The 228,563-nt window shown below is 62.7% G+C and carries 199 protein-coding genes, 7 tRNA genes and 1 riboswitch; of the genes, 103 read left to right on the top strand and 103 right to left on the bottom strand.

The features are described from left to right. The first annotated feature begins 11 nt into the window (after window positions 1–11). Both AAIL66_RS01030 and AAIL66_RS01025 read left to right on the top strand, forming a co-directional pair. The gene (locus tag AAIL66_RS01030) at window positions 12–620 is read left to right on the top strand and encodes a Maf family nucleotide pyrophosphatase (RefSeq protein ID WP_034353342.1); all 609 of its coding nucleotides are present in this window, start codon (window positions 12–14) and stop codon (window positions 618–620) included. Continuing rightward, window positions 617–1,405 carry an SAM-dependent methyltransferase gene (locus AAIL66_RS01025; protein ID WP_034353338.1) on the top strand — a complete coding sequence of 263 codons (789 nt, stop codon included), beginning with the start codon at window positions 617–619 and terminating at the stop codon, window positions 1,403–1,405. The genes AAIL66_RS01030 and AAIL66_RS01025 overlap by 4 nt, the downstream gene beginning before the upstream one ends. Before the next feature lie 97 nt (window positions 1,406–1,502). Here AAIL66_RS01025 and AAIL66_RS01020 read toward each other — a convergent pair whose 3' ends face one another. The 4 genes from AAIL66_RS01020 to AAIL66_RS01005 are packed head-to-tail and all read right to left on the bottom strand — an operon-like array spanning window position 1,503 to window position 4,622. Next, on the bottom strand, window positions 1,503–2,549 hold the full coding sequence (locus AAIL66_RS01020; RefSeq protein WP_034353335.1) for a S49 family peptidase: 1,047 nt from the start codon (window positions 2,547–2,549) through the stop codon (window positions 1,503–1,505). A 1-nt stretch (window position 2,550) separates the two neighbouring features. Beyond that, entirely contained in the window at window positions 2,551–2,916 is a 366-nt protein-coding gene (locus AAIL66_RS01015; RefSeq protein WP_034353459.1) for a Rieske 2Fe-2S domain-containing protein, read from the bottom strand. An 8-nt stretch (window positions 2,917–2,924) separates the two neighbouring features. After that, window positions 2,925–3,608, bottom strand: coding sequence for an HAD-IA family hydrolase (locus AAIL66_RS01010; RefSeq protein ID WP_034353332.1), 684 nt, complete (start codon window positions 3,606–3,608; stop codon window positions 2,925–2,927). Window positions 3,609–3,617: 9 nt separating this feature from the next. Beyond that, entirely contained in the window at window positions 3,618–4,622 is a 1,005-nt protein-coding gene (locus AAIL66_RS01005; protein WP_034385443.1) for an RluA family pseudouridine synthase, read from the bottom strand. A gap of 585 nt (window positions 4,623–5,207) precedes the next feature. On the opposite strand from AAIL66_RS01005, the gene AAIL66_RS01000 reads away from it, so the two are divergent. The 4 genes from AAIL66_RS01000 to queF all read left to right on the top strand — a co-directional run bounded on the left by AAIL66_RS01000 (window position 5,208) and on the right by queF (window position 10,925). Next, window positions 5,208–8,174: an Rne/Rng family ribonuclease gene (locus tag AAIL66_RS01000; RefSeq protein WP_343495812.1), complete on the top strand. Its 2,967-nt coding sequence runs from the start codon at window positions 5,208–5,210 to the stop codon at window positions 8,172–8,174. A 107-nt stretch (window positions 8,175–8,281) separates the two neighbouring features. Next, on the top strand, window positions 8,282–9,061 hold the full coding sequence (gene yaaA, locus AAIL66_RS00995; RefSeq protein ID WP_343495811.1) for a peroxide stress protein YaaA: 780 nt from the start codon (window positions 8,282–8,284) through the stop codon (window positions 9,059–9,061). Between the two features lie 45 nt (window positions 9,062–9,106). Then, window positions 9,107–10,006, top strand: coding sequence for a 2OG-Fe(II) oxygenase (locus tag AAIL66_RS00990; protein WP_343495810.1), 900 nt, complete (start codon window positions 9,107–9,109; stop codon window positions 10,004–10,006). A gap of 73 nt (window positions 10,007–10,079) precedes the next feature. Then, complete coding sequence (queF, locus tag AAIL66_RS00985) at window positions 10,080–10,925, top strand: NADPH-dependent 7-cyano-7-deazaguanine reductase QueF (protein ID WP_343495809.1); 846 nt, start codon at window positions 10,080–10,082, stop codon at window positions 10,923–10,925. Between the two features lie 81 nt (window positions 10,926–11,006). On the opposite strand, the gene AAIL66_RS00980 is transcribed toward queF, so the two are convergent. From AAIL66_RS00980 to AAIL66_RS00965, 4 genes are all read right to left on the bottom strand, one after another. Continuing rightward, window positions 11,007–13,367, bottom strand: a complete 2,361-nt coding sequence (locus AAIL66_RS00980; protein ID WP_343495808.1) for a hypothetical protein — start codon at window positions 13,365–13,367, stop codon at window positions 11,007–11,009. A gap of 74 nt (window positions 13,368–13,441) precedes the next feature. Next, window positions 13,442–14,998, bottom strand: a complete 1,557-nt coding sequence (locus tag AAIL66_RS00975; protein ID WP_034353311.1) for a PAS domain-containing methyl-accepting chemotaxis protein — start codon at window positions 14,996–14,998, stop codon at window positions 13,442–13,444. A 137-nt stretch (window positions 14,999–15,135) separates the two neighbouring features. Continuing rightward, entirely contained in the window at window positions 15,136–16,353 is a 1,218-nt protein-coding gene (dinB, locus tag AAIL66_RS00970) for a DNA polymerase IV (protein WP_343495899.1), read from the bottom strand. Between the two features lie 203 nt (window positions 16,354–16,556). After that, window positions 16,557–18,077: an amino acid permease gene (locus tag AAIL66_RS00965; RefSeq protein WP_034378665.1), complete on the bottom strand. Its 1,521-nt coding sequence runs from the start codon at window positions 18,075–18,077 to the stop codon at window positions 16,557–16,559. Between the two features lie 543 nt (window positions 18,078–18,620). Next, window positions 18,621–18,720, top strand: a riboswitch (glycine riboswitch). Between the two features lie 171 nt (window positions 18,721–18,891). On the opposite strand from AAIL66_RS00965, the gene AAIL66_RS00960 reads away from it, so the two are divergent. Then, on the top strand, window positions 18,892–20,160 hold the full coding sequence (locus AAIL66_RS00960; protein WP_343495807.1) for a D-amino acid dehydrogenase: 1,269 nt from the start codon (window positions 18,892–18,894) through the stop codon (window positions 20,158–20,160). Between the two features lie 100 nt (window positions 20,161–20,260). Then, complete coding sequence (locus AAIL66_RS00955) at window positions 20,261–21,691, top strand: amino acid permease (RefSeq protein WP_343495806.1); 1,431 nt, start codon at window positions 20,261–20,263, stop codon at window positions 21,689–21,691. A 166-nt stretch (window positions 21,692–21,857) separates the two neighbouring features. On the opposite strand, the gene AAIL66_RS00950 is transcribed toward AAIL66_RS00955, so the two are convergent. Next, window positions 21,858–22,790: a DMT family transporter gene (locus AAIL66_RS00950; RefSeq protein WP_343495805.1), complete on the bottom strand. Its 933-nt coding sequence runs from the start codon at window positions 22,788–22,790 to the stop codon at window positions 21,858–21,860. A gap of 350 nt (window positions 22,791–23,140) precedes the next feature. On the opposite strand from AAIL66_RS00950, the gene nhaA reads away from it, so the two are divergent. Further along, window positions 23,141–24,529, top strand: coding sequence for a Na+/H+ antiporter NhaA (gene nhaA / locus AAIL66_RS00945; protein ID WP_343495804.1), 1,389 nt, complete (start codon window positions 23,141–23,143; stop codon window positions 24,527–24,529). Window positions 24,530–24,605: 76 nt separating this feature from the next. Here nhaA and AAIL66_RS00940 read toward each other — a convergent pair whose 3' ends face one another. Next, window positions 24,606–25,784 (bottom strand): alpha-hydroxy acid oxidase, encoded by a 1,179-nt coding sequence (locus AAIL66_RS00940; RefSeq protein ID WP_003067744.1) that lies wholly within the window; start codon window positions 25,782–25,784, stop codon window positions 24,606–24,608. 198 nt (window positions 25,785–25,982) lie between these two features. Here AAIL66_RS00940 and AAIL66_RS00935 point away from each other — a divergent pair, with 198 nt between their 5' ends. From AAIL66_RS00935 to lldD, 4 genes are all read left to right on the top strand, one after another. Further along, window positions 25,983–27,641 (top strand): L-lactate permease, encoded by a 1,659-nt coding sequence (locus tag AAIL66_RS00935; RefSeq protein ID WP_003067746.1) that lies wholly within the window; start codon window positions 25,983–25,985, stop codon window positions 27,639–27,641. A gap of 460 nt (window positions 27,642–28,101) precedes the next feature. After that, entirely contained in the window at window positions 28,102–29,766 is a 1,665-nt protein-coding gene (gene lldP, locus AAIL66_RS00930; RefSeq protein WP_003067748.1) for an L-lactate permease, read from the top strand. A gap of 17 nt (window positions 29,767–29,783) precedes the next feature. Beyond that, entirely contained in the window at window positions 29,784–30,554 is a 771-nt protein-coding gene (gene lldR / locus AAIL66_RS00925) for a transcriptional regulator LldR (protein WP_034353291.1), read from the top strand. Then, a complete protein-coding gene (lldD, locus tag AAIL66_RS00920) occupies window positions 30,551–31,687 on the top strand; it encodes an FMN-dependent L-lactate dehydrogenase LldD (RefSeq protein ID WP_034353288.1) in 1,137 nt (378 codons plus the stop codon). Before lldR ends, lldD begins: the two co-directional genes overlap by 4 nt. A 40-nt stretch (window positions 31,688–31,727) precedes the next feature. Here lldD and AAIL66_RS00915 read toward each other — a convergent pair whose 3' ends face one another. Together AAIL66_RS00915 and AAIL66_RS00910 are read right to left on the bottom strand one after the other, a co-directional pair. Then, complete coding sequence (locus AAIL66_RS00915; protein WP_343495803.1) at window positions 31,728–32,609, bottom strand: EamA family transporter; 882 nt, start codon at window positions 32,607–32,609, stop codon at window positions 31,728–31,730. Then, window positions 32,606–33,226 carry a nitroreductase family protein gene (locus AAIL66_RS00910; protein WP_034353286.1) on the bottom strand — a complete coding sequence of 207 codons (621 nt, stop codon included), beginning with the start codon at window positions 33,224–33,226 and terminating at the stop codon, window positions 32,606–32,608. The genes AAIL66_RS00915 and AAIL66_RS00910 overlap by 4 nt, the downstream gene beginning before the upstream one ends. A gap of 80 nt (window positions 33,227–33,306) precedes the next feature. Here AAIL66_RS00910 and AAIL66_RS00905 point away from each other — a divergent pair, with 80 nt between their 5' ends. Then, on the top strand, window positions 33,307–34,200 hold the full coding sequence (locus AAIL66_RS00905) for a LysR family transcriptional regulator (protein WP_034353283.1): 894 nt from the start codon (window positions 33,307–33,309) through the stop codon (window positions 34,198–34,200). Between the two features lie 27 nt (window positions 34,201–34,227). Here the strand turns inward: AAIL66_RS00905 and pbpC are convergent, their stop codons facing one another. The 11 genes from pbpC to argH form a co-directional block, all read right to left on the bottom strand. Beyond that, window positions 34,228–36,579 carry a penicillin-binding protein 1C gene (gene pbpC / locus AAIL66_RS00900; RefSeq protein ID WP_242607110.1) on the bottom strand — a complete coding sequence of 784 codons (2,352 nt, stop codon included), beginning with the start codon at window positions 36,577–36,579 and terminating at the stop codon, window positions 34,228–34,230. Between the two features lie 196 nt (window positions 36,580–36,775). Next, window positions 36,776–37,333, bottom strand: a complete 558-nt coding sequence (locus AAIL66_RS00895; RefSeq protein ID WP_343495802.1) for an HdeD family acid-resistance protein — start codon at window positions 37,331–37,333, stop codon at window positions 36,776–36,778. Between the two features lie 374 nt (window positions 37,334–37,707). Continuing rightward, window positions 37,708–38,583 carry an endonuclease/exonuclease/phosphatase family protein gene (locus AAIL66_RS00890; RefSeq protein WP_034389430.1) on the bottom strand — a complete coding sequence of 292 codons (876 nt, stop codon included), beginning with the start codon at window positions 38,581–38,583 and terminating at the stop codon, window positions 37,708–37,710. Between the two features lie 66 nt (window positions 38,584–38,649). Then, window positions 38,650–39,036, bottom strand: coding sequence for a VOC family protein (locus AAIL66_RS00885; protein WP_034353277.1), 387 nt, complete (start codon window positions 39,034–39,036; stop codon window positions 38,650–38,652). Between the two features lie 34 nt (window positions 39,037–39,070). Beyond that, window positions 39,071–39,937, bottom strand: coding sequence for a carbohydrate ABC transporter permease (locus tag AAIL66_RS00880; protein WP_343495801.1), 867 nt, complete (start codon window positions 39,935–39,937; stop codon window positions 39,071–39,073). Continuing rightward, window positions 39,934–40,854: a sugar ABC transporter permease gene (locus tag AAIL66_RS00875; RefSeq protein ID WP_343495800.1), complete on the bottom strand. Its 921-nt coding sequence runs from the start codon at window positions 40,852–40,854 to the stop codon at window positions 39,934–39,936. The genes AAIL66_RS00880 and AAIL66_RS00875 overlap by 4 nt, the downstream gene beginning before the upstream one ends. Before the next feature lie 35 nt (window positions 40,855–40,889). Next, complete coding sequence (locus AAIL66_RS00870) at window positions 40,890–42,179, bottom strand: ABC transporter substrate-binding protein (protein WP_343495799.1); 1,290 nt, start codon at window positions 42,177–42,179, stop codon at window positions 40,890–40,892. A 46-nt stretch (window positions 42,180–42,225) separates the two neighbouring features. Next, a complete protein-coding gene (locus AAIL66_RS00865; RefSeq protein WP_343495798.1) occupies window positions 42,226–43,347 on the bottom strand; it encodes an ABC transporter ATP-binding protein in 1,122 nt (373 codons plus the stop codon). Window positions 43,348–43,577: 230 nt separating this feature from the next. Further along, window positions 43,578–49,589, bottom strand: coding sequence for an MG2 domain-containing protein (locus AAIL66_RS00860; RefSeq protein ID WP_343495797.1), 6,012 nt, complete (start codon window positions 49,587–49,589; stop codon window positions 43,578–43,580). 152 nt (window positions 49,590–49,741) lie between these two features. After that, window positions 49,742–50,722 carry a Bug family tripartite tricarboxylate transporter substrate binding protein gene (locus AAIL66_RS00855; RefSeq protein WP_034353263.1) on the bottom strand — a complete coding sequence of 327 codons (981 nt, stop codon included), beginning with the start codon at window positions 50,720–50,722 and terminating at the stop codon, window positions 49,742–49,744. 99 nt (window positions 50,723–50,821) lie between these two features. Further along, the gene (gene argH, locus AAIL66_RS00850; RefSeq protein ID WP_343495796.1) at window positions 50,822–52,270 is read right to left on the bottom strand and encodes an argininosuccinate lyase; all 1,449 of its coding nucleotides are present in this window, start codon (window positions 52,268–52,270) and stop codon (window positions 50,822–50,824) included. A 340-nt stretch (window positions 52,271–52,610) separates the two neighbouring features. Between argH and AAIL66_RS00845 the strand changes: the two genes are divergently transcribed. The 3 genes from AAIL66_RS00845 to AAIL66_RS00835 all read left to right on the top strand — a co-directional run bounded on the left by AAIL66_RS00845 (window position 52,611) and on the right by AAIL66_RS00835 (window position 55,553). After that, a complete protein-coding gene (locus AAIL66_RS00845) occupies window positions 52,611–53,570 on the top strand; it encodes a DMT family transporter (RefSeq protein ID WP_343495795.1) in 960 nt (319 codons plus the stop codon). 194 nt (window positions 53,571–53,764) lie between these two features. Beyond that, window positions 53,765–54,835: a histidine kinase gene (locus AAIL66_RS00840; RefSeq protein ID WP_045838388.1), complete on the top strand. Its 1,071-nt coding sequence runs from the start codon at window positions 53,765–53,767 to the stop codon at window positions 54,833–54,835. Further along, complete coding sequence (locus AAIL66_RS00835; RefSeq protein ID WP_034389341.1) at window positions 54,816–55,553, top strand: LytTR family DNA-binding domain-containing protein; 738 nt, start codon at window positions 54,816–54,818, stop codon at window positions 55,551–55,553. Before AAIL66_RS00840 ends, AAIL66_RS00835 begins: the two co-directional genes overlap by 20 nt. A 48-nt stretch (window positions 55,554–55,601) precedes the next feature. Here the strand turns inward: AAIL66_RS00835 and AAIL66_RS00830 are convergent, their stop codons facing one another. The 5 genes from AAIL66_RS00830 to polA all read right to left on the bottom strand — a co-directional run bounded on the left by AAIL66_RS00830 (window position 55,602) and on the right by polA (window position 61,753). After that, window positions 55,602–56,561 carry a ZIP family metal transporter gene (locus tag AAIL66_RS00830; protein ID WP_034408553.1) on the bottom strand — a complete coding sequence of 320 codons (960 nt, stop codon included), beginning with the start codon at window positions 56,559–56,561 and terminating at the stop codon, window positions 55,602–55,604. 200 nt (window positions 56,562–56,761) lie between these two features. Continuing rightward, window positions 56,762–57,667: a dienelactone hydrolase family protein gene (locus AAIL66_RS00825; protein WP_034408551.1), complete on the bottom strand. Its 906-nt coding sequence runs from the start codon at window positions 57,665–57,667 to the stop codon at window positions 56,762–56,764. A 95-nt stretch (window positions 57,668–57,762) separates the two neighbouring features. After that, a complete protein-coding gene (locus AAIL66_RS00820) occupies window positions 57,763–58,074 on the bottom strand; it encodes an AzlD domain-containing protein (protein ID WP_003067787.1) in 312 nt (103 codons plus the stop codon). Further along, window positions 58,071–58,733, bottom strand: coding sequence for an AzlC family ABC transporter permease (locus tag AAIL66_RS00815; RefSeq protein ID WP_343495794.1), 663 nt, complete (start codon window positions 58,731–58,733; stop codon window positions 58,071–58,073). The genes AAIL66_RS00820 and AAIL66_RS00815 overlap by 4 nt, the downstream gene beginning before the upstream one ends. 206 nt (window positions 58,734–58,939) lie before the next feature. Further along, window positions 58,940–61,753: a DNA polymerase I gene (polA, locus tag AAIL66_RS00810; protein ID WP_343495793.1), complete on the bottom strand. Its 2,814-nt coding sequence runs from the start codon at window positions 61,751–61,753 to the stop codon at window positions 58,940–58,942. Between the two features lie 100 nt (window positions 61,754–61,853). Between polA and AAIL66_RS00805 the strand changes: the two genes are divergently transcribed. The 4 genes from AAIL66_RS00805 (at window position 61,854) to AAIL66_RS00790 (ending at window position 66,441) form a co-directional block, all read left to right on the top strand. After that, on the top strand, window positions 61,854–62,216 hold the full coding sequence (locus AAIL66_RS00805) for a hypothetical protein (RefSeq protein WP_003067794.1): 363 nt from the start codon (window positions 61,854–61,856) through the stop codon (window positions 62,214–62,216). A gap of 112 nt (window positions 62,217–62,328) precedes the next feature. Further along, the gene (locus AAIL66_RS00800) at window positions 62,329–63,285 is read left to right on the top strand and encodes a homoserine kinase (RefSeq protein WP_343495792.1); all 957 of its coding nucleotides are present in this window, start codon (window positions 62,329–62,331) and stop codon (window positions 63,283–63,285) included. Between the two features lie 112 nt (window positions 63,286–63,397). Then, the gene (locus AAIL66_RS00795) at window positions 63,398–64,228 is read left to right on the top strand and encodes a BPSS1780 family membrane protein (protein WP_034408545.1); all 831 of its coding nucleotides are present in this window, start codon (window positions 63,398–63,400) and stop codon (window positions 64,226–64,228) included. A 233-nt stretch (window positions 64,229–64,461) separates the two neighbouring features. Further along, window positions 64,462–66,441, top strand: a complete 1,980-nt coding sequence (locus AAIL66_RS00790) for an alkaline phosphatase PhoX (RefSeq protein ID WP_343495791.1) — start codon at window positions 64,462–64,464, stop codon at window positions 66,439–66,441. Window positions 66,442–66,508: 67 nt separating this feature from the next. Here the strand turns inward: AAIL66_RS00790 and AAIL66_RS00785 are convergent, their stop codons facing one another. The 4 genes from AAIL66_RS00785 to AAIL66_RS00770 all read right to left on the bottom strand — a co-directional run bounded on the left by AAIL66_RS00785 (window position 66,509) and on the right by AAIL66_RS00770 (window position 73,553). Then, a complete protein-coding gene (locus AAIL66_RS00785; RefSeq protein ID WP_343495790.1) occupies window positions 66,509–68,986 on the bottom strand; it encodes a UvrD-helicase domain-containing protein in 2,478 nt (825 codons plus the stop codon). Between the two features lie 182 nt (window positions 68,987–69,168). Continuing rightward, window positions 69,169–70,749 carry a DHA2 family efflux MFS transporter permease subunit gene (locus AAIL66_RS00780; protein WP_343495789.1) on the bottom strand — a complete coding sequence of 527 codons (1,581 nt, stop codon included), beginning with the start codon at window positions 70,747–70,749 and terminating at the stop codon, window positions 69,169–69,171. Between the two features lie 7 nt (window positions 70,750–70,756). Continuing rightward, window positions 70,757–71,929, bottom strand: coding sequence for an HlyD family secretion protein (locus tag AAIL66_RS00775; protein WP_343495788.1), 1,173 nt, complete (start codon window positions 71,927–71,929; stop codon window positions 70,757–70,759). A gap of 127 nt (window positions 71,930–72,056) precedes the next feature. Beyond that, window positions 72,057–73,553 carry an efflux transporter outer membrane subunit gene (locus tag AAIL66_RS00770; RefSeq protein WP_343495787.1) on the bottom strand — a complete coding sequence of 499 codons (1,497 nt, stop codon included), beginning with the start codon at window positions 73,551–73,553 and terminating at the stop codon, window positions 72,057–72,059. Window positions 73,554–73,659: 106 nt separating this feature from the next. Between AAIL66_RS00770 and AAIL66_RS00765 the strand changes: the two genes are divergently transcribed. Next, a complete protein-coding gene (locus AAIL66_RS00765; RefSeq protein ID WP_343495786.1) occupies window positions 73,660–74,307 on the top strand; it encodes a TetR/AcrR family transcriptional regulator in 648 nt (215 codons plus the stop codon). A gap of 199 nt (window positions 74,308–74,506) precedes the next feature. Further along, window positions 74,507–75,484: a GMP reductase gene (locus AAIL66_RS00760; RefSeq protein WP_012837214.1), complete on the top strand. Its 978-nt coding sequence runs from the start codon at window positions 74,507–74,509 to the stop codon at window positions 75,482–75,484. A 49-nt stretch (window positions 75,485–75,533) separates the two neighbouring features. Here the strand turns inward: AAIL66_RS00760 and AAIL66_RS00755 are convergent, their stop codons facing one another. Then, a complete protein-coding gene (locus tag AAIL66_RS00755; RefSeq protein WP_255777529.1) occupies window positions 75,534–75,659 on the bottom strand; it encodes a hypothetical protein in 126 nt (41 codons plus the stop codon). 23 nt (window positions 75,660–75,682) lie between these two features. Here AAIL66_RS00755 and AAIL66_RS00750 point away from each other — a divergent pair, with 23 nt between their 5' ends. From AAIL66_RS00750 to AAIL66_RS00725, 6 genes are all read left to right on the top strand, one after another. Next, window positions 75,683–76,561: an NAD(P)-dependent oxidoreductase gene (locus tag AAIL66_RS00750; protein ID WP_343495785.1), complete on the top strand. Its 879-nt coding sequence runs from the start codon at window positions 75,683–75,685 to the stop codon at window positions 76,559–76,561. A gap of 79 nt (window positions 76,562–76,640) precedes the next feature. Then, window positions 76,641–76,716, top strand: a tRNA-Lys gene (locus AAIL66_RS00745). 49 nt (window positions 76,717–76,765) lie between these two features. Further along, window positions 76,766–76,841 (top strand) — tRNA-Lys (locus AAIL66_RS00740). A gap of 49 nt (window positions 76,842–76,890) precedes the next feature. After that, window positions 76,891–76,966 (top strand) — tRNA-Lys (locus AAIL66_RS00735). 49 nt (window positions 76,967–77,015) lie between these two features. After that, window positions 77,016–77,091 (top strand) — tRNA-Lys (locus AAIL66_RS00730). A 158-nt stretch (window positions 77,092–77,249) separates the two neighbouring features. Next, window positions 77,250–78,482 (top strand): multidrug effflux MFS transporter, encoded by a 1,233-nt coding sequence (locus AAIL66_RS00725; RefSeq protein ID WP_034356577.1) that lies wholly within the window; start codon window positions 77,250–77,252, stop codon window positions 78,480–78,482. 181 nt (window positions 78,483–78,663) lie between these two features. Here the strand turns inward: AAIL66_RS00725 and AAIL66_RS00720 are convergent, their stop codons facing one another. After that, on the bottom strand, window positions 78,664–80,763 hold the full coding sequence (locus AAIL66_RS00720) for a DEAD/DEAH box helicase (protein ID WP_034356574.1): 2,100 nt from the start codon (window positions 80,761–80,763) through the stop codon (window positions 78,664–78,666). A 283-nt stretch (window positions 80,764–81,046) separates the two neighbouring features. Continuing rightward, window positions 81,047–81,613, bottom strand: a complete 567-nt coding sequence (orn, locus tag AAIL66_RS00715) for an oligoribonuclease (RefSeq protein WP_343495898.1) — start codon at window positions 81,611–81,613, stop codon at window positions 81,047–81,049. Window positions 81,614–81,685: 72 nt separating this feature from the next. On the opposite strand from orn, the gene AAIL66_RS00710 reads away from it, so the two are divergent. From AAIL66_RS00710 to AAIL66_RS00695, 4 genes are all read left to right on the top strand, one after another. Continuing rightward, the gene (locus AAIL66_RS00710; RefSeq protein ID WP_343495784.1) at window positions 81,686–82,987 is read left to right on the top strand and encodes a M48 family metallopeptidase; all 1,302 of its coding nucleotides are present in this window, start codon (window positions 81,686–81,688) and stop codon (window positions 82,985–82,987) included. Between the two features lie 19 nt (window positions 82,988–83,006). Beyond that, entirely contained in the window at window positions 83,007–83,345 is a 339-nt protein-coding gene (locus tag AAIL66_RS00705) for a 4a-hydroxytetrahydrobiopterin dehydratase (RefSeq protein WP_343495783.1), read from the top strand. A gap of 5 nt (window positions 83,346–83,350) precedes the next feature. Continuing rightward, complete coding sequence (rsgA, locus tag AAIL66_RS00700) at window positions 83,351–84,337, top strand: ribosome small subunit-dependent GTPase A (RefSeq protein WP_052052615.1); 987 nt, start codon at window positions 83,351–83,353, stop codon at window positions 84,335–84,337. A 157-nt stretch (window positions 84,338–84,494) separates the two neighbouring features. Then, the gene (locus tag AAIL66_RS00695; RefSeq protein WP_343495782.1) at window positions 84,495–85,358 is read left to right on the top strand and encodes a transglycosylase SLT domain-containing protein; all 864 of its coding nucleotides are present in this window, start codon (window positions 84,495–84,497) and stop codon (window positions 85,356–85,358) included. A gap of 145 nt (window positions 85,359–85,503) precedes the next feature. Here AAIL66_RS00695 and AAIL66_RS00690 read toward each other — a convergent pair whose 3' ends face one another. From AAIL66_RS00690 to rpsP, 6 genes are all read right to left on the bottom strand, one after another. Continuing rightward, a complete protein-coding gene (locus AAIL66_RS00690) occupies window positions 85,504–86,487 on the bottom strand; it encodes a CobD/CbiB family protein (protein ID WP_003067835.1) in 984 nt (327 codons plus the stop codon). A 47-nt stretch (window positions 86,488–86,534) separates the two neighbouring features. After that, a complete protein-coding gene (locus AAIL66_RS00685) occupies window positions 86,535–87,233 on the bottom strand; it encodes a CoA pyrophosphatase (protein WP_343495781.1) in 699 nt (232 codons plus the stop codon). Window positions 87,234–87,343: 110 nt separating this feature from the next. Continuing rightward, window positions 87,344–87,730 carry a 50S ribosomal protein L19 gene (rplS, locus tag AAIL66_RS00680; RefSeq protein WP_343495780.1) on the bottom strand — a complete coding sequence of 129 codons (387 nt, stop codon included), beginning with the start codon at window positions 87,728–87,730 and terminating at the stop codon, window positions 87,344–87,346. Window positions 87,731–87,869: 139 nt separating this feature from the next. Further along, on the bottom strand, window positions 87,870–88,649 hold the full coding sequence (gene trmD / locus AAIL66_RS00675) for a tRNA (guanosine(37)-N1)-methyltransferase TrmD (RefSeq protein WP_343495779.1): 780 nt from the start codon (window positions 88,647–88,649) through the stop codon (window positions 87,870–87,872). 53 nt (window positions 88,650–88,702) lie between these two features. Then, on the bottom strand, window positions 88,703–89,272 hold the full coding sequence (gene rimM / locus AAIL66_RS00670; protein WP_003067842.1) for a ribosome maturation factor RimM: 570 nt from the start codon (window positions 89,270–89,272) through the stop codon (window positions 88,703–88,705). A gap of 101 nt (window positions 89,273–89,373) precedes the next feature. Then, window positions 89,374–89,628, bottom strand: coding sequence for a 30S ribosomal protein S16 (gene rpsP / locus AAIL66_RS00665; RefSeq protein WP_003058210.1), 255 nt, complete (start codon window positions 89,626–89,628; stop codon window positions 89,374–89,376). 282 nt (window positions 89,629–89,910) lie between these two features. Between rpsP and AAIL66_RS00660 the strand changes: the two genes are divergently transcribed. Next, window positions 89,911–90,396 (top strand): NINE protein, encoded by a 486-nt coding sequence (locus tag AAIL66_RS00660; RefSeq protein WP_051517717.1) that lies wholly within the window; start codon window positions 89,911–89,913, stop codon window positions 90,394–90,396. A 218-nt stretch (window positions 90,397–90,614) separates the two neighbouring features. Further along, entirely contained in the window at window positions 90,615–92,396 is a 1,782-nt protein-coding gene (locus AAIL66_RS00655; protein WP_343495778.1) for a GGDEF and EAL domain-containing protein, read from the top strand. Between the two features lie 105 nt (window positions 92,397–92,501). Here the strand turns inward: AAIL66_RS00655 and AAIL66_RS00650 are convergent, their stop codons facing one another. From AAIL66_RS00650 to AAIL66_RS00620, 7 genes are all read right to left on the bottom strand, one after another. Further along, window positions 92,502–93,512 carry an inorganic phosphate transporter gene (locus AAIL66_RS00650; RefSeq protein ID WP_003067849.1) on the bottom strand — a complete coding sequence of 337 codons (1,011 nt, stop codon included), beginning with the start codon at window positions 93,510–93,512 and terminating at the stop codon, window positions 92,502–92,504. 19 nt (window positions 93,513–93,531) lie between these two features. Continuing rightward, window positions 93,532–94,179: a DUF47 domain-containing protein gene (locus tag AAIL66_RS00645; protein WP_003067851.1), complete on the bottom strand. Its 648-nt coding sequence runs from the start codon at window positions 94,177–94,179 to the stop codon at window positions 93,532–93,534. A gap of 500 nt (window positions 94,180–94,679) precedes the next feature. Next, on the bottom strand, window positions 94,680–95,438 hold the full coding sequence (locus AAIL66_RS00640) for an ABC transporter ATP-binding protein (RefSeq protein WP_034362735.1): 759 nt from the start codon (window positions 95,436–95,438) through the stop codon (window positions 94,680–94,682). 2 nt (window positions 95,439–95,440) lie between these two features. Continuing rightward, window positions 95,441–96,223 carry an ABC transporter ATP-binding protein gene (locus tag AAIL66_RS00635; RefSeq protein WP_003067855.1) on the bottom strand — a complete coding sequence of 261 codons (783 nt, stop codon included), beginning with the start codon at window positions 96,221–96,223 and terminating at the stop codon, window positions 95,441–95,443. A 30-nt stretch (window positions 96,224–96,253) separates the two neighbouring features. Then, complete coding sequence (locus AAIL66_RS00630) at window positions 96,254–97,333, bottom strand: ABC transporter ATP-binding protein (protein ID WP_003067856.1); 1,080 nt, start codon at window positions 97,331–97,333, stop codon at window positions 96,254–96,256. A gap of 9 nt (window positions 97,334–97,342) precedes the next feature. Further along, window positions 97,343–98,272, bottom strand: a complete 930-nt coding sequence (locus AAIL66_RS00625; RefSeq protein ID WP_003067858.1) for a branched-chain amino acid ABC transporter permease — start codon at window positions 98,270–98,272, stop codon at window positions 97,343–97,345. A 350-nt stretch (window positions 98,273–98,622) separates the two neighbouring features. Further along, window positions 98,623–99,963, bottom strand: a complete 1,341-nt coding sequence (locus AAIL66_RS00620; RefSeq protein ID WP_343495777.1) for a replication-associated recombination protein A — start codon at window positions 99,961–99,963, stop codon at window positions 98,623–98,625. Between the two features lie 399 nt (window positions 99,964–100,362). Between AAIL66_RS00620 and brnQ the strand changes: the two genes are divergently transcribed. Continuing rightward, complete coding sequence (gene brnQ / locus AAIL66_RS00615) at window positions 100,363–101,691, top strand: branched-chain amino acid transport system II carrier protein (protein ID WP_034378601.1); 1,329 nt, start codon at window positions 100,363–100,365, stop codon at window positions 101,689–101,691. 126 nt (window positions 101,692–101,817) lie between these two features. Here brnQ and lolA read toward each other — a convergent pair whose 3' ends face one another. Further along, window positions 101,818–102,453 (bottom strand): outer membrane lipoprotein chaperone LolA, encoded by a 636-nt coding sequence (gene lolA, locus AAIL66_RS00610; protein WP_343495776.1) that lies wholly within the window; start codon window positions 102,451–102,453, stop codon window positions 101,818–101,820. Window positions 102,454–102,475: 22 nt separating this feature from the next. Beyond that, a complete protein-coding gene (locus tag AAIL66_RS00605) occupies window positions 102,476–104,836 on the bottom strand; it encodes a DNA translocase FtsK 4TM domain-containing protein (RefSeq protein WP_343495775.1) in 2,361 nt (786 codons plus the stop codon). 258 nt (window positions 104,837–105,094) lie between these two features. Between AAIL66_RS00605 and trxB the strand changes: the two genes are divergently transcribed. The 4 genes from trxB to AAIL66_RS00585 all read left to right on the top strand — a co-directional run bounded on the left by trxB (window position 105,095) and on the right by AAIL66_RS00585 (window position 107,648). Then, on the top strand, window positions 105,095–106,048 hold the full coding sequence (gene trxB / locus AAIL66_RS00600) for a thioredoxin-disulfide reductase (protein WP_003067867.1): 954 nt from the start codon (window positions 105,095–105,097) through the stop codon (window positions 106,046–106,048). Window positions 106,049–106,325: 277 nt separating this feature from the next. After that, window positions 106,326–106,559 carry a 50S ribosomal protein L28 gene (gene rpmB, locus AAIL66_RS00595; protein ID WP_003058229.1) on the top strand — a complete coding sequence of 78 codons (234 nt, stop codon included), beginning with the start codon at window positions 106,326–106,328 and terminating at the stop codon, window positions 106,557–106,559. A 20-nt stretch (window positions 106,560–106,579) separates the two neighbouring features. Beyond that, window positions 106,580–106,750 (top strand): 50S ribosomal protein L33, encoded by a 171-nt coding sequence (gene rpmG / locus AAIL66_RS00590; RefSeq protein ID WP_003058233.1) that lies wholly within the window; start codon window positions 106,580–106,582, stop codon window positions 106,748–106,750. Between the two features lie 139 nt (window positions 106,751–106,889). Continuing rightward, window positions 106,890–107,648 (top strand): hypothetical protein, encoded by a 759-nt coding sequence (locus tag AAIL66_RS00585; protein WP_034356590.1) that lies wholly within the window; start codon window positions 106,890–106,892, stop codon window positions 107,646–107,648. 16 nt (window positions 107,649–107,664) lie between these two features. Here AAIL66_RS00585 and AAIL66_RS00580 read toward each other — a convergent pair whose 3' ends face one another. Next, window positions 107,665–109,089, bottom strand: a complete 1,425-nt coding sequence (locus tag AAIL66_RS00580) for a PLP-dependent aminotransferase family protein (RefSeq protein WP_343495897.1) — start codon at window positions 109,087–109,089, stop codon at window positions 107,665–107,667. A gap of 300 nt (window positions 109,090–109,389) precedes the next feature. Here AAIL66_RS00580 and AAIL66_RS00575 point away from each other — a divergent pair, with 300 nt between their 5' ends. Continuing rightward, window positions 109,390–109,770: a hypothetical protein gene (locus tag AAIL66_RS00575; RefSeq protein WP_343495774.1), complete on the top strand. Its 381-nt coding sequence runs from the start codon at window positions 109,390–109,392 to the stop codon at window positions 109,768–109,770. Here AAIL66_RS00575 and AAIL66_RS00570 read toward each other — a convergent pair. Both AAIL66_RS00570 and AAIL66_RS00565 read right to left on the bottom strand, forming a co-directional pair. Further along, window positions 109,745–110,965 (bottom strand): fatty acid desaturase, encoded by a 1,221-nt coding sequence (locus tag AAIL66_RS00570; protein ID WP_034408512.1) that lies wholly within the window; start codon window positions 110,963–110,965, stop codon window positions 109,745–109,747. The two genes, AAIL66_RS00575 and AAIL66_RS00570, sit on opposite strands and share 26 nt — an antisense overlap. A gap of 123 nt (window positions 110,966–111,088) precedes the next feature. Continuing rightward, window positions 111,089–112,420: an RsmB/NOP family class I SAM-dependent RNA methyltransferase gene (locus AAIL66_RS00565; RefSeq protein ID WP_343495773.1), complete on the bottom strand. Its 1,332-nt coding sequence runs from the start codon at window positions 112,418–112,420 to the stop codon at window positions 111,089–111,091. A gap of 140 nt (window positions 112,421–112,560) precedes the next feature. On the opposite strand from AAIL66_RS00565, the gene AAIL66_RS00560 reads away from it, so the two are divergent. Further along, window positions 112,561–112,818, top strand: a complete 258-nt coding sequence (locus AAIL66_RS00560; protein ID WP_314353239.1) for a DUF1653 domain-containing protein — start codon at window positions 112,561–112,563, stop codon at window positions 112,816–112,818. Between the two features lie 50 nt (window positions 112,819–112,868). Here AAIL66_RS00560 and purN read toward each other — a convergent pair whose 3' ends face one another. After that, window positions 112,869–113,447, bottom strand: a complete 579-nt coding sequence (gene purN / locus AAIL66_RS00555) for a phosphoribosylglycinamide formyltransferase (protein WP_034408510.1) — start codon at window positions 113,445–113,447, stop codon at window positions 112,869–112,871. 86 nt (window positions 113,448–113,533) lie between these two features. On the opposite strand from purN, the gene AAIL66_RS00550 reads away from it, so the two are divergent. The 4 genes from AAIL66_RS00550 to AAIL66_RS00535 all read left to right on the top strand — a co-directional run bounded on the left by AAIL66_RS00550 (window position 113,534) and on the right by AAIL66_RS00535 (window position 117,596). Then, complete coding sequence (locus AAIL66_RS00550; RefSeq protein WP_343495772.1) at window positions 113,534–114,220, top strand: YceH family protein; 687 nt, start codon at window positions 113,534–113,536, stop codon at window positions 114,218–114,220. Between the two features lie 278 nt (window positions 114,221–114,498). Continuing rightward, entirely contained in the window at window positions 114,499–115,680 is a 1,182-nt protein-coding gene (locus AAIL66_RS00545; RefSeq protein ID WP_343495771.1) for an acyl-CoA dehydrogenase family protein, read from the top strand. Window positions 115,681–115,824: 144 nt separating this feature from the next. After that, window positions 115,825–116,940: an acyl-CoA dehydrogenase family protein gene (locus AAIL66_RS00540; protein WP_343495770.1), complete on the top strand. Its 1,116-nt coding sequence runs from the start codon at window positions 115,825–115,827 to the stop codon at window positions 116,938–116,940. 161 nt (window positions 116,941–117,101) lie between these two features. Beyond that, the gene (locus AAIL66_RS00535; protein ID WP_003067888.1) at window positions 117,102–117,596 is read left to right on the top strand and encodes a nucleoside deaminase; all 495 of its coding nucleotides are present in this window, start codon (window positions 117,102–117,104) and stop codon (window positions 117,594–117,596) included. 75 nt (window positions 117,597–117,671) lie between these two features. Here AAIL66_RS00535 and AAIL66_RS00530 read toward each other — a convergent pair whose 3' ends face one another. The 3 genes from AAIL66_RS00530 to AAIL66_RS00520 form a co-directional block, all read right to left on the bottom strand. Beyond that, window positions 117,672–118,619, bottom strand: coding sequence for a bestrophin family protein (locus AAIL66_RS00530; RefSeq protein WP_034356503.1), 948 nt, complete (start codon window positions 118,617–118,619; stop codon window positions 117,672–117,674). 218 nt (window positions 118,620–118,837) lie between these two features. Then, complete coding sequence (uraD, locus tag AAIL66_RS00525) at window positions 118,838–119,389, bottom strand: 2-oxo-4-hydroxy-4-carboxy-5-ureidoimidazoline decarboxylase (RefSeq protein ID WP_034389312.1); 552 nt, start codon at window positions 119,387–119,389, stop codon at window positions 118,838–118,840. Window positions 119,390–119,457: 68 nt separating this feature from the next. Beyond that, a complete protein-coding gene (locus AAIL66_RS00520) occupies window positions 119,458–120,390 on the bottom strand; it encodes a LysR family transcriptional regulator (RefSeq protein WP_059439855.1) in 933 nt (310 codons plus the stop codon). A gap of 130 nt (window positions 120,391–120,520) precedes the next feature. Here AAIL66_RS00520 and AAIL66_RS00515 point away from each other — a divergent pair, with 130 nt between their 5' ends. From AAIL66_RS00515 to AAIL66_RS00500, 4 genes are read left to right on the top strand one after another with little or no spacing between them, the layout of a single operon-like run. Next, window positions 120,521–121,858 carry an MFS transporter gene (locus tag AAIL66_RS00515; protein ID WP_034356495.1) on the top strand — a complete coding sequence of 446 codons (1,338 nt, stop codon included), beginning with the start codon at window positions 120,521–120,523 and terminating at the stop codon, window positions 121,856–121,858. Window positions 121,859–121,872: 14 nt separating this feature from the next. Then, complete coding sequence (locus tag AAIL66_RS00510; RefSeq protein WP_343495769.1) at window positions 121,873–122,388, top strand: hydroxyisourate hydrolase; 516 nt, start codon at window positions 121,873–121,875, stop codon at window positions 122,386–122,388. Window positions 122,389–122,431: 43 nt separating this feature from the next. Continuing rightward, a complete protein-coding gene (gene uraH, locus AAIL66_RS00505; RefSeq protein WP_012837181.1) occupies window positions 122,432–122,767 on the top strand; it encodes a hydroxyisourate hydrolase in 336 nt (111 codons plus the stop codon). Between the two features lie 24 nt (window positions 122,768–122,791). Beyond that, window positions 122,792–123,280, top strand: coding sequence for a nucleoside deaminase (locus AAIL66_RS00500; protein ID WP_343495768.1), 489 nt, complete (start codon window positions 122,792–122,794; stop codon window positions 123,278–123,280). A gap of 58 nt (window positions 123,281–123,338) precedes the next feature. Here the strand turns inward: AAIL66_RS00500 and AAIL66_RS00495 are convergent, their stop codons facing one another. Then, complete coding sequence (locus tag AAIL66_RS00495; RefSeq protein WP_003066139.1) at window positions 123,339–123,896, bottom strand: HNH endonuclease; 558 nt, start codon at window positions 123,894–123,896, stop codon at window positions 123,339–123,341. Between the two features lie 182 nt (window positions 123,897–124,078). On the opposite strand from AAIL66_RS00495, the gene AAIL66_RS00490 reads away from it, so the two are divergent. The 3 genes from AAIL66_RS00490 (at window position 124,079) to lspA (ending at window position 128,734) form a co-directional block, all read left to right on the top strand. After that, window positions 124,079–125,140, top strand: coding sequence for a bifunctional riboflavin kinase/FAD synthetase (locus AAIL66_RS00490; RefSeq protein ID WP_034356484.1), 1,062 nt, complete (start codon window positions 124,079–124,081; stop codon window positions 125,138–125,140). A 105-nt stretch (window positions 125,141–125,245) separates the two neighbouring features. Further along, window positions 125,246–128,101, top strand: a complete 2,856-nt coding sequence (gene ileS / locus AAIL66_RS00485) for an isoleucine--tRNA ligase (RefSeq protein WP_343495767.1) — start codon at window positions 125,246–125,248, stop codon at window positions 128,099–128,101. A 117-nt stretch (window positions 128,102–128,218) separates the two neighbouring features. Continuing rightward, complete coding sequence (lspA, locus tag AAIL66_RS00480; RefSeq protein ID WP_034356478.1) at window positions 128,219–128,734, top strand: signal peptidase II; 516 nt, start codon at window positions 128,219–128,221, stop codon at window positions 128,732–128,734. Between the two features lie 66 nt (window positions 128,735–128,800). On the opposite strand, the gene AAIL66_RS00475 is transcribed toward lspA, so the two are convergent. Continuing rightward, window positions 128,801–129,088: a hypothetical protein gene (locus tag AAIL66_RS00475; protein WP_343495766.1), complete on the bottom strand. Its 288-nt coding sequence runs from the start codon at window positions 129,086–129,088 to the stop codon at window positions 128,801–128,803. 295 nt (window positions 129,089–129,383) lie between these two features. Here AAIL66_RS00475 and AAIL66_RS00470 point away from each other — a divergent pair, with 295 nt between their 5' ends. Beyond that, window positions 129,384–131,048 carry a Na/Pi cotransporter family protein gene (locus AAIL66_RS00470; protein WP_034356476.1) on the top strand — a complete coding sequence of 555 codons (1,665 nt, stop codon included), beginning with the start codon at window positions 129,384–129,386 and terminating at the stop codon, window positions 131,046–131,048. 13 nt (window positions 131,049–131,061) lie between these two features. On the opposite strand, the gene AAIL66_RS00465 is transcribed toward AAIL66_RS00470, so the two are convergent. Beyond that, window positions 131,062–131,877: a DUF4743 domain-containing protein gene (locus AAIL66_RS00465; RefSeq protein ID WP_343495765.1), complete on the bottom strand. Its 816-nt coding sequence runs from the start codon at window positions 131,875–131,877 to the stop codon at window positions 131,062–131,064. Window positions 131,878–132,026: 149 nt separating this feature from the next. Here AAIL66_RS00465 and AAIL66_RS00460 point away from each other — a divergent pair, with 149 nt between their 5' ends. Continuing rightward, entirely contained in the window at window positions 132,027–132,926 is a 900-nt protein-coding gene (locus tag AAIL66_RS00460; RefSeq protein WP_045838399.1) for a DMT family transporter, read from the top strand. A 67-nt stretch (window positions 132,927–132,993) separates the two neighbouring features. Here AAIL66_RS00460 and AAIL66_RS00455 read toward each other — a convergent pair whose 3' ends face one another. From AAIL66_RS00455 to AAIL66_RS00415, 9 genes are all read right to left on the bottom strand, one after another. Continuing rightward, the gene (locus AAIL66_RS00455; protein WP_034378582.1) at window positions 132,994–133,791 is read right to left on the bottom strand and encodes an SDR family oxidoreductase; all 798 of its coding nucleotides are present in this window, start codon (window positions 133,789–133,791) and stop codon (window positions 132,994–132,996) included. A gap of 106 nt (window positions 133,792–133,897) precedes the next feature. Next, complete coding sequence (locus AAIL66_RS00450) at window positions 133,898–135,205, bottom strand: DUF3422 domain-containing protein (RefSeq protein WP_034356463.1); 1,308 nt, start codon at window positions 135,203–135,205, stop codon at window positions 133,898–133,900. Window positions 135,206–135,331: 126 nt separating this feature from the next. Further along, window positions 135,332–136,843: a tripartite tricarboxylate transporter permease gene (locus AAIL66_RS00445; RefSeq protein ID WP_003066124.1), complete on the bottom strand. Its 1,512-nt coding sequence runs from the start codon at window positions 136,841–136,843 to the stop codon at window positions 135,332–135,334. Between the two features lie 15 nt (window positions 136,844–136,858). Beyond that, window positions 136,859–137,347, bottom strand: a complete 489-nt coding sequence (locus AAIL66_RS00440) for a tripartite tricarboxylate transporter TctB family protein (RefSeq protein ID WP_003066123.1) — start codon at window positions 137,345–137,347, stop codon at window positions 136,859–136,861. Window positions 137,348–137,538: 191 nt separating this feature from the next. Then, a complete protein-coding gene (locus AAIL66_RS00435) occupies window positions 137,539–139,341 on the bottom strand; it encodes an ATPase, T2SS/T4P/T4SS family (protein WP_343495764.1) in 1,803 nt (600 codons plus the stop codon). Window positions 139,342–139,447: 106 nt separating this feature from the next. Beyond that, the gene (locus tag AAIL66_RS00430) at window positions 139,448–139,810 is read right to left on the bottom strand and encodes a FlxA-like family protein (protein WP_343495763.1); all 363 of its coding nucleotides are present in this window, start codon (window positions 139,808–139,810) and stop codon (window positions 139,448–139,450) included. Window positions 139,811–139,877: 67 nt separating this feature from the next. Beyond that, window positions 139,878–140,741 carry a hypothetical protein gene (locus AAIL66_RS00425; protein WP_012837166.1) on the bottom strand — a complete coding sequence of 288 codons (864 nt, stop codon included), beginning with the start codon at window positions 140,739–140,741 and terminating at the stop codon, window positions 139,878–139,880. A 15-nt stretch (window positions 140,742–140,756) separates the two neighbouring features. Then, window positions 140,757–141,293, bottom strand: coding sequence for a DNA-deoxyinosine glycosylase (locus AAIL66_RS00420; RefSeq protein ID WP_343495762.1), 537 nt, complete (start codon window positions 141,291–141,293; stop codon window positions 140,757–140,759). A 100-nt stretch (window positions 141,294–141,393) separates the two neighbouring features. Further along, window positions 141,394–142,215, bottom strand: coding sequence for a TatD family hydrolase (locus AAIL66_RS00415; protein WP_343495761.1), 822 nt, complete (start codon window positions 142,213–142,215; stop codon window positions 141,394–141,396). A 169-nt stretch (window positions 142,216–142,384) separates the two neighbouring features. Between AAIL66_RS00415 and AAIL66_RS00410 the strand changes: the two genes are divergently transcribed. Beyond that, window positions 142,385–143,809, top strand: a complete 1,425-nt coding sequence (locus tag AAIL66_RS00410; protein WP_343495760.1) for a methyl-accepting chemotaxis protein — start codon at window positions 142,385–142,387, stop codon at window positions 143,807–143,809. 88 nt (window positions 143,810–143,897) lie between these two features. Here AAIL66_RS00410 and lolD read toward each other — a convergent pair whose 3' ends face one another. The 3 genes from lolD to AAIL66_RS00395 all read right to left on the bottom strand — a co-directional run bounded on the left by lolD (window position 143,898) and on the right by AAIL66_RS00395 (window position 146,382). Next, window positions 143,898–144,587, bottom strand: a complete 690-nt coding sequence (gene lolD / locus AAIL66_RS00405; RefSeq protein ID WP_045838403.1) for a lipoprotein-releasing ABC transporter ATP-binding protein LolD — start codon at window positions 144,585–144,587, stop codon at window positions 143,898–143,900. Then, window positions 144,580–145,833 (bottom strand): lipoprotein-releasing ABC transporter permease subunit, encoded by a 1,254-nt coding sequence (locus AAIL66_RS00400; protein WP_003066109.1) that lies wholly within the window; start codon window positions 145,831–145,833, stop codon window positions 144,580–144,582. The genes lolD and AAIL66_RS00400 overlap by 8 nt, the downstream gene beginning before the upstream one ends. A gap of 78 nt (window positions 145,834–145,911) precedes the next feature. Next, window positions 145,912–146,382: a MarR family transcriptional regulator gene (locus AAIL66_RS00395; protein WP_054073523.1), complete on the bottom strand. Its 471-nt coding sequence runs from the start codon at window positions 146,380–146,382 to the stop codon at window positions 145,912–145,914. A gap of 160 nt (window positions 146,383–146,542) precedes the next feature. Here AAIL66_RS00395 and AAIL66_RS00390 point away from each other — a divergent pair, with 160 nt between their 5' ends. The 4 genes from AAIL66_RS00390 to recJ are packed head-to-tail and all read left to right on the top strand — an operon-like array spanning window position 146,543 to window position 151,674. Then, the gene (locus tag AAIL66_RS00390) at window positions 146,543–147,544 is read left to right on the top strand and encodes a tripartite tricarboxylate transporter substrate binding protein (protein ID WP_034378572.1); all 1,002 of its coding nucleotides are present in this window, start codon (window positions 146,543–146,545) and stop codon (window positions 147,542–147,544) included. Continuing rightward, window positions 147,541–148,914 (top strand): sulfatase-like hydrolase/transferase, encoded by a 1,374-nt coding sequence (locus AAIL66_RS00385; protein ID WP_343495759.1) that lies wholly within the window; start codon window positions 147,541–147,543, stop codon window positions 148,912–148,914. Before AAIL66_RS00390 ends, AAIL66_RS00385 begins: the two co-directional genes overlap by 4 nt. A gap of 52 nt (window positions 148,915–148,966) precedes the next feature. Next, window positions 148,967–149,938 (top strand): phosphoglycerate mutase, encoded by a 972-nt coding sequence (locus tag AAIL66_RS00380; protein WP_343495758.1) that lies wholly within the window; start codon window positions 148,967–148,969, stop codon window positions 149,936–149,938. Next, window positions 149,935–151,674, top strand: coding sequence for a single-stranded-DNA-specific exonuclease RecJ (gene recJ / locus AAIL66_RS00375; RefSeq protein ID WP_343495757.1), 1,740 nt, complete (start codon window positions 149,935–149,937; stop codon window positions 151,672–151,674). Before AAIL66_RS00380 ends, recJ begins: the two co-directional genes overlap by 4 nt. A gap of 69 nt (window positions 151,675–151,743) precedes the next feature. On the opposite strand, the gene AAIL66_RS00370 is transcribed toward recJ, so the two are convergent. Then, a complete protein-coding gene (locus tag AAIL66_RS00370; RefSeq protein ID WP_343495756.1) occupies window positions 151,744–153,462 on the bottom strand; it encodes a methyl-accepting chemotaxis protein in 1,719 nt (572 codons plus the stop codon). A 189-nt stretch (window positions 153,463–153,651) separates the two neighbouring features. Between AAIL66_RS00370 and AAIL66_RS00365 the strand changes: the two genes are divergently transcribed. Genes AAIL66_RS00365 through AAIL66_RS00355 form a run of 3 tightly spaced genes read left to right on the top strand, consistent with a single transcriptional unit; the run spans window position 153,652 to window position 155,512 of the window. Continuing rightward, window positions 153,652–154,515, top strand: a complete 864-nt coding sequence (locus AAIL66_RS00365) for a 3',5'-nucleoside bisphosphate phosphatase (protein WP_343495755.1) — start codon at window positions 153,652–153,654, stop codon at window positions 154,513–154,515. A gap of 18 nt (window positions 154,516–154,533) precedes the next feature. Further along, a complete protein-coding gene (locus AAIL66_RS00360; RefSeq protein ID WP_003066094.1) occupies window positions 154,534–155,178 on the top strand; it encodes an L-threonylcarbamoyladenylate synthase in 645 nt (214 codons plus the stop codon). Window positions 155,179–155,188: 10 nt separating this feature from the next. Beyond that, entirely contained in the window at window positions 155,189–155,512 is a 324-nt protein-coding gene (locus tag AAIL66_RS00355; protein ID WP_343495754.1) for a hypothetical protein, read from the top strand. Window position 155,513: 1 nt separating this feature from the next. Here the strand turns inward: AAIL66_RS00355 and AAIL66_RS00350 are convergent, their stop codons facing one another. Continuing rightward, window positions 155,514–156,770 carry a methyl-accepting chemotaxis protein gene (locus AAIL66_RS00350; protein ID WP_034381733.1) on the bottom strand — a complete coding sequence of 419 codons (1,257 nt, stop codon included), beginning with the start codon at window positions 156,768–156,770 and terminating at the stop codon, window positions 155,514–155,516. A gap of 226 nt (window positions 156,771–156,996) precedes the next feature. On the opposite strand from AAIL66_RS00350, the gene AAIL66_RS00345 reads away from it, so the two are divergent. The 5 genes from AAIL66_RS00345 (at window position 156,997) to AAIL66_RS00325 (ending at window position 164,042) form a co-directional block, all read left to right on the top strand. Beyond that, window positions 156,997–157,665: a site-2 protease family protein gene (locus tag AAIL66_RS00345; RefSeq protein ID WP_343495753.1), complete on the top strand. Its 669-nt coding sequence runs from the start codon at window positions 156,997–156,999 to the stop codon at window positions 157,663–157,665. 42 nt (window positions 157,666–157,707) lie between these two features. Next, the gene (locus tag AAIL66_RS00340; protein ID WP_034357651.1) at window positions 157,708–159,009 is read left to right on the top strand and encodes a tryptophan--tRNA ligase; all 1,302 of its coding nucleotides are present in this window, start codon (window positions 157,708–157,710) and stop codon (window positions 159,007–159,009) included. Window positions 159,010–159,088: 79 nt separating this feature from the next. Then, window positions 159,089–159,799 carry a response regulator transcription factor gene (locus tag AAIL66_RS00335; protein ID WP_034357649.1) on the top strand — a complete coding sequence of 237 codons (711 nt, stop codon included), beginning with the start codon at window positions 159,089–159,091 and terminating at the stop codon, window positions 159,797–159,799. A 95-nt stretch (window positions 159,800–159,894) separates the two neighbouring features. Next, window positions 159,895–161,580 carry a FecR domain-containing protein gene (locus tag AAIL66_RS00330; RefSeq protein ID WP_343495896.1) on the top strand — a complete coding sequence of 562 codons (1,686 nt, stop codon included), beginning with the start codon at window positions 159,895–159,897 and terminating at the stop codon, window positions 161,578–161,580. 116 nt (window positions 161,581–161,696) lie between these two features. Further along, on the top strand, window positions 161,697–164,042 hold the full coding sequence (locus AAIL66_RS00325) for a CHASE2 domain-containing protein (RefSeq protein ID WP_343495752.1): 2,346 nt from the start codon (window positions 161,697–161,699) through the stop codon (window positions 164,040–164,042). Between the two features lie 53 nt (window positions 164,043–164,095). Here AAIL66_RS00325 and AAIL66_RS00320 read toward each other — a convergent pair. The 3 genes from AAIL66_RS00320 to hrcA form a co-directional block, all read right to left on the bottom strand. Next, a tRNA-Arg gene (locus AAIL66_RS00320) sits at window positions 164,096–164,172 on the bottom strand. A 116-nt stretch (window positions 164,173–164,288) separates the two neighbouring features. Further along, window positions 164,289–164,365, bottom strand: a tRNA-Ile gene (locus tag AAIL66_RS00315). A gap of 52 nt (window positions 164,366–164,417) precedes the next feature. Continuing rightward, window positions 164,418–165,425, bottom strand: coding sequence for a heat-inducible transcriptional repressor HrcA (gene hrcA, locus AAIL66_RS00310; protein ID WP_003066063.1), 1,008 nt, complete (start codon window positions 165,423–165,425; stop codon window positions 164,418–164,420). Between the two features lie 29 nt (window positions 165,426–165,454). On the opposite strand from hrcA, the gene AAIL66_RS00305 reads away from it, so the two are divergent. The 8 genes from AAIL66_RS00305 to AAIL66_RS00270 all read left to right on the top strand — a co-directional run bounded on the left by AAIL66_RS00305 (window position 165,455) and on the right by AAIL66_RS00270 (window position 173,000). After that, window positions 165,455–166,354, top strand: coding sequence for an NAD kinase (locus AAIL66_RS00305; protein WP_343495751.1), 900 nt, complete (start codon window positions 165,455–165,457; stop codon window positions 166,352–166,354). A gap of 2 nt (window positions 166,355–166,356) precedes the next feature. Beyond that, window positions 166,357–168,114, top strand: a complete 1,758-nt coding sequence (gene recN / locus AAIL66_RS00300) for a DNA repair protein RecN (RefSeq protein WP_343495750.1) — start codon at window positions 166,357–166,359, stop codon at window positions 168,112–168,114. 4 nt (window positions 168,115–168,118) lie between these two features. Further along, window positions 168,119–169,042: an RNase adapter RapZ gene (gene rapZ, locus AAIL66_RS00295; protein ID WP_034357618.1), complete on the top strand. Its 924-nt coding sequence runs from the start codon at window positions 168,119–168,121 to the stop codon at window positions 169,040–169,042. Window positions 169,043–169,071: 29 nt separating this feature from the next. Continuing rightward, window positions 169,072–169,755 (top strand): two-component system response regulator CreB, encoded by a 684-nt coding sequence (creB, locus tag AAIL66_RS00290; protein ID WP_045838413.1) that lies wholly within the window; start codon window positions 169,072–169,074, stop codon window positions 169,753–169,755. A 5-nt stretch (window positions 169,756–169,760) separates the two neighbouring features. After that, window positions 169,761–171,215, top strand: coding sequence for a two-component system sensor histidine kinase CreC (gene creC / locus AAIL66_RS00285; protein WP_343495749.1), 1,455 nt, complete (start codon window positions 169,761–169,763; stop codon window positions 171,213–171,215). 107 nt (window positions 171,216–171,322) lie between these two features. Next, entirely contained in the window at window positions 171,323–171,880 is a 558-nt protein-coding gene (locus AAIL66_RS00280; RefSeq protein ID WP_343495748.1) for an inner membrane CreD family protein, read from the top strand. Continuing rightward, window positions 171,769–172,722, top strand: a complete 954-nt coding sequence (gene creD / locus AAIL66_RS00275) for a cell envelope integrity protein CreD (protein WP_343495895.1) — start codon at window positions 171,769–171,771, stop codon at window positions 172,720–172,722. The genes AAIL66_RS00280 and creD overlap by 112 nt, the downstream gene beginning before the upstream one ends. After that, complete coding sequence (locus AAIL66_RS00270) at window positions 172,719–173,000, top strand: hypothetical protein (protein ID WP_034389269.1); 282 nt, start codon at window positions 172,719–172,721, stop codon at window positions 172,998–173,000. The genes creD and AAIL66_RS00270 overlap by 4 nt, the downstream gene beginning before the upstream one ends. 48 nt (window positions 173,001–173,048) lie before the next feature. Here AAIL66_RS00270 and mutY read toward each other — a convergent pair whose 3' ends face one another. The 3 genes from mutY to mutM form a co-directional block, all read right to left on the bottom strand. Next, window positions 173,049–174,131: an A/G-specific adenine glycosylase gene (gene mutY / locus AAIL66_RS00265; protein WP_343495747.1), complete on the bottom strand. Its 1,083-nt coding sequence runs from the start codon at window positions 174,129–174,131 to the stop codon at window positions 173,049–173,051. Window positions 174,132–174,135: 4 nt separating this feature from the next. Next, window positions 174,136–176,133, bottom strand: a complete 1,998-nt coding sequence (locus AAIL66_RS00260) for a dynamin family protein (RefSeq protein WP_343495746.1) — start codon at window positions 176,131–176,133, stop codon at window positions 174,136–174,138. Between the two features lie 267 nt (window positions 176,134–176,400). Continuing rightward, window positions 176,401–177,240 (bottom strand): bifunctional DNA-formamidopyrimidine glycosylase/DNA-(apurinic or apyrimidinic site) lyase, encoded by an 840-nt coding sequence (gene mutM, locus AAIL66_RS00255; RefSeq protein ID WP_343495745.1) that lies wholly within the window; start codon window positions 177,238–177,240, stop codon window positions 176,401–176,403. Window positions 177,241–177,290: 50 nt separating this feature from the next. On the opposite strand from mutM, the gene AAIL66_RS00250 reads away from it, so the two are divergent. From AAIL66_RS00250 to pth, 7 genes are all read left to right on the top strand, one after another. Beyond that, the gene (locus AAIL66_RS00250) at window positions 177,291–179,078 is read left to right on the top strand and encodes a tetratricopeptide repeat protein (protein ID WP_343495744.1); all 1,788 of its coding nucleotides are present in this window, start codon (window positions 177,291–177,293) and stop codon (window positions 179,076–179,078) included. Beyond that, a complete protein-coding gene (locus AAIL66_RS00245; RefSeq protein WP_045838418.1) occupies window positions 179,075–179,596 on the top strand; it encodes a lipoprotein insertase outer membrane protein LolB in 522 nt (173 codons plus the stop codon). The genes AAIL66_RS00250 and AAIL66_RS00245 overlap by 4 nt, the downstream gene beginning before the upstream one ends. A 57-nt stretch (window positions 179,597–179,653) precedes the next feature. Continuing rightward, window positions 179,654–180,517 (top strand): 4-(cytidine 5'-diphospho)-2-C-methyl-D-erythritol kinase, encoded by an 864-nt coding sequence (gene ispE, locus AAIL66_RS00240; protein WP_343495743.1) that lies wholly within the window; start codon window positions 179,654–179,656, stop codon window positions 180,515–180,517. Window positions 180,518–180,547: 30 nt separating this feature from the next. Then, window positions 180,548–180,624 (top strand) — tRNA-Gln (locus AAIL66_RS00235). Window positions 180,625–180,668: 44 nt separating this feature from the next. Beyond that, window positions 180,669–181,628, top strand: a complete 960-nt coding sequence (locus AAIL66_RS00230) for a ribose-phosphate pyrophosphokinase (RefSeq protein ID WP_003066035.1) — start codon at window positions 180,669–180,671, stop codon at window positions 181,626–181,628. A 156-nt stretch (window positions 181,629–181,784) separates the two neighbouring features. Beyond that, window positions 181,785–182,408, top strand: coding sequence for a 50S ribosomal protein L25/general stress protein Ctc (locus tag AAIL66_RS00225; protein WP_003066033.1), 624 nt, complete (start codon window positions 181,785–181,787; stop codon window positions 182,406–182,408). Between the two features lie 128 nt (window positions 182,409–182,536). Further along, window positions 182,537–183,175 (top strand): aminoacyl-tRNA hydrolase, encoded by a 639-nt coding sequence (gene pth, locus AAIL66_RS00220; protein WP_343495742.1) that lies wholly within the window; start codon window positions 182,537–182,539, stop codon window positions 183,173–183,175. An 81-nt stretch (window positions 183,176–183,256) separates the two neighbouring features. Here the strand turns inward: pth and AAIL66_RS00215 are convergent, their stop codons facing one another. Further along, window positions 183,257–183,517 carry a YfhL family 4Fe-4S dicluster ferredoxin gene (locus tag AAIL66_RS00215; protein ID WP_043003465.1) on the bottom strand — a complete coding sequence of 87 codons (261 nt, stop codon included), beginning with the start codon at window positions 183,515–183,517 and terminating at the stop codon, window positions 183,257–183,259. Window positions 183,518–183,692: 175 nt separating this feature from the next. Between AAIL66_RS00215 and AAIL66_RS00210 the strand changes: the two genes are divergently transcribed. The 5 genes from AAIL66_RS00210 (at window position 183,693) to AAIL66_RS00190 (ending at window position 189,077) form a co-directional block, all read left to right on the top strand. Further along, on the top strand, window positions 183,693–184,655 hold the full coding sequence (locus AAIL66_RS00210; protein WP_343495741.1) for an ABC transporter permease: 963 nt from the start codon (window positions 183,693–183,695) through the stop codon (window positions 184,653–184,655). Further along, the gene (locus AAIL66_RS00205; RefSeq protein ID WP_343495740.1) at window positions 184,652–185,557 is read left to right on the top strand and encodes an ABC transporter permease; all 906 of its coding nucleotides are present in this window, start codon (window positions 184,652–184,654) and stop codon (window positions 185,555–185,557) included. Before AAIL66_RS00210 ends, AAIL66_RS00205 begins: the two co-directional genes overlap by 4 nt. 6 nt (window positions 185,558–185,563) lie before the next feature. After that, a complete protein-coding gene (locus tag AAIL66_RS00200; RefSeq protein ID WP_343495739.1) occupies window positions 185,564–186,592 on the top strand; it encodes an ABC transporter ATP-binding protein in 1,029 nt (342 codons plus the stop codon). Beyond that, window positions 186,589–187,419 carry an ATP-binding cassette domain-containing protein gene (locus AAIL66_RS00195; protein WP_343495738.1) on the top strand — a complete coding sequence of 277 codons (831 nt, stop codon included), beginning with the start codon at window positions 186,589–186,591 and terminating at the stop codon, window positions 187,417–187,419. Before AAIL66_RS00200 ends, AAIL66_RS00195 begins: the two co-directional genes overlap by 4 nt. Window positions 187,420–187,589: 170 nt before the next feature. After that, on the top strand, window positions 187,590–189,077 hold the full coding sequence (locus AAIL66_RS00190) for an ABC transporter substrate-binding protein (protein ID WP_034389237.1): 1,488 nt from the start codon (window positions 187,590–187,592) through the stop codon (window positions 189,075–189,077). 191 nt (window positions 189,078–189,268) lie between these two features. Here the strand turns inward: AAIL66_RS00190 and AAIL66_RS00185 are convergent, their stop codons facing one another. The 16 genes from AAIL66_RS00185 to AAIL66_RS00110 form a co-directional block, all read right to left on the bottom strand. Next, window positions 189,269–189,916 (bottom strand): LysE family translocator, encoded by a 648-nt coding sequence (locus tag AAIL66_RS00185; RefSeq protein WP_059439829.1) that lies wholly within the window; start codon window positions 189,914–189,916, stop codon window positions 189,269–189,271. A 78-nt stretch (window positions 189,917–189,994) separates the two neighbouring features. Further along, window positions 189,995–190,885, bottom strand: coding sequence for a DMT family transporter (locus AAIL66_RS00180; RefSeq protein ID WP_003066016.1), 891 nt, complete (start codon window positions 190,883–190,885; stop codon window positions 189,995–189,997). A 176-nt stretch (window positions 190,886–191,061) separates the two neighbouring features. Further along, window positions 191,062–191,784 carry a GTP cyclohydrolase I gene (folE, locus tag AAIL66_RS00175; protein ID WP_003073932.1) on the bottom strand — a complete coding sequence of 241 codons (723 nt, stop codon included), beginning with the start codon at window positions 191,782–191,784 and terminating at the stop codon, window positions 191,062–191,064. Between the two features lie 205 nt (window positions 191,785–191,989). Next, complete coding sequence (locus AAIL66_RS00170) at window positions 191,990–192,754, bottom strand: endonuclease/exonuclease/phosphatase family protein (RefSeq protein ID WP_043370940.1); 765 nt, start codon at window positions 192,752–192,754, stop codon at window positions 191,990–191,992. Window positions 192,755–192,768: 14 nt separating this feature from the next. Next, window positions 192,769–193,272: a dihydroneopterin triphosphate diphosphatase gene (gene nudB / locus AAIL66_RS00165; RefSeq protein WP_343495737.1), complete on the bottom strand. Its 504-nt coding sequence runs from the start codon at window positions 193,270–193,272 to the stop codon at window positions 192,769–192,771. A gap of 243 nt (window positions 193,273–193,515) precedes the next feature. Then, window positions 193,516–195,321 (bottom strand): aspartate--tRNA ligase, encoded by a 1,806-nt coding sequence (gene aspS / locus AAIL66_RS00160; RefSeq protein ID WP_045838427.1) that lies wholly within the window; start codon window positions 195,319–195,321, stop codon window positions 193,516–193,518. Window positions 195,322–195,339: 18 nt separating this feature from the next. After that, the gene (locus AAIL66_RS00155) at window positions 195,340–195,984 is read right to left on the bottom strand and encodes a DUF502 domain-containing protein (protein ID WP_003058473.1); all 645 of its coding nucleotides are present in this window, start codon (window positions 195,982–195,984) and stop codon (window positions 195,340–195,342) included. Window positions 195,985–195,998: 14 nt separating this feature from the next. Next, the gene (locus AAIL66_RS00150; RefSeq protein ID WP_343495736.1) at window positions 195,999–196,280 is read right to left on the bottom strand and encodes an FmdB family zinc ribbon protein; all 282 of its coding nucleotides are present in this window, start codon (window positions 196,278–196,280) and stop codon (window positions 195,999–196,001) included. A 101-nt stretch (window positions 196,281–196,381) separates the two neighbouring features. Further along, window positions 196,382–197,833 carry a sodium:solute symporter family protein gene (locus tag AAIL66_RS00145; protein ID WP_343495735.1) on the bottom strand — a complete coding sequence of 484 codons (1,452 nt, stop codon included), beginning with the start codon at window positions 197,831–197,833 and terminating at the stop codon, window positions 196,382–196,384. A 35-nt stretch (window positions 197,834–197,868) separates the two neighbouring features. Next, window positions 197,869–199,437, bottom strand: a complete 1,569-nt coding sequence (ubiB, locus tag AAIL66_RS00140) for a ubiquinone biosynthesis regulatory protein kinase UbiB (protein ID WP_012837124.1) — start codon at window positions 199,435–199,437, stop codon at window positions 197,869–197,871. Beyond that, window positions 199,434–200,045, bottom strand: coding sequence for a hypothetical protein (locus AAIL66_RS00135; protein WP_003065999.1), 612 nt, complete (start codon window positions 200,043–200,045; stop codon window positions 199,434–199,436). The genes ubiB and AAIL66_RS00135 overlap by 4 nt, the downstream gene beginning before the upstream one ends. A gap of 90 nt (window positions 200,046–200,135) precedes the next feature. Further along, complete coding sequence (locus AAIL66_RS00130) at window positions 200,136–201,137, bottom strand: Tim44-like domain-containing protein (protein WP_034357573.1); 1,002 nt, start codon at window positions 201,135–201,137, stop codon at window positions 200,136–200,138. Window positions 201,138–201,188: 51 nt separating this feature from the next. After that, window positions 201,189–201,920: a bifunctional demethylmenaquinone methyltransferase/2-methoxy-6-polyprenyl-1,4-benzoquinol methylase UbiE gene (ubiE, locus tag AAIL66_RS00125; RefSeq protein ID WP_003065997.1), complete on the bottom strand. Its 732-nt coding sequence runs from the start codon at window positions 201,918–201,920 to the stop codon at window positions 201,189–201,191. A gap of 243 nt (window positions 201,921–202,163) precedes the next feature. Beyond that, window positions 202,164–202,583 (bottom strand): DUF971 domain-containing protein, encoded by a 420-nt coding sequence (locus tag AAIL66_RS00120; protein ID WP_003065996.1) that lies wholly within the window; start codon window positions 202,581–202,583, stop codon window positions 202,164–202,166. Between the two features lie 74 nt (window positions 202,584–202,657). Then, window positions 202,658–203,095, bottom strand: a complete 438-nt coding sequence (locus AAIL66_RS00115) for an HIT family protein (protein ID WP_343495734.1) — start codon at window positions 203,093–203,095, stop codon at window positions 202,658–202,660. Window positions 203,096–203,206: 111 nt separating this feature from the next. Then, on the bottom strand, window positions 203,207–207,124 hold the full coding sequence (locus tag AAIL66_RS00110; RefSeq protein ID WP_034357568.1) for an FAD/FMN-binding oxidoreductase: 3,918 nt from the start codon (window positions 207,122–207,124) through the stop codon (window positions 203,207–203,209). 102 nt (window positions 207,125–207,226) lie between these two features. On the opposite strand from AAIL66_RS00110, the gene AAIL66_RS00105 reads away from it, so the two are divergent. The 6 genes from AAIL66_RS00105 to ugpQ all read left to right on the top strand — a co-directional run bounded on the left by AAIL66_RS00105 (window position 207,227) and on the right by ugpQ (window position 212,920). Then, on the top strand, window positions 207,227–207,445 hold the full coding sequence (locus AAIL66_RS00105; RefSeq protein WP_131324692.1) for a hypothetical protein: 219 nt from the start codon (window positions 207,227–207,229) through the stop codon (window positions 207,443–207,445). A 182-nt stretch (window positions 207,446–207,627) separates the two neighbouring features. After that, window positions 207,628–208,941 (top strand): sn-glycerol-3-phosphate ABC transporter substrate-binding protein UgpB, encoded by a 1,314-nt coding sequence (gene ugpB, locus AAIL66_RS00100; protein ID WP_034357566.1) that lies wholly within the window; start codon window positions 207,628–207,630, stop codon window positions 208,939–208,941. A gap of 122 nt (window positions 208,942–209,063) precedes the next feature. Then, window positions 209,064–209,945, top strand: a complete 882-nt coding sequence (ugpA, locus tag AAIL66_RS00095) for a sn-glycerol-3-phosphate ABC transporter permease UgpA (RefSeq protein ID WP_034357563.1) — start codon at window positions 209,064–209,066, stop codon at window positions 209,943–209,945. 2 nt (window positions 209,946–209,947) lie between these two features. Continuing rightward, window positions 209,948–210,796: a sn-glycerol-3-phosphate ABC transporter permease UgpE gene (ugpE, locus tag AAIL66_RS00090; RefSeq protein WP_034357561.1), complete on the top strand. Its 849-nt coding sequence runs from the start codon at window positions 209,948–209,950 to the stop codon at window positions 210,794–210,796. Between the two features lie 65 nt (window positions 210,797–210,861). Further along, on the top strand, window positions 210,862–211,869 hold the full coding sequence (locus AAIL66_RS00085) for a sn-glycerol-3-phosphate import ATP-binding protein UgpC (RefSeq protein WP_034381667.1): 1,008 nt from the start codon (window positions 210,862–210,864) through the stop codon (window positions 211,867–211,869). Between the two features lie 274 nt (window positions 211,870–212,143). Continuing rightward, the gene (gene ugpQ, locus AAIL66_RS00080) at window positions 212,144–212,920 is read left to right on the top strand and encodes a glycerophosphodiester phosphodiesterase (protein WP_343495733.1); all 777 of its coding nucleotides are present in this window, start codon (window positions 212,144–212,146) and stop codon (window positions 212,918–212,920) included. A 274-nt stretch (window positions 212,921–213,194) separates the two neighbouring features. Here the strand turns inward: ugpQ and AAIL66_RS00075 are convergent, their stop codons facing one another. The 4 genes from AAIL66_RS00075 to AAIL66_RS00060 all read right to left on the bottom strand — a co-directional run bounded on the left by AAIL66_RS00075 (window position 213,195) and on the right by AAIL66_RS00060 (window position 218,074). Continuing rightward, a complete protein-coding gene (locus AAIL66_RS00075; protein WP_343495732.1) occupies window positions 213,195–214,178 on the bottom strand; it encodes a tripartite tricarboxylate transporter substrate binding protein in 984 nt (327 codons plus the stop codon). Window positions 214,179–214,361: 183 nt separating this feature from the next. After that, the gene (locus tag AAIL66_RS00070; RefSeq protein ID WP_343495731.1) at window positions 214,362–215,990 is read right to left on the bottom strand and encodes a sel1 repeat family protein; all 1,629 of its coding nucleotides are present in this window, start codon (window positions 215,988–215,990) and stop codon (window positions 214,362–214,364) included. A 189-nt stretch (window positions 215,991–216,179) separates the two neighbouring features. Next, window positions 216,180–217,073: an N-formylglutamate amidohydrolase gene (locus AAIL66_RS00065; protein WP_034389217.1), complete on the bottom strand. Its 894-nt coding sequence runs from the start codon at window positions 217,071–217,073 to the stop codon at window positions 216,180–216,182. Window positions 217,074–217,084: 11 nt separating this feature from the next. Beyond that, window positions 217,085–218,074: a tripartite tricarboxylate transporter substrate binding protein BugE gene (locus AAIL66_RS00060; RefSeq protein WP_034389215.1), complete on the bottom strand. Its 990-nt coding sequence runs from the start codon at window positions 218,072–218,074 to the stop codon at window positions 217,085–217,087. A 158-nt stretch (window positions 218,075–218,232) separates the two neighbouring features. Between AAIL66_RS00060 and AAIL66_RS00055 the strand changes: the two genes are divergently transcribed. Further along, window positions 218,233–219,138 (top strand): LysR substrate-binding domain-containing protein, encoded by a 906-nt coding sequence (locus AAIL66_RS00055; protein WP_034357549.1) that lies wholly within the window; start codon window positions 218,233–218,235, stop codon window positions 219,136–219,138. A gap of 89 nt (window positions 219,139–219,227) precedes the next feature. On the opposite strand, the gene AAIL66_RS00050 is transcribed toward AAIL66_RS00055, so the two are convergent. Then, complete coding sequence (locus AAIL66_RS00050; RefSeq protein ID WP_034357547.1) at window positions 219,228–219,503, bottom strand: hypothetical protein; 276 nt, start codon at window positions 219,501–219,503, stop codon at window positions 219,228–219,230. A gap of 72 nt (window positions 219,504–219,575) precedes the next feature. Between AAIL66_RS00050 and hemA the strand changes: the two genes are divergently transcribed. From hemA to AAIL66_RS00010, 8 genes are all read left to right on the top strand, one after another. Further along, a complete protein-coding gene (hemA, locus tag AAIL66_RS00045; RefSeq protein ID WP_012837115.1) occupies window positions 219,576–220,880 on the top strand; it encodes a glutamyl-tRNA reductase in 1,305 nt (434 codons plus the stop codon). A 126-nt stretch (window positions 220,881–221,006) separates the two neighbouring features. Further along, window positions 221,007–222,086, top strand: coding sequence for a peptide chain release factor 1 (gene prfA / locus AAIL66_RS00040; protein WP_003058512.1), 1,080 nt, complete (start codon window positions 221,007–221,009; stop codon window positions 222,084–222,086). An 80-nt stretch (window positions 222,087–222,166) separates the two neighbouring features. After that, window positions 222,167–224,143: a PEP/pyruvate-binding domain-containing protein gene (locus AAIL66_RS00035; protein ID WP_343495730.1), complete on the top strand. Its 1,977-nt coding sequence runs from the start codon at window positions 222,167–222,169 to the stop codon at window positions 224,141–224,143. Window positions 224,144–224,152: 9 nt separating this feature from the next. Beyond that, the gene (locus AAIL66_RS00030) at window positions 224,153–224,686 is read left to right on the top strand and encodes an SUKH-3 domain-containing protein (RefSeq protein ID WP_343495729.1); all 534 of its coding nucleotides are present in this window, start codon (window positions 224,153–224,155) and stop codon (window positions 224,684–224,686) included. Between the two features lie 13 nt (window positions 224,687–224,699). Continuing rightward, window positions 224,700–225,575 (top strand): peptide chain release factor N(5)-glutamine methyltransferase, encoded by an 876-nt coding sequence (gene prmC / locus AAIL66_RS00025; RefSeq protein WP_343495728.1) that lies wholly within the window; start codon window positions 224,700–224,702, stop codon window positions 225,573–225,575. Between the two features lie 127 nt (window positions 225,576–225,702). Further along, window positions 225,703–226,023 carry a Grx4 family monothiol glutaredoxin gene (grxD, locus tag AAIL66_RS00020; protein ID WP_003058519.1) on the top strand — a complete coding sequence of 107 codons (321 nt, stop codon included), beginning with the start codon at window positions 225,703–225,705 and terminating at the stop codon, window positions 226,021–226,023. Window positions 226,024–226,056: 33 nt separating this feature from the next. Further along, window positions 226,057–226,515 (top strand): ribonuclease HI family protein, encoded by a 459-nt coding sequence (locus AAIL66_RS00015; RefSeq protein ID WP_343495727.1) that lies wholly within the window; start codon window positions 226,057–226,059, stop codon window positions 226,513–226,515. Window positions 226,516–226,612: 97 nt separating this feature from the next. After that, window positions 226,613–227,995: a hemolysin family protein gene (locus tag AAIL66_RS00010; protein ID WP_343495726.1), complete on the top strand. Its 1,383-nt coding sequence runs from the start codon at window positions 226,613–226,615 to the stop codon at window positions 227,993–227,995. Window positions 227,996–228,104: 109 nt separating this feature from the next. Here AAIL66_RS00010 and AAIL66_RS00005 read toward each other — a convergent pair. After that, on the bottom strand, window positions 228,105–228,563 hold a 459-nt coding region (locus tag AAIL66_RS00005; RefSeq protein ID WP_343495725.1), incomplete at its 5' end, for a transglycosylase SLT domain-containing protein.

Genomic DNA, 228,563 nt, shown 5'->3' with positions numbered 1-228,563 from the left:
AGAATCCCGCAATGCCCGACTTATTGATTGCCGGACGACTTGAGCGTCCATTGATTCTTGGCTCCACCTCGCGCTACCGCCGTGAGCTGCTCAGCCGCCTGCAACTGCCGTTCGAGACGGTGTCTCCAGAAGTGGATGAAACCCCGCTCAGCGACGAAACGCCCCACGATCTGAGTCTGCGCCTGGCCATAGCCAAGGCACAGGCCGTGGCCCAGTTGCACCCCGGCGCCATTGTGATCGGCTCCGACCAGGTGCCCGAGCTCGATGGCCAGCCCCTGTCCAAGCCCGGCACCCACGAGCGCGCCACCGAACAGCTGCGCCAGATGAGCGGCCGCCAGATGAATTTCCACACCGGCGTCTGCGTGAGCTGTGCCGAAACCGGCTTCACGGAATCCAGCGTGGTCACGGTGCAAGTGCGCTTTCGCGAACTGAACGACCTTGAGATCGAGCGCTATCTGCGCGCCGAGCAGCCCTATGACTGCGCAGGCTCGGCCAAGAGCGAAGGCCTGGGCATCGCCCTGCTGGATGCCATCGTCAGCGACGACCCCACGGCACTGATAGGCCTGCCGCTGATCCGCACCTGCCAGTTGCTGCGTGCCGCAGGAGTGGTTCTGCCATGAGCGAAACATCGAAAAGCAAAGCGGGCACCCTTTATCTGGTACCTGCTCCGCTCGATTTCGGCTGCGAAAGCCAGACCGCTTTGACCGAGGTGCTGCCCGAGGGCACGCTGCGCCGCGCCGCCTCCCTGACTCACTGGATCAGCGAAAACGCCAAAACCGCACGCGCCTATCTCAAGCGCATCGATGCCTTGTTTCCGCTGGCTGCTCCGTTGCAGGCCCAGAACATTGTCGAGTTGCCACGTGAAGCCCATAAAAAAGGCGACCATGGCAACAAGGGCGCGGCCGTCTTCGACCCCAAGCCCCTGCTGGCAGCGGCCCTAGCCGGACAGGACATGGGTTTGATCAGCGAGGCGGGCATGCCCGCCGTGGCAGACCCCGGCAGCTCCATCGTGCGTGCCGCCCATGACCTGGGCATTCGCGTCGTGCCGCTGACGGGACCGGTGTCGCTGCTGCTGGGCCTGGCAGCCAGCGGCCTCAACGGCCAGAATTTCGCCTTTGTCGGCTATGTGCCTCAGGATGGCTCCGAGCGCACGGCCCGCATCAAGGAGCTGGAGAGCCTGGCCCTGCGTCACGGCCAGACCCAGCAGTTCATCGAGACCCCTTACCGCAATGCCGCCCTCTGGCAGGCATTGCTGCAAACCTTGCAACCGAATACCAGGCTGGCCCTGGCCAGCGGATTGACGCTGGAGACAGCACGCATTGAAAGCCATCTGGTGCGCGAATGGCGCCAGCGCAACGCGCCTCCCGACAACCGTACGCCGGTGGTGTTTGCCATAGGCCGTTGAGCGCCAAGAAACAAAAAAGCCTGCGGCCAATACCGCAGGCTTTTTTGATAGCAACCAGTGCCTATCCAGAAAGGTCCAGCAGCCTTCTGATGCTTGATCAGCGAATGCTTGGCACCAAGCCGCGCATGGCTTTGACCGATCCCTCGCCGATGGCGGCGCCAAAGCGCTTGGCCAGGCGCTCGGCCACATTATCACGGCGAGTGTAGTCGATGACTTCCTCGGCCTTGACCACCTCACGCGCTACATAATCGAGGCTGCCCAGCTTGTCGGCAAGACCCAGCTCCACGGCTTGCTGGCCGGTCCAAAACAGTCCGCTGAACATCTCGGGGGTTTCATGCAGACGGTCGCCACGGCCGGCCTTGACCACGCCGATGAACTGCTGGTGAATCTGCTCCAGCATCTGCAGCGCAAATTCCTTTTGCTGCGCCGACATGGGGCTGAACGGATCGAGAAAGCCCTTGTTCTCGCCAGCCGTCAGCAGGCGGCGCTCCACGCCCACCTTGTCCATCACACCGGTGAAGCCGAAGCCGTCCATGAGCACGCCGATGCTGCCCACGATGCTGGCCTTGTCGACGAAGATTTCGTCGGCCGCCGCCGCGATGTAGTAGGCCGCCGAGGCGCAGGACTCCTCGACCACTGCATACAGAGGCTTGTTGTACTTGGCCTTGAGACGCGTCATCTCGTCGTTGATGATGCCTGCCTGCACGGGGCTGCCTCCGGGCGAGTTGATCAGCAGCACCACGGCGCGCGAGCCCGAATCTTCAAAGGCGCTGCGCATGGCCGCCACCACGAACTCGGCACTGGCGTCCGCTCCCGAGGCAATCTCGCCCTTGATCTCCACCACCGCGGTATGGGGCGAGGTGCTGGTCTTGGTGGCCGTATCCTTGAAGAACACCGCCCACAGCACCAGCAGCACCACCACGGACCACAGCAGACGGCTGAAAAAGCGCCAACGTCGTGCTGCTCGCTGTTCTTTGATGGAGGCAAACACCAGCTTTTCCAGCACATCGCGCTCCCAGCCCCCGTTCCCGGAGGCCTTGGCCGCAGCGGCGGGCGCCTCAGCGGACGCAGCAGACGCCTTGGACCAGAGGTCCGCGCCCGGCGTCACATGCGACTGGGAATCATGGTTGTCAGGAGTACTCATCTCAAAACTTCAGAGGTTTCAGGTGTGGCCCAGTATGCCAGCGCACCAAGCCGCCGCTTTCGCTCAAGGCGATTTTTACCAACCCACCGCGGCAAGGACCGCCTGCACAGGCGCCGCTGTCAGGTTCGTAGGCAGCTCCGTGGGTAGAACACAACAGCCAGCGACCGGAATCGTCAAAAAACTGACCTTCCTGGTAGTCCATTTCCATGGGGATATGGCTGCAGCGATTCAGATAGGCATGAACCTGCCCCTGGTAGCGGATGGCAAACGCGCGGCTGCTCTGACCGGCATACAGCACATCAAAGCTCACCGCCCGGCCGCCGTCGACCAGATCCGCACTGGCGCACAGCTCCACGGCATCTGTCATATCTGGCTTCACGCGTTGGCCAGCAGCCAGGCCCGCAGCTGCATCGCGGAATCGGCCACGAACAGCGGATTGAACTGGGCGAAGCCGTCGGGTGCATGGGCACCATAGGACACCCCCACACTGGCACAGCCGGCATTCTGCGCCATCTGCAAATCGTGCGTGGTGTCGCCAATCATCAGCGTACGCTCGGGTTCCACGCCGAATTCGGCCATCAGCTCGTGCAGCATCAGCGGACTGGGCTTGCCGGCGGTCTCGTCGGCCGTGCGCGAACCGTCGAACAATCCCTTGAGCTGCGGGTCCTGCAGCGCATGGTTGAGCCCCATGCGGCTCTTGCCCGTGGCCACGCTCAGCCAGTGGCCGCGCTCGCGCAGCTCGGCAAGCAGCGGCAGTATGCCGTCAAACACGCAGATATCGTCCTGATGCTTGAAGAAGTGAAAGCGATAGCGATTGGCCAGCTCAGGATATTTCTCGGGCGGCACATCGGGTGCCGCGCGGGCCAGGGCCGGCATCAACGCCATGCCGATCACATAGGCAGCCTGCTCGTCGCTGGGCACGGTGCCGCCCACATCACGCACAGCCTCCTGGATGCTGCGACTGATGATGGCCGTGGAGTCCGCCACCGTGCCATCCCAGTCGAATGCAATCAGATCGAAGCGGCGTGGTCGCCGGGCGCTATGGTTTTCAGTAGTCATGAAGCCTAGTCAGTTCACAAAGTCCGCCAGCTCAGGCGGCAGCTCGGCACGCAGTTCGACACGCTCGCCGCTGGCGGGATGATTGAACTGTAGCCGCCAGGCGTGCAGAAACATGCGCTTGAGGCCCTGCTTTTGCACACGACGGTTGAGATCAAAATCACCATATTTGTCATCGCCCACGATGGGATGCCCCTGCGAGGACAGATGCACGCGGATCTGGTGGGTGCGACCTGTCTTGATGGTCACCTCCAGCAGACTCATCGCAGGCAGCCCCTGCAGGGGACGCGGCTCGATCAGCTTTCTGACCTTGACCAGGGTGATGGAGCGCATTCCATCCGGGTCATCGGCCGTGGTCACGCGCACACGGCGCTCGCCATCGGCCTGCAGATACTTGTGCAGCGGCAGATCGATGACCTTCTTGTTGGCCGGCCAGGCACCTTGCACCAATGCCAGATAGGTCTTGCCGGTCTCGCGCTCGCGAAACTGGTCCTGCAGATTGATGAGTGCCGAACGCTTTTTGGCCACCAGCAAAATGCCCGAGGTTTCGCGATCCAGCCGGTGCACCAGCTCAAGAAACTTGGCATCGGGACGCGCCTGGCGCAGTTGCTCGATGACGCCAAAGCTCACGCCCGAGCCTCCATGCACGGCCACGCCGGCAGGCTTGGACAATGCAATCATGTGTTCGTCATCCAACAGGGCGGGAAAGTCCTTAGCCGGCGCCGGGCGCTCCGCTTTTTCAGCCACTTTGTCGGAAATCCGGACCGGGGGAAGGCGCACCACGTCGCCGGGCTGAACCCGGGTCTCGGCGCTCACGCGCCCCTTGTTGATGCGCACCTCACCACTGCGGATGATGCGGTAGACATGGGTCTTGGGCACCCCCTTGAGGTGGCGCATGAGAAAGTTGTCGAGTCGCTGTCCGGCGGAGTCTTCATCGACCTCGATCAGCCGTACCGAGGCCGCGGCCGTATTCTGGGACCGGTCCTGTGCCGGTTTGCCCTCTATAATGTGTTTCACCTGTGCCGAGCTTAGTTGTAAGTGATTGATTCGCATGGAGTTTAGTCCAAACAATCATTTCCCACCGCACAGGCAGGTCGATGCCCGCCAGTTTTGCACACGCAAATTGCAGTCAAGATGAGCTGCAGCAGCCTGTGAGAGCCTGGCAAAGGCTGACGAATTGAAACACTGATACGGAATCTCATACCGTGCAGTTGTCCAGGCAAAAGCAGCCTGCAACTGTCGGTTCTCTCAACGAGCATGTGGATCTTTTGGACATTGCTGATCAACCTCTGGGGCAAGGCACGGCCGGCCCCCGGGACGAGTCATGTCTCGAAGAAACCACCCACCTCCCTAGCACGCGCGTCGGCTTCTTTTGTACCCCGTCTGCATGCGCGTCCTCTCCCGCTCGTCCCCCGGCCTGTACCTCCGCTACTGACTTGAGATCAGGCCAGTAGCGCCGTCCTGTACCGCCCCAGATTCCTCATCCGTTTCAACTCGTTCGTCTGGCATCACGGCTCCTGTTGAGCCTGTCTTTGATTACCAGTCAAAGGTGCGTTGGTCTATGACCAACGTGCCTCATAAAACGAATAAAGGAAACGCATCATGAAACGGATGCTGATTAACGCGACGCAGTCCGAAGAACGCCGCCTGGCCATTGTGGACGGCCAGAAGCTGCTGGACTACGAGATCGAGATCGAAGGTCGCGAACAACGCAAGGGCAATATCTACAAGGCCGTCGTGACCCGCGTCGAGCCATCTCTAGAAGCCTGCTTTGTGGACTACGGCGAAGACCGCCACGGCTTCCTGCCCTTCAAGGAAATCTCCAAGCAATACTTTGCCGAAGGCGTCTCGCCCAGCCAGGCCCGCATCAACGACGTGATCCGCGAAGGTCAGGAGCTGATCGTCCAGGTCGAGAAGGAAGAGCGCGGCAACAAGGGTGCAGCCCTGACCACCTTCATCTCGCTGGCCGGCCGCTATGTGGTGCTGATGCCCAACAACCCCCGTGGCGGTGGCGTTTCGCGCCGCATCGAGGGCGAGGACCGCGCCGAGCTCAAGGAGGCCATGGACCAGCTCGAGTACCCCAAGGGCATGTCCATCATTGCACGCACTGCCGGCATCGGCCGCTCGGCCCCCGAGCTGCAGTGGGACCTGAACTACCTGCTCAAGCTGTGGAGCGCCATCGACGGCGCCGCCAAGGCCTCCAAGGGCGCCTTCCTGATCTATCAGGAATCCAGCCTGGTGATCCGCGCCATCCGCGACTATTTCAACAATGACATCGGCGACATCCTGATCGACACCGATGACATCTACGAACAGGCCCAGCAGTTCATGGCACATGTGATGCCCGAGCACGCTGCCCGCGTCAAGCGCTACCGCGACGACGCCCCCCTGTTCTCGCGCTTCCAGATCGAGCACCAGATCGAGTCCGCCTATTCGCGCACCGTGACCCTGCCCTCGGGCGGCGCCATCGTGATCGACCACACCGAAGCCCTGGTCTCCGTGGACGTGAACTCGGCCCGCGCCATCAAGGGCGGCGATATCGAGGAAACCGCGACCCGCACCAACCTCGAGGCAGCCGACGAAGTGGCGCGCCAGATGCGCCTGCGCGACCTGGGCGGCCTGATCGTGATCGACTTCATCGACATGGAAGAGGCCAAGAACCGCCGCGAAGTGGAAAACCGCCTGCGCGATGCCCTGCGCCAGGACCGCGCCCGCGTGCAGTTCGGCACCATCAGCAAGTTCGGCCTGATGGAAATGAGCCGCCAGCGCCTCAAGCCCGCCTTGTCCGAAGGCGCCCACATCAACTGCCCACGCTGCGGCGGCTCCGGCCATATCCGCGACACGGAAAGCTCTGCGCTGCAGATTCTGCGCATCATCCAGGAAGAGTCCATGAAGGACAACACGGCCGCCGTGCACTGCCAGGTGCCCGTGGAAGTGGCCTCCTTCCTGCTCAACGAGAAGCGCAGCGAAATCACCAAGATCGAGCTCAAGCAGCGCGTCAACGTGATCATGGTGCCCAACAAGTCCATGGACACGCCGCACTACAAGCTCGAGCGCCTCAAGCACGACGACTCGCGCCTGGAATCCATGGAAGCCAGCTACAAGCTGGCCGACGAGCCCGAAGAGGTGACCACCGTCACCCGCCGCTCGCAGGAACCCACCAACAAGCAGACTCCCGTCATCAAGGGGGTGCTGCCCGATGCTCCCGCGCCGATTGCCGAGCCTCGCCCTCCCCGCCAGCCTCGCGCTGCCGCCGCGACGCCCGCTCCCGTAGCGGCCCGCCCCGTGGTGCGCGAGCAAGGCTTCTTTGCCTGGCTCAAGAATCTGTTCGGCTTTGGCGCACCGGCTCCCGTGGCAGCACCCGCTCCCGCGGCGGAGCCTGCAGCTCCTGCCGCCCGTGAAGGCAGCCGCGACGGCCGCCGAGGCGAAGGCCGTGGCGGTGACCGCAACCGCCGTGGCGGCGACCGCAACGAACGTGGCGACCGCAACAGCGCCGAGCGCACTGGTGCCGAACGTGGAGACCGCAACAACCGCCGCAATGCCCAGGGCCGTGACGAGCAGCAACGCAACGAGCGTCCCGAGCAGCAACAGCGCCAGGACCGCCCCGAGCGCGGCAACCGCCGCGGTGGCGAACGCAACGAGCGCCGCGACGACCGCCAGCCCCAGGTGGCAGAAGCCGCGCTGAATGGCGAAGAGTTCAATACTCAGGCTGCAACCCCCAAGCCCGAGCGCAACCGCCAGGAACGCGGTGAACGTTCGGAACGCAATGAGCGCGGCGAACGCGGTGAAGGCCGCCGCGAGCGCCAGAATCGCAACGCCGATGCCCAGCCTGCCATGCAGGCCGTGGCCGACGAAGCGGCGCTGAACACCGCCCAAGTCGAGGGTTCTGACGCTCAGGTGCAGGATGGCGCACAAGGCGGCGAGGCTCGCGAGCCCCGTCAGCGCCGTTCGCGCGACCGCTATGGCCGTGACCGCCGCGACCGTGCACCGCGTGACGCTCAGGCAGAAGGCCAGGCTGCCGAGCAGACAGCCGAAGCCCAGGCCCCGGTCGAAGTGCCTGCCGCAGACGCTGGCGAGCAGCCGGCACGCCGCAGCTACTTTGATGCTGTTGCACCTCAGGCTCAGGCAGAACAAGCGCCTGTTGCTGCAGAAGTGCAGGCACCCGTGGTTGCAGAAGAAGCCGCGGTGGCTGTCGCTCCTGCGGCAGAGCCCGCCCAGCCCGTGCAGGCAGAGCCTGCCGCAGCCGCAGTCGAGCCTGTGGCTGAGACCGCAGCGCCTGCCCCCGCAGTCGCAGCGCCCAAGGCACAGAGCTATGCGCTGCCGATTGCAGAGCTGCAGGCCCTGGCAGCCGCATCGGGTCTGGAATGGATCAACTCCGATGCCGAAAAGATCGCCGCCGTCCAGGCTGCGATTGCCGCCGAGCCCAAGCCCGTGCGCATTCCTCGCGAACGCCCGCCCGTGGTGGTACTCGACGAAGGCCCGCTGATTCTGGTCGAGACCCGCAAGGATCTGAGCCTGATGCAGCTGCCGTTCGAGAAGGAAGAACAGGCTGCAGGCGCCAACGCCTAAGCAGACTGCCTTCCGGCATCACAGGGCCAAGGGGACTGTCCACTTCCGTGGATGGGGCCTTGGCCCTTTTTCATGCGCCCTTTCTTTGATTGAGTGAACGTCAAGCCATGTTGTTTCTGATCTCTCCGGCCAAATCGCTGGACTATGAAAGCCCTATTTCCGCCGAGCTGCCACACACGCTGCCGGTATTCAAAAAGCAGCCCCTGGAACTGATCGAAGTGCTGCGCGAGAAGTCGCCCCAGCAGATTTCCGAGCTCATGAGCATCAGCGACAAGCTGGCCGCGCTCAATGTCGGCCGCTACGAAGCATTCAGTGCCAGGTTCACCGCCAAGAACTCGCGCCAGGCCGTGCTGGCCTTCAATGGCGATGTCTACGAAGGTCTGAATGCGGCCAGCCTCAAGCCCCGGGAGCTGGACTGGGCCCAGGAGCATGTCGTGATCCTGAGCGGCCTCTATGGCGTGCTGCGCCCACTGGACCTGCTGCAGCCTTATCGCCTGGAGATGGGCACCCGGCTGGAAAACGCCAAGGGCAGCAACCTCTATCAGTTCTGGGGAACCCAGATTGCCGACTATCTGAACGAGCGAGGTGACGCCCAGGCCGAGCGCATTGTCGTCAACCTGGCGTCTCAGGAATATTTCAAGGCCGTGGATCTCAAGACGCTCAAGGCCCCCGTGGTCGAATGCGTTTTCGAGGACTTCAAGGGTGGCAAGTACAAGATCATCAGCTTCCATGCCAAGCGCGCGCGCGGGCTGATGGTGCGCTGGGCCGTACAGCACAAGGCCAGAAAGGTGGCCGACCTGCGCAAGTTCGATCTGGAAGGCTATGCGCTGGCCGAGCAGGCCAGCACGCCCGGCAAGCTGGTGTTCCGCCGCAAGCTGCAAGACTGACGCCGCGCATTGAAATCGGCATCAGTGCACACTAGCATTGTCGACATGAGCACCTCCACCCAAGACGAGTTCGTCACACCTCCCGGCCTGACACCCGAGCTGATGCAATGGGTGCGCACGCAAAGCGCCTCCGGCGTGCCGCTGCCATCGCTGCTGCAATCCATGCGCAAGGCGGGCTGGGCCGAGCATCTGGCACGCCGGGCACTGGCCCTGCCCGAAGAAGGCGAGCTGCCCCAGGCGTTCGCGGCAGCCAGGCCCGAGGCAGGGGTGAGCGTGCAGATTCACGAGTCCGGCGTGCCCGAGCCCGATCTGCACACCGATCCCTGTTGCATCAACACCGGCGATCGCGAGGTCCATGTGCTGATGAATATGCGTCACCCCAGGGTCGTGGTGTTCGGCAACCTGCTCTCCGACGAGGAGTGCGATGCCATCATCGCCGCCGCCGGCCCGCGCATGCAGCGCTCGCTGACCGTGGACAACCAGAGCGGTGGCGAGGCCGTCAACGACGACCGCACCAGCAATGGCATGTTCTTCCAGCGCGGAGAAAACGAGCTCATCGGCCGTGTGGAGCAGCGCATTGCCAGGCTGCTGAACTGGCCGCTGGAAAATGGCGAAGGCATGCAGGTGCTGCACTACCGCCCAGGGGCCGAATACAAGCCGCATTACGATTACTTCGCCCCCAACGAGCCCGGCACGCCGACCATACTCAAGCGTGGCGGCCAGCGCGTGGGAACCCTGGTCATGTATCTCAACGAGCCCGCGCGCGGCGGCGCAACCACCTTTCCCGATGTAGGGCTGCAGGTCGTACCGCGCCGTGGCAATGCCGTATTCTTCAGCTACAACCGGCCCGACCCGGCGACCAAGACCCTGCACGGCGGCGCTCCCGTGCTGGAAGGCGAAAAATGGATTGCCACCAAGTGGCTACGCGAACGAGAGTTCAAGTAAAAACAGGCTCTAGCCCTTACCTATAAAGCGCCGGCAGCTATCTTTTTTCTGCTGGCCATTTTGTTTTTGAATCATGCACACCCCTGAACAATCGCAGCTGGGCAAAAGCTCGGCCTATGTGGACCAGTACGACGCGTCCCTGCTCTTTCCCCTGCCACGCCTGACCAAGCGCGAGGAAATCGGCGCCGCCATCAACCCGCCGTTCTTTGGCGCCGATCTGTGGACCTCATTCGAAGTTTCATGGCTCAATCTGCGCGGCAAGCCCCAGGTGGCACTGGCGCATTTCACCATCCCCTGCGAAACGCCCAACCTGATCGAAAGCAAGTCCTTCAAGCTGTATCTGAACAGCTTCAACAACACCCGCTTTGCCGATGCCAGCGAGGTGCTGGCGCGCCTGCGCACCGATCTGTCCGAAGCCACTTGGCGCGGCAGCGAGGCCCAGGGCAGCGTGGGCGTGCGTCTGCTGGAAGCGGAGCAGTTCGATGCCCAGCAAGTGCATGAGCTGGACGGTCTGCTGCTGGACCGCCTCGATGTGGAGTGCACCCGGTACACGCCGGCTCCCGAGCTGCTGCGTGCCAACCACGACGAAGCCCCCGTCAGCGAGACCCTGGTCAGCAATCTGCTCAAGAGCAACTGCCTGGTCACCGGCCAGCCCGACTGGGGCAGCGTGCAGATTCAATACAGCGGTGCGCAGATCGAGCAGGAAGGTCTGCTGCAGTACCTGGTGAGCTTTCGCAACCACAACGAATTCCATGAGCAATGCGTGGAGCGCATCTTCATGGACATCTGGACCCGCTGCAAACCCATCAAGCTGGCCGTCTACGCCCGCTACACGCGCCGCGGCGGCCTGGACATCAACCCTTTCCGCACCAGCCACCCGGGCGCCCTGCCCGCCAATGTGCGCACGGCACGCCAGTAACACCGACACGACCCAATCAGGGGCCGCCCCGTCGCAAGGCTGCCATCCCCTCAGCGAGAAGCCGCAAAGCGGCTCAGGGGATCAATTCTTCCAAGGGCAGTCATCCTGCCCCAGCAAAGCCTCTGCATAGCGCAGATCCTGAATGCGCAGCCACAGCCCGTTCATGCCCTGGCGCAGAGGCTCGACGGCAGCACGCTGCCAGGTCTGCGCCACCACCAGCTGACGCGCCGCTGCGGGCTCCGACGGGGGCTTGTGAACCGCGCTGGCCTCGCCCTGCAGCGCCACTTCGTCAGGCAAGGGCAGATCCTGCCAATGCAGGCCCTGGGCATCCCAACCCTGCAGCACCGGCATGCGCGCCTTGAGCGTCAGCGTGCGCACTTCCTTTTCCACGGGGTTGAGCCAGTGCAGCTGCCATTGACCCAGCTCGCCGTAGCGTGTTTCCACCGGCTCCAGCAAGGCCCAGCCTTCGCCTGAAGGATGGGGACAGGCGCAGGGCCCGACACCGCAGAACGCCAGACCGCTGCGCGTCATGATCACGCCGTCCTTGCGAGGTTCATCATGCTGCCAATAGTGGTTGACGCGCTCGTTCACGCCGCCCCACCACCAGACGGTGTCGCCGCGCACATCGTCGCGCCAGACATAGTCGCCGTCGGAGCAGGGATGCTGGATCTGCCCGACCTCGCGCCAGCGCGGCAGCAACTGCCAGCGCCCTTGCGCATCGGGCGCCAGTTCACGCTCGGAGTAAAGCGGGCGCCAGTCGGGTCTTGCCAGATGGCTGGCCGATACGGACTGCAAAGGCCAGCGCCAGGATGCGGTCGAGGGGTCCCAGTCCTTGTCCGCCAGACTGGCCGTCAGCGCCAGCACGCGCAGGCGAGCGGCCATGCCGCCCTTAACCGACGGCACAGCGGCCAGCCGCACCACGGGCCAGGGCAGGTCCACGCTTTGCAGGCGCTCCCCGTCCCAGACCTGCAGGCTGCCGCTGCCACCGCGAATCGGTGCACGGCCGTGCGGCATGAGAATCGCCCAGCGCCCCTGCACGATCACATGTTCCAGCGCCCAGATGCCGGGCAAATGACGTTCACCCCATTGCAGGTTGTAGGCCGCCGTTTCGCCCAGCTCCTCCCGGGCGGGCTTGGACAGGGTCCAGATCAGGCGCTGCCCCTTGAGGGGCTCGCTCTGCGCGCGCCACAGCGCGGGCTGCGCCGGATCACGCAGCCAGTCGAAGCACAAGGGAAGCGAGGGTTTGAGGATGGGCAGGCCATCTCGCTGATGGGCAGCGCAGACATCCACCTCGCTCATGGCGCAGCTGATGCTGGTGCCATCGTGCAGGCGCTCGGTCTCGGGCATATCGAGCTGCACTCTCTGCAGCAGCAGTTCATTGAGCCAGCTCAGCGGCAAAACCGCTGGCGCTTGCGACTCGCTCGGCGGCTCAAGATCCGGCAGGCCCAGGGCCCAGGGCTTGCGATCCTCGGGCATCAGCTGCGGCCATTGCTGCCAGCCTCTCTCCATGGTCCAGACGGCCAGCCGCAGGCTGGCCTGGCTGGCATCGCCCTGGGTAGGGTAGGCATAGAGCGCAAAGGCCTGGGCATCGGCACGCCAGACCATGCTGTGGCTCTCGTCCAGCACCCAGGGCTGGGCGGCCTCACCCAGCATCAGCTGCCAGTGCGGATTCTGCAGCGGAGCCATGGGGTAGCGCAGCTTGCGCAGCGAAGCCGGCCAGTGGCGCTGCAGCAGCACCGGCGGCACCGGGGTGGGCTGAGCCGGTTGAGGCAGAGTCGGCATGGGCCGGGCGACTTCGGCCGGCAGGCAGTCTGCCGGCACCCAGAGATCCACCACCTGCAGCAGGGGCTGCGGCTGCGCAGCCATATGCTCGCCCAGCCAGGCCTCGAAGCTGGCATCGGACATGATCACATGCGCATCGTCGGCAATGCCGCTTTCGTTGATGCTCTCGCCACTCCAGCGCGGCATGCGCCAGTGGATGGCATCCAGCAGCTCGCCTTCCGGCTTGCTGATCACCCAGCTGCGACGTGATTTGCGGTCGACCAGATGGGCGGCCTCGCTGTCATAAAAGCCCGTGCGCAGCCAGCGCCCGTCATAGGAGGTGTGCATGTCCATCTCCCAGACATGGGGCAGGTAGACGCCGTCCGCACACAGCACATCACCATAGATGGGGCCGCCCATGCCACGCTCGCCCTGGGGGCGAAAATTCACATCCCTGCTGGCCTCTGATGCCGTATCCGCCTGCGCCGCAAGCTCTTGATCGGAGAGTGTCCGCGCCGCAACATCCGACGCCGCTCCGGCCTGGGCCACGGACGGCTCGGCCTCCTGCCCAGCAGTTGCAGACGACGCGGGTCTGGCGTCAGCGCGCAAACGCGATATCAGCCAGATCAGCAAACACAGGGCCAGCGCCGCAATGGCGATCAGGGTCAGCACAACACTCATGGCGCAATCCTACCGAAAGCCGATGTGAAAAAGGCAGCTCCACGGCTGCCTTTTCAGAGCAAGACCACAAAAGCCTAGAGATGGAACACGTCCACCGAACGCTCCAGCGTCCTGGCACTCAGGCGCAGCGATTGCGCTGCGCTGGTCGACTGCTCCACCAGCGCCGCATTCTGCTGGGTCACTGAGTCGAGTTGGGCCACGGCCTCGTTGACCTGGGAGATGCCTATCGACTGCTCACGCGTGGCAATGCTGATCTGGTGCACCAGGGAGCCGACCTTGTCCACGGCCTGCACCATGCCGTCTATGGTCTGGCCCGCGGCACGCATGCGCGCATTTCCGTCATTGATGCCATCGACCGTGCGGTTGATGAGCACGCTGATCTCCTTGGCCGCTTCGGCGCTGCGCTGGGCCAGTGCTCGCACCTCGCCTGCCACCACGGCAAAGCCGCGACCCTGCTCGCCGGCCCGCGCCGCTTCCACGGCCGCGTTCAGCGCCAGCAGATTGGTCTGGAAGGCAATGCTCTCGATCACGCCAATGATCTCGCTCATGCGGGTGGAGGAGCCGCGGATATGCTCCATGGCCAGTCCCACTTCGCTGATGGCCGCGCCGCTGCGGCTGGCCACCTTGCTGCTCTCGTCGCTGGCACCGGCCATGAACTGTGCCGTGTCGGCCGTCTGCGACACAGTGCCCGAAATTTCCTCCATCGAGGCCGCCGTCTGCTGCAGGCTGGTGGCCTGCGACTCGGTACGCCCTGCCAGATCGAAACTGCTCTGGGCGATTTCATGGGCAGTCTGGGCAAAGCCCTGCACCTCGGTACGCACATCGCCCACCACGGCGCGCAGATTGATCTGAATCTGCTGCAGCCTCAGCATCAGCGCCCCCACGGCACCGCTGTAGCTCTGGCTGCATTCGGTACTCAGATTGCAGGCGGCCACATCGGCTGCAAAGCGGCTGGCTTCCTCCAGTCCCGCCACGCAGCGCCGTTGAAAGCGCCACAGCACGAATGCGCCGCCTGCCACCAGGCTTGCAGCACGCCAGCCCCAGGCAGTTGCACCCTGCCAACCCAGCATATCGGGCAGCATGGCGATCAAGGCCATAATGGCCAGCAACCAGGCCATGCGCGCCACCAGGCCCACATCCTTGCGACCATCCCACCAGCCCATCAGCCCCAGACGGCGCACCGCGCCCGCGCGCAGGCGGAAGCTGGCCTGTGCCTGCTTTTCCTCGTTGCGCATGCGCGCGTACAGCGCTTCGGCTTCGGCCACTTCGGCGGCCGAAGGCTTGGTGCGCACCGACAGATAGCCGCTTGGCTTGCCGCCTTCCATGATGGGCGTGACATTGGCGCGCACCCAGTAGTGGTCGCCGTTCTTGCGGCGGTTCTTGACCAGTGCCGTCCAGGGATATCCATGGGCAATGGTGCGCCACATATCCTTGAAGGCAGCGGCCGGCATGTCGGGGTGGCGAATCAGATTGTGCGGCTGGCCGATCAGCTCTTCGTAGGCATAGCCGCTGACGCGCACAAAGGCCGGGTTGCAATGCGTGATCTCGCCCTTGGTGTTGGTGCTGGAGACCAGCAGCTCGTCACCTGGAAAGTCGTAGTTTTGTTGAGATACCGGCAGGTTCAGGCGCATGCTTTGCACTCCTCCAATAAGCCTGTTTAGTTTTTGTTCGAGAGTGAGCGATCAGGCATCCCGTCGACAGCTGGTTAACCAGATACACAAATTCACACTTGGATCATCGCACAGTGATGATTCCCGAGCCCCCAGGCTCAGAACAGAGATGCGGTATAGGGATCCGAATGCTTGACCGAGGTCAAACCATGAGGTCTGAGCAGCAGTTCGCGAGCCGCAGGATCGTGGGCGCTGGCCTGCCAGAGCTGCTCGGCAATCAGGCCCGAGACCTTGACCCCCAGCAGCCTGATGCGCTTGCCAAGCGGCACGCGCTTGAGGCATTGGCCCGCGGCCAGGCGGATGGCCGCCGCATCCTGTATCGGCAGGTTCAGGGTCTGGTCCCGCGTGGCAATCCTGAAATCGTCATAGCGCAGCTTGATGCCCACGGTGCGCCCCACATAGCCCTTGCGCTGCAGATCCTCGGCCAGACGCTCGCACAGGTCCGTGAAGATCGCGCCCAGTTCGACCTTGTCGCGCACGGCATGCAGATCGCGCTCGAAGGTGGTCTCGCGACTCATGGACACCGGCTCGCTCTCGGTCACCACGGCGCGTTCGTCCCGCCCCCATGCCGACTCGTGCAGCCAGTGGCCATAGCTTTTGCCAAACCAGTGCAGCAGCTGCGGCAGGCTTTGCGCGGCCAGGTCGCCAATGGTTTCTATGCCCAGGCTCTTGAGCTTGGCATCGGCCTTGGGTCCTATGCCGTTGACCTTGCGGCAGGCCAGCGGCCAGATCCGGCTTTGCAGATCTTCGGGCTGGACGATGGAGATGCCGTTGGGCTTGTTGAACTCGCTGGCCATCTTGGCCAGCAGCTTGTTGGGCGCCACGCCGACCGAGCAGGTCAGGCCCGTGGCGTCGAAGATGGATTTCTGGATCAGCCGGGCCAGCACGCGTCCGCCTTCGCGCTGGCCGCCGGGCACGTCGGTGAAGTCGATGTAGACCTCGTCCACGCCGCGGTTCTCCATCAGCGGAGCAATCGACACGATGATCTCTTTGAAGGCCCGGGAAAAGCGCCTGTACTCGGTAAAGTCCACGGGCAGAAGAATCGCCTGCGGGCACAGCTTGGCGGCCTTCATCATGCCCATGGCCGAGCCCACGCCGAACTGCCGCGCCGGATAGGTGGCCGTGGTGATCACGCCGCGCCCCGTGTAATCGCGCAGCAGCGGAAAGTCCGCCACCGGGATCTCGGACAACGGCCGCCCCGCATGGCGCGCCAGCAGCTCCTCGTCAAAGCTGCGCCGCCCGCCACCGATCACCACCGGCAGCCCCTTGAGCTGCGGGTAGCGCAGCAGCTCCACGGAGGCGTAGAACGCATCCATGTCCAGATGCGCGATGCGCCTGGGCCGGGAATCGGGGCTGGTGGGAAGATCGCTCACAGTGCCGATTTTGCCTGCGCTGGCAAGAGACGGCAGCCATGCATTAAACAAGCACACACGCACCTGAAAACAGCAAGCAGCGGCATGACCTCATGCCCTGCATCCTTCCCCCCTCCCGCACAGAGAAGAGGAAGACTCAAACCGCCTCAGGACGAAACCTTGCCCTGCTTGATGTCTTCGAGCTCGTCAAAGCGCATATCGGCATAGCTGACCCAGGTCTTGCGCTTGACCAGCCAGTAACCCAGCCAGAACAGCAGGAACAGCGGAATGCCCAGATAGGTCGAGACCACGCCGCCCCAATCGATGCGATCTTCCAGGAAGGCCTGGTAGTTCTGGCCCAGCGTCACCACCAGACACAGCACAAAGGCAAAGATGGGACCGAAGGGGAAGGCGCCGGCCTTGTAGGGCAGCAGGCCCACATCGTGGCCGTGCATGACATAGCCGCGACGGAAGCGGTAGTGGCTGACGGCAATGCCCAGCCAGACGATGAACTCCGTCATGCCGGCCAGATTCAGCAGCCAGATATAGACGGCCTGCGGGCTGTAGAGCGAGGAAAACAGACACAGGCTGGCGACCAGCGTGCTGCCGATCAAGGCCACCAGCGGCACGCCGTTCTGGGTCAGCCGGGAGAAGATGCGCGGCGCATTGCCCTCGGTCGCCATGTTGTAGAGCATGCGCGTGGCCGCATACATGCCGGAGTTGCCGGCCGACAGCACCGAGGTCAGGATCACCGCATTCATCACCGTGGCCGCCGACAGCAGGCCCGCGTGCTGGAACACCAGCGTGAACGGGCTCACGGCGATATCCGCCACATCGGTACGCAGCAGCTGCGGATCGGTATAGGGAATCAGAAAGCCGATGACGACAATGGCCAGCACATAGAACAGCAGGATGCGCCAGAACACCTGACGAATCGCACGCGGCACGTTCTCGCGCGGATTCTCGGATTCGCCTGCCGCAACGCCCACCAGCTCCGTGCCCTGGAAGGAATAGGCCACGATCATGGCCACGCCCACAAAGGTCGCGAAATTGCCGACGAATGGCGCATCGCCCGTGGTCCAGTTCTCGAAGCCGGGTACATGGCCGTTGCTGATGATGCCGAACAGAATCAGCACGCCGGTGATCAGAAAGGCCACCACGGCCAGCACCTTGATCAGCGCGAACCAGTACTCGGCCTCGGCAAAGCCGCGCGCGGAAAACGCGTTCAGCCCCACCATCAGCAGCAGGAACAGGCCGCTCCAGATGATGCCTGGCACATCGGGAAACCAGTAGGCCATGACCAGTTGCGAGGCCACCAGGTCCACCGCCACCACCACAGCCCAACTGAACCAGAAGTTCCAGCCCAGCGCAAAGCCGAAGCCTCGATCCACATAGCGCGAGGCATAGGTAGAGAAAGAGCCGGCCACAGGCATGAAGGCGGCCAGCTCGCCCAGGCTGGTCATGATGTAGTACACCATGATGCCGATGAGCAGATAGGTGAGCACGGCACCACCAGGGCCGATCTGGGCGATGGCCGAGCCGGAGGCCACGAACAGGCCCGTTCCGATGGCGCCGCCAATGGCAATCATGCTCAGGTGGCGCTGCTTGAGCACCCGGTGCAAGCGGGGCTGGTTATCGTCACCATCACCAGTCGGCGCGAGCTGCTGGCTTGAGTTGGGTTGGGACATAAATGTCTTGTTGTAATGGTTTGCGCCCATCCGGACAAAACACCCAACCATCCCGCAGGCGCTGCGGCAGGCAACGCAAAAAGGCGACCATGACGGTCGCGGGCAACAAGGACAAAGGAACGAAGCCATGACAGCAGAACGCCATGGCGGATAGGCCAGTTGCATCCTGAATCGGCAGCCACCCCAGTCGGGCGCTTCAATGGCAAAGCGGTGATATCGCCGGGCCCATTGACAGGCAAAGACGATATTTTGCCCAAATCCACCGCCGACCATGACCCGCCATGCCAATGCAGGGGCTGACTCTGGGGCTGCTCGGTGGCACTTGACAGCGTCTATCGCTATGAATTTAGAAGCACACTGCGCTTTAATAAATTCATTTTCATAGACAAACAATCAATATTTCATTGAAGGATAAGCGGCAAGCGCTATCAAATAGCGTGAACCCGACATGAGCAGCCATGGCTGGGCCCTGGCGCAGAAGTCTAGAAAACCCGTATATCCAGGCACCGCCGTTCTTCCTACATTTGCCCACAGGCTCTCAGCCCGGTGATGCCGAGAGAGACTGCAGCGCAAACTTGGCGTATGCAGCGCCGAAGGAGCAACCGCCCCGGAAACTCTCAGGCCAAAGGATCGGCATCGCTTTCACACACTCTGAAGAATGTCCGGACGTCATCGTCCGCCGGGCATACCGAAGGAGCAAGCGAGCAGCGCCGCAAGGCCCTGCCTCGTGAATCTCTCAGGTCCAGAACAGAGGGGGCGTCCGCTGCGCATGTTGCGCACGGGCTCCACCCTTGACGTTTCTGGAATCTGAATCATGAAGACAATCGCCGTCATCGGCGGTGGCATCACGGGCGTGACCACCGCCTACGCCCTCGCACGCCGCGGATTTTCCGTCACCCTGTTCGAGAAGCAGCGCTATGCCGCCATGGAAACCTCGTTCGCCAATGGCGGCCAGCTCTCGGCCTCGAACGCCGAGGTCTGGACCCATTGGTCCACCATCGTCAAGGGCCTCAAGTGGATGCTCAAGAGCGATGCTCCGCTGCTGCTCAATCCCAGGCCCAGCTGGCACAAGATTTCCTGGTTCTGCCAGTTTCTCGCTGCCATCCCCCATTACGAGAAAAACACCGTGGAAACCGCCAGGCTGGCGATTGCGGCACGCGAGCACCTGTTTGACTGGGCGTCCAGCGAAGGCATTGACTTCGATCTGAAACAAAAAGGCATCTTGCATATCTACCGCGACCGAGCAGGCTTTGAACATGCGGGCAAGGTTTCCCAGTTGCTGGCCAAAGGCGGCCTGGAGCGCCGCGCCGTGACACCGCAGGAGATGCGCTCCATAGAGCCGACCCTGTCCGGAACCTTCTATGGCGGCTACTTCACCGAGAGCGACTCCACGGGCGACATCCACAAGTTCACCAGCGGCCTGGCTGCCGCCTGCGAACGACTGGGCGTGCAATGCCGCTACGGCCAGGAAATCATGTCGGTGAACAGCAACGGCAAGCAGGCCAGCGTGACCGTGCGCCAGGGCCTGGAAACCGAGACCTCGACTTTCGACGCCATGGTGGTCTGCGCAGGCACGGCCAGCCGCGCCCTGGCTGCCCAGCTCGGCGACAGCGTCAACATCTATCCGGTCAAGGGCTATTCCATCACGGTCAATCTGCCGGACGAAGCCAGCCGCGCCGCAGCCCCTGTGGTGAGTCTGCTGGACGACGAGACCAAGCTGGTCACCAGCCGCCTCGGCGACGATCGCTTCCGAGTTGCCGGTACGGCGGAGTTCAACGGCTTCAACAAGGACATCCGCGCCGACCGCATCCGCCCACTCATCGAATGGGTGCAGCAATGCTTCCCGGGCGTCAGCACGCGCAGCGTCGTGCCTTGGGCGGGCCTGCGCCCCATGATGCCGGACATGCTGCCGCGCGTGGGCCCTGGCAACAAGCCCTGCGTGTTCTACAACACCGGCCACGGCCATCTGGGCTGGACCTTGTCGGCCGTCACCGCCGACATGGTCGGCGACCTCGTGCTGCAGTCCATGGGCAGCGCCAGCAGACAGCCCCGACCGGCCACGCTGAGCACCGCCAGCGCCTGACCACGACCTGAAAACCTCATCAACAAGCCAGACACGGTAGCCGCAGCGCCCCGTGAGGGGCAGCTGTTGCCGTGTGAATGGCAAAACGGAGACATACAACATGAGTCGAAATCATCCAAGCGCAGCCGGGGAGTCGCTGCAGCAGACAGGGGAGCTGGAGCGCGGCCTCAAGGACCGGCACATCCAGCTGATCGCCCTGGGCGGCGCCATTGGCGTGGGCCTGTTCCTGGGCTCGGCCAAGGCAATCCACAAGGCTGGTCCGCTGCTGCTGGTCAGCTACGCCATCGCGGGGCTGGCCATCTTCTTCATCATGCGGGCACTGGGCGAGTTGCTGGTGCACCGCCCGGTGGCCGGCTCTTTTGCCACCTATGCCGAAACCTATGTCAGCCCCTGGGCCGGATTCGTCACCGGCTGGACCTACTGGTTCACCTGGGTGGTGACGGGCATGGCGGAGCTCACTGCCATAGGCATCTACACCCATTACTGGTTTCCCGCCATTCCGCAATGGGTTCCGGCGCTCGCCACCCTGGCCGTGCTGCTGGGCGTGAATCTGATCGCGGTCAAGGTCTTCGGCGAGCTGGAATTCTGGTTCGCGCTGATCAAGGTCGTGACCATTGTTGCCACGCTGGTGCTGGGTGTGGCCATCATCACCACGGGCTGGGGACCGCTGGGCCAGACGGCAAGCTTCACCAACCTATGGTCGCATGGAGGCTTTGCACCCGTGGGCATGGTGGGCGTGGTCTTCACCTTGCAGATAGCCTGCTTTGCCTATACCGGCGTGGAATTGATAGGCGTGACAGCCGGTGAAGCCGAGTCGCCCGAGAAAGTGCTGCCCCGTGCCACCAACAGCATCGTCTACCGCATTCTGATCTTCTATATCGGCGCCCTGATCGTCATCATGTCGCTGGTGCCCTGGAACGAACTCAGCCCCGACATGAGCCCCTTCGTCCATGTCTTCGACAAGCTGGGCATTCCCGCCGCTGCCGGCATCATCAACTTCGTGGTCATCACCGCCGCAGCCTCTTCGTGCAACAGCGGCATCTTCAGCACGGGCCGCATGCTCTATACGCTGGCGCAATTCAAACAGGCGCCCGCCCGCCTGGGCCGGGTCAATGCGCGCCATGTGCCTGCGGCCGGCATTGTGCTGTCGGCGGCATTCATGCTGCTTGGCGTGGTGCTGAACTATCTGGTGCCCGAGGAAGCCTTCATCTACGTGACCAGCATTGCCACCATAGGCGCCGTCTGGACCTGGGGCATCATCGTCTTCTCCCATCTGCGCTATCGCCGCGCCGTCAGGCTGGATCATGCCGCAGCCGTGGCCTACCGCATGCCCGGCGCGCCGTTCACCAACTGGTTTGTGCTGGCCTTTCTGGCCGTGGTGCTGGTCTGCCTGTCGCTGGATGCCAGCACCCGCGTGGCGCTATATATCGCGCCCCTGTGGTTTGCGCTGCTGACGATCGGCTACCGGCTCTACGCGGTCAAGCCCGAGCAGCGCCAAAGCCTGGCGCAAGCGCAACAGCAAGCCGCCTGAGGCGCAGCACAGCCGCGCTGTCGATGCCCTGGCTGTAGCCGGCTGAGACCGCGACAGCCGCAGCGGCACGCTATTGATTCAGAAGCTTCTTGCGCTTTTTCATAGTTCATTTCAAAGACTTTTAGTTTTGAAAACGAACACTGGCAAGCGTGGGAAGCTCTTGAAATCAGAGCTGCAGACAGATCAGCACCAGGCCCAGCATCATCAGCGCCATGCCCAGCTTTTCTGTCAATGAGAGCTTCTCGCTGAACACCTTGCGCGAGACGATATAGCTGAACACCACCTCCACCATGCCCAGGGTGCGCACGGCGGCTGCCCCCTGCATGGCATAGGCGGTGAACCAGGCCAGCGAGGCCGCAGCGCCCATGCTGCCGGCCAGCAGCGAGATGCGCCAGGCCTTGAAGATGGGGCGCAGACCCTGTTCATGGGTTCTGGCAATCCAGGCGCTCATGACGACGGACTGCATGGTCTGCGCGATCAGCACGCCCCAGGCCCCCGACAACCAGGGCGAGCTCACACCCAGTGTCGCGATCTCGACCGCGCCACCGCGAAAGCCCACCGTGGCCAGCGCAAAACAGGCGCCGCAGATCAGCCCGTAGACCGAGGATTTGCTGGTCCAGGCCGAGAGCGTGAACAACTGCCCGCGCGGCGGCAGCGACAGCATCAGCACGCCCACGGTGGCAAGCACCATGGCCAGCAGCGCCAGCCGGCTCGGCAGCTCATGCAGGAACATGGCGGCAAACAAGGCCACTTGCAGCACCTCGGTCTTGGACAGCGTGACCGCCACGGCAAAGTTGCGTTCCTTCATGGCCATGAGCAAGGCAGCCGTGGCCGCAACCTGAAAGAAGGCACCAAGCGCGATCCAGCCCAGATACGCGGCACTGAACTTCGGCAGCACCTGGGACGGATCGCCCAGACCATACAGCGCCAGCAGATAGATGGCGGCAAACGGCAGGCCGTAGAGAAAGCGCACCAGCGTGGCTTGCAGGGTGCCGACCTGCGCCGTCAGCGAGCGCTGGGCCGTATTGCGCACCGTCTGCGCCGCCGCCGCAAACAGCACCACTCCCACCCACAAATATTCCATTCCTATGCCCGGCATGAGACGCTTTCTTTTCTGTTAGCGCGCCAGCATAGCGCCGGCTGCCGGACGGTGCTGACGCGATTCGTGCAGTCCACCCGCTCAAGCCAAGGTGACGTGAAGCACGAACGGCTTCCGTTCTGATGGCGAAGTCTCCACCCCGGCAAAATAACCTCAAATCCAGACCATTGCTGCGTCTTTAGCTACAATTTCAGCTGGGTGCCCGCCGCACGAGGTGGCGATGGCAGGTGAATGTTCATGCGCAGGTCGGGCCGCCAGCGCACCAGTCGTTTGCAGTGCAGACGGCACCAGCAGGCATTGCCTCAGGTGCCGCACGCCTTCAGCGTACGACTTCAGACACCTACCGACACATGGACCCACAAACACTTGTGCAGGCCCCTGCGCCTTTTGCATCCCAAAATTCACCCCGTGTTTCCGCACTGCAATCCGCGACCGAGCGCGTGCAGGCACAAATCTCGCACCTGCTGCATATCGAATCCTTTGCCGGCATGGTGCTCATGCTGGCCGCTGCGGCAGCCCTGATCTGGGCCAACTCCGCTGCGGCGCAAAGCTACTTTGCACTGTGGCATGCCCCCGTCGCGCTGACGCTTGGTCCATGGAGCTTCAGCACCGATCTGCATTTCATCGTCAACGATGTGCTGATGACAGTGTTCTTTCTGGTCGTGGGCATGGAGATCCGGCGCGAGCTGCACAACGGCGCGCTGGCCAGCCTGCGCCAGGCCAGTCTGCCGCTGATCGCTGCCATCGGCGGCGTGGCCGTGCCCGCGCTCATCTACGTGGCCCTGGCGGGCAACGACAGGACGCTGCTCAACGGCTGGGCAATTCCGACGGCGACCGACATCGCGTTTGCCGTGGGCGTGCTGGCCTTGCTGGGCCGTAATATCCCGGGTGCACTGCGTATCTTCCTGCTGGCCCTGGCCATCATCGACGACATCGTGGCCGTGCTCATCATCGCCTTCTTCTACTCGGGCGGCCTGCAGGCCATGGGCTTTGTGGTTGCCGCAGCCGGCGTGCTGCTGGTGCTGCTGTTCAACCGCATGGGCATTGCCGCCGCGCCCCTGTATGTGCTGCCCGGAGCCATTCTCTGGTTCGGCCTGCTCAAGACCGGCGCTCATCCCACTCTGGCAGGTGTGGTGCTGGGTCTGATGACGCCTGTATTTGTACGCCCCGCTTCCATGCCGCTGCTGATCACGGCACAGACGGCCATGCGCAAGGCCGGCGAGCAGATGCTGAGCGGCCGGCCCGATCCGCAGCACCTGCTGCAGGAGTTGCGCACTGCCCAGCTCGCACAGCGCGACCTGCTGCCGCCTGCTCTGCGCCTGCCCATGATTCTTCATCCCTGGGTGGCTTTTTGCATCATGCCCATCTTTGCGCTGGCCAATGCCGGCGTGCAGTTCTCGGGCATAGACCTGAGCGCAGCCGCACCGCAGACCACGGCCATGGCCGTGCTGGTGGCCCTGGTGCTGGGCAAGCCCCTGGGGGTCTTCATCTGCACCTGGCTGGCCGTCAAGAGCGGGCTGTGCAGCCTGCCCGAGGGCCTGAACTGGCGCGGTGTGCTGCTGGTGGGCCTGCTGGCCGGCATAGGCTTCACCATGTCCATCTTTGTCGGCGGTCTGGCCTTTGCGGATGCGAGCCTGCTGGGCGCGGCCAAGCTGGGCATTCTGGCCGGCTCGGCCATGGCAGCCTTGCTGGGGCTTGGTTATGGATTTGCCATGCGCAAGCGTTTCGAGCAGCCCTGAACGCCACGACACACCGCCGGAAAATAAAAAAGGTCAGTCCTGCAAAGGACTGACCTTTTTTCATGCCGCAGAACAATCAGCTCTGCTCGAAAGGTTTCGGGTAAGTGCCGGGCAACAGAATTTCTTTGCCGACCTGGTTGATATTGGTGTGCCCGCAGAAGGCCATGGTGGTGTCCAGCTCCTTGTGGATGATCTGCAGCGCCTTGCTCACGCCGGCCTGGCCATAAGCGCCCAGACCGTAGAGGAAGCTGCGACCTATCATCGTGCCTTGCGCACCCAGTGCGCGGGCCTTGAGCACGTCCTGACCGCTGCGAATGCCGCCATCCATCCAGACTTCGATGTCCTTGCCCGCAGCCTCTGCAATCGATGGCAAGGCTGCAATCGAAGAAGGCGCACCATCGAGCTGACGGCCGCCATGGTTGCTGACCACCAGCGCATCAGCACCGCTTTGTGCAGCCAGACGCGCATCTTCGGCATCCATCACGCCCTTGAGAATGATCTTGCCGCCCCAGAGCTTCTTGATCCATTCCACATCGCTCCAGTTCAGTGACGGATCGAACTGATCTGCCGTCCAGGACGACAGCGAGGACACATCGCCCACACCATCCACATGGCCGACGATATTGCCGAAGCTGCGGCGCTTGGTACCCAGCATTCCCAGGCACCAGTGCGGCTTGGTCGCCAGATTGATGAGGTTTGCCAGCGTAGGCTTGGGCGGGGTGGACAGGCCGTTCTTGATGTCCTTGTGGCGCTGCCCAAGGATCTGCAGGTCCAGCGTCACCACCAGCGCCGAGCAGTTGGCCGCCTTGGCGCGATTGATCAGGCGCTCCATGAAGGCCTTGTCACGCATCACATAGAGCTGGAACCAGAACGGATGGCGATCGGTGTGCTCGGCTATGTCCTCCAGCGAGCAGATGCTCATGGTGGACAGCGTGAACGGCACGCCAAAGGCCTTGGCGGCCTTGGCTCCAAGAATCTCGCCATCGGCATGCTGCATGCCGGTCAGGCCCGTGGGCGCAATCGCCACCGGCATGGCGACCTCCTCGCCGATCATAGTGGTGCGCGTGCTGCGCCCTTCCATGTTCACGGCCACACGCTGACGCAACTTGATTGACTGGAACTCGTCTTCGTTGGCCCGATACGTGCCTTGGGTGTAAGAGCCCGAATCGGCGTAGTCATAAAACATGCGCGGCACACGACGCTTGGCCACCACACGCAGGTCTTCGATACAGGTGATTTTGGAAAGATCGCTCACGACTTCTAGCCTTGTAATTGGAGTTGAACCCGATGGTAGCCCTCATCGCCGTCATCGGCAGTTCACTATGGTTTGAAGTGATTTATGCCAGTTTTGAAATTTTCTTCAGCGAGGGAAAATCAAGGGCTAATGCTAGGTATGCAAGCCTATTCGCACAGCCACCATCCTTGTCACCACAACAAACAGGAGACAACAGAGATGGTTTGGCAACAGGTCTATGACCCTCTATCGAATATGTGGCTATCCACATTGCTGGCGGCCATTCCGGTCGTGGTGATGCTGGTGGGCCTTGGTTTTCTGCACATGAAGGCCCACCTGGCCGCAGGAGCAGGCCTGATTGCAGCGCTGCTGATTGCAGTCTTTGTCTACAACATGCCCGGCGAAATGGCGGGGCGCGCAGCCTTGTTCGGCGGCTTCACCGGCCTGCTGCCCATTGGCTGGATTGTGCTGAACATCATCTTCCTGCATCAGCTGACCGAGCAGAACGGCAGCTTCAAGGTGCTGCAGGACTCACTTTCCGGGATCACCGAAGACCGCCGCATCCAGTTGCTGCTGATTGCCTTTTCTTTCGGTGCCTTTTTCGAGGGCGCTGCCGGCTTCGGGACCCCCGTGGCCGTGACGGCAGCCATCCTGATCGGCCTGGGCTTTTCTCCACTGGCGGCATCCGGTCTGTCGCTGATCGCCAATACCGCACCCGTGGCCTTTGGCGCCCTGGGCACGCCCGTCATCACGCTGGCCAAGGTCCATGGCTACGATCTGATGGAAGTGACCGCCATGATCGGCCGCCAGCTGCCTTTCTTCTCGGTGCTGGTGCCGTTCTGGCTGATCTGGGCCTTTGCCGGTCGCAAGGGCATGATGGAGATCTGGCCCGCGATTCTGGTCACCGGCCTGTCGTTTGCCATTCCCCAGTATCTGGTCTCCAACTTCATCGGCCCAGAGCTGGTGGACATCATCGCGGCCATTGTTTCCATGGCCAGCCTGATCCTGTTCCTGCGCGTCTGGCAGCCCAAGAAAATCTGGACCTCGGCCTCGCTGCGCGGCAAGGATATCAGCGCCTCCGAAGTCAAGCCGCCACAGCCCGTGGCCAAGCACAGCAAGAGCGCGCTGATCGCCGCCTGGACACCCTGGATCATTCTCTCGGTGTTTGTGTTCATCTGGGGCCTGCCGCCGGTCAAGGCCTGGCTCAACAGCCTGTTTGCCCCCGCCTTCCCCATGACGGGCCTGCACAATCTGATCGAGAAAATGCCGCCCGTGGTGCCCCAGCCGACCAAAGAGGGTGCGGTCTACACGCTGAACCTGCTGTCTGCCACCGGAACCGCCATTCTGTTCTCGGCCATCGTCAGCGCCTTCGTCATGAAGTACAACCCGGTGACCATAGTGCGCACCTTCTTCAAGACCACCTGGCTGGTGCGCTACTCGCTGCTGACCATCGTGCTGATGCTGGCCCTGGGCACGCTGACACGCTACTCGGGCACAGACACCACCCTGGGTCTGGCCTTTGCCAACACCGGTGTGCTCTACCCCTTCTTCGGCACGCTGATGGGCTGGCTGGGCGTGGCGCTCACAGGCTCGGACACGGCGTCCAACGTGCTGTTCGGCGGCATGCAGAAGGTCGCCGCCGACCAACTGGGCCTGTCCCCCAACCTCATGGGCGCCGCCAACAGCTCGGGCGGCGTGATGGGCAAGATGATCGATGCGCAATCCATTGTCGTGGCTTCGACCGCCACACGCTGGTTCAACCGCGAAGGCGACATCCTGCGTTACGTATTCTTCCACTCCATCGCCCTGGCCTGCCTGATGGGCCTGTTCGTCACCATGCAGGCCTATGTCTGGCCGTTCAAGCTGATGGTGAACTGAGCCCCCGAGCCGCTTTGCGGCTTGCCCTGACGGGACACCCTAAAGGGCCACACTGGCCCTTGCTCGGCATCTCTGGCCTGGGCCGCGGCAGTTTTCCACCGCGCATGTCCCTTTTCTCAACCCACCAGGTGGGCACACCAGCAGCCGCAGCGCCTTCGGGCCTGCGGCTTTTTTGCGCCGTTTGCAGGGGATCAGCGTAGTACCAATCTGCAAATTGGTATTACCAATCAATTATTAAAAACAAGGGAAAACCACTAATTCATGACCAAAACCCCATTTCTATAATCCATCCAACCCGAAATCGCCACAAATTGGTCATACCAATTTAGCAAGCGAAGCCGAACAAGACTGCATGACAGCGTCCGGCGCAGGGCGGCATGGTTGTTTAAAGAATTGACGGGGAAGCTTCTGGACGCTCAGGAGGGTTGCCCTCCCCGCATAAATCCAGGAGATCAAGGCAATGCAAGAAATCTGGTCGCAGAACTACGACCCCGCAGGCAATGTGTGGGTGTCGGCGCTGGTGGCGCTGATACCCATCATCTTTTTCTTTCTCGCACTGACCAAGCTGCGCCTCAAGGGCTATGTGGCGGGCACCATCACGGTGGCGCTGTCCCTGGCCGTGGCGCTGCTCTTCTACCGCATGCCCGTGGCCAATGCGCTGGCAGCAGGCGTCTACGGCTTCTTCTACGGCCTGTGGCCGATTGCCTGGATCATTGTCGCGGCAGTCTTTCTCTACAAGGTCTCGGTCAAGACCGGACAGTTCGACATCATCCGCTCGTCGATTCTCTCGGTCACAGAAGACCAGCGCCTGCAGCTCATCCTGGTGGGCTTTTGCTTCGGTGCCTTCCTTGAGGGAGCCGCCGGCTTCGGCGCCCCCGTGGCCATCACGGCGGCGCTGCTGGTGGGCCTGGGTTTCAGGCCTCTGTATGCAGCCGGCCTGTGCCTGATCGGCAATACCGCCCCCGTGGCCTTCGGCGCCATGGGCATTCCCGTCATCGTGGCCGGTCAGGTCTCGGGCGTCGATGTCATGGCCATCAGCCAGATGGCCGGCCGCCAGCTGCCGTTCATGACCATCATCGTGCTGTTCTGGCTCATGGCCATCATGGACGGCTGGCGCGGCGTGAAGGAAACCTGGCCTGCGGTGCTGGTGGGCGGCGGCAGCTTTGCACTCGGACAGTTTCTGACGGCCAACTACATCGGCCCCGAACTGCCGGACATCACCTCGGCCATCTTCGCCCTGGTGACACTGACCACTTTCCTCAAGTTCTGGCAGCCCAAGCGCATCTTCCGCTTCGACACCGAGCCGGGCGCAGCAAAGATCCAGACGACGGCCCCTGCCAAACTGACGACCGGCATGGTGATCAAGGCCTGGTCGCCCTTCATCATCCTCACGGCCATGGTGACCATCTGGAGCCTCAAGCCCTTCAAGGCGCTGTTCGCCTCGGGCGGTGCACTGTCCGGCACGGTCTTCAGCATTCCCGTGCCCATGCTGCACAATCTGGTGCAGAAAATGGCTCCCGTCGTCGCCGCGCCCACGCCCTATGGTGCGGTCTATTCCTTCAACTGGCTGTCGGCCACTGGAACCGCGATCCTGATCGCCGCCGTGCTCGCCATTCTTTTGCTGCGCCTCAAGCCAGCCGTGGCAGTCCAGACCCTGGGCGAGACCTTCAAGGAACTGGCCCTGCCCATCTACTCCATCGGCATGGTGCTGGCCTTTGCCTTCATCGCCAACTACTCCGGCCTATCCACCACGCTGGCCATGGCCCTGGCCCATACGGGCAAGGCCTTTGCGTTCTTCTCGCCCTTCCTGGGCTGGGTCGGCGTGTTCCTCACGGGATCCGACACCTCGGCCAATGCGCTGTTCGGCGCCCTGCAGGCCACGACGGCAGCGCAGCTGGGGCTGCCCGAGGTTCTGGCCGTGACGGCCAACACCACCGGCGGTGTGACCGGCAAGATGATCTCGCCCCAGTCCATCGCCATTGCCTGCGCAGCCGTGGGCCTGGCCGGCAAGGAATCGGACCTGTTCCGCTTCACCGTCAAGCACAGTCTGGCCTTCCTGGTGCTGATCGGCATCATCTGCACGCTGCAGGCTTATGTGTTTCCGTGGATGATTCCCACCACCTGAAACTCCTGCCCGACCCCATGCCCGCCATCCGCCTGTCCGACCGCGTTGCCCAGCAGCTGCTGGAGCTGATCCAGAGCACCCAGCTCCAGAGCGGCGCCAAGCTGCCGACCGAGCGGGCGCTGGCCGAGCAGTTGGGGGTCTCGCGCACGGCGCTGCGCGAGGCCATACAGAAGCTGGCCAGCCGCGGCGTGCTCGAAAGCCGCGTGGGCGCCGGCACCTTTGTCGGCTCGCGCGTGCCGCTGTGGCACGAACAAGCCGTCGCACCGCTGGAATCCTTGCTGCGCGACGACCCCCAGTATCGCTACGACGTGCTGGAAGCACGCCAGGCGCTCGAGCTCAGCACCGCCTGGTATGCGGCCCAGCGTGCCACCGACAAGGACAGGGACCGCATCCGCCACTGCTTCGACGACATGCTGCGCCACCAGCAGGCGCGCGATGCCGCCAGCGCGGCCCGCTCCGATGCGCAGTTCCATCTGGCAATTGCCGAGGCTTCGCACAACGCCGTGCTGGTGCAGCTCATGGGCAGCCTCTTCGAGCTGGTGCTTGGCACCGTGGCCCAGAACCGGCGCCTGATGTTCGTGCATGATGATCTCTCGACGCTGGAGCATCTGACTGCACAGCACCGCAATCTCATGCAGGCCATTGTCGACGGCGAGCCGGAGCAGGCCAGAAGCGCTATCGGCCAGCACCTGGCCTATGTTCACGAAAAGCTGTCCGAGTCGGATGCCGAGGCGGCCCGACGCAAGCGGCTGGATCGTTTTTCCTCTTCCTCCGCCATTTTTTCATGATCATCTCCTCCACCACTGACTACCGCGCGGCTGCGCAAAAGCGCCTGCCGCCCTTTCTATTCCACTACCTCGACGGCGGTGCCTATGCCGAGAAGACGCTGGCCCGCAATGTCGACGACCTGGCCGACGTGGCCCTGCGCCAGCGCGTGCTCAAGGACATGAGCCAGCTGGACACCAGCATCGAGCTGTTCGGCGAGAAGTTCTCGATTCCCGTGGCGCTGGCTCCCGTGGGGCTGACCGGAATGTTCGCCCGCCGTGGCGAAGTACAGGCCGCCATGGCCGCTGATAAAAAGGGCATCCCCTTCACCATGTCCAGCGTCTCGGTCTGCCCCATCGAGGAAGTCGCGCCCAGGCTGGGCCGCCCGATGTGGTTCCAGCTCTATGTGCTCAAGGACCGGGGCTTCATGAAGAACGCGCTGGAGCGAGCCCAGGCCGCCGGCGTCTCCACCCTGGTCTTCACCGTGGACATGCCCGTGCCTGGCGCCCGCTACCGCGATGCGCATTCGGGCATGAGCGGCCCCAACGCCGCCATGCGCCGCTACCTGCAGGCCGTGACCCATCCGCACTGGGCCGTGGACGTGGGCCTGATGGGGCGCCCGCACACGCTGGGCAATATCTCCACCTACAAGGGCCAAAACGTCTCGCTTGAAGACTATATGGGCTATCTGGGCGCGAACTTCGACCCCTCGATCTCATGGTCGGACCTGGAGTGGATCCGCGACTTCTGGAAGGGTCCCATGCTCATCAAGGGCATCCTCGACCCCGAGGACGCCAGGGATGCGGTGCGCTTCGGCGCTGACGGCATCATCGTCTCCAACCACGGCGGGCGCCAGCTCGACGGCGTGCTCTCCTCGGCACGCGCCCTGCCTGCCATTGCCGATGCCGTCAAGGGCCAGATCAAGATCCTGGCCGACTCGGGCGTTCGCAACGGCCTGGACATCGTGCGCCTGCTGGCCCTTGGAGCAGACTGCACCATGATAGGCCGCGCCTTCGTCTACGCGCTGGCTGCAGAAGGCGAAGCCGGCGTGACCAACCTGCTGAACCTGCTCGAAAAGGAAATGCGCGTGGCCATGACGCTGACCAGCGTCAAGAAGGTCTCGGAGATCACTGGCGATCTGCTGGTACGGGACTGATCCCGCACAGGCTCCAGCCCAGGGCCGGGCCTTGCGGGGATCAGCGCGCCGCACCCTTCTGCCCCAGCCAGATGCCGCCCAGGACCAGGGCCACGCCCGCCATCTGCACGCTCGTCAGCGTCTGGCCCAGGAACACCCACCCCAGCAAAATCGCCGTCAGCGGACTCAGAAAACCCAGCGGCGCCACCATGTTCGGCTCCAGGCGGGCAATGCCGCGAAACCACAGCACATAGGTCAACGCCGCGCCCACCAGACCCAGCCAGGCCAGTCCGATCAGATGGCCGGGCGTGGGCGCCGGAAAATCCGGTCCGGCCCACAGCGCCACCGGCAGCAGCAATAGTCCGCCGGCCGTGAGCTGCCAGGCGGTGAAGGTCAACAGCGGCACGGGCGGGCGCCACTTGCGCGTGAGCACCGTGCCGCAGGCCATGGAAAGCGCTGCTGCCAGGCCTGCCGCAATACCTGTCGCATCCAGCGCCACGCCGGGCGTGAGCACCAGCAGGGCCACGCCCGCCAGTCCGGCCAGGGCTGCGAGAACCGAGGCCGGTCGCAGTGCACTACCCAGCACCCAGGCCGCGAGAAACACCACCACCAGCGGCTGCACGGCCCCCACAGTGGCGGCCGCCCCGCCCGGCAGACGGTAGGCCGAGACGAACAGCATGCTCCAGAACACCGAGAAATTGAGTGCTCCCAGGATGAACACCCGCAACCACCACATGCCCTGCGGCAGACGCCGTGCAAATGCCAGCAACAACAGGCCTGCGGGCAGCGCGCGCAGCAAGGCCACGGTCATCGCGGGCACCTGCGGCAGTAGCTGCGTGGTGACGATATAGCTGCTGCCCCAGATGGCGGGCGCCAGCCCTGTCAGCAGCAGATCCCATGCCCGGGTCTGCCCCGGTGTTCGCACCGCTTGCCGGGCGCTCATGCGAACTCCAGCACCTGCTCCAGCGGCCGGCGCGGCTTCTGCGGCCAGTTGCCGGCTGCTGCACGGCCCACGGTGACAAGCATCACTGGAACCTCCTCGCTCGCCAGACCGAAGCTCGATGTCACGCCTTCGGCGTCGAAGCCCGTCATCGCACAGGACGCCAGACCCATGGCCTGCGCCGCATGCATCAGCGTCATGGCGCCAAAGCTGGCCGAGCGCAGGGCCTCGTCGCGCACCGCCTGCGCGCTGGCGTACTGCTGCTGCGCGGCCTGCAGCCATCCCTGCGCCATGGCGGCAGGCATGAAGCCCCCGTCCACAAAGGGCTGCAGCCGTTCGGCCAGCGCCTCGGGGTCGGCCAGCACGCCGCAGACGATGAAGCAGACGGCCGCCTCCTGCACCTTGGCCTGATCCTGGGCCAGGGCGCGCAGCCTGGCTTTCGCTGCGGGCGTGCGCACGGCGATAAAGCGCCAGTTCTGAAGGTTGTAGGCCGTGGGTGCACGCGTGGCCAGTTGAACCAGCCGCGCTATCTCGGCATCGGCCAGGCTGTGGGAGTCATCGAAGCGGTTGGCCGAGATGCGCTGCTCGATGAGAGCGAGTGTGGGGTGAGGGGTAGTCATGGCATGACTGTAGATAATTCACCCTGAATTGATAATTGGCTTTTATAAAAATAAACCATTCACCAACAGAGAAGAATCGCATGGACCGACTGACCGCCTTGCAAGTCTTTCATCGCGTCGCGCAGCGCGGCAGCTTTGCCGAGGCGGGCCGCAGCCTGGGCCTGTCGCCAGCCGCGATCAGCAAAAACATCGCCGAGCTGGAGGCCCATGTGGGCACGCGCCTGATCCAGCGCACCACACGGCGCATGGCGCTGACGGAGGAAGGCCGCCTGTATCTCGAGCATGTCACGCGGGCGCTGGATGCGCTGGCCGATGCCGACTCGGCGCTATGCCCCTTCAAGGCCGCGCCCAGCGGCCTGCTCAAGGTCAGCGCACCCATGACATTCACGCTGACGCAGATGTCTTCCGCCATCCCCGCCTTCCTGGAGCGCTACCCCGAGCTGCAGCTGGACCTGCACCTGGACGATCGGCGCGTCGACATCGTGCGCGAAGGCTTCGATCTGGCCATACGCGGCAGTGACCGGCTCGAGGACTCCTCGCTGATCGCGCGTCCGCTGACAAGCATGTCGCATGTGCTGTGCGCCACTCCCGGCTATTTCGAAAAGCGCGGCCGCCCGCACACGCCTGCCGACCTCAACGGCCTGGAGCACATACGCTTCAGTCTCTCGGGCCATGCGGATGCCTGGGAATTCGAGCAAGGCGGGCACATGGAGAGCGTGGCAGTCAACGCGCGCTATTCGGTGTCCTCAAGCCTGGCAGTGCGCGACGCACTGCGCGCGGGCTTTGGCGTCAGCCTGATCCCGCGGCCCTATGTCGAGGAAGACCTGCGCACGGGCCGGCTGCAGGCCGTCCTGGAGGACTGGAGCACGGTGAAGACCACGCTCTATGCGATTTATCCGTCACGCCAGCATGTGACGCCCAAGCTGCGCGCGCTGCTGGACTTTCTGGTCGCGCAGTTCGATTCCGGCAACTGAGCGTCTGGCCGGTTCACCGGCCGGCCTTCAGCGCCGGCGTTGACTCTGGATATGTTCCGGCCCGGCCACCAGGGCGCCGGCACCGCGCACCTCGAGCGCAATGCTGTCCAGCACCTTGCCGGAGGCATCGAGCAGCTCCAGCCTGTGACGCCCCGGCCAGGGCAGCCAGCCCAGCTGACTACCGCGCCCCAGCTCGCGCTGAACTTCTCGCATCACGGGTTGGGCGTTCTTGTCTGCTGTGGCCGGCGCTCCATATTGCCGGGTCACCAGCCGCCAGCGCAAGCTGCTGTCGCGCCAGTCCTGCTCGGCCGCCATGCCGGCCTGGCGCGCCACCAGCTGCACGCGCTGGCTGTCGGGTGGAATATCGGGGTCCAGCGCCAAAATGGTGCCATTGGCCGGGCGCGAGATACGTACAGCGGCCGCAGCCGCGGCACTGCCGGACTTGCTGGCTTTTTGCCTTGCTAGGTTTTTCTGTTCCGTGCCGCCAGCCACGTGATCCATGGCAAACAGTGATTGCTCGGTCCCTGCCACAAACCATTCGCCGCGTGCACTTTCGATAGGCATGCCGCCGCTTGCCAACGCACCGAACTGCACTTGCTGCTGCAGCACGCCGATCGGAGCCCTGGGCGCGCGGCTGGACAGGTTGCGATGCAAAAAGCCCATGATATCGGCCCATATGGGCGCTGCGCCGCTGGTGCCGCTGACCGAATGCATGGCCTCGCCACCCGCATTGCCCACCCAGACGCCCACGGTGTAGCGCTCGGACCAGCCCACGGCCCAGTTGTCGCGCATATCCTTGCTGGTGCCGGTTTTCACGGCCGTCCAGAAGCGCGTGGCCAGCACGCTGTCCGTGCCGAACGTCGGGGCCCGCGCCATATTGTCGGAGAGAATGTCGCCCACGATAAAAGCTGCCCGCGCATCCAGTGCCTGCACCGCGTCGTCGCCGGTTTTGCCGCCGGCCTTGCGGCTTTCAGTCTGAGGCAAGGCCCAGCTCACGGGACGATATTGACCGCTATTGCCCAGTGCCCGATAGGCATTGGTCAGATTGAGCAGCGCGACCTCGCTGCTGCCCAGCGCCAGGCTGAAGCCGTAATAGCCCCCGCTTTCACGCAGCGGCAGACCCAGTTTTTTGAGCTGCTCGAAGAAGGCGTCGGGCGTGACCATGACCAGCGTGCGCACCGCAGGCACATTGAGCGAGGACGCCAGCGCCGTGCGCGCCGACACCCAGCCCTTGAAGCGCCGGTCGTAGTTCTGCGGAATGTAGAGGCCGTTCTGCGTGGGAATATGGGCCGATGAATCCTCGATCAGCGAGGCGGCCGTGATGCGCTTTTCGGCAATCGCCTGGGCGTAGAGAAACGGCTTGAGCGTGGAGCCGGGCTGACGCAGCGCAGTCACGCCATCGACCTCGGACGCCTGGCTCAGCGTTCCTGAGGAGCCCACCCAGGCCAGAATCTCGCCTGTTCGGTTGTCCAGCACCACGGTCGCACCATCTTCCACATTGCGGCCCTGCAGCTCGCGCAGATGCTGCTGCAGGCTGGCCACGGCAAAGCGCTGCAAGGGTGCGCTCAAGGTTGATCGCACCTGCTCCTGCCCCCTGTTCTGGGGCAGCGCCAGCCAGCGCCGTGCGAAATGCGGGGCCACGCCCTCGCTGGCCAGCCATTGACGCCGCTGCAGCACGCTGGAGGTGTAGAGCTGCATGGCCGAGCAATCCCTGGCCGCCACATCGTCGGGCACCATCACCTGCAGCACGCCGCAGGCACGCTGGGCCACCCGCTCCACCGAGGCATTGGGTGCCCGCACCAGGGCTGCGGCAATGGCGGCCTCGCGCGCGTCCAGCCCGTGTGCGGCCTTGCCGTACAGGCTTTGCGACAGCGCAGCGATACCCACGATCTCGCCGCGGAACGGCACCAAGTTCAGATAGGCCTCGAGAATCTGGTCCTTGCGCCAGCGCCTGTCCAGCACCTGGGCCGCCACAGCCTGCCCCACCTTCTGCACCACGCTGCGCCCACCCGGTCCCTGACGCCAGTCTCCATCCAGTAGACCGGCGAGCTGCATGGTGATGGTGCTCGCGCCGCGCGTGCGTGTGTTCCAGAGGTTGCCCCAGGCAGCTGCGGTGACGGCAGCCCAGTCCACGCCGCTGTGCTCGTAGAAACGCTTATCCTCGCTGAGCACCAGGGCCGTGCGCAGTGCCGGCGAGACATCGGCCAGAGCCACCCAGGGTCCGCGGCGCACCGTGCTGTCGGTGCGCAAACGCTGCAGCACCTCGCCTTCGCGCGAAAGCAGCAGGGTCTCCGACGAGCGATGGTCGCTGCGCACCTCGTCATAGCTGGGCACGGCTTGGCTGCTGGCGGCAAGACCCAGCCACAAGGCGGCCGTCATGCCAACGGCTCGCCAGGACGGCTTCATTCTCGAGGGCTGGAAATACCGCTGCATGCCTTGTTTCATGTCTTTGTGCGCTGTTGAAAGTCAGCAGGCATTGTCCCAAAGATGGCATGGCAAACTGTCCGCTCAGACAAGCGGCAATAAAAAAGCGGCTTCAGCGAGCCGCTTTTTTCCGGAACCACCGCCTTTTTCTTCAGGCCGTGAACTTCTTGATCTTGAACGCCAGTATCACCATCAGCACGCCAAAGATGACGGCATAGGTCGCCAGCACCCACAGCATGGCCATCATGCCCGCGCCGGGTTGCATCAGCACGAAGATGCCGAAAAGCACCGAGAGCAGCCCCCCGAGCACCAGCACCCATTCGCCTTGAATTTCCTTGCGCAGACGCAGCGCCGCGACGATCTGCAGCACACCGGTCATCAAGGCCCAGACGCCGATATAGATGGTCAGAACCAGCGCAGTAATCGCAGGGTTGATGACTGTGAGCACCCCCACCACCACACCCGTCAGCCCCCACAGCAAAACCACCCACCAGTGGCGCGACTGCTGGCGGCTCTTGATGGCGGTGTAGATGCCTAGCAGGCCGTCGACAAACACATAGGCGCCAAACACCAGCACCAGCGCGGCGGCGGATGCAACGGGCTGTATCCAGGTCAGCACGCCGAAGATGATGGCGGCGGCGCCGCGCAGCAACAGCACCCACCAGCTACGGTGCAACATGATGGACATGGACGGAATTTCTACAGGCATGAAGACTCCTCTCTTTTAGAACGTGTTTACGTTCTCAGGGTTTCACAACAGTGCGACTTGTGCAGCCACTCGTCTCTCGAATCCAGCTCCGACCCTTAGAACGTGTTTACGATCTCCTCGCGCCGCGACAGAGGCTTTGCGGGATGGGATGCTAGGCGCGATACCGCAGCAATAGCCGTGCTATTGCGAGGATTCGCAACGCCGCAGAGCACCCGCAAAGACACTGTCCCGGAGGGTTGGAGCGAAATCGGGCGATTTCTGCGCGCTGACTCTTGCTTGCACCCCGGTGCAAGCGGCGAGCCATCGCTTCGAATTCATCCCGATTGCGCTCCAACGCGGCCGCGTAGAGATCATAAACACGTTCCAAAACAAGCTCAGCCCAGCGTCAACATCACAGGCTGGTGGTCAGACGCCTGTGTGGCGCTGTCGACACTCCAAGTGTGCACTCTCTGACACAAGCTGTCGCTGACCCATATCAAGTCACATGCCCCGGGCTCTGCTCCCCAGGTTCGATCCACTAGTCTGAAGGTCGGAGGCTGCGGTTGTCCGGGATACAGCACATCCCAGCTATTGCGCCACTGCCCGGCCTGCAGACAGCCTTCCTCGCCGGCAGCCCAAGGTGCGGACAGAACGGCATATTCGGGCTCGTGCGGCTCGAAGTTGAAATCCCCGCAAAGCACGGCATGACGGGTATGCGGCTTGGTTTGATAGGGCGAGCCATCGTTGGCCGGCTGGGGCGGGGCATCCGCCAGCGCACAGGCCTGCATCTGCAGGGCACGCAGTGCGCCGGCCTGCGCCATGCGCTGAAGCGTCGAGAAATATTCGAGATGCGTGGTCATGATGCGCACCGGCCCCAGCGCCGCGTCATCGACCGTGACCACGGAACACATGCGCTGCATGCAGCGCATATCGGCTTCTGCCGGCATGGGCAGCAGATAGTGCTGAACCAGCAGCACCGGCAGCCGCGTGGCAATCAGATTGCCAAAACGCTGATGGCCCCGGGGCGTGAACTCATCGACCGATGCGCCAAAAAATATCTGCCAGCCCGGCAACAGCGCCTTCAGCTCGGCCAACTGGTCGCCGGGCCTTCCTTGCAGATCGGGGTAGTTGACGGCGATTTCCTGCATGCACAGCACATCCAGACCGCCGGACTGCTCGCCCATTTGCAGCGCGTGGCGCACGATGCGTTCCACACTGACCAGTCCATCCATGCCGCAGCACCATTGCACATTCCAGGTCAGGATATTCATCTTGTCGCGTCTTTCCAGATTGAAAGTGGCTGAAGCCCCGGCAGCCACCATTTTTACAGCAGCTGATCAGGCCAAGTTCTCGCGCAACTGGAACACATTGCCTTCCTTGTCCATGGCATTGCAGGCCGCAAAGCCAGGACCTTGCCAACGCTCGTCAAACACCTGTCCGCCCAGCGCCTGTGCAGCGCTTTCGGCTTCGGCAATCGCCGGCACGGTGACGAAGAACTTGAGCGCCACATCGGCACGGCGCTGCGGTGGCGTGCCGATCTTGACCCGCGCCGCAATCTCGGCAGGCAGGGCGTGAATCACCAGTTGCAGGGCTGCGGACTCCAGCACGATGACGTGCGCATCTTCATGCAGTCGCCGCATGCCCAGAACCCGCTCATAGAAGCCTGCCAGACTCTGGAAATCCTTGGCATAAATCAGCACACCAGCAGCAGCGGGACCGGGCATCGTCAACTCCTCAAATGGTTTGACTGTATCCCAGTCACTTGATGCCTGCGCGCATGAAGCTTTGCACGAACTGGCGCTGGAACAGCAGGAATGCAATAAGCAGCGGCCCTGAAGTCATCAGTGTGGCGGCGCAGATAGTCGACCATTCCACGCCCGATTCCACGCTGGAGAAAACCTGCAGGCCCACGGTGAGCGGACGCGACTGCACGCTGTTGGTGATGATCAGAGGCCAGAGAAAATTATTCCAGTGAAAGCTCACCGAAACCAGCGCAAATGCCGTGTAGACCGGCCTGGCCAGCGGTACGTAGACACGCCAGAGAATCTGCAGCGTGCTGGCACCTTCCACGCGCGCGGCTTCGTCCAGCTCGCGGGGTATGCCCATAAAGGTCTGGCGCAGCAAAAAGATGGCAAAGGCCGAGGCGAAATACGGCAGACCTATGCCCGCCAGAGTATCGACCGCTCCCAGCCCGGACATGGTCTGATAGTTCGCCACCAGCAGAATGTCCGGCATGATCATCAGCTGTATCAGCACCAGCGCAAACGCCACATTGCTGCCGTGAAAGCGCAAGCGTGCAAAGGCAAATGCAGCCAGCGTGGACAGCAGCAGTTGCACCGCCAAAATCATGGCCACCAGCAAGATGGTGTTGAGAAAATAGCGCGCAAACGGCGCGGCTTCCCAGGCATGGCGGAAGTTCTGCAGCGTCCAGGGCGCGGACAGATCCAGGCGCGTGGACGCATCGGAGGGGTGAAACGCCGTCCAGACAGCATAGGCCAGCGGCAGCAGCCACAGCAGCGCCAGCGTCCAGGCGGCCAGGGTGTCCAGCCATGAAGCGCCATAAAAGCTCACGCCCTGGCTCTCCCGGGCGCTCCTGCGCCCCGGCAGAAATGAAGCAGCTGTCATTGATAGTGCACCTTTTTGTCCAGCACAAAGAACTGGAACAGTGCCACGGCAGCCAGCACCAAAACCAGCACCACGGTGATGGCCGCGGCATAGCCGGTGTCCCAGAATTTGAAGCCCACTTCGTAGAGGTGATAGAGCAGCAGCGTGGAGGCATTGTCCGGCCCGCCACGTGTGAGGATGAACACATGGTCCACGAGCCGGAAGGCATTGATCACGGCGTTGACCAGGATGAACAGCGTGGTCGGCATGAGCAGCGGCCACTGCACGCGGCGCAGGAAATACCAGCGCGATGCGCCTTCGATGACCGCTGCCTCCTTGAGGCTGGGGTTGAGCGTCTGCAGCGCGGCCAGATAGAAGATCATGAAAAAGCCGGCCTCCTTCCACACGGCCACCAGCGTGATGCAGGCCAGGGCCGTGGACGGATCGCCCAGCCAGTTGTGCGCGTCCAGGCCCAGTGCGCCGCGCAACTGCTCCAGCAGTCCGTACTGAGGCGTGTAGAAGAACAGCCAGATATTGGCCACGGCAATCATGGGCAGCACCGTGGGCGTGAAATAGGCCATGCGCAGCAAGGCCCGCCCCGCGAGCTTCTCGTTGACCCACAGCGCCATCAGCAAGGCCAGCCCCATGGACAGCGGAATGGTGGCTGCGGCAAACCAGAGGTTGTTGCGCACGGCCTGCCAGAAGACGGGATCATCGACCATGAGCGCATAGTTTTCCAGCCCCACCCATTCGCCGGACTGGCCGCCACGACCCGTGGCATGCAGGCTGTCGATCAACGTGGACAAGGCCGGCCAATGTGTAAAGCCCAGCAGCAGCAACAGCGCCGGCATGAGCAGCAGCCAGGCATGCACGGCCTGCTTTCGCGCTGCGGCCTGCGCCAGCCTGCGGGCGGTCCTGGATGGCAAGGGCGCAGACATGACGCCCTTGTCGGTTTCAAGCGCCGGACTGCTCATTACTTGTAGCGACGCAGAATGCGCTCGGATTCCTTCTGCGCCTCTTCCATGGCCTGGGCTGCGGTCTTGGTGCCGTTCAGGGCCGCCTGAATCGCATCGTTGAGCACCTTGGTCACACGCTGGTTCTCATGGGTGGAATACTCGGCCACCGACACCTGCAGTTGATCGCGCGCCACCAGTGCCTGGGGAAATTCCTGGCCGTACTTCTTGAGTGCGGGAGTCTCGTAGGCTGCAGGCGAGACCGCCACATAGCCGCTGTCCATGCTCCACTGCGCGGCACGCTCTGGCTGGGTCACCCATTTGGCAAACTCGAACGCAGCCTGCTGCTGCTGCCTGGGCGCATTCTTGAAGATGTAGAAATTGCCCCCGCCCGTGGGCGAGCCCTTGCGGACATTGCCGGCGATCTGGCCCACGCCGAAGTCGAACTTGGCATTGGCACGGATATTGGTGAGATTGCCCGTGGTCGTCACGATGATGGCGGCCTTCTTTTCCATGAAGTCCCTGGGCGTCGTGCCCCACTCCACCACACCTGCCGGGTGCACGCCGTCCTTGACCAGGCCGACCCAGAAGTTCAGCGCTTCCACCACCTTGGGGTGGTTGAGCATGACGCGGGTGCCGGACTCGTTGGCCAGCAGCACATCATTGGGCGTGGTCAGGGTCTGCAGCATCCAGTAGCCAAAGCCGGTGGACGGAATCTGGATGCCGTATTGCACGACCTTGCCGCTGGCGTCCTTCTTGGTCAGCTTGTGGGCGGCCTCCTTGAGCTCCTTCCAGTTCTGAGGCGCCTGGTCGGGGTTCAGGCCGGCCTCCTTGAAAGCTTCCTTGTTGTAGTACATCACCACGGTGGAGCGCTGAAAGGGCACGCCCCAGGTCTTGCCACCGGTCTGGCTGTTGGCCATGAAGGCGGGGTAAAAGCCCTTGAGCCAGGCCTTGTCGGCATCGGTCTTCACGAAGTCGTCAATAGGCGCAATCGCGCCCTCGTCCATCAGCGTGAACATATCGGTGGACAGCAGCACCGAAGTCGCAGGCGCCTTGCCGGCCTTGTGCGCCGTCAGCGCCTTGACGATGGTTTCCTGATAGGTGCCGGCATAGATGGGCGTGATCTTGTATTGCGGATGCGCCTTGTTGAAGTCCGCCGCATAACCGTCTATCACCTTGGTGATGGGGCCGCCCACGGCCACGGGGTAATAGAAAGGCACTTCCAACGGGGACTGCGCAAGAGCAGTGCCCGCCAGGCCAAGGCCGGCGGCAGCGGCGATCACGCCATGAACAAAGGTTTGACGACGCATGGGAATCTCTCCTCGGGAATTGCAGACAATGGAAAACACCGGCGGCTCAGGCTGCGGCCAGCAAGGAGCGAGCGGATTCCACCGCCTGCCCGCAAACATGAATGCGCCCGCCCTGCGCATCGAACCAATGCGAAGCCTGCTGCGGCCAGTACAGGATCACGCCTTGTCCAGGCCGCAGATCGGCATGGGCATGGCCGGGCACACGCGCCGTCAGCAGCTCGCTGCCCACCCGGCAGCGCAGCACCAGATCGGCACCCAGATATTCAAAGCCCTGCACGGTGGCCGGAATGCCGTTGCCCAGACCCTCGTTGCCGCCGTCGGCATTACCTGCCACGGCAATCACCTCGGGCCGCACGCCCAGCGCCTGCGGATAGGCGCTGCCAGCCACCAGATCCGGGGCAACGACCACATCGCTGCCTGCAATCCGGTTGCCCTGCAGGGCCACGATGTTCATGGCGGGCGTGCCGATAAAGCGCGCGGCAAACGTGGTGGCGGGCTTGGCATAGATCTCGCGCGGCCCGGCCGCCTGTTCCACCCGGCCCTTGTTGAGCAGCACCACCTGATCGGCCATGCTCATGGCCTCGGCCTGATCGTGGGTCACATAGACCACGGTGAGGCCCAGACGCTGCTGCAGCTCGCGCAGCTCGGCGCGCATTTCCTGGCGCAGCTGGGCATCGAGATTGGATAGCGGCTCGTCCATCAGACAGACCCTGGCCTGCGCCACCAGCGCACGGCCCAGCGCCACGCGTTGCTGCTGGCCGCCCGAGAGTTGCCCGGGCCGGCGCTCCAGCAGTGCCGTCAGCCCCAGCAGCTCGGCCGTTTGCTCAAGACGCTGCTCGCGCTCGGCCTTGCCAAGCTTGCGTACCCGCAGACCGAACTGAATGTTGTCGGCCACGCTCAGATGCGGGAACAGCGCATAGTTCTGAAACACCATGGCAATGCCGCGCTCTGCGGGCGGCAGATGGGTGACGTCGCGACCATCGATGTGCACCGACCCCGAGGTGGGAATCTCCAGCCCGGCAATCATGCGCAAGGTGGTGGATTTGCCGCAGCCCGAAGGGCCGAGCAAGACGCAAAACGAGCCTGGTTCAATGCGCAGATTCACGGCATGCAGGGCCGTGGCGTCACCCCAGGATTTGGCGACGTTCTCCAGCTCGATCAAAGACATCACACCAGTCTAGAAAGACTGGATGACAGCCGCGTGTCAACCCGGATCCAACTAAATAAAAACAGGAGCTTCTGGCGCCTGCTATTGATTGATCTCAGATAGAAATGATCTTGAATCATCCTTTTTCAATGCGAAAGCAGCTTCAATATCCATAGCATCAGTGCATGAAAAAAGCCCCGACTGCTTGCGCAGACCGGGGCTTGTCGTACGGCCGAGAAACCGCTGAAGGCTTACTTGGGCATCACCACCTTGAACTTGGCGTTGGGAATCTCGCCAAACATCTCGGGCGCATACAGCGCTTCGGCACGCGTGGGCGGCAGGGCGAATTCACCGGCGTTGTTCAGGCGCACGGTGTATTCGACCTTGGTCGTCCCTGCGGGCAGGTACTGGTAGTAGGCACGGTAGGACTCGAAGCTGCGCTCCTCATAGGCCAGCCAGCCGGCCCCTTCCTGCTTCTCGCCCTTGGATGCGATTTCCGAATCACGGCCCAGGCCGCCACCCAGAATGGTCGCCCCCGTGGGGATGGGATCGGTGATGGCCACCCAGGTCATATCGGTCTTGGCCTGCACTTCCAGCGTCACGCGCAGCACATCGCCGCGCGTGTACTGGCCGCCACCGAACAGCCCCTTGTCGGCCTGCTCCACCGGCGTGACGGTCTTCTTGATGGTGTAGCCGGCGCTGAAAGGCGCCTTCAGGGCCACGGCCGCCACGGACTGCACGGTCAGCCAGGGCTTACCCGTGCCTTGCTGCGTCACGCTCAGCTGGCCCTTGCCAGCCTTGGCCCAGGGCATGAACATGGTGTTGTTCATCAGGCCGCCGGCACGCACGGGCTCGCCGAAGACGCTGTTGGAGTGGGCCGTGCCCTGCGCATCCTCGGACGTGGCACGCCTGACCTCGGCCCAGTTCACCTTGGCCTCGTTGCCGTTCATGTTGGCCACGGTACTGCCGGCCACGGGCTCGGACTCGAACTTCTGCGAGAAGCGGCGCAGCGCCAGAGCACCCCAGAGGTTGGCCGTGGTCGTGTTCCAGGCACCGCCCTGCTGGCGTGCGATAAAGCCGCTGACCAGGCGCGGCATGTCTTCGGCCCATGCCGGGTCGTTGATGGTCGCGAGGATCAGGCGTGCCAGATTCACGTCAGGGCCCTGCATCAGCCACCACCAGCTATCGTCCTGGTCGGTCGAGAAGCCGGCACGCGTGCCGTTGTAGGTCAGGCGGGCACGCAGAATCTGCATGGCCTGTGCCAGGCGCTCGTCGCGCTGGGGCGCATCGCTCATGCGCTGCAGCAGCATCACCCAGTCGATGACCGTGTGCGTGGGCCACTGGTTGGGCGTGGCATTGATGCTGTCGAGCATGCGCGGCGTGGCCTTGCCCGACAGTGCCAGTGCAGCAATCGCCGCCAGCTTGCGCATTTCCAGATCCTTGCGCGGGCTCCAGAAGTTGCGCTGGATGCGGCCTTCCACAAACGCGATCAGGCCGTCCTCCATGCGCGCACGTTCGGCGGCAGGAATCACGAAGCGCTTGTCAACGCCCTGCGCCATGGCCGACAGGTTCAGCAGATGCGCGGTCAGCGTATCGCTGCCGCGGCTGACCGATCCGTCCTGGGGCGGGAAGTAGTTGGCCAGGCCGTCACCGTCCAGATAGTTGGGCAGCTGGGCCATGGTGCTGCCCCAGAGATCGGCGTTGTTCATGCCGACGGCCTTGCTGGTGGTCTGCTCCAGGCAGGAGTAGGGGTAGCGGGCCCACCAGTCGCGCACGCCGGGCAGACCTTCGGTCAGCTTGGGCACCAGCGACATCTGCAGACCGCCGCGACCGGGCAGTGCGTCGGCGGGCGGATTCACGGGCACGCTATAGCTGCCGTTGACCTGCACCAGCGTGGCCTGCTGCACCGACAGCGGCACGGCGGGCACGATGCGCTGGCTGACCTTGAGCGCATCCTGCGCCGCATCGGCGCCGCCAGCGGTGTCGCGCGCGGAAATCTCCCAGATCAGCGCCTCGGCACGCGTGCCGGAGAGCTGGGCCGGAGCCTTCACATCCCAGGCCACTTCACGCGCCTCGCCGGCGGGAATCTCCACGGTCTGGGCCTTGAGCTCCAGCATGGTGGCACGCGGCGTGACCTCCACCTTCATGGCCTTGGCCGAGGTGTTGCGCAGCGTGACCTGGGCGCGGAACTGATCGTCCTCGCGCACCAGAGGCGGCAAGCCGCTGATGATCTGCAGATCCTGCGTGGTGCGGATCGCCGCCTGGCCAGTGCCGAACAGGCTCACGCCCGCATCGGCCACGGCCACCACCTGGAAGGTGGTCAGGGCGTCGTTGAGCGGCACCTCGATCAGCGCCATGCCGTTGCCGTCCAGCACCACATCGGGCTTCCACAGCAGCAGGGTGTCGAGCAGTTCGCGCGTGGGGCTGCGGCCACCGCCACCGCCAGCAGGCACGGCCTTCTTGCCGTAGTGGCGCCGGCCGATCACCTCCATCTGGGCCGTTGCCGTCTGCACGCCCCATTCGCGGCGCGTCAGCATGGCATCGAGCAAATTCCAGCTGCTGTTGGGCATCAGCTCCAGCAAGGCCTGGTCCACGGCCGCCAGCGCCACATGGGCACCTGCTGCAGGCTTGCCATCGGGCAGCGTGGCCTTGATGGTGACCTTGGCCGTGCCGCGCACCTTGTAGCTGGACTTGTCCGAGGAAACCTTGACGTCCAGGGTATTGCTCTTCAGGCCCACGCGAATTTCGGACATGCCGAAACGGAAGGCCGGCTTGGAGAGATCCACCATGGAAGTCGGCGCGATGAATTCCTTGCCGTCATTCCAGAAGGCACGCCACCACTCCAGCGGCGACTTGAAGCCCCAGGTAAAGAAGCTATACCAGGGCACTTCCATCAGGCGGCCGCGCAGCGCCAGCACGCTGACATAGGCATTGGGGCCCCAGTTGTCTTCGATCTTGACGTCCACCGTGGGGTTGTCACCCGCCAGCTCCACCACCTGGGTGCTGACGACGCCCTCGCGCTCCACTGCCACCAGCGCCGTGGCGCGGCGGAAGGGCATGCGCACCTGAAAGCGCGCGGTCTCGCCGGGCTCATAGCTCTTGCGCTCGGACAGCACGTCCATTCGGTCATGGTCTTCGCCGCCGAACCAGAGTTCGCCCTGGCCCGTGACCCACACCGAGGTCGCGGCCTGGCTGCTGCGGCCTTCCTTGTCGGCGGCCTTGACGATCAGCTCCACCTCGCCGGGCTGGGACAGCTGGGCCTCGCATTGAACAAGGCCATGGCTGTCGCTGGTGCCCGAGCACACGGTGCCCAGATTCTTGAGCGTGGTCTGGTTGTCGTAGCTGTAGAAGCCGCCCACCAGCCGCTTGCGGCTGGAGGTGGTGATGCGCGCCACGGCCTCGACCTTGACGGGCACGCCGGCCTGGGCCTTGCCTGCCGTATCCAGCGTCAGCGCCTGAAAGCGCAGCTTGCGATCCACCGAGATCCAGTTCTCGGAGCGCACGCCTGCCACTACGGCAGCCGGCCAGATGGTGCGCGTGCTGCGCAGGGTCTGCACCTCGCCGTTCGGGTCGGCGTAGGTCGCTTCAATCAGCAACTCGCGCGGCTCGCCGGACTTGGGCAGCTTGTCGATAGCGACCTTGCCCAGACCGTTCTTGTCCAGCGTCACGGGAAGCTTGTCGGCCACGACCTTGGTGTCGTCGGCCGCCGTGCTTTCCTCATCGTCGCTGCTGCCCACGTCCTGGGCACTGCGCGGCGGGTTGAAGCTGAAGCCGTCCCAGCCCGCGAAATCCAGCGATTTGGAGCGCAGCAGAGCCGACACCTTGACCGGCAGATTGGCGGCGGCACCACCCGAGACATAGTTGATCTGCACTTCGGCAGGCACGCTGCTGACAGCGTAGAGCTGCTCCTTGCCGGCCGGGCCCACACGTCCCTCCATTACCGGAAGGCGGAACTCCTCGACACGGAAGATGCCCGTGCTGAAACTGGAGCGGCGGCCGCTGCCATTGGTATAGCCCAGCTCCACCGCATATTCGCCGAGCTTGGCGGCCTTGGAGATGGGGAACTCGCTGCTCGCGCTGCCATTGGCATTCCAGCTCAGGGCCTGGGTAAAGCGCTGGCCACTGCCCAGATGGGTGATGGTCAGGCGGTCAGGCTTGTCCTGGGTCTGTTCAAAGCCCGTGGAGTTCTTGCCGGGGCCCGTCAGGGCACGCAGAAAGTGCTTCATGGACACGGTTTCGCCAGCACGGAACAGCATGCGGTCAAACACCGTATGCGCGACTTCGTCGCGCTTGCTGCTGGAGCTGGTCGGCACATTGAAGCGCCAGGACTCTATGCCCTTGTTCCAGTTGCTCCAGACAAAAGCCAGTTCCTCGCCAGCCTCGGTCTTGGCACGCGCACTCACGAAATAAGAGTTGCTACGGTAGTAGCCGTCTTCGTTGCTGCAGGAAGGCGGATTGGGATTGAGGCCGTTGAAGGTCACCAGACCCTGGGCATCACTGACAGCCGAAGCAATCGCCTGACCGTTGCAGTCCGAGACCTGCACCGTGGCGCCCGGCACCACCTTGCCCTTGTCCAGCGTCGTCACCCAGGCCACGGAGTTCTCGCGCCCCAGCTTGAAGTGCACGGCCAGATTGGTCACCAGCACCGAAGTGCGCACATACATGGTGCGGCCCGCTCCATAGCCTTCGTCGAGCAGAGACTGGCCCAGCATGGGCGAGGCGATCTCCACTACCTGGAAGCCCGGGTTCAGCGGAATGCCGACGACCTCGAAGGGGCGCGGGTCGCTCTTGGCCGCCTTGGGCAGCTCCAGCGTCTGGGTCTGGCTCTGGCCGTCCAGCAGCGACAGCATGCGGGTCTGCACCCAGTGCTTGTCGTCGTTGATGACAGGAGGCAAGACCTTTACATCACGCGCAGCGCGCTTGCGCTCCACGCTGTAGCTGTCATAGCGCTCGACTTTCTTGAGCCAGGCGATGATGTCGGCGTCCGAGCCGCCCTTCTTGGTACGCACCACGCTGGCGTCCAGCGACTTGCCCAGAAGCTGCGGCTCCACATTGCGCAGCGTCACGGGCAGCAGCGCCGGGCCCTTGGGGCCTTCGGCAAAGCGCTCGACGATGCCGAAGGGCGCGGCGGCAAACTTCACCAGCGGCGGCATATTGCCCGTGGCCGTGGCCAGCGGGAACAGATTGGCATTGCTCAGCGTGCGGCCCGCGGCATCCTTGAACTGCGGCGGCAGCTCCACCACATACTTGGTGTTTGGCTGCATGGTGGCGGGAAAGCTCACGCTGTCCACCAGCGAATCCTCGGCCAGCTTGTCGCCGTTCTGCTCGATGATGGGTGCCACGGCCGAGGCACCGCTCTTGAGGCGTATGCCTTCGATCAGCTTGCGCGGCACCGGCGCGCTGAATGACAGGCGCATGGGGCGGATCGGCAGGCAGGCGGCGTTGGCGTTCTCGCGCTCGCAGCTGAAGTCGGCGCTGAAGGGCTGGCGCACCTGGTACTCGTAGCGCTGCTCGTCCTTGCTGACCAGGCCGTTGGCCATGGCCACGCCCTTGCCATAGACCAGGGTCATCTTGCTGCCCGAGGTCAGGCGGCGGTTACAGGCCAGCACCGCATAGTTCTGCGGGTTCTTGGCGGCATCCTTGTCCCAGTGGCGCTGCTCGAGCACGGCCTCGCGGTCCTTGCCCTCGATCAGTTGCACTGGAATGCGCTCGCCCACACCTTCGGAGGTACACCAGACGCGCTGCTTGAGGCTGTCGACGGATGCCGCGCCCGTCAGGCGCAGAGCAAAGTACTGCTGCTCGTCCACCTCTTCATAGGTGTCGGGCGCAATGCTGGCCACCTGCGGTCCGCCGGTCTGGAACTGATAGCTGGCTGCGCCCGTCAGGGCCGTACCCGCGACGCTCTTGAACTGAGGGTTGAGCTGGGCCGTGCAACGCACGCCGGCGGGCAGGTTCTGGGCAAAATCGAAGACCCATTCCTTTTCGCTGTTCCAGCGCCCCGTGCCCTTGGCGGCCTGCGCATTGCTGCACTGCAGATTGACCGGTGCAGCGGCCTTGGGGTCGCCAAAGCGCACGGCTGCCCCATCGAACTGCACCACCACCTGGCCCACCTTGCTTACATCGCCCTGCGGGCTGAACTGGCGCACCCCCACGGCATGGGCCGCCGTGGCCGCCAGGCCCCATAACAGGCCTGCCTTGAGCAGCACGCGCCAGTGCGGCGCGATCTGCTCCCTCTTCCTTCCCTCTGCATAAGGCACAGTCATACAGTCACTTCCTTTTGGGGCCGGCGTGACCGGCCCTGGCTGTTTGAATCTGAAGTCTGGAGTCAGCGACGCAGCAGTGCGGGACGGCAGAATGCAAAAAGCCCTGCCTCGCAAGTGAAGCAGGGCCTTGAGCAGGTGCCGCACGCGCGAAACTACTGCGGCTGGAAACCGCTGCGCTGAATGATACCGGCCCAAACCTTGGAATAGGCGGCCTCACGCTCCCCCAACTGGCGGGGATTCATGTATCCAACTGTAAGCCCCAACGCCGTCAGCTGCGCGTAGACGTCACGTTGCTTGAGCACATTGCCCACGGCTGCAGAAAAGCGCTCGACAAAGGCCTGGGGCACGCCCTTGGGCGCAAAGATGCCGTAGTAAGGCATGTCCTCGAAGCCCTTGATACCCTGCTCCAGCAAGGTCGGCACTTCGGGCATGGAGGCCTGGCGCTTGGCGCCCAGCACGCCGATCACGCGCAGCTTGCCAGCCTTCTGGTTCTCCATGAAGTCCGGCACCGAGGCAATGCCGGCAGGAATCTGATTGCCCAGCATATCGGCCAGCAAGGGAGCGCTGCCGCGATACGGTGCTGCCACCAGATCGAGCTTGTAGTGGTCGGCCAGGATCTTGACCAGAAATTCGGGCGTCGAGGCCGGAGCCGGAATGCCGATGGTGCCGTTCTTGGCACTGCCCCTGGCCCAGGCCGCGTACTCGGCCAGATTCCTCACCGGCGTGTTGCTGGACACGGCCAGCGCATTCACGAAAGTGGCGACCCCGGCCACGGGAATGAAGTCCTGCTGCGGATCGAAGCCCGGCTTTTTCACGACCTTGGGCAGGATGGAGATGGTGTGGTCATGCGTGAGAAACAGCGTATGGCCATCGGCAGGCGAGGCCTTGAGCAGTTGCGCTGCAATCTGGCCGCCGGCGCCGGGACGATTCTCCACCAGCACCGTCACGCCGCCCAGTTCGTCCTTGAGCTTGTCGGCCAGCAGGCGCGCAATCGCATCCGAGCCACCGCCGGGCGGAAAGCCCACCAGAATGCGGATGGGCTGGCCCGACGAGGCCCAGGCCAGCGGGCCCAGGGCCGATGCTGCCACCGCTCCCGCACCGGCTCTCAGCAATTGACGACGAGATTGCGTCATGTGTTTTCTCCTTATGCTTTTTCCAGACTAACCAAAACAAAAGCGCCCGGCAAAGGGCGCTTTCAAGGCGTGAACGTTACGCCACAGTGCTTGAGTCCATCAGGCCAGACGAGCGTGGTGCTTGGCCAGCTGCGCACGCACCTGCGCCGGCGCCGTACCGCCCAGCGTGTTGCGGGCATTGAGCGAGCCTTCCAGGCTCAGGGCTTCGAACACATCGGCCTTGATGTTGGGGTTGAAGGCCTGCAGCTCGGCCAGTGGCAGCTCGGTCAGGTCCACGCCCTTCATGGTGGCCAGCTTCACGGCGTGAGCCACGGTTTCGTGGGCGTCACGGAAGGGCAGACCCTTCTTGACCAGATAGTCGGCCAGGTCGGTGGCCGTGGCATAGCCCTTCAGGGCAGCAGCGCGCATGTTCTCGGCATTCACGGTGATGCCGCCTTCCTTGACGCCGCTGGCGGGGTTGAGCTGGCCGCCGATCATCTCGGCGAAGATGCGCAGCGTGTCCTTGAGGGTGTCCACCGTGTCGAACAGCGGCTCCTTGTCTTCCTGGTTGTCCTTGTTGTAGGCCAGGGGCTGGCCCTTCATCAGCGTGATCAGGCCCATCAGATGACCGACCACGCGGCCGGTCTTGCCGCGTGCCAGCTCGGGCACGTCGGGGTTCTTCTTCTGGGGCATGATGGACGAGCCGGTGGTGAAGCGATCGGCGATCTTGATGAAGCCGAAGTTCTGGCTCATCCAGATGATCAGCTCTTCCGACAGGCGGCTCACGTGCACCATGCACAGCGAGGCAGCAGCGGTGAACTCGATGGCGAAGTCGCGGTCGGACACGCCGTCCAGCGAGTTCTGGCTCACGCCTTCCATGCCCAGGGTCTTGGCCACGCGCTCGCGGTCCAGCGGGTAGGTGGTGCCGGCCAGGGCAGCAGAGCCCAGGGGCAGCACGTTGACGCGCTTGCGCACGTCCAGCATGCGCTCGGCATCGCGCTTGAACATTTCCACATAGGCCAGCATATGGTGGCCGAAGCTAACGGGCTGGGCCACTTGCAGATGGGTGAAACCGGGCAGGATCACGTCCACGTTCTTCGCGGCCACGTCGACCAGCGAGCGCTGCAGCTCCTTGAGCAGGCCTTCGATCAGGTCGATCTCGCTGCGCAGCCACAGGCGCACGTCGGTGGCCACCTGGTCGTTGCGGCTGCGGCCGGTGTGCAGACGCTTGCCGGCATCGCCGACCAGCTGGGTCAGGCGCGCCTCGATGTTCAGGTGCACGTCTTCCAGATCCAGCTTCCACTCGAAAGTGCCGGCCTCGATCTCGGCCGTGATCTGCGCCATGCCCTTCTGGATGGAGGCGAAATCTTCGGCTGCAATGATCTTCTGGGCCGACAGCATTTCGGCGTGTGCCAGAGAGCCCTGGATGTCGGCCTGCCACATGCGCTTGTCAAAGAACACGCTGGAGGTGTAGCGCTTGACCAGGTCGCTCATGGGTTCGGAGAACAGGGCAGACCAGGCTTCGGCCTTGGAATCGAGCTGGTTGTGCGAAGGAGCAGATGTAGACATGTGAGGGCAACAATCCCGTAAAACCACAGGCCGCCCAATGCAGAAGTTTGGCGTGACGGCTGTGCAAAGCAGAAACAGGGATTTTATCGGCCTGACCCGGTGCCGGCGCCAGAGCACCCCAGAGCCATTGCCGGCCACTGCGACAAAGCGGCATTCACGCCCCACAAACTCACTAATCAATAGCACCATGTATTTGATGGAAAAGGCCTGCAAGCCTTATTCCCCCAAAACCGGCAAATCCGGCTGCAGCCACCCGGTTTCTGGCTTGCGCGGACAATCACATCGTCCCCGTTCACTTCCCTCCCTGGCCGCTGCCCAAGCGGCTGACGCGCCTTCCGGCATGCATTCCCGCTCTTCCCTGATTTCCGGCCTCGGTTTTGCGCTGGCCGCCTGCGCGCTCTGGGGCGCGATTTTTCTCGTGCCGGCCATGCTGCCGGAGTTCTCGCCGCTGCAGATCACCTTTGGCCGCTTCGTGCTCTATGGCGTGGTGGCCTTATGCGTTTTTCTGCCTCGGGCCACCAGGCTGCTGCCCAGGCTGCAAGCGGCCGATATCCGGCATCTGGTCTGGCTGGCCCTGACGGGCAATGTGGTGTACTTTGCCCTGGTCGCCACAGCCGTGCAATGGATAGGCATGGCCGTGACCTCGCTGATCGTGGGCCTGGTTCCCGTCACCGTGCCGCTGCTGGGACGCAATACCCATGGCGCGCTTCCGTTGCGCCGCATGCTGGCGCCCATGGCACTGATCCTGACCGGCATCGTGCTCGTCAACGCCCATGCGCTGACCACAGGGCCCGAAGGCAGCCAGGGGCGCTATCTGCTGGGCGTGCTGATGGCCGTGCTGGCCATGCTCTGCTGGAGCCGCTACGCACTGGACAACACCCGCTATCTGGCGCAAAGCAGCTTCAACGGCACGGAATGGTCCACGCTCTGGGGCCTAGTCGTCGGACTCATCAGCGCCTTGCTCTGGGCGCTGCTCTGGCTGGTATCGCCGGAGGCCAGCGGCTCTGGCAGCCCCGATATTCCAGCCCAGCGCTGGCAACTGTTCTGGCTGTTGAACCTGGCCGTGGCCGTGCTCTCGTCCTGGCTGGGCAACTGGATGTGGAATGCCGCCAGCCAGCGCCTGCCCATCACCTTCGTGGGCCAGTTGCTGGTGTTCGAGACCTTGTTCGCCCTGGCCTACCACTTCCTCTACGAGCAGCGCCTGCCCCGGCTCGTAGAGCTGGCGCCCATGCTGCTGATTCTCGCAGGCCTGGTCTGGTCGCTCAGACGCTTTCAGGCCGCAGGCCGGGCTGCAGCCTAGTTTTGAGTCAGCACAAACGCTGATGCATCAAACCGACAGATGCCGCGCGAATTGCAGCTGCACAGCGACTGCTGGCCAATAATCACAGGACTTGCACAATTTCTGACCGGGCATGCTGCCCTGTCGACAGGGATGCCCTTTGTGCTTTTTCGCCCCAGTCTGCATCCAAGACACCGCCCTGCTCCAGACCACCTGTGCCCATTTCACCGCTCATCGCCGCCACTCCCGCATCGGCCCGCACGGTCCTGGTGTTCGACGCCTGCAATGCCGGTGTGGTCCTGCGTGCCGTGCTGTTTGTACAGGTGGTGGTGAGCACGGCCGCCATCTATGGAGCGGACTCGTTCTGGGAGTGGTTTTCCAGCGCCGCCCTGCTCACCGGGGCTTGCCTGCCCGGCACCCTGGTCTGGCTGATAGCAGCCTGCAGCCTCAAGCACCAGTTGCAGCGCCTGGGCACGCGCGGCCAGTATCTGGCCGGCGTGCTGCTGGGTGCCCTGGCGGGGCTTTACGCCTGCGGCATGCTGCTCTTCATAGGCATAGCCAAAGTCCCCTGGCTGGCCAGTGCCGTCACGGGAGGCCTGCTGGCCGCGCTGCTGGTGACGGCGCTGGTGCTGCGCGCGCGCGGCAACACGCCGGCGCAGACCCAGGCCCGTCTCACCGAGCTGCAATCACGCATCAGACCGCATTTTCTGTTCAACACCCTCAACAGCGCGATTGCGCTGGTGCGTGCCGAGCCCGCCAAGGCAGAGGCCTTGCTCGAGGACCTCAGCGACCTGTTTCGCTATGCGCTGGCCGAACCCCATCTGACCACCACGCTGGCGCAGGAGATAGAGCTGGCCCAGCGCTATCTGTCCATAGAGCAGGTTCGCTTTGGCGAGCGGCTGCAGATGCAGTGGCAGCTCGATGAAAGCGTGCACGGAGCGCTGCTGCCGCCGCTGCTGCTGCAGCCGCTGGTGGAGAACGCCATCCGTCACGGCGTGGAGCCCAATGCGCGCGGCGGCAAGCTGCAGGTCCGCACCGAAAGGCGCGGCAACGAGGCGCTGATCCAGATCATCAACACCTTGCCGCCGGCCAGTGCCGAGCATCAAAGCACCGGCCATGGCATGGCCCTGGACAATGTCAAGGCCAGGCTGTCGCTGCTGCACGATCTGCAAGGCAGCTTCAGCGCCAGGGTACGCGATGGGCTTTATGTGGTGCGCCTGAGCGTGCCTTTGCTGCAGACCGCCCCAAAACCGGGACAATCCCGCCATGCACATTCTGATCGTTGATGACGAAGCTCTGGCCCGCACCAGGCTGCGCACTCTGCTCGGCGACTGCGCACATGGCCCCCACCATATCCAGGAAGCCGCCGATGGCGAGCAAGCCCTGCAGATGCTGCAGGCCGCACAGCCGGCCCCGGTGCAACTGGTGCTGCTGGACATCCACATGCCGGGCCACAACGGGCTGCAACTGGCAGCGGCTCTGGCCGAGCTGCCCAACCCGCCCGCCATCGTGTTCGTGACGGCGCATTCCAGCCATGCGCTACAGGCTTTCGAGCTCGATGCAGTGGACTATCTGACCAAGCCCGTACGCCTGGAGCGCCTGCAGCAATCGCTGCAAAAGGCCGAACGTGCGCTGAGCACGCGCAGCGTCGTGGACAGCGGCCCCGTGCTGCTGATCCAGGAGCGCGGCGGCACGCTGCGGCTGCCGCTGTCCGAGGTGCGCTTTCTCAAGGCCGAGCAGAAATACATCACCGTGCGCACCGTGCAGCGCAACTACATCCTCGACGGAGCGCTGGCCGATCTCGAAACCCGCCATGGCGAGCATCTGCTGCGCATACACCGCAACGCCCTGGTGCTGCGTGCGGCCTTGCGCGGCCTCGAGAAATATGACGACCCGCAGGAAGGCGAAGGCTGGGGTCTGCGCCTGCAGGGTGTGAGCGAGCTGCTGCCGGTATCGCGCCGCCAGTTGGCGGCGGTCAAGACCGAGCTCAAAGATATTTCCTGAATGAAAAAACCGGCTGGAAGCCGGTTTTTTTATCGACTGCAGTTGCAATCAATGTTCGTGCTTGTGCGCCGCTTCATGGGCAGCCGCGGGCGCGGGGGCGGGCTCGTGCGCATGCCCGACCTCGGCACCATGATCGTGGTCATGCTCGTGTCCATGGTTGTGCGCCGCGCCGCTCATCACCGTCACGATGACAATGCCCAGCAGCAGCCAGAAGACCTGGGCTGCGGTTTCCTTGGCGCTCAGGCGCTTTTGCAGCTGGGGAATCAGGTCGGCCAGCGCCACATAGATAAAGCTGCTCGACGCAATGACCAGGAAATATGGCAGCAGCTCGTGCAACTGTCCGATGAGGAAATAGCCGGCCACCCCGCCCAGCGTGGTCACGGCTCCTGCCATGGACACCTTGATCAGCGCCACGCGGCGATTGCTGCTGGACTGGCGCAGCACCACGATATCGCCCATGTGGTGGGGCACCTCGTGCGCCAGCACCGACAGAGCGGCAATCAGGCCCAGACGGATATCGGCCACGAAAGCCGATGCAATCAGCACGCCATCGCCAAAGCAATGCACGCTGTCGCCCGTCAGAATGGCCCAGCCGCCCTTGCCATGGCTGTGAGCATGCGTATGCTCGCCATGCTCATGGCGGGCGTGACCATGCTGGTGATCGTGGCCATGACCGTGAGCATGGTGCACGGCAACAGGCTGGTGGGCGTCACCATGCGAATGCTCATGGCCGTGGTGCCAGAGCTCGGCCTTGGACAGCAGAAAGAAAAACACCAGCCCGATCAGCAGCACCACGAACAGATCATGGGACTTGCCGTGGCTCTCGAACGCCTCGGGCAGCAAATGCATAAAGGCCGTGGCGAGCAAGGCTCCCGCCGCCAGGCTCAGCAAACGCTGTGGCATCAGCCCTGGCGTGCGCCCCCCTCCCAGACTCATCAACAACGCGGCCACCCAGACGCTGCCGATACCAGCAGCCAGGGTGGCCAGAATAATTGCTACCAATGTCATAGCTTTATATGGCTTAACCGCAACCTTTTACAGGCGAATCCTGGGGATTTTCGCAGAATGCGCGGTCCAACGCGGCCCGCTTGCGACTATCCCCATACCGTCAGCCCCGGATGCACATGACGTGCATGGCATGCCGGGACTTCTTTCACCTTAGCAAAGCTGTCAAGCCCCCCGTGCCGAAAATTTCGGCGCATGAGGCATCAGGCCACGCCATGCTGGTTGAACCAGGTCAGCATGCGCGTCCAGCCGTCCTGCGCGGCCTGCTCCCGGTAGCTGGGGCGGTAGTCGGCATGGAAGGCATGGGGTGCATCGGGGAAGATCACGAACTCCGAGGCCCTGGCCGCGGCAGAGCCGCTCTTGAGGGCGGCCTTCATGGCATCGACCGACTCAAGCGGAATGCCGGTATCCTTGCCGCCGTACAGGCCCAGCACCGGCGCCTTGAGCTGCCCCACCAATTCCAGCGGATAGCTGGGCTGCAAATCGTTCTTGTTGCCCTGCAGCCGCCCGTACCAGGCCACGCCGGCCTTGAGCGGCGCATGCGCCGCATAGAGCCAGGTGATGCGCCCGCCCCAGCAAAAGCCGGTAATGGCCAGCTTCTTCACATCGCCGCCCTGCGTACCCGCCCATTGCACGGCCGCGTCCAGATCGCCCATGACCTGGGCATCGGGTACCTTGGCGATCACCTCGCTCATGAGCTTGGCCATCTCGGCATAGGCCATGGGATCGCCCTGGCGCACAAACAGATCGGGCGCTATCGCCAGATAGCCGGCACGCGCCAGGCGGCGGCAGGTGTCGGCAATGTATTCGTGCACGCCGAAGATTTCGGAGATCACCAGCACCACGGGCAGATTCTGCCTGCCCGCAGGCATGGCCCGGTAGGCCGGCAGCTTGAAGCCTTTGACATCGATGCTGACCTCACCTGCCGTCAGGCCGTCGACCGGAGTCTTGATGGCCGTCTGCGCCATGACCGGCCCGGCAGCGCAGGCATAGCCCACGCCCAGGCCGGCCCCCAGGGCTGTGCGCAAGGCCGCGCGGCGGCTGGGCCGGGCATCGGCGCGACCGCCAAGCAGCCCCTGCATATCCTGAGCGATGTCTTCGTACTTCATGGATCCTCCTTCGGTTGATGGAATCTCAAGCCAGCCCGGCTCGCGCAGCAAGCCGAGCTGGCCATGCAGTCTAAGGCCAGTGCCTTGCCGTCAGCTCAGACCAGCCAGCGCAGCAGCGCCGCAGCAGCTGCCCCCAGAATCACCACCAGCAGGAATGGTGCCCGCAGCCACAGGGCCAGCGCCGCCACCAGCAAGGCGCCCAGGCGCGCATCCAGGCTGATGCGCGTGCCGCTGGCCAGGGTGTTCATCACCGTCAGCGATGCCAGCAGCGCCACCGTCAGACAGGCCGCGATCTGGGCCATGCGCGGGCTGCGCATCCAGCGCTCGGGCAGGCTGTAGCCCAGCAGCTTGGTCACAAAGGCCAGCGCACAGGCCAGCAAGATCCATTGCCACAGGGACAGCGTCATTGCTCGGCCTCCGAAGGACGCACCCAGCCCCAGAAGGCGCCCAGGGCCGCAGCCAGCAGAATCGGCACGCCTGCGGGCACCCAAGGTATGGCCAGAGCCGTGACCAGGCCGCAGGCCAGTGCCAGCGCCACCGGCTCGCGCGCATTCAGGCGCGGCCAGAGCAGACCGAGAAAGGCCGCCACGGCGGCTCCGTCGAGACCGAAGCGGCGCGTGTCGCCCAGCGCATTGCCCATCAGCGCGCCCAGCAAGGTGAACAGATTCCAGAGCAGGAACACGCCCGCCCCGGCAACCCAGAAGCCGCGCCGCTGCTCGGCCAGATCTTCCTGCCCCGATGCCGTGGCTGCGGATTCGTCGATGGTCCAGTGCGCGGCCAGCCAGCGCTGCAGCCCTTTGACGCCCAGCAGACGGCTCATCTGCATGCCGTAGATGGCATTGCGCACGCCCAGAAGCGAGGCAGCGCTGACGGCCGCCATGCCGCTGCCGCAGCCCGCCACAACGCCGATGAAGGCGAACTGCGAACCGCCCGTGAACATCAGCGCGCTCAGCGCCATGGTCTGCCAGAGATTGAGGCCGGCCGCCACGGAAAGCGCACCGAAGGAGATGCCGTACAGCCCCGTCGCCACCGAAATCGACAGCCCCATGCGCACGGCGGGCGTCATTGCAAAGCCTTTGAACAAGATATTTCCCGCAACAAGCTAGAACAATTCAGGAGCTGACAGCGCATGTGAACAAAGCACTTCAGGTCAAAAACAACCTGAAGTTCTTTATTAGAAAGCGCAGGCAGCTCTCTTTTTTAAGGATTCGTCTCGGCAAAACCTGGGCGCCCCGGGACGAACGCGTATCAGTGCGCCTGTTGATGAAAAGCTCAATGCGCCCTTTCCCAGCTGCTGCCAAAGCCGATCTCGGCCAGCAGCGGCACGGACAGGTCGGCCACGCCAGCCATGATGGCCGGGATCTCGGCCTGCACCCAGTCCCTGGCGGATTCAGGCAGCTCGAACACCAGTTCGTCATGCACCTGCATGATGACCAGCACCTCGGGCTTTTCGGCATCCAGCCTGGCCTGCACGGCCACCATGGCCTTCTTGATCAGATCGGCCGCCGTGCCCTGCATGGGGGCATTGATGGCGGCGCGCTCGGCCGCTTTCTTGCGCGGGCCGTTGCCGCCGTTGATCTCGGGCAGCATCAGGCGGCGACCGAACACGGTCTCCACATAGCCCTGGGCGTGGGCCAGCTCCACGGTCTGGTCCATATAGCGCTTCACGCCGGGGTAGCGCTGGAAGTATTTGTCGATATAGGCAGCCGCTGCCTTGGTTTCAATGCCCAGGTTCTTGGCCAGGCCGAAGCTGCTCATGCCGTAGATCAGGCCGAAGTTGATCACCTTGGCATAGCGGCGCTGCTCGCTGCTGACCTCGTCCACGCTCACGCCGAAGACTTCGGCGGCCGTGGCGCGGTGCACGTCCAGGCCGTTCTTGAAGGCGCTCAGCAGGGCCTCGTCGCCCGACAGATGGGCCATGATGCGCAGCTCGATCTGTGAATAATCGGCGCTGGCAATCAGCTTGCCCTCGGGTGCAACAAAGGCTTCGCGCACACGACGGCCTTCGGGCGTGCGCACGGGAATATTCTGCAGATTGGGGTCGTTGCTGGACAGACGCCCCGTCACCGCCACGGCCTGGGCGTAGTGGGTGTGCACGCGGCCGTCGCTGGGCAGGGCCATCTGCGCCAGCTTGTCTGTGTAGGTTCCCTTGAGCTTGGACAGCGAGCGGTGCTCAAGCAGCTTGGCGGGCAGCGGATAGTCCTCGGCCAGCTTTTCCAGCACTTCCTCGTCCGTGCTGCGCGCGCCGGTGGCGGTCTTCTTCACGACGGGCATGCCCAGCTTGTCGAAGAAGATCTCGCCCAGTTGCTTGGGGGAGGACAGATTGAAGGGCTGGCCCGCAATCTCGTAAGCCTCTTCCTCGAGCTTGAGGATGCGCGCGCCCAGATCGTTGCTCTGGCGTGCCAGCTCGCCCGCGTCGATGCTCACGCCATTTCGCTCGATGCGGAACAGCGCTTCGCTGGTCTGCATTTCCAGCTCGTAGATATGCAGCAGCCCGGCATGGGCCTGGATGCGCGGCCACAAGGTGTTGTGCACGTCCAGCGTCTGGTCGGAGTCCTCGCAGCTGTACGCAGCGGCCTTATCCACGCTCACCTGGGCAAACGGAATCTGGTTCTTGCCCTTGCCGCACAGGTCCTCGTAGCTGATGCCAGTACGACTTACGTGGCGCAGCGCCAGGCTGGTCAGATTGTGCGGGCGGTCGGCTTCGAGCACATAGGACTGCAGCATGGTGTCGTGCGCATAGCCGCGCACGGTGATACCGTGATTGGCAAACACATGCTGGTCGTATTTGACATGCTGGCCCAGCTTCTTCTTGCCTGCATCCTCCAGCCAGGGCTTGAGCCTGGACAGCACCATGTCCATATCGAGCTGCTCGGGCACATCCATGCCTTCGTGGCGCAGCGGAATATAGGCGGCCTCGCCCACGGCCACGCTGAAGGAGATGCCGACGATGCGGGCCACCATCTCGTCCAGCGAATCGGTCTCGGTATCCAGCGCGGTCAGCTCGGCAGCATTGATTTTGGACAGCCATTCCTCCAGCTGCGCTTCGTTCAGGATGGTGGTGTAGACCACATCGCGCTGCTGGGCAGTCACGGCGACCTCGGTCGCCGCCGCGTCATCAGCATCGAACAGGCCGCCCTGGGCACTGTCGACCTTGGCAGCCTTGCCTGGCTTGGCCGCCTTGGCTTCGGCCGCTGCGGCGCCCAGCGTGCGCACCAGCCCCTTGAAGCCGTATTTCTCGTAGAAGGGCGCAAGCGCTGCGCTATCGGGCTCGGCCAGCGTGATGGCATCGAGCTGCGGCAGGCCGCCGATGTAGGCGGACAGATCGCAATCGGTCTTCATGGTCACCAACTGGCGGCTCAGCGCCAGCTGACCGCTGGCAATCGCATCGCGCAGGTTCTGACCGGCAACGCCCTTGATATCTGCCGCGTGGGCGATCAGATTGTCCAGCGAACCATACTCCTCCAGCCACTTGGCCGCAGTCTTGGGTCCGACCTTGGTGACGCCGGGCACGTTGTCCACGGTGTCGCCCACCAGGGCCTGGTAGTCGATCATCAGCGCCGGCGGCACGCCGAACTCGGCCGTCACCCCGGCCACGTCGCGCTTTTTGCCGTTCATGGTGTCGATGATGGTCACATGCTCGCCCACCAACTGGCTCAAGTCCTTGTCGCCGCTGGAGACGATGACCTGTATGCCCTGGGCCGCCGCGGTCTGCGCCAGCGTGGCAATCACGTCATCGGCTTCCACGCCGGGCACGGCCACCACCTTCCAGCCCAGCAGCTGAACCACCTCGTGGATGGGCTCGATCTGGCTGCGCAAGTCATCGGGCATGGGCGAGCGCGTGGCCTTGTACTCGGTGTACATCTCGTCGCGGAAGGTCGGGCCCGAGGCGTCGAACACGCAGACGGCGTAATCGGCCTGCACATCCTTCCTCAGCGCCTGCATCATGTTCACCATGCCGCGGATGGCGCCCGTGGCCGGGCTGGCCGGGTCGCCTGGAATCGCCCGCAGGTCGGGCATGGCATGGTAGGCGCGGTAGAGGTAGCTGGAGCCGTCCACCAGCACCAGGGTCTTGGAATTGCTCATACCCCGGATTGTGCACGCGTGCCCGGCTCCTGCAGTCTGCCGCCCAAAGACAGGCTGCGCCTGGCGGGACAATTCGAAGTCGCCCTACAATCTATGCATCATGCGCGCTGCACCACTTTTCATCATCCTGAGCCTGGCTGCCGGATCCGTTCTGGCCCAGTCCCCCACTCCTGCTCCGGCCAATGCCGTGGTCGCTCCTGCGCCCCAGGGCCAGCAGGACAACGCGGCGGCGACCGGCAGGCACAACCAGCGGATCGAACATATCCGCGTGGAAGATGCTGGCAGCCGTGTGGATGAAACCCGTGTGGGCGGTCAGACCCAGAGCATCACCGTGCAACCCAAGGTAGGCTCCATGCCCGAGTACGAGGTGCAGTCCAACGACGGCGCCCGCGCAGCCCGCAACCGCGACAACAACAGCGGCGACACCACGGGCACCCGCGTCTGGAATTTCATCAAATTCTGAAGCGCGGCGCGCTTTTTCCCATTCATGACAGGGCAGTGCTTCACTGCCCTGTTGCATATAGACACCTTCTCCCTGCTAGTTCGGTCGGTCGCCCCAGACCGGCGTATTCACCATGGCTGTTTTCACCGAAGTTTCCGATAAAGATGCGCGCGAGCTGCTGCGCCGCATGTCCCTAGGCGCGTTCAAGGAATTGCGCGGCATTCAAGGCGGCATTGAAAACACCAACTATTTTCTGACGACCGACCAGGGAGAGTGGGTGCTGACACTGTTCGAGCGCCTGAGTGCCGAGCAACTGCCTTTTTACCTCTACCTGATGAAGCATCTGGCACAAGCCGGGATTCCCGTGCCGGACCCGCAGGGCGAGGCACGCAGCGGTGACATTCTGCTCAAGGTCTGCGGCAAGCCCGCATCCATCGTCAACCGCCTGGCCGGCAAGAGCCAGCTGACCCCGGCTGCCGTGCACTGCGCTGCCGTGGGCGAGATGCTGGCGCGCATGCATCTGGCCGGTCAGGACTACAACCGCCAGCAGCCCAATCTGCGCGGCCTGCCCTGGTGGAATGAAACCGTGCCCGTGGTCCTGCCCCATCTGGGCGAGGAAACCGCCGCCATGCTGCGCGCCGAGCTGGCCTACCAGAACCATATCGCCGCCTCGGCCAGCTATGCGGCCCTGCCGCGCGGCCCCATCCATGCCGACCTGTTCCGCGACAACGTGATGTTCGACGGCGACCAGCTGACCGGCTTTTTCGACTTCTATTTCGCGGGCGTGGACACCTGGCTCTTCGATCTGGCGGTCTGCCTCAACGATTGGTGTATCGATCACGCAACAGGTGCACATGATGCCGAGCGCGCCAAAGCCATGCTTGCGGCCTACCAGGCCGTGCGTCCGCTGACCGGGCCCGAGCGCGAGTTGCTCAACGCCCAGTTGCGTGCCGGCGCCCTGCGTTTCTGGATCTCCCGCCTCTGGGACTTCCATCTGCCGCGTGAAGCCGCACTGCTGCAGCCCCACGACCCCACCCACTTCGAGCGCGTGCTGAGCCAGCGCATCGCACATCCGCTGACGCTGGACTGAGTACCAGGCAAGCTGATTGCTCCGGGGCTTTTGATGGCCCCGCTCAGCCGTCTCGGGTACAGTGCAAGAAGCGACTTTTGCACGCTCTCGCAAAAGTATTTCAGCCTCTTCCATGAAACTTCAAATCGTTCCACCCGGCACCGGTCTGCAATGGGTGCTGCAGGGTCTGCGCACCTTCAAAAGCCAGCCCCTGGCCCTGGCCGCCCTGTTCTTTCTGGGCATGGCCAGCATGTCTCTGATCTCGGCCCTGCCGCTGATCGGCCCCGTCATTGCACTGGCACTGCTGCCATGCATCTCGCTGACCATGATGGTCGCGGCATCCGAAGCCGCCCACGGCCGCAAGCCCACACCGGCGCTGCTGCTGGTGGCTTTCCGCTCCGGCAGCCAGCATCTGCACTCCATGCTGATGCTGGGCGGCCTCTATGCCGCAGGCTTTTTGCTCATCATCGGTGCCTCCAGCCTTGTGGACGGCGGCACTTTTGCCAGCGTCTACCTGGGTCAGACTCCCATGACCCGCGAACTGGCCGAAGAGCCCGAGTTCCAGTCCGCCATGTGGCTGAGCATGTTTCTCTACCTGCCGCTGTCGCTGGCCTTCTGGCATGCTCCGGCGCTCATCCACTGGCATGGCATCAGCCCCGTCAAATCGCTGTTCTTCAGCTTTGTCGGCTGCATTCGCAATATCGGTGCCTATCTGGTGTTCGGTGTCTGCTGGATCGGCGTGTTCATCGTCTCCGGCATGGCCCTGGCCATCGTGACCGGCATACTGGCCATGCTCATCGGCAGCATTGCCGGTGGCCTGATGGTGGCAACGGCACTGATGCTGGCAGCCATCTTTTTTACCTCGATTGTGTTTACCTTCCGTGACAGCTTCAGCCCGCCCGATGACGACCAGACTCTGACCGACTCCTCGTCGGGCACAGCGCCGCCATCATCGGATTCGTAAGCTCGAGCAGTACCCTGCACCAGCCCCGACCCCAGGTCGGGGCTTTTTTTATGGGCCGAACAAAGGCCCGCGCCAGCAGATCATTCATCCCGGCGTCATCAAGCCGCCACGGCACTGTCATATTTGTTTCCTAGGATTCGCAGGACTGACCAAGGCATGCATCTCATGTCCTGGCATTCATTCAATTCAGCGCTGCCCCAAGTCTGCGCTTCACCCCACACTGCGAAACTCTCATGGCACAAAATCTGCTCAGCCGTCGTAAGGCCCTGCAACTCTTTTCCGGCGCTCCTCTGCTCCCACTGGGTTCGGTCGTGTCCGCATCCAGCCTGCTGGCCGCATGTGGTGGTGGTGATGACGACACCCCGACAACGCCTACGACGCCCCCCGTCACCAAGAACTATGTTTCCGCCACCTTCACCAGCATGGCCGCGCCTACGCTGACCACGCCCGCCAATATGGCCACCATGTATGTGGCTTCGCAGCTCAAGGTGGCGTTCGACGACAAGAGCGAGCAGGTCTACGACCTGGGCTATCAGCCTTTCTTCGTGACCGGCGACATGGTCTCCAACGGCAAGGGCGACCAGGTGCTGGCCGGTGGTTACTACGACATCTACAACAACAAGATCATCGACAAGACGGTCGCAGGCAAAGAGCGCCACTTCTTCTCCGATTCGCCCGACGGCACCTCGCTGCTGACCGTGCCCAATGCCAAGGTGGACGGCGTCAAGGGCAAGCCCGTCTTTGCCGTGGTGCAGTTCGAGTACACCACCTGGGCTCAGGACGGCAAGACCGATATGTACGGCAAGCTGCCCTCTCCCATCGCCGTGCTGACGCTGGACCAGGACCAGAGCACCGGCAAGCTGAGCCTGGTGAAATACCACAATGTGGACACCTCCAAGGTCCACGGTCTGTGGATCACCTGCGGTGCCAGTCTGTCGCCCTGGGGCACCCATCTGTCGTCGGAAGAGTACGAGCCTGATGCCTTCGCTTCGTCCAACGCCCAGCTGCAGGCCTTCAGCCAGAACCTGTACGGCGACCCGGACAAGGCCAACCCCTACCACTACGGCCACATGCCCGAAGTGATCGTCAATGTCGACGGCACGGCCACCATCAAGAAGCACTTCTGCATGGGCCGCATCTCGCACGAGCTGGTGCAGGTCATGCCCGACCAGCGCACCGCCCTCATGGGTGACGATGCCACCAACAGCGGCTACTTCGTCTTCGTGGCAGACAAGGAAAAAGACCTGTCCTCGGGTTCGCTGTACGTGGCCAAGGTCGGTGCCGGCTTCTCCATCGACCCGGCATCGGGCAGCGCGGCCGCCCTGACCTGGATCAAGCTGGGCTCGGCCACCAGCGCCGAGATCGAGAACCTGGCCAACACGCTCAAGCCTGCGGACATCATGACCGTGCTCAAGGCCGACCCCAGCGACTCCAGCTACACCAAGATCGTGGCCAACGGCAAGGTCGAGTGGATCAAGATCAACCCCGGCATGGACAAGGCTGCCGCCTTCCTCGAAACCCACCGCTACGCCGCCTTCAAGGGCGCCAGCATGGGCTTCACCAAGATGGAAGGCACGACCGTCAACGCCAAGGACAAGATCGCCTACTCTGCCCTGCAGAACTGCGAAAAGTCCATGGTCGCCGGCGATGCGCTGAACGTGGCCGGCAACGGCGTGTCCATCCCCAAGCAACTCAAGGCTGGCGCCGTGATGGCACTTAACCTGCGCGGCGGCCAGAAGGATACGGTCGGCGCCGCCATCAACAGCGAATGGATGCCCGTGGACACCAAGGCGCTGCTGGCCGGCGAGGACATCAGCGCCGACGCCCTGGGCAATACCGGCAACCCTGACAAGATCTGCAACCCCGACAACCTGAAGTTCTCGGAAAAGATGCGTACTCTGTTCATCGGCGAGGACAGCAGCCAGCACGTCAACAACTTCATGTGGGCCTACAACGTGGACACCAAGCAGCTATCGCGCGTGCTGTCCGTGCCCGCAGGTGGTGAATCCACCGGCCTGCATGCCGTGGACGAGATCAACGGCTGGACCTACATCATGAGCAACTTCCAGCACGCTGGCGACTGGGGCGGCATCCACGCCAACGTCAAGACCCAGCTGGATCCGCTGATCAAGGCCAACTACAAGGACAAGTTCGGCTCCGCCGTGGGCTACATCACGGCCTCGCCTGCCCAGATGAAGCTCAGCGCCAAATAAGCGCCAACGCCTCATAAAAAAGCCGCCTTCTACAAGGCGGCTTTTTGCTGGGCAAAGGCGCTATGCCTCAGTCCACGATCGTCAGCTTGGCAATCGCCAGCGCCAGCCACTTGGTGCCATGGCGGCCGAAGCTGACCTGTGCGCGCGCATCGTCACCCGTGCCTTCCACCGCCAGCACCTTGCCCTCGCCGAACTTGTTGTGGAACACCGCGATACCGGCCTTGATGCCGTGCGCGGGCTCGGCCTTTTGCTGCGGCACGGGCGGACTCGCAAAAACTTCGCTCTGCTTGCCGCCCCAGCCCGAGCCGTATTGACCTCCAGCCCTTGATCCCCAAGTTCCACCGGCGCCTGAAGAGGGCGCAAAACTGCCAAAGCCGCTTTGCCTGGGCGTGATCCACTTGAGCGCCTCTTCGGGCAACTCGTCAAAGAAGCGGCTTTTGACGTTGTAGCGCGTCTGGCCATGCAGCATGCGCGTCTGCGAATGGCTCAGATACAGACGCTTGCGCGCACGCGTGATAGCCACATAGGCCAGGCGCCGCTCCTCCTCCAGACCGCCACGATCCATCATGGCGTTCTCGTGCGGGAACAGGCCTTCCTCCACGCCGCCGATGAACACGGCATCGAACTCCAGGCCCTTGGAGGCATGCACGGTCATCAATTGCACGGCATCCTGGCCGGCCTGGGCCTGGTTGTCGCCCGCTTCCAGCGCCGCATGCACGAGAAAGGCCTGCAGCGGCGACAGCGTCTCGCCGGTATCGGCATTGACCATGGAGGCCGCAGTACCTGCCGGTGCCTTGAGCGCCTCGTCCAGCAGCGGCTGATTCGGGTCCAGCCCCTGGCTGACCGGCGACTGGCTCAGCTGCGGCGCATTCTGCTGCTCGTCCAGCGGCATGGCCACGGCATCGCGGCCAAAGCCTTCCTGGGTCACAAAGCTCTCGGCAGCCGTGACCAGTTCCTGCAAGTTCTCGATGCGGTCTGCGCCTTCCTTCTCATTGCGGTAATGCTCTATCAGCCCGCTTTGTTCTTCCACGGTCTCGATGATTTCACGCAGCGTGCGCCCCTGCGTCTGCTCGCGCAGCACATCGATCTGGGCCACAAAGCCCTGCAGCTTGGTGCCAGCCGCGCCGCCCACGGCGGTGACGGCGTCGCTCAGCGAGGTGCCGCTGCTGCGTGCCGTGTCCTGCAGGACTTCGATCGTGCGCGCGCCTATGCCGCGTGCGGGAAAGTTCACCACGCGCAGGAAACTGGTGTCGTCGTGCGGGTTCTCCAGCAGGCGCAGATAGGCCAGCGCATGCTTGATTTCGGCACGCTCGAAAAAGCGCAGGCCGCCGTACACACGGTAGGGAATTTTGGAATTGAACAGCGCCGACTCGATCACCCGGCTCTGCGCATTGCTGCGGTAGAGCACGGCGATTTCCTGGCGCGTGAAGCCGTCGTTTCTGACCAGCTGCTTGATCTCGTCAACCATCCACGCAGCCTCGGCCAGATCGCTGGGCGCCTCGTAGATGCGCACCGGCTCGCCCGGGCCCTGGCTGGTGCGCAGGTTCTTGCCCAGGCGATTGCTGTTGTGGCTGATCAGCGCATTGGCGCAGTCGAGGATATTGCTGTAGCTGCGGTAGTTCTGCTCCAGCTTGATCTGGTTTTTGACGTCGAACTCGCGGATGAAGTCCGCCATATTGCCCACGCGCGCTCCGCGAAAGGCATAGATGCTCTGGTCGTCGTCACCCACGGCAATCACGCTGGCTGCCGACTCGTAGCGCCCGCCCACATCATCGCCCGCCAGCTGCTTGAGCCACTGGTACTGCAGCTTGTTGGTGTCCTGGAACTCGTCCACCAGGATGTGCTGAAAGCGGCGCTGATAGTGGTGGCGCAGATGGGCATCGTCACGCAGCAACTCGTAGCTGCGCAGCATCAGCTCGCCAAAATCGACCACGCCTTCGCGCTGGCATTGCTCTTCGTAGAGCTGGTACAGCTCCACTTTCTTGCGAGTGTCGGGGTCGGTCGCCACCACATCGCCAGGGCGCATGCCCTCTTCCTTGCAGCCCGCAATGAAGTACATCAGCTGCTTGGGCGGAAAGCGCTCGTCATCCACATTGAACTGCTTGCACAGGCGCTTGATGGCCGAGAGCTGGTCTTGCGTATCCAGAATCTGGAACGCCTGGGGCAACTTCGCGGCCTGATAATGAGCGCGCAGCAGTCGGTTGCACAAGCCGTGGAACGTGCCTATCCACATGCCGCGCACGTTGTAGGGCAACATGGCCGACAGGCGCGTGAGCATCTCCTTGGCGGCCTTGTTGGTGAAGGTCACAGCCATGATGGAGCCGGGCGTGGCCTGACCGGTCTGCAGCAGCCAGGCGATGCGCGTGGTCAGCACACGCGTCTTGCCCGAGCCGGCACCCGCCAGAATCAGCGCATGGCCCGCAGGCAGGGTCACCGCGGCCAGCTGCTCATCGTTGAGGCCGGTCAGCAGGGACGAGTGAGAGGCGGGATTGGCGCCGGAATTTGCACCGTCTGGCGCGGAGTCAAGCAGGTCGATCGGGAACATAGCCCCCCATTGTAGAAATGCTGGCGACTCCCTTCGACTTGCTGCTGCTTTCGCGGCTTCATGCTCCTGAAAGAAAAGCTGCCTGCGCTTGATAAATATGGATTTCAGATACTTTTATATCTGAAATGCAAGAATATTAAGCGCAAGCAGCTATCAATTCATTCAAGCCACGGCACTCACACTCAGTGTCCACCCGCACCGGACTCGACCGTGCGGCTCGGCCTGGGTGCCAGCCAGATCGCGCAGGCCGCCAGCACAAAGCCGCCCGCGATGATGAACATGATCTGGTTGGTGGCCAGCATCACGCTCTGGCTGGTGATGAGCTGATCGAGCGCCGACAGCGCCGCATCGGGACTCATGCCCGACTGCTGCAGCCCGTGCAGCACCTCGCCGCTGGCATCGCTCAAACCCACCAGATCCGCATGCTTGCGCGTCGTGCCGTTCTCCCAGGCCGTGTTGACCACTGAGACCGCAGCCGCGCCCGACAGGGTGCGCAGAAAGTTCATCAGGCCGGCGGCGTTGTCCATCTCCTGCGGCTCCACGCTGGCCAGCGCCAGCCCGGTGGTCGGTATGAAGAAGAACGGCAGACCCAGCCCCATGAACATCAGCGGCAGGGCGATGTCCCAATAACCCATGTCCGTGGTCGCAAACGCGCGCCAGCAGGTGATCACCCCCATCCAGAACACGCCGCCAAAGATCAGCCGGCGCGGGTCCACCCGGGCCGCCAGCCCTGCGGCGGCCGGCGCCACGAACAGCGCGAACAGCCCCGTCCAGGACGTGACCAGACCCGCGAGCGTGGCCGTGTAGCCCATGAAGCTCTGCAGCCACAGCGGCGTGAGTACATTGACGGCAAAGAAGGCCGCAAACGCCAGACTGATGGTCAGCACGGCCATGGAAAAGCCGCGGTGTCTGAAGACGCGCAGATCAACGATCGGGTGCTCGGCATGCAGCTCCCAGATCATGAAGGCCGCAAAGCCCACCACGGCCACCACGGCCAGCGCCACGATCATGGGCGAGGCAAACCAGTCCAGATTCTTGCCTTCGTCCAGCATCAGCTGCAGCGAACCCACCCAGACGATGAGCAACATCAGGCCCACGGTGTCTATGGGGTTCTTGAGCAGCGGCTGCTCGTAGCGCCTGACCAGATGCCAGACCGCGAACGCGCAGACCAGGGCCACCGGGATGTTGATCAGAAAGATCCAGTGCCAGGTGTACTCGTCGCAGATCCAGCCGCCCACGATGGGGCCCAGCACGGGCGCGATCAGCGTGGTCATGGACCACAGGCCGATGGCCGCGGGCGCCATGCGCGGCGGGAAAATGCGCAGCAGCAGCGACTGGGACAGCGGCATCAGCGGGCCGCCGGCCAGGCCCTGCAAGATACGCGCAAACACCAGCATGCCCAGCGAATTGGCCAGGCCGCACAGCAGCGATGCCAGGCCGAACAAGCCCATGGCCGTGGCAAACACGCGCACCGCGCCGAAGCGCGCCGCCAGCCAGCCGGTCAGCGGCACGGTGATGGCCTCGGCCACCGCATAGCTGGTGATGACCCAGGTGCCCTGGCTGGTGGTCGCGCCCAGGTTGCCGGCAATGCTGGGCACGGAGACATTGGCCACCGTCATGTCCAGCACGGCCATGAAATTGGCCGCGGCCAGCACCAGGGCCGCCAGCCACAGCATGCCCCCCGTCAGCGGCACCATGCCGGCGGCCATGGGCACGGCGGGCGCATCGGCCGCCGTGGCCGCACTTGCGTTGTGATCGCTCATGAGACGCTCACTGCGCGGCCGTGGTCGCCACGCCGGCTGCGTCGGCAGGGCCGCTGCGGGTGTCCACCGTCACCTGCATGGACAGGCCCACGCGCAGCGGGTTCCTGGCCAGCTCGGCGGCATCGAGCTGAATGCGCACTGGCAGGCGCTGCACCACCTTGATCCAGTTGCCCGTGGCGTTCTGCGCGGGAATGGCAGCAAACGCCGAGCCGGAGCCGCCGCTGAAGCCCACCACAGTGCCGCTGTACTTCACATCGCTGCCGTACAGATCGGACTGCAGCTGCACGCGCTGGCCCACGCGCACCTTGCCCAGCTGGCCTTCCTTGAAGTTGGCATCCACATAGATCTGCTGCACCGGCACCACCGTCATCAAGGGTGCGCCGGCCTGCACGCGCTGCCCGATCTGCACGCTGCGCTTGGCAACCACGCCATCGACGGGAGCGCGCACCGTGCTGCGATCCAGATCGACCTGGGCCTGATCGCGCCGCGCCTGCGCCAGCTGAACTTCGGGGTTGCTCTGTGCATCCGCCCCCTCGATCAAGGTGGCGTTGACCTGCTTGGCGCCCACGGCGGCTTCGCGGTTGGCCCTGGCCTGTGCCTGCGCGGCCACGGCCGATGCCAGCTGCGCCTTGGCTGCGGCAAAAGCGTTCTGCGCCTGCGTCAGCTCCTCGCCCGAGACCGAACCGCTCTTGGCCAGGGCCTGGCGCCGCTGCAGGTCGATGGTGGCACGTTCCATATCGGCCTCGGCCGCCGACAACTGCGCGGCCGCGCGCTTTTCGTCGGCCTCGCGCGCCGTCACCTGGGCCTTCAGGCCGCCATCATTGGCCACATAGCCCTTGACGCGGCGCGTGGCACGGGCCAGCTCGGCCTCGGCCTGGGCCAGTGCCAGCCTGGCGTCCGTGGGATCGATGCGCACCAGCACATCGCCTTGCTTCACGGCCTGGGTGTCCCTGACCAGCACCTCCAGCACCGTGCCGCCTATAGAGGGCGTGACCTGCGCCACCTCGGCCGCCGCATAGGCGTTGTCGGTGGAGACGAAGCGGGAGGCATGCAGCCACCAATAGGCGCCGGCAACCGCACCGCCAAGCAGCACCACGCCAGCCAGCCCGGCCAGCAACCGGTTGCGGCGCTGTTCGCGCACGGCAGGATTCGCGCTCACGGAAGAAGCGTTTTCAGTCATACAAAAAAACCTCGGAAATATTCATGGGAGTCACGCAAACAAGACTGCAATCACAGCCTGCCTGCTGAGGCAGTCGTCTTGCCCGAACCTGTTTTGCGCAAGTCGTGATTCAGTTCTGGAAAGTGGCTCAGGCCTTTGGCGCAGCCGCAGCAGGGGCACCGGCTGACTCGCTCCAGCCGCCGCCCAGTGCGCGATGCAGACCGATATCGAGCGTCAGCGCACGCGACTGCACATCGACCAGCTGGCGCACGCTGGCCAGCAACTGGTCTTCGGCCGACAGCACATCGAGATAGCGCGCCAGCCCGCCCTCATAGCGGTTTCGCGCCACGCGATGCGCCTCGGTCGCAGCCGTCACGGCCTGCTGCATGGCCGTCAGTTGCTGCTGCAGAGCTCGCTGGCTGACGGCGTTGTCCGCCACCTCCTGCAAGGCCCGGTTCAGCGTGCTGCGGTACTGGGCCACGGCCTCGTCATAACGGGCGCGCGCGGCACCCAGTTGCGAGCGCAAGCGGCCGCCATTGAAGATCGGCAGGCTGACGGCCGGCCCCAGGCTGGCGGTGCCGGAGCCGCTTCGGGTCAGCATGTCCAGGCCCAGCGACTGCACGCCGACAAAGGCGCTGAGATTCACATCGGGATAGAACTCGGCCTGCTGCGATGCCACGCGCGACTCCAGCGCCTGTGCCTGCAGTCGGGCGGCCACCACATCAGGGCGACGGCCCAGCAGATGCGCCGGCAACTGCTCGGGCAAGGCCCATTGCTGCTGCCACGGTGACTGCAGGCGCCCGGCATCGAGCACGATGGCCGCACCACGATCGGGAGCGGCTCCGATCAGCGCAGCAATGCTGTTGCGCTGCAAGGCGACCTGCTCCTGCATCTGCGCCAGCTCGGCCTGCGCGGCTGCCAGACGCGCCCTGGCGCTGTGCACGCTGCCCTGGTTTTCGAGCCCGTTGGCATAGCGCTGCTCAAACAACTCGGCCGTGGTCCGGCGCACCTGCACCGATTGCTCCAGCGTCTGCGCATTGGCGGCCAGGCGCAGCAGCTGCGCATAGGCCAGGGCCACATTGCTGGACAGCAAGAGACGCGCCTGGGCTGCATCGGCCTCGCGCGCTGCCAGCTCGCCGGCAGCGGCGGCCACGGCGGCGCGCTGCTTGCCCCACAGGTCCAGCGACCAGCTCAGGTCCAGCGTGGCGCGGCCGTAGTCATTCATGCCGCGCGGCGCGAAGGCCTCTGGCGTCAGATGGTTGTAGCTGAGCTTGTCCTCGCTGACCGAGGCGCGGGCGGAAAGCTGCGGCGCAGAAGCCGCCTCGCTCACGCCCAGCATGGCCCTGGCCTGCAGCACGCGGGCTGCGGCGGCCGCCATATCGGGAGCGCCCTCCAGAGCCTCGGCGATCAGCTGATCGAGCTGTGCGTCGCCATAGCGCTGCCACCATTGCTGGGTGGGCCAGTCCATGGGCGGGGCATGGCTTGCAGCCTGCAGAGTCTCGGGCACGGGCTGCGCCAGCATGGCCTTGCCCTCCCATTCGGGAATCTGGGCACAGGCTGCCAGAACCGCCGGCAAGCCCAGAACCCACCAGCCATGGCGCCCGCGCCGAATCCTCTGCGGCGCAGCGGCTATGCATTGAGTCATGAAATACTTTAATAATGAACTGTACGGTACAGTATATGTTTCCAGCGTTTGAGATCGCAAGCGCTACACTGAAAGACATCACAACCGCCCCAGGACATTTCGCCCCATGCGCACCAAAACGGAAGAAAAGCGACAAGCCATCATTGACGTTGCAGCGGCCACCTTTGGCGAACTGGGCTTCGAGCGCACTTCCATGTCCGAGATCTGCACGCGGCTGGGCGGCTCCAAGGCCACGCTCTACAACTACTTCCCGTCCAAGGAAGCGCTGTTTCTGGAGGTGATGTTCCAGGCCTCCGAGGCCGACTTCCAGAACACCATGCTGGCGCTGCAGACCGGCAATGACGATGCTGCGCAGACGCTGTGCAACTTTGGCCAGCGTTTCCTGGGCCTGCTGTACTCGCCGGAGGTGATGGCCGTGCGCCGCCTGCTGGTCTCCGAAGGCGGGCGCGCCAATATCGGCCAGCGCTGCTGGGACATGGGACCGGCGCGCGGCAACGCTGCCATCAACGCCTTTTTGCAGCAGGGCATAGAGCGCCGGCTGCTGCGCAATGCCGATACAGAAGTCATGCGCCATCATCTGCTGGCGCTGCTGGAGGCCGAGCTGCTGCCGCGCTTCATGTTCCAGCACCTGCCCGCCCCTACTGCGCAGGAGATTGTCCTGTGCACCGAGCGCGCCGTGGATGCCTTCATGCGGGTCTATGGCACATCGGGTGAGACGCAGGGCAAGAGCGACTCTATAAGAAAATCCTTATAACCCTCATAACGATGTCTGGACATACGATTTGCGCCAGCGCCGTATAGAATCAATCACCGGGCCCAAGTTTTTTGAGGTCCGGTTTTTTTTGCCTGCTGCATGCCGGCACCGCCAAAAACCGGGCTCCAAGCCAAGCGCCTATCCTTGAAAATTGAGGTGGGTGAGATTCCCGCCGTGACCTTTTCCGGAGCTTGGAACCATGGAAATCTTCGACTACGACAACATTCTTCTGCTGCCCCGCATGTGCCGCGTGGAAAGCCGTTCGGAATGTGACACCAGCGTGGTGCTGGGCAACCGCAGCTTCAAGCTGCCTGTGGTGCCCGCCAACATGAAGACGGTGGTGGACGAGAAGATCTGCACTTATCTGGCACAAAACGGTTTCTTCTATGTGATGCACCGTTTTGACATCGACAACGTGGCCTTCACCAAGGACATGCAGTCCAAGGGACTGTTTGCCTCCATCTCTCTGGGTGTCAAGCAGCCGGACTACGAGACGGTGGACCGTTTCGTGGCCGACGGCATCTGCCCCGAATACATCACCATCGACATTGCCCACGGCCATGCCGAGAGCGTGAAGAACATGATTGCCTACATCAAGGCCAAGATCCCTGCGGCCTTTGTGATTGCCGGCAACGTCGCCACGCCCGAGGCCGTGATCGACCTCGAAAACTGGGGTGCGGACGCCACCAAGGTCGGCGTGGGCCCCGGCAAGGTTTGCATCACCAAGCTCAAGACCGGCTTCGGCACGGGCGGCTGGCAGTTGTCGGCGCTCAAGTGGTGCGCCCGCGTGGCGACCAAGCCCATCATTGCCGACGGCGGCATCCGCAGCCACGGCGACATCGCCAAGAGCATCCGCTTCGGTGCCACCATGGTGATGATCGGCTCCCTGTTTGCGGGCCATGAAGAATCGCCCGGCAAGACCGTGGAAGTGGACGGCCAACTGTTCAAGGAATACTACGGCTCGGCCTCCGACTTCAACAAGGGCGAGTACAAGCATGTGGAAGGCAAGCGCATTCTGGAGCCCGTCAAGGGCCCGCTGATGAATACGCTGGTCGAGATGCAGCAGGACGTGCAGTCCTCCATCAGCTACGCAGGCGGCACCAAGCTCATGGACATCCGCAAGGTCAACTACGTCATCCTCGGCGGCGACAACGCCGGCGAGCATCTGCTGATGTAGGCCGTAAAGCGCGACTCACCAGCGCGAAGGTGAACCTCCAAAAAAAGCATCAGGGGCAGCTCAGGCTGCCCTTGTTGTTTTCAGCTGTCCCTTTTTCTGCATCCTGCGCGCACAACTGATCTGTGATCATGGCCGCGATTGCGGCCTCACCAGGGCTTAGCATGTCGTCATTCATAAAAGCTCCAGGGAAACAACGCCATGAACACATTGAAGATCGCAGTTCTGGGCACGGGCATGATGGGCCTGCCCATGACCCGCCGCCTGGCCCAGGCCGGCCATGAGGTCCACGTCTGGAACCGCACCCGCGCCAAGGCCGAGCCGCTGGCTGCCGATGGCGCGAGCATCCATGACAGCGCGGCAGATGCCGTACGCGGCGTGGACTTCGCCGTGAGCCTGCTGGAGAGCGGCGCCATCGTGGGCGAAGTGCTGTTCACGCTGGGGGTTGCCGACGCCATGCCCAAGGGCTCGCTGTTCATCGACATGGCCTCCATCCAGCCACGCGAAGCGCGTGAACATGCCGGCAAGCTTGCCGCGCTGGGCGTGCGGCATCTGGATGCCCCCGTCTCGGGCGGCACGCTGGGTGCGCAAGCCGGCACGCTGGCCATCATGGCCGGTGGCGAGGCTGCGGATTTCGAACATGCCCTGCCCGTCTTTGCCGCGCTGGGCCGTGCCACCCATGTGGGCCCGCACGGCGCAGGCCAGCTCGCGAAACTGGCCAACCAGATGATCGTGGGCATCACCATCGGTGCCGTGGCCGAAGCCCTGCTGCTGGCCGAACGCGGCGGTGCCGACCCTGCCAAGGTGCGTGAAGCCATCTCCGGCGGCTTTGCCGACAGCCGCATCCTGCAAGTGCATGGCGAACGCATGGTCAAGCACGACTTTGCGCCACGCGGGCGCATGACGGTGCAGCTCAAGGACATGCGCAACGCCATCGCCACGGCCGAGGAAATCGGCTTTGACGCGCCCATCACCGGCCTGCTGGAGCAGCTCTATGCCGAGGGCGTGAAAAACGGCCTGGGCGACCTGGACCAGGCGGGCCTGTTCGTCGAATTGCAACGCCGCAACGCACTGGATTAAAAAAACCCGCGGGTTTTCCTGCAAGCCCTCCAGAATTAGCGCATAATTGCGGTCTCGCTTGCAGCGCAGGCGTTGTGTGGGGCTCTTAGCTCAGCTGGTAGAGCAGCGGACTCTTAATCCGTTGGTCGAGTGTTCGAATCACTCAGGGCCCACCAAATTTCTTCAGTCTGATTCTTCAGATTGATCCTCCGGATTTACTCCGGCGGGCTCTTAGCTCAGTTGGTAGAGCAGCGGACTCTTAATCCGTTGGTCGAGTGTTCGAATCACTCAGGGCCCACCAAAAATTTCTTCAGTCTGATTCTTCAGGTTGATCCTCCGGTTTATCCGGCGGGCTCTTAGCTCAGTTGGTAGAGCAGCGGACTCTTAATCCGTTGGTCGAGTGTTCGAATCACTCAGGGCCCACCAAAATTTTCTTCGGTCTGATTCTTCAGATTGATCCTCCGGTTTATCCGGCGGGCTCTTAGCTCAGTTGGTAGAGCAGCGGACTCTTAATCCGTTGGTCGAGTGTTCGAATCACTCAGGGCCCACCACAATTCAAAAGCCAAAGTTCTCAGGAACTTTGGCTTTTTTCTTGGCCGCGCCCAAGCGCCGCCGAATCTGCAAAAGCATGGGCGCCGACACCGGAGCCGCGCCATATCAGGCATCATGCAGGCATCCCCGGGCAGTATTTGCCCACCCAAGACTCACTATGCAAAACGACCTCTCCACGTTCTGGCGCGGACCGCGTTGGACTCTGGCCATGCTGCTTGCCATTCTCGGCATGCTCGGCCCGTTCTCGGTTGACACCTATATTCCCGCCTTCTCGGGCATTGCCAAGGCATTGGGCGCAACCCCTGTAGAAATGCAGCAGACCCTGTCTGCCTACCTGCTGGGCTTTGCCTTCATGAACCTGTTTCATGGCGCCCTGGCCGACAGCTTCGGACGCCGCCCCGTCATCCTCTGGGGACTGGTGATGTTCACCATCGCCTCGGCCGGCTGCGCGCTGTCGCAGAACATCACCCAGCTGGTGATCTTCCGTACGCTGCAGGGCCTATCCACCGGCGCCGGCATCGTGGTCTCGCGCGCCATCGTGCGCGACATATTTCCGCCGACCCAGGCCCAGGGCGTGATGGCGCAGATCACCATCTTCTTCGGCGTGGCGCCGGCACTGGCTCCCGTGATTGGCGGCTGGCTGTTCGTGCACCTAAGCTGGCAGGCCGTGTTCTGGTTCCTGAGCATCGTGGGCGTGCTGCTCTGGCTCATCAACGTCAAGTTTCTGCCCGAATCGCTGCCGCCACAAAAACGCCAGCCCTTCCAGTTCAGACCGCTGATGCAGGGCTATGGCATCTTGCTCACCGATCCGCGCTTTCTGCTGCTGGCCCTGGCCAGCGGCATTCCGTTCAACGGCATGTTTCTCTATCTGCTGTCGGCCCCGGCTTTTCTGGGCGATATCTTGCAGCTGGAGCCCACGCAGTTCTTCTGGTTCTTCATCGCCACCATCGGCGGCATCATGGCCGGCAGCTGGACCAGCGGACGCCTGGCCGGACGCATCCCGCCCAAGCGCCAGATCCGCCACGGCTTTCTGGTGATGTGCGTGACCTCCATCATCAATCTGGTGGCCAATCTGATCTGGCCCGCCCATGTGAGCTGGGCCTTGATTCCCATCAGCCTGTTCGCCTACGGCTGGGCGCTGATGGTGCCCGTGGTGACGCTGCTGGTGCTGGACATCCACCCTGCGCGGCGCGGCCTGGCCTCCTCGCTGCAGGCTGTGGTGGGCTCGGTGGCCAACGGCTTTGTGGCCGGCGTGATTGCACCGCTGGTCATGCATTCGGCCGCACTGCTGGCCACGGGCTCGATTCTGATGATGCTGATCGGTCTGGTCGCCTGGATCTATCTGCACCACCGCTGGCCGGACATCGGCCGCCATGCCTCCGAGCATTAAAAAAAAGGAGCTGCTACCGCACGTCATTCATAGACTTCAGATTGAAAAGCATCTGAAATCCTTGAATGACATGCGCTAGAAGCTCTCTTTTCAAGAGCTATCTCAGCCCTGTACGGGCAACAAAAAGCCGGCTTCAAGAGCCGGCTTTTTTCATGCTTCGGGCCGCAGCCCGAATCAGCGATCAACGCTCGTCACGACGCGGTGCGCGGGGCTTGCGCTCGAAGCTGCGCTCGCCACCACGTTCGCCATGGGGCTGATAAGGCTTGCCGGCACCCTGACCAAAGGCAGGACGACGATCGCCGCCGCCGAAGCCGCGCGATTCACCACTACGGAAGCCGCCTTCGCGGGGAGCACCGGCATGAGCGCCTTCACGGCCACCGCCAAAGCTCTTGCGACCGAAATCGCCGCCTTCACGGCGCTGGGCACCACCAAAGCCGCCACGCGATTCGCCGCCGCCGAAGCTGCGCTCTTGACGCTCGCCACCACGGAAACCGCCGCGATCGCCACCAAAGCTGCCGCGATCATCACGACGCTCGAAGCTGCGCTCTTGACGCTCGCCACCGAAGCTGGGGCGGCCACCGCCGAAGCCGCGATCACCACCACGGTCGCCGCCGCGATCGGCAAAGCGATCACCGCGAGGTGCACCAAAACCGGCGCGATCGCCACCGAAACGGTCACCGCCACGGTCGCCACCGAAACCACCGCGATCATTGCCACGGCCGCCGCCGAAGCTGCCGAAGCCGGACTTGCGACCGTAGCCTTCGCCATCGCGACGACCACCGAAGCCACCGCGACCACCGGCGCCGCCGCCACGACGACCGTCACGCTCGCCAGAGGCGGGGAAACGCTGCTGGGGTTCCATGCCGGGAATGGTCTCGGCCTTGAACTGCTGGCGGGTATAGCCTTCGATGTCGAACACGCGGCGACGGTCGCGGAATTCCGCAAACGTCACGGCCACGCCTTCGCGACCCGCACGACCGGTACGGCCGATACGGTGGGTGTAGTCTTCAGCCTTCATCGGCAGGCCGTAGTTGAAGACGTGGGTGATGGTGGGCACGTCGATACCGCGAGCCGCCACATCGGTGGCCACCAGGATCTGCACCTGGCCGTTGCGCAGCGCCATCAGGCGGCGGTTGCGCAGGCCCTGGCTCAGAGCACCATGCAGGGCCACGGCAGAGAAACCGTCCTGCTGCAGATCGTTGGCCAGACCATCACATTCCACCTGGGTGGACGCAAACACGATGGCCTGGTTGATGCTGCTGTCACGCAGCCAGTGGTCGAGCAGCTTGCGCTTGTGCTGCATGTTGTCGGCCCAGAACAGCGCCTGCTTGATGTTGGCGTGCTTCTCCTGGGGCGTGGCAATCGTGATCTTTTTCACGTTGGCACCGCCGTCATGCATCACGCGCATGGCCAGTTGCTGAATGCGGGGAGCAAACGTGGCGCTGAACATCATGGTCTGCTTGCGCTCGGCCGTCAGCTGGTTGACTTCGGCCAGATCGTCGGAGAAGCCCAGGTCCAGCATGCGGTCGGCTTCGTCGACCACCAGGAACTGCACCTTGTCCAGCTTGATCTGCATGGAGCGCTGCAGGTCCAGCAGACGGCCGGGAGTGGCCACCACCAGATCGGCGTTCTGCAGCTTGGCGATTTGCAGCTGGTAAGGAATGCCGCCCACCACGTTGGCGATGCGGATGCCGCGGCAGTGCTTGACCAGTTCGATGGCGTCATGCGCCACCTGCTGGGCCAGCTCACGCGTGGGGCACAGCACCAGGGCGCCGGGCACGGCGGCCTTGAAGTTGCGGGCGTTGGTGGGGTCCTTGCGCTTGTTGCGCTTGGGGGCGGGCTCGCCCTTGGCCGCAGCTTCGGCGCACAGGCGCTCGAATTCAGCCTTGGCGGCCGCATCGGCCACGGCACGCTGCTTGATCAGGGTGTGCAGCACGGGCAGCAGGAAGGCGGCGGTCTTGCCCGAGCCGGTCTGGCTGGACACCATCAGGTCGATGAAGCCGTCGGCATCGGCACCTTCGCCCATGGCCAGGGGAATCGCTTGCAGCTGCACAGCGGTAGGCTGGGTATAGCCCAGGTCGGTCACGGCCTGGATCAGTTCGGGGGCCAGACCCAGTTCTACGAAGCCATTGGGTTCGTCGGCGGCTTGGGTTTCTTCGACAGCGGCGTCTTCCGCGTCCATATCGGCCAGCATGGCGTCCAGACGGGAATCGAGTTCGGGAGAAGACAAAGCAATATCAGCAGCGGCCACTTGGCCCTGCTCCAGGGAGTTTTCTGTCATGAATAGCTCACGCAAAAAGCGACGCAGTCAGCGTGCTGCTCGCTTCTTTGACGGTTGGTTATCAACATCCACCGTCAGACTTTGACTGGCCCGTTCGCAAAACGGGGCAGATGGGTGTTATGGCTTGTCGTGTCGGCGCTGGGCAGGCCGTTGCACGCAAGTAAGAACCCGGTGTGTGATGGAGATGCGCAAAAATTACCCATTGATCGGGTAAGCAGTGCATTGTCGCATGTACCGGGTTTTCCCGCAAGTGGCAGGGCTATACCGACCCACCACCGCACCATCAGACGCTGAGCAGTTGCTGGCGGTAATGCTGCAGCTCGTCGATGGACTCGTGCACATCGGCCAGGGCCGTGTGGCGCTGCGCCTTCTTGAAGGAGGTATAGGCCTCGGGCTTCCAGCGCTTGGCCAGCTCCTTGAGCGTGCTCACATCGATATTGCGATAGTGAAAGAAATTATTGAGCTTGGGCATGTAGCGCTCCATGAAGCGCCTGTCCTGACCAATGCTGTTGCCGCACAGCGGCGTCTTGCCCTTGGGCACGTATTTGCCCAGAAAGGCAATCAGCGCGGCCTCCGCCTCGGCTTCGCTGATGGTCGAAGCCTTGACCTTGTCGATCAGGCCGCTTTTGCCATGCGTGCCCTTGTTCCAGGCATCCATGCCGCCCAGCAGCTCGTCGGACTGATGAATGGCGAATACCGGGCCTTCGACGCGAATCTGCAGATCGGAGCTGCTGACCACCACGGCAATCTCGATGATGCGGTCGCGGTCGGGGTTCAGCCCCGTCATTTCGCAGTCCAGCCACACCATATTGAGATCGGATTTGGGCAGAACCGGTGGAGTAGCGGCCATGGGGGCGGCGCTGACGGAATTCGTACAGGAAGCTTCAGACATGGCGCAAATTGTCGCCTACACTGCCAATACATGGCTTCCAGACTAGATTTCACATTGGCACTTTCGCTGCTGTTTGCGACGGCCGTGGCCCTGCAATGGCTGCTGCGCGTGTGGCTTGTTTCGCGCCAGGTGCGCCATGTGGCCACCCACCGCGGCGCCGTGCCACCGGCATTTGCCCATCGCATCAGCCTGTCCGCCCATCAGAAGGCGGCCGACTACACGCTGGCCAAGGCCAGGGTGTCGCTGATCGACATCACGCTGTCGGCCGCCGTGCTGCTGTGCTGGACGCTGCTGGGCGGGCTGGACTGGCTCAACCGCTGGCTGCTGGAATTCATCAGCCCCGGCCTGTGGCAGCAGCTGGCGCTGCTTGCCAGCTTTGCCGTGATCTCGGCGCTGATCGAGCTTCCCCTGTCGCTCTATCAGACCTTCAAACTGGAGCAGCGCTTCGGCTTCAACCAGATGACGCCAGGCCTGTGGCTGGCCGATCTGCTCAAGTCGACACTGGTGGGCGCCATCATCGGCCTGCCGCTGGCGGCCCTGATTCTCTGGCTCATGGGCGGGGCCGGCCCGCTGTGGTGGCTCTGGGCCTGGGGCTCCTGGACGGCTTTCAATCTGCTGCTGATGTGGATTTTCCCCAGCTTTATTGCACCGCTGTTCAACAAGTTCGAGCCGCTGGCCGATGAAAGCCTCAAGAGCCGCGTGACCCGGCTGATGGAGCGCTGCGGCTTTGCGGCCAAGGGACTGTTCGTGATGGACGGAAGCCGCCGCTCGGCGCATGCCAACGCCTATTTCACGGGTTTCGGCAATTCCAAGCGCGTGGTGTTCTTTGACACCCTGCTCAGGCAGCTCAGCCCCGGCGAAGTCGAAGCCGTGCTGGCTCACGAGCTGGGCCACTTCAAGCACAAGCACATCAGCAAGCGCATGGTCCTGATGTTCGGCGTCTCGCTGCTGGGCTTTGCGCTGCTGGGCTGGCTCAGCCAGCAACTCTGGTTCTACACGGGACTCGGAGTCTCTGTGCTGCTGGGTCCGAACATCGGCGTGGCTGCCGAAAACAATGCGCTGGCCCTGCTGCTGTTCATGCTGGCGGTGCCGGTGTTCAGCTTCTTCGTCACGCCGCTGATGTCCGCCATGTCGCGCCGCGACGAGTTCGAGGCCGATGCCTATGCCATGCAGCAGGCCGATGGTGCACAGCTGGCTTCGGCACTGCTCAAGCTTTACGAGGACAATGCCTCCACACTCACGCCAGACCCATGGTATGTGAGCTTTTACTATTCACACCCTCCTGCCGTGGATCGCCTGGCGCGCATGCCGGCTCCTGCAGGCAGCTTGTAACACCACAACGAATTCAGACATGAGCACACCCACACTGCAACAGAAAGACTGGTCCCAGCTCAAGCGCAGCGCCCTGAGCACAGAGCAAGTGCAAGAGCAGCTGGCAACCCTTGAGGGCTGGGAGCTGCTGGCCGGCAACGCGGCCATCAGCAAGACCTTCCGTTTCGTGAATTTCTACGAAACCATGGCCTTTGTGAACGCGCTGGCCCTGATTGCCCATCAGCAGGACCACCATCCCGATCTGGAGGTGGGCTACAACCGCTGCAAGGTCAGCCTCAACACCCATGATGTGGGCGGCATCTCCGAGACCGACATCGACTGCGCACGCCGCATCGAAGCACTGCTGAAGCCGGCCTGATCCTTATGGCCAAACAAGGACGGCGCCCAGGCGCCCAAGCAACAGGCGACACCCAGACAGGCCTGGTGGTCGCCAGCTATGGCCGCCACTGCGTGGTCGAGACCCCGGACGGCGAGCGCCGCATCTGCCACCCGCGCGGCAAGAAAAGCCAGGCCGTGGTGGGCGACCATGTGCAATGGCTGGCTCCCCCACCCGGCCAGGGCGATGAGGGCACGATCGAAAAAATTGTGGAACGCCGCAACGTCTTCTATCGCCAGGATGACATTCGCACCAAGACCTTTGCCGCCAACCTGGACCAGCTCCTGATTCTGATAGCCGCCGAGCCGGTATTCAGCGAAGTGCAGCTTGCCCGCGCGCTGATCGCCGCCGAGGCCGCACACATCAAGCCCATCATTGCGCTCAACAAGATGGACCTGGAAGAGCCCTTCCTGCGCGCCTGGCAGCGGCTGGAGCCTTACCGGACCATGCGTGATGCCGCGAACGCTGCACCGCACTACATGGTGCTGCCGCTGTCGCTGGAAGATGCAGACGACGAGGATCGCGACGCCATCATCGGTCTGCTGCAAGGCAAGACCACACTGGTCCTCGGTCCTTCGGGCGTCGGCAAGAGCACCTTGATCAACTTGCTGCTGCCCGACGCCAGGGTGGCGACCAACGAAATCTCGCAGGCGCTGAACACCGGCAAGCACACCACCACCAGCACCACCTTGTACTGGGTGGATGAGGCACGCACCACCGCCATCATCGACTCGCCAGGATTTCAGGAGTTCGGCCTTTATCACATTGCCGCCACGCAACTGGCAGCCTGCATGCCCGACATCGGCGCGCTGGCGGACCAGTGCAAGTTCTACAACTGCACCCATCTGCATGAGCCTGGCTGCGCCGTCATGGCCCAGGTTGAAGCGCAGGACAGCCCCCACTCCATCAGTGCCAACCGCTACCGGATCTATGGCGAGCTGTTCGATGAACTGAGTCAGGAGCCCCGCTACTGAGCGCGAGGCCAGCCAAGCCGGAGGGCCGCGCCATATGAGAGCAATTTCAGCGTTTGCCACGCAGCCATTCCAAGCCCGATGAGCGCCCGCCGCCTGGCTTGGCTGCCGGCCACAACCCGGTGTTCACGTCATGAAGCCCAGAGTTTTACAGCCCTGTTTGCAAGCCGCCCTCGCCATCGCGCTGTCTGCGGGCATGGGCCTGACCTGGGCCCAGGACACGGACTCCGCCCCCAGCTGGGAGGACGAGCCACCCACGCTGTCTCGCTGGATCGAAGAAGGCTACAAGGCCGAGCTGAGCCGGCAGCCATGGCGCGCAGCGCAGCGCTATTGCGCGGCAGCACGCTATGGCAGCATCGAAGCCCAATACCGGCTGGGCCGGCTGCTGTTGCTGGGGCGAGGCATGACGCCCGACCCTGCCACGGGCACGACGCTGCTGGCTCTGGCCGCCCAGCGTGGCCACGAGAAAGCCCGCTTGCTGCTGACCGGCAAGCTCCCCGGCGACCGGCTGCCCGACTGCCTGACCCAGGGCGATGCGCCCGCACAGGAGTTTCTGGAGGCCAGCCAGGAGGCCGTCCCCCACGAGGTGGTAGCCAGCTATGTGAGCAGTCTGCCCAGGGAGAAGCGACGCATGGCCGAGCTGGTGCAGCGCCTCGCGCCACGCTTCTCGATTGATCCGCGGCTGGCACTGGCCATTGTGCGTTCGGAGTCGAATTTCGAGGCGCAGGCGCTGTCGCCGCGCAATGCTCAGGGCCTCATGCAGCTCATTCCCGAGACGGCCGAGCGTTTTGGCGTGCGCGATGCCTGGAATCCCGAGCAGAACGTGCGTGGCGGCCTGGCCTACCTGCGCTGGCTGCTGGAGCGCTTCGAGGGCGATGTGGCACTGGTATCGGCAGCCTACAACGCGGGCGAGAGAACCGTGCAACAGTATGGCGGTGTGCCTCCTTATGCGGAGACGCGTGAATATGTGCGACGCATACTCAGCTTCTATCGTGCCAAGCACCACGAGCGCCCTGCTCGCTGATGGCACCTTGAACAGTGCCCCGCATGCCCGTCGCACCTGAGCCACCTTGGTATATGGCATTGCGCAACACAGGACTTCGATGACCCGCTGCGGCTGAGCGCTCATGCACCAAGCTGCTGCCACGCAGAAGGCGATGTCCGGGTGCTCAACCGAGCAGACGGGCAAAGGTCAGCAAGGCCAGCAGCAGCAGCCAGACCACGACCGAACGCCAGACCAGCCCCACCACACTGCGCAAATGAGCCATTTCCGGCTCCCGCCCCGGAGTGACATCGCTGCCCGTCCACTGTGCATCGTCGCCCTCTTCGCCGTCAGCCGCATCGCGGCGGCGCAAGGCCTCGCCCCCCAGACGTACATTGATGGCACCCGCAGTGGCAGCCAGAATCACGCCATCGTTGTCATTGGGAAAGCGCTGGGCATAGACGCGCCAGTTGTCTATGGCCTCCTCAAAGCTGCCCACCATGGCAAAGGACAGCGCCGTCAGCCGCGCCGGCAGCCAATCGATCACATACCAGGCCTTGGCTGCGGCGGACTGCAAACGCTCGCTGGTCGGTGCCCGAAGACCTTCCGCCCCCTTGCGCGACCAGGCACGCGACAGATATTCAGCCATGCGGTAGAGAATGGCACCCAGCGGTCCCAGCCCCAGAGCCGAGAGAATCGAAAACCAGAACAGCACGCCAAACACATGACGGTGCGCTGCCAGCACCGAGTACTCGATGACATGGCGCACTACTTCGCTGCGTGGTACCTCGCTGGCATCGACCTGCTGCCAATCGGCCAGGGCCTGACGGGCGGCAAATTCATCACCGGCATCGAGCGCATCGCGAATCCGCGTGAAGTGGTGGCTGAACTGGCGAAAACCCAGCGTGACATAGAGCACCGCGACATTCCACAGCATGGCTGCAGGCCAGCCTATGAACTCCATCAGCGCCCAGAATATGCCCAGCACGATAACGCTGGGCAGCAGCACGGCCATCGCCCAGGCAAGCCAGCCATGGTGGGGCTTGCCCGCATCAAAGTTGCTGCGCACGGTCACGGTCCAGGCGCGATAACCGGCCTGTACCAGATTGGATCGGGCCAGCGGGCGCGCCTGTTCCAGCAGCAGTGCGATCAGGATGGCAAAAAAGCTCATTGCTTCATCATAGCTGCGCTGTTTACCGGCTTGTTACAACTGCTGTCTCAAGCCGCCAAAAAACGGTAAAGATTACGCAACATGCCCGCTGTCGCGCCCCAGATATAGCGTTGCTGCTCACCATCCTGATAAGGCATGGCAAACCATTCGCGATCAACCCCCTGCCACAGCATGGCATGACGTTCATGATGCGCGGGATTGAGCAGATAGGACAGGGGAACCTCAAACAGATCGGCCACCTCTCCCGGATTGGGGAAGTAACTGGCCTGCGGGTGAACCAGCGCCACCACAGGGGTGATGTGAAACGCCGTACCTGTCACGTAAATGGGCAAGCGACCCAGCACCTCGACATTCTTGGGAGCCAGTCCCACTTCCTCATGCGCCTCGCGCAATGCCGTGGCCTCGGCCGAAACATCCTGCGGGTCACGTTTACCGCCCGGAAAAGCCACCTGACCCGAGTGCGTGGACAGCCTGGCCGAGCGCACGGTCAGCAACACGGTGGGCTGCTCGCGCATGACGATGGGCACGAGCACGGCCGCATCGGAAGGCTGCCTGGCCGTGATGCGCTTTTCCTGCATGGCCTCGGGCAGCCACTGCGGTGGCTGGGCAAAGCGCATGCGCAAGGCCTGAGGCGTCTGAGCAGCCAGCGGCACAGCCGGCAACTGGCTATCAATGCCCAGAAGGCGAGCCTTGCGCGGATCAACAATGCCCACCACGGGGAGCGAAGAATTATCAGATGCAGGCATGTATGTGTTCGGCCAAACCCCAAAGCAAGAATCACGAACCAAGGCAGACATAAAAAAAGCCGCCACAGCGAACTGTAGCGGCTTTTACGGAATCACTTCCGATGCGTGTATTACTCGGCTGCAGCAGCAGTCTTGCTAACACGCTGGGGCAGCTTTTCCTTGATACGAGCAGACTTGCCGCTACGCTCACGCAGGTAGTACAGCTTGGCACGGCGCACATCACCGCGACGCTTGACTTCGATCTTGGCGATCAGAGGAGAGTAGGTCTGGAACGTACGTTCCACGCCTTCACCGCTGGAGATCTTGCGCACTGTGAAGCCGCTGTTCAGGCCGCGATTACGCTTGGCAATCACCACGCCTTCGTAAGCCTGCACGCGCTTACGGTTACCTTCCACCACGTTCACGCTCACGATGACGGTGTCACCGGGGGCGAATTCGGGGATGGTCTTGTTCAGGCGAGCGATTTCTTCTTGCTCGAGGGTCTGGATCAGATTCATGATTTAGTCCACCTTGATCTTGTCCGCGCCAGAATTGGCAAGCGCCGGGATTGGTGCTATTGCTGCATTACAAGAACAGCCCGAAAGCTGTCCCGCTATTTCCTTGCAGCGGCCGGATAGAGGATCAAAGAACCTGCAATTATAGCTTGGACGCTGTTTTTGCCAAAAAACCCTCATCTTTGGCATTGAGCAGCCCCTGTTCGCGGGCCTGCTCTATCAGCTCGGGCCTGTGCTCGGCCGTGATACTCAAGCGCTGATCGCGACGCCAGCGCTCGATATTGGAGTGATGGCCGGAGAGCAGCGCGGCTGGCACCTCCTGGTCATTCCAGACTTCTGGGCGAGTGTAGTGGGGGCAGTCCAGCAAACCGTCAAGCGCAGGATTGAAGCTGTCCTGCTGAAAGCTGCCTTCATCGTTAAGCACACCGGGCTGCAGACGCGCCAAAGAGTCCAGCAACACCATGGCTGCCAGCTCACCACCCGAAAGTACAAAGTCACCCAGACTCAGTTGATGAGTGACATTTCTATTAATGAAACGCTGGTCAATGCCCTCATAGCGGCCACAGAGCAGCACCGCACCCCGGCTTTCGGCCCAATCGGCCACCACGGCATGCTTGAGGGTCGTACCTATGGGCGAGAATAACACCACAGGAGCAGGCTCTGCCTGTTCCTGTGCATCGACTTCGGCGCGTGCCGAGCGAATCGCTTCGAGGCAGCGCTGCAGCGGCTCGGCCATCATCACCATGCCGGGGCCTCCGCCAAATGGACGATCATCCACACGGCGGTAATTGCCTTCGGCCCAGTCACGCGGATTCCACAGATGCACTGCCACCTGGCCCGAGCTGTAGGCACGGCGCGTCACCCCGCTCTCAAGAAATGGAGCGAACAGCTCAGGAAACAGCGTAATAATGTCGAAACGCATTGATATAAAAGCGATTTAAGCTACAAACTAAATAGCAAAAAAAGCATTCCAGTTCAATAATCGGGCTGCCAGTCGGCCACGATCTTCTTGCCGGCCAGATCCACCGAATCCACATAGGCATCGACAAAGGGTATCAGACGCTCCTGCTCCTTGCCGTCCTGTTCATAGCCCAGCACCAGAACGGTCTGCGGGCCGGTGGCCATCAAGTCCTTGACCACCCCCAGGGTCACACCTTCGCGGTTGACCACGTTCAGCCCCATCAGATCCACCCAGTAGAACTCACCATCCTCGGTCTTGGGGAAATGCTCGCGCGCCACAAAGACGCGGGCACCGCGCAGAGCCTCGGCGGCGTTGCGGTCGGCGACTTCAAGCGAGGTTGCCACGATGGTGTCGGCATGGAAGCGGGCCTGCTTGACGGGCAGCACCACGGTACCCGTGAAATGCTTGGCACCTTTCTCGGCAGGCTGCAAAAACCAGTCCTTGGCGGCAAACAGGGCCTCTGGGGCGCTGCTGAAGGCATGCACCTTGAACCAGCCCTTGATTCCCCAGGCATCGGCAATGCGACCGACTTCAATGGCATCAGCAGGCAAGCTCGTGGCTTGAAGAACAGGCATGTGGCTCATGGGATCAGCAGAAAATGCAGAATTTCAATAAAAAACGGGTCCCGTCAGGCAAGCCAACGGAACCCGCTTTGGTAAAGGTGCCTAGAGAGCGACCGCCTAAATTAGGCAGCAACCTTCTTTGCAGCTTCCTTGATCAGGCGTTCAGCCGTATCGGAAGTTTGAGCACCAACGCTCTTCCAGTAGTTCACGCGGTCCAGAGCCAGACGCAGGCCTTCTTCGGCGCCACGAGCGCTAGGGTTGTAGAAACCCAGACGTTCGATGAAAGCACCGTCGCGACGCACGCGCTTGTCAGCTGCAACGATGTTGTAGAAAGGACGAGCCTTAGAGCCGCCGCGGGAGAGACGAATAACAACCATGATGTTTCCTTCGGGTGGTTACAGCCAGTGCCATCAAAAATTTGACCAGCTGCGCAGGTTTTCTTACAGCGTTTGAGACACGCGACATGACCACCCGGCCAGCGACACGCCGTAAAACCGGAAATTATATCGAGTTCTGCCGAAGCTGCCTATAGCAGCGGCAAATGGGCATAGTCGGCACAGAGGACTTCCTGAAAATGAAGCGCAATTGCCCTGAGCCCCGTAATTGATGCGAAGGGAATAATGGGCGGGTTCTTTCGTTTTCTGCCCGCGCATCAGACCATGAACCAATTTGTTCCCGCCTCGACCCCGACCCCTCGCCCCAAAAACAAGACGCTTGCCTCCTGGCTGGCCTTGCTCGGCGGGCCGCTGGGACTGCATCGCTTCTACCTGCACGGCCTTGGGGACTGGCTGGGCTGGCTGCTGCCCATTCCCACTGCACTTGGCATCTACGGCATCGAGCGCGTGCAGCTGTTGGGGCAGGACGACAGGCTGAGCTGGCTGTTGATCCCTTTGCTCGGCTTCACGATAGCAGGTTGCGCCCTGCGTGCCATCCTTTACGGCCTGATGGAGCAAGGAAACTGGAACCGGCGCTTCAATCCATGGATGGATGCCGACGCGCCTGCAGGGCGCACCCAATGGACCACGATTTTTGCCGTAAGCCTGTCCCTGATGCTGGGGGCCACCGTGCTGATGGCCAGCATCGCCTACAGCTTCCAGCACTACTTTGAATATCAGGTCGAAGAGGCACGCAAGATTTCACAGTAGCTGCAGCGCTCTGAACCAGGGGCTCTCACCCACTCCAAAGCGGCTTCGGCCTCGCCGCTTTTGTAAGCAAAAGTCTAATTTTTCACCTACTGGACGCAAAGCGCCGCCTGCCGATTCCACAGAACTCACAATGCCCAACTGACGAACATCTTGCAAAGACTGCATCCAAGCAGTTTTCGCACTACGACGGCTTTGCTGCACCAGTCCGAAGAGGTCTTATGTCTGCAACCAACGAAAAGTCTGCCAGATCCGAAGTGCACGGGCAAAACGCCTTTCCAGCTGCCACCAGCCTGGTGGGCGTGTACGGAGAACAGCTTTTCCGCATTCTTGAGCAAACCAGCAGCGGCTATGTGTTGCTGGATGCTCAGAACCGGGCACAACGCTGGAATGATGGTTATCTGCAGATATTCCCCTGGCTGGCTTCCGCCCTCAAAGTAGGCATGCCTCTGCAAGCCGCTCTGCAAGCCGCCGCAACAGCAGCCCCGGCCAACGCTGCACCGGCCCTGAACCATATCGCCGAAAGTCATCAAGCCCTGATTGCGCGCCAGCAAGCCAATGCCCAGTTTCAGCTGCCCAATGGACGCAAGCTCAATCTGTCGGCTCACGCCCTATCGGCCAATTACACCGTGCTCGCCTGCAAGGAGCTGCTGCCTCATGGCAACGAGGCAGAAAACCTTTCCTTCTTTGATGTACTGACCAATCTGCCCAACCGGCGCCTGCTGCTGGACAGGCTGTCCCAGGCCATGATCCAGTCCGAGCGCACGGGCTGGCGCGGCGCCTTGCTGACCATAGACATGGAGCCGGTGACGGGCCCGGCCGCCAGCACGGGAGACAGCCAGTCCTGCCTGGCTCCGCACATCGCACAGCGCCTGCTCGGCTGCGTACGCTCCTGCGATACCGTAGCCAGACTGGATGCCGCGCACTTTGTCATCATGGTCTCGGATCTGTCCCCGGATATCGAAATGACCACAGTGCTGGTGGAACGTCTTGGAGAGCGTCTGCAGGAAAGCCTGAACGGCAGCTACCAGCTCGGCCACAAAAGCGTGATGCTGGAGGCCAATATAGGAGCCACCCTGTTCGGCCCGCACTCCCGCTCCGCCACCGAGTTACTGCAGCAGGCAGAGGTCGCCATGTACCGTCTGCGCGATGAAGAGGCTCGCGGCCTGCACTTCTTCAGCCCCGAGCAGCAGGTTCCGGCCAACGACCGCAGCCGCCTGGAGCAGGATCTGCGGGAAGCCCTGCGCCTCGGCCAGTTCGAGCTGCATTACCAGGCCCAGTATTCCGCCAGCGGCGAAGTCAACGGCTTGGAGGCCCTGCTGCGCTGGCGTCATCCCAGGCGAGGTCTGGTACCCCCGCGCATCTTCCTGTCCGTGGCAGAGGAGACCGACATCATCGTTGCGCTTGGCCGCTGGAGCATTCAGGCCGCCTGTGAACAACTGGCCAGTTGGAAAGCCGAGCCGCAACTGGACAGGCTGCCCATCTGCGTCAACATCAGCGCCAAGCAGCTTCGGCAAGCGGACCTGGCCGAGCAAGTGCAGAGCATTCTCAGCCAGACAGGGGCCGACCCTGCATTGCTGCTGCTGGAGCTTTCCGCGCAGACCCTGAGTCCTCTGGATGCGGATAGCGCGAGCAGCCTCAAGCGCATCGGCGCCATGGGTGTGCGGCTGTCACTCGACGATTTTGGTGGCAGCTCCAATATGCAAGAAGCGCTGCAGCAGCTCCCCCTGAACCAGCTCAAGCTCTCGCATTCCCTGGTGCAGCGCCTGGGCCCCAACAATGCCGCCGAGGCCGCCGTACAGGCGGCCATCGCGCTGGCTGCCCGCCATCAGATGACGATCGTCGGCGCAGGGGTGGAAACCCTGGAGCAGCGTGCCCTGCTGGCGCAGCATGGCTGCGAGCATTTCATGGGCTATCTGCTCAGCCCCCCTGCACCGGTCAGCCAACTCAAATCCCTGATGCAGCGGCAGGCAATGCTCGGTCTCCAGGAGGCTGCAGCTTGACCTCCATGTTTCAGCCATGAAAAAAGGCTTCGCAACGCGAAGCCTTTTTCCATTCAGCCCTTGATCGACAAGCAGTTACAGCTATCAATCAAGGAGTTCACAAACTCAATACAGTTGCAGGCTGACCCAGTAGGCAATGGATGCCACAAAGGCGCTGGCCGGAATCGTCAGAATCCATGCCCAGACGATATTGCCTGCCACGCCCCAGCGCACGGCACTCGCGCGCTGCGTGGAACCCACGCCCACGATGGCACCGGTAATGGTGTGTGTGGTCGAGACCGGAACGCCCAGGAAGGTGGCAAAGAACAAAGTCAGAGCACCACCGGATTCGGCGCAGAAGCCACCGACGGGTTTGAGCTTGGTGATCTTCTGGCCCATGGTCTTGACGATGCGCCAGCCGCCAAACATGGTGCCCAGGCCGATGGCCAGGTAGCAGCTGACGATGGTCCACATGGGAGGCTCGGCATCACCGGCATTGGCATAGCCCGTGGCAATCAGCAGCAACCAGATGATACCGATGGTCTTTTGCGCATCGTTGCCGCCGTGACCCAGGCTGTAGGCACCGGCAGAAACCAATTGCAGACGGCGGAACCACTTGTCCACGCGATTGGGACTGGCACGACGGAAAATCCAGGCTACCAGAACCATCATCAGCGAGCCCAGCAGAAAGCCCAGCACGGGAGAGACAAAGATGAAGGCCACCGTCTTCCAGATGCCGCTGGCGATCAGCGCGCCTGCACCGGCCTTGGCAATCACCGCACCCACGATACCGCCAATCAGGGCATGCGAGGAGCTGCTGGGAATGCCGTAGATCCAGGTGATGACGTTCCAGGTGATGGCACCCACCAGAGCGCCGAACACGACATGGGTGTCAACAATGCCCGGCTGAACAATACCCTTGCCCACGGTTGCCGCCACACTGAGGTGGAAGACGAAAACCGCGACAACGTTGAAGAACGCGGCAAATGCCACGGCCTGAGTAGGCTTGAGAACCCCCGTGGAAACCACGGTGGCAATCGAATTGGCAGCGTCGTGAAAGCCGTTCATGAAATCGAACAGCAAGGCGAGCACCACCAGCAAAATCACAACCCAGAGGGCTGCCTGTACCGGCTCCATGATCGGGCTCCAGCGAGAATCAGGAATTCTCGAGGACGATGCCCTCGATCAGGTTCGCCACGTCTTCGCAGCGGTCCGTGATGGTTTCCAGCAGCTCATAGATGGCCTTGAGCTTGATCACCTCACGCACATCGGGCTCTTCACGGAACAGCTTGCTCATGGCCGCGCGCATCACGCGGTCGGCATCGCCTTCCAGGCGGTCGATCTCGTCGCAGGTCTTGCTCGCGGCGTCCACAATCGTGGGATCCGAGAGACGGTCCAGCAGCTTGACGGCATCACGCAGACGCTCGCAGCAACGCACGCACAGATCGGTCAGACGTGTGATTTCGTCTGTCATGTGACGCACGTCATACAGGGCCATGGTCTCGGCCGAGTCCTGAATCAGGTCGGCCACGTCGTCCATGGTGTTGATCAGCGAGTGGATATGCTCGCGATCCAGGGGCGTGATGAAGGTCTTGTGCAGCAGCTTGGTGACATCATGGGTCACGCGATCGGCTGCGCGCTCGGCGTTGTCCACATCAGCGTTGTATTTTTCGCGCAGATGGGGATCGTTGTAATTTGCAACGAGTTGCGAGAAAGCATGAGCTGCTTCAACGATGCGGTCCGCATGTTGATTGAACATCTCGAAAAAATTGCCTTCGCGCGGCAATAGCTTGCCAAACAGCATGAATGCTCCTTACCGGGGAAAAGAAACCAGGCGACTCACTGCAAAAAAAGTGCATGGTTCCCGGCTTAAACGGGGCGGAGTTTACTCTTGAGTCATTGTGCGTTTCAGCGCGTCTTCAAGACACCCCTTCGGGCACCACGAAAAATAAAATACAAGCTCTTCGCCATGCTAGGCGCTGTCATAAAGCCTGTGATTCCTCCAGACAACACCGGAGAGCAGCAATCCGCCCACCCAACGCGCCGACTCCTTGAGCATTTCACTGAGCCACGCGAAAACGTTCCAAATACTTCTTTTTGTAATAAGCAAATTCTATTCAATGACTAAAAAGAATTAAAAGGAACTAAAAAGAAATGAATAAAACAATCAAAGAACCATGAAAAACGTCATTTTTTTGTCATTTTCTTGAATTTAAGGGGAATTAGGGTTCACCCTTGGCTGCAGCAGAGCATCACGGCGAGATAGCGCACTGCGATCGAAAGCGCCAGCAGTCTCGTCGAGGCTTACTCTCCCAGGTAAGCCGCACGCACGCGCGGATCGCTCAGCAAGGTCTGGCCCGGCCCCGTCATGGTGATGATGCCGGACTCCATGACATAGCCTCGATCGGCCAGCGCCAGCGCGCGGCTGGCGTTCTGCTCCACCAGCACCATGGTCACGCCCAGCGCATAGACATCGCTGACCACCTCGAAGATCTTGTCCACCATGATGGGCGACAAACCCATGGAGGGCTCGTCCAGCAGCAGCACCTTGGGCTGACTCATGAGTGCGCGGGCCATGGCCAGCATCTGCTGCTCGCCCCCGGACATGGTGCCTGCCAGCTGATCCTTGCGCTCCTTCAGGCGCGGAAAGATGCCGAACATGCGCTCGATATCCGCCTGTATGCCAGCCTTGTCCTTGCGCGTGTAGGCCCCCATGAGCAGGTTTTCGGTAATCGTCATGCGTGCGAACACGCCGCGCCCCTCGGGCACCATGACCAGGCCTTCGGCCACCAGATCCCAGGCGCCCTTGCCCTTGATGCTTTGGCCCAGATAGAGAATTTCGCCATCGGCAATCGGCAGACCCCGCGTGACAGCCTTCATGGTCGTGGTTTTGCCCGCACCGTTGGAGCCGATCAGCGACACCAGTTCACCCTGATGCACCTGAAAGTCCACGCCCTTGACAGCCTGAATACCGCCATAGCCCACCTTCAGGCCCTTCACCTGCAGCAATACCGGGGCCGTGGATTTGGAGGCCTGCGCCTGTTCCAGCACTTGATCCTGCATCTTCAATGGCCTCCCGTGCCCAGATAGGCTTCAATCACTTTTTCATTCTTTTGCACTTCGGCAGGCGTGCCTTCGGCAATCGGCTTGCCATAGTCCAGCACCGTCACGCGGTCGCACAGGCCCATGACCAGCTTCACATCATGCTCGATGAGCAGGATGGTGCGGTGGTCGTTGCGAATGCGGTCGATCAACTCACGCAACTGCAGCTTCTCGGTCGCGTTCATGCCGGCGGCCGGCTCATCCAGCGCAATCAGCTGCGGGTCCGTCGCCAGTGCACGGGCAATCTCCAGCCGGCGCTGGTCGCCATAGGACAAGGTGCGCGCCTTGAAGTCCGCATATTTGCCGATGCCGACATAGTCGAGCAGCTCGCGCGAGCGGGCGCGAATCGCGGCCTCCTCGGCCTTGAAGCCCTTGGTGCGAAACACCGCCCCGAGCAAACCGGAATGCGTGCGCACATGGCGCCCGACCATGACGTTCTCCAGTGCCGTCATCTCGGCAAACAGCCGGATGTTCTGGAAGGTCCGTGCAATGCCGGCCCTGGCCACCTTGTGCACCGCCGTCGGCTCATAGGGCTTTCCGGCCAGCTCGAATTTGCCGGTGTCGGGCGTATAGAGGCCGGTGATCACGTTGAAAAACGTGGTCTTGCCTGCGCCATTGGGGCCGATCAGGCCATAGACCTGGCCTCTATCAATCTTCATGCTCACACCGGACAGTGCCTGCAAACCGCCAAAGCGCTTGGAGATGTCCGAGACATGAAGGACCGCTGAAGTCGTGCTCTCTGCCATATCAGTTCACATTCCTTGTCTGTGCAGTCATCAGGACTGACGGTCCAGGCTTTTGGCATGCTCGGGCGTGGGCCAGAGGCCGCGCGGACGCATCAGCATGATGACGATCATGGCCAGGGCAATCAGCAACTGACGCAGGATGGACGCGTCGAGGCGTCCATCGGTCATCTGCTGCAGCGGCCCGGCCACATAGCGCAGCACCTCGGGCAGGGCCGAGAGCAGCACGGCCCCCAGAATCACGCCGGGAATATGGCCCAGGCCGCCGAGCACGACCATGGCCACAATCATCACGGACTCCATGAGGCTGAAGGACTCGGGCGATACAAAGCCCTGGAAGGCACCGAACATGGAACCTGCCACACCGCCGAACGAAGCGCCCATGCCGAAGGCCAGCAGCTTCATATTGCGCACATTGATGCCCATGGCCTTGGCGGCGATTTCATCCTCGCGAATCGCCATCCAGGCGCGGCCTATGCGCGAATCCTGCAAGCGGTAGCAGATCACGATGGTGGCCAGCACCAGCACCAGAAACAGGTAGTAGTACAGCGTGACGGAGGCGATGTCGTAGCCGAAGATCTCATGACGCTTGGCCAGGTCGAAGCCGAAGATCTTGACCGAGTCGATCTGGCCAATGCCCTTGGGGCCGTTGGTGATGTTGACTGGCTGGTCCAGGTTGTTCAGGAAGATGCGGATGATCTCGCCGAAGCCCAGTGTCACGATGGCCAGGTAATCACCGCGCAGCCGCAGCACCGGCAGGCCCAGCAGCACACCCGTACAGGCGGCCAGCAGCATCCCCAGCGGAATCACCAACCAGATCGAGGTGTGCAGTCCGTTGGGAAACATGGCGACAAAGCCTTCGAAGGTCTCGGCCAGATGCGGCGATGCCATGAGCGCAAACATATAGGCGCCCACGGCATAGAAGGCCACGTAGCCCAGATCCAGCAGGCCTGCGTAGCCGACCACGATATTCAGGCCCAGCGCCAGCATCACGTAGAGCAGGGCCAGATCGGCGATGCGCACCCAGGCGTTGCCGAAATACTGCAGGATCAGCGGCAGCACCAGCAGGCCTATGCCGCCCAGAATCCAGTGGAGTGTCTTGTTGTTCTTCATGGGCACTCCTCAGGCACGGTCCGCCACACGCTCACCCAGCAGGCCCGAAGGGCGCAGCGTCAGGATGATGATGAGCACGATGAAGGCAAAGATGTCGGTGTACTGGCTGCCCAGCACGCCCCCCGTCAGGTCACCGATATAGCCGGACCCGATGGACTCGATCAGCCCCAGCAGCAGGCCTCCCACCACGGCGCCGGCCAGATTGCCGATGCCGCCGAAAACAGCGGCCGTGAAGGCCTTGAGACCCGGCAGAAAGCCCATGGTGTGATGGGCCGTGCCGTAGTTGGAGGCGTACATGATGCCGGCAATCGCCGCCAGCACGGCACCGATGATGAAGGTGGCGGAAATCACCATGTCGGGCTTGACGCCCATCAGCGCCGCCACACGCGGATTCTCTGCCGTTGCCCGCATGGCGCGCCCCAGCCTGGTGTAGTTGACCAGATACATCAGCGTGGCAAGTGCAATCGCCGTGACCACCAGCACCAGAATCTGCGTGGGCGTGATCACCGCCGTGCCGATTTCATAGGGGGTGGACGACAGCAGCGTGGGATAAGCCTTGTAATTGGGCTTCCATATGATCATGGCCAGGGTCTGCAGCAGGATGGAGACACCGATGGCTGTGATCAGCGGCGCCAGACGCGGGCTGTTGCGCAGCGGCCGGTAGGCCACCTTCTCGATCACGAAGTTCAGCGATGCGGCCACCACGCAGGCGATGATGGCGGCTATCAAAAGCATGAGCCAGCCCGGCAGATAGGGCATGGCCTCCTGCATCAGGCCGATGCAGCTCCAACTGGTCAAAGCCCCCACCATCAGCACCTCGCCATGCGCGAAGTTGATCAGCTGAATGATGCCGTACACCATGGTGTAGCCCAGGGCTATCAAGGCGTACATGCTGCCTAACACCAGACCATTGATGATCTGCTGCAGCAAGATATCCATAAGCGCGCTCCCCTTCCCTCGATCCAAGACGGAGACACTGCGAGCCTCTCATCCCGAACGACGGAGCCAGCGATGCCATGGTTCCCCTTCTGCAGTCCGCCGCTTTGTGGGCCGCTTGTCGCAAAAGAGTGAATCGATTCTAGGGAGCTGTTTTCAGGACTCAGGGCCGGGGTTTCCCGTGCGCAGGCTCAAAATGCTGCAACGCAACAATTTCATCGGCAATGCAAGTCCAATAAATACAGGCACTTAGTCATGTGCTGCCACTCAATCTAGCGAAAAACCCTGGAAACACCGCAAAAAATGCAGCATTCAACTAGTGCCAGTCTTGCAACACCTGGGCAACTCGCTCTTTACAAGCCTGCCGGCTCGTCATCTTCCGCACGAGCGGCGTCGTTGAGCGCCTTGAGCTCCGCCAGTTTCTGGCCGATCTTGATTTCCAGCCCGCGCGCCACGGGCTGGTAGAAGCCCGGATCTTCCATTCCTTCAGGCAGATAGCGCTCGCCCGCCGCAAAGCCGCCCTCCTCGCTGTGGGCATAGCGGTAGTCCCTCCCATAGTCCAGCTGCTTCATCAGCTTGGTAGGTGCATTGCGCAGATGCAGCGGCACAGGCCTTGTAGTGTCTCCCTTCACAAAGGCCTTGGCCTTGTTGTAGGCCATGTAGCCGGCATTGCTCTTGGGCGCGACGGCCAGGTAGATCACTGCCTGAGCCAGGGCCAGTTCGCCCTCGGGACTGCCCAGACGTTCATAAGTCGCAGCGGCATCGTTGCACATCTGCATGGCACGCGGGTCGGCAAGTCCTATGTCTTCCCATGCCATGCGCACGATGCGGCGCGCCAGGTAGCGCGGGTCGGCACCGCCATCCAGCATGCGGCAAAACCAGTAAAGCGCCGCATCGGGGTCCGAGCCGCGCACGGATTTGTGCAGGGCGCTGATGGTGTCGTAGAACTGCTCGCCGCCCTTGTCATAGCGGCGCATGCGCTCGCCCAGCACCTTGAGCAGCCAGGCATCGGTGATGCTCTGCACCCCGGCCTGCTCGGCCGTGATGGACAGGGTCTCCAGCGTGTTCAGCAAGCGCCGTGCATCGCCGTCGGCATAAGCAATCAGGCGCTCCAGCGCTTCGTCCTCGATCGCAGGAATCGCCTGGATGGCCTGGGCCTTGGCCACAATCTGCTTCAAGTCGTCCGGGGTCAGGCTTTGCAGCACATAGACCGCCGCCCGCGAAAGCAGGGCCGAGTTGACCTCGAACGAGGGGTTTTCCGTGGTCGCTCCGATGAAGGTGAACAGCCCGCTTTCCACATGGGGCAAGAAAGCGTCCTGCTGGCTTTTGTTGAAGCGGTGCACCTCATCCACAAACACGATGGTGCGCTGCTGCAGCAGTCCGCTCTGGGCGGCCTGCGCCTGCTCCACGGCCTCGCGGATGTCCTTGACACCGCCCAGCACAGCGCTGATGGAGATGAACTGCGCATCAAAGGCATCGGCCATCAGGCGCGCAATCGTGGTCTTGCCCACCCCCGGCGGGCCCCAGAGTATGCAGCTATGCGGGCGACCCGACTCGAAGGCCAGGCGCAACGGCATGCCCTCTCCCAACACATGTTGCTGGCCGATGACTTCGGCCAGAGTGTGCGGCCGCAGGCGCTCGGCCAGGGGCCGATGAGGAATGGCTGAAGATGAGGAGTTGTTGTGCGTAACCATGACCCCTCAAGTATCCAACTCTCCGGCCAGTTGCGCATCCAAATGGGTTGGGGCTGTTTGCACACCGAAGGCAGTCAATACTTATCCACCTTAACCCTTGCACCCTTATCAGAATTTTTCATAAGAGAAAATAGCGTTTCAACGGATTCAATCTCTCCATTAACGAGGCCACCCCTCGCCCCATGGAGGCACTGCCCCCATCCGGCCTGCCAAAAACCAGGCCAGCCAGGCTTGGCAGCGCGCTTAGATTCATTGCGGGCCGCCTCATCTGCGCCGCGCAATGCCTGTGCCTGATAGGGCTACCGCCATCAGCCAGAAATCAATCGAAAGCATCCGCAACTTTCCTTGGCTCCACACTGCTACAGGGCGTGCCAGCGCTGCACGTCTGAGTCTACGCGTATGAAAAAACTCAAGACCTGGGACATTTTTGCCCTCGGTTTCATGACCTTTGCCCTGTTCCTCGGGGCCGGCAACATCATCTTTCCACCCATGGTGGGCCTGGCAGCCGGTGAAAACCTGCTCGGCGCCTCGACCGGCTTTCTGCTGACGGGTGTCGGTCTGCCCCTTCTCGGCGTAGTCGCTCTCGCACGCGTGGGTGGCGGCCTGGACACCTTGACCAGCCCCATAGGCCGCATTGCCGGCCTGGTGCTGGCCGTGGCCATCTATCTGACCATCGGCCCTCTGTTTGCGACGCCGCGCACGGCCACCGTATCCTTCGAGATGGGTCTGGCTCCCTTTGTCGGCAACACACCTGCCATGCTGCTGGCCTTCACTATCGCTTACTTTGTGGCGGTGGCGCTGCTGTCGCTGTTCCCCGGCAAGCTCATGGACAACGTGGGCAAGATCATCACGCCCGTGCTGATTCTGGCGCTGGCCGTGCTCGGCGGCTCCGCCGTGCTGGCCCCTGTGGATGGATACAGTCTCAGCACCGAGGCCTATGCCACGCAGGCGGCCGCCTTTTCCGAAGGCTTTCTGCAGGGCTATCAGACCATGGACGCCCTGGCCTCGCTGATCTTCGGCATCGTCATCGTCAACGCGATCAAGGCTGCCGGCGTGAGCGACAGCAAGCTGCACACCCGATATTGCATCTACGCCGGCATCATTGCCGCGACCTGCCTGGGCCTGGTCTATGTCTCGCTGATGTATCTGGGCGCCACCAACAGCCAACTGGCTGCCAACGCCACCACCGGTGTGCAGATTCTCACAGCCTTTGTACAGCAAACCTTTGGCCCCGCAGGCCTGTGGCTGCTCGCCATCGTCATCATGCTGGCCTGCCTGACCACCGGCGTGGGCCTGATCACAGCCTGCAGCAGCTTCTTCAGTGAGCTGACCGGCATCTCCTACCGCACCATGGTCATCGGCCTGTCGGTCTTCAGTGCAGCCGTAGCCAACCAGGGCCTGGCCCAGCTGATCGCCGTGGCCGTGCCCGTGCTTGTGGGGCTGTATCCCGTGGCTATCGCCCTGATCGCCCTGAGCCTGCTGCATCGCTGGAATCAGCCACCGCGCGTCTACATCCCCGCAATGGGCACCGCCCTGGTCTTCGGCCTGTTTGACGCTGCCAAGGCTGCCAAGCTTGATGCACTGGTGCCCGCCTGGCTGGACAAGCTGCCCGGCGCCGCCCTGGGCATGGGCTGGGTCGCCCCTGTGGTCGGCGTGCTGGTGATTGCAGGCCTGCTGGACTTCGCCATCGGCAACAAGCAAAGTGCCGCAAACGCCACGCGCGCCTGATCACAACAGTCCCCACCAAAGCGCAGCTGGCTGCGCTCCACTCACAAGGGCTCAAACCCGATTCCTGCATAAAAAAGGCCTGCGGACACAATCCTCAGGCCTTTTTGCTGATGCGCGCCGCGATCTTTACTGCTTGAGCACATCGGCCCCCTTGGGCACCGTGAAGTGGAAGGTCGATGCCGGCAGCGAAGCCTGGGTTTGCAGGCCCTTGAACTGCATCAGCGAGCGCTGGCCAAAGCTGTCCTCGATATCCAGCGCAGCCAGCTTGCCTTCGGGTGTGAAGCCTATGCGCACGCTCTTGAGCTGACCGCCTTTCTGCCTGGGGCTGGCCAGCACCCATTCCAGGCCATCGGCGTCAGGCTGGTTGCCCAGCTCGAAATCGGCCTTCAAGGCCTTGAGGTCGGTGGCCGATGTCAGGATGGCCGCTGGCGTGCTGCCCAGCACCTGGGCCTGGGCACGCTCCGTCACCTGATTCAGGTCGGCGTCGTACAGCCACAGCGTCTTGCCGTCGGCCACGATGAGCTGCTCAAAAGGCTTGGTGTAGTTGAAACGGAACTTGCCGGGGCGCTGGAAGTCGAAGCTGCCGCTGGACACCTTGGTACGTGCCTCCTGCCCGGACTTGGGTGGCGAGGTCACGGACTGGGTGAAGTCGGCCTTGCCCGCCTGGGCATTCTTCATGAAGGACTCAAGGCTTTTCAGACCATCAGCCATTGCAGCACTTGCACTGCCAGCTATCAAAATTGCAGTCAAAAGACGTTTCATGACTCTCTCTCTTGTGCGTGGCTCACTCACTGCGGGCCGGAACTAGAACATCGCGCTGCCCACTGGATGTGAGCGAGCTGACCAGGCCGGCCTTTTCCATTTGCTCGAGCAGATTAGCCGAGCGGTTGTAGCCGATACGCAGTTTGCGCTGAACGTAGGAAATGCTGGCCTTGCGGTCTTTCAGCACGATTTCTACCGCCTGATCGTAGAGCTCGTCCTTTTCGCCGCCGCCTTCGCCATCGTCATCACCACCCTCGCCATCGACAGAGCCGCCTTCCAGGATGCCTTCGATGTAGTCCGGCTCCCCCTGCTCCTTGAGATAGCTGACCACACGATGCACCTCGTCGTCGGAGACAAAAGCGCCATGCACACGGATCGGCAGGCCGGTACCGCTGGCCATGTACAGCATGTCGCCCATGCCCAGCAGGGTCTCGGCCCCCATCTGATCCAGCACGGTGCGGCTGTCGATCTTGCTGGAGACCTGGAAGGCAATACGCGTCGGAATATTGGCCTTGATCAGGCCGGTGATCACGTCCACGCTGGGGCGCTGGGTTGCGAGGATCAGATGAATGCCGGCCGCACGCGCCTTTTGCGCAAGGCGAGCGATGAGCTCTTCGATCTTCTTGCCCACCACCATCATCAGATCGGCCAGCTCGTCGATCACGATGACGACGTGCGGCAGGCGCTGCAGCGGCTCGGGCTCCTCGGGCGTCAGGCTGAAGGGGTTGGGAATCGACTCCTCGCGCGCCTTGGCCTCATCGATCTTGCTGTTGTAGCCGGCCAGATTGCGCACACCGAGCTTGCTCATGAGCTTGTAGCGGCGCTCCATCTCGGCCACGCACCAGTTCAGACCGTTGGCCGCCTGCTTCATGTCGGTGACCACAGGGCACAGCAGATGGGGAATGCCTTCATAGACCGACATTTCCAGCATCTTGGGATCGATCATGAGCAGACGCACATCGCGCGCCTCTGCCTTGTAGAGCAGAGACAGAATCATGGCGTTGATACCCACGGACTTGCCCGAGCCGGTCGTGCCGGCCACCAGCACGTGGGGCATCTTGGCCAGATCGGCCACCACGGGGTTGCCCACGATGTCCTTGCCCAGCCCCATGGTCAGCAGGCTCTTGGCGTCGTGGTAGACCTGCGAACCCAGCACTTCGGACAAACGGATCGACTGGCGCTTGGCATTGGGCAGCTCGAGCGCCATGAAGTTCTTGCCGGGAATGGTCTCTATCACGCGAATCGAGACCAGGGACAGCGAACGCGCCAGGTCCTTGGCCAGATTGACGATCTGCGAGCCCTTGACGCCCGTGGCAGGTTCAATCTCATAGCGAGTGATCACAGGACCGGGCATGGCCGCAACCACCCGCACTTCCACGCCAAAGTCCTTGAGGCGCTTTTCAATCAGCCGGCTGGTCATCTCCAGCGTCTCGGCAGACACCAGTTCCTGGCGCTGCTGGGCCTGGTCCAGCAGATCCACCTGCGGCAGCTTGCTGTCCGGATGATCGGTGAACAGCGGCTTCTGGCGTTCCTTCACCACCCGTGCGCTGGGCTGGCTAGCCTCCTGCAGCACGGGTTCGATGATCTGCACAGGCTGATGCACCGGTGCAGCAATCGCACCTTCTGTGCGGTCAAACACCACTTCCTCGCGTTCTCGGGCTGCTCTCTTGCCGACAGAGACATCCTTGGCAATTTCACGACGCTCGCGGCCAAACTGCACCATGCCGTCCAGGCGCGCGCCCAGGCCTTCGGCCAGCTTGCCCCAGGAAAAGCCGAACACCATGGCTGCGCCCAGCACGAACAGGCAGATGCCGATCAGGCCCGAGCCGGCAAAGCCCAGCCATTTGAGGGCGTTGAAGCCCATCATGTAACCAAACACGCCGCCAGCGGGGCCCGGCAGCAAGCTCTCGAAACGGTACAGACGCGTCCATTCCAGCGCGCAGCTGGCAATCATCAGAATGGCCAGACCGCCCCAGAACAGAAAGCGGCGGCGCCACAGCGGCATCAGCGCCAGAGGGCTGCCGTCCTTGTTCACCCCGCCACGCATCCAGCGCACCAGCGATGTCACCCAGGTCTGCACGGCGGCCAGCACCAGCCACCAGATGGACATGCCGAAGCCGAAGTAGCAGGCATCGGCCAGCCAGGCACCCACACGGCCCATCCAGTTGTGCACAAACGGCTTTTGCCCGGCGCCCGAAGTGGACCAGGCTGCGTCTTGCGGCGAGTAGGTGAACATGGCCATGAGCCAGAACACCAGCGCCAGCAGGCCGATCAACAGCAAAACCTCCTGGCTGAAGCGAATCACTCCATAGCGCGGAGTCGCAGCGCGGGATTTTGATTTGCTGGAAGAAGACGCGTTCGAAGCGTTCAATGTGTATGTCATACGCAGGCGCAAGCTTACCTTAGGCCCTTATCCAAGCGGTGCATTCGGCCAAGACGATCGCTCAGCGTAATGCAAGCACATGCAACAAAACTGCCATACGGCAGCCGGATTCGCTTCATCACTATCATTTTTAACAATTCCGGTGATTAAAAACAGCTGCACGCGCAGACCTTGATCCGGAGCGATACTCCCACATCTTCCCAATGTTTTCATGACCGCGCGCCGGCTGTCGGCCTGCTTTTTTCAGAGTTCCGCTCCATGTCCTCTACCAAACACGCACAAGTTCTCATCCTCGGCTCCGGCCCTGCCGGCTATACCGCAGCCGTATACGCGGCCCGTGCCAACCTCAAGCCCCTGCTGATTACCGGCATGGCCCAGGGCGGCCAGTTGATGACCACCACCGAAGTGGACAACTGGCCTGCCGACGTCATGGGCGTGCAGGGCCCCGAGTTGATGCAGCGTTTTCAGGAACATGCCGAGCGCTTCAAGACCGAAATCGTTTTCGACCACATCAACCAGGTTGACCTCTCCAAGCGCCCCTTCACCCTGACCGGCGACAGCGGCGTCTATACCTGCGACTCGCTGATCATCGCCACCGGCGCATCGGCCAAGTACCTGGGCCTGCCCTCCGAAGAAGCCTTCATGGGTCGCGGCGTGTCCGCTTGCGCCACCTGTGACGGCTTTTTCTATCGCGAGCAGCCCGTCTGCGTGATCGGCGGCGGCAACACGGCCGTAGAAGAAGCTCTCTACCTGTCCAACATTGCCAGCAAGGTCACCCTCGTGCACCGCCGCGACAAGTTCAAGGCCGAGCCCATCCTCGTGGACAAGCTGATGGAAAAGGTCGAGGAAGGCAAGATCGAGCTCAAGACCCATTTCACACTGGATGAAGTGCTGGGTGACCAGAGTGGCGTGACCGGCATCCGCATCAAGAGCACGCAGGACGGCCACACCGAAGAGGTCAAGCTGCAAGGCGCTTTCATCGCCATCGGCCACCACCCCAACACCGACATCTTCCAGGGTCAGCTGGAGCTGGAAAACGGCTACATCATCACCCAGGGCGGTCTCAAGGGCTTTGCCACCCAGACCAGCGTGCCCGGCGTATTCGCCGCTGGCGACTGCCAGGATCATGTCTACCGCCAGGCCATCACCAGCGCCGGCACCGGCTGCATGGCAGCCCTGGACGCCCAGCGCTTCCTGGAACAGGAATCCTGATGACGCCAAGGCGCTTCGGCGTTTGAGCGGTTGTTAGCGCATGTTCGGCGCAAAAGCCCTTGGGTTTGGCCAGTTTTGGCCGGCACCAGGGGCTTTTTTGCGAAAACGCTATAATCGCAGACTTTGCTGAATTCCAGGTTCGCGCTTTACCGTGCTTCGGGACTTCCGCAATCGGGCTACCGCCACCCATTACAAACTGGCGAGGTGAGGTTGTCGGCACCTCCTGCTTCTGCAGGATTCCAGAGCCGGCGGCCGATTCAACTATCGGAGTGTCCCAATGGCACGCGTATGTGAAGTTACGGGCAAGAAGCCCATGGTGGGCAACAATGTTTCCCACGCCAACAACAAGACCAAGCGTCGTTTCCTCCCCAACCTGCAATACCGCCGCTTCTGGGTGGAGAGCGAAAACCGTTGGGTGCGCCTGCGCGTTTCCAGCGCTGCTCTGCGCCTGATCGACAAGAACGGTATCGACTCCGTGCTCGCAGACATGCGCGCTCGTGGCCAAGCTTAATTTCCTGAAGGAGAAACACCATGGCTGCTAAAGGCGGACGCGAAAAGATCAAGCTGGCTTCCACTGCTGGTACCGGTCACTTCTACACAACGACCAAGAACAAGAAGACGATGCCTGAAAAGATGTCGATCATCAAGTTCGACCCCAAGGCTCGCAAGCACGTCGAGTACAAGGAAACCAAGCTGAAGTAATTCGGCCTGTTTCTTGAAAAACCGCCTCACGCAAGTGCAGGCGGTTTTTTCATGCCTTTGCGACTCCTGTCGCGGCGCGAGAGCTGACGCAGCGACCCTCCCTATACTTGGCAGTTTGCAACGAACAGGGATGGATCACATGAATCACAGGACGCTGAGCACATTGCTTTTTTCGCTTGCCGTGTCGCCAGCCGTCTTCGGCCAGACCTTCATCTGCCCCACGGGTCCCGGCCCCGGCCAGCGCCAGGTCGGCATGACAGGCGGCTCACCGGGTCTGGCCTCGGTGCCCGTCTGCGAGCAGTTCAGCTCCGCGCCCGCCGCCACCCAACGCGCCGAACCGTCGCCCGCCGATGCCCTGGGCGGTCTGGCGCGCAGCCAGCTGGAGCTGCTGCGCGAGGGGCAGGAGCTGATCAAGGAAGGACAGAGAATTGCACAAGACCCGCAGTATCAGAAACTGCGCAAGGGCTACTGGATGTTCTCGCATGACGAGAAAAACCCGCGCTCCGGTCTTGAATGTGCGGCGATCTTTGGCAGCATGTCCGGTGCCGTTCAGCTTTCCGGCCCCACGGCCAAGCACAACGGTGCCCTGCTGACCTTTCTGGGCATGGACATTCCCCAGCCCGCCAGCCCGCGCAAGATCAGAACCACGCTGACCCAGAACCAGGACCGGCCCCAGGAGGTCGGCGCCATCAACTACACCATGTCCAATGGCAAATGGGGAGCCATCGTCTATGCGCTGGGCGGCCCCGAAGCACTGGTCAAGGAGCTTGGGGAAGAGGAAGAAGCCCGCTTCAAGGTCTCTGTGGAAGGCAAGGAGGTCATCAGCACCTTCTACAAGGAAGGCGGCAAGGCCCGTGAATTCCTGAGCAAGTGCATGGCCGGTCAGCCGACGAAGTAAAGGACCCCGGCCAGCGCTAGCTGCGCGGACTCTGCCCCAGTTGCCGGCAGGCCATCGCGCCCAGATCCTGCATCGCCCTCTCCATGAGTTCGTCGACCGGATGGGTGCAGGCCAGGCGCATGCAGTGCTCATACCTGCCGGAGTTGGAAAACATGCTGCCCGGCGCAATACGTATGCCGCGCGCCAGGGCTGCCGTGAACAGGTCCGATGTGGACATCTGCGCGGGGAACTCCAGCCACAGGCACAGGCCGCCGCCTGGCAGGCTCATGCGCGTGCCCAGCGGGAAATGACGTGCAACCAGTCTGGCCATGGCCTCGCGCTGTCGCTTGAGCTGCTGCCTGAGCTTTTCCAGACTGCGCTGATGGGTGGGTGACCCCAGCACCTCGGACACGACCAGCTGCCCCAGCGTCTGGGTATTGCGGCTTTGTGCAAATTTCAGCATCTGGATGCGGCCATGCCATTGGCCGCCATTCATCCAGCCCTGGCGCAGGCCCGGCGCCAGACTTTTGTTGAAGGCCTGGCAATAGATCACATGCCCGGAGACACTGTCCCAGGCCTTGAGCGGCTTCACCGGCAGCCCTTCGACAAACAGACCGTAGGAGTCGTCCTCGATCAGCGCCGCCCCATGGGCCGCGCACAGGGCCACGAGTCTGGCCTTTTTCTCGTCCGGCATGCGCGCGCCCAGCGGCATCTGCAGATCCGGCACCACCACCACGGCCTTCAGGCGCGGCTGGGTCTGAAAAGCCAGCTCCAGCGCCTCGATGGACATGCCGGTGCGCGGGCTGCAGGGAATCTCCAGCGTTTTCAGCTGCAAGGACTCCACCACCTGCAGCAGGCCGTAATAGGTTGGCGATTCGACGGCCACCATGTCCCCGGGTGATGCCACGGCAGCCAGCGCCAGACTCACCGCTTCGGAATTGCCGGTGGTTGCCAGCACATCGGCAGGTGCAACACGGATACCGGAGGCCAGCGCCCGTCTGGCCATGGCCTGCTGAAACAGCGGATGATTGCCCTGATTGGCCAGCAGAGAGCGCCCCTGCGAGAGCAGCGTCGGATGCTCGCGCAGCAGCCTGGTGACGGTCTTGTTCAGATAGTGATGATCGAACAAGGAGGCAGGCGGCGTGCAGCCACCGATGTCCATATAGACCTCGGCCTGACGGCCGCGCTCGAGCAGCAGAGAAATATGCTCGTTGATGCCCACGAAATGCGCATGCGCGCCGGGAGACAGCGGCTGGCTCAGGTCCGGTTCGCTGGTCAGAGGAATATCGCCCGTCATCGTCGCGCACACAAAGTAGCCCACGCGGGGCCTGGCCTCCAGACAACCCTGCGCTTCCAGAAAACGCAGCACCTGCAAGGCCGTCGAGAGACTGATGTCATGCCGCGCCATCAGCTCGCGCACCGACGGCATGCGCTCCCCGGGCTTCAGGCTCCCCAGCTCCATGGCCTTGCTGTAGTGCGCGGCCAGCCGTTGATACAGCGGCAGCAGCGCATCGCCTGTCGCATGATCGGCAGGCTGTGATTCGGAGGTGGTGGAAGTCAGCATGATGACAAAAACGCAGGACCGGGCAGGCATCATGCCAGCAAGCCCTGTTCTGCAACAGATACAGATTGTCAGCAAACATACCGGAACAGATGCACAGCAATCCATGCTGCTACGCCTGTACGGAACGCTTGCTGTGCCTGTTCTGCCAAGCCGTGCTTCCCTACGCTTGAGGGCCTGAATCAAAGACCTCCAGCCACCATGTCACAGCCGGAACTCACCCCGAAAATACATAGCCTCAACAGCGGCCAAGCTGCATCGCTGCTGTTTGAACCAGGCAGCGAACTGTTCTGCCAACAAGGGCCGCTGCGTCTGGCCATCGGGCCGCTGAGCTTTACCGACAATCACTTCGGTCAGGTCATGGTGCTGCAAACCGGGCAAAGCTGGCGTTGCCCCAGTCGCACCTGGGTGCAGCTGAGCACGCCGGCAGGTGCGGCCTGGATTCAATATCCGGCGGCACGGATACAGCAAAGCCGGGCAGCGCAGCGGCTTGAAGAGGGAAAAGGCCTGAGCTTCGCGCTTGCCAGAATCTGGCAGCAGATTGGCAAGCTCGGCCTCAGACGTGGGCAGCGCGCAGCTTGACGGAGAAATCCTTGAGTGCCGCAATGCCGCTGGCCTCGGCGCGCTGGCACCAGGCCTGCAGCTGACCGGTCAGTTGCTCGCGACTCAGGCTGGTGTTGAGCCACAGCTGACGCAGCTCTTCGCGCATGACCAGCATCTGGTCAATCACCGGGTGCGCAGCGCGGGCCTGCGCCAGTTGGCTCTGGGCACGCTCGGGCACCTTGTCGGCATCACGGTGCAGCCAGCGTTGCACACCCTTGAGCAGGGAGACATCCGACTTCTGTGCCTGCTTCTGCTTGAGCAGGTCCAGCTCGTGCTGAACCGCCGTGCGCACGCCGCGCGCATAACGGGCCATGACCTCGTAGCGATTGGCAATGATGGCTTCCAGCGTCAGCTCGTCGGCCACGGGCTTGACGACGCCCATGCGCAGACGCGGCGGGGTTTTCTTGACCTTGGCCCAGCCCAGCTTCTGCATGAGGCTGATATAGACCCAGCCGATATCGAACTCGTAGGGCTTGACGGAGAACTTGGCCGAAGTGGGAAAGGTATGGTGGTTGTTGTGCAGCTCTTCGCCGCCGATGATGAGGCCCCAGGGCACCAGATTGGTGGAGGCATCCGTCGCCTCGTAGTTGCGATAGCCCCAGAAATGCCCCACGCCGTTGACCACGCCCGCAGCCCAGAATGGAATCCAGACCATCTGCACGGCCCAGATCGACAGGCCGATCACGCCGAACAGCGCCACATTGAGGATGAGCATCAGCGAGGGGCCCATCACCGAATGGCGGTAGATATTGCGCTCCATCCAGTCATCGGGCGTGCCGTGACCGTATTTCCTGAGCGTTTCCTCGTTCCTGGCCTCGGCACGGTACAGCTCGGCACCTTCACGCATCACCTTGCCCAGGCCGCGCGTCTGCGGGCTGTGCGGGTCATCTGCGGTCTCGCACTTGGCGTGGTGCTTGCGGTGGATGGCTACCCATTCCTTGGTCACCATGCCCGTGCCCAGCCAGAGCCAGAAGCGGAAGAAATGCGAGGGAACAGGCCCCAGATCCAGTGCCCGATGCGCCTGGCTGCGGTGCAGATAGATGGTGACACCCGCAATCGTGAAGTGGGTGGTGATCAGGGTGTAGAGCAGCAATTGCCACCACGTCAGATCCCACAGGCCATTGGCCATCCAATCCACGACGGCATTCCAGATCGAGGCTATATCCAGCGACATAAATAACAAAGCCTTTGGCAAAAAACCGCGCCCACTCGATAAGCACGGTCGTGCCATTTTAGGTGAGCCGCCGACCGGTCTGTTGTCGATTCCCCGACAGCAGATACCGGATTTGCACCGAAGTTACGCCTTTTTCACCCAAACAGCGGCGAAAAACCCGTCTGTCTCGTGCTGATGCGGCCACAGACGCAGATAGCGTCGGCCCTCGTCACCACCGCTGCAAAGCTTGTCGCCGTCGGCAATCTTGAGCTGCTCCAGCACCTCACCCGCGTCCAGAGGAACGAACTCGGGGTGAGCGGCGCTGAAGGCTTCGGCAATGGCTTCGTTTTCCTCTGGCAGGATGGAGCAGGTGGCATAGATCAGACGGCCGCCGGCCTTGACCAGGCGCGCGCTGCTTTCCAGGATGGCTGCCTGTTTCTGCGTCAGCTCCTGCACGGCCTTGACGCTCTGGCGCCACTTGAGGTCGGGATTGCGGCGCAGCGTACCCAGGCCCGAGCAGGGAGCATCGACCAGCACCCGGTCGATCTTGCCGGCCAGGCGCTTGACGCGCTCGTCGCGCTCGTGGGCAATAGCGGCAGGGTGGACATTGGAAAGACCCGAACGCGCCAGACGAGGCTTGAGCGCATCGAGGCGATGACCCGAGACGTCGAAGGCATACAGACGGCCGGTGTTGCGCATGGCCGCGCCAATGGCCAGGGTCTTGCCGCCGGCGCCGGCGCAAAAGTCCACCACCATTTCGCCACGCTTGGCATCCAGCATCAGTGCCAGCAGTTGCGAGCCTTCGTCCTGCACTTCGATGGCGCCGCGGTTGAAGGCATCAATCTTGGCCAGCGCAGGCTTGCCGTCCACACGCAGACCGATGGGCGAGAACGGCGTGGGCTCGGCCTTGATGCCGGCTTTTTCCAGTTCCTTGCGCAGATCGGAGCGCTTGTCGTTGAGCGTGTTGACACGCAGGTCCAATGGAGCTGCCTGCTCCATGCTGGCGGCCAGTGCCCAGAATCCATCGCCCAGCTGGGCCTTGAGCGGCTCGACCAGCCATTCGGGCAGATTATGGCGGTGCGCCTCCATCAGCTCTTCGGGCTTGATGCCGTCGCAGGCAGCCAGCCACTTGAGTTCCTGGGGCGTCAGCGCGGCCTTGATAAAGGTCTCGCTGTCCTGGCCGTCCTTGTTCTTGACCTTGCCTTCCTTCTTGGCCTGCTCGCGCAGCACGGCGGCAAAGCCCAGGATGGCCAGCCGGCGCTCGCGTGCGCCGCTGCCCGAATGCGCCAGCGCTTCGAACAGCAGCTTCTTGCGCAGCACGGTGTAGACGGTTTCGGCCAGGGTGGCGCGCTCGCGCGGGCCCAGATAGCGGTTTTCGCGGAAAAAGCGGGACACCACGGCATCGGCCGGGTGTTCAAATGTCAGGGCGCGCTTGACGAGTTCAGAGCAAGCGTCGAGAAGGGCTTTGGGATGCATGGGCGCAATTGTCCCACTCTCGCCCTGGCCCTGGCTGGCACCAGAAATCTATGACGCCGGCCTGCTCCAAACGATTCATAGTAAAAACAGGCTTCAGCCCTTTTCTTTCAAGCGTTGACAGCTCATCTTTTTAAAGCATCATGTCCGACCACGATCTGCCTGCACTCATCACCACCGAGCCCGGTCTCTACGAACACTACAAAGGCATGCGCTATGAAGTCATAGGCACGGTGCGCCACAGCGAGACGCTGGAGCCCATGACGCTATATCGCGCGCTCTATGGCGAGCATGGCCTGTGGGTGCGCCCGGCCGCCATGTTCAACGAGACGGTGGTAATCGACGGCGTGGAGCGCCCACGCTTTCGCCGCCTGCCCGCCGAGGAGCAGAAATCAGCATAAAGACAGGCTCTATCGCTTACCTATAAAGGGATAGAAGCCATCAAATCTGATCAAGCCTTGATCAGATTGAGCACGGCTTGCGGATAGATGATGTGCTCCTGCACCAGCACGCGTGCAGCAAGCAGCTCGGCCGTGTCACCCTGCAGCACGGGCACCACGGCCTGCTCCAGGATGGGGCCCACGTCGAGCTCGGCCGTCACGCGGTGCACGGTGCAGCCCGCAAACTTGCAGCCCGCATCGATCGCACGCTGATGGGTGTGCAGACCGGTGAAGGCCGGCAGCAGCGAGGGATGGATGTTGATCAGCCGGCCCTCATAGTGCGCAACAAAGCCTGGCGTGAGAATGCGCATGAAACCGGCCAGCACCACCAGATCAGGCGCGTGGCGATCGATGACCCGCGTCAGCTCGGCATCAAAGGCCTCGCGGCTGTCGAACTGCTTGTGATCCAGAACCTCGGTGGCGATGCCGTTGTCCCGCGCGAACACCAGGCCCTTGGCCTCGGCCTTGTTGCTCACCACGGCGCTCACGCGGGCGTTGTACTGCTTTGCCCAGTTCTGCTGCTGGGATGCACGCACAATGGCAGCCATGTTCGAGCCGCCGCCCGAGATGAGGATCACGATGTTTTTCATGGGCGGCGATTGTCGCATTGACGGACAAACCCTATCGGGTTTGCACCAGTTCCTGTGCGCTGCCCTAAGACTTTCGAGGAGACCCCATGCCGTTTGACCCACGCAACACCCCTTTGAGCGCCATCGAAGCCCGCGTTCTGGCCACGCTGATGGAAAAGGCCCGCACCGTGCCCGACAGCTATCCGCTCACGCTCAACAGCCTGGTCACGGGCTGCAACCAGAAGTCCAGCCGCGACCCGGTGATGGAGGTCAGCGAGGGCGAGGCCCAGGAGGCACTGGACAGCCTGCGCCTCAAGACCCTGTCGGTGCAGATCAGCAGCGTGCGCTCCACGCGCTGGGAGCACAACTTCCCGCGCGGCATTGGCGTGCCTGACCAATCTGCCGTGCTGCTGGCCCTGCTGATGCTGCGCGGCCCCCAGACCGCTGGCGAGCTGCGCATCAACTCCGAGCGCTGGCACCGCTTTGCCGACATCTCCTCGGTCGAAGCCTTTCTCGACGAACTGCGCGAACGCAGCGAGGAAAAAGGCGGTCCGCTGGTCGTGCAGCTGCCGCGCGCCCCTGGTGCCCGCGAACAGCGCTGGGCCCATCTGCTTTGCGGTCCGGTGGATGTCAACGCCCTGGCAAGCACCAGCAGCGCCAGCACAGGCGGCAATGCATCGGCCCTGCAGCAGCGAGTGGATGCGCTCGAAGCCGAAGTCGCCCAGCTGCGCGCCACCGTGCAGATGCTGTGCGAATCGCTGGGCGTGGAGCCGCCTGCTGCCCCGGCTGAATGAATCCCGACAGAAACTGATAGCTGCCAGCGTTCATCCAATAAGCGCTGGTGGCCTTTTTCAATCAAGATCCAAAGTTCACAGTCACCACAAGCGGGCACACTCCCGATCAGAAACGACCAGCAAGAGCCGTCCCGCAGCGAGGCTGTCGTCCCCCTTGGGAGAAGCGGCGCAGCCGTTCGGGGACTCATCCCTGGGGTTTCCCACCATTTGTCGCAACCCGGACAGCCAGAAAAAGAACGTGCGTGCTACAAATCTCCAGCATTTGCAGGAGACAACGCATGGACTTGGCATTCACCCCTGAAGAACAGGCTTTTCGCGAAGAGATCCGCAGCTGGGTGCGGGCAAATCTGCCCGAGGATATTGCGCACAAGGTGCGCAACGATCTGCACCTGACGCGCGAGGACATGCAGCGCTGGGCCAAGATTCTGGGCAAAAAAGGCTGGCTCGGCTACGGCTGGCCCAAGGAATTCGGCGGCCCCGGCTGGAGCGCCGTACAAAAGCATCTGTTCGAGGAAGAATGCGCACTCGCCGGCACGCCGCGCATCGTGCCCTTCGGCCCCGTGATGGTGGCTCCGGTGATCATGGCCTATGGCACGCCGGAGCAGCACCGGCGCTTTCTGCCCGGCATCGCCAGCGGCGAAGTCTGGTGGAGCCAGGGCTATTCGGAGCCCGGCTCGGGCTCGGACCTCGCCAGCGTCAAGACCCGCGCCGAACGCGTGGGTGACAAATACATCGTCAACGGCCAGAAGACCTGGACCACGCTGGGCCAGTACGGCGAGTGGATCTTCTGCCTGGTGCGCACCAGCAACGAGGGCAAGCCCCAGACCGGCATCAGTTTCCTGCTGGTCGACATGAAGTCGCCGGGCGTGACCGTGCGCCCCATCAAGCTGCTGGACGGCTCGCATGAGGTCAACGAGGTCTTTTTCGACAATGTGGAAGTGCCTGCCGACCAGCTGATCGGCGAGGAAAACAAGGGCTGGACCTACGCCAAGCACCTGCTCAGCCACGAGCGCACGAACATCGCCGATGTGAACCGTGCCAAGCGCGAGCTGGAGCGCCTCAAGCGCATCGCCAAGACCGAAGGGGTCTGGGAAGACCAGCGCTTCCGTGATCAGATCGCCTTGCTGGAGATCGATGTGATCGCGCTGGAAATGCTGGTGCTGCGCGTGCTGTCGGCCATGAAATCGGGCAAGAACCCGCTGGACATCGCCGGCCTGCTCAAGATCAAAGGCAGCGAGATTCAGCAGCGCTACTCCGAGCTGATGATGCTGGCCGCCGGCCCCTACTCCCTGCCCTATATCCAGGAAGCCATGGAGGCAGGCTACCAGGGCGACTTTCCCGGCGACGTGCTGGGCAATGCGCCGCTGGCCGCGACCTACTTCAATATGCGCAAGACCACCATCTATGGCGGCTCCAACGAGGTGCAGCGAAACATCGTCGCGCAAACGGTGCTGGGCTGATCCGGAACTGGCGGCAGCGCGGATATTTCGCTTGCGCGAACACGCACTGCTACCCCGTGCCCCCTCCGGGAGGGGGTTCTTGCTAGAGCTTCGCTGAATGTGATGGTGCGCAAAGCGCACTCGCTTCAGCAGCAGGAGACAAATATGGATTTCGATTTTTCCGACGACCAGCAGCAACTGCGCGATGCCGTGGCCCGCTGGGTGGACAAGGGCTATACCTTCGAGCGCCGCCAGAGCATTGCCAAGCAGGGCGGCTTCTCGCGCGAGGTCTGGAACGAGCTGGCCGAACTGGGCCTGACGGCTCTCACCGTGCCCGAGCAATATGGCGGCCTGGGCCAGGGTGCAGTCGATGTGATGGTGGTCATGGAAGAGCTGGGCCGCGGTCTGGTGATGGAGCCGCTGACCCAGGCTTTCGTGGCCTCCGCCCTGCTCGGCCAGTTTGGTGACGAAGCCGTCAAGCAAGCCTGGCTGCCCCGTATCGCCAGCGGTGAAAAGCTGGTGGTGCTCGCATCACAGGAGCGCAAGGCGCGCTACCAGATTGATGTTTGCGCCGCAAAAGCCTCCAGATCCGGCGATGGCTATACGGTAGATGCTACGAAAAACATTGTTCCTGCCGGCGACCAGGCCGACGCCTTCATCGTGCCTGCCCAGCTCGACGGCAAGGTTGCGCTCTTCCTCGTCGAGAACGGCCGCGAAGGCGTCGCCACCAAGCCCTATGCCACGCAGGATGAGGGACGCGCGGCCGATCTGGTCTGCCATGCCGCATCGGCCACCCTGATCACCACCAATGGCGTGGCTGCCCTCACCCTGGCACAGGATGTGGCCAATGCCGCTCTTTGCGCCGAAGGCGTGGGCGTGATGGAGCAGACGCTCAAGCTCACCACCGAGTACATGAACCAGCGCAAGCAGTTCGGGGTGGTGATCTCCAGCTTCCAGGCCCTGCGTCACCGCGTGGCCGATATGAAGATGCAGCTGGAGCTGGCCCGTTCCATGAGCTACTACGGCACGCTCAAGCTGGTGGCGCCTGCCGAGGAGCGCCATGTCGCCATCGCCCGCGCCAAGGTGCAGCTGGGCCAGTCCATGCGTTATGTGGGCCAGCAGGCCGTACAGCTGCATGGCGGTATCGGCGTGACGGACGAATATGTGGGCAGCCACTACTTCAAGCGCCTGACCCAGATGGAGATGACGGGCGGCGACACCTTGCACCACCTGGGCACGGTATCGGCCCACATGCAGGACAGCGCCGGCGTCTTTGCCTGAAAGCCTGCATCAACATTCATCAAGATCACGGCAACTGCATTCAACCCAGAACTAAAAGTCAACAGCACGCTTCGGCGTGCTGTTTTGCTTCCTGCATGCACTATGGACCCTGCTGCTCTTCCTATGATCCTTGCGCCATTCACAAGATCAAGGAGACATGCATGAGCAAGCAAGACAGCGAAAAGTATCTGCTGGAGTCCATTCGCCTGGCCATGGGCAATGTCAAGGGCCGCGAATCCGCGACCTGGCCTTTCGGTGCCGTGCTGGTGCGTGACGGCAAGGTCCTGGCGCGCGCCGTCAACCAGGTCGATGATCTGTGCGACCCCACGGCCCACGCCGAGATGCAGGCCCTGCGCATTGCCGCCAAGGCCCTGGGCAGCACGGATCTGTCCGGCTCGGTCATGTATGCCAGCGGCTATCCCTGCTCCATGTGCCACACCGCCATGCTGCTGGCCGGCGTGAAGCAGGTGTACTTCGCCTACTCCAACGAAGACGGCGAGCCCTATGACCTGTCGGCTGCGCGCGGCTATGAGGAACTGGCTCGCCCCGAAGGCCGGCGCGAACTGCCCGTCATCAGCCACCGCGTGCGCGATGCCGGCGAGGACCTGTACCAGGCCTGGCAAAAGGCCGTGGACGAAGATCGTGCCACGGTCTAGCCAGCACTGGCTCCAGCCGCCATCATGAACAAAGCCCTGAATGACGAGTTCAGGGCTTTTGCATTCTGGAGGACCTCAGGTCAGCAGATAGTCCACCGGCTTGAGCGGCGCCGGAACCTGGGGATCGCCCAGCGACTGGCTGAGGCTGATCTCGATGCTGCGGCAGATGCTGTCCAGTGCCAGGTCGTTGCTTTCCATGCCGAATGGCTCTTCCAGCTCGTCACCCAGCACATCGAGACCGTAGAAGGTATAGGCCACGATGGCTACGACAAACGGCGTCATGAAGCCCGTGATGTCCACCAGGCCGAACGGCAGCAAAAAGCAGTACAGATGGGCCGTGCGGTGCAGCAGCAAGGTGTAGGAAAACGGAATCGGCGTATTGCGGATGCGCTCGCAGGAGGCAGCGGCCGTCGTGAAGCCATTGAGGGTGCGGTCCAGCTCCACGGCCAGGCAGGGGTCTATGCGCTGCTCGCGCACGCACTGGCCCAGATCCTTGCCCATGGCCAGCATCAGCGCATCGGTGCGCTGATTCAGCGGCAGCAGTTGCAGGCGCTGCCACTCGGCATGAGTCAGCCACTGCTGGGCCGCCACATCGTCCTTGAGGCTGCGCAGCTGGGCCCGCAGCACATGAGAAAAAGCCACGGCCCGGTGCACCATGCGCACCCGCACATCGCTGGCCCGCTGGCGCGGGTCTATGGGGTGATCGAGCTCGATCAGACTCAGGCACTGGCGGGCCAGCGTGCGTGCATAGATCACGATCTCGCCCCAGAGCTTGCGTCCTTCCCAGTAGCGCGCATACGCGGTGTTGTTGCGAAAGCCCAGAAAAATCGCCAGCGGCAGGCCGATCAGGGTGAACGGAATCGGCGTGATGGGGATCTTGGTGTGGAACAGCGTGCCATGCGCCACGGTGACAATGATGGCCAGCACGATATTGACGGCAAGCACGCCTTTGATGCGTTGCAGCACCGAGCCTCGGACAATCCACAGCAGCTTGAAGCCCGACGGGCGATCTCTGACGATCATGAAAACGAGAAATAAGGTCTAAACCCGAATTCAATCACAAGCATCCGGGGATTTCAGCCAGCGCCGAGAACTCCCACTGCGGCAGTAGGCAGCCAGGGCCGCGCCAGCACGCTCCATGCGGCATCTGCTGCACATGGGCAGCGCCCCCCGACATAGGGCTCCCCTCCAGCCAGCATAAGAAAAGCCCCGCATTGCGGGGCTTGGGCGGCGATAGGGGCTCAGGCGGCCTGCAGGCTGCCAGCACTCACGCGCTGCGCCAGGCGCAGGCGGCTGATGAAGCCGATCTGGCGCAGGGCTTCGGCAAACTCCTGCTCGGTGCCGCGCTCAGTGCGCGAGGCCAGTTCGGCAAACAGGCCGGCGCGCGTGTAGTGGCGCACGCAGGCGATGAAGGGAAAGCCATGGCGCGTGCGATAGGCCTGGTTCAGCTCGGCCAGGCGCTCGCCCTGCTCCTGCGCCAGATCCCCCAGGCCCGCGCTTTGCTGCTCCTGCTGGGAGTCAACGGTCAGCGTGCCGGAGCGCACGGCGCTGGCCGACAGCTCGGGGTGACCACAGAGAAAGTGCAGGGTCTGCTCACGTGGGCTGCCATGCACGGCGGCCAGCATGGCCTGGTGCAGTGCGTCCAGGCTGGCAAAGGGGCGCTGCTGCGCGGCTGCCTCGGCCACCCAGGGGGCGTATTCAAAAACCTCGCCGAGCGCGGCCGCAAAGTCTGCGTGCGTCATGACGTTGAGCTCGTCGAGCGTGGGGATGGAGGAGATAGTGGTGCTAGTCATGAGGCCAGTGTAGGAAGCGCGTTTCCCGCCTCACAGTGCTGGCTTGTTATAGCCCGTATAGCAGCCGGCTACGTCGATGCCGTCAGCACCTGCGAGGCCTGATTGAGCAGAGCGCGCAGCCAGATATGGGAGGCATCCCGATGCCGGGACGAATGCCAGAGCTGGTAGAAGCGCATGACGCGGTTGCCCATGGGCAGAGGCACCATGGCCAGCGGCAGCCGCCTTGCGTGATAGGCCGCGAAATGGCGGCTGGTGGTCAGCAGCAGATCGGTGCCCACCAGCAAGTCCGGAGCCAGCGAGAAATGCGAGCATTGCACGCGGCCGTCACGGCTCACGCGCATGGTGCCCAGACTGCTCTCCACCACGCCGCGCTGATCGGGCGAGTAAGGCGTGAACACCACATGCGCGGCCTGCAGATAGTGCTCGGCCGTGAGCCGACCCGGCCCGGCCAGAGGATGCTTCTCGTCGAGCAGGCAGACCACCTCGTCCTCGAGCAGCGTGGACATGTGCAAATGCTCGGGCGGGCTCGGCCAGTTGCCGATGACGATATCCACCTCGCCGCTTTGCAGGGCCTGCTCGTAGTCGAAGTTCTGGCCCAGCGGCAGCAGGACCAGCCTCGCGCCCGGTGCCTGCGCACGCATGAGCTGGACCACACGCGCCATGAAGGGCGGTGCCAGATAGTCGGGCATGGCGATGGTGAAGCGCAGTTGCGTGGTCTCGGCCACAAATTCCTTGCCGACGCTCAGCAGCCCGTCGATCAGGCCCAGTGCCGCACGTGCCTGCTCCACGGCCTGAAGCGCGCGCGCCGTCGGCACCATGCGGTTCTTGTCCCGCACCAGCAAAGGGTCGTTGAAGATGGCCCGCAATCGCCGCAGCGCCGCGCTGATGGCCGGTTGTGACTGATTGAGGCGTATTGCCGCGCGCGACACGCTTTTTTCGCTGATCAAGGTGCACAGCACGCGCAGCAAATAGGTATCGAACGGTTCTTCGCTGCGAGACACGTGTTTTCCCTAGAGATATGCATTTTGCTATGCGGCTCATAGCAGGCGCTTAGTTTCGCATATCGCCACAAGTCGCGACCATGCAAGTGTCCGCAAACCCAACAACAAATTTCCGAGACAAGGACTTGCCATGAGTGCTCATCATGTGCCGATCAGCGGCACTGCTGCTTCCGTCGATCAGGTCGACGCCACCTACTCCAAGATTTCCTGGCGCCTGCTGCCCTTTCTGGGCGTGCTGTGGGTGCTGGCCTGGCTGGACCGCGTCAACATCGGCTTCGCCAAGCTGCAGATGCTCGACGACCTGAAATTCAGCGAAGCCGTCTACGGCCTGGGCGCCGGCATCTTCTTCATCGGCTACTTCCTGTTCGAAGTGCCCTCCAACATGCTGTTGCAGAAGATAGGCGCCAAGAAGACGGTGATGCGCATCACCATAGGCTGGGGCCTGATCTGCATCTTGCAGGCCTGGGTGACGACACCGACCCAGTTCTACATCCTGCGCTTTCTGATGGGCGTGTTCGAGGCCGGCTTCTACCCCGGCATCATCCTCTACCTGACCTACTGGTATCCGTCCAAGCGCCGCGCCAAGGCCTTCGGCACCTTCATGTCGGCCTCGGCCATCGCCGGCGTCATCGGCGGCCCGCTGGCTGGCGGCATCATGACCTGGGCCGCAGGCGCGCACGGCATGCACGGCTGGCAGTGGCTGTTCATCATCGAAGGCATCCCCTCGGTGCTGGCCGGCATCTTTGCCTACTTCTACATGACCGACCGCCCCGAGGAAGCCAAATGGCTCACCGACACGGACCGCGCCGTCGTGCGCCAGCAGCTCGAAATCGACCAGAAGGCTCAGGGCGAGCGCCACAGCGACTGGCGTACCCTGTTCGGCAACCCCATGGTGTGGCTGCTGATCGCCGTGTTCTTCTGCCTGCTGTGCGCCAACTCCACGCTGACCTTCTGGATTCCCACCGTGATTCGCGAAGCGGGCTTCACCTCGCCCATGCAGGTGGGCTGGATCGCCGGTGCCGCCTATCTGCTCGGCGCGGCCGGCATGATCATCAACGGTCGCCATTCCGACCACCGTGGCGAGGTACGCTGGCACTTCGCGGGCTCGGCCCTGCTGGGCGCCGTGGGCATGCTGGCCCTGGCCTTCACCATGGGCATGGACAGCATCCCCGTGATCGTGGCGCTGACGGCCATGGTCCTGGCACTGGTGGGCACCATGAGCGCGATCCCCGTGTTCTGGCAGATGCCCAATATGCTGCTCAGCGGCGGCGCTGCCGCAGTGGGCGTGGCGCTGATCAACTCGGTGGCCAATCTGGCCGGCTTCGGTGCCCCCTATCTGATGGGCGTGATCAAGGCCTCCACCGGCAAGGTCGCTCCGGGCCTGTACCTGGTGGCCATCGTGGAAGCGCTGGCAGCCGTTCTCGCCATCGCCTTCGTCGCCCGCATCCAGCGCCGCAAGAACGCCTGAAGGAGTCATCCCGCATGCATCCCACACCCACACTGACCCCGTCGCGCCGACAGTTCGCACTCTCGGGCCTCGTGCTCGGCGCCTCGGCCCTGACGGGCGCACACGGCGCGCTGGCCGCCGACACACACCCGGCAGTGCCGGCCCAGGCCACCGGTCCCATCGTGCTGCATGGTGTCAGCCCGCGCCTGACCATGCATGCCGTGGACACCTTCCATGGCTCTGCAGCCACGGGCTTGCGCATCGACTTTTCGCGCTTCGACGGCGAAACCTATGTGCCGATACGCAGCTTTGTCGTGAACGCCAACGGCCGGGCCGACGAGCCGCTGCTGATCGACGACAGCTACCGCAGCGGGCGCTACGAAATGCTGCTGCACGTGGACGAGTACTTTGCTGCCAAGGGCGCCAAGCTGCCGCGCCCGGCCTTTCTGTCCAAGGTGCCGGTGCGCTTCCAGATCGTGAACACGGCAGAGCGCATCCATCTGCCCATCCAGTTCGGCCCCTGGAGCTACACCTATTCGCGCGGCAGCTGAGCCGGCATATCCGCGCTCTATCGCAACCCATCGAAAGACCACTATGGCAGGCATCAGCACCCATGTACTCAACCTCACCACCGGTCGCCCCATAGCCGGCATGCGGGTGGAACTCTACGACGTGGCGCAGACCCCGGCGCAGCGTCTGAACAGCACCCGCACCAATGCCGACGGCCGCACCGACGCCCCCATGCTGCCCGCCGCCGCGGCCCGCACCGGGGACTTCGAGCTGCGCTTTTACACAGGCGAGCATTTCAAGGAGCCCACGGCGCTGTCGGAAGAAGTGCTGGTGCGCTTTTCCATCTTCGACGCGGCCCAGCACTACCACGTGCCCATGCTGTGTTCGCCGTGGTTCTTCAACACCTACCGCGGCAGCTGATTTTTTACCAAGGAGAACGACTCGATGAACAACGAAAACGACAGCGGCAAATACCTGCTTGAATCCATACGCCTGGCCATGGGCAATGTCAAAGGCCGCCAGCAGCCCACCTGGCCCTTCGGCGCCGTGCTGGTCAGGGACGGCCAGGTGCTGGCGCGCGCCGTCAACCAGGTCGATGAGCTCTGCGACCCCTCGGCCCACGCCGAGATGCAGGCGCTGCGCATAGGCGCCAAGGCCCAGGGCAGCACCGACCTGTCGGGGGCCGTCATGTATGCCAGCGGCTACCCTTGCTCCATGTGCTACACGGCCATGTTGCTGGCCGGCGTGAAACAGGTGTACTTCGCCTACTCCAACGAAGACGGCGAGCCCTACGATCTGTCGGCCTCGCGCGGCTATGTGGAACTGGCCAAGCCCGAGGAGCAGCGCGAGATGGCCCTGATCGGCCAGCGCGTGCGCGACGAGGGCGAAGACCTCTACGAAGCCTGGCAAAAAGCCGTCTCCACCACAGTCTGAACGCGTTTCTGTCCTCTTGCTCCTGCCCCGCGGCGCCAGCCCGGGGCTTTTTTACGCCCTAGCTGCGCCAGCGCGATCCACGCGGCACATGGGCCACGAGAAACTCCATCTGGTCGGCCAGAATGCGGCGGTTTCTCAGGATGAAGTCCTCCCACAGCGTGGGCGTGTAGGGGGTGTAGAGCAAGGGCATGCGGGCCTGCTCCGGCGTTCTGGCCCCCTTGCGGTGGTTGCAGGCGCGGCAGGCCGTGACCAGATTCATCCAGCTGTGCTGCCCGCCGGTGCTCACGGGAACAATGTGCTCGCGCGTGAGATCGCTCTCATGGAAGCGCCGCCCGCAATAGGCGCAGACGCAGCGGTCACGAGCAAAGAGCTTGCCATTGGTCAGACCCGGCAGCAGCTCATGCGGGTTGATGTTCGGCATGCCCTTGGTGCCGATGATGGAGTTGATGTGAATGACTGACTGCTTGCCGGTCACCGCATTGTGGCCACCGCGAAAGCAGGCGATTTCGACACCGGCTTCCCAGCGCACATCTTCTGCTGCGTAATGCAGCGCCGCCTGCTCCAGCGTTACCCAGGACTGCGGCAGCCCCTGGGCTGTCAGCTTCAAGACTTTCACAACCAGCCTCCATACAGTCAAACATCGACCACGGAAAACGGACAAGCGTCTTGGCGCTTTTGCGCACAATCGTGCAGCCTGCACAGCTGCCTGATTTGAAGCAATATACTCTGAAACTATGTCAAATTGACGGCTTGTGTCGCATGCATCGGCGCCAGTTGCTACAAATAACAAAGCAGCCCATGAAGATTTTTCGCGGTATCAATCATCCCGGCCTGGCTCCGGCCTGCGCTGTGACCATTGGCAATTTTGATGGTGTACACCGGGGACATCAAGCCATGCTGGGCCTGCTCAAGGCCGAGGCGGCACAGCGCGGCATTCCCAGCTGCGCAATGACCTTCGAGCCGCACCCGCGCGACTACTTTGCCAAGAAGCTGGGCAAGCCTGAGCTGGCGCCGGCCCGCGTGGGCACGCTGCGTGACAAGCTCAGCCAGCTCGAGGTCTGCGGCGTCGATCAGGTCGTGATCCTGCCCTTCAACCAGGCCTTGGCCAGCCAAAGTCCCGAGGACTTCATTCAGGACGTGCTGATCTCGGGCCTGGGCGCCAAATACGTGCTGGTGGGCGACGACTTCCGCTTTGGCTCCAAGCGCGCCGGCGATTACGCCATGCTGGACAACGCCGGCCAGGCCCTAGGCTTTGATGTGGCCCGCATGAACAGCTATGAAGTCCATGGGCTGCGCGTCTCCAGCACGGCCGTGCGCGAGGCCCTGGCCGCCGGCGACATGCAGCAGGCCGCCAAGCTGCTGGGCCACCCCTACCGCATCTCGGGTCATGTGGTTCATGGCCGCAAGCTGGGTCGCAAGCTGGCCGAATCAATGAGCGGAGCCGAGGACGGCTTTCGCACGCTGAATCTGCGTTTCGACCACTGGAAGCCTGCCGCCAGCGGCATTTTTGCCGTGCTGGTGCATGGGCTGACGGACCAACCGCTGCAGGGCGTGGCCAACCTGGGCGTGCGCCCTTCGCTGGACCCCAACGACATCAACGGCGGCCGGGTGCTGCTGGAGACCCACTGTTTCGATTGGCCCGCCCAACTGGGTGGAGAAGGTGCCTACGGTAAAATCATCCGCGTGGAACTTCTGCACAAACTGCACGACGAGCTGAAGTATGACAGTCTCGATGCCCTGACGGTCGGCATCGCCAAGGACTGCGATGACGCGCGCGCGTTTTTCGCCTCGGCCCACATACCGTCTCACACCTCGTCGCACACAGAGACCCGTCGCCAGACCACGCGCGACCGAATTTGAAGCTCGCTGCTCGCACGTCCCAGGCGCAGCAGCGCACTGGCGCTCACCTCACCATTCACGCCCAGGCAGAACTGCCCGGGCATTGCATTGCCTTCAAGGTTTCCCATGTCTGATTCGCAGTCCAACAAGCCCGAAGCGTCCGCTTACCGCGCCACGCTGAACATGCCCGACACCCCTTTCCCCATGCGCGGCGACCTGCCCAAGCGCGAGCCCGCCTGGGCCAAGGAATGGGACGACAAGGGCATCTACAAGAAGCTGCGCGACGCCCGCAGCGGCGCACCCAAGTTCATCCTGCACGACGGCCCTCCTTACGCCAACGGCAAGCTGCACATCGGCCATGCGGTGAACAAGATCCTCAAGGACATGATCGTCAAGAGCCGCCAGCTCGAAGGCTTCGACGCGCTCTACGCACCGGGCTGGGACTGCCACGGTCTGCCCATCGAGAATGCCATCGAGAAGCTGCATGGCCGCAATCTGCCGCGCGACGAGATGCAGGCCAAGAGCCGCGCCTTTGCCGCCGAGCAGATCGAGCAGCAGATGGTGGACTTCAAGCGCCTGGGCGTGCTCGGCGACTGGGATCACCCCTACAAGACCATGAACTACGCCAACGAGGCCGCCGAGCTGCGTGCCTTGAAGAAGGTGATGGAGCGTGGCTTTGTCTACCGCGGCCTCAAGCCCGTGTACTGGTGCTTTGACTGCGCCTCCTCGCTGGCCGAGTTCGAGATCGAATACGCCGACAAGCAAAGCCAGACCCTGGACGTGATGTTCCCCGCTGCCGAGCCGGCCAAGCTGGCCGCAGCATTCGGCCTGGACAAGCTCGACAAGGAAGCCTTCATCGTCATCTGGACGACGACAGCCTGGACCATCCCTGCCAACCAGGCGCTGAACGTCAACCCCGACCTGGAATACAGCCTGGTGGAGACCGAGCGCGGCCTGCTGATCGTGGCCTCCGCCTTGGTCGAGAAATGCCTGGCCCGCTGGAAGCTCGAAGGCCGCGTGCTCGCCACCGCCAAGGGCGAGAAGCTCGACCACATGCCCTTCAAGCACCCTCTGGCCCATGTGGACAAGGGCTTTGACCGCATCTCGCCCGTCTACCTAGCCGAATACGCCACCGCCGACGACGGTACCGGCATCGTGCACTCGGCCCCTGCCTATGGCGTGGACGACTTCAACAGCTGCATGTCCAACGGCATGGACTACAAGCAGATCCTGAACCCCGTGCAGGGCAACGGCGTGTACGCGGCCGACCTGCCCATGTTCGGCGGCCAGCATATCTGGAAGGCCGTGCCCGTCATCCTCGACGCCCTGAAGGTCGCGGGCCGCCTGATGGACACCACCACCATCAGCCACAGCTATCCGCACTGCTGGCGCCACAAGACGCCCGTCATCTACCGCGCTGCCGCCCAGTGGTTCATCCGCATGGACGAAGGCGAAGGCGTGTTCACCGATCCCGCGCAAAAGCCCGAGAAGACCCTGCGCCAGATCGCGCTGGACGCCATCGAGCAGACCAACTTCTACCCGCAAAACGGCCAGGACCGCCTGCGCGCGATGATCGCCGGCCGTCCCGACTGGTGCATCTCGCGTCAGCGCAGCTGGGGCGTGCCCATCCCCTTCTTCCTGCATGTGGACACGGGCGCTCTGCACCCCCGCACCATGGAGATCATCGACCAGGCAGCGGCCATGATCGAGCAGGGCGGCATCGAGGCCTGGAGCCGCGTCAGCACCGAAGATATCCTGGGCGCCGAAGAGGCCAAGAGCTATACCAAAAGCACCGACATTCTGGAGGTGTGGTTCGACTCGGGCTCCACCTTCTGGCATGTGCTGCGCGGCACCCACCCCGAGCACCACCACGACCACGGCCCCGAGGCCGATCTGTACCTGGAAGGCCACGACCAGCACCGCGGCTGGTTCCACAGCTCGCTGCTGCTGGCGTCGGCCATCTTCGGCCGCGCGCCCTATCGCGGCCTGCTGACCCACGGCTTCACCGTGGACGGCCAGGGCAAGAAGATGTCCAAGTCGCTGGGCAACACCGTGGCCCCGCAGGACGTGTCCAGCAAGATGGGCGCGGAAATCATCCGTCTGTGGGTGGCCTCGACCGACTACTCGGGCGACCTGGGCATCGACGACAAGATCCTGGCCCGCGTGGTGGACGCCTATCGCCGCATCCGCAACACGCTGCGCTTTTTGCTGGCCAACACCAGCGACTTCGACGCGAGCAAGGATGCCGTGGCCTATGGCGAGATGCTGGAGATCGACCAGTTCGCGCTGGCGCGCTCGGCCCAGCTGCAGCAGGAGATCCTGGCCCACTACAAGGTCTACGAGTTCCACCCCGTGGTCGCCAAGCTGCAGCTGTTCTGCTCCGAAGACCTGGGCGGCTTCTACCTGGACGTGCTCAAGGATCGCCTCTACACCAGCGCCCCCAAGAGCCTGGCACGCCGCTCGGCCCAGACCGCGCTCTACCAGATCACCCAGGCGCTGCTGCGCTGGATGTCGCCCTTCCTGTCGTTCACGGCCGAGGAAGCCTGGAAGATCGTGGGTCACAGCGAATCCATCTTCCTGGAGAAGTTCACCGAGCTGCCCGCCGGCGACGAAGGCCTGCTGGCCAAGTGGACGCGCCTGTGCGAGATCCGCAACCAGGTCAACAAGGACATCGAAGTGGTGCGCACCACCGGCGCCGTGGGTTCCTCCCTGCAGGCCGAAGTCACGCTCACGGCCGAGCCCGAGGACCTGGCCCTGCTGCAAAGCCTCAAGGACGATCTGAAGTTCGTCTTCATCACCTCGGCAGCGACTGCCGTGGCTGGCGATGCCCTGACCACCACCGTGAAGGCCAGCGAGCACGCCAAGTGCGAGCGCTGCTGGCATTACCGTGAAGACGTGGGCGTGAACCCCGAGCACCCCTCGATCTGCGGCCGCTGCGACAGCAATCTGCACGGCACGGGTGAAGTCCGCACCAAGGCTTGAGCCTTCAAAAAGTGAGCTTCCAGCGCATGCTGGAAGCCATTTTCAGCATTGATTAATGCTGAAATCCTTTTGAATCAAGCGCTAACCGCTATCAAAAAACCTTAGCAAAGAGCTGCCATGAGCAACACCCAGACATCCTCCGCAGGCCTTGGCCGTATCTGGCCCTGGCTGCTGTGGGCGCTTGTCATCATCGGCGTGGATCAGATCACCAAGCAGATGATTCTGAGCCACTACCAGTATGGGGACTGGACTCCCATCACCAGCTTCTTCAACATCGTGCGCGCACACAACACGGGCGCAGCCTTCTCCTTCCTCGCGGGCGGCAGCGGCTGGCAACGCTGGCTGTTCGTGGCCATCGGCGCGATTGCCACCGTGCTCATCGTCTGGCAGCTGCGCAAACACCCCGGCGAGAAGATGTTCTGCCTGTCGCTGTCCAGCATCCTGGGCGGAGCCATTGGCAATGTGGTGGACCGCCTGCAGCACGGCTATGTGGTGGACTTTCTGGACTTCTACTGGGGCAGCAGCCATTTCCCGGCCTTCAACGTGGCCGATATGGGCATCACGCTAGGCGCCATACTGCTGATCCTGGATGAGTTCTTGCGCGCAAAACGCGCCAAGAACCAGAGCGTGTAAGCGCCAGCCGCTTTCCATCGGCAAGGCCCAAGGCCCGCTGTCTCTCCAGCAGACAGCGGGCCTTGCTCATTCCGCCCCGCTCCGGCCGGATTCGGCCGGCTCATAGGCGGGCTCGGCAGCACCTTCAGGCATATCGCGCTGAATATGGCTGCCCGCAGACAAGGTGATGCAGCCCCGGACCACGGACTGACCCAGCGTGATGTGCGTCAGCAGTTCTTGCTCGGCCATCTGCTGCGCCTGCCGCTGATCGATCCATGCAATCTGCGCCGGCCCGAGCAGCGTGGAGATGGACAGCAATACCGCCACCACCCATTGCCAGATGCGCAGCGGCGGCCTGGGCTTGCCGCGCCGCAAATGCCACAGCCCACAGCCGCCATGGCTGCCAGCAACATCAAAAGAAAGCTCACTGCAGCAGCACCGGGCACGGCAGGAATCATGAACCCACCTTTTTAATAGCGTCGAACGCAATGCAGATATACGGGAAACTCGGTCACCTCTGAAATCTCATCCGTAGAAACGATGTTTCGAATAATTCGTTTTTGTTCTATTGTGTTCCTTATTCCGCACTTATTTGTGCGTGAAGAGTGAGGCATCCGGGCAGACCGACCTCACTCAGGGGTATATTAGGTCGCTCCTTCGCGGGCAGAACATGAAGCATTTATTGAATCTTTTAGCAGCCATTGCCCTGTTGATCTGGGGCTCTCAGATGGTTCGCACCGGCGTTCTGCAGGTCTTCGGCGCAAACCTGCGCAATATTCTCGCCCGCAGCATGAGCAACCGTTTCTCGGCAGCGCTTTCCGGCATGGGCGTCACGGCCCTGGTGCAATCAAGTACGGCCACCTCGCTGATGACCTCGTCCTTTGTAGGCCAGGGTCTGATCACCCTGCCCTCGGCCCTGGCCGTGATGCGCGGTGCCGATGTCGGAACGGCTCTGATGGCCGTGCTGTTCTCCACCGACCTTTCCTGGCTGTCGCCGCTGTTCATCTTTGTCGGCGTGGTGCTCTATATCTCGCGCAAGGACTCCAAGCCCGGTCGTATCGGCCGCGTGCTCATCGGCCTGGGCCTGATGCTGCTGGCCCTGCGCCTGGTGGTGGAAGCCACCGAGCCCCTGCTGCAGGCCCCTGCCGTGCGCACCCTGCTGGCCTCGGTCAGCAGCGATCTGTTCATGGAATTGCTGCTGGGCGCGGTACTGGCCGTGCTGGCCTACTCCAGCCTGGCCGTGGTGCTGCTGATTGCGGCCATGGCCAGCTCCGGCGCCATTCCGCTGGATGTGGCTCTGGGCCTGACCCTGGGCGCCAATCTGGGCAGCGGTCTGGTCGCGGCGCTCACCACCGCCAAATCGGCGGTGGAGGAGCGCCAGGTCACCATAGGCAATCTGCTGTTCAAGATCATGGGCGTGGCCATCGTCGCGCCCTTTATCGGGCTGTGGTCGCAGTACGCCCAGCCCTATCTGCCCAGCGCCGGCCAGAACGTGGTGATGTTCCATCTGGCGTTCAATGTCTTCAACAGCCTGTGCTTCATCGGCCTGACCCAGCTCGTGGCCCACTGGGTGACCGCCTTGCTGCCCAAGCCCGAGGAAGAAAGTGCAGCCAAGCTGCTGCGCCCACGCCACCTGGACCCCTCGGCCCTGTCCACCCCTTCGCTGGCCATAACCTGTGCCGTGCGCGAGTCACTGCATCAGGCCGACGTGATTGAGTCCATGCTGATCGGCCTGCAAAAAGTGGCTGAAACCGACGATGCCAAGCTCTCCGAGGAAGTGCGCCACCTGGAAGGCACGGTGGACGATCTGTACTCTGCCATCAAGTACTACATGACCAAGATCTCGCGCGCCGAACTCGACGAACGCGAAGGTCAGCGCTGGACGGAAATCATCAGCTTCACCATCAATATGGAGCAGATCGGCGACATCATCGAGCGCGTGCTGCTGGACCTGGAAGACAAGAAGATCAAGAAGGGCCGCCAGTTCTCGGCCGCCGGAAAACAGGAAATTCACGAGCTGACCCAGCATCTGCTGGACAATCTGCGCCTGGCCATGAGCGTCTTCCTCAACGGCAATGTGCGCGAGGCGCAAAAGCTGCTCGAGGAAAAAGCGCGCTTTCGCGATCTGGAGCTGGCCTACTCGGCCACCCACCTGGAGCGCCTGTCCCAGCACACGGTATCGAGCATAGAGACCAGCTCCCTGCATATCGACATGATCAGCGACCTCAAGCGCATCAACTCGCTGCTGTGCTCGGTGGCCTACCCGATTCTCGAGCAGGCCGGAGCCCTGGCACCCAGCCGGCTCAAGTCCACCGCACTGGAGAACCAGCGCTAGCTGCTCTGCCGCCCTACCAGCCCATGTAGGCGGCAAGCACCAGGGAAGCCTCGGGGGTGAAACGCCCCTGCAGCATCCAGCCCTGGACCTCGGTCCGCTCCAGCCGCTCGAAACGCTGTACCTCACCATCCTGATTCACAGGCTGCAGCGCATCGGGCACCAGGGCCGAAAACCAGTCTATGCGCTCGACCATATAACCCTGTCCCTCTGCTTCGTCGCTGGGTCTGGCGAACATCACATTTCCGCCGTGCCGAAGCTCGCCGAGTTCTGCCACATGCAGACCGGCCTCCTCCCAGGCTTCACGCGCCAGCGCCTCGGCCAGACCATCTGCCGCCGAGACCATGCCGCCCATCAAGGTATCCCACATGCCGGGGTTGTTGGCCTTGTCCTCCGAGCGCTGCTGCACCCAGATCGAGCCATCCACGCAAACGCCCACCAGATGCACGGCTCTGGTGGCAATGCCCAGCGGCCGCACAGCACCGCGCTCGACGGTGGCCAATTGCCGGCCCTCGGCATTGCAGACCGCCAGTTGTTCGTTGCGCCAGGCACCGGCAAGACCGGCGCTGCGCATGGCCTGTGCCAGCCGGTTCAGATTGTCCGTCGCCCCGCCCCGGCCTTCCAGCCGCCATTGCCCGGCCAGCAGCCTCAGCGCTATTCCATGCGCTGCCAGCAGGTCGGGCCCCAGCTTGCGCGCAAAGTCTTCCTCGATACTGCCGACCTGTTGATCATCGATGCACAGCGGCTGGCGCGGGCGCAGAGGCTGCCTGCTGGCCATGGCCTGCTGTGACTGCAGCCATTGCTGCTGGAGCGACGTGGTTTGCTGCTTCATGAAAAATCTCCCTGGCCTGCATTGTGCTCAGCTTCGCAAAACGGGAAGGCTTGCATCACTATTGATGGTCGCCAGTTTGCCGGCAACAGCCGCTGCCACACCGCGCTGAAGATCCGGAGGCCAGTTGCCGCACGTTACAGTGACAACCCATGAATTCCCCCCTGAAACCCACCACGGTCGCCATGCTCAGTCTGGCTCCGGCACTGTGGGCCGGCAATGCCATCGTGGGCCGCCTCGCTCACGATCTGATCTCGCCCTTTGCACTCAACTTCCTGCGCTGGTGCATCGCCTTTGTGCTGCTGCTGCCGCTGGCATGGCGGGTGCTGCGCAAAGACAGTCCGATCTGGCCGCTGTGGCGGCAGTACATGCTGCTGGGGCTGCTGGGCATAGGCTGCTACAACGCATTGCTGTACTTGGCACTCAAGACCTCGACCCCGCTGAATGTGACGCTGGTGAGTTCCAGCATGCCGGTATGGATGCTGGCCATAGGTCGGCTGTGCTGGGGTATTCGTGTCAGCCGCCGGCAGATGGGCGGGGCTTTGCTGTCGGTGCTGGGCGTGGCGGTGGTAATGTCGCGCGGCGATTGGCAGACGCTGCTTGCTCTGCGCTTTGTGCCCGGCGACCTGTTCATGGTGCTGGCGACGATTGCCTGGGCCTTCTACACCTGGCTGCTGTCGCGCAGCACCGGCCCCCAGGAAGTGAAGTCGCACTGGGCCAGCTTTCTGCTCGCACAGATCGTTTTCGGCCTGCTCTGGTCCGGCCTTTTCACGGGCGGCGAAGCCTTGCTGGGCGAGTTCCGCCTGGTGCCGGGCTGGCCGCTGCTGGGCAGCCTGCTGTTCATCGCCGTGGGCCCGGCCATTCTGGCCTACCGCTTCTGGGGCATGGGCGTGCAGCGCTCCACGCCCGCCATTGCGGGCTTTTTCGGCAATCTGATTCCGCTGTTCACGGCCCTGCTGTCGATTCCCGTGCTCGGCGAAACCCCGCACCTCTACCACGCGCTTGCGTTTGCGCTGATCGTGACCGGCATCGTCGTGTCATCCCGCAAATAAACGGCTGCCCACCCAGACAAAAGCCCCGCAATGCGGGGCTTTTGTCGTTTCAGCACTCGATCACGGATCAGTAAGTGCCGGGATACAGACCGCCGTCGGGCAGGATGTTCTGGCCCGTCATATAGCCGGCCTGGCGGCTGCACAGGAAGGCACAGATGGCGCCGAACTCTTCGGCCGTGCCAAAGCGCTTGGCGGGGATCTGGGCAGCCTGGGCCTGGCGCACGGCATCCAGGTCCTGACCGGTCTTGTTGGCCGCCGCCTGATGGGTTGCCACCAGACGGTCGGTGTCGAACTTGCCGGGCAGTATGCTGTTGATGGTCACGCCCTTGGCGGCAATGCCCGAACGCGCCAGACCAGCCACAAAGCCCGTCAGACCGCTGCGCGCGCCGTTGGACAGGCCCAGGATGTCGATGGGCGCCTTCACCGCGCTCGAAGTGATGTTGACGATGCGACCGAAGCCGCGCTCGGCCATGCCATCCACCGTAGCCTTGATCAGCTCGATAGGGGTCAGCATATTGGCGTCTACCGCCTTGATCCAGGCCTCACGATCCCAGGTACGGAAGTCGCCAGGAGGCGGGCCACCGGCGTTGGTCACGACGATGTCGTAGTCCTTGCCCGGGCCGCCGGCGGCTTCGAACACTGCCGCGCGGCCTTCTGGCGTGGTGATGTCTGCAGCGACACCGATGACCTTGATCTGAGGAGCAATGGCTTGCAGCTTCTGCACGGCCAGCTGCAATGCCTCGGCGTTTCTGGCGTTGATGACCAGATTCACTCCCTCTTCGGCCAGAGCCTTGGCGCAGCCAAAACCCAGCCCCTTGCTGGCGCCGCAGACCAGAGCCCAGCGCCCGGCGATACCAAAGTCCATGTCAGTGTCCTTTCACACAGTTTCCAAGCCGGACAAACTGCCCGACGCTATCAAAATCAATAACTGCTAGAGCTTTATCAGAAAGCGCTGGCATCCAATGTCATGCTCAATGACTGCGACCATGAAACAGCTTGTGGTGCAGCCTGCGCAGCGACCACCAGACGCCCAGTGCCACAACCGGAATGGCCACGGCCGCCGTCGACTCGGGCGACCAGGGCCAGCCCAGCTTCTGCCCGCCCTTGGCCAGATAGCTGATCAGGCCGGTGATGTAGTAGGTGATGGCCGCGACCGACAGGCCTTCCACCGTGGACTGCAACTTGAGTTGGGTGCCCTGGCGGTCGTTCATCGTGCCCAGCAGCTGCTGGCTGCTTTGCTGCTGCTCGATCTCGACACGCGTGCGCAACAGACTGCTGACACGGGAGACTCGCTCGGACAGCGCATTCTGGCGGCGTGTCGCCCATTCGCAGGTGGCACGCGCAGGTGTAAGTCGCCGGTCCATGAATTCACGGATGGTCTGAATGCCATCCACCCGCGTCTCCTGAATTTCCTGAATACGCCTGTCCACCAGCTCGAAATAGGCGGAACTGGCCGAGAAGCGCGAATGCGTGGCCGCATATTCGCTCTCCACCTGCCCGGCCAAGCGGGTCAGTCGGTCCAGCAGCGCCGGTTCGGTGTCGCGGTCTGCCGCACGGATGGCATTGGCCAGCTCGGCCAGTTCACGCTCGGCCGTGGCCAGCACGGCTGCTGCCTTGCGTGCGGCTGGCAAACCCAGCAACGCCGCCATGCGATAGGTTTCAATCTCCAGCACACGCTGCACCAGACGGCCCAGGCGGCGCGGAGACAGATCGGCGCCCGCAAGCAGCAACATTCGCGAGAAACCATCGGGGTGAATCGCAAAGTCGGTAAAGATGGCCCCCGCACCGCCGGAGACGCGCGAGCCGACCAGAGTATCGGCCTGCAACATATGACGCATCAGATACTGCGGGTCCACATCCTGCTCGTTGAGCGCCCACAGGTGCAGGCTGCTCAGGCACTGCCCTGGCAGGGTTGCCAGCCAGTCGCGCGGCACGGCGTCGATGGCTGTCTCGGGCTCGCGCACATCGGCCACGCCGGCTTGCGCCATGGGCGTGGTGAAGGTCCAGGCCACGAACTCGGTGTGCTGTTCCCAACGCAGGCGAAACGCGCCCAGGTCGATCAGCACATGGGTGGTTGCCGCATCGGGCAGAGGACGATGGTGGTTGCGCAGCAGGGCCGCCACATGCTCGCGGCTGGCTTCACGCTGTGCCGCATCGGTGAGCATCACGATATGCGTGATGGCCAGAGGGGCCTGCATGATTTCCGCAGGACGGGCATGAATTTCGTTGTGCAGCAAGACCCGCTGAGGGTGCTGCGCGGGCAATAAAGACAAGGCCATGCAATCTTTCGAATAACTGCAGCTATTTTGCCGCCCTAATCCATAGTCCCCGAAACAAAGGTCCTCATATAAAAAAAGCGGCCCCAGAAGGGCCGCTTTAACGATGATCAGCGATCAGGTTGACGATCAGTCTTCCACGAAAGCTTCTTCACGCTTGTTCTTCACTGCAGGCATCAGCACGATCACCAGCAGCACCACGGCGGCAGCCAGCAGGCAGGCGGAGATGGGACGCGTCACGAACACGGACCAGTCACCACGCGACAGCAGCAGGGCTCGACGCAGGTTTTCTTCCATCATCGGGCCCAGGATGAAGCCCAGCAGCAGAGGAGCAGGTTCGGTACCCAGCTTGTGGAACACATAGCCGATGAAGCCGAAGATACCGACCATCCACACGTCCCAGACGTTGTTGTTGGTACCGTACACGCCGATCGCGCAGAACAGCACGATGGACGGGAACAGCCAGCGATAAGGCACGGTCAGCAGCTTGATCCAGACGCCGATCAGCGGCAGGTTCAAGATGATCAGCATCAGGTTGCCAATCCACATGGAGGCGATCAGACCCCAGAACAGTTCGGGGTTGCTGGTCATCACCTGAGGACCGGGCTGGATGTTGTGGATAGTCATGGCACCCACCATCAGCGCCATCACGGCGTTGGGAGGAATACCCAGGGTCAGCAGAGGAATGAACGATGTCTGAGAGCCGGCGTTGTTGGCGGATTCAGGAGCGCACACACCACGGATATTGCCTTGACCGAAAGGAACTTCGCCGGGCTTCAGCTTGGTCTTCTTTTCGATGGTGTAGGCAGCGAAGGCCGACAGCATGGCACCGCCACCGGGCAAGATACCCAGGGCCGAACCCAGAGCCGTACCGCGCAGCATGGCTGGCAGCATGCGCTTGAAGTCTTCGCTTGTGGGCAGCAGACCCGTCACCTTGGCAGCGAACACTTCGCGCTCGTCGTCTGGCTTGGACAGGTTGGCAATGATTTCACCGTAGCCGAACACACCCATGGCGATCACGACGAAGTCGATGCCGTCGGTCAGTTCAGGAATGTCGAAGCTGTAACGAGCCACACCGGAGTTCACGTCGGTTCCGACCATACCCAGCAGCAGACCCAGCACGATCATGGCGATCGCCTTGAGCAGCGAACCGGAAGCCAGCACCACGGCACCGATCAGACCCAGGGTCATCAGCGAGAAGTATTCAGCGGGGCCGAACTTGAAAGCCACTTCGGTCAGGGGTGGAGCGAAGGCAGCCAGGATGACGGTGCCCACGCAGCCTGCGAAGAAGGAGCCGATACCAGCCGCTGCCAGCGCAGGGCCTGCTCGACCTTTTCGCGCCATCTGGTAGCCGTCGATCACGGTCACCACCGACGAGGATTCACCTGGCAGGTTCACCAAAATGGCAGTGGTGGAGCCACCGTACTGGGCGCCGTAGTAGATACCGGCCAGCATGATCAGCGCCGCCACGGGAGGCAGAGCGTAAGTGGCGGGCAGCAGCATGGCGATGGTCGCCACGGGGCCAATGCCGGGCAGCACGCCGATCAGCGTACCGAGCAAACAGCCCACAAAGCAGTAGATCAGGTTCTGGAACGTGAAAGCCACGCCAAAACCCGTCGACAAGTTCTGAATCAGATCCATGGACGATGCTCCTGATTAGCCTGCAATGAAGCTAGGCCACACGGGGAACTGCAGATTCAGCGCCCACACGAAAGCGAAATAGCTACCCACTGCCAGCACGGTGGCCAGGATTGCTGTTTCCTTGAAGTTGAAACTATGACCGCCCAGGCTGGCGATGAAGACCAGCGCATAGATAGCGATGATCAGACCGAACTGAGGAATACCCACAGCAGGCACGCCCACCAACAAGATGCCGAAGGCAAAGTTGGCTGCCAGGATGAAGAACACCTGCCTCCAGGCCCACTTACCGATCTTGTCACCACCTTCGGGGCCCTTGGTCAGGCCGCCGACGCAGATGGCTGCACCCAGGATGGCCATGAGCACACCCAGGATCAGAGGGAAGTAACCTGGACCCATACGGGCGCCGGTGCCAATGGTGTAGTTGGACGCGCCGATCGCAAATGCGAGACCGACGGCCAAGAACATCAGACCGGAGAAAAAGTCTTTTTGGCTCTTGATTTTCACAAAACGTCTCCTTACGGAAATCACGACTTGGCGATTCTCGTTTCATAGAAATGCCAAATTGATGTGGATTCCACCTACAGAGGGCATACCCTAATGCCGACGCTTTGTACACATTTACCGCATTCAACCCAGGCCAATGCCGGCCTGCACTTGCTACACCAGCCAAGAAGCAAGCACTAGCACCCGGACTTTCAGATTTCGCTCATCAGCGGCGTGCAGGCCAGCACCTCGGGCAAGGTGGTCACGCCCTCAGCAACGTGCAAAGCCCCGGCCAGGCGCAGAGGGCGCATGCCGTCCTGCACGGCCTGACGGCGCAGAACGTCCATGGACGGGGCATCGTGAATCTGCTTCTTGAGGGCCTCGGTCACCATCAGCAACTCGTACAGACCCATGCGGCCGCGGTAGCCTGTCATGCGGCAGTCCTCACAACCCACGGGCTTGTAGGGCTGGTAACTGCCGGTCAGTTTCCAGGGCTTGACCGATTCGGCCAGATCCTCGGGCTTTGCGTCTTCATCGCGCACCTTGCAGCTGGAGCACAGCGTACGCACCAGACGCTGGGCCAGCACGCCCAGCAAGGTGGCGTTGATCAGATAGGAGGGCACGCCCAGCTCCATCAGGCGGCTGACGGCGCTGGGCGCATCATTGGTATGCAGCGTGGAGAAGACCAGGTGGCCGGTCAGTGCAGCCTGCACCGCCATCTCGGCAGTGGCCAGATCGCGAATCTCGCCCACCATGATGATGTCCGGGTCCTGACGCATCAGCGCACGCAGGCCTTCGGTGAAGCCGAAGTCGAGCTGGGGTTGAACCTGGGTCTGATTGAAGCTGGGCTCGATCATTTCGATGGGGTCTTCCACCGTGCTGACATTGACCTCCTCGGTCGCCACACGCTTGAGCGTGGAGTACAGCGTGGTGGTCTTGCCCGATCCCGTGGGGCCGGTGACCAGGATGATGCCGTGCGGGCGCTTGACCAGATCTTCCCAGCGCTGCGCGTCATGGGCACTGAAGCCCAGCGCATCCAGGTTCTTGACCGTGTTCTCCGGGTCGAAGATGCGCATCACCATCTTCTCGCCAAAAGCCGTGGGCAAGGTGGACAAGCGCATTTCCACTTCCTCGCCGCGCGGGTTGCGCGTCTTGATACGGCCATCCAGCGGCCGGCGCTTTTCCACCACATCCATGCGCCCCAGCAACTTGACGCGCGCCACCATGGCATTCAGCACGCCCATGGGCATCTGGTAGACCGGATGCAGCACGCCGTCGATGCGAAAGCGGATCACGCCCTGCTCGCGCCTGGGCTCCAGATGAATGTCGCTGGCCCGCTGGTCGAAGGCATACTGCCACAGCCAGTCCACCACGCGCACCACGCCCTGGTCGTTGGCATCGAGCTGCTTGTTGCTTTTGCCCAGCTCCACCAGCTGTTCAAAACTGGCGCCGCCGGTCGCTCCACCGGCTTTCTCTGCCGCACGCACGGACTTGGCCAGGGCGAAGAACTCTGCCGTATAGCGCTTGATATCCTGCGGATTGGCCACCACGCAGCGCACGCTGCGGCGTGCCTGCCGCTCCACCTCGCTCACCCAGTCGCTGATGAAGGGCTCGGCCGTGGCAATCACCACCTCCTTGGCGGTCACCTGCACGGGCAGTACCTTGTGGCGCTCGGCATAGCTGGCGCTCATGACCTCACCCACGCGGCCCACATCCACACGCAGCGGATCGATGCGCAGATAGGCCAGACCGCTGCGCTGTGCCAGATACTGGGTCAGGGTCTCCAGATCCAGCGGCTGACGCGTCTGGGCGCCGACAACACCTACATTGGCAAGCCGCACCAGCGGCAGTTGCGCGCTCTCTGCGGCCGAGCAGCGCGCAATCGTGCGCTCGGCCTCCTGCGCCGTGATCACAGCGTCTTCCTGCAACCATTGCACCAGCTTGCGCCAGTCCAGCGGTCCCTGGTATTGAGCAGGCTTGATGGACTGTGGCAGAAGGGATTCAGTCAATGACATGGGCGGCAGTGGCAACAAAACTGCCTTGACTGTACCGCCATCGGCCCGCGCTTCTGACTAGGACGATGCAAAGCAGGCGAACGATGGCACTCATCTCTGATGCAGCTCAGGCATATTCGTCCAGCAGTCCGCCCAGGCCGCCCTGGCCCGGATTGCCACGACTTCTGCTCTGCATCTGCTCATCCTGCTTTTGCTGGACTGCCTCGGTCCCGCGCTGGGCAGCCTGCTGGGCTTGCTGTGCCTGCTGGTTCTGCAATGCCTCTATCTGGGCCTGCAACATCTGGATCTTGGTCTGCAGCAGTTGCGCCTGCTGCTCCTTGGTTTTGGCATCAGCGTCGCTGTTGGCAACTTCCTTGAGTTCGTTGGTGGCATCCTTGATCTGCCTTTGCAGCTGCTGGATACGCGATGCAATGCCGCCCCCCGAAGTGGCTGAACCGGCAGAACTGGAGGAAATGGCACTGATCGTCATGTCCACATCATCGGCAGAAAACCGCCACCATCAAGGCCGACACAAGCACTTTACTCAGGCTTTGCAATTACACGGTAGCGCCCCGGCCGATGCGGCTGACTTTGGCTTTGGCCGTCTTGCTGCCTGCCTCTGCATCGCGTGCAGGCACAAACACCTTGGCCCAGCGGGTGGTGTTCAGGTCCCAACGGGCCTGCACCTGATCGCAGGCCAGATCCAGCTCGGCGCCCTGCAGCACACGCGGTGTGCGCTGTGCCAGCACCACGGTATTGCCTTCGCGTGTGGGGCGGAAGGCCCAGAGCGCGTCCTCGCCAAAAGCCTGGGCCATCTGATCCAGGCTTTTGTCAAAGCTGGAGGAGCGCCCAAAGAGGTTGACGGTCATGATGCCGTCCTCGGTCAGCAGATTGCGGCAATCGGCATAGAACTCGGCGCTGTCGAGCACGGGAGCCGCAGCCTCATGGTCGTACAGATCGACTGCCAGTGCATCGACCGTGCCCTGCCATTCGGGCTTTTTGATTTCCTGGGCTGCATCGGCCAGCACCACCTGCAGCGTGCTGCTGTCAGGCGGCAGCTTGAACCAGCTGCGGCACACGGCCAGGACCTGAGGGTTCAGCTCGACCGCCGTGGTCTTCATGCGCAGCTTCTTGTGGCAGAACTTGGTGATGGCGGCCGCTCCCAGACCCAATTGCATGGCGTGCATCCGGGGCACTTCAGCAGGCTCGGCAAACAGCAGCCAGCCCATCATGCGCTGCACATACTCCAGATCGATATCAAAAGGATCGCGAATACGCATGGAGCCCTGGACCCAGGGCGTGCCCAGATGCAGATAGCGGATATCGCCGTCGTCGGAGACGCTGACTTCTGGCAGCTCCTGCACGCTGGCCACATTCTTGTCTTGCGCGGATTTGGCACCGCCACGGGTTTTACGGATCACGTTTCACACCAATCTTCAAAGCAGGCCATGGGCCGCCAGCGCATGGCGCCAGGCCTGCAGTTTTCTATCGAACGACCAGCCGGCATTGGCCGGGCTGGTGGATGGCAGCTTGAGGGCGATCAGCCCCAGCGCCTCTGTCTGACGGGCATGCTTGTAGCTCTCGCCGCCGTTGTGCAACGCCAGTTGCAGATCAGGGCAGCGCTGACGCAGTCCGGCAAAGTCGTTGACCTGGGCAGCGCGAATGGAGCTATCCAGACTGCCTTCGCGCTCGCAGCTCGCATACACATCCCACAGACCCAGCCCGCGTGCCAGCAGCCATTCGCAGCGGCCCGCGTAATCACTACGTGGCGGCTGCAGGTGCTGGGGCCACAAGGCCTGCAGCAGCGGCCAGAACTGGTTTTGCGGATGGGCGTAGTACTGGGCCTGCTGCAGCGACTTCATGCCCGGAAAGCTGCCCAGAACCAGCGCACGCGTGCGCTCATCGGCCACGGCTGCCAGCCCCTGCCAGCGCAGGCCAGTCTCTGTTGGAGTGGCAGAAGAATCCTCGGTCATGCCCTATTGTCGCCCAGCCATCATCATCCTGGATCTTGGGCTGACATTCAAAAAGATGAGCATGAGCCTCTTTGCCTGCAAAGGATAGCTACTGCCCCATCTACGGCAGTGCCGGCAGCCCTTTGAGCGCCTTACGTGCATTGGCCGTGCAGGCCTGCGCCAGCTGCTCAATGCCCATGCCGCGCAGCCGCGCGATCTCCGCCGCAATGCGCGGCAGCTCGGCGGAGCTGTTGCGCCCCTGGGGCTGGCCGGCCGCACGCTGTTCGGCCGTGGTGTAGAGCCAGTGCGGCGGAATATCGGGAGCATCGGTTTCCAGAACCAGCGCCTCCAGCGGCAGGCTGGCCGCCAGCTCACGCAGCTTGAGCGCGCGCTCATAGGTGATGGCACCGCCAAAGCCCAGCTTGAAGCCCATATCGATGAAGGCCTGCGCCTGCTGGGCGCTGCCGTTGAACGCATGGGCAATGCCACCCACAACCCTGTGCTGACGCAAGGTCTTGAGCAGACGATCGCTGCTCTTGCGCACATGCAGGATGACGGGCAGCTCGAATTCACGTGCCAGCCGGATCTGCTGCTCGTAGAACCAGATCTGGCACTGCTCGTCCAGTCCGGGGACAAAAAAGTCGAGACCGATTTCGCCCACCGCCACCAGTTGCGGGTCGCCGCTCTGCTGATGCAGCAGCTCGCGCAACGCCGCGATATCGGACTCCTGCGCGCCGGGCGTGTAGAGCGGATGAATGCCCAGCGCATAGCTGTCGCCATGGCGATGGGCAAGCGCAATCACATCCTGCCAGTGGCTGCGCTGTACGGCAGGAATGACCAGATGCGTGACGCCTGCGGCCTGCGCAGCGGCGCGCACGGCATCTCTGTCAGGTGCGAACTCGGGCGCATCCAGATGGCAATGAGTATCTATCCAGGTTGGCATCCACACATCATGCATCGGCTGGGCTGCTTGCGCAGCCCGGCCTCGGCCGATGACACGTCAAGTGACTACAGACAGTTTCCTGCCTTGTCCTACGATTCACATATTGAAACAAATAAAACATTAAGCAACTTTACCCCCTACCCTGCGCGACCGGCCAAAGGAGCAAGTTATGACGGGACTTCTGCAAAGCACGCTCTGGCAACGCCTGAGCCAAAGTCATCAGCGCGCCGACATGCAGGGCAAGCTGGCCGCGCTGGATCAGGTGCAGGCCGTGATCGAATTCGATCTGCAAGGTCATGTGCTGACGGCCAATGACAACTTTCTGCGCACCATGGGCTATAGCCCCGAACAGATCATCGGCCAGCATCACCGCATGTTCGTCGATGAGGAAACCCGCGGTTCTGTCGAGTACGCCCAGTTCTGGCAGCGCCTGGCAGCGGGTCTGCACGACAGCGGACGCTACCGCCGCATCAACAGCCAGGGCGAGGACGTGTGGCTGCAGGCCAGCTACAACCCGATCTTCGACAGCCAGGGCCAGCCGCGCAAAGTCATCAAGTACGCTACCGACATCACCGAGCAGCAGCAGCACGAAGACGATGCCCGCGGCCAGCTCCAGGCCATTGCCAAGGTACAGGCCATCATCGAGTTCGATCTGAACGGCAACATCCTCACGGCCAACGATCTGTTCCTGCAGACCATGGGCTACTCCCTCGCCGAAGTCGTGGGCAGGCACCACAGCATGTTCGTCCAGCCGCACGAGCGCCAGTCCCCGGCCTATCAGCATTTCTGGCACAAGCTGGCCCTGGGCCATCATGATGCCGGCCAGTACCTGCGCATAGGCAAGGCCGGTCGCCAGGTCTGGATCGAAGCCAGCTACAACCCCATACTCGACGCCGAAGGCCGCCCCTTCAAGGTTGTCAAGTTCGCTACCAACATCACGCGCCGCGTGACCGCAGCCCAAACCCTGCGTGCCACGGTGGAAGGTCTGACCGAAAGCGCCAACCATGCGCGCCAGGCCAACGAGCTAGCCCAGGACGCCTGCAGCGTGGCCGAGGCCGGCGGCCGCACCGTGCAGGATGTGGTGACCACCATGGAATCCATCAGCGCCAGCTCCCGCAAGATCAGCGACATCATCGGCATGATGGACTCCATCGCCTTCCAGACCAATCTGCTGGCGCTCAACGCCGCCGTGGAAGCGGCCCGCGCCGGCGACCAGGGGCGCGGCTTTGCCGTGGTGGCCAATGAGGTGCGCCAGCTGGCCCAGCACAGCGCCGAAGCCGCCAAGGAGATCAAGCAGCTGATCCAGACCTCGGTCACCCAGGTCACCCAGGGGGTGAACCAGGTGCGCGAGGCCGGCACCACCATGGCCGAGATCGTGAACTCCTCGCGCCAGGTCACGCAGATCATGGGCGAGGTGGTGCAGACCTCGCTGGCCCAGTCCGCCAGGCTGCGCGAGGTCACCGACGATCTGACGGCGCAGGATGTTTCGACCAATCCAGGCTCGGTCAAGCCGCGCCCTGCCGTGCCGCTGCAGGCTTCGGCCCGCGAGCAGGCCACGATCGCCATCCGGAACGCGGCAGTCGGCGCTTATTGAAACAGGAAAAGCGCCCCAGGCACTTCATGAAAAAGGCCCGGCGCTGCAAAGGCAGCGACCGGGCCTTTGCCCGTCGGCAGGCAGGAGGTCAGGCCAGCTGTCCCTGCCCCAGCCTGACCATGCGATCGCAACGCGCTGCCAGTCCTTCGTCATGAGTGACCATCACAAACGCCGTGCCATGGCTGCGCGCCAGCTCCAGCATCAGCGCAAACACCGTATCGGCCGTGCCGCGATCCAGATTGCCCGTGGGCTCGTCGGCCAGCACGCAGGCCGGACGCGTAACCAGGGCACGTGCAATGGCCACGCGCTGACGCTCGCCTCCCGACAACTCGGCCGGGCGATGCGCCATGCGCTGGCCCAGGCCCACGGCGCGCAGCATCTCGGCGGCGCGATCCATGCAGTCCTCCTTGGCATCGCGGCGAATGCGCAGCGGCATGGCCACATTCTCCTGGGCCGAGAACTCGGCCAGCAGATGATGGAACTGGTAAATAAAGCCCAGATGCTGGTTGCGCAGCGCGCCCTGCTTTTGCGCACTGAGCTGGTGCAAGGGCTGGCCCATGAGGCTGACGCTGCCGGTGGAGGGAGCATCCAGCCCGCCCAGCAAGTGCAGCAAGGTGGACTTGCCCGAACCCGAGGCGCCGACAATCGCCAGTGTCTCGCCCGCCTGAACCTGCAGATCCACTCCCTGCAGCACGGTCACATCCAGCTTGCCTTCGGCAAAGCGCTTGGTCAGGCCGCGTGCCTCCAGCACGCTCTGGCCCATCACAACATCATTCATAACGCAGTGCCTCCGCAGGGTTCACGCGGCTGGCACGCCAGCTGGGGTAAATCGTGGCCACAAAAGAAAGAATCAGGGAAATCACGGCGATCGGCACGATGTCCGTGGACTGCGGCTCGCTGGGCATCTTGCTGATCAGGTAGATGTCCTTGGGCAGGAAGTTGGCATGCAGCGCCTGCTCTATGGCCGGCACGATGACGTCGATATTGAAGGCAATCGCCAGCCCCAGCGCCAGACCGGCCAAGGTACCGATGACGCCGACCATGGCTCCCTGCACCATGAAGATTCCCATGATGGACGAGGGCGAGGCCCCCAGGGTACGCAGGATGGCAATATCGGCACGCTTGTCCTGCACGCTCATCACCAGGGTGGACACCAGATTGAAAGCCGCCACGGCCACGATCAGGGTCAGGATGATGAACATCATGCGTTTTTCGAGCTGCACGGCGGCAAACCAGGTCTTGTTCTGCTGCGTCCAGTCACGGATGAACAAGCGGTCCGTCAAGGTGTCAGCGAGTTCATGCGCCACGCGCGGGGCCTCGTGCAAATCCTTGAGCTTGAGGCGAATGCCGGTCGGCCCTTCCAGGCGGAAGATGCGCTGTGCATCCTCGTAATGCATCATCACCAGCGCCGAGTCATATTCGTAGTGACCGGAATCGAAGGTGCCGGCCACCGTCATCTGCTTCATGCGCGGCAGCACGCCGGCCGGAGTGACCTGTCCGCTGGGAGCGATCAGCGTGATCACATCGCCTTCGCTCACACCGAGATTGCGCGCCAGCTCGATGCCAAGCACCACCTTGAACTCGCCAGGCACCAGACGCTTGAGCACCTCGCCGCTGGTGGCCGCCAGATCGGTCACCTCGCCCTCACGCGCCGGATCGATACCGCGCACCAAGGCGCCTTTCATATCCTCGCCGCGCGCCAGCAAGGCCTGAGCTGCCACAAAAGGCGCGGCCCCCACCACATCGGGGTTGGCCCTGGCCTCGCGCATGGTGCGCTCCACATCAGGCAGAGGCGCGCCCTGCGGGGCGTAGATTTCTACATGGGAGACGACGCTGAGCATGCGATCCCGCACTTCCTTCTGGAAGCCGTTCATCACGCTCAGCACAATGATCAGCGCCGCCACGCCCAGCGCAATGCCAAGCATGGAGACACCCGAGATAAAGGAGATGAAGCCATTGCGGCGTGTGGCGCGCCCTGCACGGGTATAGCGCCAGCCCACGGCCAGTTCGTAGGGAAATTGCATGTTGCCAGCATTGTGGCATTGCCGGCAATGCCCTGCCGGCGGCGCCAGCCTTATGCAATTTGACTGCCCGCCGCCCCTCTATCGGGGCGGCCTGCTGCGCCCTATGCGTGGCAGATCCGCGTATTGCTCCTGCTGCTCCAGCGTCACCGCATGGGCCTGAAGCTTGGCCAGCAGGCCGTCAAACAAGGCCAGCTCTTCATCGCTGAGGACGGACACGATGTCGGCATGAATCTTGACCATCTCGGGCAGGATCAGGCCGTACATGCGCCGCCCCTCCTCGGTCAGGTAAATGGCCACGCGCCGACGATCTCCATCCAGAGGCTTGCGCAGCACCCAGCCTTTTTCCTCCAGGCCGCTGAGCGCCCGCGAAGTGCGCGCCCTGTCCAGCTGCACCTTCTGCGCCAGCTCGGAGGACAGCAAACCCTCCTCCGTCGCCAGCGTCGCCATCACGCCCCATTCACGGCGCGTCAGGCCGAAGCGGGCCTCGCACATGCGCATGGCCATGCCGCCCGCCACGCCAAAAAAGCGGCTGATGCGAAACAGCAGCATCTGCTGAATGGAGGTGGGTTGTCGGGTATTCACGGGGATGAGTTGATTAGATCAATTGTGGATGTCACTTCTACAGTGTGCATTCCCAATACAGAGACAAAGGGAAGTGCTGGGGATTTTCGCAAATGCCGGCTCTTCCCTCAGACAAGAGAGTGATTCCATGGCTCGCCTGACTGCACCCCGCCGCCTTCTTCAAACCAGCCTGGCTCTGCTGCTGGGCTGCTCCGCCTTCGCCTCCCAGGCCCAGCCTGCCGATGGCGCAGCCGTCGCCGCCTGGCCTCACAAGCCAGTTCGGCTGATAGCAGCCTTCGCTCCCGGTGGGGCTGTGGACATACTGGCGCGCGGCGTCGGAGAAGTGCTTCAACGTGAGACCAAGCAGCCATTCGTTGTTGAAAACCGCACCGGCGCTGGCGGCAATATAGGAGCCGATTACGTCGCCAAGGCTGCCGCCGACGGATACACCATGCTGATCGGCCTGGACACGAGCTTCACGGTCAACCCGCTGATCTACAAAAGCATGCCGTTCAAAAATGGCGACCTGCGTCCTGTCATGGTGTTCGCCTCGCAAGGCATGCTGATGGCCGTCAGTCCCAAGACAAATATCAAGACACTGGAGCAGTTCATCGCCCGCGGCAAGGACAAGGGCCTGACCTTAGGGTCCGCCGGCTATGGAACCCCCGGCCATCTGGCCTCCAGCATCCTGACTTACGCCACCGGAGCCAAGGTCAACCATGTGCCCTACAAAGGCAATGCACCTGCCACGCTAGCCATGCTCTCTGGCGAGGTGGACGGCGGCGTCATCAGCTCCACCGCCATGCTGCCCCATGTGACCACTGGAAAGATCACGGCGCTGGCCGTGACCACGGCCCAGCGCAACCCCTTGCTGCCGGAAGTCCCCTCGGTGGCCGAACTGGGACACAAGGAGCTGCAGCAGGAAGTGCTTTTCGCCGCCTGGGTGCCCAGCAGCACACCCGAGCCACTGGTGCAGAAAATCCAGGCACAGTTCGAGAAGGCCATGAAGGACGGCACTTTGCGTGAACGCATGCGTGTCAACGACATGGTCTACGAAGGGCTGACAGGCGATGCGGCCGTCAAGCGCATTCAGGCCCTGGCCGACCGCTACCGGGTTCTGGCCCAGGCCACCGGCATGAAGATGGAATGAGCGCTTGCGCCAGCCATCAGCCCCATGACAACGACCCGCATTTCATGACTCGCCCCAACATCATCTTTATCGTCGCCGACGATCTCGGTTATGCCGATCTGGGCTGCTACGGCGGCCGCGATGCCGAGTTCGGCCCGGTATCCCCGGTGCTCGACCGTCTGGCGGCCAACGGCCTCAGGCTCACCCAGGGCTATGCCAATTCACCCGTGTGCTCGCCCACGCGTTTTGCCCTGGCCACGGCCCGCTATCAATACCGCTTGCGCGGCGCGGCCGAGGAGCCCATCAACAGCAAGACGCGCGGCACGCCGCTGGGCGCCAAGCTGGGCCTGCCGCCCGAAATCCCCACCGTTGCCTCGCTGCTCAAGGGCGCGGGCTATCGCACGGCACTGATAGGCAAATGGCATCTGGGCTACCCTCCCCACTTCGGCCCGCTGCGCTCGGGCTACGAGGAATACTTCGGTCCCATGTCGGGCGGCGTGGATTACTTCACCCATCTGAGCAGCTCGGGCCAGCACGATCTGTGGGTGGGCGAAGAGGAGCATCACGACGAAGGCTATCTGACCGACCTGCTGTCCCAGCGCAGCGTGGACTTCGTCAACCGCATGAGCGAAGGCGACTCCCCCTTCTTCCTGAGCCTTCACTACACGGCCCCGCACTGGCCCTGGGAAACCCGTGATGACCGTGAGACTGCCGAGCAGTTGGGGGCGGGCATCACGCATCTGGCGGGCGGCAATATTCACCAGTACCGCCGCATGATTCATCACATGGATGAGGGCATAGGCTGGATCGTCGAAGCACTGCGCAAGAACGGCCAACTGGACAACACGCTGATCATCTTCACCAGCGATAACGGCGGCGAGCGCTTCTCGGACAGCTGGCCTCTCGTGGGCGGCAAGATGGACCTGACCGAAGGCGGCATCCGCGTGCCCTGGATCGCCCACTGGCCTGCCGTGATCGCGGCCCGTCGCAGCAGCGCCCAACAATGCATGAGCATGGATTGGTCGGCCACGGTGCTGGATGCAGCCGGTGTGAGCGCCGATCCGGACTACCCGCTGGACGGCATCTCCATCCTGCCCGTGCTGCGCACCGACGGTGCGGAGTTTGCCCGGCCTCTGTACTGGCGCATGCTCTACCGCAACCAGCGTGCGCTGCGCGAAGGCGAATGGAAATACCTGCGCGTGGAAGACAACGAATACCTGTTCAATCTGGCACAGGACGAACGCGAGCGTGCCAATCTGGCCGGACAGCACCCCGAGCGCATGCAGGCCATGCGACAGCGCTGGGACGACTGGAATGCCAGCATGCCCGCCATTGCCGATGATGCGAGTTACAGCCTGGTCTACACCCTGAAAAATATGCCGGCGAGGTGACAAAGCACCCCGCACCATGCCCGGGCGGCGGCCATGCCCGACAATAGCGCCCATGTCTTTGACCGCGCCTTTGCTGCCTGCCGCCCAAGCCCTGGGCACAGGCGCCTCTGAAATCATTGTTGCCTATGCCAGCGGCCCTGCCGACATTCCCCAGGCATGGGACGGTTTGCAACTCCCTCACCTGCAGGCCTTGCTGGCAACGCTGGCCCCGACCACGCTGGTGCAGGGCGACGAGATGGATTTCTCTCCCCCGCATGAACGCGCCCTGGCCCGCAGCATGCAGCTGCCCGATACACCCGGGCTGATTCCCTGGGCAGCGCTGGTGGCCGGAGACAGCAGCCAGGCCTGTGCCTTCATCACGCCCTGCCACTGGCATATCACGCCGGACCAGGTCCACCAGACCGACCCGGCCAGCGCGCCACTGGACGAAGACGAATCCCGCCAGTTGCTGGCGCTGATCGCGCCCTGGTTCAGCGACGACGGCATCACGCTGGAATATCTGCGCGCCGACCTCTGGCTGGCACGCGGGGCGGCCTTCAAGGACCTGGCTACCGCCTCGATGGACCGGGCACTGGGTCGCGACGTGCGCCCCTGGATGCCCGAGCCCATCCAGGGTGCCATCATCCAGCGTCTGCAGACCGAGCTGCAGATGCTGCTCTACACCCATGTCTTCAACGACCAGCGTGCAGCACGCGGTCTACCGCCCATCAACTCCTTCTGGGTACATGGCACGGGAAGCCTGAGCAGCCTGCCCACAGCGAACCCTGCCGCAGTCTGTGTCGATGATCTGCGCCACACCGCGCTGCAGGGCAATGTGCAAGGCTGGAAAAAAGCCTGGCAGGCGCTGGACAGCGGCCTGATCGCCGAGCTGCAGCAGCGGGCCGCCCGGGGCGAGCCCGTCAAGCTCACGCTCTGCGGCGAGCGCAATGCCGTGCAATGGCAAAGCCAGCCACGTGGCCTGATGGACAAGATCAAGAGTGTTTTTGGCACGAAACGCTTACCTGACCTGCGAGAGATGCTATGAAAATAATCCCCAGGTCCATTCCCGACGGCAGTGTCTCTGCACTGCTGCAGGCCAAGATTCATCCCTTGCTGGCCCAGCTCTATGCAGCGCGAGGCGTCTGCTCGGCCGACGAATTGGACGATGCCCCGGCGCGCCTGCTGCCGCCCTCGGGCCTGCGCGGCATCGATACTGCCGTACAGCTCCTGGCCGATGCCATCACCGCGCAAAAGCGCCTGTGCATCGTCGCCGACTATGACTGCGATGGCGCCACGGCCTGCGCCGTGGGCCTGCGCGGCCTGCGCATGCTAGGCGCGGCTCATGCCGACTATCTGGTGCCCGACCGCGTGGTCGACGGCTATGGCCTGACGGCCCCCATCTCGCGCCGAGTCAAGGAGACCGGTGCCGACATGCTGATCACCGTGGACAACGGCATTGCCAGCGTCGAAGGCGTGGCCGTGGCCAAGGAGCTGGGCATGTCGGTCGTGGTGACCGACCACCATCTGCCCGGCGACCACCTGCCGCTGGCCGATGCCATCGTCAACCCCAACCAGCCCGGCTGCGAGTTCGCGAGCAAATCCATGGCCGGCGTGGGAGTCATGTTCTATGTGCTGCTGGCCCTGCGCACCGAGCTGCGCAATCGCGGCCGCTTTGACCGCCACAACCAGCCCCGTCTCGAGCAATTGCTGCCTCTGGTAGCACTGGGCACGGTGGCCGACGTGGTCAAGCTCGATGCCAACAACCGCCGCCTGGTGGCACTGGGTCTCAAGCAGATTCGCAAAGGCGTCATGCAGCCCGGCATACGCGCGCTGTTCGAGGCATCGGGCCGCCGCTTCGACATGGCCACCACCATCGACTTCGGCTTTGCCCTGGGCCCGCGCATCAATGCCGCCGGTCGTCTGGCAGACATGACCATAGGCATCGAGTGCCTGACCACGGAAGATGTCAGCCGCGCCGACAATCTGGCACGCATGCTGGACAGCATCAACCGCGAGCGCCGCGAGATCGAAGTCAGCATGCGCGAGCATGCCCTGCTCATGGCCGAAGGCCTTTGCGAGGACGGCATGACGCCGCCGCCTGCCATCAGCGTGTTCGACCCCGACTTTCACGAGGGCGTGGTCGGTGTAGTGGCCTCGCGCATCAAGGACAAGCTGCACCGGCCCACGTTTGTGTTTGCAGCCAGCGGCGCCCCGGGCAAGGAGCATGAGCTCAAGGGCTCGGGCCGCTCCATTCCAGGCTTTCACCTGCGCGATGCGCTGGATCTGGTCAGCAAGCGCCACCCCGGTCTGATACTGCGTTTTGGCGGCCACGCCATGGCAGCAGGCTGCACCATCGCGGAAGCGCACTTTGACGAGTTCGAAAAGGCTTTTGCCCAGGTCGCCAGGGAATGGCTGGATGCCGCCACGCTGACGCGCAGGCTGGAGACCGATGGCCCGCTGTCGCCCCAATGGCTGGACACCGGCCTGATCGAACAAATGCAGCTGGCCGTCTGGGGCCAGGGCTTTGCCGCGCCGACTTTCAGCGAAGAGCTGGAAATCACCTCGCAGCGCCTGGTCGGCGAAAAGCATCTGAAGCTGGAGCTGCTGCACCATGGCTCCAAGATCGACGGCATCTGGTTCAACCACACCGACCCGCTGCCCGCGCGCACCACCCTGGCCTATCGCCTGGACATCAACGAATGGCGCGGCGAACGCAAGGTGCAGTTTCTCGTGGAAGCCGCGCAGGACTTCGAGGGTGGTGCCGGCAACATGGGCTTCTGATCCTCGCCCCAGCCTGGACCGCCGCCACAGCGAACGTGGCGGCTGCCCATTTCACGCTGTGCCCGTCACTTAGAACTGCTCCCAGCTATCGTCCTCCGCAGTGCTTGCAAGGGACTGCGCCTTGGACCTGGACGCTACCGGCCTGGGAACTGCAACGGCAGGATGAGCGGCCGGGTTGAGCGCCTTGATCGTCGCTAGCGGCCTGGGGACCACTGCGGACACGGTCGTGAAAGCCTCGGCATTGCGTCCCAGCTTGAAGACTGAGACCACTTCCGCCAGACGACGCGCCTGCTCCTGCATGGACAGCGCTGCCGCACTGGACTCCTCCACCAGCGCTGCGTTCTGCTGCGTCATCTGGTCCAGATTGCTCACCGCCTGATTGACCTGATTGATGCCGTCGCGCTGCTCGGTGGACGAGGCCGTGATCTCGCCGATCAGATCGCTGACACGGCGCACGCTGGCCACGATCTCGCTCATGCTCTGGCCCGCCAGCTCCACCTGCTGCGAGCCCGACTGCACATTGTCCACGCTGGTGGTGATGAGCTGCTTGATCTCCTTGGCCGCCTCAGCGCTGCGCTGCGCCAGGCTGCGCACCTCGCCCGCCACCACGGCAAAACCACGGCCCTGCTCACCGGCGCGTGCCGCCTCGACGGCTGCATTCAGGGCCAGGATATTGGTCTGAAAGGCAATGGAGTCGATCACGCCGATGATGTCGGCAATCTTGCGGCTGCTGTCGGTGATCTGGCCCATGCTCTGCACCACCTGCTGCACCACGCGACCGCCTTGCTCGGCCGCCTGGGCGGCTGTCGATGCCAACTGATTGGCCTGACGTGCAGTATCGGCAGACTGGGTGACGGTGGCCGTCAGCTCTTCCATGCTGGCTGCGGTTTCCTCGAGGTTGGCCGCCGTCTGCTCGGTGCGGGCCGACAGGTCCTGGTTGCCCGTGGCAATCTGGCCCGAGGCCGAAGAGACGGATTCCACGCCCGAGCGCACCTGGCCGACGACGGAGCGCAAGCGCTCGGCCATGGCGTTCAGGGACTTGAGCAGACGGCCCAGTTCGTCATGACGGTCATTGCGCACCGTTGCCGTCAAATCGCCGGCAGCGATGGAGTCGGCCAGAGTTACCGCCTCATTCAACGGAGCGATGATCGAGCGCAGGATCAGAGCCGCCATCGCCAGCCCCAGCAGAACGATCAGGCCGCAGACCAGACCGATAGCCACATAGGCCTGAGATTGGCTTGCTTCGCCATCGGCAACCACACGTTGGCTGCGTTGCTCCTGCAACTGCACAAACTTGCGCTGCGCATCCACGTAGACCTTGGCGTTGGGACGCAGCTGTTTTTCAACCAGATCGAAGGCCGCCGCAAAATCATTGTCCTTGCGCGCGGCCTGCACGGCTGCATTGCTCTCCAGCGTCACGCGCCTGCGCTCGGCGACCTCGTCCAGCACCTTGCGCGATTCATCGTCAGTGACCAGTTCGTTGAGCTTTTTCTGCAGCTCGGTGATATGCGCAATCCCGTCACTCATCAGCTTGCGCTGCTGCTCCACCAGGTTTTCCTCGGAGGAAATGGCCGCGACGATGGAGCGATCCACGCTTTGCTCGGTCAGATGACGCCACTCGCTGGCAATGTTGGCTGCCATTCGGGTACGCGTGGCCTCCTTGGAGATGCTCACGTACACGCGGTCCAGATAGATCAGGCTGCCTGCAGACACCAGCAGCAAGCCCGCCAGCAAGCCAATCACCAAAGCCCACAGCTTTTGTGACACAGAGAACTGATTCAATTTCATTTTTTATCCATCTCAATAGATCAAGCAACACCGTGGCAGCCTTAACGAATTCAGAAACTCACAAGCGCTGTAGCCAATCCTTAATCGGCATACTGGCGGGAGATTTGAGCTTTGTTACAAGCTACGACCGCAATAGCGCTCGTGTTATGACACAAATCATGATTGCGTACAGCCGCCTACAATCAAGCCGTGCCCAAAACCTATCTGAACGCCGATCTGCACTGCCACTCCGTCGTCTCCGACGGCACTCTGACGCCCGAGCAACTGGCTCTGCGTGCTGCCGAGCGAGGGGTTGAGCTCTGGGCGCTGACCGATCACGACGAGGTCGGCGGCCAGCACCGGGCAGCAGCCGCAGCCAGGTCAGCAGGGCTGGACTATCTGACAGGCACTGAAATTTCCGTCAGCTTCTCGGGCAGCGGCGTACATATCGTGGGCCTGGGCTTTGACGCCGATAACGCAGCGCTGACCCGAGGCCTGTACGACACTCGCAACGGCCGCGGCCCACGCGCCCGCGAAATGGCCAGGCAGCTGGAACTGGCCGGCATTCCCGGCGCCTATGAAGGAGCACTGCGCCATGCAGGCAACCCCGAGCTGATCTCGCGCACCCACTTCGCGCGCTTTCTCCTGGAGAGCGGCGTCTGCAGCGACACCTATGAGGTCTTCAAACGCTATCTGACAGAAGGCAAGCCCGGTTATGTCGCCCATGTCTGGGCGAATCTGGAGGACGCCGTGCGCTGGATCGTGGATGCCGGCGGCGTGGCCGTGATTGCCCACCCGGCACGTTACGACTTGAGCCATAACGAGGAATATGCGCTGTTTTCCAAGTTCAAGGAACTCGGCGGCCAGGGCGTGGAGGTCGTGACCGGCAGCCACCGTCCGCACGAATATGCGATCTATGCCGATCTGGCCCTGGAATTCGGCCTGGCCGCATCGCGCGGCAGCGACTTTCACAGCCCCGATGAATCGCAGATAGACCTGGGGCAGCTGCCCTATCTGCCCAGTCAGCTCACTCCCGTCTGGGAGCTGCTGCAGGACCGCATACAGCGTGCATAAATCACAGAGAGAGATTGCATGACCACCGTTTTTGAAGTCTATCCAGAGAACCCGCAACCCCGCATCATCAAGCAGGCGGCGGACATGCTGCGCAAGGGTGCCATTCTTGCCGTACCCACCGATTCCAGCTATGCCCTGGTCTGCCACCTGGACGACAAGAACGCCGTGGACCGCATGCGCCGCATCCGGCAGATCAACGACAAGCACCACCTCACGCTGCTGTGCCGCGACCTGTCCGAGCTGGCCAACTATGCCCGCGTGGACAACCGCCAGTACCGCTTGCTCAAGCTGGCCACGCCAGGCCCCTACACCTTTATTCTTGAAGCCAGCAAGGAAGTGCCCAAGCGCCTGAGCCACCCTTCGCGCAAGACCATCGGCCTGCGCGTGCCGGATCGCAAAGGTCTGCAACTGCTGCTGGAAGAACTGGGCGAGCCCTTGCTGGCCACCACCTTGATTGCGCCCGGCGAGACCGAGCCGCTCAATGATGCCGAGTCGATTCTGGAGCGCTTCCCCCATGAGCTGGACGCCGTGGTCGACTCCGGTGCCTGCCCGCAGCAACCCACCACGGTGCTGGACCTCACGCCCATGGCCTTGAACAATCCCCCCGTCGTGGTGCGCCAGGGCATGGGCGGCCTGAAAGACATAGGCCTTCAGCCCGAATAGGCGCGGCCTCATGCACGAACAGCAGCTGCCGCAAGACTTTGTTCAGCGCCACTGGCCCTGGCTCATCGTCTCTTTGTGCGCTTACTCGGTGATGGTGGCGGTGCTGTTCTGGCAGGCGTCTCAGGCATGGCTGATCTATGCCCTGGCCACCCTCTGGACGGCATGGACGATTCGGGCTTATGCCGGAGGCAAGTCATTCCATGTCTCGCCAGGGCTGTCGGCACAGGCCGATGACTCCATACTGCGCCGCAGGGTCCTGCTGGGAACGGCTATCTGCCTCCATTTCGGCTTTACCGTCGTGGCCATTTACGGCTATCTGCACGAAGCTCGCTGAATCAAAGCTCTTCATAGGCCAGCTCGCGGGCACGAGCTGGACGCGCCTGCGCGGCCCCGGCTCCGCGCGGAGCCGGCATGGCAGAAGGAGCCAGACAAGGTGACTCATCGTCATCGAGTTTGAAGGCCCCCACCGCCTGCTGCAGATCCTGCGTACGCGCATTGAGCGCAGCAGCGGCTTGCGTGGCCTGCATGACCAGGGCGGCATTTTCCTGATTGGTGCTGTCCATGTGAGCCACGGCCGTATTCACATGGGCGATGCCCTCGCTTTGCTGCTGCAGCGCACCGGAGATTTCGCTCAGCAGACCTGTGACCTGACCTACGGACTGCATGATTTCCTTCATGGTGCTGCCGGCCTGGCCCACCAGGCCAGAGCCGCTTTCCACCTGAGTCACGCTGGCCGTGATCAGCTCCTTGATCTGTTTGGCCGCTTCGGCACTGCGCTGCGCCAGCGAGCGCACCTCGCTGGCCACCACGGCAAAGCCACGCCCCTGCTCTCCGGCGCGGGCCGCTTCCACGGCCGCATTGAGGGCCAGGATATTGGTCTGGAAGGCGATGCCTTCAATGACCTGAATGATGTCCACAATCTTGCGCGAGCTGCCGCTGATGGCATCCATGGTGTGAACGACCTGGTCCACCACATCACCGCCACGTCCGGCCGTGGCCGATGCAGTGACTGCCAGAGAGCTGGCCGAATGAGCGCGCTCTGCGTTCTGGCGCACTGTGACGGTGAGCTGCTCCATGCTGGCTGCGGTTTCGGTCAGCGCGCTGACCTGCTGCTCGGTGCGGCTGGAGAGGTTGATGTTGCCCGCATCGATTTCATAGGCCGAAACGGCCAGTGAATCGGTGGACTGCTTGATGCGACCCACCAACTCGGTCAGCGTGTCTTCCATGGTGCTCAGCGCAGTCAGAAGACGACCGAACTCGCCTTCGGCATTCGAAGAGAACTCCTTGCTCAAATCACCTGCTGCCACGGTCTCGGCAATCAGGATGGCTTCCTGCAATGGCGCCACGATGCGGCGGCGCAGGCTGATCCAGGACCACGTGCAGGAAATGCAGACCCAGGCGCCCAGTGCCAGCAGCCACCAGCGCGAACGCTCGACCTCCGCCATCAAGTTCTGCGACTGCTGCGCCGTGAGCGATCCCGCCTTGAGCACCTCCAGCACATCAGACATCGCTGACCAGGCAATTCCCATCAAAGCCAGGACAAAAACACTGATGCTGACAAATGCAATCACCAGTCGCTTGCTTACCGTCATATTGATCCCCTTGCCCTGTCCTGCCGAACGCCGTGTTATGTATTGATTTCGTCAACCCGCACAAAACCTGTTCCGCTGTGCAGGCAGCAACCACGGATTTGCGCGAGTTGCATTTTGCAACATCTGGTTTACCACACAACTATGTGCAACCCGTATTTCTGCAACAGCAAACGGCTTGTCCCGGTACAAGACAGCAGCTTGGCGCGGCGTCTGAGACAATCAGTGCGTGGAACTCATCGAACTCATACAAACCGTACTGATTTACGCACTGCCCGTGCTGTTCGCCATCACCATTCATGAGGCGGCGCACGGCTATGCTGCGCGTCACTTTGGCGACAACACCGCAGCCATGATGGGTCGCATCACGCTCAACCCCATCAAGCATATCGACCCCATCGGCACCATCTTGATGCCGCTGCTGCTGTATTTCGCTACCTCGGGCGCGTTTCTTTTCGGCTATGCCAAGCCCGTGCCCGTGCGCTTTGACCATCTGCGCCACCCCAAGCGCGACATGATCTGGGTAGCGCTGGCCGGCCCTGCCTCCAATTTCGTGCAGGCCGTGTTCTGGGGCCTGCTGCTGATCGTCTTGGTAGGCACAGGTCTGCACGAGCGCTTTTTCCTAGAGATGTGCCGCGCCGGCATTCTGGTCAACCTGGTGATGTGGGCCTTCAATCTCTTTCCGCTGCCGCCTCTGGACGGTGGCCGCATTCTGGTCGGTCTGCTGCCCTGGAAGCAGGCGCAACTGGTGGCGCGTGTCGAGCCCTATGGCTTTTTCATCGTCATGGCACTGGTGATTGCCGGCGTGGTCGGCAGCTACTGGCTGCGCCCGTTGATGAGCCTGGGCTACTCGGCCATCGATCTGATCCTCTACCCCTTCATGGCCTTGCTGCGCTGAACCCAGCGCCTGGTCTGCTACTGATATCTGTTGTTGATCCCTATGAGCACCACCCGTTTTCTGACCGGCATCACCCCCAGCGGAACCCCACACCTGGGCAACTACGCAGGCATGATGCGCCCCGCCATCGAAGCCAGTCGCGACAAAAATGTGGAGAACTTCTACTTTCTGGCCGACTACCACGCGCTCATCAAGTGCCAGGACCCCGAGCGCGTGCAACGCTCGACCATCGAAATCGCCGCCAGTTGGCTGGCCGCTGGTCTCGACCCCGAGCATGTGACCTTCTACCGCCAGTCGGACATCCCCGAGATTCCGGAGCTGACCTGGTTCCTGACCTGCGTGACCGGCAAGGGCCTGCTCAACCGCGCCCACGCCTACAAGGCAGCGGTGGACAAGAACAATGCATCCGGCAGCGAACCAGACGACGGCGTGACCGCCGGTCTCTTCATGTATCCCGTGCTCATGGGCGCCGACATTCTGATCTTCAACGCCAACAAGGTTCCTGTGGGCCGCGATCAGGTGCAACACCTGGAGATGGCGCGCGACATGGCGTCGAGCTTCAACCACATCTACGGCGGCGAGTACTTCACGCTGCCTGAGGCCGTGGTGGAGGAGTCCGTCGCCACCCTGCCCGGCCTTGACGGCCGCAAGATGAGCAAGAGCTACAACAACACGATTCCGCTGTTTGCGCCACGTGAACAACTCAGGAAGCTCATCAACAGCATCACCACCGACTCGCGCGCCCCCGGCGAGGCCAAGGAAGTCGAAGGCTCCGCCCTGTTCCAGATCTATCAAGGCTTTGCCAGCGAAGAGGAAAGTGCCGCCCTGCGCCAGCAATATGCCGAAGGCATTGCCTGGGGCGATGCCAAGCAGATCCTGTTCGAGCGCATCGACCGTGAAATCGCCCCCATGCGCGAGCGTTATGAATACCTGATTGCCCACCCGGCAGAGCTGGAAGAGATTCTTCAGGCCGGTGCCATCAAGGCACGCAAGCTGGCGACTCCTTTGCTGCAGCAACTGCGCGGCGCCGTCGGCATCCGCAACCTGGCGCAAGCCAGCAAGGCCAAGACCAAGGCTGCCAAGACTGCACTGCCCCAGTTCAAGCAGTATCGCGAATCCGATGGCCAGTTCTACTTCAAGCTGGTGGCCGCTGACGGTCAGCTGCTGCTGCAAAGCCTGGGTTTTACCGCCCCCAAGGAAGCGGGGCAGAACATCGCCCGGTTGCAGCGCGAAGGCGCGACGGCTCTGGCCGCCATCAAGCCGTGCCTGCAGACACTGGATGGTGTCAGCGATGACCTGGTGATCCAGGCTCTGGAACAACTGCGTGAGGCGGCCGAGCAATAGCTCCTCGCAGCCCGATGGACGCTGCCTCCGAATTCAAAGGACAGCGTGGATGTAATCCTTCGCACTAAAGGAACTACCGATGCGTATTGCTGCTCTGGATGACGATCCGCTACAACTGGAACTGTTGCAACAAGTCGCGACGGAAGCCGGACATAGCTGTCACTCTTACCTCAAGGGGGCCGCCCTGCAGCAAGCCCTGCGCCGCGAAAGCTTCGATTTGCTGCTGATTGACTGGGAGCTGCCCGATAGCAGCGGTCCGGATATCGTGCGCTGGGTGCGCGAGCAGATCAGCAAGGAAGTGCCGGTCATCTTCGTGACCCACCGCAGCGAAGAGGCCGACATTGTCGAAGGCCTGGCCAGCGGCGCCGATGACTTCATGATCAAGCCCATACGTGCGGGCGAGCTGCGTGCTCGCATCTCCGCCCTGCTGCGCCGCGCCTATCCGCTGACCGCACAAAGCGTGCTGGACTTCGGCCCCTACCGCTTTCTCACCACCACCAATGGGATAGAGATGGACGGCCAGCCCGTGGAGGTTACGCACCGTGAATACACTCTGGCACTGACGCTGTTCCAGAACCAGGGCCGTTTGCTCTCGCGCGATCATCTGCGCGAAGTCGTCTGGGGCCATAACGCCGAGGTGCAGTCGCGCTCGCTGGACACCCATGTCTCGCGCCTGCGCAATCTGCTGAACCTGCGCGCCGGTCAGCCCTATGCCATTTCAGCCGTTTATGGCTATGGTTACCGCCTGGATGTCCCCGAAGCTGCGCAGCCCGCAGCCCCAGCTGCCTGAGTTCGGCAGCCCCCATAACCTAGCTTTAAAAAATGCCTGATTTACGTCAAAACCTCTTTTCCGTCCACTCCCCGGCGCCCATTCTGGGTGCAGGCATGCTGTGGGTGGCGTTTGGAGGGATGACGGCAACAGGTCTGGCCCATGCCCAGATCACTCCCCGCGGCAACGATGTCATTGCCCACCGCGTGGTGACTGGAGATACGCTGGAGATGCTGGCAGCACGCTATCTGGGCGACCACAAGCGCTGGACAGCGCTGCAAAGTCACAACAAGGTGGAAAACCCCCTGCGCCTGCGCCCCGGTTCGGTGCTGGAAATTCCCACGCGTCTGTTGCGCGCAGCGATGGCTTCGGTGGTGTTTGTGCAAGGCGATGTGCAAAGCACACGCTCTGCGAGCCATCTCGCAGACTCCGTCAACGCGCCGCCTCAGCCCGTGCAAAAAGGCCAGCTGCTGCAGGAAGGCGATTCGCTCCAGGTTCCGGCCAACGCCTTTGTCTCCGTGCGCCTGGCAGATGGCTCACTGGTGCGCGTGCAGTCCGAATCCGATGTCGAGCTGCGCCAGATGCGCCGCAAAGGCCGAGCCGGCAGTCTGCAGTCCATCATCGATCTGCGCGAGGGCGCAATTGAAGCAAAAGTGTCCAGGCAAGCCAATGGCGAGCGCCGCTTCGAGGTGCGCACCCCGGCGGCCTCGACCAGCGTGCGCGGCACCCAGTTTCTGGTGATGAGTGATGACGAGGGCCGCACGGCTGCTGCCGTCGACGAAGGCTCGGTCGCCGTGCAGACGGGCCAGCCCTCAGCCTTGCTCAGGCCAGGTCAAGGTCTGTCCGTCTCCGCAAACGGCCAGATCGGCAAGCCCACAGCCATGCTGGGGGCTCCCGATATTGCGGCCTGGCCCGCTCTTGTCGAAGACGCCAACTGGGTCAGCCTGCCCCTGCCAGCCATGGCTGGTGCCGTGCGCTACCAAGTGCTGCTCGCTCAGGACAAGGAGCTGACCCAGATCGTGCGCGGCGGCATGTTCACAAGGTCACCTGCACGCCTGACGGGTGTCGAAGACGGCAGCTACATTGCGGCCATTCGCGCCATTGACGCCAACGGCATTCCTGGCAAACGCAGCCTGCAAGTGTTGCGCGTCAAAGCTCATCCGGTGCCGCCGCTCTATGAGTCTCCAGCACCTGAAGCCACCATCGGACAGGGCCAGCACGGCCTGCAATGCACCCAGGTGGCGGAAGCCTCGGCCTACCGTATCCAGGTAGCCACCGCCGACGGCAGCTTTGCCCAGCCGCTGATCGACGCCAACGACCTCAAGGACTGCGCCCTGCCTGCCAGTGCGCTGGCCAAGCTGCCTGTCGGCGAATATATGTGGCGCGTAGGCAGCATCCGTAAGCTCGGCAACGGCCAGCCGGATGCGGGTCCTTTCGCAGCCCCGCAAAAGATGAAACTGGCCCTGGCACCCAAATCGCCCGAGCTGGAGATCGGCGGCGCGCCCGGCGAAGGCAGCAGCCATATTCACTGGGCAGGTGAAGAGGGTCAACGCTACCGTATCGTGGTGGCCAGCGACGCCGGTTTCACTGCGCCCCTGATCGACACCTGGATAACCCAGCCTCAGTGGAGCACGCAGGATCTGCCTCCTGGCACCTACTATCTGCAGATGCAGGTCGAGGATGCCAACGGCCTGCGCAGCAATCTCTCTGTCGCGCGCCAATTCCAGACCGGCAACTGGGTGACCTCGTCCGAGGGGCAGGCGCTGACTTCCGGCGACGGTTCACGCCTGATGCGCCAGTAAAAACCATAGCTGCCAGCGCTTGAATTCCATGAAGCTTCATAGGATTCATATCTTGATCGCTTATATGACAAGCGCTGGAAGCTATTGTTTTATGAGCCTCTCACCGAGTCACCCACATGGTTGAAGCGCCCGGCCTGCGTAAAAACCGCTTGCAGGACCTGCGCCTGAGCTGGCTGCTGCTCAGCGCTTTCCTGCTCGGCATGACCTGGTGGCTCAGCGGCCCGGGGCAGCTGGCACGTTTCAACGGCATTATTCAGGACACTTCGGCCTGGCTTCACCAGCGTCCAGCCTCGCCCGATGTTGTCATCGTGGCCATCGACGATGACAGCATCGACAGCATAGGCCGCTGGCCCTGGCGGCGTGCACTGCACGCCGCCGTGCTGGAGCGCATCACTCAAGGACAGCCCCGCGCCATCGGCATGGATGTGGTCTTCGGCGAGGAAGACTGGGACTACCCCGGCGACGATCTGCTGCTGCAACGAGCACTGCAAAAAAGCGGCAACGTAGTGCTGCCCGTCACGCGCGCCGCGCAAAGCGCCGCCACCGCCCCTTTACAGAGCCTTGCCAGCGAGGCTGCTGCTCTGGGGCACACCCAGATGCCTATGGATGCCGATGGTGTGGTGCGACGCTTTTATGCACAGGAAGGCAAGGCCGGCCAGCTCTGGTGGCATATGGCGCTGAGCCTGCACTGCGTGGGCCAGACCACCCGACCCTGCCAACCATCTGCCCCACCTCCAGCAGACTCGGTTGCAGCCAACTCCTGGCAAAAGCTGCAGCCCCAGTTCATCGCTTTTGCCCGGGCTTCGCGGGACCGCCAGAACAGCCCGGGCTCGCCGTTCACCACCTACTCTTATATCGACATCCTGCGCGGCAATATCCCAGCGGTCGCTTTTCGCGGCAAATACGTGCTGATTGGAGCCACTGCCGCAGGTCTTGGCGAAAAATTCACGGCCCCTATCGGCTTTGATGCGCGCCTGATCTCGAATGTGGAGATGCTGGGCCATGTGCTCAATGGCATCCTTGAGGACACACATCTGGAGCCAGCCACTGCCACGCTCAACCGCAGCCTCAATGTGCTGCCCGTGCTGCTGGGCCTGCTGGCTCTGGCCTGGCTCGGCCCTTCTGGCGGGCTGATTTCCAGCATCCTGCTGGCCTTGCTCAGTCTGTCGATAGCCGGTTTGGCGCCGCGTTGGGGTCATGTGCAGACCGCCCCCGCGGCGGCACTGCTGGGCCTGTCGCTTGCCTACCCGCTCTGGAGCTGGCTGCGCCTGCGCGCCGCCACACGCTTTCTGGCGCTGGAGCTGCGCGATCTGCAAGGCCAGGGCCTGCCCGCCCCCTCGCTCAAGAGCGACGCACTCGATCAGCGGATCGACGCTGTGGAGCAAGCCTCGCGCCAGCTGCGCGCATTGCATCACTTCGTCAGCGAAAGCCTGCGCCAGCTGCCCTCGGCCACTTTTGTCTGCGACCGCGAAGGGCTGCTGCTGCTTGCCAACACGGCCGCGCACCGCTATATCGAGAGCCTGGAGCACAAACTCCAGCAAGGTGACGATCTGGTCGCCCTGCTCCACGGCCTGAACAGCGCCAGCAGCGACGGCGGCCGCGCTGCCAGCAGCACGCCACTGCTCACGCACAGCGCATTGCAGCAAGCTACTCTGTCACGCCAGAGCGAAGGGCGCGACACCCAGGGCCGCCATCTGATGCTGCTGAGCCAGAGCTTCGAGGCACCGCCCACCTCGGGCTGGCTCATCACCCTGGTCGATATCAGCGACCTGCGCAGCGCACAGGCCCAGCGCGACCAAGCCATGCAGTTCATCTCCCACGATATCCGTGCACCGATAGGCTCCATCATCACCTTGCTGGAGATGCAGCGCACAGGCAAGCGCATCGATTCGCAAGATGCACTGTTTGACCGCATTGAGGGCTATGCCCAGTCGTCTCTTCAGCTGGCAGACGATTTTGTGCATCTGGCCAGAGCCCAGCAGCAGCAATACCGCAGCGAAGTCCTGGACCTGGGCCTGCTGGCGGATCAGGCCGTCTCGGATTGCTGGACCCTTGCCCAGCAGCAGAACATGCAACTGGTGTTCGAGCTGCCGGATGCCGAAGCCTGCGTGCATGGCGACCCCGGCCTGCTGCACCGCGCCGTCATCAACCTGTTGAGCAATGCCATCAAATACGGCAAGCCACAGACTGGGGATGGCGGTGCCCAAGTGGAAATCGCCGTTGTCGAGCAAGACAGCCAATGGGGCATCGCCGTGCGCGATCACGGCTCCGGCATGGACGAGGCATCGCTGGCCAGACTCAGCCAGCCCTTCGAGCGCCTGCAGCAACACCAGCGCATGGATGGCGTGGGCCTGGGCCTGGCCTTCACGCGCACCGTGGCACAGCGTCATGGCGGCAGCCTGCAGATAAGCAGCCAGCTGGGCCAAGGCAGCAGCTTCACCTTGCTGATACCCAAAGCCTGAGCCCAGAAACGAAAAAGCCTCAGAACTTTTCAGTTCTGAGGCTTGACGTTTTGTGGTGCGGCTGGCAGGAATCGAACCCACGACCCCTTGGTTCGTAGCCAAGTACTCTATCCAGCTGAGCTACAGCCGCAACAGGGTTGTATTCTAGCAGTGCAAAAACGGCTCTCGAACCAAATCGACAACTTTTTCGCGTTCATGCAAAGAAAAAGCCTGCCATCGATGAAGACGGCAGGCTTTCATGCAGTTTGGTAGGGCGTGGCGGACTTGAACCGACGACCAAAGGATTATGAGTCCTCTGCTCTAACCAACTGAGCTAACGCCCCAACACTGACAACAGCCGTGGCTGCCACCAGAAAAACTTCGCCATTGTAGGGCCTAACGCTTGTGACTCAGAGCATTGCTCACCAGTTTGGATGTGATATCGACAATCTGGATCATCTTGTCGTAGTGCATGCGCGTGGGGCCGATCACCCCCAAGGTGCCGACCACCTTGCCGTCGAGTTCATAGGGAGCACTCACTACAGACAAATCTTCAAACGGCACGGTCTGGCTCTCGCCGCCGATGTAAATGCGCACGCCATCAGCCTGATTGGAGAAGTCCAGCAACCTAAGGATTTGCGTTTTCTGCTCGAACAGGTCGAAAGCGCGGCGCAGATTGCCCATATCGCTGGAAAAATCGCTCACGGACAGCAGATTGCGCTCGCCGGCGATCACCACATCCTCGCGATCATGGTTGCTCATGACCTCAGTGCCTACATTCACCGCTGCCTGCATGAGGCTGGCAACCTGGCCCCGCAATTGCTCCACCTCGGTCTGCAGCCGCGTGCGCACCTCCTCCATTGTCAAACCGGCGTAATGGTGATTGAGGAAATTCGAGGCTTCTATCAGTTGCGAGGACTCGTAATCCACATCCGTGAAGATCACGCGGTTTTGCACATCGCCTTCGGGTGAGACGATGATGACCAGAAAGCGCCGCTCCGACAAGCGCACGAACTCGATATGCTTGAAGACGGAGCTTCGACGCGGCACCATGACCACACCCACGAACTGGGAGAGGTTGGACAGCAGATTGGCCGCATTGGCAATCACCTTCTGCGGCTGTTCAGGCATCAGGCCGGGCGTTACAAGATCGCAGCGGTCCACAGTCAGCATGGTGTCGACAAACAGGCGATATCCCCTGGCTGTCGGCACGCGGCCTGCCGATGTGTGAGGACTGATGATCAGACCCATCTCTTCCAGGTCGGCCATCACATTGCGTATGGTGGCAGGCGACAATTCAAGCCCGGATGCACGTGAAAGAGTGCGCGAGCCGACTGGTTGACCGTCAGCGATGTAACGCTCGATCAGCGCTTTGAGCAATAACTTGGCACGTTCGTCGAGCATGATTTCATTTTAATGATGTAATTTCCCAGATGACATCCACGTTCCACCATATTGCCCTGATCGGCAAGTACCACACACCCGCAGCAGGCGTTCCGTCCGATGCAGCCAGCGAAGCGCTGCAACAGATTGCCGGTTACGTGCGCAGCCTGGGTTGTGAGGTGATTCTGGATACCCAGTCCGCCATCTATGCGGGCCTGCCCGATTACCCGAGCATGGACGTTGACGGTCTGGGCAGGCATTGCGACCTCGGCCTGGTGGTGGGCGGCGACGGCACCATGCTGGGCGTGTGCCGCCATCTGGCGCGCTATGGCACGCCGCTGGTCGGCATCAACCAGGGCCGCCTGGGGTTTGTCACCGATATCGCCCTGGATGAATTCGAAGCCTCCATCACGCCCATACTGCAGGGCGAGTACGAGGAAGACGAACGCACCCTGATGAATGCTCGCGTCATGCGCGACGGCCAGTGCGTGTTTGAAGCCCAAGCCATGAATGATGTGGTGGTCAACCGTGGCTCGACCTCGGGCATGGTGGAGCTGCGCATCGAGGTCGGCGGCAGCTTTGTCTCCAACCAGCGCGCGGACGGCTTGATCGTGGCCACCCCCACGGGCTCCACCGCCTATGCGCTCTCGGCCGGCGGCCCCATGCTGCACCCCTCGATTCCTGCCTGGGTGATGGTGCCCATCGCGCCGCACAACCTCTCCAACCGCCCCATCGTGCTCTCCGACGCTCAGGAAGTGACTATCGAGGTGGTGGGCGGCCGAGGCGACGCCAGCGCGAACTTTGACATGCAGTCACTGAAATCGCTGCAGCATGGTGACCGCATCCTGGTGACGCGCGCCGATCACAGCGTGCACTTTCTGCACCCCAAGGGCTGGAATTACTTCGACACCCTGCGCAAAAAACTGGGCTGGAACGAGGGAGGCGTCTGACCATGGCCTTGAAGCGCATCGTCCTGCGGGACTTTGTGATCGTCCAGTCACTCGATCTGGACTGGCAGACCGGCTTCACGGTGCTTACCGGCGAAACCGGGGCCGGCAAATCCATCATGCTCGACGCTCTGCAACTGGTTCTGGGCGCACGAGCCGATGCACAGGTGGTGCGCGAAGGCTGCCCTCAGGCCGATATTTGCGCAGAGTTCGATTGCCCACCCCATCTTCATGAATGGCTGGAAGAGTCGGGTTTTGCGCAGGAGCAGGATTTGCTGCTGCGCCGCGTCATCGACAGTCTGGGCCGCAGCCGCGCCTGGATCAACGGCTCTCCCGCAACAGCCACGCAGCTGCGCCATCTGGGCGATCAGCTGATCGACATTCACGGCCAGCATGCCTGGCAAAGCCTGACTCGCCCGGATGCAGCACGCGCCATGCTGGATACCTACGGCGGCATTGAAACGGCCCAGCTCAAATCGCTTTGGCTGGACTGGCGCCAGAACCATCAGGCACTGGAGCAGGCGCTATCGGCCCAGGACAATCTGCAACGCGAACGGGAGCGCCTGCAATGGCAGATTTCCGAGCTGGACAAGCTGTCGCCGCGCGCCGAAGAGTGGGATGAGCTCAATGCCCAGCACACACGTCTGTCACACGCGCAGACCTTGATGGACTCGGCCCAGTCCTGTCTGCAACTGCTGGAGGATGACGATGCGGGAGCGGCCACCCCATTGGGCAGGGCCCACCACCTGCTGCAGGACCAGGAGCATCTTGAGCCTGAGTTTCAGAGCATTGCCGACGTACTGGGCTCCTGTGTGGCCCAGTTGCACGATGCCCGTCACTCGCTGCAGGCCTATCTGCGCCGCGCCGATCTGGATCCCGAGCTGCTGGCCGATCTCGATGAACGCCTGTCGCTGTGGATGCAACTGGCGCGCCGCTACAAGCGCACACCCGAGGACTTGCCCACCCTGCTCGAAGGCTGGAAACAGGAGCTGCACCAGCTGGATGCTGCCGTCGATGTGGAGGGGCTGCGCGCCAAAGAGCAAGCCGCCCACCTCAGGTATCAGGCCGAGGCGCGCAAAATCTCGCAGCAGCGCACCCTGGCTGCACCACGCCTGTCACGCGCCATCACCCAGTCCATGCAAAGCCTGGGCATGAAGGGCGGCCGTTTCGAAGTGCAGCTCGAACATGCCGATGCCGCCAGTCCCGCGGGCACGGACAGCATCACTTTTCTGGTTGCAGGCCATACCGGCGCCACGCCCAAACCCGTTGCCAAGGTGGCATCGGGCGGCGAGTTGTCGCGCATCTCGCTGGCCATTGCCGTGACCACCAGCGAACTGGGCCAGGCCGGGACCCTGATTTTTGACGAGGTGGACTCCGGCGTGGGCGGAGCCGTGGCCGAAACCGTGGGCCGCCTCATGCACTCGCTCGGCGATTCACGCCAGGTGCTGGCCGTCACTCACCTGCCCCAGGTCGCTGCCTATGCAGACCAGCACTACCGGGTGACCAAGCGCCCCAAGTCCAACACCACCATCAGCAGCGTGGATCCGCTGACTGGCGAGGAGCGCGAGATGGAAATGGCCCGCATGCTGGGCGGCGAGCACCTGTCCGAAGCAACCATGGCTCATGCCAGAGAAATGCTGGCCATGGCAAGATTGCCTGCAAAGCAGGCCGCAAACAGCGCCCAGCGTCCATCGGGCACCCAGGCCCGAAGTGCCAAGGCCAGCACTACAGCACGCAAAAGCAGCAAAGTCAGAGGAGTTTGAAATCATGTCCATGGAGATTGTTCTGATCAGCGGCATGTCCGGATCGGGCAAATCCGTTGCGCTGCATGCGCTGGAGGATGCTGGCTACTACTGCGTCGACAATCTGCCCCCGGAACTGCTGCAGTCCTTTGTGGAGCTCAAGCTCAACCATCAGGACGAGAAAGTGGCCATTGCCATGGATGCACGCAGCGCCAAGGGCCTGCCTCAGCTGCCTGATCAGCTGCATCGCCTCAAAAAGCAGGGGCTGATGCCGCGCATGATTTTTCTCGATGCCGACAGCAGCACCCTGATCAGGCGCTTTTCGGAAACCCGCCGGCGCCATCCTCTGTCCCCCGGCTCCCTGACGAACGAGCGCCAGGCACTGGAGCTCGATATCGAAAAGGAGCGCGAGCTGCTGGGCCTGCTGCGCGACCGCTCCATCGTCATCGACACCGGCGACCTCAAGTCGGCGCAGCTGCAAAGCTATATCAAGCAGATCATCGAAGCACCCACAGGGCAGATGACGCTGATGTTCCAGTCCTTTGGGTTCAAGCACAGCATGCCTACAGACTCTGACTATGTGTTTGATGTGCGCATGCTGCCCAATCCCTTCTACGACAAGGAACTGCGTGCCTTGACGGGCCTGGACAAGCCGGTTGCCGACTATCTGGGCGCCTTGCCCGAGGTGCAGCAGATGCAGCTGGATATACAGCAGTTCCTCGAACGCTGGCTGCCGCTGCTGGCCAGAGACCACCGCAGCTATGTCACCGTGGGCATAGGCTGCACGGGCGGGCAGCACCGCTCGGTCTTTCTCGTCGAAGCCCTCGCCAGGCACTTCGAGAAGCAGTGGCCCACCGTACGCCGCCACCGCTCACTGGATTTTCGCGACAAATTCATCCAGGTCTCTCAGCAGTTTCTGGCCCCGGACGCCATCCACCCGATCAGCTGACCCGCATGCTCAGCCCTCAGACGTCAGCCATGCAGGTGCTGCTGCTCGAAGACGACCCAGCCATTGCAAGAACGATTTGCTACGCTCTGGAGCGCGAGGGCATTGCCGTCACCCACAGTCTGCTGATCGCCGATGCGCGTCAGCAATGGAGCAGGACAGCATTTGATGTGCTGCTCATGGACGTAGGCCTGCCCGACGGCAACGGCCTGGACTGGTGCCGCGAGCTGCGCTCTGCCGGCTCCATTGTTCCGGTGCTGGTGCTCAGTGCCAGAGGCGAGGAGATGGACAAGGTTCTGGGCCTGGAGCTGGGCGCGGACGACTATCTGACCAAGCCCTTCAGCCCGCGCGAGCTGCTGGCGCGCACCCGCGCCCTGCTGCGCCGCTCCAGGCAATTCCAGCCTGTAGCGCCCGCCCAGCTTGCAAGAGCACTTCAAATAGATGAGCAAGGGCAGCGTGTCCTGATCCACAGCAAGGCACTAGATCTGACCAGGCGCGAATATCAGCTGCTGCAGAGCCTGGTCAACGCGGCAGGCCGCATCCTGAGCCGCGACGCCTTGCTGGAGCAAATCTGGGGGCTGGACAGCGAGAGCACCGACCGCACGGTGGATACCCACATCAAGACCCTGCGCGCCAAACTGCGCGAGCGTTTGCCCGATCAGGAGCTCATTGTCACCCACCGCGGTCTGGGCTATAGCCTGAACCAGCCCGGATAGCCGGTATGCGTCTGGGCCTGCGTCTCTTCTTCGCCTTCTTCCTGATCAACGGTCTGGCCGCCTTTTTCGTGCTGCGCGTCTTCATGGTGGAGATCAAGCCCAGCGTGCGCAAGGTGACCGAGGACACGCTGGTGGAGACCGCCTATGCGCTTGCCACGCTGGCCAGTGCCGACATGGAAAAAGGCCTGCTGCAAGCCGGTGCGGACAGCACGTTTGCCACCCAGCTGCACGGCTACACACAAAAGCCGATACAGGCCTGGATCTGGGACACGCGCAAGACCACGCTGGATCTGCGCATCACCGTCACTGACGCACGGGGCATAGTGCTGTTCGACTCCCAGGGCAGGGACCAGGGCGCCGACTACTCGCGCTGGCGCGATGTCTATCTGACGCTGCGCGGTGAATATGGCGCACGCACCACGCGAGCCGTCAAGGAGGACGAATCCAGCAGCGTCATGTATGTCTCCGCGCCCATCATGGTGGACGGCCAGATTGCCGGGGTGCTGACCACCTCCAAGCCTTCCAGCTCGGTACAGAAAATCGTCGACGGCGCGGAGCAGAAGATTCTGCGCGGCGGCCTGCTGTTTGTGCTGCTGTCCGCCGCCGTGGGCTGTGCGGTCACCTGGTGGTTTGTGCTTCACGTACGCCGGCTGCGCAACTACGCACAGCAGGTGCAGGCCCCCACGCTCAACGAGTCTGCCCACCCCGCTCAGACCTCTGCCCCTGCTTCCATACCCGACATGCCCGGCGAGCTGGGCGAGCTGGCACAGGCCATGGACAATATGCGCAAGCGCCTGGAGGGGCGCGACTATATCGAGGGCTATGTGCGCGCCCTGACCCACGAACTCAAAAGCCCGGTTGCCGCCATACGCGGCGCGGGCGAGTTGCTGCAGGAAGAGCTGCCGCCCCAGGACCGGGCCATGTTTGCCGGACAGGTGGTGGACCAGAGCCTGCGTCTGCAGAATCTGATCGACCAGCTGCTCCAGCTCAGCCGCCTCGAGCAGCGCCAGCAACTGGACACCAGCCATGGCTGCAGCCTGATGGAATGTGCCCGGCAAGCAATGGCTGCGCTGCAAAGCCATGCCGAGCAACGCGGCATGGCCCTGCACCTGAGCGGTGTGGACAGCAGCGGCCCCTGGGAGGCCGGCCTGGTCACTCTGGCCATCAGCAATCTGCTGCAGAACGCCCTGGATTTCTCTGCAGAGAACAGCGTGATCGAGCTTGAGCTGGCCCCGCACCGCATCACCGTCAGCGATCAGGGTCCGGGCGTGGCCGAGCCCTTGCTGGCCCGCCTGGGCGAGCGCTTCTTCACGACCCCCAGACCTAACGGAGAGCGCAGCGGCACCGGGCTGGGCCTGTCCATTGTCACTCGCATCATGCATCTTCATGGCGGCAGCATGCAGGTCCGAAATCGCCACCCCGGCCTCGCCGTGACACTGGATTTTGCTCCCCAAAGCTGAGCAGCCAAGGCTTTCGAGCAGGACTTCACACCCGCTTCACAGACTTCATTGCGCCCACACAGTCGCTGCCGACACTGCGTCCTGAAACCCCTCATTCAGGAGCACGCATGAAAAACCGACTGCTGTTCAAGACAGTCTCACTGCTGATCGTTCTGGCCTTGCTCATGGCCGGCCTGTCCATGATTCAGGATGTGGTGAAAGACCGCATCCGCAACCGCGACTACGCCGTGCAAAGCGTGGTCTCCAGCCTGGCCGGCACGCAGACGCTGATCGGCCCGGCCCTGGTGCAGAACTGCACGGAAACCACCAGCACGACCAATGGCAAGAAAATCGAGTACAGCACCCGCGAATTCCAGCGCATGCTGCTGCCCGACACGCTCAACCACGATGCCAACGCCAAAATGGAAGAGCGCTCACGCGGCCTGCACCACATCAACACCTATGTGCTGCACGACCAGATCTCGGCCGGTTTTGCCAATGCCGCGCAGTATGCGGAGCTGCCCAAACCCAGCGAGCCCAACGCCGTGGTGCGCTGCAAGAAAGTCTTTGCGGCATCCGCAGTGCGACGCTGCAGGCCAACGGCCAGGATCTGGCGGTCGAGTCCGGCACTCCGCTGGAGCGCTACGGCAAGGGCATCCAGGCGGAAATTGACTCCAGCCTGCTGAAAAAAGGCGAAGCCCTGAATCTGGAACTCAAGCTGCAGTTGCTGGGCACGGAGCAGCTCGCCTTCAGCCCCATCGCCACGGAAAGCAAGGTCACGCTGACGGCCGACTGGCCTCATCCCTCGTTTGGCGGCAGCTTTCTACCCAGCCGACGCGAAGTGACGGACAGCGGCTTCACCGCCAGCTGGGAGCTGTCCTCGCTGGCCACCTCTGCCAGCACGGCCTTTACCCGCCAGCAACGTCTTTGCAGCCCTGGCTACTGGGGCAGCTCGGAAACCTATGCCGCCTCTGCAGCCCGCGGCCATGACGACAGCGGCCCCTGCCTCGAAACCATGGACACGGAGTTCGTCAACCCCGTCAATGTCTACTCGCTGAGCGAGCGTGCCACCAAGTACGGCATTCTTTTTGTGATCCTGACCTTTGTCGCGGTCGGCCTGTTCGAAGTCATGAAAAAGCTGCGCGTTCACCCCGTGCAGTACCTGCTGGTCGGCTCGGCCTTGTGCAGCTTCTTCCTGTTGCTGATCAGCCTGTCCGAACACCTGGGCTTTGCCACGGCCTATGCGATTGCGGCCAGCTCCTGCGTGGCTCTGCTGGCCTTCTATGCCAGCCATATTCTGGGCAGCATCAGACGCGGCCTGCCGTTCGCAATTGCCATCTCGGCCCTGTACGGCCTGCTGTATGTGCTGCTGCAGCTGGAGCAGACCGCTCTGGTCGTCGGCTCCATCGCCCTGTTCGGCGTGCTGGCCCTGGTCATGATCTGCACGCGTCATGTGGACTGGTACGCCTTTGGACGCAGCGAGAGCGAAGCGCCAAACAAGTCTTCGAAACAAGAGGAGGCCGCATGAACCAGTCACGACACACCCCGCAGGCTCAGGCCTTGCTGAACACTTCGTCGCGCCATCTGCTTGGCGAGCCTTGCCAGCTCAGCGTGCAGCAGTACCAGCAACTCTGGCTGAGCGCACAAAGCCAAGGCGACCGCAAGGCGCAGCAAGTCCTGCGCCAGCAGGTGGTGGCCGCGGGCCGGCAATTGCAGACACAGCGCGGCAACCCGCAGGCCAGGGTCCTGTGGCTGGCCTTGATGGGACTGCGCTGCTCCATGCTGATGCCCAGATTGCGCTTCTGAAATCTGCAGCCATCAAAAAAGGTGACGCCGCCCGTCACCTTTTTTCATTCATGCGGCAGGCGTGCAAGCCAGCTCGGCATCGAGCAGCTTGCGGATCGGGGCCGGCAGACCCAGCTCCGCCCAGGCCGCGGCATCCGCCCAGCAGGATTCATCAGCCTCTGAGACCAGGGCGGCATGCGCCTGATCGACGGGCACAAGAACCGGATGCAGGTGCAGATCCTTGTGGGTCAGCACATGCAGAAAGCCGGGAAGGTCCTGCCAGCTCCGGGTCCCGTCCTGAGGCCATGCGGCCTGCGCATGGCTTTGCAGTGCCGCATAGTCTTCAAAGACCGGCGGGCTGTAAAGCCCGGCCCAGATACCGGCTTGCGGACGCTTTTGCAACCATACGCGGCGCTGCGCGTCCACCGCCAGCAGCAGCCACCAGGACTCGGCGCTGCGCTTGATCTTGCGCGTGCGCACGGGATAGTTCTCCGGGTTGCCGGCGCGGGCCGCCCGGCATTCGGAGTGCAGAGGGCACACCAGGCAGGTGGGCTTGCGCGATGTGCAGACGCTGGCGCCCAGATCCATCATGCCCTGGGTGTAGCGCGGCATGGCTTCGTGCAGATTCTCGGTGGGACACAGTTGCTGGGCGTGTTCCCACAGCTGCTTTTCATTTCTGGACTGAGCCAGATCCGCATCGAACGCCAGCACCCTTGTGAGAACACGTCGCACATTGGCATCCAGAATCGGCACCCGCTCGGAAAAGCAGAACGATGAAATGGCACCGGCCGTGGAACGGCCAATGCCTGGCAAGGTCGCCAATTCTTCGGCTGTTTGCGGAAAAGCCCCGCCCCATTGCTCCATCACGGTCTGCGCGCATTTATGCAGATTGCGCGCGCGGCTGTAGTAGCCCAGGCCGCTCCACAGCGCCAGCACGGCATCCTGCGGTGCAGCCGCCAGGCTGGCCACATCCGGGAAAGCGTCCAGGAAGCGCTGGTAGTAGCCCAGCACGGTGCTGACCTGGGTCTGCTGCAGCATGATTTCAGACAGCCAGACGCGGTAAGGGTCACGAGTTTGCTGCCAGGGCAGATGATTGCGGCCATGGCTGGCCTGCCACTGCACTACGGCTGCGGCAATCGAAGGGAGAGTCAAGATTTCAAGCTACCAGGTTGATGTCCAACGGCATGGACGCGGCCTGCGGCCGCTCGGCCGCAATCGGATCCAGCAATTGCGCCGATGCGCTGATCAGCTGCGTCTGCAGCATGCCCAGGCGGGCTTGCGCATTTTCCATGTCTGCAATGCGCTCCTCCAGTTCAGTGGCTGCACCGCTGATCCGGTCCACAGCCTCCAGGCGGCGCGTGTAACTGCGTTTACGTTCGCGCAATTGTGCATCGACTGGTGCAGTCAGTGATTTGCTCCACATATCCACGTCGTTCGATGCCGCTTCAAACACCGTGCGCAGACGCAGCGCCAGAGCTTTGATCAGGCGCTGCGAAAAGTCGGCACTGCCGAGCCTGATGACACTGCCAAGCCCCAAATACTGGGTGTAACTGCCTTCGATGCTGCGCAAGTCGTCCTTGAGCTCGGACAGCACCAGCTGCGGAGGTGTCTGCAGGGAGAAGCCAAACTCCGCATTGAGCTCCTTGAACGAGGAACTCATCATTGCCTGGATCTCATCGGCCTGGTCCTGCGCCTTTGCAGCCACGGCATGCAGGCGCTCGAAAGTCTGCTCATAGACCTTGCGCAGGCCAAGTTTGAGCCCACGCTGATCCAGCGCTTCTTTCAGCTCGGCCAATTCGGCCTTCAAAGTGCTCGAGCTCAGAAGCAGGAAAAGCTCCTTGAGCATGCGCATATGGATATTGCGCATGGCCTGGATGCGGCTGGCACTCTGGTCGAATCCCTTGTGCTCGGCCTCGATACGGGCACGCATGCTGGCAATCACCGTCGCATTCTTGCCGCGCAGGCCGCAGAGCTCGGCCAGCTGGTCGTCGAGATCGCCGCGGCGCATATTGATGACACGCTCCACCTGCGACTGCAGTTGTTGCACATTGGTGCGCACAGCAGCCTGCAGCACTTTCTGGCGCTGCCCCATGATGCCATTGGCCAGAAGGTCTTCAAAAGCGGGCAGGCCGCTGGCCTGAAGCAGGCTGTCGTTATGCCCCACCTTGGCGACCAGCCCCTTCTGGGCGGAGATGGGCAGCACGCGCTCCAGCGCCACCCCCAGCAACTGGGCCGAGTCCTGCTGCTGACGGCGCAACTGGGCCTGCACCTGCGCGCCAGAACTCAGACTGTCCCACAGCGTATCCACCTTGTTGAGCACCACCAGACGCGATGCTGCCAGAGCGTCATCGCCCCCCGCCTTGCCGGCTCCTGCCGGTAGCACATGGTCGCGCCAGATGGCAAGGTCGGACTTGGTCACGCCGGTATCGGCGCCCAGCACAAAGACCACAGCATGTGCCTGGGGTATCAGATTGACGGTCAGCTCCGGCTCGGCCCCCACGGCATTCAGACCAGGCGTGTCGAGAATCACCAGTCCCTGCTTGAGCAGAGGATGGGGCATATTGATCAAGGCATGACGCCACATCGGCACTTCGACCCAGCCGTCGGCATCGACCATGGGGTTGTCGGCAGCCTCGTCGTCATGCCAAAAGCCCCAGGCCCTGGCCTGATCGATGGAGACCTTGCGCACCTCCGCCACCTTGGCCAGCGTGTCGGATATCTGCTGCGCATCGGCGATATCCAGCGGCTGCTGCACCCAGGCGTCGGGACGCATGCGCCACTGGCCGAGGCTCTCCGGCGACTCTCTGGTATCAATGGGCAGCAGACGCAGACAAGGCGGCAGCTCCGGCTCCCAGCCCAGCTCTGCCGGACACATGGTGGTGCGGCCTGCACTGGCCGGCATCAGCCGGCGGCCGTAATGGGCAAAGAAGACAGCGTTGATCAGCTCGGATTTGCCGCGCGAGAACTCGGCCACGAAGGCAACCATGACCTTGTCGGTGCGCATCTGCTCTTCCAGTCTCTGCAAGCGCTCCTGCACCGAAGCGTCCAGCAGATCCTGGGCAATCAACCATTCACGCAGCTCCTGCAGTTGGGTGGCAAAGCCCCGTCGCCATGCGCCATACTGACCAAACTGCTCGTTGAATGAAGCTGACACATCTACCCCTCTTGTTTGTCTGAGTCGCCGGGTCAGCCAAGGCTGACCGCCTGATCAATATATAGCATTGCCCCTTGACAGCATCTACGGCTCTTCCAGAGGCTGGCCTGATATCTCCAGCCGCCAAGTATCTGCGCGCAACGGCGCAGAACAGCGCCAATGCCTGGGCACTGGCGACGCCTCTGAGGCATATCAAGCATCAAAATGAAATTGTGACGTCAAAACATGCCTGAACGCATACTCAAACTGCGGTATTAGCTATCAAATTCAGAGAGTTTTTGCGGCCTTCTGGCAGCGGGCGCAGTAATAGGTGCTGCGCTGCCCCTGGCGCATGAGCTGGATGGCGGCGCCGCAATGCGAGCAAGGCAGGCCATCGCGGCCATAGACCTGGGCCTCCAACTGAAAGTGCCCTTCCATGCCGTTGGCCGCGGAAAAGTCGCGCAAGGTCGTGCCGCCTTTCTCCACCGCCAAGGCCAGCACGGTGCGAATGGCCTCATACAAAACCTTGACCTTGCGCCTGCCCACATCGCGCGCCGGTGTTGTCGGGTGAATCCGCGAGAGAAACAACACCTCGGAAGCATAGATATTGCCGACACCGACGACCACGCTGCCGCTGAGCAGCAGTTGCTTGATGGGCGAGCGACTGGCCGCCAGCCCGGCTTGAAAGGCGTCCAGCGTGAATCCGTCGCTCAGCGGCTCCATACCCAGATGGTCAAGCAGCTTGCGCGCCAGGACATCGCCTTCATCCGGAACATAGATCACGGCTCCGAAGCGGCGCGGATCATGCAGACGCAGCAAGCCGCGCGATGTCTGCAGGTCGAAGTGATCATGCACTCCGCCAGTTCCCAGCGGCTCCTCGTCGCGGCCCACAAAGCGCAGACTGCCAGACATGCCCAGGTGCATGAGCAGCAGACCCTCGCTCAGGTCCAGCAGCAGATACTTGCCGCGTCTGCGCACGCCCAGCACGACCCTGCCGACCAATGCCTGCGGCAACAGCCCCAGAGGCCAGCGCAGGGGCTTTCCCAAGGTGGCTTTCTCAATCTGCGCACCCGCAATGCGGTCAGCAAAAGAGCGGCGCGTAACCTCGACTTCGGGCAACTCAGGCATGCAATCTCATCTTCGCCAAGTGTTCAACAAGCTTGGATTATTATGAGCCGATGGTTCATCCTCTACGTTTTCAGGGACTCGCCGTGGCCGCCGTTCTGGCCATGGGATCGGCAATCGCATCCGCCCAGACCGCTGACCCGCCATCCCAGCAGGACAAGATCGAGCAAAGCACCGATCTCGAACAGGCCGCGGAGCGTGAGAATGAGCAAGCAGCCCTCTCTGCCGAGCTGTTCTACGAAATCCTGGTGGGAGAGATGGCCGCTCAGGAAGGCGCCCTGACGGACGCCCAGGCCCTGATGATGGAGGCCGCGCGCAGCAGCAACAACGAAAAGCTCTATCGCCGCGCCACCGAACTTGCCATTCAGTCCCGCTCGGGCGACCGCGCACTGCGCAATGCCCGCGCCTGGCTGGAGGCCTACCCCGAATCACGCGATGCCAACCGCGCAGTGCTGCGCATTCTGGTGGTGATGAACCGCATTGCAGACTCGGCCAGCTATCTGCGTCGAGAGGTCGAGCTGACCCCTCAAGCCAATCGCAGCGCCACTTTTCTGGCCATCACCCAGCTCTACAACAATGCCTCGGACAAGCCTCTGGCCGCCGATGTGGTCGAGCAAGCGCTGGAATTCGATTTAAAGGACCCGAAGAACGGCCCCATGGCCTGGGCCGCCATAGGCCATATGCGCCTGATCGCCGGTCAGAAGCCTGCCGCCCTGCAGGCGCTGCAGAACGGCGCCAAGCTGGGTCCTGAATCGGGTGCCGTCGCCTTGCTGGCCATGGAACTGCTGGAATCGGGTTCTGCCGAAGTGGAGCCGCTGGTCAAGCGCTATCTTGAAAAGAATCATTCGCCACAACTGCGCCTGACCTATGCCCGCGTGCTGCTGGGACAAAAACGCAACGCCGATGCCAAGACCCAGTTGCAGCTCATAACGCGCGAGGCGCCCGAATTTCCGGAAGCCTGGGTCATGCTCGCCAATTTGCAATTGCAGGATGGCGAGCTGGATGCTGCCGACGTTTCCCTGACACAGTTCAGCGCTCTGCTGCCCAAACTGCCTGAGGGTGTGGGTCGCGCTGCTGGCGAATCCCAGCTCTATCTGCTCAGGGCCGAGCTGGCCGAGAAGCGCCAACGCTACGACGAAGCCGACATCTATCTGCAGCGCATTCCCGATGCCGCCAACCTGCTCAGCGTGCAGGCCCGGCGCGCCGATCTGCTGGCTCGCCAGGGCAAGGTGAAGGAAGCTCGTGCCCTGATCCAGGCCATTCCGGCAAACGGCCCCAACCAGAAGCGCCTCAAGCAGATTGCCGAGGTGCAGCTGCTGCGCGACGCAGGCCTGAACAAGGAAGCCTATGGGCTGCAAGCCCATCTGCTGAGCCAGGCACCCGATGATGTGGAGCTGGCCTACGACACCGCCTTGCTCGCGGAAAGAGCCGGAAACTTCAGCGAGATGGAGCGCCTGCTGCGCGACATCATCAAGCGCAAACCCGATTTCAAGCATGCGTACAACGCACTGGGATATTCCTACGCTGATCGCGGCATCAAGCTTGAAGAAGCGCAGACCTTGATCCAGACCGCTCTGGACATGCAGCCCGGCGATCCATTCATCACCGACAGTCTGGCCTGGGTGCATTTCCGCCGCGGCAATCTGGACGAAGCCGAAAAACTGCTGGAGCAGGCCTATGCCACGCGTCAGGATGCGGAAATTGCCGCCCACCTGGGGGAAGTTCTCTGGGCCCAGGGCAAGCAAGACCGCGCCCAACTCATCTGGCGCCAGGGCATGAAGGCAGACAGCAGCAATGACACTCTGCTGGAAACACTCAAACGCCACAAAGTGACGCCATGAAGCGCAGGCCGACTTTCTTGAAAATTCTTCCAGCCCTCGGGCTGGCCCTGGGAGCGGCCATGCTCGGCGGCTGCGCCCAACCTGCACGGCAGCTGCAGCTCGATGTAGCGGCCAGCCACCACTGGTCCGGCCGCATGGCGCTGCAGGTCCAGGATGCCCAGCAGCAATCCTTCAGCGCTGGTTTCGAGCTGCAGGGTCAGCCCGAGAGCGGCACCTTGCTGGTCTTCAACCCGCTGGGATCCATCATGGCCCGCCTGCAATGGACGCGTGCCGGAGCCACCTTGCAGCAGGGCGATCAGATCACCCAGTCAGACTCCCTGCCTGAACTCATCACCCGCATGACCGGCAGCGAGATTCCCGTCGCCGCGCTGTTCGACTGGCTGCAAGGCAAGAACACGGCTGTGACCGGCTGGCAGACAGATCTTTCGCGCATCAGCGATGGCCGCCTGCGTGCCGACCGCATCAGCCCGCCACCCGAGGCCTCCTTGCGCATCGTTCTCGATCAGGACGCTCGCTGACTGGCCGGCAACCCGGTGCTATCGTTGCACCGTTTTTCTTACTGACACATACACGCCATGCACTCGCTTTATGACGTGCCGGCCCCGGCCAAGCTCAACCTTTTTTTGCACATTACCGGCCGCAGGCCTGACGGCTATCACCTGCTGGAATCCGTCTTCATGCTCATCGACTGGCATGATGTGCTGCATCTCGAGCGCACGGTCAGCAGCCAGATCAGCCGTGAAGACCTCAATGGCGTTGACCTGCCTGCCGATGATCTGATCACACGCGCGGCCCGCGCCCTGCAGCAAGCCACAGGCTGCACGCAAGGCGTGCGCATAGGGGTTGAAAAGCACCTGCCCGCCCAGGCCGGCATGGGGGGCGGCTCATCCGATGCGGCCAGCACGCTGATGGCGCTGAACCGCCTCTGGAATCTGAACCTATCGCGCCAGGAACTGCAAAGCATAGGCTTGAAGCTCGGCGCCGATGTTCCCTTTTTCCTCTGCGGTCACTCGGCCTGGGTCAGCGGCATCGGCGAAATCATCACCCCGCTGACAGGCCGCAATGCCTTGCCGGAGCAGCAGTTCCTGGTGGTCAAACCCGAACAGGGCCTGGAAACTGGCAAGATTTTTTCCAGTGATCTCCTGAAACGCGACACAAAGCCTGCTATAGTTGCGGACTTCGCTGCAAATCACTTCGGCTTTGGCCGAAACGACCTGCAGCCGGTCGCTGAAGGCTTGCAGCCCGAGGTGATGAAAGTCAGAAGCTGGCTCGAATCACTGAAATTGCATGCTAGAATGACGGGCTCTGGAAGTGCGGTATTTGCACCGATAACGCAAAGCATTGATCTGAGCTGTGCTCCTGGCATATGGCAGATCAAGGTTTGCAGAAATCTGGAAAAACACCCACTTAATAGCTGGATTCCAGAGAACAAGTTATAAGGCTGTTTGTCTTCGACAAAAGGCCTGTGTAGGGGAGTCGCCAAGTTGGTTAAGGCACCGGATTTTGATTCCGGCATGCGAAGGTTCGAATCCTTCTTCCCCTGCCAAACATCTTCTTGCGTCATAGCAACCCACAGCACTGGGACGCACAATGCATTCACATCACTCTGATTTCATGGTCTTCACAGGCAATGCCAATGCTGGCATGGCCGAAGAGATTGTTAAGCACCTCGGCACCTCTCTTGGTGCTGCTGACGTTGGCCGTTTCTCCGATGGAGAAGTCGCGGTCGAGATCAAGCAGAACGTTCGCGCCCGCGACGTTTTCGTGGTTCAGTCCACCTGCGCTCCGACCAACGACAACCTGATGGAGTTGCTGGTCATGGTCGATGCCCTCAAGCGCGCATCGGCCGAGCGCATCTGTGCCGTGATCCCCTACTTCGGCTATGCCCGCCAGGATCGCCGCCCCCGCTCCAGCCGCGTGCCCATCACCGCCAAGGTGGTGGCCAATATGCTGCAGGCAGTTGGCGTCGAGCGCGTCCTGACCATGGACCTGCACGCCGACCAGATCCAGGGCTTCTTCGACATTCCCGTGGACAACATCTACGCCACCCCTGTGCTGCTGGGTGATCTGCGTCAGAAGAACTACGAAGACCTGATCGTCGTCTCCCCCGACGTTGGCGGTGTGGTGCGTGCTCGCGCCCTGGCCAAGGAACTGGGTTGCGATCTGGCCATCATCGACAAGCGTCGCCCCAAGGCGAACGTCTCTGAAGTCATGCACGTGATCGGCGATATCGACGGCCGCAACTGCGTGATCATGGACGACATGATCGACACCGCCGGAACGCTGGTGAAGGCTGCCGAAGTGCTCAAGCAGCGCGGCGCCAAGAACGTGTACGCCTACTGCTCGCACCCCATCTTCTCGGGCCCTGCCCTGGAACGCATCGGCAACGGCAGCGCTCTGGACGAAGTGGTTGTGACCAACACCATTCCTCTGAGCCCCGCAGCCCAGCAGTGCGGCAAGATTCGCCAGCTGTCCGTGGCCGGCCTGTTTGCCGAGACAATTCACCGCATTTCCACAGGTGATTCGGTGAGCAGTCTGTTTACCGCTTAAAATCTCTGGTTTTTCGGCCTTGAGCCCAAGCAAACCTCCTTCGGGAGGTTTGACCGTTTCGAGGCCACCGCAAGAATCCACGGCCTTGCTGCAAGGTGCAGATTCTTTTATCAATCGGGCGAGACTGGTCGCGGTCCGTCCATCTAGGAGTTAGTTATGCAATTCGTCGCTACTGAGCGCGCCAAGCAAGGTACGGGTGCGAGCCGCCGTCTGCGTCTGTCGGGCAAGACCCCCGGTATCGTCTACGGTGCTGGTGAAGCCCAACTGATCGAAATCGATCACAACGCCCTGTGGCACGCTGTGCACAAGGAAGCTTTCCACTCCAGCATCCTGGACATGGAAATCAACGGTCAAGTGACCAAGGTCGTGCTGCGCGACGTGCAGTTCCACCCCTACAAGAAGCTGGTGCAACACATCGACTTCCAGCGCGTGGACGGCAACACCAAGCTGCACATGAACGTGCCCCTGCACTTCGAAGGCGCTGCTGAATCCCCCGCCGTGAAGGTCGAGAACTGCACCGTGACTCCTCTGATGCACGAACTGCAAGTGATCTGCGAACCCGCAAACCTGCCCGAGTTCATCAAGGTGGACCTGAGCGCCCTGACTTCCAAGTCCGTGCTGGGCCTGCAAGCTCTGAAGCTGCCCAACGGCGTGAAGGCTGTGGTGCGTGGCGCCAACAAGAACCCTTCGCTGATCTCCATCAAGCTGCCCGAAGTGGCTCCTGCCGAAGGCGCCGCACCTGCTCCCGCAGCGGCCCCCGCCAAGAAGGGCAAGAAGTAATTCTTGTGTCTTCGGTACGGCGCCTGCCGCTGTACTCCAAGAAAAGGCCCACCTCGGTGGGCTTTTTCTTTGGGCCATGCAGAACCAGCGTGCCAGCCCAGCTTTGCTAGCAAGAAGATAATCCAGCAATGATCAAACTGTTTGTCGGCCTCGGCAATCCCGGCCCTGAATATGAAGACACCCGGCACAATGCCGGCTTCTGGTGGATTGATGCGCTGGCGCGCGAACTCAAGGTCAGTCTGGTTCCCGAACGCAGCTACTGGGGACTGATGGCCCGCACCAGCATCCACGGCCAGACCGTCTGGCTGCTGGAGCCGCAGACCTTCATGAATCTCTCGGGCAAGTCGGTAGGCGCACTGGCACGCTTCTTCAAGATCCAGCCCGAGGAAATCCTGGTCGTGCATGACGAGCTGGACTTCGAACCCGGCGTGGTCAAGCTCAAGCTCGGCGGCAGCCATGGCGGCCACAACGGCTTGCGCGATATCCATGCCCAGCTGGGCTCGCCCAATTACTGGCGTCTGCGCGTGGGCATAGGCCACCCCGGCCACAAGGGCGAGGTCGCCAGCTGGGTGCTCAAAAAACCGGCCCCCGACCAGCTCAAGCTGATCGAAGACGCCATCGCGCATTCGCTCAAGGCCTGGCCCGAGATGGTGGCAGGCCAGATGGACAAGGCCACTCTGGCCATCCACACCACCAAGGCGCCCCGCCCCAAGCCTGCCCGCAAGCCGGCGCCCGATGCCGTCCAGCCTGCAGGTGGCGAAGCCTGAACCTGAGGCAGAATGAAAAAATAGCTCCTGAATCAGGAGCTATTTGCGCTTGATATACAAAGAATTCAGACCCTAAAAGCCTTAACTTTCTTTCTTGGCTTGCGTAAGCTGCTCATATTTTTTGAACAGCACTTCATGGCTTTCGATGTATTCGGGGTTCACCGGTATGCAGGCCACAGGGCAGATCTGCACGCACTGCGGCTCGTCAAAATGGCCTACGCACTCGGTGCACTTGTGCGGGTCGATTTCGTAGAACTCCTCGCCCATGTAGATGGCATCGTTAGGGCACTCGGGCTCGCACACATCACAGTTGATGCATTCATCGGTAATCATCAATGCCATGTGCCAGCTCCTGTGCAGTTCTCGGTATCGGCCCACATTATCCCAAGCTCCCCAAGACATGGCAGCGCCTGGGACAAAGCCGCCCCCTCTCGGACACGGCACAATTGCCGCTATGCTGCGCAGCACGCAAACACCGCGTCTGAGCCCACTTCACGATGAAACAACGCCCCACGCCATGAGCATCTTCTTGCTCAAACGCCTGCTCACGCTGGTCGCCACATTGATCGGTGCCTCCATCGTGGTTTTTGCCGTGCTGGAAGTCCTGCCCGGCGATGCAGCCCAGATGCTCATGGGCCCCGATGCCGAGCCCGAGGCCGTGACGGCCATGGCTCAGCAACTGGGCCTGGACCAGCCCGCGCTGACACGCTACTGGCAGTGGATAGCCGGCTTGCTGCACGGCGACATGGGCGAGAGCTATGTCTATGGCTCGCCCGTGACCGAGCTGGTCTGGGAACGCCTTGCGGTCACCGTGCCGCTGGCCATCATGGCCATGTGCATCACCGCCGTGCTGGCCATTGCTGCGGGAGTGTTTGCGGCCGCCAACCACAAACGCTGGGGCGATGTGGGCCTCATGGGCCTGGCCCAGATCGGCATTGCCATCCCCAACTTCTGGTTTGCGATTCTTTTGATCCTGCTGTTCTCGGTGAAGCTGCAATGGTTCTCGGCCGGCGGCTTTCCGGGCTGGAGCGAGGAGGCCGGCGGCGGCTTCTGGCCCGCGCTGCAGGCACTGCTGCTGCCTGCCATTGCGCTGGCCGTGGTGCAGGCAGCCATCCTGGCACGCATCACCCGCTCTGCGGTGCTGGAGGTGCTGCGCGAGGACTTTGTGCGCACGGCCCGCGCCAAGGGGCTGTCACGCGGCGCGGCGCTCTGGCGTCATGTGCTGCGCAACGCCATGATTCCCGTCGTCACCGTCATGGGCCTGCAGTTCGCCAACCTGCTGGCAGGCACCATCGTGGTGGAGAACGTGTTCTATCTGCCGGGCCTGGGCCGACTGATCTTTCAATCCATTTCCAACCGAGATGTGATCGTGGTGCGCAACTGCGTGCTGCTGCTGGCCGCCATGGTGGTGGTGGTGAATTTTGTCGTCGACGTGCTTTATGCCGCCATCGACCCCCGCATCAAGGCCAGCGATATATGAGCAGGCAGACCGATACCCGCGCCAGCGTGAGCGACTACCCGACACGCGCCTTCACGCGCACACAGCCCCAAAGCTTTGGCCGACGCGCCTTGCAGCACCGCAGCTTTGTGCTCGGCGCCCTGCTCACGACCTTGCTGGTTGCCGCCGCGCTGCTGTCTTTTGCCTGGACCCCCGGCTCGGCCTATGAAGTGGATATGGACGCAGCCCTGCAGGCCAGCAGCAGCCAGCACTGGCTGGGCACCGATGCCTTCGGGCGCGATATTGCCTCGCAGATTCTGGTCGGCGCACGTGCATCGATTGCCGTGGGCCTGATCGCCGTGGGCATAGGTCTGACGCTGGGCGTGGTGCTGGGCCTGGTCGCCGCTGCACGCCGTGGCTGGGTGGAGGAAATCATCATGCGGCTGGCGGACTTCACCTTTGCCTTTCCAGCCCTGCTCTCGGCCATCATGCTCACAGCCGTGTTTGGAGCCGGCATGATCAATGCCATCATTGCCATCGGCATCTTCAACATCCCCACCTTTGCGCGCATCACCCGCGCCTCGGCCAACGCCATCTGGGCACGCGACTACGTGCTGGCCGCGCGCGCCTGCGGCAAAAGCCGCAGTGCCATCACTTTGCAGCATGTGTTGCCCAATATTGCGGCCGTACTCGTCGTGCAGGCTACCATTCAGTTTGCGCTGGCCATTCTGGCCGAAGCCGCCCTATCCTATCTGGGCCTGGGCACGCAGCCGCCCCAGCCATCCTGGGGACGCATGCTCAGCGAAGCCCAGACCCTGATGTTCCAGGCGCCGCTGCTGGCCGTCTGGCCCGGCCTGGCAATCGCCTTGTCGGTGCTGGGCCTGAACCTGCTGGGCGACGGTCTGCGCGACCTGCTGGACCCCCGACTGACACGCGAGCGCTGAATCACCATGGCTTTGCTTGAAGTCTCCAACCTCACCATCAATCTGCAGACCCATCGCGGCCGGGCCCAGGCCGTGCGCGATGTGAGCTTTACGCTGGAGCGCGGTGCCACGCTGGGCCTGATCGGCGAATCGGGCTGCGGAAAATCGCTGACGGCATTGGCGCTGATGGGCCTGCTGCCCGAGCACGCGCAAGTGGACGGCAGCATCCAGCTGGACGGCCAGGAACTGCTGGGCCTGAGCGAGCGCCAGCTCTGCGCCCTGCGCGGCAACCGCATGGCCATGGTGTTTCAGGAACCCATGAGCGCCCTCAACCCCGTGCACAGCATCGGCCGCCAGGTGGCAGAGCCGCTGCGGCTTCATCTGGGAATGAGCCGCGCCCAGGCCCGCGCCCGCGCCACCGAGCTGCTGGAGAGAGTGGGCATTGCACAGGCTGCGCAGCGGCTCGATGAATATCCGCACCAGTTCTCCGGCGGCCAGCGCCAGCGCATCATGATTGCCATGGCTCTGGCCTGCGGTCCCGATCTGCTGGTGGCCGACGAGCCCACCACAGCCCTGGATGTGACGGTTCAGCAGCGCATTCTGGATCTGCTGCAGGAGCTGGTGGCCGAGCATTCCATGGCGCTGGTGCTCATCAGCCATGATCTGGGCGTGATTGCCCAGAATGCGGAGCAGCTGCTGGTCATGTATGGCGGCACCGTGGTCGAATCCGGCATGACGGAAGCGGTGTTCGCCAGGCGCGCCCACCCTTATACGCGCGGCCTGTTTGCTGCACGCCCGCAACTCCACGCCACAGAAGGTACAGCCCATCTGCCCACCATTGCCGGAGCCGTGCCTGAGCTCGTGGACCTGCCCGCAGGCTGCCCGTTTGCGGGCCGCTGCGCCCATACTCAGGACGAGTGCTATGTGGAGCGCCCCCAGCCTCGCACGCTGCACCAGCCCAGCATGGCGGCACCTGCCTCTCTCGCTTCCTGGCGCCAGCCCCATGTGGCACGCTGCCTGTATGAACAGGTGCTGACGGTAGGAGCAAGGACATGAACAAGCCAGCCGAAGCCTCTGAAGCTGGAACCAGCAGCGCAATCTTGCTCAGGGTTAGCGGCCTGAAACGCGCATATTCACGCCCCCGTACATCGCTGTGGCACAAGCCCGAGCCGCTGCAGGCGCTGCGCGGCGTGAGCTTCGAGCTGCAGGGCGGACAAAGCCTGGGCGTGGTCGGCGAATCGGGCTCCGGCAAGTCCACGCTGGCACGTCTGGTCATGGCTCTGGACCGCCCCAGCGAAGGCAGGGTGGAACTGCTGGGCCGCAATCTGCACCTGCTGTCCGAACAGGAACTGCGCGCCGCGCGGCGCGACTTCCAGATGGTGTTTCAGGACCCCTATGGGTCGCTGGACCCGCGCATGACAGTGGAAGCCATCATCAGCGAGCCTTTGGGAACGACTCATGAGAAGCTCAGTCGCCCTGCCAGGCGCCAGCAGGTGCTGAGCGTGCTTGACCAGGTCGGTCTGCGCGCGCAGGACGCCGACAAATATCCGCACGAGTTCTCCGGCGGCCAACGCCAGCGCATCGCCATTGCCCGCGCTCTGATAACCCGCCCCCGCCTGATCGTGGCCGACGAGCCGGTCAGTGCGCTCGATGTCTCGGTGCAGGCCCAGGTGCTCAATCTCATGCAGGACCTGCAGCGCGAGCTGGGCCTGTCCTATCTGTTCATAAGCCATGACCTGGCCGTGGTCCAGCATGTCTGCGATCAGGTCATCGTGCTCCATCAGGGTGAAGTGGTGGAGCGCGGCACACCGCGCAAGCTGTTCTCCGCCCCCGAGCACCCCTATACCCAGGCCTTGGTCAAGGCCGCACCGCGAGTCATCTGAACCGGGCCGGCAAACAGTTGTTCACACTCGCAGCAGCGATATGCCTGCGACCACTGCAAAGACTGCTCCGACTGGTGTAAAAACGCATATGAAACAAGTCCGCTCCCCGCGATGACTTGCAGCGCTTTTGATGGCCCCATGCGGCCAGCCCCCCATCGGAGACTTTGTTGATGCTCAATCGCCGCTCCTTGCTGGCCAGCTCGGCTGCCAGCTTGCCCTTGTTCGCTGCCTGGCCTGCCATGGCCCAGGCCAAGAAAGACAGTGTCACGCTGGCCATGACGCTGGAGCCGCCAGGACTGGACCCCACGGCCGGGGCTGCTTCCTCGATTGCAGAAGTCGTGCTCTACAACGTGTTTGAGACGCTGACCAAGATCAACTCCGACGGCAGCGTCTCGCCTCTGCTGGCCGAAAGCTGGGAAGTCTCGTCCGATCTCAAGACCTATACCTTTCGCCTGCGCAAGGATGTGAAGTTCCAGAACGGAGAGCCCTTCAACGCTGCTGCCGTCAAGTTCTCGTTCGACCGCGCGGCCGCCGACAAAAGCACCAACAAGGACAAGCGCACCTTTGCCAATCTGAGCACCAAGGTCACCGACGAGCATACGGTGGTGCTGACCAACCAGGAAATCGATCCCGACTTTCTGTTCATGATGGGTCAGGCAACCTCCATCGTTGTCGAACCCAAGAGCGTCACCACCAACGCCAGCAAGCCCGTGGGCACCGGCCCCTACAAGCTGGCGGCCTGGGCCAAGGGCGCATCGGTCACGCTGACCGCCTGGCCCGGCTATCGCTCGGCACAGAGCATTCGCATCAAGCGCGCCGTGTTCCGCTTCATCCCCGACCCTGCAGCACAGGTTGCAGCCCTGCTGGCCGGCGATGTCGATGCCTTCCCGCGCGTCTCGCCACGCAGCGTGCCCCAGTTCAAAGCCAATGCCCGCTTTCAGGTGGTGGTGAGCAACTCGCGCGCCAAGACCATTCTGGCCATCAACAATGCGCGAAAGCCGCTCAGCGATATCCGCGTGCGCCGTGCCATTGCCGCCGCCATCGATCGCAAGGCCGTGATTGCCGGTGCCGCCGATGGCTATGGCGTGCCCATCGGCAGCTACTATGTGCCCACGGCCTTTGGCTATGTGGACACCACAGGTGTCAACCCCTTTGACCTGGAAAAAGCCAAGGCTTTGATGGCTGAAGCTGGCGTCAAGACCCCGCTGACGCTGACCATGACGCTGCCGCCCGCGCCCTATGCGCGCCAAGGCGGTGAGCTGATTGCAGCCCAGCTGGCCAAGATCGGCATCCAGCTCAAGCTGCAGAATGTGGAATGGGCACAGTGGCTGTCGGGCACCTACACCAACAAGAACTACGACCTGACCATCATTTCGCATGTGGAGCCGTTTGATCTGGGCAACTTTGCCAAGCCCGATTACTACTGGGGCTACCAATCCCAGGAATTCAACGAGCTTTTCGACAAGATCAAGCACACACCGCGCCCCGCCGACCGCGCACGCCTGCTTGGCGATGCCCAGCGCCTGCTGGCGCATGATTCGGTGCACGGCTTTCTCTACACCCCGCAGTGGGTGACCGTGGCGAACAAGAAGCTGCGCGGGCTGTGGAAGGACATGCCAGTGTTTGTGAATGACTTGTCTGCTCTGTCCTGGGGATAAGAACGACAAGCCCCCCTTGAGGCGCCATGCGCCTTCCCTCTGGCCGGGCGCCCCTCTCTCTACGTGCTTCGCACACTATGGGAGGGGGGGCGGAGGGGGCGACAGCCTCGCTGCGGGGCGTTGCAGCCGGCACAGACCCTTCCTCGCTGTCCTGGCCTTTTGAGTCGCGCCAGTTTTAAGAGTGTTTGCCTCTAGCGTTGCACCATCACAAGACGAAGTGCGAGCGCACCGAAAACGGTCGCAGCGATGCGGTTCAGCCAGCGCTGGGCGCGCACGGAGCGCTGCAGGATCTGGCCAAAGAGCCCCGAGAAACAGGCGATAGAGCCAAAGACCAGCCAAGCTGCTGCCATGAAGACGCTGCCCAGCACCATGACCTGCACTGGCACGCTGCCGCGAGCGGGGTCGGCAAACTGAGGCAAAAAGGCCAGAAAGAAGATCAGCACCTTGGGGTTGGTCAGGTTCATGACTACGCCTCTGCCCACCCAGCCCATGGCGGAGCGCAGAGTCAGCACATCGCGCTGCTCCTGCGCCTTGGCACTTTCTTCGACGCTGACCGGCGCATGCCATGCGCCCCAGGCCAGATAGGCCAGATAGGCGGCGCCGCAGAGCTTGAGCGCCGTGAACAGCATGGGCGATGTGGCCACCACGGCCGCCAGCCCCAGCGCCACGGCGGCCGTATGTCCGACAATGCCCAGACACAGGCCCAGCACCACGCACAGCCCCACGCGCCAGCCGCGCTGTGCCGATTGCACCAGCACAAACAGGTTGTCGGGGCCGGGGCTCAGCCCCAGCAGCAAGGCCACGCCAAAGAATGTGATCAGGACTTCCCAGGTCGGCATTTTCAGCTCTCTTCAAAAACAATAGCTATTTGCGATTCATCAACAAGGGCTACAGGCCTTTTCGACAAACGACTCACTTCAACCCAGCCCCAGTGCCGTCACGCCCAGGGCAATCATCACGGCCCCGGCAATGCGCAGGGCCCGGTCGCCCTCGCCCAGCAACCTGCCGCCGATCAGGGCTGCGAACAACATGGACACCTCGCGCGCCGGTGCGACGTGAGAGATGGGCGCGCTTTGCACGGCATAGAGCACCAGCACATAGGCAATGGGGCTGAAGAAAGCCACCACGGCTGCATAGCGCCATTGCAGTCGCCACAGGCGCTTGGTCTCGGGCCAGTCCCGGGCGGCCAGCGGTGCCAGAATCACCAGGCGGATCAGGTTGCCCATATAGTCCACCAGAATCGGCGACATCAGCAGCATCTTGACGGCATAGCTGTCCACCACGGTGTAGCTGGCAATGAACAAGCCCGTCAGCAGGCCGTAGTAGAGGCCCGCCAGCACACGCTGACGCGCCTCCAGGTCCTGTCCGTCGCGAATGGCCACGATCATGCGCGGACCGCCCGCGATCAGGAACACACCCAGCACCACGCCCGCAATGCCGGCAGCCCCCAGCGTTGAAATCTGTTCCCCCAAAAACATCACCGCCACCAGCGATGAGATCAGTGGCCCGCTACCGCGCGCCAGCGGATAGACCACGGTGAGATCGGCCACGCGGTAGCCGCGCAGCAGCACCACGAAATAAGCCACATGCAGCACGGCACTGGCGGTGACGAAGGCCCACTCCATCCAGCCCCAGCCCGGCACCACATCCTTGCCCAGCCACCAGCCCAGCGGCAGCCAGATGACGGCATTGCAAATGGCGGTGTAGAGCGAAAAACGGGCATCTCCGCCCGCCTTCTTGGCCACGATATTCCAGCCCGAATGGATCAGGCCGGCCAAAATGATGAGAGTGAACGCTTGCAGGGACATGAGAGCCGGAAATGCAAAAGGCCGCGCGATGCGCAGCCCTTCCAAAGATCAGTTTTCAACACAGAACACAACCCACAAACTAGCGTGCCCCAGGCCAGAGACACCGAGCAAGAGCCGCCTCGCGGCGAAGGTGTCGTCCCCCTTCGGGGGAAGGCGCAAAGCGCCACAGGGGGCATTTATTTTCTAGCTGCTATGAGCGACAGGAATTCGCGGCGCAGTTCGGAGTTGGTGAGGAAAGCGCCGCGCATGACGGAATTCAGCATCTTGGAATCCATCTCGCGCACGCCGCGCCAGGACATGCAGAAATGCGAGGCTTCCATGACCACGGCCAGCCCGTCGGGTCGGGTCTTGTCCATGATCAGGTCGGCCAGCTGGATGATGGCCTCTTCCTGAATCTGCGGACGACCCATGATCCAGTCCACCAGACGCGCGTACTTGGACAGACCGATCACATTGGTGTTCTTGTTGGGCAGCACGCCGATCCAGATCTTGCCGATCACGGGACACAGGTGGTGGCTGCAGGCGCTGCGCACGGTGATCGGGCCGACGATCATCAGCTCGTTCAAGTGTTCGGCGTTGGGGAATTCGGTGATGGCCGGCTGATGCACATAACGGCCGCGGAACACCTCATTCACATACATCTTGGCCACACGGCGGGCCGTGGCGCGCGTGTTGTGGTCATGCACGGTGTCGATGACCATGGAGTCGAGCACGCCCTGCATCTTCTCCTGCACCTCGTCCAGCAGCTTCTCCAGCTCGCCGGGCTCAATGAATTCGGCAATGTTGTCGTTGGCGTGGAAACGTTTTTTAGCTGCCTGCAGCCGCTCGCGGATCTTGACCGAAACGGGTGTTCCTTCGGCTGAGTTGTCTTTTTTCATGTCGGCGAGATCTCTGAACATCCAAGAATGGTACCAGTGAATCAACTTCCCGAAGCTACAAAGGATTTGCCGTCCAGATGCATGTTTACAAGGCATTGGAAGCTATGGTTTCAGGAGCAATCTCAAAATAAGCATGCACCCGACCAGAGACAGCGAGCAAGCGCCGCCGCGCGGCGAGGCTGTCGCGCCCACCCGAGCAGCGGGCGCGGGGCCGGGCTCAGGGCTGCTACAGCTTGAACTCTGCAATCAGCGGCAGATGATCCGACATGCGCCACCAGATGCGCCCCTTGGGCACCTGCAGCCCCAGCGGGGTCAGGCCACGCACATAGATATGGTCGAGCTGCGCAATCGGCAGCCGCGAAGGATAGGTCAGAATGCCCTGCGTTTCCTCGTACTCGAACAGGCCGAAACCCGCCAGCATGCGCTTGATCTGGTTGCCCCAGTCATTGAAGTCGCCCGCCACCACCAGCGGTGCATTGGGCGGCACCTCGCGCTCGATGAAACGCTGCAGCAACGCGATCTGGCGAATGCGGCTGCCCGGAATCAGACCCAGGTGCACGACGATGGAGTGCACGCGCTTGCCGTGGATGTCCAGCTCCACATGCAGCAGGCCGCGCTGCTCGAAGCGATGGTCCGAGATGTCCTCGTGCTGGTAGCCGATCACCGGCCAGCGGCTGAGCAGCGCATTGCCGTGCTCGCCGTCCCGAGTGTAGGCATTGGTCAGATAGACGGACTCGTAGCCTTCGGGAGCCAGATACTCGGCCTGAGGCACATTGGGCCAGCGGTCGAAATACTGCTCCTCCTTGCGGTTCATCTTGCGAACCTCCTGAAGGCAGACGATGTCCGCATCGAGCTGCTCCACCGCGAGTCCCAGATTGTGAATCTCCAGCCTCCTGGCAGGGCCCAGGCCCTGCACACCCTTGTGAATGTTGTAGGTAGCCACGCGCAGGATCTGCGGCTCTGGCGGCGTAGACAACTGAACTTCAGACATAGGCACTGTGGGTTTCAAGGCTGTTGCCTGCAGCGGCGCTCGACCAGCGCCGGCTCGAAGCGCGGCAACAGCAAAATAGCTTCTGCGTTGGAAGAAGAAAAGCAGCGCTGGGCTGCCTCACGCCAATCATGCCAATCATGTGCGGTGTGCTCCCTGGGATTCAAGTGCACGGTCATGTGAGGTGGCACACGGAGGCCGAAGACACGCTCCTGGTTATGGCTGACGCCCGGCGCGTAACGATGCAGCCATTGCGGATAGATGGCGTAGACGTTCTCGAGTTCCCAATCGGTCAGGCAACAGTCCGGCGCCAGCGCGTCGATGCCGGTTTCCTCGAGCACCTCGCGCACCGCGGTTTCATGCCAATCCTCGTCCAGGCTGTCCTTGCTGCCCGTGACGGATTGCCAGAAAGGCTCGCCCTCGGGCGCATCGATGCTTCGGCGCAGCAGCAACACCTGCCCGTCTTCGCGGTAGATCACGACCAGCACGGACTGCGGAATCTTGTAGGGCCTGACTTCCATCGCAGCATATTAGCGCGGCCAGCATGACAGCAGGCTGAGTCGCCCTGCTGCTTGATAGCCATCAATATTCATAGCTTCAACCGCTTTCCAATCATTGAATTCAGACTGAAAACCATCTGAGTCTCAAGATTGACAGGCGCAAGCAGCTCCCGATTTCAAAGCAACAAAAAAGCGCCAGCCGCTTTCGCGAACTGGCGCCCGGGTGTGAACAGCGACCGGCGCTGTTCACGGGGAGCTTGGGAATCAAGCCTCGGTGGTGACCACCATGGGGTTACGCAGCTTGATGTGCAGCTCGCGCAGCTGCTTCTCGTCCACGGGCGAGGGAGCCTGGGTCAGCAGATCCTGGGCGCGCTGTGTCTTGGGGAAGGCAATCACGTCGCGGATGGAGTCGGAGCCCGTCATCAGCGTGATCAGACGATCCAGGCCGAAGGCCAGACCACCATGGGGGGGCGCACCGTACTGCAGCGCGTCCAGCAGATAGCCGAACTTGGCACGTTGCTGCTCGGGCGTGATGTTCAGGGCTTCGAACACCTTGGCCTGCACGTCGGCACGGTGGATACGCACCGAGCCGCCGCCCAGCTCCCAGCCGTTCAGAACCATGTCGTAGGCCTTGGCAATGCACTTGCCTGGATCGGTGTCCATCAGGTCTTCGTGACCATCCTTGGGCGAGGTGAAGGGGTGGTGCACGGCCACCCAGCGGCCGCTGTCCTCGTCATGTTCGAACATGGGGAAGTCCACCACCCACAGAGGCGCCCACTTGTCTTCGAACAGGCCGCTCTTCTTGCCGAATTCGCTGTGGCCGACCTTCAGGCGCAGGGCGCCGATGGAGTCGTTGACGATCTTTTCCTTGTCGGCGCCAAAGAACAGCAGGTCGCCATCCTGTGCACCGGTGCGCTTGACGATTTCGGCCAGCGCAGCATCGTGCAGGTTCTTGACGATGGGCGACTGCAGGCCTTCACGGCCCTTGGCCACTTCGTTGACCTTGATCCAGGCCAGGCCCTTGGCACCGTAGATCTTGACGAACTCGGTGTAGCCGTCGATCTCGCCACGCGAGATGGCAGCGCCGCCGGGCACGCGCAGGGCCACGACACGGCCGCCCTTGGTGGTGGCGGGGGTGGAGAAGACCTTGAAGTCCACATCGCCCATGATGTCGGTCAGCTCGGTGAACTCGAGCTTGACGCGCAGGTCGGGCTTGTCCGAACCGAAGCGGAAGGCCGCGTCCTGGTAGGTCATGATGGGGAACTCGCCCAGATCCACGTTCAACTGGGTCTGGAACACTTCCTTGATCATGCGCTGGAAGATGGCGCGGATTTCCTCTTCGTTCAGGAAAGAGGTTTCGCAGTCGATCTGCGTGAATTCGGGCTGACGATCAGCGCGCAGGTCTTCGTCGCGGAAGCACTTGGTGATCTGGTAGTAGCGGTCGAAGCCCGAGACCATCAGCATCTGCTTGTACAACTGGGGCGACTGGGGCAGCGCGAAGAATTCGCCGTCATGCACACGCGAGGGCACCAGGTAGTCACGGGCGCCTTCGGGCGTGGACTTGCCCAGCATGGGAGTCTCGATGTCGATGAAGCCTTCCTTGTCGAGGAAGTTGCGCACCTGGATGGCGGTCTTGTAACGCAGCATCATATTGCGCTGCATCACGGGACGACGCAGATCCATCACGCGATTCGTGAGGCGCACGGTTTCCGACAGATTGTCATCGTCCAGCTGGAAAGGAGGCGTGACGGAAGCGTTGAGCACGTTCAGCTCATGGCACAGCACTTCGATCTGACCGCTCTTGAGCTTGTCGTTGGTGGTGCCGGCGGGACGCGCACGCACCACACCCTTGACCTGCACGCAGAACTCGTTGCGCACGTCTTCGGCCACCTTGAACATCTCGGCGCGGTCGGGGTCGCAGACCACCTGCACATAGCCTTCACGGTCGCGCAGGTCGATGAAGATCACGCCACCATGGTCACGGCGGCGATTCACCCAGCCGCACAGGGTCACGGTTTCGCCCATTTGGGCTTCGGTCACCAGACCGCAGTATTGAGAACGCATTGCCATGAAAATTCTTCCTGCACCTTAGGGGTGCGACAAGGTTGTTTGTTTGGATTCTTCGATCAGGGCGAGGTCTGGCGGAGCCACCACGCCCATCGAAACAATGTATTTGAGCGCCGCATCCACACTCATCTCCAGCTCGATGCACTCGCTCTTGCGCACCAGCACGAAGTAACCCCCGGTGGGGTTGGGTGTGGTGGGCACGAAGACGCTCACATATTCATCGCGCAGCAAAGCCGCCACTTCACCGCTGGGCTGGCCTGTGACGAAAGCCACGGTCCATACGCCCTCGCGCGGCCACTGCACCAGCACTGCCGTGCGAAAAGCGTTGCCGCTGTCGGAGAACACGGTGTCCGAGACCTGCTTGACGCTGGAATAGATGGAGCGCACCACGGGAATGCGACGCACCAGCGCATCACCCCAGCCCACCAGCTTGCGGCCGATGAAATTGCTGGCAATGCCGCCCACGAGCAGCAGAATCAGCAAGGTCAGAATAACGCCAAAGCCCGGAATATGCATGCCCAGCAATCTGTCGGGCTGCCAGGCCTCGGGAAGAATGGCCAGCGTCTGATCAAGCGTTCCGATGATCCAGTTGAGCACGCCCAGCGTGATCACCAGGGGAACGATGACCAGCAAACCGGCAATCAGCCACTTGCGCAATGCAGACATAGTGTGGGTAAGCCTCAGGAATTGGCGGGCGCAGGGGCAGGGGCAGGGGCAGCTGCTGCAGGTGCAGCGGCACTGTCACTGGATGAAGAGGTGCTTGCAGCCGGCTTGCTGCCGCTGTTCTTGAAGTCCGTGGCATACCAGCCAGAACCCTTGAGCTGAAAGCCCGGAGCGGTGAGCTGCTTGGAAAAGGCCTCGGCCCCGCAAGCTGGGCACACGGTCAGCGGCGCGTCCGAGATTTTCTGCAGCACATCCTTGGCGTGACCGCAGGAGCCACACTTGTATGCATAGATAGGCATAGCGCTAAAAACGGAGAAAGTGCAAAAACCCTCAATTATAGGCGCCGCCCCTGGTTTTGCTGCGCTGCGCAAGCAAGCCCCGGTGCAGCCGGTTTGCTCTCTCAAGCCTTGATCTCGGCCAGGGACTCGATTTCACGGTGATGGTTGCTGATCCACTGGGGCAGCAGCGAGCCTGCAAGCATGCCGGCAACCGCAGCCAAAAGACCAGCCAGCTGCTGTGGAAAAGCCTGGTTGAGCGCGGGCGTGACCATGAAGACCAGCCACACACCTATGCCCAGCGCCACGGCACTGATGGCACCCTGGGTGGTGGCTCGCTTCCAGTACAGGCCGAACACCAGCGGCACGAAGGCCCCCACCAGCGGCACCTGATAGGCGCTGGCGACCAGCTCATAGATGGGCGTGCCCTCCATGGCTATCGAATAGGCCAGCACACAGGCCGCAAACACCAGCACGCTGATGCGCATGGTCCTGAGGTTTTCCTTGTCCGTGGTGTAGGGACGGAACTGGCGCCAGATGTTCTCGGTAAAGGTCACGCTGGGAGCCAGCAAGGTGGCCGACGCACAGGACTTGATGGCCGAGAGCAGCGCGCCGAAGAACAGCACCTGCATGGCAAACGGCATCTTGTCCATCACCAGGGTGGGCAGCACCTTCTGCGGATCATCGGCCAGCAGGGCCGTGGCTTCGGCGGGCATGATGATGAGCGCACTGGCCACCAGGAACATGGGTACGAAGGCAAAGATCACATAGCAGGCACCGCCGATGATGGTGCCGCGCACGGCCGACTTCTCGGTGTCTGCCGACATCACGCGCTGGAAGATGTCCTGCTGCGGAATCGAGCCCAGCATCATGGTCACGGCAGCGCCGATGAAGAAAACGATTTCATGCAGCGAGGGCTCGGGCAGAAACTTGAACAGATCCCGGCTGGTGGCCAGATCGACCACCTTGCCCGCGCCGCCCGCCATGTCACCGGCAAAAAAGGCCAGTATCAGCAGGCCGGCGACCAGGATGGTCATCTGCACGAAATCCGTCACGGCCACGGACCACATGCCGCCGAACAGGGTGTAGACCAGCACCGAGAGCACGCCTATCGTCATGCCCATGGGAATGCTGACGACACCGCCCGAGAGCAGGTTGAATACCAGGCCCAGCGCCGTGACCTGGGCCGAAACCCAGCCCAGATAGCTGAGCATGATGATCAGCGAGCAGACCACCTCGATAGCTCGGCCATAGCGCGAGCGGTAGTAGTCGCTGATGGTCAGCAGATTCATGCGGTAGAGCTTGGCCGCAAAAAAGACGCCCACCAGGATCAGGCACATGCCCGCGCCAAACGGATCTTCCACCAGCGCATGCAGACCGCCTTCGATGAACTTGGCAGGCACGCCCAGCACCAGCTCGGACCCGAACCAGGTCGCGAATGTGGTGGTGATGATCATGTAGAGCGGCAGATGACGGCCGGCAATGGCGAAATCCGCCGTGTTCTTCACGCGTCTGGCGGCCCACAGGCCGATGCCGATGGTCACTAACAGGTAGACGATCACCAATGAGAGCAGCACGCTGGCACTCCTCGAACTCTAAAGAAAGGGAAAGCTCAGAAGCGGATGCGCAGCAGAACCTGCAGCACCACCAGACCGATGACGAAACCGATGCCGCCGCAGAGGATGGCCTGCAGCAGACGGTTTGTCGTTTTCTGCTGCTGCAGCAGCTCCTTGAGCAGGGTCTCGCTGTCATTGCCGGCTCCATGCCTGGACAGATACTGGTGCAGCACACGCGGAATGTCGGGCAGGATCTTGGCGTAACGCGGCGCCTGCGCCTGCAGCTCATGCCATAGGCGCTGCGGTCCCATCTGGTCCAGCATCCATTTCTCGAGGAATGGCTTGGCCGTGCTCCAGAGGTCGAGGTTGGGGTCGAGCTGACGGCCCAGGCCCTCGATATTGAGCAGCGTCTTTTGCAGCAGCACCAGCTGGGGCTGGATCTCGACCTGGAAACGGCGCGAGGTCTGGAACAGGCGCATCAGCACCATGCCCAGCGAGATTTCGGCCAGAGGCCGGTCGAAATAAGGCTCGCAGACGGCGCGGATGGCCGCCTCCAGCTCCTCGACGCGCGTCGTGGCCGGCACCCAGCCGCTTTCCACATGCAAGGCGGCAACACGCTTGTAGTCGCGGCGGAAGAAGGCCAGGAAGTTCTGCGCCAGGTATTCCTTGTCGAACTCGGTCAGCGTGCCGACGATGCCGAAGTCCAGCGAGATATAGCGCCCGAAGGTATCGGGCTCCAGGCTGACCATGATGTTGCCCGGGTGCATGTCGGCATGAAAGAAGCCGTCGCGGAACACCTGGGTAAAGAAGATGGTCACGCCATCGCGCGCCAGCTTGGGGATGTCCACGCCGGCTTCGCGCAGGCGCTCGACCTGGCTGATGGGCACGCCCTTCATGCGCTCCATCACCATCACGTCGGTGTGGCAGTAATCCCAGTGGATCTCGGGGATCAGCACCAGATCCAGCCCTTCCATATTGCGACGCAGTTGCGCGGCATTGGAGGCTTCGCGGATCAGGTCCAGCTCGTCATGCAGATAGTTGTCGAACTCGGCAACCACTTCCTTGGGCTTGAGGCGCTTGCCATCATGGGAGAGCTTTTCCAGCCAGCTCGCCATCATGTGCATCAGCGCCAGATCCTTGTCGATCACGGACTTCATGCCCGGACGCAGCACCTTGACGGCGACGTCGTGCTCGACGCCGGACTTGTCGCGAACCCTGGCAAAGTGCACCTGGGCGATGGACGCGCTGGCCACGGGCTCACGCTCGAAGCTGATGAAGATCTGCTCCAGCGGCTTGCGAAAGGAGCGCTCGATGGTGTCCACCGCGATCTGGGAATCGAACGGCGGCACGCGGTCCTGCAGCTTGGCCAGTTCCTCGGCCACATCGGGCGGCATCAGGTCGCTGCGCGTAGACAGCACCTGACCGAACTTCACGAAGATGGGTCCCAGCTCTTCCAGCGCTTCGCGCAGGCGCACGCCACGTGGCTTGTCCAGCTTGCGGCCAAAGGTCAGCACGCCGCGCAGGCTGCGCAGGCGCGGATGCGGAATCCCGGAGAGCACCAGCTCATCGAGTCCATAACGAAACACCACCCAGAGGATGGCCCAGCCCCGCAGAAAGCGGCTCATGGCTGTGTGTAATCGGCCCCGGGCATGGCTGCCACGGGTGCCGTGCCGGCAGGATTGGCGACATCGGCAGCAGAGGCAGACTTGCTGCCCATGCGTGCGCCGACGAACTGACGCAGCCCCTGTGCGGCCGTGCGTGCCACCTTGCCAATGGTGTGGGCCGGCACATCGCCAATCAGGCGAGCCAGATCTTCCTCCACATCCCACTTGACGTTATCCACCAGCCAATTGATCTCGGCGGCAAACTGCACATCGCCTTCGATGCGAATGCTGGGCTTGTCGCCACGCAAGGCCGTCTGGGCCAGCGACAGAGGAGAGGTCTCGGTGACTTCCAGCATCAGATCGGGTGCAGCCTCCGCAGGAGCCACGTCGAACAGGCCAGCAGGAGTGACCAGCAAGGCGACCGAATACTGGCGCCATTGCACGCGAGCAATACGCCCCTTCTGGCGCACGAGGCGGTCCATGGCCTCTTTTTCCTGCATCAGCACGTGATTGAGGAAAAGCACCAGACGCTGGTGCATTTCACTCACCAGCCATTCGGGAGCTTGGGGACCGGCCATCACGCGTTCGACGAGACCGCCCAGAAAAGAAAAAGGGGACTGTGTTGCCATAGTCCCCGATTATTCATGAAATTGATTCCCCCCTGTGGCGCTTTGCGCCTTCCCCCCAAGGGGGACGGCACCATCGCTGCGGGGCGGCGCTTATTGCAGCGCCTGCACGCCTGCCACCAGCCAGCCGCTGGTACCACTCTTGGGCTTGGTCATGTTCCAGACTTCACGGAAGGGGCTGGGGCCTGCCGATGCCTCTTCGCGGATCATGCCGGAGAACTCGACGCTGGCCATATAGCCATTGCCCAGATCTTCGATGCCCAGCAGTTGCGCATCGATCATCAACACGTCGGTGTGGTTGGGTTCACCGGCACGCTGGCTCTCGCGCTCGGACAGCTGGCTGCGGATTTCCGCGAGCATCTCGTCGGTCATCATGGAGCGCAGAGTGGTGATGTCGGACCTGTCCCAGGCCGACTGCAGCGTCACGAAGTTGCGCTTGGCTGCCGTGAGAAAGCCTTCGGCATCGAAGTCTGCAGGCACGCCCCAGTTCTGCGAACCCGACAGGGCAGAGCCGATCATGGAGCCGCCAGCTGCAGCTGCGGCTTCGGGAATATGGTTCTGTTCCCAAGGACGAGCCGACGCGTCATTGCCCACTTTTTCGGGGTTGTACTGGCGTGCCTGAGGTGCATTCACATCACCGCCCAGATTGCCTGCGCCCTGAAAGGCGAATGGACTGCTGGTGCTCTGCACGGCAGGCGCTGCCTTGCGACGGCGCATGATCATGCCGACCACCACCATGATCACCATGGCCAGCAGACCGAACATCAGCAGATTGGCAAAGGCTTCGCCCATGCCCAGCGAGTTGGCCAGCCAGGCCAGGCCCAGGCCTGCGGCCAGGCCGCCCAGCATGGCGCCCCATGGCTTCTTGGGTGCAGCGGCCGGAGCCGCTGCAGGCGGAGCAGCACGGTTTTGCTGCGCCGCACTCTGCTGCGGAGCCTGCTGGGTATTCTGAGCGGGAGCACGAGACGCTTCGCGTTGAGTGACGTTGCCCGACTGTTTGCCGAACGATGAGCCACCGCCCATGCGTTTTGCATCGGCCTGACCATGTGCCACCACCAGCATTGCCACCAAGGCGATTGACCAAAGTTTCTTCATCTCATCTCCCTTCTTATAGAAAGTCGCTACAAATCTGCGCACAGGGCGCACTTAACATTTGATTCCCACATGCAAGGCACAGACGCCTCCTGTCATGTTGTGATAGTCCACATGGCCAAAGCCGCATTGCTGCATCAGGGCCTTGAGCTCCTTCTGGCCTGGGTGCATGCGAATGGACTCAGCCAGATAGCGATAGCTTTCGGCGTCGCCGGCAATCATCTTGCCCATGGTCGGCAAAATCTTGAACGAGTACCAGTCATAGACTTTCTCCAGCGGTTTGGCCACCTTGGAAAACTCCAGCACCAGCAGCTTGCCGCCGGGACGCAGCACGCGGTTCATTTCCTTGAGCGCTGCATCCTTGTGCGTCATATTGCGCAGACCGAAGGCCACGCTGACCAGATCGAAATAGTTGTCGGGGAAAGGCAGCTTTTCAGCATCGCAGACCAGCGTGGGCAGGATCACGCCCTTGTCGGTCAAACGGTCACGCCCCACGCGCAACATGGCTTCATTGATGTCGGTGTGCACCACCTGACCGCTGGCGCCCACCTTCTTGGAAAAAGCCAGGGACAGATCTCCTGTGCCGCCCGCGATATCCAGCGCCTTGTCGCCTTCCTTGAGGTTGGCCACCATCAGCGTGTAAGCCTTCCAGGCGCGGTGCAGACCGCCCGACATCACGTCGTTCATGACGTCGTACTTGGAAGCCACGGAGTCGAACACACCGCGTACGCGCGATGCCTTCTCGCTTTCATCAACAGTCTGGAATCCGAAGTGTGTGGAGCTCATAACAAAGAATGCTAAGCAGGCAGTGCTTGCGCGTACAGCGACAACCCCGTATGGCTACAGGCTTTGAAGCACTATGGTTTTTGGAAGGAATTCGCCTTGAGCGCTTATTTCACATGCGCTGCCAGCTATTGGAAATATAGCACCAGCCTCAATAACCCTGTACCGTATGCATGGGCTATGTGGCGTGTACGGGACGTTGCTGCCGGCTTTTGAGCCGACATGCAAGCCCCTGGGAGTCAAAGCTCAATGCACGCTGCAGCCATGACCGCCGGCGCCCTTCTCGGGCATGGGCGTGTCGCGCTCCATCCCGGCCTCTTCAAGGCGCTGCAGATATTGCTGCCACAGAGCATCCTGCTGGCTGCCCAGCTGGTAGAGGTATTCCCAGGTGTACAGACCGCTTTCATGCCCATCGCTGAAGAAGGGCTTGATGGCGTAGTTGCCGACCGGCTCTATGGTGTTGATGCCCACATCGCGCTTGCCGGTCTGCAGCACTTCCTGGCCCGGGCCATGGCCTTGCACCTCGGCCGAGGGCGAGTACACGCGCAGCAACTCGAACGGGATGCGGAAAGTCTTGCCGTCCGAATAAGAGACCTCCAGCACGCGCGATGCGCCATGCACGGTCAATGACTGGGGGGTGGGAGTATTGGCTTGCAGTCCTGCCATGGTTCTCTCCTAATCAATGCATAAAAGGGCAGCCTCAAGCTGCCCTTTGAATCTCCCGTCGGAGACGAAAAACATCACGCGGCCCAGAGGGCCAACGCCTTTTGCAGCACTTCATCCACCTGCGGCAGCTGGCGGGCAATCGCAGCTTCGCGCTCTTCATCGCGCTCGCGCTGGGCCGCAGCCCAGACGGAAGCGGGAAAGTGGCTGTCCCAGTCATAGCGCGCAATCACATGCCAGTGCAGATGTGCCACCATATTACCGAGCGCCGCCAGGTTGATCTTGGTCGGAGCCAGCTGCTCGCGCAGCACGCGCTCGACCAGAGCCACGGCATCCATGCAGACAATGCGATCCGCCGCGCTCAGATCCGAGAACTCGGCCGCATGCTCATTCCAGACCACGCGATAGAAGGCCGGAAAGCCAGCTTCCGCTGCGCGGATCACACGCAGCTTGTCGCCGCGCCAGACCAGCGCACCGCCATCGGCAATGCACAGAGGACAATTTTCAACCAGCATCTGAAATCTCCATTGCAATGCTTCTCGATGTGACCCCAGCAAAGGCCGGAGACACCGAGGCAGGTCCGCCCCGGCCTCCCTTGGGGAAGGAGCGGAGCGACTCAGGGGGCATCACACCAGCACACGCTCGATACCGCCCTGGTTGGCGCGATTGACATACTCGGCCATCCAGTTCTCGCCCAGAATGTCGCGCGCCATCTCGACCACGATGTAGTCGGCTTCGAGCAGACCGTTGTTCAGATCGTTGCCATAGCGGCTCAGGCCCTGCAGGCAGCTGGGGCAGCTGGTCAGGATCTTGACGTTGTCCTGGGCACCCAGCTGGCCGTTGTCACGCAATGCGGCCTCGCCCTTGCGAATCTCCTCGGTCTTGCGGAAACGGATCTGCGTGGAGATATCGGGACGCGTCACCCCCAGCGTGCCGGATTCGCCGCAGCAGCGCTCGCTCTTGAGCACGTTGTCCCCCATCAAGGCCTTGACGGTCTTCATCGGGTCCTGCTGCTTCATGGGCGTATGGCAGGGGTCGTGGTACAGGTAAGCACCCTTGTTCTGCAGCGTGATGCCCTTTTCGAGCAGATATTCGTGGATGTCGATGATGCGGCAGCCGGGGAAGATCTTGTCGAACTGGTAGCCCTGCAACTGGTCATAGCAGGTACCGCAGCTCACCACCACGGTCTTGATGTCCAGATAGTTGAGCGTGGTCGCCACACGGTGGAAGAGCACACGGTTGTCCGTGATCATCTTCTCGGCCTTGTCGAACTGGCCCGAACCGCGCTGGGGATAGCCGCAGCACAGATAACCGGGTGGCAGCACGGTCTGCACGCCGGCATGCCAGAGCATGGCCTGCGTGGCCAGACCCACCTGACTGAACAGGCGCTCCGAGCCGCAGCCGGGGAAGTAGAACACCGCCTCGGTGTCCGACTTGGTGGCCTGCGGGTCGCGGATGATGGGCACGTAATCCTTGTCTTCGATATCCAGCAAGGCGCGCGCCGTCTTGGTGGGCAGACCACCGGGCAGCTTCTTGTTGATGAAGTGAATCACCTGCTCCTTGATGGGAGCCGTGCCCACGGATGCGGGCGGATGCGCGGTCTGCTTCTTGGCGACAGCCCCCAGCACGTCGGCCGCCAGGCGCTGGGCCTTGAAGCCCACGCCCACCATGGCCGTGCGCATGAACTTGATGGTGTCGGGGTTCGTGGCATTGAGCATGGCCATGGCCAGCTTGTTGCCGGGACGGAAGCTCTTCTTGTCCATCTTGCGCAGCAGATTGCGCATATTCATGGTCACGTCGCCAAAGTCGATCTTGACCGGGCAGGGGTTGAAGCACTTGTGGCAGACCGTGCAGTGGTCGGCCACGTCTTCGAATTCCTGCCAGTGCTTGATGGACACGCCACGGCGTGTCTGCTCTTCGTAGAGGAAGGCCTCCACCAGCAGCGAGGTGGCCAGAATCTTGTTGCGCGGTGAGTACAGCAGATTGGCGCGCGGCACATGGGTGGCGCACACGGGCTTGCACTTGCCGCAGCGCAGGCAGTCCTTGACGGAGTTGGCGATGGCGCCGATGTCCGACTGCTGCATGATGATGGATTCATAACCCATCAGGCCGAAACTGGGCGTGTAGGCATTGGTCAGATCGGCAAACATCAGCGACTCGCGCGGCGAGCGACCGTCATGACTCTGGTGCGCCAGGGCATCCCACTCTTCGTTGCGGATCAGCTTGCCCTTGTTGAAGCGGCCTTCGGGGTCCACACGCTTCTTGTAATCGGCAAACGGTGCCAGCTCGGCATCCGAGAGGAATTCCAGCTTGGTGATGCCGATGCCGTGCTCGCCCGAGATCACGCCGTCCAGACTGCGCGCCAGCTCCATGATGCGGGCCACGGCTTCGTGCGCGGTCTGCAGCATTTCATAGTCGTCGGAGTTGACGGGGATGTTGGTGTGCACATTGCCGTCGCCGGCGTGCATGTGCAGGGCCACCCAGACACGGCCCTTGAGCACGGTCTGGTGAATCTCGTTGACCGACTCGCGCAGCGGCTGAAAGGCAGCGCCCGCGAAAATCTTGGACAGCGGCTCCTTGAGCTGGGTCTTCCAGCTCGCACGCAGGCGGTGATCCTGCAGCTCGGGGAACAGCGTGGCCACGCCGTCCAGCCAGCCCTGCCAGAGCTCGCGCACCTCGGCCACCAGCGCCAGGGCCTGCTGCACGCGGTCTTCCAGCAGTTCGGCACTGGGGATGTCGCCGGCATCGTCGCTCTTGCCCAGGGGCAGATCGGAGTGCTTGAAAAAGCCGCTCAGCTCGTCGCAGAGCTTGAGCTTGTTGCGCAGCGACAGCTCGATATTGATGCGCTCGATGCCATCGGTGTACTCGGCCATGCGCGGCAGCGGAATCACCACGTCTTCGTTAATCTTGAAGGCGTTGGTATGGCGCGAGATCGCTGCCGTGCGCTTGCGGTCCAGCCAGAACTTCTTGCGCGCCTCGGCGCTGACGGCGGTAAAGCCCTCGCCGTTGCGTGAATTGGCGATGCGCACCACCTCGGCCGCCACGCGGGCCACTTCGTCGGCATCGTCACCGGCGATATCGCCCAGCAGCACCATCTTGGGCAGACGGCCGTTGCCCTTCTTGCTCTTGGTCGCGTAGCCCACGGCCTTGAGGTAGCGGTCGTCCAGGTGTTCAAGGCCGGCCAGCAGCACGCCCGAGCGCTTTTGCTCGGCGAACATATAGTCCTTGATCTCGACGATGGAGGGCACGGCATCCTTGGCATTGCCGAAGAATTCCATGCAAACGGTACGTGTATGCGCCGGCATGCGGTGCACCACCCAGCGCGCGCTGGTGATCAGGCCGTCCGTGCCTTCCTTCTGGATGCCGGGCAGACCCGAGAGGAATTTGTCGGTCACGTCCTTGCCCAGGCCTTCCTTGCGGAAGGTGTGACCGGGGATGTCCAGGCGCTCGGTGCGCACATGGGTCTTGCCGTCCGCCTCGAAGTACTTCAGCTCGAAACAGGCCATCTCGGCATCATGGATCTTGCCGAGGTTGTGATCCAGGCGTGTGACCTCCAGCCATTGCGCATCGGGAGTGACCATGCGCCAGGACACCAGATTGTCCAGGGCAGTACCCCAGAGCACGGCCTTTTTGCCGCCCGCGTTCATGGCGATATTGCCGCCTATGCAGGAGGCCTCGATGGAGGTCGGGTCCACGGCGAACACAAAGCCGCCGCGCTCAGCCGCATCGGCCACACGCTGAGTCACCACACCGGCTTCGGAGTAGATGGTGGGCACTTCGTGATCCACGCCGGGAATCATGCGCATCTCGACTTCGGTCAGCGCTTCCAGCTTCTCGGTGTTGATGACCACCGAGCGCCAGGTCAAAGGTATGGCACCACCCGTGTATCCGGTACCGCCTCCTCGCGGAATGATGGTCAGACCGAGCTCGATGCAGCCCTTGACCAGACCGGCCATCTCGGCTTCGGTATCGGGCGTCAGCACGACAAACGGGTATTCGACGCGCCAGTCGGTCGCATCGGTCACATGGGCCACGCGCGACAGACCGTCGAACTTGATGTTGTCCTTGGCGGTATAGCGACGCAGCGTCTTCTGCGCGCGGCGGCGCAGCTGCTCGGCCTCGACAAAAGTGGCGTTGAATTCATGCACGGCGCGGTGGGCCGCTTCCACCAGCTGACCCACCAACTGATCGCGCAGCGCATCCTCGTTGGGCTCGCGGCGCTTGTCGATCTCGGCCAGGCGATGCTCCAGCGCCTCGACCAGCGACTTGCGGCGGTCAGGGTTGTGGATCAGGTCGTCCTGAAGATAGGGATTGCGCTGCACAACCCAGATATCCCCCAGCACTTCGTAGAGCATGCGGGCGGATCGGCCGGTACGGCGTTCCTGACGCAGCTGATTGAGCACATCCCACATGGATGAGCCCAGCAGACGAATCACAATCTCACGGTCAGAGAACGATGTGTAGTTATAGGGAATCTCGCGCAGTCGTGCGGGTTCGGCAGCCTGGGCCTGGAGGGCGGCAGCCAACGCAATCGGTACATTCATGGGGGTAGACCGTGTCGGGCGCCCTCTGTGTGGCGCCCCTAAGCCAGTGGGATGACGATTTTAAGCGACGGAGGCTCAGCCATGCTTTGCTATGGGTTCTGAGTGGCCAGCCCTGCTATCGCCAAAGCAGCAAGCCCCATCGGCATTTCGCAGGCGATCCGCTGCATGACGATGCACAAAGGCGCTGCGAACCCGTTCACCGCTGCACGCAGCCAAAGGGTAGATGAATCTTTCATAGGCTATTTAGACAAAAATCATACATTTCCGAATCAAAAACAACTCAATACGAAAGACTACCAACAACAAACGAAATGCCGTTGACCTAGAATGGCGCAGCTTCGCGCACCATCAGATGTCACCGGATCGTCATACAAAGGCTTGTGACTGCGGGTTCTGCCCATGGTGCGGCGCGTTGCCCATGCAAACAATGACATCCATATGTCATACGGATGACTTAGTGTGCATCACCGCATATTTCGTCAACGATCGTTAGAGGAGCCTTCATGCAATTCAAGCAACTGGCCATGGCCGCCGCCGTCGCCGCTACTACTTTCTCGGCACAAGCCGTCACCGAAATCCAATGGTGGCACTCGATGACTGCCGTGAATAACGAGTGGGTCAATGACCTGGCCAAGCAGTTCAACGAAAGCCAGAAGGATTACAAGGTCGTGCCCACGTTCAAGGGCGTGTACGACGAATCCATGACGGCCGCGATTGCAGCCTTCCGCTCGGGCAACGCCCCTCACATCCTGCAGGTGTTTGAAGTGGGGACCGCCACCATGATGGCTTCCAAGGGTGCGACGGTGCCCGTGGGCAAGGTGATGCAGGACGCCGGCGTCGCTTTCGACCCCAAGACCTACATCCCCGCCGTGGCCGGTTACTACACGGCCCCCAACGGCCAGATGCTGAGCTTCCCCTTCAACAGCTCGACAACCATCTTCTACTACAACAAGGACGCCTTCAAGAAGGCCGGCCTGAACCCCGACGTCGCCCCCAAGACCTGGCCCGAAGTCTTTGCTGCCGCCAAGAAGCTCAAGGAAAGCGGCCACAGCTGCCCCATGACCCTGGCATGGCAAGGCTGGACCCAGCTGGAGTCCTTCTCCACCTGGCACAACGTGGAATTCGCCACCGAGCACAACGGTCTGAGCGCCAACGGCTACAAGGCGCGCATGAAGATCAACTCGCCTCTGCACGTCAAGCACATCGACAACCTGGCCGCAGCAGCCAAGGCTGGCGAGTTTGTCTACAAGGGTCGCGCCTCCACTTCCCAGGCTTCGTTCACCGCCGGTGAATGCGCCATGATCCAGACTTCGTCCGGCTTCTACGGCGATGTGGCCAAGAACGCCAAGTTCAACTACGCCCTGGCTCCCTTGCCCTACTATCCCGATGTCAAGGGCGCTCCCCAGAACACCGTGATCGGCGGCGCTTCGCTATGGGTCATGGCTGGCAAGAAGGCCGAAGAGTACAAGGGCGTGGCCAAGTTCTTCGAGTTCCTGTCGCAGACCAAGGTACAGGCCGCTTCGCACCAGCGCACCGGCTACCTGCCCGTGACCATGGCGGCCTATGACCTGACCGAAAAGTCCGGTTTCTACGCCAAGCACCCCGGCACCGACACCGCCGTGACGCAGATGATCCGCAAGGTGACCGACAACTCGCGCGGCATCCGTCTGGGCAACTACGTGCAGATCCGTACCATCGAGGACGAAGAACTCGAACAGGTGTGGGCTGGCAAGAAGACCGGCAAGCAGGCGCTGGACTCCATCGTGAGCCGTGGCAACGAACTGCTGGCTCGCTTCGAGCGCTCCTACAAACAGTAAACCCTCCAGGCACCCGCAAGGGTGCCGCCAAGGCCTGCGGGGCCTTCAAACAAGGCTCTGCACCCCCAAATACCCCGTTGACTGCACCCAGGCTCCGGCGGTTTTTTTATTTGTAACTCCTCATGGAAAAACGCGTTCTTTTCCGATCCAAGTGGCTTCCCTGGGTGCTGATCACCCCCCAGCTACTGATCATCGGCATCTTCTTCTTCTGGCCCGCCGGTCAGGCTGTGCTCCAGTCATTCCAGATGGAAGACGCGTTCGGCATGAGTACCGAATGGGTTGGCCTGGACAACTTCCGCCAGTTGTTCGCCGACCCCACCTATCTGAATTCCTTCAAGCGCACAGCACTGTTCTCCGTGCTGGTGGCCGGCGTCGGCATTGCCGTTTCGCTGGCTCTGGCCATCTTTGCGGATCGCATCATCCGCTTTGCCATGGTCTACAAGACCTTGCTGATCATCCCCTATGCAGTGGCTCCCGTGATCGCAGGCGTGCTGTGGGTCTTCATGTTCTCGCCCTCCATCGGTGTGGTGACCCATTACATGGGCAAGCTGGGCTATGAATGGAACCATCTGATGAACGAAAACCAGGCCATGGCCCTGATCGTCATCACCTCGGTGTGGAAACAGATTTCCTACAACTTCCTGTTCTTCCTCGCCGGACTGCAGTCCATTCCCAAGGCACTGATCGAAGCCGCGTCCATCGACGGTGCCGGCCCATGGCGCCGCTTCTGGAACATCCAGCTGCCGCTGCTCTCGCCCACCACCTTCTTCCTGCTGGTGATCAACGTCGTCTACGCCTTCTTCGACACCTTCGGCATCATTGATGCAGCCACGCAGGGCGGCCCCGGCCAGTCCACATCGATTCTGGTCTACAAGGTCTACCAGGACGGCTTCAAGGCGCTGGACCTGGGCGGCTCCGCAGCCCAGTCCGTGATCCTGATGCTGATTGTTGTCGTGCTGACTGTGATCCAGTTCCGCTATGTTGAAAAGAAAGTGCAGTACTGATCATGGTCGATCGTAATCCCTGGCTTGCCTTCATCTCCCACGCCGTGCTGCTGCTGGGCGTGGCCATCGTGGCCTTTCCGCTGTATCTGGCGCTGGTCGCATCCACCCATACGGCGGACGCCATCGTGCAGTCCCCCATGCCGCTGCTGCCCGGCTCGCATATGTGGGAAAACTACCGCGACGCCCTGCTCGGTTCGGGCAAGCTCGGCTCCAACACCAATGTCGTGCAGATGATGTGGGTGAGCTTTGTCGTGGCCATGGTCATCACCGTGGGCAAGATCGCCATCTCGCTGCTGTCGGCCTTTGCCATCGTCTACTTCCGCTTCCCGTTCAAGATGGTCTGCTTCTGGGCGATTTTCCTGACGCTGATGCTGCCCGTGGAAGTGCGTATCCTGCCCACCTACAAGGTCGTGGCCGAGCTGGGCATGCTCAACAGCTACGCCGGCCTGACCCTGCCCTTGATTGCTTCGGCAACCGCCACCTTCCTGTTCCGTCAGTTCTTCCTGACCGTGCCGGACGAGCTGGTGGAGGCCGCCCGCATCGACGGCGCCGGCGCCATGCGCTTTTTCAAGGACATCCTGGTGCCCTTGTCCAAGACCTCGATTGCCGCGCTGTTCGTGATCCAGTTCATCTACGGCTGGAACCAGTACCTGTGGCCACTGCTGATGACCACCTCGGAAGACATGTACCCCGTAGTGATCGGCATCAAGCGCATGCTGGCCGGTGGTGAAGCCGCTGTGGACTGGAACATTGTGATGGCGACCGCCATTCTGGCCATGCTGCCCCCGACAGCCGTGGTGATGCTGATGCAAAAGTGGTTTGTCAAAGGCCTGGTGGATACCGAGAAATAAAGCTCGCCCCCACTGCCTCCGCCACCTTCTTTTGACCCATTGAACGAATACCTGGAATACCTCTCATGGCATCCATCTCCCTGAAGAACATCGTCAAGCGCTACGGCACCGGCAAGTCCGCCGTACCCGTCATCCACGGCATCAACGTCGAAATCAACGACGGCGAATTCATCGTGCTGGTCGGCCCCTCGGGCTGCGGCAAGTCCACCCTGCTGCGCATGATCGCCGGCCTCGAAGAAATCACCGACGGCGACCTGCTGATCGGCAGCAACAAGGTCAACGACCTGGAGCCCGCCAAGCGCAATATCGCCATGGTGTTCCAGAACTATGCGCTCTACCCCCATATGAGCAACTACGAGAACATGGCCTACGGCCTGAAGCTCGCCAAGGTGCCCGAGGACGAGATCAAGCGCCGCGTGGACAAGGCTGCCAAGATTCTGGAGCTGAGCCATCTGCTGGACCGCAAGCCGCGCCAGCTCTCCGGCGGCCAGCGCCAGCGCGTGGCCATGGGCCGCGCCATCGTGCGCCAGCCCCAGGTCTTTCTGTTCGACGAACCCCTGTCCAATCTGGACGCCAAGCTGCGCGGCCAGACCCGCCTGGAAATCCAGAAGCTGCACGCCGAGCTGGGCATCACCAGCCTGTTCGTGACCCACGACCAGGTCGAGGCCATGACCCTGGCCCAGCGCATGGTGGTGATGAACGGCGGCAATGTGGAGCAGTTCGGCACGCCCGAAGAGGTCTATCACACGCCCGCCTCCACCTTTGTGGCTGGCTTCATCGGCTCTCCTCCCATGAACCTGCTCAAGCACTCGCCCAACGGCAAGCCCGGCATGATCCTGGGCATCCGTCCCGAGCATATCGACCTGGTGGAAGCCGGCGGCGTGGAGTTCAAGGTCCAGACCGTGGAACTGCTGGGCGCCGAACGCCTGCTCTATGGCAAGGTGGGCGACGAAGACGTCACCGTGCGCGTGGAAGAAGGCAAGCCCTATCCCAAGCCCGGTGAAACGGCCCGCATCTCGGCGCGCGAAGACCGCCTGCACTGGTTCAACGCCGAAACCGGCAAACGCGTATAAATCGAAACACCCCCTGAGCGGCTTCGCCGCTTCCCCTGCTGGGCGCCTGGCGCCCGAGGGGGACGGCAACTTCGCTGCGAGGCGGCCCTGTCTCGGTGCCCTGGCACCGTGAATGCACACCCTCAAGAACGAGTCCACGGACGCCAATGACCGACTCAATCTCATCGCATGCATACGCTCATGACTGCAGAATTCCTTCTGCCATAAACTTCTCCAAGCGCCCAAGCCCACGCTGACGGCGCTTTTTTCACGTCTACATGGGCGCAAATCCACTATGACTACTGCTTTGAAACCCTGGCCCTATCCCCGCTGGGTGGCCCACCGCGGCGCCGGCAAGCTGGCACCTGAGAACACCATGAGCGCCTTCCGTCTGGGCGCGCAGCATGGCTACCGCTTTTTTGAATGCGATGCCAAGCTCAGCCAGGACGGCGTGCTGTTTCTGATGCATGACGCCACGCTGGAGCGCACCACCAACGGCCACGGCATTGGCGGCGAACTGAGCATGGGCGAGATCGCCCAGCTCGACGCCGGCAGCTGGCACTCGCGCGCCTATGCGGGCGAGGCCCTGCCCACGCTGGAAGCCCTGGCACGCTGGTGCCTGGCCAACCATCTGCACCTGAATGTGGAAATCAAGCCGACCCCGGGCCAGGAACTGGAAACCGGCCGTGCCTGCGGCGAGCTGATGCAGCGCATCTGGCCGCAAACCGAGGTACAGCCGCTGTTCACCTCGTTCAAGCCCGAGTCGCTCAAGGGCGCCCGCGAGACCGCAGCCCATATTCCGCGCGGCCTGCTGGTGGACAAGCTGGCCGACGGCAACGGTGACGCCGACCTGAAACTGGCCCTGGAGCTGGACTGCAGCGCCATGGTGCTCAACCATGCGCTGTGGACGCCCGAGCTGGTGGCCAAGGTGCATGGCGCAGGCCTCTACTGCAGCAGCTACACCGTCAACGACCAATGGGCCGCACAGCGCCTGATAGACCTGGGCACGGACGGCATCATCACCGATCGTGTGGACATGTTCAGCCCCGCACAGACAGGCGCCCAGCTGTAAATCAGTAGCTGCTTATGCAGACCCACCTTGAATTTCAGTATCAATCAATACTGAATTTCTCTCTAATCAAGCGCAAGCAGCTTCGATACCCATAGCAAAACAAAAGCCCGGCCACCCAAAGTGACCGGGCTTTTTTGCGCTCAAAGGCATCAAAAACTGGCGTGCCCCAGCAAAGGGACAGCGAGGAAGGGCCGCCCCGCACCGAGGCTGTCGTCCCCCTTACCTAGCGCAAAGCGCGTAGAGAAAGGGGGAAGGCGCGCAGCGCCTCAGGGGGTTAATCCAGCTTCGTACCCGAGGCCTTGACGGCTGCCGCCCAGCGCGGAGTCTCGCCGGCCAGGAACTTGCCGAAGGCTTCAGAGCCCAGGAAGGCCGGGTCGGCGCCCTGCTCCACCATGCGGCTCTTCACATCGGGCAGGTTCATCACCTGCTGGAAGGCATTGCTGAACTTGGCCGTCACCTCCTTGGGCAGGCCGGCAGGCGCGAGGAAGCCATAGAAGCCCACTACCTCGAAGCCCTTGAGGCCGGACTCTATGGCGGTCGGCACCTCGGGCAGCGCGGGATTGCGTTCCTTGCTGGTCACGGCCAGGGCGCGCACCTTGCCCTGCTTGTGATAAGCGGCCGCCTGGGGAATGCTCTCGGCCATGAACTGCACCTGGCCACCGATCAGATCGGTGAACGCAGGCGCGCTGCCCTTGTAGGGAATGTGCACCAGGTCCACGCCTGCGGCGCTCTTGAACATCTCGGGCACCAGATGGCTGATGCCGCCGTTGCCGGCCGAGCCGAAGTTGATCTTGCCGGGGTTGGCCTTGGCATAGGTCGTGAACTCGGTCAGCGTCTTGGCCGGCACCTTGTTGTTGACCAGCAGCGCCAGCGGCTGCATGGCGGTGCGGGCAATCGGCGTGAAATCCTTGAGCGTGTTGTAGGGCAGCTTGCTGTAGAGCGCAGGGTTGATGACCATCACGCCGGTATTGGCCAGCATCAGCGTGTAGCCGTCGGCGGGCGAGCGCATCACGTCCTGCGCCCCCACGGAGCCGCCCGCTCCGGGCTTGTAATCCACCACCAGCGGCTGACCGAGCACGCCCTGCAGCTTGTCGGTCAGCAAACGGGCATGCTGGTCCAGCGGTCCGCCGGCGGGAAAGCCCAGCACGATGCGAATCGGCTTGGTCGGAAAGGCGTCCTGAGCCTGTGCGCCCGCGGACAAAAGCAGGCCTGCGCCAGCCATCAGGCCGGCCAGTATGTTCATTGAAGTCTTGTTCATTGTTGTCTCCTTGGTTTTAGAAATCATCGGCCGCACGAAGCGCTGTCCGGGCAGCCTGATCTGGTAGCCAGCCTGCGCTGGATCGCAGCATTCGAGCCATGATTTGAGCCATAGCGGGAGCCGGCCGGTATAAAAAAGCGCTTCTCGAGGGAAGCGCTTGGGTGCCAGAGTGCCAAGCGGCAATCAGCGCTTGGGCTGCCAGGCCAGTGCCTTGTTCTGCTGCTCGGCCACCTGGGCAATGCTGAGCTTGTTGGCCGCTTCGTCGCGGCGCTTGGCGGCGTCGCCACCCAGCTCCATGGCTGCCAGGTTGTACCAGAAGTAGGCCCTGGCATTGTCACGCGGCACGCCCTGACCCTGTGCATAGACCATGCCCAGGTTGTACTGGGCGGCGGCGTCACCCTGTTCGGCCGCACGCTGATACCACTGCACGGCCTTGCCATAGTCGCGCGCAGCGCCCTGGCCTTCGGCGTACATCACGCCCAGGCGATTCTGTGCACCGGAATGACCTTGCTCGGCTGCCGCGGCATACCACTTCATTGCCTGAGCGGGGCTGGCTGCACTGCCCTGGCCATCGGCATACAGACGCGCCAGGTTGAACTGGGCCGAGGCATCGCCCTTGTCGGCTGCGCGGCGGAACCACTGCATGGCTGTCGCATAGTTCTGCGGCACACCACGGCCTTCGGCGTACAAGGTGCCCACGTTGTTGATGGCGGCGGCATGGCCTTGCTCGGCCGCCTTCTGATACCACTGCAGGGCCGTGCCGTAGTTCTGGGGCGTGCCCAGACCTTCGGCATAGATGGTGCCCAGGTTGTACTGTGCATCGGCATGATTCTGGTCGGCCGCGCGCTGGAACCATTGCGCCGCATAGGCAGGACTTTGCTCCACACCCAGACCGTAAAGATACAGACGGCCCAGATGGTTCTGGCCGTCGGCATTCCACTGCTCGGCACTCTTCTGGAACCAGGAAGCCGCCAGCTTGTAGTCGCGCGAGACACCCACGCCATCCATATACATGCGGCCCAGGCTGTTCTGGGCCCTGGCATCGCCCTGCTCGGCAGCGCGCTGCAGCCACTGAGCGGCCTGCACGGGGTCCAGCTTCACGCCCACGCCGTCGGACAGCATGGAGCCCAGCTGGTTCTGCGCTTCCGCATGGCCTTGATCGGCGGCTTTCTTGAACCAGTCGGCAGCCGTCATGTAGTTCACGGCCACGCCATTGCCCTTGAGGTAGCGCTGGCCCAGCTCGAACTGGGCCGTCACATGGCCTTGCGCAGCGGATTTTTCCAGCCACTGGGCAGCGGTGCTGAAGCTCTGGGGCACGCCCAGACCTTCCTGATAGAGGTGGGACAGGTTGTACTGGGCCACGGCATTGTTCTGCTGCGCCGCGCGGCCATACCACTGGGCAGCCTCGCGATAGTTCTGCGGCAGGCCCTGGCCGTTGGCATACAGCGCCCCCAGGCTGTTCTGGGCACCCGCATGCCCCTGGGCTGCGGCCTTGCGGAACCATTGCGCGGCTGTGGCGGCATTCTGGGGCACGCCCTGTCCATGCACATACATTTCGCCCAGCTGGTTCTGCGCCTTGGCATCGCCGCGCTCGGCAGCCTGCAGCGGACCGGCAGTGGAGGCCACGCGTGTGCCGGCAATCGGCAGCGGGCCGTATTGCAGACGGCTGAATTCAAACTGGGGGCCCGATGTGGCGGCTCTGGAATCGCGCAAAAAATTCATGCGACCTTCCGCACCGGTTTGCGCGGATGCGCTCTGGGCAAAGGCCGCCAGACTCGACATGACCAGCGCTGCGATGGGAGTGAACTTCATTCCGGTACGATTCCTAGACGCTTGTTGTTACATCAGACATACGATGACACCAACCTGCGAGCGTAACTGATTCTGATAGCAGCTTCGATAAGGAATCCCTCAATCGCGGCATCCTAGCCACAGTTTTTTGACATTTGACCGTGACATGAAAAAGCCCGGCAAAGCCGGGCCTGGAGCGATGGACTGGTTTCAGCCTCTGGTCATCTGCTGGCGCACATAGTCCGCCAGCACCTGCATGAGCTCGGCAAAATGCGTGCGCAGCGGCTCGAAGCCGGCATTCGGTTCGCGCGTGTCCTCATCCATATAGACGGGGCGACGGATCTCGATCTGCATCGAGTGGCGATTGAGCTGCGGCTGGCCTATGCGCCCGATCAACTCCACACCCTTGTAGGGCTCGTTGTAGGCCACGCTGTAGCCAAAGCCCTTGAGCGTATCGCCCACCAGATGGATGAACTCGGGCGCGCAGGTCGTGCCGTCGCGGTCGCCCAGCACGAAGTCGGCCAGCGGCGGCGCATCGCTGCGTCCCAGTCGCTGGTACACATCGTTGGGCATGGAGTGCAGATTCAGGTGCCACACGGCCCCGAAGCGCGCCACGCTGTCGTCGATGGCCTGCGCCAGCGCCGCGTGATAGGGGCGCCAGTAGCGCTCGATACGGTGCTGCACTTCGGCCACGGTGCGCTTGCGCTCATACAAGGAAGTGGCCACGCCGGCCTTGCTGATGCGCTGCCAGATCAGGCCCAGCCCCTGCTGTGTCTTGATGCTGGGCGACAGCGGCACCGGCCACTCGCCCTCGATCTGCGCAGGGTCCAGGTCGGACTCGTTGCGATTGGGATCGACATAGGTACGCGGAAAAGTCGCTTCCAGCAATGTGGCGCCGAACTCGGGCCAGCGGTCCCAGAGCGCGGCCACATGCGTGTCCTCGCCACGACGCAGCAGACTCATGGGCACGACGGTGCCGAAGTCCTCGGGGTAGGCCGTGCCGCTGTGCGGCGAGTCGCAGACTATGGGCAGAACCTCTCCCCGGGCCGGGTGCACCAGCACCGGCTCGGCCGGTCTGGCTTGCAGAAAATCAGGCACAGACATTCAAACCTTCATCAGTCCAGCTTGATATTGGCGCGCTTGGCCACGGCCGTATAGCGCTCGATCGCGGTCTTGATCTGCTTGGCAAACTGCTCGGGCGTGTTGCCCATGGACTCGCCGGAGATGGACTTCTGCTTTTCCAGATAGTCGGGCGAAGCCATGACCTTGTGCGCCGCAGCGTTGAGCTTGTCGATGATCGCTTTGGGTGTGCCCGCAGGCGCCACCAAGCCGAACCAGCCGCCGTCACCCATCTGGGGATAGCCCAGCTCGGTATAGGTGGGCACATCGGGCAGCACATCGCTGCGCTTGAGTGCCAGCACGGCCAGAGGACGCAGCTGGCCGGCCTTGATATGCGGCAGGGTCGAAGGCAGGTTGTCCGTCATGGCATTGACCTGCCCGCCCAGCGCATCGGTAATGGCCTGGCCCGCACCCTTGTAGGGAATGTGCAGCAACTGGATACCAGCCAGATTCATGAAGTTCTCGATATTGGCATGACCCAGGGAACCCGTGCCCGGCGATGCAAAGGTGTACTTGTCAGGGTTGGCCTTGGCCAGTGCAATGAATTCCTTCATGGTCTTGGCAGGCACGCTGGCGTTCACCACGAACACGCTGGGCACGCTCATCACATTGGTGATGGGGGCGAAGTCCTTGATCGCGTCATAAGGCAGCTTGCGGAAGATGGCCGGATTGGAGCCATGGGTGGACACCGTGGCCATGCCGATGGTGTAGCCGTCGGGTGCCGCCTTGGCGATTTCAGTCGCCCCGATGGAGCCGCCCGCGCCGCCCTTGTTGTCCACCACCACGGACTTGCCGAGCACCGTGCTCATTTTCTCGGCCAGCAGACGCGCCACCATGTCGGTGGACCCGCCGGCGCCAAAGGGCACAACCAGGCGGATGGGGCGATTGGGGTAGTCAGCTGCGGCATTGGCAGCGAACGCGGGGGACAGCGCGGCTGCCGCTGCGCAGGCGGCAATGGACGACAGAACGGTACGACGAATGGCCATGCGGCTTCTCCTTGGATCTCTTGAAAGACTGGTTATGGGCCGGTTCAGAGCGTTTCACCGGACGCTCCGACCTTTGTTTCATTCTGTGCCCCAGGCCGCATGGCGAAAAGCGACAAGACGGCACGCAAGTATTACCAACCGTCATAATCCAAACCGTCATGCGCATGCACTCTCCCTCCCTCTCCGAACTTCACGCCTTTGCCGCGGCCGCCCGCCTGGGCAGTTACTCGCTCGCCGCGCAGGAGCTGTATGTGACGCAGGGCGGCATCAGCCGGGCCATTGCCAGACTTGAGGAACATCTGGGCTTTGCCCTGTTCGAGCGCCTGGGCAGACGCAACGCGCTTACCGCGGCAGGACAGGACTATCTGCAGGCGATAGAGCCTGCCGTGATGGCGATAGAGGCCGCATCGGCCGCCGCCCGCAGGCGCCGCCACGGGCCGCAGCTGCGCCTGTCGGTCGTTCCCACGCTGTTCAGCCACTGGCTGATTCCGCGCCTGCCCGACTTCAACCGCCGTCATCCGCAAATCATGCTTTCCTTCGCGCCCTACCGGCGCGACGATCCGCTCAATGCGCCTGAGATCGATGCCTGGATTCGCGTCGGCAGCCAGCAATGGCCGGCGGGCGTGGAGGCCGAGTATGTGATCGGCCGCGACCTCATCCCCATCTGCCACCCGCGCGAGCTGCAAGGGCCGAACCCCATCCGCAGCGAGCAGGATCTGCTGAGCCGCCCGCTGCTATTCCACACCAACTACCCGGGCAACTGGGCCAGCTGGATGCAGGCCCGGGGCCTGAGCCAGCCCTGCCCCGCTCCGGTCGCGGACTTTGAGACCGTGGCCCTGCTGGTGCAGGCCGTGGCCGCGGGTATGGGTGTGGCCATGGTACAGCGCTGCCTGGTGGAGGAGGATCTGGCCTCGGGCCGCGTGGCTCTGGCGCTGGATGCGCCGGTGCATATCGAACGCGGCTACTTTCTGTGCCAGCAAGGCAACCGCCCCCCCACGGAGACCTTGAAGCAGTTTCGCCGCTGGATACTGGAGCAGGCCGGGCCCAGGGCCGTCAGCGACTGAGGCCTGGCCAGACACTGGCGCGAATACAACAGGCACTCTTGAGTCAGATCAAAATTTCACGCAAAACAGCTTTCCGGCCGGTACGCCAATCAGCGCCAGGCTCTGGAAAGCACCCACTGGCAGCAGGCACTTGTGCAGACCAGTGCGGCATAAGCGAGCATCTTGCCGTCGCGTGAAAACAGCCAGAGACTGAGCAGCAAAACCGCCCCACCCAATATGAAATTAATAGCTACCTGCGCAATGAAGGATTGGGCTCCAGCCTTGTTTTGCTTTAAAACGCGAGCACAGATTGCCAGGCCCAGAGCGAGAAAAAACGCAGGGGCGAGGAAGTTGAGTAAATGATTAACGCTCGCAACAAAATCCATGGCAACAATCGATTCCAAGGCTTTGAGCCCGGGGGGTGCCCAATTCGGTACTAAATTTTATAATCCCCTGTTATGGCAGTCTGGGCTTTAGGTATCAATCACCACACGGCTCCGCTCGATATGCGGGGCCGTTTTGCGTTCGCGCTCGATCAGATCGCGCCGACGCTGCAAGGCCTGCGCGCATCTCTGTCCCACGCTGGCAGGGCTCACAGCGCCGTGGAAACCGCCATCCTCTCCACCTGCAACCGCACCGAGATCTACTGCGCTGCCGACGCCCCCGCCATGGATCACACCATGCACTGGCTGGCCAACAGCGGCGGCGTGGCGCCTGAATTGCTGCGCCAGCACTCGTATCTGCTGCAGGATGGCTCGGTCGCCCGCCACGCCTTCCGCGTGGCCTCGGGGCTGGACTCCATGGTGCTGGGCGAGGCGCAGATCCTCGGCCAGATGAAGAACGCCGTGCGCGCGGCCGAGACTGCGGGTGCCCTGGGCACCACGCTCAACCAGTTGTTCCAGCGCAGCTTTGCCGTGGCCAAGGAAGTGCGCAGCTCCACCGAGATCGGCGCGCACAGCATCTCCATGGCTGCCGCTGCCGTGCGCCTGGCCGGCCAGCTGTTCGAAGACCTCAGCAAGATTCGCGTGCTCTTCGTGGGCGCGGGCGAGATGATCGAGCTGGTCTCCACCCACTTCGCCGCCCGCAACCCCAGACAGATCACCATCGCCAACCGCACCATGGAGCGCGGCGAGAAGCTCGCCGCCCAGTTCGGCGCCGGCACCATGCGTCTGGCCGACCTGCCCGAGCATCTGCACGAGTACGACGCCATCATCAGCTGCACGGCATCCACCCTGCCCATCATCGGCCTGGGTGCCGTGGAGTCGGCCCTCAAGAAGCGCAAGCGCCGCCCCATCTTCATGGTCGATCTGGCCGTGCCCCGCGATATCGAATCCGAGGTCAAAGACCTCAACGACGTCTATCTCTATACCGTGGACGATCTGGCAACCGTCGTGCGCACCGGTCAGGCCCAGCGCCAGGCCGCCGTGCAACAGGCCGAAGTCATCATCGACACCGGCGTACAGAGCTTTATGCAGTGGATGGACCAGCGCAATCCCGTGGGTGGCGCGGTCTCGCTGATCCAGCAGGTCAATGCCCAGGCCGACGAATGGCGTGCGCTGGAAATTGCCCGCGCCAAAAAGCTTCTGGCCAAGGGCGAAGACATCGATACCGTTCTGGAAGCGCTCTCGCGCGGCCTCACACAGAAAATGCTGCACGGCACCATGGCCGAGCTGCACAAGGGCGATGCCGAAGAGCGCGCCCAGACGGCGGACACCGTCTCCCGCCTGTTCCTGCGCGCCAGCCGCAACCCCAGCAAGCTTTAGCGACGCTCGCCCGCTTGGTCGCTGCCGTCCTCGCGCAGCGCAAGGCCCGACCGTGGCCTGTCCTCCCTCTTCCCTGACTCCACAAAGGTGAGCCCCCTCACCTTTCCCAAGCCCTCGGTACCCCCTATGCAAGACTTTTTGCGCAACCAGCTCGAACGCTATGCCCAACGCCTGCAGGAGCTGGATTTTCTGCTCTCGCGCGAAGACATCATGGGCGACATGAAGCAGTACCGCACCATCTCGCGCGAACATGCCGATGTGACGGCCATTGCCAGTCGCTACACCCGCTACCTGCAGACCGAAGCCGACATCGCCGCCGCGCGTGAAATGCTGGACGACCCCGACATGGCCGAAATGGCTCAGGAAGAGATCGGCAGCGGCGAGGCCGAGCTGATCAAGCTCGAAGACGAGCTGCAGCGCCTGCTGCTGCCCAAGGACCCCGACGATGCCCGCCCCGCCTTTGTCGAAATCCGCGCCGGCACAGGCGGCGACGAGTCGGCCCTGTTTGCCGGCGACCTGACCCGCATGTACACCCGCTACGCCGCCAACGTGGGCTGGAAGGTGGAAGTGATGAGCGCCAGCGAAAACGAAATCGGCGGCTATAAGGAAGTGGTGCTGCGCATCGAGGGCGACAATGTGTACGGCGCGCTGCGCTTCGAGTCGGGCGGCCACCGCGTGCAGCGTGTGCCCGCCACCGAAACCCAGGGGCGCATCCACACCAGCGCCTGCACCGTGGCCGTGATGCCCGAGCCCGACGAGGCCGAAGCCATCACGCTCAATCCCGCCGATCTGCGCATCGACACCTTTCGCGCCAGCGGTGCCGGCGGCCAGCACATCAACAAGACCGACTCCGCCGTGCGCGTGGTCCACCTGCCCACGGGCATCGTGGCCGAATGCCAGGACGGCCGCAGCCAGCACAGCAACAAGGCCAAGGCCCTGCAGGTGCTGCAGGCCCGCATCCAGGAAAAGGAACGCAGCGAGCGGGCCGCCAAGGAAGCCGCCATGCGCAAGGGCCTGATCGGCTCGGGCGACCGCAGCGACCGCATCCGCACCTACAACTTTCCCCAGGGCCGCCTCACCGACCACCGCATCAACCTCACGCTGTACAAGCTGCTGGCCGTGATGGAAGGCGATCTGGGCGACGTGATCCAGGCCCTGCAACATGCACGCGAGGCCGAGTTGCTGGCAGAGCTGGCCGCTTCCTGAGTCTGCAGGCACCGGCAGGCTGCAGCCTGCTCGAGCCGGGTCCGTTAGAACGCTTCGCCAGAAATGGGAACAATTTCAAGATGACACAGCGCTTTTTGCCGGTTCTGGTTTCTGCTCTGCTATCCGGCCTGTTGTTCACATCGACCGCCGCCCAGGCTCAGGCCTTGCGCAAGCCATCGGCCTATGACTCGGGTGCGGGGCGCCCGGTTGACGCCAGCGGCAACCGCAACGCTCCTGCCAGCCTGCCGGCCCTGACCAGCCGCGCCGATTTCGATCGCGTAGCCCGCATCTTCGATCCGGTCAGCGCCATGCCCCATGTGCTGTTTGTGATCGACCGCCAAAGCAAGAGCACGCCGCTGCATTTCATCAACACGCCGCGTTACGCGTTTCACGAAGATTTTCTGCGCGCCAAAAGCCTGCTGCGGGGCGGCAAGCCAGAGTTCAACCGCAATTACCGCGAGCCAGGCCGTCGCTTCATTCTCGGCACGCTGAGCTGGCAGCCCGTGCTCAAGGACTACAGCTACGAGTTCTGGGAAGGCGACCAGCTCACGCCCGAGCTGCTACAGACCACGGCGGCCGCGCTGAAAACCGGCTTCTTCGCCCCTGTGCGCTTCAAGGCCAACTCCACGCAGCAGGAAGCCGTGGCCCAGCAGGCCGGTGTTGCAGCGGTCACCCAGGCCCAGTTGCTGGGAGCCCAGACCTATCTGCCGCTGAACCAGGGCCAGGCCGTGGGCCGGCTGCGCATCCTGAACCAGGCCGAGGCCGTGAATGACCTCCAGCCCAGGGACATCGTGCTGTTGCGCGAAGTACCCATCAGCCTGCCGCCCGTGGCCGGCGTGGTGACGGAGCGCCCTTCCACGGTGCTATCCCATGTCAATCTGCTGGCGCGTGGCTGGGGCATACCTAATGCCTATGTGCAAAAAGCGGCCGAGCAATACGCGGACTTCAACGGCCGCTGGGTGCATATCGACGTACAGCCCGCCGGCTTTGCGCTGCGCGCCGCCACGGCTGCCGAACAACAGAGCGCCGAAAAGCAGGCCCAGCAGCCGCCGCCCAAGGGCCGCAAGGTCTTGCTTCAGCCCGATCTGAGTCGCAGCGAACTGGTGCCCCTGGCGGCCCTGCGCAGCGCGGATCGCCGCCGCTGCGGTGCCAAGGCCGCCAATCTGGGCGAGATCCAGTCCGCCCGCCTCGCGGACGTCAGCGTGCCCGATGGCTTTTGCATTCCGTTTGCCGCCTATGCCGACTTCATGCGCTCCAACGGCTTGGCCGAGCGCATTGCCCGCATGCGCCAGCAGCCCGGCTTCGCGACGGATGCAGGCATCCGAAGGCAGGCCCTGTCCGCGCTGCAGGCCGAAATCGAGCAATGGCCCGTCAGCCCGGCCGTGGCCGATGCCTGGGTCCGGCGCTGGTCCGGCCAGTTGGGCAGCCAGGGCGTGTTCGTGCGCAGCTCTTCCAGCTCCGAGGACCTGCCCAGCTTCAGCGGAGCAGGCCTCTACACCACCGTGCCCAATGTACGCAGCGATACGGACCTGGTCGCCGCGGTGCGCAAGGTCTGGGCCTCGATCTACAACTTCGAGGCCTGGGAAGCCAGACAGGCAGCGGGCATCGACGATGCGCAGCTGATGATGTCGGTGTTTGTGCAAAAAGCCGTGGACTCCTCCGCCTCTGGCGTGATGATCACCCGCGACCCCTTCGATGCCTCACACCGCCACATGAGCTATATCGCCGCCAAGCGCGGCATAGGCATCCGCGTGGTCGAAGGCAAGCGGGTCGCGGAGCAAATCCTCTACTCCAGCCGCAGCAAGGCCGTGCAGGTGCTCAACCGTTCCCAGGACGATGTGGCGCTGCAGCTGGATGCCAGGGGCGGCGTGCGCGAAGTGGCCGTGACTGCCGGCCGCGCCGTGCTCAGCGATACGCTGGTGCAGCGACTGGCGCGTGCCGGAGCCGGCATCAAGCAACGCTTTGGCGGCAAGGACCAGGACATCGAGTGGGCCGTGCAGGGCGATCAGCTCATCATCCTGCAATCGCGCCCCTTCATCTCGGCGCCCGGACGTTAAGAATCCGCCATGCTGAATTTCGAGTCACCTGTCGTCATTGAGCTGCTGCAAGCCCAGGGCTGGACCCCGCAGCGAGAGGTCGCCATACCGGCGCTTGTCCGGAGCGCTCTGAACCAACAGCCCGGTCTGGCCTGCCACCCCGCCGTGGCTGCGCTGCAGAACCTGGCGGGCTTGCACATAGGCCAGGTGGGCAAGGGGCTGGAATGCGCCAGCAGCGATATAGAGTTTGATTGGCTCGAAGCGCATTTCACCGGCGAAGATGCGGACGACGCCCTGCTCTCCTGGGAACAGCGCCTGGACACCCGGCTGATAGCAGTTGCCGAAGTTCACCACTCCCACGGCCAGCTGCTGATGGCCGGCGATGGACGCTGCTTTTCCTGGTCTTTTGTAGGTATGAGCTTCGAGGGCGAGAATCTTCAGCAGGCGCTGGAGCATCTGTTGCTGGGAATACGTTCGCGCCCCATGCTGGAGCCCGGCCAGTCGTCGACCCAGCTGTACGGCACGCTCTACAAGGCGGGCGACCCCGAGATATACCGCTACTGAATTTCCGAAGAAGATGGCCGCCGGCCAAGCCATGACCGAACCCTCGTCCCCCACTTTCTCCGTCGCTCAAGCCCTGCAGCAAGCCGCCCGCCAAGGCCTGGCGCGTGTCGATGCACAGATGCTGCTGCTGCACTTGATGCAGCAGCCAGCGCATGCCCGCGCCTGGCTCATCACGCATGACTGCGATGCCCTCAGTCAGGAGCAGCAGCAACGCTGGGACCAGCTGTGCGCCCTGCGCCAGCAAGGCACGCCTGTCGCCTACCTGACCGGAAACAAGGAGTTCTACGGCCTGGATCTGGCCGTGGACAGCAGGGTGCTGGACCCGCGCCCCGATAGCGAGACCCTGGTGGACTGGGCGCTGGAGCTCATGCCCGAAAGGCAGCCGGTTCGCGTTATAGACCTGGGCACCGGCAGCGGCGCCATCGCCCTGGCCCTGCAAAGCCAGCGCCCCTCAGCCCGGGTCATCGCCGTGGACGCCAGCGCCGATGCCCTGGCCGTGGCCCGCAGCAACGCCGCCCGGCTTCAACTGCCCGTGCAGTTCGCCCATGGCAGCTGGCTGGAGCCTCTGGACGGGCTGGAACCCGTCGATCTGATCGTCAGCAATCCGCCCTATATTCGCGCCGACGACCCGCACCTGGCGGCGCTGACCCACGAGCCGCTGTCGGCCCTGGCTAGCGGCGCGGATGGGCTGGAGGACATACGCAGCATCATCGACCAAGCTCCGGCCCGCCTGAAGGCTGGTGGCTGGCTGCTTTTCGAGCATGGCTGGGATCAGGCCGAAGACGTGGCGCGGCTCATGCAGGCGGCCGGCTTCGAGCAGGTCCAGCACCGCCACGACCTGGCCGGCATTGCACGCTGCACGGGCGGTTGCCGGACCGGCAAGGCTTGATTTCCAGACCTTAGCCCCCAGATAAACACGTAGCAAGATTTCCTCACAGCATCGCATTCCTTGCGGTCGGTGAAATAATTGCAGACATCGCGGCTGGTACCGCCATTTCCAAAATCCGGAGCCCACTATGAGCAACACTCAACAACGCATCGACGACCTGGTCAAGAACAACGACATCCTGCTGTTCATGAAGGGCAACGCCAGCTTCCCCCAGTGCGGCTTCTCCGGCCGTGCCATCCAGATCCTCAAGGCCTGCGGCGTGGACGCCAAGTCCATCGCCACCGTGAACGTGCTGGAAGACCAGGAAATCCGCCAGGGCATCAAGGACTACAGCCAGTGGCCCACGATCCCCCAGCTCTACATCAAGGGCGAATTCATCGGTGGCTCGGACATCATGATGGAGATGTACGAATCGGGCGAGCTGCAGCAAGTGCTGGCCGCCAAGTAAGCCCAACCCCGTCTGCAAGCCACCGGCACCCCGGTGGCTTTTTTCATGCCGCCCCCCAAACCTGTTCCCCCTCACCACTGCTGCATCCATATCGATGGCAGTGCCCTGCCCAACCCCGGCCCCATGAGCCTGGGCGTGTTGCTGCAGCTGCCCGATGGCAGCCGCCATACGCTGTCGCAGGATCTGCACCGCAGCGGCTGCAACAACGAAGCCGAGCTGCGCGCGCTGATGGCCGCCCTGAAGCTGGCACGCGATCTCGGCACGCGCAGCCTGACCGTGCGCACCGATTCCCGGGTCCTGCTGGAGCAGCTCGGCCCGCCCACGGCCAAGCCGGCGCGGCCCATCGCCCGACTCGCCCCGCTGTTCGAGGCCGCCCGCGCACAGATGCAGGACTTTGACGAGCTGGTGCTGCAATGGGTGCCCAGACACCGCAATACCGAGGCCGATGCGCTGGCACGCATGGCCCGTTCGGCAGCCGCGCTTCAGCCCTGAAGCCAGTACGGCTGCCTGCCGCAGGCTTTATGTGGTCGAATAGAGACTCCTTGATAACCGGCCGCAGGCACGTCAACGTGCCGCAGCAGCCCTGCCTATGAGTGTGTCCCAAAGCCTTGCGGTGATTGTTCTGCTGATTCTGCTCAGCGCCTTTTTCTCTGTGGCGGAGATTTCTCTGGCCGCCTCGCGCCGCCTGCGCCTGCGCCAGATGGCCGACGACGGCAACGAGGGAGCCGAGCATGCGCTGCGCGTACAGGAGCAGCCGGGCGAATATTTCACCGTGGTGCAAGTGGGACAGAATGCCGTCGCCATACTCGGCGGCATCGTCGGCGAGGGTGCGTTCAGCCCTGCGCTGACCGAGTTCTTCTCGATCTGGTTCTCGCCCAGCCTCTCTACAACTCTGGGGTTCCTGCTCTCGTTTTTCATAGTCACCTCGGCCTTCATCCTGCTGGCCGATCTGTTGCCACGCCGCATCAGCATGAACGAGCCCGAGCGCTATGTGGTGCGCGTGCTCGCACCCATGCGCTGGTTTGTGGTGATCTTCAAGCCCATCATCTGGTTCTACAACCTGGCGACCGACACCCTGTTTCGCCTGTTGGGCCTGCCTCCGACGCGCGACGAGCGCATCACCAGCGACGACATCCTGGCCATGACCGAAGCGGGCACCAAGGCCGGCGTGCTGGCCGCCCGCGAGCAGCAGGTGATTGCCAATGTCTTCGAGCTGGACTCGCGCACCGTGGCCTCTGCCATGACCCAGCGCGACAGCGTGGCCTTCTTCTACCGCGACGACAGCGACGCCATCATCCGCGCCCGCATTGCCGAGGAGCCCTTTTCCACCTACCCGGTCTGCGACGGCGATATCGACCATGTGATCGGCTATGTGGACGCCAAGGACCTGTTCCAGCGCGCGCTCAACAACCAGCCGCTGTCGCTCAGCGACGACAGCCTGATCCGCAAGGTGCTCATCGTGCCCGACCGCCTGACGCTGGCCGAGGTGCTGGAGCAGTTCCGCATGGTGCACGAGGACTTTGCCGTCATCGTCAACGAATACAGCCTGGTCGTGGGCGTGGTGACGCTCAACGACGTGATGAGCACAGTGATGGGCGATCTGGTCGGCCCGGCCGACGAGGAGCAGATCATCCGCCGCGACGAGCATTCCTGGCTGATCGACGGCATCACGCCCATCGAGGACGTGATGCGCGTGCTGCATCTGGACGATATGCCGCATGACGACGAGTACGAAACGCTGGCCGGCTTTCTCATGGTCATGCTGCGCCGCGTGCCGCGCCGCACCGATACCGTCACCTGGGGCGGCTTCAAGTTCGAGGTGCTGGACGTGGACAGCTATCGCATCGACCAGGTCATGGTGACCCATCTGCCCGAGCCCACGGCCGAATCTGCCGCACCTTCGGCGGCCGCAGCGGCCAAGGTGCAGGGCAGCGCTGCCCAGTCCCAGGCTGGCAAAAGCAGCCACTCCTGAATCAGTAGCTTCTTGCGCTTATCCCCAAAGGACTTCAGGTTCTTTTCTTGCTGAAACCAATGAAAAGAGAGCGCCAGGCGCTCTCTTTTTTCTGTATATCGTCACGGCATCAGACCGGCTGCGGCTCTTCCACCAGCCAGCGCCGCTGGGCGCCGAACACGGCATTCGGATACTGGGGCTGGCCCCGGCTGCCGTTGTAGCGGCCCAGTGCCATGTAGGCATCGCCTTTTTCGCGGTCCATGTAGTGGCGCAGGATCACGCAGCCGAAGCGCAGATTGGTCTGCATGTGGAACAGCTTGCCGATATCGCCGTCACCGATCAGCCGCATCCAGAACGGCATGATCTGCATATAGCCACGCGCGCCCACGCTGGAGATGGCGTATTTGCGATAACCGCTCTCCACCTGTATCAGGCCCATGACCATGGACACATCGAGGCCCGCGCGCTTGGACTCGTACCAGACGGTCTGCAGGAACTCGCGCCGCGCCTGCGGATCGGGCTTGCGCTTGGCCAGCTTGTCGCTGCTGGCGACCAGCCAGCGCAGATAGCTCATGCGCGCCGCTGTGGA

Source organism: Comamonas sp. F1-6 (genome assembly GCF_039581415.1).
GTDB classification, from domain to species: Bacteria; Pseudomonadota; Gammaproteobacteria; order Burkholderiales; family Burkholderiaceae_C; genus Comamonas; species Comamonas thiooxydans.
The sequence above is the reverse complement of the archived record's forward strand: the minus strand, read 5'-3'. Positions and strand labels throughout refer to the sequence as shown.

What these genes read in the sequence shown, in the direction of transcription:
- AAIL66_RS01030 (WP_034353342.1), top strand. Translation starts at nt 12, where the DNA reads ATGCCCGACTTATTGATTGCCGGACGACTTGAGCGTCCATTGATTCTT.
- AAIL66_RS01025 (WP_034353338.1), top strand. Translation starts at nt 617, where the DNA reads ATGAGCGAAACATCGAAAAGCAAAGCGGGCACCCTTTATCTGGTACCT.
- AAIL66_RS01020 (WP_034353335.1), bottom strand. Translation starts at nt 2,549, where the DNA reads ATGAGTACTCCTGACAACCATGATTCCCAGTCGCATGTGACGCCGGGC.
- AAIL66_RS01015 (WP_034353459.1), bottom strand. Translation starts at nt 2,916, where the DNA reads ATGACAGATGCCGTGGAGCTGTGCGCCAGTGCGGATCTGGTCGACGGC.
- AAIL66_RS01010 (WP_034353332.1), bottom strand. Translation starts at nt 3,608, where the DNA reads ATGACTACTGAAAACCATAGCGCCCGGCGACCACGCCGCTTCGATCTG.
- AAIL66_RS01000 (WP_343495812.1), top strand. Translation starts at nt 5,208, where the DNA reads ATGAAACGGATGCTGATTAACGCGACGCAGTCCGAAGAACGCCGCCTG.
- yaaA (WP_343495811.1), top strand. Translation starts at nt 8,282, where the DNA reads ATGTTGTTTCTGATCTCTCCGGCCAAATCGCTGGACTATGAAAGCCCT.
- AAIL66_RS00990 (WP_343495810.1), top strand. Translation starts at nt 9,107, where the DNA reads ATGAGCACCTCCACCCAAGACGAGTTCGTCACACCTCCCGGCCTGACA.
- queF (WP_343495809.1), top strand. Translation starts at nt 10,080, where the DNA reads ATGCACACCCCTGAACAATCGCAGCTGGGCAAAAGCTCGGCCTATGTG.
- AAIL66_RS00980 (WP_343495808.1), bottom strand. Translation starts at nt 13,367, where the DNA reads ATGAGTGTTGTGCTGACCCTGATCGCCATTGCGGCGCTGGCCCTGTGT.
- AAIL66_RS00975 (WP_034353311.1), bottom strand. Translation starts at nt 14,998, where the DNA reads ATGCGCCTGAACCTGCCGGTATCTCAACAAAACTACGACTTTCCAGGT.
- dinB (WP_343495899.1), bottom strand. Translation starts at nt 16,353, where the DNA reads ATGGATGCGTTCTACGCCTCCGTGGAGCTGCTGCGCTACCCGCAGCTC.
- AAIL66_RS00965 (WP_034378665.1), bottom strand. Translation starts at nt 18,077, where the DNA reads ATGTCCCAACCCAACTCAAGCCAGCAGCTCGCGCCGACTGGTGATGGT.
- AAIL66_RS00960 (WP_343495807.1), top strand. Translation starts at nt 18,892, where the DNA reads ATGAAGACAATCGCCGTCATCGGCGGTGGCATCACGGGCGTGACCACC.
- AAIL66_RS00955 (WP_343495806.1), top strand. Translation starts at nt 20,261, where the DNA reads ATGAGTCGAAATCATCCAAGCGCAGCCGGGGAGTCGCTGCAGCAGACA.
- AAIL66_RS00950 (WP_343495805.1), bottom strand. Translation starts at nt 22,790, where the DNA reads ATGCCGGGCATAGGAATGGAATATTTGTGGGTGGGAGTGGTGCTGTTT.
- nhaA (WP_343495804.1), top strand. Translation starts at nt 23,141, where the DNA reads ATGGACCCACAAACACTTGTGCAGGCCCCTGCGCCTTTTGCATCCCAA.
- AAIL66_RS00935 (WP_003067746.1), top strand. Translation starts at nt 25,983, where the DNA reads ATGGTTTGGCAACAGGTCTATGACCCTCTATCGAATATGTGGCTATCC.
- lldP (WP_003067748.1), top strand. Translation starts at nt 28,102, where the DNA reads ATGCAAGAAATCTGGTCGCAGAACTACGACCCCGCAGGCAATGTGTGG.
- lldR (WP_034353291.1), top strand. Translation starts at nt 29,784, where the DNA reads ATGCCCGCCATCCGCCTGTCCGACCGCGTTGCCCAGCAGCTGCTGGAG.
- lldD (WP_034353288.1), top strand. Translation starts at nt 30,551, where the DNA reads ATGATCATCTCCTCCACCACTGACTACCGCGCGGCTGCGCAAAAGCGC.
- AAIL66_RS00915 (WP_343495803.1), bottom strand. Translation starts at nt 32,609, where the DNA reads ATGAGCGCCCGGCAAGCGGTGCGAACACCGGGGCAGACCCGGGCATGG.
- AAIL66_RS00910 (WP_034353286.1), bottom strand. Translation starts at nt 33,226, where the DNA reads ATGACTACCCCTCACCCCACACTCGCTCTCATCGAGCAGCGCATCTCG.
- AAIL66_RS00905 (WP_034353283.1), top strand. Translation starts at nt 33,307, where the DNA reads ATGGACCGACTGACCGCCTTGCAAGTCTTTCATCGCGTCGCGCAGCGC.
- pbpC (WP_242607110.1), bottom strand. Translation starts at nt 36,579, where the DNA reads ATGACGGCCGCCTTGTGGCTGGGTCTTGCCGCCAGCAGCCAAGCCGTG.
- AAIL66_RS00895 (WP_343495802.1), bottom strand. Translation starts at nt 37,333, where the DNA reads ATGCCTGTAGAAATTCCGTCCATGTCCATCATGTTGCACCGTAGCTGG.
- AAIL66_RS00890 (WP_034389430.1), bottom strand. Translation starts at nt 38,583, where the DNA reads ATGAATATCCTGACCTGGAATGTGCAATGGTGCTGCGGCATGGATGGA.
- AAIL66_RS00885 (WP_034353277.1), bottom strand. Translation starts at nt 39,036, where the DNA reads ATGCCCGGTCCCGCTGCTGCTGGTGTGCTGATTTATGCCAAGGATTTC.
- AAIL66_RS00880 (WP_343495801.1), bottom strand. Translation starts at nt 39,937, where the DNA reads ATGACAGCTGCTTCATTTCTGCCGGGGCGCAGGAGCGCCCGGGAGAGC.
- AAIL66_RS00875 (WP_343495800.1), bottom strand. Translation starts at nt 40,854, where the DNA reads ATGTCTGCGCCCTTGCCATCCAGGACCGCCCGCAGGCTGGCGCAGGCC.
- AAIL66_RS00870 (WP_343495799.1), bottom strand. Translation starts at nt 42,179, where the DNA reads ATGCGTCGTCAAACCTTTGTTCATGGCGTGATCGCCGCTGCCGCCGGC.
- AAIL66_RS00865 (WP_343495798.1), bottom strand. Translation starts at nt 43,347, where the DNA reads ATGTCTTTGATCGAGCTGGAGAACGTCGCCAAATCCTGGGGTGACGCC.
- AAIL66_RS00860 (WP_343495797.1), bottom strand. Translation starts at nt 49,589, where the DNA reads ATGACTGTGCCTTATGCAGAGGGAAGGAAGAGGGAGCAGATCGCGCCG.
- AAIL66_RS00855 (WP_034353263.1), bottom strand. Translation starts at nt 50,722, where the DNA reads ATGACGCAATCTCGTCGTCAATTGCTGAGAGCCGGTGCGGGAGCGGTG.
- argH (WP_343495796.1), bottom strand. Translation starts at nt 52,270, where the DNA reads ATGTCTACATCTGCTCCTTCGCACAACCAGCTCGATTCCAAGGCCGAA.
- AAIL66_RS00845 (WP_343495795.1), top strand. Translation starts at nt 52,611, where the DNA reads ATGCATTCCCGCTCTTCCCTGATTTCCGGCCTCGGTTTTGCGCTGGCC.
- AAIL66_RS00835 (WP_034389341.1), top strand. Translation starts at nt 54,816, where the DNA reads ATGCACATTCTGATCGTTGATGACGAAGCTCTGGCCCGCACCAGGCTG.
- AAIL66_RS00830 (WP_034408553.1), bottom strand. Translation starts at nt 56,561, where the DNA reads ATGACATTGGTAGCAATTATTCTGGCCACCCTGGCTGCTGGTATCGGC.
- AAIL66_RS00825 (WP_034408551.1), bottom strand. Translation starts at nt 57,667, where the DNA reads ATGAAGTACGAAGACATCGCTCAGGATATGCAGGGGCTGCTTGGCGGT.
- AAIL66_RS00820 (WP_003067787.1), bottom strand. Translation starts at nt 58,074, where the DNA reads ATGACGCTGTCCCTGTGGCAATGGATCTTGCTGGCCTGTGCGCTGGCC.
- AAIL66_RS00815 (WP_343495794.1), bottom strand. Translation starts at nt 58,733, where the DNA reads ATGACGCCCGCCGTGCGCATGGGGCTGTCGATTTCGGTGGCGACGGGG.
- polA (WP_343495793.1), bottom strand. Translation starts at nt 61,753, where the DNA reads ATGAGCAATTCCAAGACCCTGGTGCTGGTGGACGGCTCCAGCTACCTC.
- AAIL66_RS00805 (WP_003067794.1), top strand. Translation starts at nt 61,854, where the DNA reads ATGCGCGCTGCACCACTTTTCATCATCCTGAGCCTGGCTGCCGGATCC.
- AAIL66_RS00800 (WP_343495792.1), top strand. Translation starts at nt 62,329, where the DNA reads ATGGCTGTTTTCACCGAAGTTTCCGATAAAGATGCGCGCGAGCTGCTG.
- AAIL66_RS00795 (WP_034408545.1), top strand. Translation starts at nt 63,398, where the DNA reads ATGAAACTTCAAATCGTTCCACCCGGCACCGGTCTGCAATGGGTGCTG.
- AAIL66_RS00790 (WP_343495791.1), top strand. Translation starts at nt 64,462, where the DNA reads ATGGCACAAAATCTGCTCAGCCGTCGTAAGGCCCTGCAACTCTTTTCC.
- AAIL66_RS00785 (WP_343495790.1), bottom strand. Translation starts at nt 68,986, where the DNA reads ATGTTCCCGATCGACCTGCTTGACTCCGCGCCAGACGGTGCAAATTCC.
- AAIL66_RS00780 (WP_343495789.1), bottom strand. Translation starts at nt 70,749, where the DNA reads ATGAGCGATCACAACGCAAGTGCGGCCACGGCGGCCGATGCGCCCGCC.
- AAIL66_RS00775 (WP_343495788.1), bottom strand. Translation starts at nt 71,929, where the DNA reads ATGACTGAAAACGCTTCTTCCGTGAGCGCGAATCCTGCCGTGCGCGAA.
- AAIL66_RS00770 (WP_343495787.1), bottom strand. Translation starts at nt 73,553, where the DNA reads ATGACTCAATGCATAGCCGCTGCGCCGCAGAGGATTCGGCGCGGGCGC.
- AAIL66_RS00765 (WP_343495786.1), top strand. Translation starts at nt 73,660, where the DNA reads ATGCGCACCAAAACGGAAGAAAAGCGACAAGCCATCATTGACGTTGCA.
- AAIL66_RS00760 (WP_012837214.1), top strand. Translation starts at nt 74,507, where the DNA reads ATGGAAATCTTCGACTACGACAACATTCTTCTGCTGCCCCGCATGTGC.
- AAIL66_RS00755 (WP_255777529.1), bottom strand. Translation starts at nt 75,659, where the DNA reads ATGAATGACGACATGCTAAGCCCTGGTGAGGCCGCAATCGCGGCCATG.
- AAIL66_RS00750 (WP_343495785.1), top strand. Translation starts at nt 75,683, where the DNA reads ATGAACACATTGAAGATCGCAGTTCTGGGCACGGGCATGATGGGCCTG.
- AAIL66_RS00725 (WP_034356577.1), top strand. Translation starts at nt 77,250, where the DNA reads ATGCAAAACGACCTCTCCACGTTCTGGCGCGGACCGCGTTGGACTCTG.
- AAIL66_RS00720 (WP_034356574.1), bottom strand. Translation starts at nt 80,763, where the DNA reads ATGACAGAAAACTCCCTGGAGCAGGGCCAAGTGGCCGCTGCTGATATT.
- orn (WP_343495898.1), bottom strand. Translation starts at nt 81,613, where the DNA reads ATGGCCGCTACTCCACCGGTTCTGCCCAAATCCGATCTCAATATGGTG.
- AAIL66_RS00710 (WP_343495784.1), top strand. Translation starts at nt 81,686, where the DNA reads ATGGCTTCCAGACTAGATTTCACATTGGCACTTTCGCTGCTGTTTGCG.
- AAIL66_RS00705 (WP_343495783.1), top strand. Translation starts at nt 83,007, where the DNA reads ATGAGCACACCCACACTGCAACAGAAAGACTGGTCCCAGCTCAAGCGC.
- rsgA (WP_052052615.1), top strand. Translation starts at nt 83,351, where the DNA reads ATGGCCAAACAAGGACGGCGCCCAGGCGCCCAAGCAACAGGCGACACC.
- AAIL66_RS00690 (WP_003067835.1), bottom strand. Translation starts at nt 86,487, where the DNA reads ATGAGCTTTTTTGCCATCCTGATCGCACTGCTGCTGGAACAGGCGCGC.
- AAIL66_RS00685 (WP_343495781.1), bottom strand. Translation starts at nt 87,233, where the DNA reads ATGCCTGCATCTGATAATTCTTCGCTCCCCGTGGTGGGCATTGTTGAT.
- rplS (WP_343495780.1), bottom strand. Translation starts at nt 87,730, where the DNA reads ATGAATCTGATCCAGACCCTCGAGCAAGAAGAAATCGCTCGCCTGAAC.
- trmD (WP_343495779.1), bottom strand. Translation starts at nt 88,649, where the DNA reads ATGCGTTTCGACATTATTACGCTGTTTCCTGAGCTGTTCGCTCCATTT.
- rimM (WP_003067842.1), bottom strand. Translation starts at nt 89,272, where the DNA reads ATGAGCCACATGCCTGTTCTTCAAGCCACGAGCTTGCCTGCTGATGCC.
- rpsP (WP_003058210.1), bottom strand. Translation starts at nt 89,628, where the DNA reads ATGGTTGTTATTCGTCTCTCCCGCGGCGGCTCTAAGGCTCGTCCTTTC.
- AAIL66_RS00660 (WP_051517717.1), top strand. Translation starts at nt 89,911, where the DNA reads ATGAACCAATTTGTTCCCGCCTCGACCCCGACCCCTCGCCCCAAAAAC.
- AAIL66_RS00655 (WP_343495778.1), top strand. Translation starts at nt 90,615, where the DNA reads ATGTCTGCAACCAACGAAAAGTCTGCCAGATCCGAAGTGCACGGGCAA.
- AAIL66_RS00650 (WP_003067849.1), bottom strand. Translation starts at nt 93,512, where the DNA reads ATGGAGCCGGTACAGGCAGCCCTCTGGGTTGTGATTTTGCTGGTGGTG.
- AAIL66_RS00645 (WP_003067851.1), bottom strand. Translation starts at nt 94,179, where the DNA reads ATGCTGTTTGGCAAGCTATTGCCGCGCGAAGGCAATTTTTTCGAGATG.
- AAIL66_RS00640 (WP_034362735.1), bottom strand. Translation starts at nt 95,438, where the DNA reads ATGCAGGATCAAGTGCTGGAACAGGCGCAGGCCTCCAAATCCACGGCC.
- AAIL66_RS00635 (WP_003067855.1), bottom strand. Translation starts at nt 96,223, where the DNA reads ATGGCAGAGAGCACGACTTCAGCGGTCCTTCATGTCTCGGACATCTCC.
- AAIL66_RS00630 (WP_003067856.1), bottom strand. Translation starts at nt 97,333, where the DNA reads ATGAAGAACAACAAGACACTCCACTGGATTCTGGGCGGCATAGGCCTG.
- AAIL66_RS00625 (WP_003067858.1), bottom strand. Translation starts at nt 98,272, where the DNA reads ATGGATATCTTGCTGCAGCAGATCATCAATGGTCTGGTGTTAGGCAGC.
- AAIL66_RS00620 (WP_343495777.1), bottom strand. Translation starts at nt 99,963, where the DNA reads ATGGTTACGCACAACAACTCCTCATCTTCAGCCATTCCTCATCGGCCC.
- brnQ (WP_034378601.1), top strand. Translation starts at nt 100,363, where the DNA reads ATGAAAAAACTCAAGACCTGGGACATTTTTGCCCTCGGTTTCATGACC.
- lolA (WP_343495776.1), bottom strand. Translation starts at nt 102,453, where the DNA reads ATGAAACGTCTTTTGACTGCAATTTTGATAGCTGGCAGTGCAAGTGCT.
- AAIL66_RS00605 (WP_343495775.1), bottom strand. Translation starts at nt 104,836, where the DNA reads ATGACATACACATTGAACGCTTCGAACGCGTCTTCTTCCAGCAAATCA.
- trxB (WP_003067867.1), top strand. Translation starts at nt 105,095, where the DNA reads ATGTCCTCTACCAAACACGCACAAGTTCTCATCCTCGGCTCCGGCCCT.
- rpmB (WP_003058229.1), top strand. Translation starts at nt 106,326, where the DNA reads ATGGCACGCGTATGTGAAGTTACGGGCAAGAAGCCCATGGTGGGCAAC.
- rpmG (WP_003058233.1), top strand. Translation starts at nt 106,580, where the DNA reads ATGGCTGCTAAAGGCGGACGCGAAAAGATCAAGCTGGCTTCCACTGCT.
- AAIL66_RS00585 (WP_034356590.1), top strand. Translation starts at nt 106,890, where the DNA reads ATGAATCACAGGACGCTGAGCACATTGCTTTTTTCGCTTGCCGTGTCG.
- AAIL66_RS00580 (WP_343495897.1), bottom strand. Translation starts at nt 109,089, where the DNA reads ATGGAGCTGGGGAGCCTGAAGCCCGGGGAGCGCATGCCGTCGGTGCGC.
- AAIL66_RS00575 (WP_343495774.1), top strand. Translation starts at nt 109,390, where the DNA reads ATGTCACAGCCGGAACTCACCCCGAAAATACATAGCCTCAACAGCGGC.
- AAIL66_RS00570 (WP_034408512.1), bottom strand. Translation starts at nt 110,965, where the DNA reads ATGTCGCTGGATATAGCCTCGATCTGGAATGCCGTCGTGGATTGGATG.
- AAIL66_RS00565 (WP_343495773.1), bottom strand. Translation starts at nt 112,420, where the DNA reads ATGCATCCCAAAGCCCTTCTCGACGCTTGCTCTGAACTCGTCAAGCGC.
- AAIL66_RS00560 (WP_314353239.1), top strand. Translation starts at nt 112,561, where the DNA reads ATGTCCGACCACGATCTGCCTGCACTCATCACCACCGAGCCCGGTCTC.
- purN (WP_034408510.1), bottom strand. Translation starts at nt 113,447, where the DNA reads ATGAAAAACATCGTGATCCTCATCTCGGGCGGCGGCTCGAACATGGCT.
- AAIL66_RS00550 (WP_343495772.1), top strand. Translation starts at nt 113,534, where the DNA reads ATGCCGTTTGACCCACGCAACACCCCTTTGAGCGCCATCGAAGCCCGC.
- AAIL66_RS00545 (WP_343495771.1), top strand. Translation starts at nt 114,499, where the DNA reads ATGGACTTGGCATTCACCCCTGAAGAACAGGCTTTTCGCGAAGAGATC.
- AAIL66_RS00540 (WP_343495770.1), top strand. Translation starts at nt 115,825, where the DNA reads ATGGATTTCGATTTTTCCGACGACCAGCAGCAACTGCGCGATGCCGTG.
- AAIL66_RS00535 (WP_003067888.1), top strand. Translation starts at nt 117,102, where the DNA reads ATGAGCAAGCAAGACAGCGAAAAGTATCTGCTGGAGTCCATTCGCCTG.
- AAIL66_RS00530 (WP_034356503.1), bottom strand. Translation starts at nt 118,619, where the DNA reads ATGATCGTCAGAGATCGCCCGTCGGGCTTCAAGCTGCTGTGGATTGTC.
- uraD (WP_034389312.1), bottom strand. Translation starts at nt 119,389, where the DNA reads ATGACTAGCACCACTATCTCCTCCATCCCCACGCTCGACGAGCTCAAC.
- AAIL66_RS00515 (WP_034356495.1), top strand. Translation starts at nt 120,521, where the DNA reads ATGAGTGCTCATCATGTGCCGATCAGCGGCACTGCTGCTTCCGTCGAT.
- AAIL66_RS00510 (WP_343495769.1), top strand. Translation starts at nt 121,873, where the DNA reads ATGCATCCCACACCCACACTGACCCCGTCGCGCCGACAGTTCGCACTC.
- uraH (WP_012837181.1), top strand. Translation starts at nt 122,432, where the DNA reads ATGGCAGGCATCAGCACCCATGTACTCAACCTCACCACCGGTCGCCCC.
- AAIL66_RS00500 (WP_343495768.1), top strand. Translation starts at nt 122,792, where the DNA reads ATGAACAACGAAAACGACAGCGGCAAATACCTGCTTGAATCCATACGC.
- AAIL66_RS00490 (WP_034356484.1), top strand. Translation starts at nt 124,079, where the DNA reads ATGAAGATTTTTCGCGGTATCAATCATCCCGGCCTGGCTCCGGCCTGC.
- ileS (WP_343495767.1), top strand. Translation starts at nt 125,246, where the DNA reads ATGTCTGATTCGCAGTCCAACAAGCCCGAAGCGTCCGCTTACCGCGCC.
- lspA (WP_034356478.1), top strand. Translation starts at nt 128,219, where the DNA reads ATGAGCAACACCCAGACATCCTCCGCAGGCCTTGGCCGTATCTGGCCC.
- AAIL66_RS00470 (WP_034356476.1), top strand. Translation starts at nt 129,384, where the DNA reads ATGAAGCATTTATTGAATCTTTTAGCAGCCATTGCCCTGTTGATCTGG.
- AAIL66_RS00465 (WP_343495765.1), bottom strand. Translation starts at nt 131,877, where the DNA reads ATGAAGCAGCAAACCACGTCGCTCCAGCAGCAATGGCTGCAGTCACAG.
- AAIL66_RS00460 (WP_045838399.1), top strand. Translation starts at nt 132,027, where the DNA reads ATGAATTCCCCCCTGAAACCCACCACGGTCGCCATGCTCAGTCTGGCT.
- AAIL66_RS00455 (WP_034378582.1), bottom strand. Translation starts at nt 133,791, where the DNA reads ATGGACTTTGGTATCGCCGGGCGCTGGGCTCTGGTCTGCGGCGCCAGC.
- AAIL66_RS00450 (WP_034356463.1), bottom strand. Translation starts at nt 135,205, where the DNA reads ATGGCCTTGTCTTTATTGCCCGCGCAGCACCCTCAGCGGGTCTTGCTG.
- AAIL66_RS00445 (WP_003066124.1), bottom strand. Translation starts at nt 136,843, where the DNA reads ATGGATCTGATTCAGAACTTGTCGACGGGTTTTGGCGTGGCTTTCACG.
- AAIL66_RS00435 (WP_343495764.1), bottom strand. Translation starts at nt 139,341, where the DNA reads ATGTCATTGACTGAATCCCTTCTGCCACAGTCCATCAAGCCTGCTCAA.
- AAIL66_RS00430 (WP_343495763.1), bottom strand. Translation starts at nt 139,810, where the DNA reads ATGACGATCAGTGCCATTTCCTCCAGTTCTGCCGGTTCAGCCACTTCG.
- AAIL66_RS00420 (WP_343495762.1), bottom strand. Translation starts at nt 141,293, where the DNA reads ATGACCGAGGATTCTTCTGCCACTCCAACAGAGACTGGCCTGCGCTGG.
- AAIL66_RS00415 (WP_343495761.1), bottom strand. Translation starts at nt 142,215, where the DNA reads ATGCCAACCTGGATAGATACTCATTGCCATCTGGATGCGCCCGAGTTC.
- AAIL66_RS00410 (WP_343495760.1), top strand. Translation starts at nt 142,385, where the DNA reads ATGACGGGACTTCTGCAAAGCACGCTCTGGCAACGCCTGAGCCAAAGT.
- lolD (WP_045838403.1), bottom strand. Translation starts at nt 144,587, where the DNA reads ATGAATGATGTTGTGATGGGCCAGAGCGTGCTGGAGGCACGCGGCCTG.
- AAIL66_RS00400 (WP_003066109.1), bottom strand. Translation starts at nt 145,833, where the DNA reads ATGCAATTTCCCTACGAACTGGCCGTGGGCTGGCGCTATACCCGTGCA.
- AAIL66_RS00395 (WP_054073523.1), bottom strand. Translation starts at nt 146,382, where the DNA reads ATGCTGCTGTTTCGCATCAGCCGCTTTTTTGGCGTGGCGGGCGGCATG.
- AAIL66_RS00390 (WP_034378572.1), top strand. Translation starts at nt 146,543, where the DNA reads ATGGCTCGCCTGACTGCACCCCGCCGCCTTCTTCAAACCAGCCTGGCT.
- AAIL66_RS00385 (WP_343495759.1), top strand. Translation starts at nt 147,541, where the DNA reads ATGAGCGCTTGCGCCAGCCATCAGCCCCATGACAACGACCCGCATTTC.
- AAIL66_RS00380 (WP_343495758.1), top strand. Translation starts at nt 148,967, where the DNA reads ATGTCTTTGACCGCGCCTTTGCTGCCTGCCGCCCAAGCCCTGGGCACA.
- recJ (WP_343495757.1), top strand. Translation starts at nt 149,935, where the DNA reads ATGAAAATAATCCCCAGGTCCATTCCCGACGGCAGTGTCTCTGCACTG.
- AAIL66_RS00370 (WP_343495756.1), bottom strand. Translation starts at nt 153,462, where the DNA reads ATGAAATTGAATCAGTTCTCTGTGTCACAAAAGCTGTGGGCTTTGGTG.
- AAIL66_RS00360 (WP_003066094.1), top strand. Translation starts at nt 154,534, where the DNA reads ATGACCACCGTTTTTGAAGTCTATCCAGAGAACCCGCAACCCCGCATC.
- AAIL66_RS00355 (WP_343495754.1), top strand. Translation starts at nt 155,189, where the DNA reads ATGCACGAACAGCAGCTGCCGCAAGACTTTGTTCAGCGCCACTGGCCC.
- AAIL66_RS00350 (WP_034381733.1), bottom strand. Translation starts at nt 156,770, where the DNA reads ATGACGGTAAGCAAGCGACTGGTGATTGCATTTGTCAGCATCAGTGTT.
- AAIL66_RS00340 (WP_034357651.1), top strand. Translation starts at nt 157,708, where the DNA reads ATGAGCACCACCCGTTTTCTGACCGGCATCACCCCCAGCGGAACCCCA.
- AAIL66_RS00335 (WP_034357649.1), top strand. Translation starts at nt 159,089, where the DNA reads ATGCGTATTGCTGCTCTGGATGACGATCCGCTACAACTGGAACTGTTG.
- AAIL66_RS00330 (WP_343495896.1), top strand. Translation starts at nt 159,895, where the DNA reads ATGCTGTGGGTGGCGTTTGGAGGGATGACGGCAACAGGTCTGGCCCAT.
- AAIL66_RS00325 (WP_343495752.1), top strand. Translation starts at nt 161,697, where the DNA reads ATGGTTGAAGCGCCCGGCCTGCGTAAAAACCGCTTGCAGGACCTGCGC.
- hrcA (WP_003066063.1), bottom strand. Translation starts at nt 165,425, where the DNA reads ATGCTCGACGAACGTGCCAAGTTATTGCTCAAAGCGCTGATCGAGCGT.
- AAIL66_RS00305 (WP_343495751.1), top strand. Translation starts at nt 165,455, where the DNA reads ATGACATCCACGTTCCACCATATTGCCCTGATCGGCAAGTACCACACA.
- recN (WP_343495750.1), top strand. Translation starts at nt 166,357, where the DNA reads ATGGCCTTGAAGCGCATCGTCCTGCGGGACTTTGTGATCGTCCAGTCA.
- rapZ (WP_034357618.1), top strand. Translation starts at nt 168,119, where the DNA reads ATGTCCATGGAGATTGTTCTGATCAGCGGCATGTCCGGATCGGGCAAA.
- creB (WP_045838413.1), top strand. Translation starts at nt 169,072, where the DNA reads ATGCAGGTGCTGCTGCTCGAAGACGACCCAGCCATTGCAAGAACGATT.
- creC (WP_343495749.1), top strand. Translation starts at nt 169,761, where the DNA reads ATGCGTCTGGGCCTGCGTCTCTTCTTCGCCTTCTTCCTGATCAACGGT.
- AAIL66_RS00280 (WP_343495748.1), top strand. Translation starts at nt 171,323, where the DNA reads ATGAAAAACCGACTGCTGTTCAAGACAGTCTCACTGCTGATCGTTCTG.
- AAIL66_RS00270 (WP_034389269.1), top strand. Translation starts at nt 172,719, where the DNA reads ATGAACCAGTCACGACACACCCCGCAGGCTCAGGCCTTGCTGAACACT.
- mutM (WP_343495745.1), bottom strand. Translation starts at nt 177,240, where the DNA reads ATGCCTGAGTTGCCCGAAGTCGAGGTTACGCGCCGCTCTTTTGCTGAC.
- AAIL66_RS00250 (WP_343495744.1), top strand. Translation starts at nt 177,291, where the DNA reads ATGGTTCATCCTCTACGTTTTCAGGGACTCGCCGTGGCCGCCGTTCTG.
- AAIL66_RS00245 (WP_045838418.1), top strand. Translation starts at nt 179,075, where the DNA reads ATGAAGCGCAGGCCGACTTTCTTGAAAATTCTTCCAGCCCTCGGGCTG.
- ispE (WP_343495743.1), top strand. Translation starts at nt 179,654, where the DNA reads ATGCACTCGCTTTATGACGTGCCGGCCCCGGCCAAGCTCAACCTTTTT.
- AAIL66_RS00230 (WP_003066035.1), top strand. Translation starts at nt 180,669, where the DNA reads ATGCATTCACATCACTCTGATTTCATGGTCTTCACAGGCAATGCCAAT.
- AAIL66_RS00225 (WP_003066033.1), top strand. Translation starts at nt 181,785, where the DNA reads ATGCAATTCGTCGCTACTGAGCGCGCCAAGCAAGGTACGGGTGCGAGC.
- pth (WP_343495742.1), top strand. Translation starts at nt 182,537, where the DNA reads ATGATCAAACTGTTTGTCGGCCTCGGCAATCCCGGCCCTGAATATGAA.
- AAIL66_RS00215 (WP_043003465.1), bottom strand. Translation starts at nt 183,517, where the DNA reads ATGGCATTGATGATTACCGATGAATGCATCAACTGTGATGTGTGCGAG.
- AAIL66_RS00210 (WP_343495741.1), top strand. Translation starts at nt 183,693, where the DNA reads ATGAGCATCTTCTTGCTCAAACGCCTGCTCACGCTGGTCGCCACATTG.
- AAIL66_RS00205 (WP_343495740.1), top strand. Translation starts at nt 184,652, where the DNA reads ATGAGCAGGCAGACCGATACCCGCGCCAGCGTGAGCGACTACCCGACA.
- AAIL66_RS00200 (WP_343495739.1), top strand. Translation starts at nt 185,564, where the DNA reads ATGGCTTTGCTTGAAGTCTCCAACCTCACCATCAATCTGCAGACCCAT.
- AAIL66_RS00195 (WP_343495738.1), top strand. Translation starts at nt 186,589, where the DNA reads ATGAACAAGCCAGCCGAAGCCTCTGAAGCTGGAACCAGCAGCGCAATC.
- AAIL66_RS00190 (WP_034389237.1), top strand. Translation starts at nt 187,590, where the DNA reads ATGCTCAATCGCCGCTCCTTGCTGGCCAGCTCGGCTGCCAGCTTGCCC.
- AAIL66_RS00185 (WP_059439829.1), bottom strand. Translation starts at nt 189,916, where the DNA reads ATGCCGACCTGGGAAGTCCTGATCACATTCTTTGGCGTGGCCTTGCTG.
- AAIL66_RS00180 (WP_003066016.1), bottom strand. Translation starts at nt 190,885, where the DNA reads ATGTCCCTGCAAGCGTTCACTCTCATCATTTTGGCCGGCCTGATCCAT.
- folE (WP_003073932.1), bottom strand. Translation starts at nt 191,784, where the DNA reads ATGTTCAGAGATCTCGCCGACATGAAAAAAGACAACTCAGCCGAAGGA.
- AAIL66_RS00170 (WP_043370940.1), bottom strand. Translation starts at nt 192,754, where the DNA reads ATGTCTGAAGTTCAGTTGTCTACGCCGCCAGAGCCGCAGATCCTGCGC.
- nudB (WP_343495737.1), bottom strand. Translation starts at nt 193,272, where the DNA reads ATGGAAGTCAGGCCCTACAAGATTCCGCAGTCCGTGCTGGTCGTGATC.
- aspS (WP_045838427.1), bottom strand. Translation starts at nt 195,321, where the DNA reads ATGGCAATGCGTTCTCAATACTGCGGTCTGGTGACCGAAGCCCAAATG.
- AAIL66_RS00155 (WP_003058473.1), bottom strand. Translation starts at nt 195,984, where the DNA reads ATGTCTGCATTGCGCAAGTGGCTGATTGCCGGTTTGCTGGTCATCGTT.
- AAIL66_RS00150 (WP_343495736.1), bottom strand. Translation starts at nt 196,280, where the DNA reads ATGCCTATCTATGCATACAAGTGTGGCTCCTGCGGTCACGCCAAGGAT.
- ubiB (WP_012837124.1), bottom strand. Translation starts at nt 199,437, where the DNA reads ATGAGCCGCTTTCTGCGGGGCTGGGCCATCCTCTGGGTGGTGTTTCGT.
- AAIL66_RS00135 (WP_003065999.1), bottom strand. Translation starts at nt 200,045, where the DNA reads ATGGCAACACAGTCCCCTTTTTCTTTTCTGGGCGGTCTCGTCGAACGC.
- AAIL66_RS00130 (WP_034357573.1), bottom strand. Translation starts at nt 201,137, where the DNA reads ATGAAGAAACTTTGGTCAATCGCCTTGGTGGCAATGCTGGTGGTGGCA.
- ubiE (WP_003065997.1), bottom strand. Translation starts at nt 201,920, where the DNA reads ATGAGCTCCACACACTTCGGATTCCAGACTGTTGATGAAAGCGAGAAG.
- AAIL66_RS00120 (WP_003065996.1), bottom strand. Translation starts at nt 202,583, where the DNA reads ATGGCAGGACTGCAAGCCAATACTCCCACCCCCCAGTCATTGACCGTG.
- AAIL66_RS00115 (WP_343495734.1), bottom strand. Translation starts at nt 203,095, where the DNA reads ATGCTGGTTGAAAATTGTCCTCTGTGCATTGCCGATGGCGGTGCGCTG.
- AAIL66_RS00110 (WP_034357568.1), bottom strand. Translation starts at nt 207,124, where the DNA reads ATGAATGTACCGATTGCGTTGGCTGCCGCCCTCCAGGCCCAGGCTGCC.
- ugpB (WP_034357566.1), top strand. Translation starts at nt 207,628, where the DNA reads ATGCAATTCAAGCAACTGGCCATGGCCGCCGCCGTCGCCGCTACTACT.
- ugpA (WP_034357563.1), top strand. Translation starts at nt 209,064, where the DNA reads ATGGAAAAACGCGTTCTTTTCCGATCCAAGTGGCTTCCCTGGGTGCTG.
- ugpE (WP_034357561.1), top strand. Translation starts at nt 209,948, where the DNA reads ATGGTCGATCGTAATCCCTGGCTTGCCTTCATCTCCCACGCCGTGCTG.
- AAIL66_RS00085 (WP_034381667.1), top strand. Translation starts at nt 210,862, where the DNA reads ATGGCATCCATCTCCCTGAAGAACATCGTCAAGCGCTACGGCACCGGC.
- ugpQ (WP_343495733.1), top strand. Translation starts at nt 212,144, where the DNA reads ATGACTACTGCTTTGAAACCCTGGCCCTATCCCCGCTGGGTGGCCCAC.
- AAIL66_RS00075 (WP_343495732.1), bottom strand. Translation starts at nt 214,178, where the DNA reads ATGAACAAGACTTCAATGAACATACTGGCCGGCCTGATGGCTGGCGCA.
- AAIL66_RS00070 (WP_343495731.1), bottom strand. Translation starts at nt 215,990, where the DNA reads ATGAAGTTCACTCCCATCGCAGCGCTGGTCATGTCGAGTCTGGCGGCC.
- AAIL66_RS00065 (WP_034389217.1), bottom strand. Translation starts at nt 217,073, where the DNA reads ATGTCTGTGCCTGATTTTCTGCAAGCCAGACCGGCCGAGCCGGTGCTG.
- AAIL66_RS00060 (WP_034389215.1), bottom strand. Translation starts at nt 218,074, where the DNA reads ATGGCCATTCGTCGTACCGTTCTGTCGTCCATTGCCGCCTGCGCAGCG.
- AAIL66_RS00055 (WP_034357549.1), top strand. Translation starts at nt 218,233, where the DNA reads ATGCGCATGCACTCTCCCTCCCTCTCCGAACTTCACGCCTTTGCCGCG.
- AAIL66_RS00050 (WP_034357547.1), bottom strand. Translation starts at nt 219,503, where the DNA reads ATGGATTTTGTTGCGAGCGTTAATCATTTACTCAACTTCCTCGCCCCT.
- hemA (WP_012837115.1), top strand. Translation starts at nt 219,576, where the DNA reads ATGGCAGTCTGGGCTTTAGGTATCAATCACCACACGGCTCCGCTCGAT.
- prfA (WP_003058512.1), top strand. Translation starts at nt 221,007, where the DNA reads ATGCAAGACTTTTTGCGCAACCAGCTCGAACGCTATGCCCAACGCCTG.
- AAIL66_RS00035 (WP_343495730.1), top strand. Translation starts at nt 222,167, where the DNA reads ATGACACAGCGCTTTTTGCCGGTTCTGGTTTCTGCTCTGCTATCCGGC.
- AAIL66_RS00030 (WP_343495729.1), top strand. Translation starts at nt 224,153, where the DNA reads ATGCTGAATTTCGAGTCACCTGTCGTCATTGAGCTGCTGCAAGCCCAG.
- prmC (WP_343495728.1), top strand. Translation starts at nt 224,700, where the DNA reads ATGGCCGCCGGCCAAGCCATGACCGAACCCTCGTCCCCCACTTTCTCC.
- grxD (WP_003058519.1), top strand. Translation starts at nt 225,703, where the DNA reads ATGAGCAACACTCAACAACGCATCGACGACCTGGTCAAGAACAACGAC.
- AAIL66_RS00010 (WP_343495726.1), top strand. Translation starts at nt 226,613, where the DNA reads ATGAGTGTGTCCCAAAGCCTTGCGGTGATTGTTCTGCTGATTCTGCTC.